The sequence below is a fragment of the Mucilaginibacter boryungensis genome (assembly GCF_015221995.1).
GTDB classification, from domain to species: domain Bacteria; phylum Bacteroidota; class Bacteroidia; order Sphingobacteriales; family Sphingobacteriaceae; genus Mucilaginibacter; species Mucilaginibacter boryungensis.
Window position 1 is genome coordinate 749,731 of record NZ_JADFFM010000001.1, and the last position, 230,686, is coordinate 980,416.

A 230,686-nucleotide genomic window follows, 5' to 3' on the forward strand; every position below is an offset into this window, starting at 1 on the left:
ACGCCGAGAACGGCACTAAAGCCACCTTAGCTTCTTTTATCAGGTAAAAATTTACATCGGCCGAATCTTTTATCAGGTCCCCATCAGGGGTAGTTTTGCCACCGTAATCCACTTTTACAGTAAGATATATAGCGCCCATCGGTTCAATAGAATCAACTTTAAAACCTTCAGCTTTCAAAGCCTGGAAACCTTCGTGCAGGGTAGTCAAACTGGCCTGTATCTTGGTTTTCAGATCGTCCAGGTATTCATTAACAGCGCTTTCCTGACGCAGAAAATCAGCCATGGCTACTTGTTCGGCTTTTGGCGACCAGGCACCCATATGGCCTACAATGGCCTTCATGTTATCAATAATTTTAGCCGGGCCAAATCCCCAGCCCACACGCACACCGGTAGATGCAAAGCATTTTGATGCACCATCTACAAATATGGTCACATCACGTAATTCAGGGCGCAAAGTTACCGGGTTATAGTGTTGATGCTCGCCAAAGGTTAGCTGCGAATATATCTGATCGTATAAAATATATAACGGTTTCTCACCGGCTTTGCGGGTTTTGTTTTCGGCAATAACCAGGTCGCATATTTCTTCCAGATCTTTCTTTTTAAACATGGTGCCCGTGGGGTTCAGCGGCGAACATAAGGCCAGTAGGGTAGCGCCCTTTAAATGCGGGCGCAGTTCATTTGCCGTAGGCATAAAATTATTCTCGGGCCGGGTTTGTACAATAACGGCATTGGCGTTGGTTAAATCGCTGTAATGGTTGTTGTTCCATGATGGCGCGGGGAAAACAACGGTATCGCCCGGATCAACAACAGCCAGGAAGATAGAATATATCAATGGGCGTGAACCGCCTGAGATCAGTATCTCATTAGCTTTATATTTCAGGCCAAGTCTTTTCTCTAAAAATTCGCTTACACTTTCGCGAAGATCAAGCACACCGTCAGCCGGTGGATAGTTGGTTTGGTTATGTCCGTAAGCAGCTACAATGCCCGCTTTTAAAGCATCAGGAATAGGATATAAGTTCGAGTCGAAATCGCCGATAGTAAGGTTGGCAATATTTTGCCCTTGTTTTTTTAGTTCGTTAATTTCGCCGGCAATTTTTATAATTTCAGAGCCGCGCAGGTTTTGCGCCAATACAGATACACTCATTTTGTAGGTTTTTGTAATCAGTGGGCAAATATAGCGGTTTTTCTGTGGCGATGGTAGATTTAACCATAAAGGCACTAAGGTTTTACATAGAAGCCACAAAGGCTTATTCAATAAAACATGCTGGTGTGCTGGTATTTATACTTTGCGAACATTGTGGTTAATATTGCTCATGACAATTCAAATTAAATACATCCTTACACTTAATTAAATCGTAAATTTATTGTAAGGATAAGTCAATGCGTGCGACAAACCCCGTAATTAAATCAATCATAATGCATTATTACAGATTATTAATAGCTGCGGTAATTGTAAGCGTAGCTTTTGCCTTTACCCGTACCCACCACGATGCTGTTACCAAAGTTGCCGTAAACCCGGGTTTTGCCTTAATAGAATTGTATACCTCTGAAGGATGTTCAAGCTGCCCCGCGGCTGATAAGTTGGTAGCCAAAATTGCACAGGAATATAAAGACAAGGAAGTTTACGTATTAGCTTATCACGTAGATTACTGGAACCGGCTTGGCTGGAAAGATGTATTTAGCAGTCCGCAATATTCGGCAAGGCAAAAAGAGTACTCCAATTATTTAAAACTCGACGGTGTTTATACGCCACAAGCCATTGTAAATGGAAAAACGGAGTTTGTGGGATCGGATGAAAGTAAAATGCGTGCTGTTATTCAGCAAAGTTTAAGTAAAAACGCTTCCGCGGATATTACTTTAAGCAACGTTAAAATAAGTGGGAATAAAGCTAATTTGCAGTACCGTGTCACAGGCGCGCAAGCTAACAGCAACCTAATGCTGGCAGTGATACAGAAACATGCCCAAACGCAGGTAAAAGCCGGAGAAAATAGCGGACGGATGTTGCCGCATATTAACATTGTGCAAAAATTGCAGGTTATCGGCCTAAAAAATAACGCCGGAAATGCTGAAATTAGTTTGCCTGATGGCTTTAATACTAAAGATTGGGGGATAGTTTGCTTTGTACAAAACAACCGCGATGGCGAAATACAGGCAGTACAAAAAGCAGTATTAGATAATAAAGAATTAGCAGCTAATTAAACAATGAAAATAAGGGAAAAACATACGCTGGCCATGCGTTGGTTCCATTGGCTCAACTTTCCGCTGCTGCTGATTATGATATGGAGCGGGATGCTGATCTATTGGGGTAATGATACTTATACCATTACGGTGTTTGGTCACCAGTTTTTTAAGTTTTTCCCTGAGGGCTTTAATAAGTTTTTCAATATCCCCTCACGCTTATCTGAGGGAATGGCTTATCATTTCCTGTTCATGTGGTTTTTTGCCATTAATGGGGTAGCTTATGTATTGTATACGTTAATATCTGGCGAGTGGCGCAAACTGGTGCCGCACCGCAGCTCGTTTAAAGAGGCCTGGCTGGTACTGCTGCACGATCTGCATATCCGTAAAACTGCCCCGCCCCAGGGCAAGTATAATGCTGCCCAACGCATAGCCTATAGCGCTATTATTGTAATGGGCTTGGGGTCGCTGGTTACCGGGGTGGCTATTTATAAGCCAGTGCAATTGAACTGGGTAGTATGGCTGTGCGGCGGATATCATTTTGCGCGCATATTGCACTTTGCGCTTACTATAGGCTATGTTTTCTTTTTTGTGATACACATTGTACAGGTGATATTGGCCGGCTGGAACAATTTCCGGGCGGTTATCTCGGGTTTCGAGATCGTAAAAAATGAGACTGAAGTTTTAACCCCTGAAACCACCAATGATGAAAAAGCCTGAACATTTTAAAGAAAAGCCACTGGTTGAAAAACAGGTAAGCGGCAAACAACTGAACCGGCGTAATTTTATAGCATTCGGCGCCTTTGCCGGGTTATCAGCTGTTGGCTACGGCGGCTGGCGCGCGTTAATGAAAGCCCCGCTTGAAAAACCGGGCATCACTGCAGGGCGCAGTGTGCCTTTACGCCGGGCGCTTAACCAAAACGAGTTGTTTATGCGGCGGTTATTCAGTCGTAACCATTTGGTGAAAACTTACCCGGTAAACATGGCTGCTAAAAATGTGCGCTATAACAGTGATGTAGGCATAGCGGGTAAATTTAACCCTGCCGACTGGAAGCTTAACGTGAAAAAGAAGAACGGCCAAACCGTAAGCTTCACTTTTGATGACATAAAGAAACTGCCAAAAACCGATATCGTATTTGATTTTAAATGCGTGGAAGGCTGGGACCAGATACAGCACTGGGGCGGCGTGAAATTTATCGACTTTTTAGAACACATGGGATTACACGACCAAACCGACGCCGGATACGTAGGCATGATGACACCTGATAAGCAGTACTATGTAGGTATTGATATGCCCAGCGCCATACATCCGCAAACTATACTGGCTTATGAAATGAATGGCCAGCCAATGCCTGTTGAACACGGTTACCCGCTGCGGTTAATTATCCCGGTAAAATACGGTATCAAAAACCTAAAGCGCATAGGCGAGATCACCTTCAGCAACACCCGCCCGCCCGATTACTGGGCCGAATTGGGATATGATTACTATTCGGGGCTGTAGTGAATGTGCAAATGTGCGGATATGCAAATGTGCAAATGATGAAATTGTAATTGCGAGATGCGTGGCAAAGCGACAATAGATTAGATTGCCACGCTATCATTCGCAAAAATATATAATTTTTATTCCTCCCCATTTGGGAGGTTAGGAGGGGTGGCTAATTATCCCCATTCTACATCTTTTCAATCTTCAGTTTCTTTCAGATATTTTTCATAAAAAAGTACCATAATAATACTGGTCGGCATGGCCCATTGCAATCCAGCCAAAGGTTTATTATGACATGGACTACACAACGTTTGGCCAAAGACGAGTAATGTATAGAATAAGGTACCATGTCTTGCATTAATTTTAATATGACGACACCTTTTTGCTTATTAATGAGTCGATGTTCGTAATCTTACTCCATTTTATTTGCTGAATTTTTACTATCGAATCTAATTTTTTACTTTGATAAAAATTTAGGCAAGTTTTAAAAATTTTTTTTCCCGCTGCGTTTTCCGAAACAGATAAAACACTTTTTGCGGAATCTTGCCTTAACTGTTGGATAACGGGCTTTATTACCTCTTTACTCAAACTATCAAACAGTACATAATTAATAGGCGATGCAAATGATCTGTCCTGTATTAGAATTTCATCAGCAAGTTTTTTATCATTCAGGCCGGCCAAAACACAGTCACAAAACACCTTGCTTTTAAAATCCTCCTCCCAATTGTTACGCCTCCATTTATCAGAGTTCTCGTCTTTTATTTGATTGTTAATATTACAGCTGACTATTAAAATTACTAATAGAAGAAATATATTTTTCATGGATTTAATTTAATAAGGCAAATTTCCTAATTATCCCCATCCTGCACGGTATACTGCCAGGTTTCGCTATTGTTTACCGGCAGGGCCGACATATCGCCGTGGGTCATTTGCCACCAGAAACGCAGGCGAGGCTTTTCTCGGTTGCCTATTTCGTTCATGCTGTCAGCATCGTACAAACGACCGTTTACCATTACGTATTTTATCTTTTCGCTGTTGCGGATATCGTCCAGTGGGTTCTCATTCATTACAATCAGATCGGCCAGCTTGCCCACTTCCAGCGAGCCGATTTCTTTATCCATCCCCAAATAACCCGCACCATTAATAGTAGCGCAACGGATTGCTTGTAAAGGTGTCATCCCCCCCTGGGCCAGCATCCACAATTCCCAATGCGCGCCCATGCCTTGTATCTGTCCGTGTGCGCCCAGGTTAACCTTAGTGCCGCCATCAGCAATCTTCTTCACATATTTCGATACCTCGATATGGCCATAATCGCCATATTCCGATGTGGTGCGGCGGCGTGAACGGGCATCTAATATTCCTGTTGGGAAAAAGCTTTGCAGGTGGTCATTCTTCCAAACATTGGTCCTGTCATACCAGTAATTCTCGCCAAACTGTGTACCGTAGCTTACAATAAGCGTTGGGGTATAACCGCTTTTGCTGGCATTCCAAAGGCTGGTCACATCTTTATACACCGGCCAAACGGGAATGTTATGCTCAATGCCGGTGTGCCCGTCCAGTATCATATTCATGTTGGTGAAGAAGGTTGAGCCACCTTCCGGTACTACTTCCATCTGCAGTTCGCGCGCGGCCTCGATGATTTGCTGACGCTGTTCGCGGCGCGGCTGGTTGTAACTTTTTACCGAGAACGCGCCTACGGCTTTCATGCGTCGCAGACTGCTGCGGGCATCATCCAGACTATTAATTACAGTTTTAAAATCGCCATCGGCACCATACAGTATTGTTCCTGTCGAATATACCCGTGGGCCAACCATGCGGCCAGCCTTCAGCATTTCGCTTTGGCTGAATACCATCTCGGTATTGCTGGATGGGTCGTGTGAGGTGGTAACCCCATAGGCCAGGTTGGCATAGTAACTCCAATCCTGCTGTGGCGAAACACCATCGGGGCTGGTGTGCAAATGCGCGTGTACATCTATAATACCCGGCATTATAGTTTTGCCTGCTATATCAAATACTTTCGCATCAGCCGGGGGGGTAATATCCTTGCCAATGGTTGCGATCTTGTTATGATCTATCACAATAGTACCCTTTTCAATCACCTCGTCGCCCCTCATCGTAATAATGCGGGCATTAATGAAAGCTATTTTGCCATCGGGTACATCGCTCAATAGTTTCAGGCCAATATCTATTCCGGCAGTATCTGCAACAGAGGTTTTATCCGCGCTGCCATCTGCAAACGGGAAGGCGTTGCGAATATCACGCACGAAATATTTTGGCCCCAGCGTCCACATCATGCGCTGGCTGTCCTTGCTCCAGTGCAGATAAGTACCGGCGTCGCGGGTAAGTTTACTTAGCGGTATGGCTTTATTGCTGGCCGAAAGGTTTTGCGCCGCGCCTGTGCTTACCATTGGGGTAAGGTAACAGTTAAATAGTTCGGTAAACGCCATCCATTTGCCGTCAGGGCTTGGGGCAAACTGTGTGGCATATTGGGATGTATACAGTGTGCGCTGATTAGCGCCACTGATATCCATTATTTTAAATGCTTTTTTATCACCCTCGCTGCTTTGGTAATAAATATGGGTATCATCAGCACTAAATTGCGGGCGGATACCATTGTTGATGATCATTTGCGGCGTACCAGCGGTTAATTGTGATGCGCCACCTATTGTTGCTATACCGGTAGTTAAAGGCATAATATATATGCCCGGGTTTTTGCCGTAAGCATACCCCAATTGCTCGTTACCTTCGCCTTTGCGATAAATTATTTTATCGCCTTTGTTATTAAATTTTGGCGAGTAGTAAAAGCCTTTTTCAGTAGTAAGGCGGGTTACTTGCTTAGTAGCCAGATCAACCAGGTTAATGGAGCCCTTTAATTCGTCGCTCCAATCCACGTATGCTAATAGCTTACCGTCGGGACTAAATTCGGGTTCAAATTCAAAATCATTTGTGCTGGTAATACGTTCGGGCTTACCGTTAGGTAACACTTTAGTATAGATATAGCCTGCGGCATTAAAAGCTATCATTTTACCATCAGGCGATGTGGTGGCCTGTCGAATCATCTTTACGGTAAATTCATCCTGGAAAACCCTTTGCTGGAAGTGCAGGGCATCGGTAATTGTCTGGGTGGATGTAACCTCGAACGGGATATTGGTGGCGTTCAGGGTTTGAACATCCAGGTTCCATATTTTACCCTGGGCATAAAAAACGATGTTCTTGCTATCGGGCGTCCAGCTAAAGTTTGGGTACACACCAAATATGGCCCAGGTTTCCTGCTGATCGTGCGATAATTCATCGTACACCGGCCATTCCTCGCCTGTTTGCAGGTTTTGCAGGTACATCACCGATTTTAACCTTACCCGTTTTACAAAAGCCATCAGCTTACCATCAGGCGATATCTGCGGGCGGCAGGCGCCACCTGGTCCGCCACTGATGGTTTCAATGTCACCGGTTGTACGGTTTAAACGTTTAATAGCGTAAATGCCCTGGTTAGGGTCTTTGTTATATTGGAAGCTGGGGCCGGGAGTAACATCCTCGCTCCAGTATACATATTTATTATCAGGCGATATGATAGGTTCGCCGGCGTCTTGCTGATCGTTTTTGCGTTTGGTAAGCTGGATACCCTCGCCGCCGTTTTTATTGTAAAGCCACATTTCACCCGCACCTAACGACCGTGTCCCCGTGAAATGCTTGCGTGCTACCAAATATTGCCCATCCGGCGACCATGACGCATTGTTTAATAAACGGAAGGTTTCTTTGGTGATAGCATGTTTATTGCTACCATCGGCGTTCATTAGCCAAATGTTATCGCCGCCATCCCTGTCGCTGGTAAAGCTGATCTGTTTTCCATCAGGACTGTAACGTGGCTGCACTTCATAAGCCCGGCCGCCAGCCAGCAAGGTAGCCTTGCCGCCTTTAATGGGCATGGTATAAATATCGCCCAGCAGATCGAACACAATGTTTTGCCCGTTGGGGCTAACATCCAGGTCCATCCAGGTGCCTTCATCTAAATTAAAAGTTACTTTTTTTGATGGGCCAGATGAGGTTTCAACACTCCATTTGTTTTGGGCCTGAGTGGCGATTGATAGAACAATGAAAGAAATAACGAGCAATACTTTATTCATACCGCGAAGTTAGGAGTTTGATATGTATTTTCGCAAACATGTCACTAATGACCAGTGACCAATGACGATGACCATCCACGGGATACTTAAACAATACTGGAACTATGATGCCTTCCGCCCGGTGCAGGAGGAGGTGATACAATCTGTATTGTTGGGGTACGATACTTTGGCGCTGCTGCCTACAGGTGGGGGTAAATCGGTATGTTTCCAGGTGCCTGCGTTGGCTAAGGATGGTATATGTATAGTGGTTTCGCCGCTGATAGCCCTGATGAAAGATCAGGTAGAGAACCTGAAGGCTAAAGGCATTAATGCCATCGCTATAGTTTCTGGCATGAACAGGCGCGAGGTTGATATCGCATTGGATAATTGTATCTATGGCCAGGTGAAGTTTTTGTATTTATCGCCCGAAAGGCTGCTGAGCGACCTGGTGCGCGAGCGGATAAAATACATGAAGGTAAACTTGTTTGCCGTGGATGAGGCGCATTGTATATCGCAATGGGGGTATGATTTCCGTCCGCCATACCTGCATATAGCCGACTTGCGGGCGCTGCACCCTAAAGTGCCTGTACTGGCCTTAACAGCTACTGCTACTGCTGACGTGAAGTTTGATATACAGGAGAAACTGCAATTCAGGGAGCATAATATCTTTCAAAAAAGTTTTGAGCGGAAGAACCTGGCCTATGTAGTACAACACACGGAGGATAAGTTGCGCAAAATGCTGGATGTGGCCCGTGGTATTAAAGGCAGTGGTATAGTATATGTGCGCAGCCGGAAGGAAACATTTGAACTGGCCAAACATTTTACCCAGCATGGTTTCCGGGCCGATTATTACCACGCCGGTATGCCTGCCGACCAGCGTTCGGTTAAACAGGGAGCCTGGAAGACCGGGAAAGTGCCTATTATAGTTGCCACCAATGCATTTGGGATGGGTATAGATAAACCCGATGTGCGTTTTGTAATCCATGCCGATGCGCCAGAGAGTTTGGAAGCTTATTACCAGGAAGCGGGTCGCGCGGGTAGGGATGGGCAAAAAGTTTATGCAATATTATTATATGGCCCATCTGATAGGATGAAGCAGGAGAAGAAATTCCAATCGGCTTTCCCGTCAACCGATGAAATAAAGAATACTTATCATTACTTAGCTAATTATTACCAGATAGCCTATGGGGCAGGTGAAGGATTGAGCCTGAACCTTGACCTGGGCGAGTTTTGCTCGCGCTTTAAGCTCGACCCCATAAAAACACTGAATGCGCTGAAGTTTTTAGAGAAAGACGAGTACCTGGCTTTTAACGAAACGGTTTTCCTGCCATCGCGCTTTAAGTTTGAAGTGGCGAATGAAGAACTGTACAATTTTCAGATCCAAAACCCAGGTTGGGATGCTTTTATAAAGGTGTTGCTGCGATCGTACGCCGGGGCGTTTGATAATTATGTAAAGTTGCGCGAGTTCGACCTATCTAAACGCACCCACATGAATACCCAGCAGGTTATAGACGCTTTGAACCAGCTACAAAGCTTTGGTATATTAAACTATCTGCCCCAAACCGACCAGCCGCAGGTAACCTGGGTGCGCGCCCGCCAGATACCCGGTAACTTAACCATTAACACCCAATACATAGAAGAGCGTAAAATAACCTACCGCCGCAAAATGGAAGCTGTGCTGGCCTATGCCGAGCACCAACGCTGCCGCAGCCAGATGTTACTCAGTTACTTCGACGAGCAAAATACCTCGAAATGTGGCATCTGCGATGTTTGCCTGGCTGAGAAACGCCAAAATAACGCCGCGTCAATAACCGATGATATTACCAACGAGCTATTGGTGCTATTAAATACCGCGCCGCACAAACTGGATGACCTCATCTCATCAACCCACACCGGTACCGATAAAGAAAAGATAGATGCCCTGCGCCTGCTGCTTGATGCGGGGAGGATAAAAACGGATGGAGTGCGGTATTACGTGTAGCTGTACGTATTTCATTCGAGGAATAGCGCGGTCTCGATAGCTATCGGATAGGCTGCTAATCATCCTATGAGATTGCCGCGTTGCTATGCTCCTTGCAATGACAAAACGTTTTCTTTCTAACCTTTATTCTTTTCGGACTTAACGTGTACTTTTTACAATAAGCCCCAAAACTATTATTTTAAAATCATGCAATTTTTGCAATGAGTAGCCGTGAAACAATGCAAATTCTGCAATGAAATAATAGTATGCATGCATTATATTATTAAGATTGAAATAATGCTGTTTATGACAATTAAATGACATTAGTTATCATGTAAATAATCATACCTTTGCGGCCGAAAATTGAGACAGAAATATAATATAAAAAAATATTTTAAATTATCTGTAACGTTTTAAAAAATACATCGTCTTATAGGTGTATTTAAATTACAAAATACTATATAATTAATTGACAATCAACAAATAACAATATCATGAAAACAAATATTTTAACAATCGCAGCTTTGTTTATTATAGCAACAATTATAGCAGCACCAGCATCGGCTGCAACAAAAAAAGATCACTCAGGTACCGTAATTACGGAGGCCGCCAACTTTAATAAAATTGAAGTTCGTGGCAACGTAGAGGTGTACTTAACCAATGGCGATGCCAATTCGGTTAAAGCTTTAAACAATTATTATGGTGAAAGCGCCTTGGTGCAAAATCAAAATGGCACCCTGCGTATTTCTTCTTACAGCAAAGACGCTTTGGTTGTTTATGTAACCGCTGCCGATTTGCGTGCACTGTCGGTTTATGACAACGCAATTGTTAAAACCGGTAAGGATTTCTCGACTATCGATCTTGATGTTAACCTGTTTGATAATGCTTCTGCAACTTTAGATCTGGAAGCTTATAATGCTAACATTACTGTAAACGACCGCGCTAAAGCAAACTTAACCGGTAATGTTGCCAATTGCGACATGCAGATTAATCAATCATCAACTTTAAACAGCACTAATTTTGTTGCCGAGCATATTACTAAAAAAGTAAACGGACGCGAAGTTGCTGTAAAGAGCAACCAGGAACTGGCTATTATCTAATCAGGTTCCTTCCTTATATATCAAAAGCCTCCCAAAATTTTGGGAGGCTTTTTTTTGTTTAATTCAAAACAATATCCACAAATTCAGGTAGTTATAACACAAATAAGGATATTTAATTATAAATTAGATATGTAGAATCTGCTTTTATCCATACTGCGGCCTAAACTAAACAGAATGTTAGATAAATTGAGTGTTTCTGTAAAGCTATACTTGTTGCTTTTTATAATAGCAGTGGGCTTAGTTGGATTGGGCCTCTATGGTATCAGTGATGCAAAGAGGATGGATAAAAACACACATTCGCTTTATGCTGATCGTATTTTACCTATTCAATTATTATCTGATATACAGCTCACTTATATCTCCAGTGTGTTGCTAATCCCCCAAAAGGTCAATAATCACCTGCTTGCTTACATGGCCGCTAATGAGGAACTTCAAAAATCGTGTATAATTATAGACTCAAACTGGCGGGCCTATAAACGAACATACCTAACACCGCAAGAAGCGCTTTTGGTTAGGCAGACTGACAAAGTAAAACAACAAACAGACCATGCGTGCGCCGACCTGGGAAGAATTTTAATTCAAAAAGATGCCCTTGCGCTTAATAAGTTTATTCAAAAACAAGCAACAGCTAGTAAAGACCCGTTTTTGATTAACCTGCGACAGTTAATGAACTTACAAGTGCAGGTTGGCCGGGAAATATTAAAAAGCAACAACGCTATTTATCATATTACTTCCAAAAGATCCATCCTTTTAATTGCAATTTCTTTAATAATTGCCTTATTCATTTCATTTTATATCATCAGGCATATTAAGGGTTTGATAGATAATATTTTAAATAATAGCCATCAGATAAGCGAGAGTGAAGAAAAATACCGCTCGTTGTTTGAGCAAGCATCAGATGCCATTTACGTAAATAATTTAAAGGGCGATTTTACGCAAGTGAACGAGAGTATGTGTAAAATGGTAGGCTATAGCCGGGAGGAGTTGTTGACCATGAATGTGCGGGATCTGCTTAATGAAGAATTACTGCAGCTTAATCCACTGGTTTATGCTTATGCCGAGCCTGGCACATCAATAAAAGGAGAGCGAAAATTTGTTCACAAAAACGGGACGGTTATTGATATTGAAATTAACGGCAAAAAATTTACAGATAACCGTGTCCTGGTTATCTTTCGTGATATTTCTGAACGGAAAAGGATGGAGGCAGAGTTTAGGAATGCCGAGATCAAATTCCGTACCCTGGCCGATAAATCCATGGTGGGGGTGTACATTGTACAAAACGGGAAATTTATTTACGTGAACCCGCGATTTGCAGAAGTATTTGGTTATGAGCCGCATGAACTGATAAGCACTTGCCCGGTTGAAGAAATTATCCATCCTCTGTATCGTGCTATTGCAACTGAAAATGTGCGCGCCCGGTTGCAAAATGAAAAGGAAAGTGTGCATTATGAAGCCATGGGGCAAAAAAAGGATGGAAATGCAAACTGGGTTGAGTTTTACGGAAGCAGGGCTATATTGGAAGGAGAGCCAACAATTGTTGGTACGATGGTGGACATTACCGAACGAAAAAAAGCAGAGGAGGAACTTAGGGCATCTGAACAAAAATACAAGTTGCTTTTTGAAAGTAGCCCTGTGCCTTTATGGATAGTAGCTAAAGATGATTTGCGGGTAATTGTTGCCAACGCTGCAGCTGCCAGGCTTTTTGGATACACACAAGCCGAATTGCGCCAAATGGACGTTAGAAAATTACGGCAAAAATCAAATTGGGAAAAACTATTGAATAATTATCGGGAAGATATCACCGTAGCAAAAGACTTTGGTGTTATAGAGCATATTAAAAAAGACGGCACCACTATTTGGGTTGATGTTAGTGCCCAGGATATCATATTTGAAGACAGATTGGTTAGACTTTCATCAACCAATGATGTAACCGAGCAGCTGATAGCACAAGAGCAACTGAAAAAGACAGAAGCTAACTTGCAGACCATTTTAAACAATACGGATACCGCTTATGCTTTGTTAAACGCTGATCTGGATATATTGGAATATAATAACAAAGCACTGACGCTTGCGCAAAGAGAATTTAATTTCGATCCACAGGGAAAAAGAAAGTTATTCGATTCAATGACCGAAGAGCGGCGCGCGCAGTTTTTGGATCATATTGCCGATGTGTTTAAGGGGAATACAATTAGTTATGAAGTAAACTATCCACAAGCCGAAAATAAAAATTGCTGGTACTATATCAGGATGTCGCCAATTGCGGATAAAGATGGTAAGATATTAGGGCTGGTATTAGCTATTGATGATATTACAGAGCGAAAAGAAGCCGAGCAAAGTTTGCAGTTGGCATACGAACGGATAAAAGAGCATATCGAATTTACTAAGGAGATCATTTGGAAACAATCGCACATTTTAAGAAGCCCTTTAGCTAATTTAAAAGGTTTAATAACCATCCTTCGTGCAGACCCGAGTGATAAAGAGGTCTTAAGTCATATCGAAACAGAATTTGAACGAATGGATACTGTTTTAAAACAAATGGCTAATGATGCAGCGAAACGATAAAAGAACGCTGAAATAAACGCATTTATAAAGGCAATTTGTACAATATCTTTAATCGTATTTCCATAGTAGTACTCAGTGGTTTGACATCCATATTGGGCGGCAATTAAAATGTGGAAATATAAACTGCCTCATCCCTGCGGTTAACGCTACCTTTACGCCTGTAATTGTTAAATACTAAATACTTCCAATAAGAATTTATGATAATCTATACCAGTTAGTTAGGCATTAAAGTGGGGTAAAAACCCATTTTTTAAATGTTGAAAACTTTTTGTGGGTGAAAGTGGTTGAAAGTGGAGAAATCACTTTACTTTTACATAACCATAATGGTATAGTTGTGCCCATGTCATACTTTTTCGGCGATTATTCATGTAAGCTGGATGTCAAATCACGATTGACACTCCCTTCTGCGCTTAAGCAGCAGCTTCCTGGCGCCGGTAAAGAGCCGCTGATGATCGCGCGCGGATTTGAGAAGTATCTAATCATTTATACCAAAAAAGAATGGGAGCTGAAACTGGAAGAGTTGTTAAAACTTAACCAGTACGAGCGTGAAAACCAGCAGTTTATCCGCCATTTTACGCGGGGCGCTACCGAGATTGAACCTGATGCTGCCGGCCGTGTGTTGTTGCCAAAGTTATTGTGCGACCATGCGGGTATCGATGCGCAAAACGCTAACGAGATCATCATTAGCTGCCAGATAAATAAAATAGAGGTTTGGGAAAAATCTGCTTATGATGCTATGCTAGCAAATGAGCCTGCAGATTTCGCTGCACTGGCCGAACGTGTAATGGGCAGCAAAGGAAAGGGGGCAGGTAATGAGTAATTATCATACCCCGGTTATGCTGCAGGAGTGCATTGAGGCGCTGAATATTAAACCCAACGGTACTTACGTAGATGTCACCTTTGGTGGGGGCGGTCACTCGCGCGAGATAATGAAGCATCTGGGCGCTGGTGGCAGGTTGCTGGCTTTTGACCAGGATGCCGATGCGCAGCAGAATGTTATAAATGATGGCCGTTTTGTATTTGTGGATCAGAATTTCAGGTACTTGAAAAACTTTTGCCGCCTGCATGATGCTATCCCGGTGGATGGCATACTGGCCGATCTGGGGGTTTCTTCTTTTCAGTTTGACCAGGCCGAGCGGGGCTTTTCTATCCGTTTTGACGCCGAATTGGATATGCGCATGAACCAGGCATCGGAACTAAGCGCTAAGGAAGTAGTAAATAATTACGCTGAGGCCGACCTGCACCGCATTTTTGGTATGTATGGCGAGATTCAAAATTCAAAATCACTGGCTAAAACCATAGTTACTGCCAGGCTTAACGCGCCGATAAATACCGTGGACGATTTGAAGAACGCCATCCAAAACCTGATCCCGCGCGGTAAAGAAAATAAATATCTGGCGCAGGTTTTTCAGGCGCTGCGTATAGAAGTGAACCAGGAATTGGAAGCGCTGAAAGATTTCCTGGTACAATCGGCAGAAGTACTGGTGTCTGGCGGCCGATTGGTAGTTATGAGCTACCACTCGCTGGAGGACAGGCTGGTGAAAAACTTTATTGCCAAAGGAAAATTTAGCGGCGAGGTAGTGAAAGACCTGTATGGTAACGACCAAAAACCACTGGATGCGGTTAGTCGCGGCGCAATAGTGGCAACCGAAGAAGAGATACAATTAAATAACCGTGCACGCAGTGCCAAATTAAGAATAGCTGTAAAGAAATGAGCAACCGTTTACGCACAGAAATTCAGGAGGAGGAAGCTAATGAAGCAGTAGTTGAGGAAAGCCCTAAACAGGAGATCCCCGAAAACTGGTTCACTACTTTTTTAAGCAAAGGAGTCATCTCAACCGAGACGGCTACCAGCGCGCTGCCTTTTGTTTTGTTTCTGGCGTTTTTGGGGATGATATACATCGGCAATATGCACATGGCCGAAAAGAACATCCGCGACATTGATAAGCTAAGCAAAGAAGTAAAAGAATTAAGCTGGGATTATAAAACCACTAAAGCCGACCTGGCCTTTAAAAGCACCCTAACCGAGGTGATTAAACGTGCCGATACCCTTGGCTTAAAAGAACCCATTGCGCCGCCGCAAAAAATAGTAGTAAAGGAGGATGTGCAACAATGAACATCAGGGCCAACATATTATTACGTGTATATATCGCATTTGGGCTAATATTATTATTTGCCTTTGCAGTAATGATACAGCTTTGCCGTGTGCAGTTTGTGCAAGGCAAAAAATGGCGTGCTATGGCCGATAGTTTAAGCACCCGCTATGTAAATGTAGAAGCATCGCGCGGTAATATTATGGCGTTGGATGGCAGTCTGCTGGCTACATCGGTACCGGAATATGAGCTGCACATGGATATGTTTGCCGCCGGAATTGAAAGTGATAAGAACTTTAACCTGAAGATAGATTCGCTGGCTATGAAGCTGTCGACTTACTTTGGCGACCATTCGGCCCGCGATTATTCACGCGTACTTCGCGATGCGCGTAAGGATAGTTCGCGTTATCAGTTAATTCGCCGCAAGGTAACTTATCAGCAGTTAAAGGAGATCAGAAAATTCCCAATTTTTAACCTGGGTAAATATAAGGGCGGCTTAATTGTGGTGCAGAAGAATAAACGCATCTTGCCGTTCCGCGAACTGGCTGCCCGTACCATTGGTTATAAAAACGAAAATATTAAAAACCCGGTAGGGTTAGAGGGTGCTTACGCGGATTATATTAACGGCGAAAGCGGTAAACGCCTGATGCAGCGTATTGCAGGTGGTATATGGATGCCGGTGAACGATGAGGACGAAGTAGCGGCTAAAGATGGCGCCGATATCATGTCGACCATAGATGTGAACTTCCAGGACCTGGCGCAGAAAGCCTTGAAAAAGCAACTGGATTCCACCCAGGCCGATTTTGGTACCGTGGTATTAATGGAAGTGGCTACCGGCGAGGTGCGTGCCATTGCCAACTATACCCGCACTAAAGATGGGCAGTACCAGGAGCGGATGAATTACGCTATAGCGCAATCGGCAGAACCGGGCTCAACCTTTAAGCTGGCATCGTACATGGCTATGCTGGATGATCATAAAATAGATACCAGCAGTAAAATTGATGCAGCACACGGCCGTTTTGAGGTGATTAATCCGCGTAATGGTAAAGTGGTGTTACATATTAGGGACGCTGAAGATCCGGGAAGTATACTGAGTGCTAAACGCGCCTTCGAGGAATCATCAAACGTGGCGGTAGCACGCTTTGTATATGGCGCTTATCATAACAATCCGCAGGATTTTATTGATAAGTTGTACAGCTTTCATTTGAACGAAAAAGCCCGCCTGCAAATTCCCGGCGAAGGTAAACCGCGTATCAAAACCACCCATTCGGTTGATTGGAATAAACTGCAATCGTTATGGCAGATAGCTTATGGTTACGAATCAAAGCTGACGCCTTTGCAAATGCTTACCTTTTATAATTCGGTGGCAAATGACGGAAAGATGATAGCGCCGATTTTTGTGCGTGAAATTCGCCGCATGGGTAATCCTATCGAACAATTCCATGCCAGGGTTATCAACCCTAAAGTATGTTCGGACGAGACGTTGGCTAAAGTAAAAGGTATGTTGGAAGGCGTGGTGCTGGAAGGCACCGGTAAGCTTGTTATTAAAAACAAACAATATAGCGTAGCCGGTAAAACAGGTACGGCGCAAATAGCAAACGGATCATTAGGGTACGGCGCAAAGGATGCCCACCAGGCATCATTCTGTGGGTATTTCCCGGCTGATAAACCAAAGTATTCGATGATCGTGGTAATCAGTAATCCCCGTGTAGGCTCTCATTTGGCAGCCTGGGTAGCCGGTCCGGTATTCAGAAAAATAGCCGACCGTGTTTATGCGCGCGATCTGTCTATACATCACACAGCACCGGTTGTTGAACAACACCTGGTTGGTAATACCCAGCCGCCAAAAATTAAAGGCGGCGATTATAAAGCTGTAAAACAAGTGTTTGCGAAGCTGGGCGTTAAGCCGCTGTATGCTTCGGTTGCGGCGCCATCAACAGGTGCCGATACCAGTGCTGGTATTGTATTTGAGGATGCTAAGTATAAAAAAGGTACCGTGCCGGATGTTACCGGGATGGGCCTGAGCGATGCCATGTATATACTGGGCAACGCGGGATATAAAGTGAATGCAAAGGGCAGCGGTGTGGTGCTTAAACAATCGGCAACGGTTGGTAGTGCAATGCCTAAAGGATCAACCATAACGATAGAGTTGGAATGAAGTATTTAAGTGAGTTACTGGAAGGTTTACCATTTACCGAACTGCAAGGCAGTGCCGATGTGGAGATAACGTGCGTGGTTTTTGATTCTCGTAAGGTGGTGCCCGGGTGTTTATTTGTAGCTGTAAAGGGCACAGCAGTTGACGGACATGACTTTATTGAGCAGGCGGTAAAGGACGGCGCTGTTGCTGTTATATGTGAAGACCTGCCGGGCCATACAGCTGATGGCGCGGACTTTTTAATGGTACAAAATTCAGCCGTTGCACTGGGTATTGTAGCTGCTAATTTTTACGGTAACCCGTCCAATCAGTTAAAGCTGGTAGGGGTTACCGGCACCAACGGTAAAACTACCATTGCTACTTTATTATATAAGCTATTCAGGGATCTGGGGTATAAATGCGGTTTACTATCAACTGTTGAAAACCAAATAAACGGGAAAGTTACCCCGGCTACCCATACCACGCCCGACCCGGTAGCGCTGAATAGCCTGCTGGCAGATATGGTAGCACAGGGTTGCGACTACTGCTTTATGGAAGTAAGCTCGCACGCGATAGCCCAGCACAGAATTGAAGGCCTGACCTTCTCGGGCGGTATATTCTCTAACCTGACGCACGACCATTTGGATTATCACAAAACATTTGATGCTTATTTAAAAGCTAAGAAAATGTTTTTTGATACACTGCCAAAGTCAGCTTTTGCACTTACCAATGTCGACGATAAGAACGGCAACGTAATGCTGCAAAATACTAAGGCCCATAAAAAAAGCTACGGCCTTAAAAACATGGCCGATTATAAGGTTAAGATACTGGAGAACGGCTTTAATGGGCTGTTGCTGAATATTGACGGCGAAGAGGTTTGGTTTAAGCTGGTGGGCAACTTTAACGCTTATAACCTGCTGGCGGTTTACGCTGCAGCCATGCTGCTGGAACAGGATAAATCGAAAGTGCTGATAAGCCTGAGCAAACTGAGTGGCGCCGAAGGCAGGTTTGATGCCCTGGTATCTCCAAATAAGGTAATTGGTATTGTGGATTACGCCCATACCCCCGATGCCGTACAAAATGTGCTGACCACTATTCATGATCTGCGTAAAGGTACTGAACAGGTGATCACTATCATCGGTTGCGGCGGCGACCGCGACCGTACCAAGCGCCCGGTAATGGCAGCCATGGCCTGCGAGTGGAGCGACAAGGTGATCCTTACATCGGATAACCCGCGCTCGGAAGACCCGGCTGAGATCATCAAAGAAATGGAAGCGGGTGTGAATGCAACCAACCGCAAAAAAACCATCAGTATAGTCGATCGCCGCGAGGCCATCAAAACCGCCTGTCACCTGGCACAACCCGGAGATATTATCCTGGTAGCCGGTAAAGGGCACGAGAAATACCAGGAGATAAAAGGGGTGAGGAACCATTTTGATGATAGAGAGGAATTGCAGGAGCAATTCAAATTGATGAATGAATAGAGTTAATGTGCAGATGTGCGGATATGCAGATGTGCAAATAAGAGTAAATGATTAATTGAGTGAAATAAATAAATGATTGGTAAGCCGAATTTGATTGTTGAAATGACGTTTGCGTTCTCGCTAAAAATAGTAGAGTTTACAGAGGAATTAGAAGGCAAGACGCAAGTTCAATATGGCAAACCAATTATTCAGAAGCGGAACATCGGTTGGTGCCAATGTTAAGGAAGCACAAGGAGCAGAGAGCAAAGATGATTTCAGACATAAGTGCAAGCTGGCTTACAAGGAAGCAGAGGAAACCGAATATTGGTTAATGATTTGCAAGCACGCAAAGAACTATCCATTTGATCCGATTATGCTTTATGATATACAGGCCATAATAAAAGTATTAGGGAAGATAATTTCATCAACAAAAAAATAATAGAAACATAAATAAAGTAACCAGCATTTGGGCATCTGGGCGTCAAGCAAATTATTTGCATATCCGCACATCTGCACATCTGCATATCAAAAAAGGCGATGCTATATTACCTGTTTAGCTATCTGAATAAAAACTATAATATTCCCGGGGCGGGGGTGTTTCAGTACATCACGTTCCGTACGGCTATGGCGGTTATTGTATCGTTGCTTATTACCACGGTATACGGTCGCAGGCTGATAGATTACCTGCGTTTTAAACAAGTGGGCGAAACGGTGCGTAACCTGGGACTGGAAGGCCAGATGCAAAAAGCAGGTACACCTACCATGGGCGGTTTGATCATATTGTTGGGTATACTGGTGCCAACGTTGTTATTTGCCAAGCTGGATAATATCTATATCATCCTGATGCTGGTGACCACGGTTTGGCTGGGCGCTATCGGTTTTCTGGACGATTACATTAAAGTATTTAAAAAGAACAAGGAAGGATTAGCGGGCAAGTTTAAAATTATAGGTCAGGTTGGTTTAGCCTTAATTATTGGCTGGACAATGTATTTCCATAACGATATCACTATTCGCCAGGAAGTAAAATTACCGGTAAAGTACGATGTCCCGGTTTATTACCACTTGAAAAACGATAAGCCGGTTTATACGCAGGATATTAAATCACCAAAAACAACTATCCCCTTCTATAAAAACAACGAGTTTGATTATAGTAAAGTAGTGAAGTTTTTGGGGCATGGCTACGAGCGTTATACACTTATTGTATTTCTATTTTTTACCATCATCATTATCACATTTATATCAAACGGGGCAAATATTACAGATGGTATTGATGGATTGGCGACCGGGACATCGGCTATTATAGGCATCACACTGGCTATACTGGCCTACGTGTCAAGTAACATCGTAATGTCAGAATACCTGAATATTATGTATATCCCTAACTCGGGCGAACTGGTGGTTTTTGCAGGGGCATTTGTTGGTGCTTGTGTAGGTTTCCTTTGGTACAATTCGTATCCGGCCCAGGTGTTTATGGGCGATACAGGTAGTTTGGCCATAGGAGGTATCATCGCGGTATTCGCTATCATGATCCGTAAAGAATTATTGTTGCCGGTATTGTGCGGCGTGTTTGTAGTAGAAAATATTTCAGTAATGCTGCAGGTAGGCTGGTTTAAGCTGACAAAGAAAAGATTTGGCGAGGGCCGCCGCATTTTCCTGATGGCGCCACTACATCACCATTATCAAAAAAAGGGCTTTCATGAAGCGAAGATCGTAACGCGCTTCTGGATACTCTGCATTATGCTGGCCATTTTGACCGTAATAACATTGAAATTGAGGTAGCAAGAAACAAGAATATAGAATCAAGAAATAAGATATAAAGTGGAAGTGAACAAAAACATAGTCATTCTTGGTGCCGGGGAAAGCGGCGTGGGGGCGGCATACCTGGCCCAACAGCAGGGGTATGATGTTTTTGTATCAGACATGGGTGCTATAGCGCCAAAATATAAAGAACAGTTACAAAACTGGAATATCCGCTTTGAGGAGAACCAGCATACCGAAGCCGAGATACTGAATGCGGTAGAAGTAATAAAAAGTCCGGGGATACCTGATAAGGCGCCGCTGGTAAAAAAACTGCGCGAAAAAGGTGTACCGGTTATTTCTGAAATTGAATTTGCGGGCCGGTATACCAATGCGAAGATGATTTGCATTACGGGCTCTAATGGTAAAACAACTACCACCACGCTAACCTATCATATCCTTAGTAAAGCGGGATTGAATGTGGGTCTGGCAGGTAACATCGGTAAAAGCTTTGCTTACCAGGTAGCTACTGAAAAGTTTGATACCTATGTGTTGGAGATCAGCAGTTTTATGCTGGATGACATGTACAAATTCAAAGCGGATATAGCAGTGTTGTTAAACATCACGCCCGATCATCTGGATAGATATGATTATAAGCTGGAAAACTACGTCGCATCCAAATTCAGGATAACGCAGAACCAAACGGCCAACGATTATTTCATTTATTGTGCCGATGATACGGAAACGCTGAAGGGAATGCAGGGGCGCACATTTGCGGCAAAGCAGCTGCCATTTTCTATTGAAAAAACTATTGAACCGGGAGCATATCTCGAAAACGACAATATTGTCATAAACGTAAACCAGGAACATTTTCAAATGTCAATCACCGAACTGGCCCTGCAGGGCAAACACAACATCTACAATTCTATGGCTTCGGGTCTTGCAGCCCGGATATTAGAAATACGCAATCCTACAATCAGGGAAAGTATGATGGATGTACAACCAATTGAACACCGTTTGGAGTTTGTAGCCAAAATTTCGGGTATAGGGTTTATTAATGACTCTAAAGCTACCAACGTTAATTCAACCTGGTACGCGCTGGAAAGCATGACCACCGATGTAGTGTTGATTTTAGGCGGTGTTGATAAAGGCAACGACTATAGCATGCTGAAGGAACTGGTACGCCAAAAGGTGAAAGCCATTGTTTGCCTGGGTAAAGATAACAGTCGTATACACGATGCTTTTGAAGATGATGTGGACGTAATAGTAAATACTTTATCGGCTGCCGAAGCGGCCCAGGTAGCGTTTCATTTGGCTAAAAAAGGCGACACCGTTTTGCTTTCGCCGGCCTGTGCCAGTTTCGATCTTTTTAAAAATTATGAAGACCGCGGCACACAATTTAAAGATGCGGTGAGGCAATTATAAAAATGTGCGACTGTGCGGATGTGCAGCGAGAAAATAAAAGAATCGATAAAATCGGATAAAAACTGAAGAAAACGAATAAAAATCGGTGAAATCCGGAAAGAATCGGTGAAATCAAACAAATAGGAGCAAATGATAAAAAATATACTCAATAATACAAAAGGCGACCGCTGGATATGGCTGATCGTTATTTTATTGTCTATCATTTCCATGCTTGCTGTTTACAGCTCAACCGGTACGCTGGCTTTTAAACAAGGCAAGGCCACCGAGACCATTTTGTTTAAACACATGCTGATGATCTTCGGCGGTATAGCGCTGATGTATATTTCGCATAAGTTGGATTACCGCTATTATGCAGGTATCTCAAAGGTGCTGATGTTCATTACATTACCGTTACTGGCTTTTACTCTTATTTTCGGTAGCCACGTGAATGATGCCAGTCGCTGGATTGCCATACCGGGCACAGGCTTTACCTTCCAAACATCCGATTTGGCTAAATTGGCTTTAATTACCTACCTGGCGCGTTTATTATCGCGCAAGCAGGAAAATATTAAGGACGTTAGAAAGGCATTTATCCCCATTATGGGGTCAACCTGTGCAGTGTTTGTGCTCATTGCGTTAGCAAATCTTTCTACCGCGTTGATGCTTTTTGGGGTTAGTATTTTATTGTTGATCATTGGCCGTATAAGTATCAAGCAAATTGCTGTGGTATGTTTGGCCGGGGCAGTTTTATTGGCAGGCGTAATGTTGTTAGGTCCGCGCAGGCATACTTACTACTCGCGTATCAACGCGTTTATGCATCCCGAAAAGGCTAACCCCGATAAATCGTTCCAGAGCTCGCATGCTAAAATAGCTATAGCAACCGGCGGTTTATTTGGCAAAGGCCCGGGTAACAGTACCGAAAGAAATTATCTGCCACAATCATACTCGGATTTTATTTATGCTACCATAGTCGAAGAATATGGGTTGATAGGGGGTATTGCCGTAATCGGGTTGTACTTGTTCCTACTTTACCGGTGCGTAAAAATTGTTACCAAGGCCCCTAAGGCGTTTGGCGCTTTGCTGGCGGCGGGACTAAGTTTTAGCCTAACTATCCAGGCGTTTGCCAATATGGCCATTGCGGTAGGTTTAGGCCCGGTAACAGGGGTGCCCTTGCCATTGGTAAGTATGGGTGGTACGTCTATACTGTTTACCAGTATAGCGTTTGGTATCATCCTGTCGGTAAGCAGGCATATTGATGAGAATGAGCAATTAAAAATTGAAGGGTTAAAAGAAAGTAATAAAGTAGTAGTCGGCGATTTAACAGCGCTGGCTTAAATAATGTGCATATGTGCGGATATGCAAATGTGCAAATGAAGAATAATAAATCGGTAAAATCATAAATATAATCGGTGTAATCAAAAAATGAAAGCAAAAAGGATCATCATTAGCGGCGGTGGTACAGGGGGGCACATCTTCCCGGCTATTGCTATTGCCAATGCGCTGAAGCGGATAGATCCGGCTACCGAAATATTGTTTGTGGGCGCTAACGGTCGTATGGAAATGGAGAAGGTACCCGCAGCTGGTTATAAAATTATTGGTTTGGATATCCAGGGCATCCAGCGCAAATCCATCTGGAAAAACCTGATGTTCCCGGTGAAGCTGATAGGCAGTGTGCGCAAGGCCCTGCAAATAATAAAAGACTTTAAACCCGATGCCGCGGTAGGTGTGGGCGGTTATGCTTCGGGGCCATTGCTGTATGCTGCGGGTATGAAAGGCATTCCGTATTTGATACAGGAGCAAAACTCATACGCCGGTGTAACCAATAAATGGTTGGGTAAAAAGGCGCAAAAAATATGTGTGGCCTTTGATGGTATGAATAAGTTTTTCCCGGCAGATAAAATTATCAAAACCGGCAACCCGATACGTAAGGAATCGGTAGATATCGCCAACAAACGCTTACAGGCTATCGAGTTAATGAAACTATCGGCAGATAAGAAAATCATCCTGGTAACAGGCGGCAGTCTTGGTGCCGGTACGTTGAATAAAAGCATACAGGCCGGTTTGGAAAAAATGATAAAAGCCGATGTGCAGGTAATATGGCAAACAGGGAAATACTATTATAAAGGTATTATAGCGCAGTTGGGCGAGAATTATCACCCAAACGTCCGCATCCTGGAGTTTTTGAACCGGATGGACCTGGCTTATGCCGCTGCCGACATAATTATATCAAGGGCAGGTGCGGGCACTATAGCCGAACTGTGCGAGGTGAAAAAGCCGGTAATACTGGTGCCATCGCCTAATGTGGCCGAAGACCACCAAACAAAAAATGCGCTGGCGCTGGTACAGGAAAATGCCTGTGCTTTTGTAGCCGACCGCGATGCAGAAGAAAAATTAGTAGATGCAGCAATTGAGTTATTAAAAGATAAAGAGAAACAAAAAATATTAAGCAGCAATATTGGCAAGCTGGCTATGCCCAATGCCGATGATGTGATAGCAAAAGAAGTTACCCAAATAACAATCAGCAATTAAAATCCCTCCGCTTTAGGCGGAGGGTTTAATTTGGTGATTAGTTAAGGGATAAATGTGCAGATGTGCGAATATGCAAATGTGCAAATGAAAAATAAGGACAATTACATCGGTGAAATCAAAACTCATCGGTGAAATCAAAGAAGAAAAATGGAATTACGCAACATACAACGGGTTTACCTGGCAGGCATAGGCGGTATAGGCATGAGCGGGCTGGCCCGTTACTTCCGTCACCTGGGTTGTATTGTTTGTGGTTATGATAAAACATCAACCGATCTTACCGTTGCACTGCAAAACGAAGGCATTTGCATTATATATGATGACCGGCCGGATTTTATCCCCATGAGTTTCTCTACCCGGGATGAAGGTACGCTGATCATTTATACCCCGGCTATACCTAAGGATTCGAAGATCATGCAGTTTTTTAAGCAAAAGGGCTTCGAACTATTCAAACGCTCGCAGGTGTTGGGGTTGATAAGTAAAGGCATGTATACTATAGCTGTTGCAGGTACACATGGCAAAACCACCACATCGTGCATGATAGCGCATATCCTTAAGGATTCAGGTAGGGATTGCTCGGCATTTTTAGGCGGTATCGCCGCTAATTACCAAAGCAACGTGCTGTATGGCGATAATGATATTATGGTGGTTGAGGCTGATGAATACGACCGTTCGTTCCTGACACTATATCCCAATATCGCCATTATTACATCAATGGACGCCGACCACCTGGATATCTATGGCGATCATTCGCACCTGACGGAATCGTTTCGGATGTTTGCCTCGCAAATAAAGGATGGTGGCACTTTGATCTATCATAAAGGGTTAAGCCCGCAGCATGATGGTATTACTTATGCCCGGGATGAAGACGCCGGCGCAATGGCAAAAAACGTGCGGATTGAAGAGGGTGATTTTCACTTCGATTTCCAAAACGCTACCCATCTGATAAAAGACATCAGGATGGGGATTGCAGGTATGCACAATATAGATAATGCAACCGCTGCTATACAGGCTGCTTTGCTGTTGGATATTGATCCGCAGGCTATAAAAAAGGCGCTGGGCAGCTTTAAAGGAGTAAAACGCAGGTTTGAATATATTGTAAAGAACGAGGCACATATTTATATAGATGATTACGCGCACCATCCTGAAGAATTACGGGCGGCTATATCATCGGTAAAAAAACTGTATCCTGACAAAAAACTGACCACTGTTTTTCAGCCCCACCTGTTTACCCGCACCCGCGATTTTGTGGATGGCTTTGCCGAGGTGCTGGATATGAGCGATGAACTGTTGCTGCTGGATATTTACCCGGCACGTGAACTGCCCATTGAAGGGGTAGACTCGAACATGATATTACGCCGGATGAAACTGGCAAATAAACGCGTTTGCGGTAAGCAGGAAGCGCTGGATATTATACGTGATGAACAACCCGGCTTGCTGCTAACCGTAGGTGCGGGCGATATAGACCAATTAGTGCAACCATTAAAAAATATACTGGAACATGTTTAAGAATAAACGACTCTGGCGAAATATTTTATTCGGGTTTATTTGGGCGGTTTGCCTGAGTGGACTGGTGGTGCTGATGAGTTTCATCGAGGTGAAGAAATCGACCATGACCTGTAAAGGCGTGCAGGTAATCATCCCCGGCAACCAGTACTTTATTGATAAAGAGGAGGTGGACAATATTATTGGGTTGAACAGTAATTCGCTGGTTGGCCGCAGATTGGAGAATATAAATATTCATCAGTTGGAAAAGAAATTAAGAGCAAACCCCTTTGTTGAAGCCGCCAGTGTTTATGCCGATATGGATGGAGTTATTATGGTGGAAATAAGTCAGCGCCAGCCTATGTTGCGTATCATGAACCGGTTTGAACAAGATTTCTATGTCGATCAGCACGGGTTCAAGTTGCCTATGTCGGGCAATTTTACAGCCAGGGTGCTGGTAGCCAATGGCTATATAGACGAGTTGTTTGCCAACCGTGTAGACAGCTTGCGCACACCAGTGGCCAAATCGATCTTTAAAACGGCCGATTACATCCGCAAAGACAGCTTATGGTCGGCGCAGATAGCACAGATATACGTGGATGATAAGCACGAAATTGAACTGATACCCCGTGTGGGCAACCAGCGCATATTGCTGGGGAATGCTGATTCGCTGGACACTAAATTTAAAAACCTGCTGGCATTTTATAAACAGGCCGTGCCGCAGGTGGGCTGGGTAGCCTATAAGGCCATTAATATTAAATACACCAACCAGGTTATTGGCATTAAAAACGATAACCTGAAGCGGGACACTACCAAAATAACCAATACAATTAAAACAGATTCATTAACATCTACCAGGGATACATTAGCTAATAAAATTAAACATTGACATATGGACAAAAGCTCAACTCACGAAAAAAGTGCGCCAATTGCAGTTGGATTGGATATTGGTACCACTAAAATTTGCGCTATTGTTGGCCGTCGCAGTAAGAACGGTAAAATTGAAGTATTAGGCATAGGCAAAGCCGAATCTGCTGGAGTTACCCGCGGCATGGTTTCCAATATCGATAAAACAGTACAGGGCATTATCCAGGCAGTTGATATCGCGGGGACGCAATCCAACGTGGAGATCAAGGTGGTGAATGTAGGTATTGCCGGTCAGCATATTAAAAGCTTGCAGCACAGGGGCTTAATAACCCGCCGAGATCTGGGTACCGAGATCAGTCGCAAGGATATTGAGAAACTTGTGGAAGATATGTACAACCTGGTGATGTCGCCGGGCGAAGAGATTATCCATGTGCTGCCACAGGAATTTACGGTAGATAACGAACCTGGTATTAAGGACCCGGTGGGTATGGCCGGTGTGCGTTTGGAAGCCAACTTTCATATTATATCGGGCCAGGTTACTGCCATTAAAAACATAGTTAAATGCGTAAATAAAGCACAGCTGGATAGCCAGGAACTGATACTGGAGCCATTGGCGTCATCAGAATCGGTACTGAGCGAGGAAGAAAAAGAAGCCGGTGTGGTTTTGGTTGATATTGGTGGTGGTACTACCGACGTGGCTATATTTCACGAAGGCATTATACGCCATACGGCAGTTATCCCGTTTGGTGGTAACAGTGTTACCGAAGATATCCGTGAGGGTTGCTCGGTAATGCGCAATATCGCTGAGCAATTGAAACTACGTTTTGGTTCGGCTTTGGCAGATGAGAACAAGGAGAACGAAATAGTTTGTGTGCCGGGTTTACGCGGCCGCGAGCCTAAAGAAATATCGGTGAAAAACCTGGCGTTTGTTATCCAGGCCCGTATGGAAGAGATTGTAGAGCATATTTACTACGAGATCAAATCATCAGGCTATGAGAAAAAACTGATTGCGGGTATTGTGATCACCGGTGGCGGCGCGCAGTTAAAGCACCTGTCGCAACTGGTTGAATTTGTAACCGGGCTGGATTGCCGTATTGGTTACCCTAACGAGCATTTGGCTAAGAACGAAGTGCTGCCTAAGCCAACTTATGAAGACCTGCAAAGCCCGATGTTTGCTACTGGTATTGGCCTGCTGATAAAAGGTATCCAGAAAATGGAATACGAAATGCAGGGATCATCGCCAAGTGCCGAATTGAAGCCCGAAAAACCAAAATATGCTGATGAAAAGAAGTTTGGTTTGTTTGGAAAACTGCTGGAAACAGGTAAGAAATTTATCAAGGATGACATTAAAGATGAAGACTTTTTGAAATAATTATTAACAAGGTTTTAATTTTTCCACATATTAACTATTGTTAATAACTTTTGTGGAAAAAGCTATATTATTACAATAGCGAAACTAAGTATTCATCAGATTATAGATAGCTGAAAACGAGGATTATGAAGTTTGAAATGTTAAAAGAAAAATCGTCCATCATTAAAGTTATTGGTGTTGGCGGTGGTGGTGGTAACGCGGTTAACCACATGTATAAGCAAGGCATAACAGGTGTTGATTTCATTATCTGTAATACCGATGCGCAGGCTTTAGAACTAAGCCCTATACCTAACAAAGTTCAGCTGGGCGCCAGTTTAACCGAAGGGATGGGTGCAGGCTCGATACCCGAGGTAGGCAAAAATTCGGCTATCGAAAATATTGATGATATAAAGGAAATGCTGGGTTCAAACACCCGTATGCTGTTTATAACCGCCGGAATGGGCGGTGGTACAGGTACAGGCGCCAGCCCGATAATTGCCAAGGCTGCCCGCGAGCTGGATATCCTTACCGTTGGTATTATTACTACACCGTTCAGCTTTGAAGGCAAACGCCGTAAAATGCAGGCCGATGAAGGTTTGGAAGAACTGAAAAAATATGTAGATAGCTTCCTGGTGATCAGTAATGACCGCCTGCGCCAGATATTTGGTAACTTAACCTTAGGCTCGGCCTTTGCGCAGGCAGATAATATTTTGACGACGGCCGCCAAAGGTATTGCCGAGATCATTACACTGCCAGGCTATATCAATGTTGACTTTAAAGATGTGCGCACGGTGATGAAAGACAGCGGCGTATCTATTATGGGTAGCTGCTCGGCCGAAGGTGAAAACCGCGCACTGAAAGCTGTAGAAGGTGCCCTGGCATCGCCATTGTTAAAAGATAATGAAATTGAAGGCGCGCGTTATATCTTGCTGAATATCAGCTCGGGTATTAACGAAGTGACTATGGACGAAGTAAGCGTAATCACTGATTATATACAGGAAGAAGCCGGCTTAGCCGCCGACCTGATATGGGGCAATTGCCAGGACGACTCGTTAGGTGAAAAAATATCGGTAACTATTATTGCCACCGGTTTCCAAACTAAAGACGAGCGCGAAAAAGAGCAAAGCAGCAAACGCATTGTAAACATGCTGATGCCTGATGACAAAGCTACCCCGTTGGTGCGCCCTGTTAATGAGTTTATTACCCCGGTTGCCCCTGCCGAAGGTTTTTCTACCGAACCATATATTAAAGGCAGCGAACCGCAAAAACAAACCGGCTTGTTCGATCTGTTTGCACCATCGGCACCTGCTGCAGCTGAACAGAACGACACGCAGGATACAGGTGATTTGGTAAAGCATAACCTGATTGAAGAAGAGCAGCCGGAAACAGCATCGGCCGAGTCTGAATTTGGCGAGTTTACTTTCAAAGTATCAGAAAGTATTATGGAATTTGAAAGCTTTAAGGAAGAGGCTGTTGCTGAACCCGAGCCGGAACCTGTCCCTGAACCAATTGTTGGGGCTGATGACCATAAAACTGCAGAGACCGTTGAAGAGCAGATGCGCAAAGCCCGCGAGCGTATTATGCGTTTAAAAGATCTGACGTTGAAAACGCGCAATATTCAGGAACTGGAAAATGTGCCTGCTTATAAACGTAAAGAAATAGCATTGCAGCAAACGCCGTCATCATCTGAAAGTGAGATATCAAGGTTCTCATTATTGTCTGACGATGAAGGCAATACAGAAATCCGCAGGAACAATTCGTTTTTGCATGATAATGTCGACTAATGTCGGCGGATAAATGAATTAATAAAAGCCTCTGCATACATGCAGAGGCTTTTTGTTATAACCCATAATAAAAAGTTATAGCCTTGCGTGGGCTTTCTTTATAGATTATATTTGTATATTGAAAATTAAATAAGTGAAGTACTTTGGATTTATTTGATAAGATAGCAAAGAATATGGGCGGGCCGATAGGCCAGCATCAAAAATGGTCGCACGGATATTTTTCGTTCCCTAAACTTGAAGGAGAGATAGGGCCGCACATGATGTTTAACGGAACTGAACATTTGGTTTGGAGCTTAAACAATTATCTTGGGCTTGCCAATCACTCCGAAGTGCGTAAAGTTGATGCTGAAGCCGCTGCTGATTATGGCATGGCTTACCCAATGGGCGCAAGGATGATGTCGGGTAATTCAAGTCATCACGAGGAATTGGAGCAAGGCTTAGCCAAATTTGTAGGCAAGGAAGACGCTTTTTTATTGAATTATGGTTATCAGGGCATGGTATCTATTATAGATGCGCTGCTTGACCGTAATGACGTTGTAGTATACGATGGTGAATCGCACGCTTGTATTGTTGACGGCGTGAGGCTGCACATGGGCAAGCGTTTTGTTTATCAGCACAATGATATAGATAGCTGTGAAAAGCAGTTAGAACGCGCTACACGCCTTGTTGAACAAACAGGTGGCGCCATACTGGTAATTACCGAGGGTGTGTTCGGGATGTCGGGTGCACAGGGAAAGTTGAGAGAGATTATTGCGCTGAAGGAAAAATATAACTTCCGGTTGCTGATAGATGACGCGCATGGTTTCGGTACGCTGGGTAAAACCGGCGCAGGCGCACACCAGGAGCAAGGCTGTGTGGATGGTGTAGATGTGTACTTTAGCACTTTTGCTAAGTCGATGGCGGGTATAGGCGCTTTTGTAGCTGCCGATAAAATGATCATCGATTTTCTGCGCTATAATATGCGTTCGCAAACATTTGCCAAGGCTTTACCTATGCCAATGGTAATCGGTTTAAAAAAGCGTTTCGAACTGTTAAAATCTCAGCCCGAATTACGCGAAAAATTGTGGACCATTGCCCGCGCCCTGCAAAACGGCTTGAAAGAGCATGGATTTGATATAGGGATTACCAATAGTGTGGTTAGCCCGGTTTTCCTTAAAGGGGATTTGCATGAAGCTACCAGCCTGACAATGGACCTGCGTAAGCGTTATCATATCTTCTGCTCTATTGTAGTGTATCCGGTTATCCCTAAAGGCCTGATAGAACTAAGGTTGATACCAACAGCCGCGCATACGCTTGAAGACGTACAGCGCACCCTGGATGCCTTTAGCGATGTTGCGGAAAAACTAAAAGCCGGCGAATATAGCGCCAAAAAGGAGAAAATGGCTGTAGCCTAATTGTTATTGTTTATATTTAAAAGCCATTAACGAGAAACGTTAATGGCTTTTTTATTACCATTACCTCATTGCGAGGGACAAATTAATCTCCCGTTTTACAGACTGATTACATAAATGAGATTGCTTCGTTCCGTACAATAGAAGAAAAAAAGAAGGGCAAGTAACGATAATTCGTACTTGCCCACTTGGGTGCGCCCACCTGGGCTACTATGGTTACGTCTGTATTCGCTGATTATCAATCACTTGCAAGAGGCGCCGGCGATGTTGGTCGCCGCTTTGGTCGCTGACCGCTCAAGCATTGTAAAAGTACTAAAATGGTCTTAAATATACCAAAAATCCGGCAAAAAAATGGTCATTTTTTAGTGGGTTCCAGGTTCGAGCCCGACCACGCGCATCAATGTAATCTTCGCTATATATTGAAGATTTGCTTGGTGAAGAAGTAAACAATAAGTCAAACCAGCCCGGAACATTGTTCGTCGCCCCAAAGGGTGATCGATTGGATTAGCGGAATTAGCGAGTTGCCAAAGTAAAAGGGAAATTTGTTTTCTTTTGATGACAGGTACAGGGGAAACACGACGCTGACCGTGATTTTATTTCTATGCCTTTTTTTGTTCCTGAATGAGGCCTGACACTTTGTTTGCGACATTGTTAATCCGCTCAAGTTGCTGCTGCTTAAATTCGTAAGAAGGGTGCTCTTGATATTCCTCAATCCTTTTCCTGCTGTAAGAAAGTGATTCCTTTATCACTTCCAAGTCGTGTAAGTTTAAGTTTTCCATATGTTGTTACAGATTTATAATCATTTTCTTGGTTCGGGTATAAGTTTCTGGTTCAAAGTCGTAGGTTAAGGTCAAATCTTTAAATATGTCTTCTTTCAACATTTTATGGGTTTGCGTTTTTAAAATTTTTATATCCGGATCTGCATTTTGATACTGGTCGATTTCGTCTTTTGTGATCTTATAGTGGTTTAATAATGCAGTAATGTGCGGATCGTAATTTACGTCAACATGATCCTTAAAATTATTGGATTGGATTATATCCTGCACAAAACTTAATTGCTCAGTCGATAGTTTCCTGAATAAAGCACGCCAGGTTTCCGTTAAGCCATTTTCCTCGAAAACTTTTCGATAGATGACGTATGCTTCCGGCATATAAAGAAGTTCCTGAAATTCTTTTAAGTCTTTACCAAACGCCCGTTCAAAAAACTTCCTACCCGGTGCAACAATTCCTTTCGTTACATTTAGAATTGACTGGATCGTCCTTATGAATTTTTTATTCCATTTATTACCAATAAAATCTCGTGTTTTTGCTTCCTCCCCGAACAATGGAATGTACTTCATTGGAAAAGAATAAATCGTCATATTAAGTTCTTCGCTTAATATGACGTTAAGCAGAAGTCGTTTATAAAGTTCTTCAGGGGAATCTTTAAAGTTGTAAAGGATATAATTTGAAAGCTCTTTGATTTTATATTTACCAGCTAATCGAACGGCAGCCTCGTACTTATCCTTCATCCCCCAGTAATCGAATGCAATACGTAATGGTCGGATTGGAATTTCACTCATTAGCTTCATTAATTCATCCGTAACGTACCTTGCATCGGTTCCCTGATTAAAGTCTACATACCTTAATCGCGATCCTTTTGATCTGAATTTTTCATACAATGGACTGACTTCCGAATAAGTTGCTAAAATCAAGTCTTTATTAATCGAGTCGAAATCAGTTAACCCGGCGTTTTTTAGCGCCTCGCCGAACTGTTTCTTTTTTTCGCCATTTAACTTATTATACAACGCCTGTAAAAGCTTGAATGTCCTTTTCACATAAGCTACATCATTTAAGCCATTTGACAGGTTTTTGTAAGCTATTTCATATTGATTGGGTTCAACAAAGGTAGCACCCTTGTAAAAACCCATATCCTTAATTTCTTGAATTATATCAGGAAAATTAGGCGATGCCAGCACATTGTTATCCATCAGTAACAAATTTTGCTGCTCACCATAAAGCTGTTTAATCTCTAAAAATTTATCAATAGTTTCTATTTTCGGTTTATATGTAGGCTCCAAGATTGGCACTGAACAAAAAGCACATTTCCTGGTACATCCTTTTGTCATGAATGTGAAGTATGCGCTGCCAGTAGGGTATTCGTAGTCTATCTCGTCCAAAATAGAATAATCCAATGGCAAATTGTCTATAATCATATGCTTTGCCATTGGGTTTTCCGGGTCCAACATGCCAGGCTGATCTAACAAACCTGGATGCGCGATTACACCAGTCTCTACTTCTAACTCCTTTTGAAGCAGTGATGCAAGTACACCGCCTACAAATAGTTGATTATGATCCACAATTAGATGTTTAGCATAATGGATGGTTTCAACGGTAATTTTCCAATAAAATGTAAATAATGTAGTTACATATATCCGGTCCCATTTGGGAAAACGATCATATTGTTTCTTCTGATATATAATCGCATAGTCATCTAAACAACGGATTATCTCCAACGAAGAATTGTGTTCACTAAAAGGTAAATCCGGCAAATACTTGATCTTTTTAGTTTTAATGAACTCGCGAATCTGGCCTTTGTGAGCATCCCAATTGAAGCGGCCATCGATATTTCTCAAATCGTTAATGCAGCGATCTGTTAGTTTGATTAAAACAAATTCTTTTAGTTCGCCTTTAAAAAATTCCACCTCGTCGCCTAGCCGTCTGTGATAGGTGGCAATCTTCATTAATCCTATTGGAGGATACTTGTTTTTATACTTTGGCTCAATTAATAATATTTTTCGAGGCATAACATTAATTGAAACGTACGTAAATCTTATCCTTTAGCGTTTTCGCCTGGTTAACCGGTAAGGTCTCATCTATCATCTGAAATATTGTTCGCACAACCTCCTGTTCATTTGGTGACAGTTTCGCGAAAGATGGCGGATCGTAGGTATTAACTGTTAAATCTTTAGAAGTTGATATATCTAAATCTTTACCAGCAGTAATGGTTTGGTATAGTGTTTTAATGCCCTTATCCTTAGAGGCCTTTACGCTAATTTTATTAATAGTGTCGTAAGCCCGTTTTGCGGTTGTCTCAGCTACTTTAAGGTTGTCTAAAAATTGCTGTTCAGCGACCTGACTGGGGAAATTGCCTTTTCTTTCTTCCCATTCTTTTTGCGATCTTTTGTAATCTTCAATTTCCTCTAATCTACGTTGCAGATTTGAAGCGGTATGAGCAAGGCGATTTTCAAGATTTTTTTCTTTAAATAAATCTTCTAAGGCTTTTTCAAAATCTTGGAGTGTCCGATTCTCATTAAAATAGTCCCGCCGAGCATTCGGTATGAAATTGGAATTTAGCGCGTGGATTTCGCCAATAAAACGATGGTTTGTTCTCGGTGCTTTAAAAAAGCGGCTAACCGTATTTTCATCGCCTATACCAATATTACTTTTTCTTAGTCGTAGGCCTTTTTCAATATTTCCAGTCGGTAAAACGATGTTTGATTGAGCTCGGTAACCATACCAGCCCAACGCCAATAACTCTAATTTTTCGCCGCGCACGTCAAAAAAGTCGACCGCTAACCACTTTGATTTAGTGTCGTCTTCGTCAAATTCGTCTCGGTATGATTTAAACAACTGATCGTTATTTAAAAAGACATTATATTCGTCAAGGGTGAAATTATTTTCCGTCATGTATCGTTTTACTTCTTTCCCAAAAGTAAAATCCTTGTGGAATGGCAACGGTGCAACCATTGATAGATACTCAGTCACACGTTTTATATCCAGAAGTTTGATTGTATTAACGTTTTCAAGCGTGACTTTAAAATAATGTTCGTCTTTGGCTTCGGACTTACGATCTATACTGGTAATTACACTAATCACGGCCGAAGCGTCGAGATCAACATTGTTGTCTTCAATCAACTTACGTAATTGTTTTGCGTCAAGGGTCATAATACTTTGAACGTCTTCCCCATGAGCCGACGTTTCAAAAATCAATTTGTCACAATACCCCAGCCCTCCTAAGCGACCGATCCCGCGAAATCCTTTCCTTTTAGTTTTGTCTTTTTCTGACTTAGCAACATCACCCAAGAACCGCAATACTTCGCTTGCGGGTATGCCGGTCGCATTATCTTCCACAGAAATATATTTGGCAAAAGGATCAATAGTGATTTTAACTCTACCATCAGCCTTATTTCGCAACACGTTAGTTTCAAACGCCACATCTATTTGGTCAGCAGCATTTTGGACATATTCCCTAAAAACAAAACGCGCGTCATCATACATCCCAGACGTTAACGTCTCGATCACGGTTTTACCAATAACTGGGCTGTAGTCTTCCAATCTATTTATTTTTAAAAAACTTCCGGATTGATGGCGGGATCATATTTTGATCCGGTTCGTCATATCCGTGATAAATATTTTTTTCTGTCCGTTGAAAGACAACATAGGTATTATTTATATCATCGAAACAATAATATTTTTTACCGAACAATTTGGCGTCGTCTAACATTTTTTGCGGCACATCTGTATCATTTCCGTTATAACAGCTTAAGGGATTGACATGATTCCCTTGTTTGTTATTTTGATGATGTTTTGTGCTGTGCTCAAAAACACGCTTAAATTTCGCGAAAAAGTCATTTAAAGCTTTTTCCTGGTCGGCAATTATTGTTTCGTATTCCTTAGTACCCTCTGTTGCACTAACAGTATTTAAACGGGCATTATCACCCCAAAGGTACTGAAAAGTAAAATAAACACTTGCTTTGTCCTCACTTCGATGCATGTAAGCCAGCAAATAACTGATCTCTTCCCTTATCGTATCATTAAAATGTGCTTTTATGATTTCGGGATGGGCTGCCAAATCATCTATTTTATCAGGATCAAAAATGATGATGTCAGGTCCGATTCGTGCTAAAAAAGCATACACGATGCTTCCAAAATCATAAAAAGATTGCGGCATTAAATTATAGGGAAAACCGGCAATGATTTGGTTAAGCAGCTCGCTGCGCATTAAAATTTGCGGCCGTTCAGCTTCAACCTTATCGATGAACTTAATTATTTCATCTTTCAGAAAGAAATATTGCTCAGTTTGATTGTTGTAATTTTCTGGATCCCAAACCATCGATGAGACATCCAGCACTGCGGCGTACTCCATTATTTTTTAACAGTACGTTTTTTCATCTGCGCTCTAACAATAGCCTTCATTTCCAAATTTGCCTGCTCGACAAAATCTTCAGGGAAATAATCTAAGGTTCCAAAATCGTCCAAATCGATGGTACCGAACATCACTTCTCCATTTTCGGACTCCATAAAGGTGAGATTAATATTGTCCTGTAGCTCATTTGTGCTGTTTTCTGCGATCCTGCGTCGCATACGTGTTATAAAGTGATCACTGTGCGTTTCAATGATCACCCGTTTGCCATCCAAAACTAGAGAATACAAAAAGTCAAATAGTAAACTCTGTATTTTAGGATGCAGATGAATTTCAGGCTGCTCTAATATAAGCGTGCCATCTTTCTGCATTAAAAGGCCTTCCACGATGATTGGCAGCAATTGGCTTATGCCGAAACCTACATGTTTAATTGTTGTCTCTATACCGGCATCATTTTGCAAGATGATCGTGTAAAATTCACTTTCTTTTTTAGCGTATATATTCTTTCCAATTTTAAAAATGTCACACATCCAATATTTTACCGCATCAATTAATGGTTCATTTTTCGAAGTGTATATAATACCGTCATCAGCGAAAGATGGCTTTAGATATGTAATAGGGTCAGTGGCGAAATTTTCTAAAATTTGTGCAGTATTTTCACCGGCCTTGCCTACATAATTTTTAATACTGCTGACAGCATACTCGTCCCTTGGCAATTCACGTATTGGGCCGATATAGGACATAGTATTAAAAAAGTTGCTTACTAAATCTTTTTCCCCCTCTATCCTTGGAAAATGGCGAATTTTAAGGGATTCGACAATATCCGGTTCACCAGTTTTAACGTTCGGGGTATTGGAGATTGATCGCGTTTCATAGGAACTTGGAAATATCGATGAATATGCAATGTCAAAAATTTCAGGTGTACCTTCCCATAAGTCACTACCAAATATTGCATTATTTGCCGCTATAGAAAAAGTATTATTAGCACCGTAATTACTTTTAAACTTTACATATTGCTCACGTTTTTCACCTTCCGGCAGCTTATAAGTGATATCAAAATCAGTAATCCTAATTGCTTCATCGATGTAATCGAATTTTACATCAACCTGTAATGAAAAGCTGGGCAAACGGTCAAAAATACGTGTACGAAATTCGCTATCGTAGCTTAAAATTTCCTCCTTATCGAATTCAAGACTAATTTTAAGTTTATTATTTAAATTTTTACCGGTTACAATATCTGAGAACTTTTTAACGAAATATAAATCTCCACTTAAGAAAAGCTGATGTTTACCTGAGTCCAGGTCGATCGTTTGTTTAAGTAATAGTAATAATTGTATAAAGGAGGATTTTCCTGAACTATTGACACCCGACAAAATCGTCAGTGGCTTTATTTGGAAAGGTGGTAATTCTTTAATCGATTTAAAATTATCTATCGATATTTTCATTTAGTAAAATAGGTTTTAGGTAATAAATGTAAATGTATTAAATAGGATAACCAATTACAAGGCTAATATTTACCATAAAAAATAGGGTTTTAATTTAATTACACCATTTTTTAAAATTTTTCACCTGTAGTGATATTTTAAATAATACAAAACGCCCCCCTGTTTACACCGTTAAAACAATCAACAATGTAAACAGGGGGCGCAGGGGCTCCGCATGGCGGAGCCGCGGGGTAATTTTCAAAAAATATTATTTGCTGTTATTTAATGAGGTATAAAATAATTGCCCAGATTATCATCAGGGTAGCTATAACATTGACTATACGTTCTATCATAATAGTTATCAATGCCACCCCATAAGATTTAAAATACTGCGTTCCTGCAATGCCCCAACGGTTAAACCTGCGTTTGCCAATCATATAGCGAAGCAAAAAACCAATGGTTAACAGGATAATGGCGTAAATGGTCAGGTGGTTGGTATGATGGATTAGATTTTTCATGATGTAAAAAACAAAAAGGGGCTTGCGCCCCTTTGGTTAGTTAAGGACTAATTGCGTTTCACCCGTGCGTTCAAACTCCCGGCAAAGCTGGAAGGCGGTTTGCGTTTTAGCAAAGCCGTTGCCGAAAAGAATAGATTTTAGTTTCACTTCCTCGGTCTTATATTGCTTTACATTTTGCATATACCCGCTGATGGCGTTATAGGCACCAAACAGCGTTCCTCGTGTGGTGTCCATTTGTTGCGTGGGATGGCTAAAGGCGAATTCGCAAACTTTTTCGACTGTGTTTAAAAACCGGCTCGAATACTCGTCTATGTTTTCATCCAGCACATTTTGCAACACCTCTTTGCTTGGCGCCATTGCCTGTTGCACCAATTTTAAGACGTCTTTATCGGTAATGCGAATATGCGCCCAACGATTAAATATGCCGTTTAACTGTTCGCTCATGCTATTGAATATACCCATGACCTTATGGGCTTGTTTTAAGCGCTCCTGTGCACTTTGGGTGTGACGTATCTTCGCGCTGTGGGTCATATTGCCCAAAGCAGCATGTAAAGTGTTATTACAGACTATACGGGTAGGTGTAAAAGCTGCGGTGATACTGCCGTAACCATCGTGCGAGGTAGTCAAAAAGAGGTATTTCTCTATCAGGTCATCGTTGCCTACTTTGATATAGCCGGGCAATTTGGCGGTAATAAAAATGCGTTCCCCGTTGCCTAAAGCCCCGCAAGTTTCGTATAAAATTCCGTCCCCGCCACCAACGATGGCATCGAAAAAGCTAAACGCATCCCGGTTTTGTACCACTTCGTAGTCATTGCCCACTACGCCTAACACCTGCTCGGTGTCCGCCCGCACGGTGGCGAAGTAATTCGATACTTCTATGTCGGGTATCGCTTCATCATTGCTCCATAGGTGGTTATTCGTATCATGGGTAAACAAGGGGCGTTTTTCCACGATATAGTCCAGTCCGGCGAATTGTATCGCCTCGTTACTGGTGGGATAACGGTCAATGATTTGCCCTAAATTGTGCCAGGCTTTTTCTTTGACGCTCATAAAGCTGTGCTTGCCTGCTTTTTCGTTGAAATTTATCTGATGTGCCATGATCTTAATTTTTTGAAGTTTTTGTATTCAGTTGTATAATCTCTGTTTTCAGCACTTTTACATTTTTGGTGCTGCTTACCTGTAGTTGGGTGCCTGCCTGCAATTCCGTTATGGCATCGTGTATAATTTTGTGCGTTGTCTTTACGGTACAGCGCACCAGTAAATAAATGCGGTCTTCCATTGTCTTAGTTTTGATAGGCATTTAAAAACTCGGTTAATTCCTGCTGAAACCTTACGGGGTTTTCTTTGGCTAATTGTTCGGCGTACCCCTCCCAAAATATTTGGTCGGTGAACTCAATAAATTGTTCGTACATCTTAATTCCTGTTTTTGTGAAACCTTAAAAAAATGCTCCCGGCTTTCGCCAGGAGCATGATTAATTAGCCCTGTTGCGGGAACACGATGTTTGCCTCGATCTCGCCCAATTTTTCATGGCAGGCATCAAAAATGAATTGAGTTACCATGCGGATAAGGTTAGGCGTGTTGGTGGTAAACTCGCGGCCCTTATCATCTTTGATAATCAGCTTACAGCCCTGATACGGGTTGCTTTCCAACTGGTCGTTTTCTTCTACCAGTTTTACCTCAAATTCTTCCAGTGTTTTAATTCGGGTAATCAATGCCAAACGCTGGATAGTCAGGCGGTGCAGGTTACCGACTGATTTTAGAGTCTGTTCCAAATTCAAGATAGGTTTAACATATTTAATTTCCGCCTTTGGTGCTTCCGCTACCGGCTGCTCTTTTTGTTCGGGTGCAGGGTTTGCGGGTTGGTGATCCACTGCAGGGGCGCTACCGGCCTTGGCTTCGGCGGTTTGGGCTGTCTCAACTTTAGCAGCTTCGGCGGGCTTTTCATCTTTAAGGGCTTCATCTTGTTTGGCTTCCTTTCCGGGGATGTTTGGGCGGTTTTCTGTTCTTGGTGTATTGGCGTTTTTTGCGTTTGTACCTTGTACCTGTTTTGCATTTTTTTCTGCTGCTTTCATTTTGTTTTGCATTAAGAGTTAAAAATTTTGTTAATTGCTTCTCTTTCGCCCCTTTCCCGTAAAAGTTTTTCCAAAAGAAAAAGGAGAAAAAGAAAGCAAATCAGCGGGCACGTCACCTTGCAAAAAGGAAACGGAATAATTGGGGGGGGACCCTTTGGGGAGGCAACCGTTTATGCCGTAGTCTTTTTGATACTACCGGCAGTCATTAGTACAGTGCGCAACTTGTTTTCCTTTTTCTCCTTCTTTTTGAAAAGGGCTATCCTAAAAAATTAAACTTTAATAGTGTTTCGCAAGTGCGGAGCTATTCAGGATTCTGAATAGCGATGCTTTTGCGCAGTCGTAGCTGGTGATGAAATAACATGAAATGACCAGCGTGCGATAGGGATCGCCATGACATCTTGCGCAGCAGATAAAATAGAGAGCCCGTCCGGAGGATCGCCACCTTAAGAATCAGGGCAGATTTTTTAGGCTTCACAGTAACATTCAGTTATACCGTCCAGTCTCCGATTTGTACGCAATATTTTTCATAAGGGCAGTAGTGAGAATTATTCTTTGATTCGTATTAGCTATAAAATATAAGTTGGAAGATAAAAATCACCTAAATGATCTATTCAATCGTTATCTGAATAACGAATGTTCGCAACAGGAATGGGAAGTTTTAATACAGCATTTTGGATCAGAAACCAGTTTAGATGCCCTTAAAGAACTGGTACGTAAGCAATTGGAAATATCCGTTAATAATGAGGTAACTACTAATAACGCCTTGCCGGACAATGTGCATGAAGTTTTAGAACAGGCGTATAAAAACATTGTTAATGAAACCTTCCTTAAAAGAAAAAAAGAAGCAAAGATTGTTTTCCTTAACAGAAGTGCCTTCGTAAAATTGACAGCCTGTGTCTCAATCCTCATATTAGCTGTTTCTCTTTATTTTGGATATATACGGTACCGGCTAGCTGCTAATAATTACAGGCAAGTAATAACTTTAAACGGTGAGCGAAAAAAATTGCAACTTACCGACGGTACAACGATATGGCTTGCACCGGGTAGCACCCTAAATTACGCTAGTAAATTCATCGGTAAAAACAGAGAAGTAACACTTAGAGGCGAAGCTTTTTTTAATGTTACTCATGATAAACAGCATCCCTTCATTATACATACTGGCAGACTAAATACAATAGTATACGGCACAACCTTTAATATTCAGGCTTATCCAAAGCGGGGTTCTGTTGAAGTTTCACTTCTAAATGGCAAAGTAAGTGTTACTGAACTTGGCCAACACGCTAATCAATTAATGTTAGCACCTAACCAGCGCGCTATATTTAATAAAACTAATGGGCAATTATATAAAGAGAACTATTCGGCTGCTACCGATATGCTTGCCAGAAGGGACGGGAAATTCATTTATAAAGGAACGACCTTAAGTAATGTGGTTGATGATATTTCAAAAGCCTATAATGTAACAGTTGTATTAAATAAAAAAATACAGGATTTGCATTATTACGGTGAGTTTGACCAAAAAGAAAATCTGCAACAGGTGTTGATGCAAATTAGCCTTACCACTAATGTAAAGCTTAAAAATAATGGGGCTATTTGGGAATTATACTAATAACCGATTATAATCACCTAATAATTTAATATGAACAGACAAGAAGACACATAGCAGGTATAAAAAAATCCCGGTCAGACCGGGATCATATACATTAAGGAATTTAACTGATAACCGCCAAGCCTGGTAAGCAACAAAGGTAGTTATCACAATTATTTAACATATAACATAAAGGTATGAAAAAAAGTATACCCAATGAAAGATTACGTTCTATCGGTTGGATCATGAAAATAACCGGGTTGATAATTACAATTACGTGTTGCCTTAGTTTAAGTCTACTTGCAAAAGAAACATTGGCGCAGGGTTCATTAAATAAACAAGTAACTATTGAAATTAAAAATGAAACACTGGAAAGCACATTTGAAAAAATATCAGAAAAGACTAATGTCTCATTCAGCTATATAAGCAATAGTGTAGACAATAATCAAAAGGTAAATCTTATAGCAAAAAACGAGAAACTGAAAGATGTTTTAGATAAGTTACTAAAAAAATATCAGTTAAAGTATACTGTATTTCAGGATAAAATAATTATCCAAACTATTGATTATACAAAAACTGCAACAGATAGTTTGATAAATATAAAAGGGCAGGTTTTTGACACTAAAGAGCCCCCTGCGTCATTGCCTGGCGTAACGGTTAGAATAAAAGGTAAAAAGGGTTCAACCACTACTGATGTTAACGGAAACTTTGAAATAAGAGTGCGTAAATATGACGTGCTCATTTTTACTTATATTGGCTTTAAAACCAAGGAGTATACAGTAACTAACACAAAAGATAACCTAACTATTTCACTGCAGGAAAATGTATCGGAACTAGATCAGGTAGTTGTTACCGGTTATTCTGAACAAAAAATAAAACATATTGCCAATGCAATAAGCACTATAAACATCAAATCGAACGTTGATGGCAAACCTATTACCAGATTATCGCAAGCGCTACAGGGTGGCGTGACAGGCTTAACCGTAACACAAAGCTCGGGTTTACCGGGTGGTGATGCTGCGGTAATAAAAATAAGGGGCATTTCTACATTAGGTACAATTACCCCCCTCGTATTGGTTGATGGAGTACCTTCAGATATCAATTCCGTTGACCCGGTTACTGTTGAAAGTATTACTGTTTTAAAAGATGCCGCTGCTGCATCTATTTATGGATCGAGGGCAGCAAATGGCGTTATTTTAATAACCACCAAGCGTGGACAGGCGGGTCAAACCAATATTACTTATAATGGATTTGCCGGCTATCAGGCGCCTTCATATTTACCTGATTTTGTTGATGCAGTGACTTATATGAATATGGTTAACCAGGCGCAAGCCAATATTGGTGCCGGCCCTTTATATACAGCAGATGCCATACAAAAAACGCAGAACGGAACTGACCCATTACTTTACCCTAACACAGATTGGAAAAAATTAATACTACAGAATAAAGCTTTTATGCAGGAGCATACAGTTGGCGTTACTGGTGGTAGTAGCCAAGCGCGTTTTGCTGTGACTGGCACTTACTTATCGCAGGATGGTATTATTAAAACAACATCTTCAGATAGATATTCGCTACGGGCTAACACAAGTGTAACCTTAAAAAAGAATTTGTCTATGTATCTGGATCTTGCTTTAGCCAGAACAAATGTTGACAGGCCGATTAACCGCTTCACCAGTTTTCAGAGTGGTGACGGCGCGGGCTACATTTTGTATGAAACCTACAGGATACCGCCTACGGTAGTCGGTAAATATCCGATGCAGCCAAATGGCTATCAGGCTTATGGTAATTTTGGTGATATGCTTAACCCTTTGGCCGAATTGGAACAGGGTGGTTTAGCCGAGTCTCGTGAAGACAATATTTCAATTAATTTTCAACCACAATGGGAAATCGCCCCGGGTTTAAAGCTTAAAGGTCAATACTTGTTTCGCACCATCAGTACTGGTACCATTTCATCGCGCGACGCATATAACTTCCTAGATTATTATAATAATGCGCTTGTTTATCAGTATGCTGCAGCGCATACTACGGGTATATATAAAACAAATTATCAGTATATGTCGGCTACAATTGACTATAACCGCACAATTGGGAAAAATACTATATACGCCCTTGGTGGTTTAACCCGGGAGACAGATAACCCAACAAATACAAGCCAGTTTGACGAGGCAACGCTAGCATCTTATTTGGTTAAACTAAATTATATTTTTGATGATAAATATCTGTTTGAAAGCACCATGCGTGCAGATGGTTCATCCAAATTTGGCCCGAACCATAAATGGGGTTATTTTCCATCAGTTGCTGCTGGATGGAATATTAGTCGTGAAAATTTTCTTAAAGATATAAAATTATTGAGCAACTTAAAATTAAGGGCATCATACGGCTTACTAGGCAATAATCAAAGCATAGGTTTATATAAATATCAGAGCACTGTAAACACTAATGGTACAGAAGCTGTAATAGGTAATCCCGACATTACCTGGGAGCGGGTTAAAATGCTGGATATCGGTACTGATGTGTCACTATTTAAAAGTAAATTAAACTTCACTTTTGATTGGTATAATAAAACTACTGAGGATATCCTGTTAAATGCCCCTTTATCTTATTCGTCGGGAATCGGTCCCCAACCTATAAATGCCGGAAGCGTGCGTAATAAGGGTTGGGAGTTTTCAATTAATTATACAACTTCGATTACCAAGAATTTTTCTACAAGCTTAAGTGCAGGTTTTTCTTATTACAAAAACACGATACTTAGCCTGCGGGGAGGTCCTTATTACAGTGGATCAACCGTTCAGCAAGTTGGGCAACCAATAGGTAGTGTATATGGATACGTTACCGATGGCTTGTTACAGCAAAAAGATATTGCAGCCAATGTTCCAATGATTGGGTCTGGGTCAGCTTCTGGTCCGTCGCAAGTTGCTGGCGATATTAAATATGTTGATTTAAACCATGACGGAACTATAACAGATGCAGACCAAACCATTATAGGTAACCCCAATTCACAAGGAAATTACTTTTTTAACATGCATTTTGGTTATAAAAATTTCGATTTTGAGACCCTGTTAAACGGCTTTACCAAAGCTGACGTATTTTACACAGGCAGGTATATTTCGCCTCTAAATATGAATGGCGGCGGCGGTACCCCAATGGTTTGGCAACAGGATACCTGGACACCTGAAAACACCAACGCAGTTCTACCCCGTATTACACCAAATGCCGGCGATAATACACGAATGTCGGATTATTGGCGCACTAATGGAGCATTTGTAAGGGTGCGGTATATTCAGTTGGGATATAATATAAAAGCTCGTTTTTTTACAAAAGCCGGAATTTCAGGCGCCAGAATTTATTTTAATGCGCAAAACCCATTAACATTCGCCGGTATGAAATATCTGGATCCTGAAACGCGAGGAACGGATAATACTTATCCGTTAATGCAGGTATATACAGTTGGGTTTAATGTGAAATTTTAATACACTAAGATTATGAAAAAGATATTTTTAATATGTTTATTAATGATAGTTGGCGTTACAGCTTGTAACAAAGACTTTTTAACCAGAAATAATCCAATTGATACTACCGACGACAAATTTTGGCAGACTGAAGCGCAGCTTTTAGGTGTCATACAATATATAGCAGGCTCCATGCCAGGCGGTGGGTTTCAATATCTTCCGGATAGCCGCATTTCGCTTTCGGCTTTAACTGATGATGCAGCCTGGACGGCAAACTTTTTGCCTGAAATAAATCAGTTTGCCTTAGGTAATGGTAACTCAAACCCGCCATCATCAGCTTATATGCTGATATATCCTTTCTGGCACGACGATTATCTGAAAATACGTACCTGTAACAGGTTCCTGGAAAATGCAGGCAAAGCTTACGTAGATGTGGATAAGCTAAAACAATATATGCTTGAAATAAGGGCTTTTCGGGCATTTTATACTATGGAACTGTCTATGTATTATGGGGCAATACCAATTGTAACTTCAGCTGTTGGGCCTGATGATGCCGCTTTAAAAGCAAGTAGTAAGGAAGAGATATTAAATTTTATAATATCAGAATTTAAAGCATGTGCTGACGGGTTGCCTTTATCTTATCCGGGCGATTTACCTTATCGTATTACAAAAGGAGCGGTATTAACCATGGAAACCGTTGCTTATTTAAACTGGGGTAAATATGCCGAGGCTGCAGCTACAGCAAAACAGGTTGTAGACCTTACCGATCCGGCTACCGGAGCAAAAGTATATTCGCTGTATAAGCCTGCTGCTACCGATAATTATTTAAACCTGTTTTTATATAAAGGCGAATTTAACTCAGAGCGTATACTTTCTAATCAATCGCAGCAGGGAGTTTACGTTAGGCTGGCCCCGCCTAATGCGGCTGGCACGGCAAACGTTAACCCTACACAGTCTATGGTTGATACTTACGAAACCAGGCAAGGCAAAACTCTGGCAGAATTAGGTCCTGACAGTTTAGCTATTTATCATAAATATCCTAACTATAACAACAATCGCGATCCGCGAATGGCAGCTACTATTGTTTATCCCGGTGCAACATTTTATACCGTGGTTAATCCCTTTGCTCCAGCACCAAATGTTTGTGCCATTGGCGCTGTAAACTCATCCCGCACCGGCTATTTCGTAAGAAAATATTGTGATGTATCTATGGATAGAACAAGACCAACAGCCGGGACATTGGATTTTATGATTTATCGTTTAGCTGATGTAATGCTGATGCGTGTTGAGGGACTGGTTGAAAGCGGTCAATCAGCAGATCCTGATGTTATTAACTATCTTAACCAGATACGCAATCGGTCAAATATGCCCAATGTTAATACATCAGTGTACAATAGTCAACAAAAACTACGTGAACTCTACCGCAGGGAAAGAAGAGTTGAACTGGCTTTTGAAGGAAACCGCTGGTTTGATATTCGAAGATGGAAAATAGCCGAACAGGTTATGAATGGCGTGGTATATGGTGCAACCAACCCGGCAAACGGACAGACGGTGATTGTGGAAACCCGTAAGTTTGATGCCGGACGTGATTATGTGTGGCCTATACCAATTCAGGAACTTCAGGGGAACGCCAGTATGATGCAAAATCCGGGGTATTAAGCAACAAAAAATTAACAACATGACTCCAATGCTTCCTGTTAAGTATTTATAATAGTTTGAGGATGCTGTAATAAATATAACTTATATGCTTGTATATAGCATTAATATTCAACAGCCCGCATAACTTCAATGCGGGCTGTTTTCAAATAAATATTATCAAAAAAAAGCGATGAAGGAACACTGGCGAAATAAAGCGGACAATTTTTACGATTGTATAAATAGATTAATTGATCCAGCAATATTTTATCTGTCCAATATTTGATTATATAATAATATTGTTTGTACTTGCCTGTAGATAGCGTAATTACACGTAAAGACCAACTAAGGACATAGTAAATTGTTTATTTGCGTTTATTGATTTTCTTTATAAGTTTGATATATAAATATACCCTATATAAACTAATTAAATCGGTTACTGAAGACGTATAGTATACTGCAGCCTCTTAAAATCAGAATTGTCGGTATACATTCTCTTAACCTAATCTAAAACATAGCCAATAAAGATATAATTAGCATTGTTATGAATGAATTGACTATAAAGTATACAGATTCAATACCGAAGTCAATTCAATTTATTATTGGTTCATAACCCGAATATTTAAATGAAAATAAGGCATATAGTTGATGAGAAGGTCTTGTTATCTCAACTGAAAGATGGAAAGGAAAAAGCCTTTGAGCAATTATATCATTTATATAGTTTCAGGTTGTATGGCTTTTTGTTAAGATTGATAAAAGACGAAGAAGTCTCCCGTGATTTATTGCAAGACGTATTCATTAAAATCTGGGATAAACGTGAGTTAATAGATCCTGAAAGGTCTTTCCGCTCATATCTTTTTCGAATTGCAGAAAACAATGTGGTAGATTTTTTCAGAAAAGTTGCGTGTGACAAGAAACTTCAAGTTAAATTAACCGTTGCTGCTACTGAACTCTATTCACATATAGAAGAAGCTATATACTCCAGAGAGCACTTAAAAATTCTTAATCAGGTTGTTAATGAGTTGCCTCCACAGTGCAGGTTAGTGTTTACCTTGTGTAAGTTAGAGGGGAAAAGCTATAAGGAGGTAAGCCAGACCCTGGGCATATCAGTATCGACTATCAGCAATCATTTACAAAAAGCAACTCAGTTTATCAGGCAAAATTCAATTCTATCAGATTCTATTACAATCCTTGTAATTGCTTGTTTTCTAAAATAAGACTTTTAATTACATCCTTCTTAATAATTTCATTTTTTAGTAGTGAGTATTATTTCCGATTCGCATAGCTGTAAAATTACAACCGATGATAAGTTATCAGCTTATACCAGCATAAACTGGCTGCAAAAAGTCCAAAGATTGCTTATTAACGAAAACAAAATAAATGGTTAAATTTATTTTGTTTTTTTATAACTTTATCTATGAATCTTTCTATATAAATTGACCGATTATAGCACTTTTAGCGATGAACAACTGTCTCTGCTTTTGCAGAAAGACGACTATTCCGCATTTTCCGAAATTTACACGCGCTATAAAGGGCCGCTTTATATTCACGCCTTTCACCGTTTAAAAGACCGGGAAGAGTGTAAAGATCTAATTCAGCAACTTTTTGCCACTCTTTGGGATAACCGTAAAACCATCATATTTAAATCTTACTTATCTGGCTATCTGTATGCTTCGGTTAGAAATAAAGTATTCAATGTCATAGCACACAAACGTGTGGCATCATCTTATTTAGATTCCATTGGACAATTTGCTAATAGCGGCGAATATATCACAGATCAGACGGTTCGTGAGCGGGAATTATCGCAAATTATTGAAAAGGAAATTAATGCCCTTCCGCTTAAAATGCGCGAGGTTTTTGAACTAAGCAGAAAGGCTAACCTCTCTCATAAACAAATAGCTGAAGAACTGAATATATCGGAAAAAACAGTACGAAATCAGGTACACAATGCCATTAAAATATTAAGAGTAAAACTGGGAATCCTTGTCTATGTCGTTTTTATATTTTATAGGTAAATTCATATCTTTTTTGGTATCCTAAATATTTTATATAAAAATATTTCATTTTTATATAGGACATGTTTTGAGGCTGGCGGTCTATAGTGATAATGGGGGTACTCAGCTATCCTTTTATACTATGGATAAAGACCAAATTAAAGAATTATTGCTGCGGTATGAATCGGGAACTTGCACAGCTGAAGAAAAGGCTTTGCTGGAAACTTGGTTTTTAAAACAACACGCGGAAAAATTACCATCTCCGTCGGAAATAGAAAGTGATCTGAATGAGGTTTGGGCTGAATTAAATCAAAACTATCACTCTAAAAGTACAATCATTACATGGTACCGCGTAGCTGCCGCGGCTATAACACTCCTATTTCTTTCTGTTGCAGGATTTTTTCTTACTAATCGGCAGCAACCCGTTCAGCGAGTGGCACAAGTGCAGCAACACGATGCGCTTCCCGGCAGCAATAAAGCCATATTAACTTTAGCTAATGGAAGAAAAATCATATTGAATGATAAGGCTAATGGAAAATTGGCAGAACAGTCGGGTATCAAAATCACCAAAACAGCCAATGGTCAGATCACCTATACAATAGCTAATGTAAAAACACCCTATACCAACGTAGCTACTAACACGATTGAAGTACCACCTGGTGGCCAATATCGGGTAAAATTACCCGATGGTACTAATGTATGGCTAAATGCCGCCACCACTTTACGCTACCCTGTAAGGTTTACTGGTAACGAACGCAGGGTTGAGTTAAATGGTGAAGCCTATTTTGAAGTAGTCCATAACAAAGCAATGCCGTTCAGAGTAATAAATGCTCGACAAACAGTTGAAGTATTGGGTACTCATTTTAGTGTGATGGCCTATGGAAATGAAGCTGTAATTAAAACAACTTTACTGGAAGGCTCTGTAAAAGTGAGTGATGCCACCCGTAGCACTATGCTTATTCCAGGTCAACAATCCCAACTTACACGTGAAGGCATCAATGTGGTTAGCGGGGCTGATGTTGACAACGCGATAGCCTGGGTAAAAGGCAAATTACAGTTTACCGATTCAGACATTCAAAGTATCATGCGTACACTGTCGCGCTGGTATGACATTGACGTACAATATACGGATACCAAAATCACAAAACGATTTGGCGGATCTTTTTCCCGCTCAAAAAATCTGTCTGTGGTATTAAAGGCTCTTCAATCTACCGGAGATGTTCACTTTCTTATAGAAGGAAGGAGGGTAATTATTATGCCTTAATTTTACATATAAACAAAAGTAAGGCAAAGAAAAGGCCGGGAGTGTACCACCACCACCGGCCAATGATTTGGGCCTATACTTAATAATTATTGTCGAGATATATATCAACTAAACCCAAATTAAACAAATATATGAAATTCTTATTTGTTCGCTCATCAGATTTGACTCGGTGCATGCGAAAAGCTTTTCGCGAGATAAAGCAACTTATTTCAGGCATTGATCCAGCCATAAAACGTAAAATAACTATGAGGATTAATATAGCAGTCGTATTAGTTATAAGTGCCATTTTACAGGTAAGCGCATCGTCTTTTGCACAAAAAATAACCTTAGAGAAAAATAACGCTAAACTGGTAAACATCATTAAAGCAATACAAGAGCAAAGCGATTACGACTTCGTTTACTCAAGCCGGATGATTAAAGCAGCACATAATGTAAATATATCTGTTAGCAACGCCTCGCTAATAGATGTGTTGGATTTATGCTTTAAAGACCAACCTTTGACTTATATCATCGAAAATAAAATTATTATCATAAAAAGTGTCGATGAAGCTAAAACCAATAAACTTATCAATAAAACAATCCAAGTAGCAAATGTCACCGGTAAAGTTACTGATGAAAAAGGCCTTCCATTACCTGGTGTAACCGTTAAACTAAAAGGGTCGACAATTGCTACCGTCACAGATGCTAACGGATACTTTACCATCAATTCTCAGAATGGACAAGGCGTATTGCTAATTAGCTCGATCGGTTATGAATCAAGAGAAATCAACATTAATAACCAAACTAATATTACCATACAATTAACAGAAAAAAATACGGCGTTAAAGGAAGTAGTAATGGTTAGTTACGGTACACAAAACCGGGCAGATGTTACGGGATCTATTGCTCAACTGAATTCAAGCAAGGTAAAAGATTTACCTGTTGGCCAATTTACCCAGCGTTTGCAGGGTCAGTTTGCGGGTGTTAAGGCCAATATCAATTCTGGGCGTCCAGGGGCAGGCCTATCCATACAAATACGCGGCGCTACATCAATCAATGCTAATAATTCCCCTTTGATTGTTGTAGATGGGCAACCCTTAAGTATTGTTGGTGGGCAAAATCCCATCAATAATATTAATCCAGACGAAATTGAAAGCTTTTCCATTCTTAAGGATGCATCAGCAACTGCGCTTTATGGCTCTCGTGCAGCCAATGGCGTTGTGCTGATTACTACCAAGCAGGCTAAGCCAGGTAAAACCCAGGTTGATTTTACAGCGTATTACGGTGCGGCTTCATTGGATAAAGGTCATGTCCCCCCGTTTATGGATGCGCACCAATTAGCCACCTTCATGAATGAGTTTTTTCAGGACAAAATTAAGTATGAAGGATATGTAAATCCGGTTACCGGAACTGCCACTGTGCCCGCTGAATATGCTAATCCTGACCAATATGGCAGGGGAACCGACTGGCTGGGGCAAGTATTACGCACTGCGCCTACGCAAAGCTATAACTTAACTGTATCTGATACTCGCGAAAAATCATCAACCAGTATAGTTGCTGGTTATTTTAAGCAGGACGGTATTGTAATTAACACCAGTTATGAGCGTTATTCAGTAAGGGCTAATAGCATATTCAAGCCCACCAAGTCAATAAGTATAGGTTTAAACCTGGCTCCAACTTATCAAATAGATAATAATGCGCAACTCGGGCCAACTGATGGTTCGCGCCAGATTCTGTCAGGCGCTTTACTATCATCGCCTATTGTGCCGGCATATAATTCCGATGGCACACCGGTTAATCAAGCTTCAGGGTTCTTTTTACTGGCTATGCCGAATTACCGGCTAATTGCTGAAAATCAGAATAACGTCAATAAAAGCCTTCGTTTTTTGGGTAATACCTATGTTAATGTGGATATTCTGAAGGGACTATCATTTAAAACAAGCTTTAATATTGATATGGCAAATTTCGTCAATAACAAGTTTGTAAACCAGATAGCAGCCGCGGCTTTTAATGCACCGCCACCACGCCCAGTATCATCTATATCTGGCGCTTATGCTACTGAAACTTATACCTCGTGGGTGAGTGAAAATATAGCTAGCTATAAAACAACTATTGCGGGTGTGCATAATTTAGAGGTATTGGGTGGTTATTCCATCCAAAAGTTTACAGATTATACCAATTCGGCTAATGGCACTAACTTTCCAGATGCATCCATACCTTATGTAAGCGCTGCTGGTACGACTACTGGCACCAGTGGTAAAACTGACTGGTCTTTGCTATCGCTGTTTGGCCGGGTAAATTACAATTATAAGCAAAAATATTTGCTGGAAGGCTCAATCCGTAGCGATGGCTCATCAAAATTCGGGTTTAATCGCAAATATGGCGTATTTCCGACAGTATCAGCAGGTTGGGTAGTAAGTAACGAGTCATTTATGCAAACCGTTTCCATGATTAATTTCCTGAAGATAAGAAGCAGTTACGGTTTAACAGGCAACAACAACTTCACTGCCGGGGGTAATTATCCTTCAACATCATTGATTGGCGGCGTTAATTATGTATTTAACAACACTTTAGTAGGGGGGAAAGCTATAACACAATTGGGAAATAACGAGTTGACTTGGGAAAAAAACAGACAGTTTGATTTGGGTTTGGAAATTGGAGTATTAAACAATCGCATTAATCTTAGTTATGACTATTATAATAAGTTAACCGATGGATTGCTTTATCAGATCAACATTCCTCAATCGTCAGGCTTTAATATTGTTTATAGTAACATAGGCACTATGAAATTCTGGGGGCATGAATTCACGTTGAATACTGTTAACCTTGTTAATAAGCTGAAGTGGAATACCAGCCTGAACATCACGTTTAATCGCAACCTGATTACCAAATTAGGCACCCAGGATCTGCCTATTATGCCTGTCAATGAATACTCATGGCCAAACATACAGATGGTTGGACAGCCTGTAGGCGCATTTTATGGTTACGTTACTGATGGTGTGTATATGAACGCCCAGGAGTTTGCCACCCAACCTAAACACACCACCTCAACCATAGGCAGTGTACGCATGAAAGATGTTAATGGGGATGGCAAAATCACATTAGATGACCGTACTATTATAGGCAATCCCAATCCTAAATTTGAATATGGTATTACCAACAGCTTTAACTATGGTAAGTTTGATTTGAACATTGTAATGTCGGGACTGTATGGTAACCAAATTGCCAACCCGTTGTTAGGTGGCGATGGCCATAACCTTGACGGCGCTTTTAACTTGTACGCTAATCAGTTAGACCACTGGCGCTCAGAAGCAGATCCAGGCAATGGCATTGTACCACGCACCTTGGCGAATACTACTGCATTATACCGCACATTTAATACGACGGAGGTTTATTCCGGCTCTTACCTTGCCTGCCGTAACATTGCTTTGGGTTATACTTTCAGGTTGCATAATAACCGATTTATTAATAAGCTAAGAGTATATACCAGCATACAACAGGCTTTTGTAATTACCAATTATCCGAATTTCAGCCCTGAAACAAATAACCAGACAACCAATATAAATGGTTTAAGCTTAGGTGTTGACGCTACGGAATATCCTATTCCCCGCACCATTACTTTAGGGCTTAACTTGGGTTTATTCTAATATTAATATTTATTAAAATGAAAAAAATAGCATATTTACTCATATTTTCCATGTTTATAAGCATGGTTTCCTGTAAAAAGGATTATCTGGCTTTAACATCTCCAACACAATTAACAACGGACAATTTTTATCAAACGACCGACCAGTTTCAACAGGCACTAATTGCTACCTATCAATCTTTGCGTGGCTGGGCTGACCCTGGGAGTTGGCTAATGGGCGAAAGCCGCTCAGATAATACACGCTATGATTTTAACCCTGCCAATCGTGCAGTGGCTATCCTTGAGCGCGAGGGTATTGTTGATTGGACCAATGATGCTACTAATACACAAACAAAATCAAAATACACCGCCGATTATGCAGGTATTGAAAGGGCCAATATCATTCTTGATCAGATTGGTAAGGCTAACATTGATGCTGCTACAAAAAATACAATAATCGGCGAAACGGAAACGTTGCGTGCTTTCTTTTATTTTGATTTGGTACAGTTTTTTGGTTCCGTGCCGTTAAACTTACATCAGGTAACAGGTCCGTCAGATACTTTTTTACCCCGCTCAGCTGTTGCTGATGTATATGCCGTAATTGTAAATGATTTAGCTGATGCTATAAAAAAATTACCGACTACCATAACATTCCCACAAAGCGGAAGGGTTACTGTTGGTACAGCAAAAATGTTACTGGCCAATGTATATATGGTGCAAAAAAAATACGCTGATGCTGAGGCTTTATTAATCGATGTAACACAATTAGGTTACAAATTAAATGCCAATTATGCCAATGCTTTTTCAACCACCAACAAAAACAGTGCTGAATCAATATTTGAGGTGCAATATCAGCAGGGGGCTGCCAATGGGCAATACAGTTCGTTTATTTATAACTTTATACCGCCCGTTGCCAGTACCGTTGTTATAACCGGTACTGCAACCAATACATTAAATTCATCATGCAGCCAGAATGTGCCAACTCAGGATCTAATTTCATCTTATGAGGCTGGCGATACCCGTTTGGATGCAACCATTGGTATAATTGAAGGGCATTATGATGCGTCAGCCAATTTTGTGCCCGAAGCATTAAAAAGCATAGTAAGTTATACAACCCCGCCTGGTAAAGTCGCAAAAATTTTTGCTAAAAAATTTTTACATGCAAGTACTACCGCCGGGCAAACCGATGATAACTGGCCGATTTACCGTTATGCCGATGCCTTATTAATGTTAGCTGAAGCGATGAATGAGCAAGGCAAATCAGGCACAGCTCTGCCTTACTTAAATCAGGTACGCACGCGCGCAGGCTTAGCGGCCAGTACACAAACTGATCAGACTTTATTAAGGACGATTATTGTTCATGAGCGCCGTATAGAACTGGCTCTCGAAAATAAACGCTGGACTGATTTACTCAGAACCGGTCAGGCTATTCCCGTAATGACGGCTTTTGCTGCAAAAATTAAATTAGACCCCAGAGTGCCGGCTAATGCTTATACCAATATAGATGCTAATCATTTATTGTTCCCGATACCATCAACAGAAATACAGCTTAATCCGCAAATAACACAAAATCCAGGTTATAATTAATTAAGGCTTAACCCCGTCTCATCAGGTTAGTTGGTTGGCAGGTGGGTTATTTACTGAAATAACCCCCTGCTTTATATTTCGTTTTTAAACAATTTTTAAACTAATATTTATGAAATACCTCATCTTAACTAAAATGCGGGCACCAATGCTGCTTGCTAACGTACTCAAATTTGTACTAATAGGACTTATATTTACAGGTTGTAAAAAAGGCAACCAGCAGTTGGATACCATGCAGACAACAGCAACGCCTAAATTGACTATTGAATCAACAGCGTGCGGGTGTTGGATTGCAGGCACAAATCAAGATAATAATCAGATTGAAGCTTATGATACTACAACAACAGTAACTTGGGGAACGCCAAAATGGTCTTTTGCCCCTACAACAGCACGTGGCTACAGCTCAACGGCGGAAATTCCCTTATGGGGTGGACCTACTGATGTCAAATTACGTAACACTACGGTTTTTTCAGGCTATTCGCAAGTTATTGTGACTGCAGGTGGGCGTTTGGCAACAATTGCCGCTTATCCCTCTGGTAATAAGTTATGGACTGTGGGTTATAGCGCAACTGCTCCTCAAGTCGATATACATTCAACAGAAATATTGCCCAATGGTAATATTGCCCTTGCATCAGCCGGACGAAACTGGGTGCGCGTCTATGCCTCCGCCCCATCCGCCCCAAATCACAGTACGTTTAGCGAATTTTCCCTCGGGTCAGCCCATGCGGTATTATGGGACCCTTCAATTCAAAGATTATGGGTGATCGGCTGGCTTCCGATTAATAGCGCAAATTATTGGGATCCGTTAAATCAGGTTATAACTGCTTTACAAGATACCGGTACGGCCGCTAATCCAGGTTTAAAAGAAGATATTAACTATCGTGCTATTTTGCCTGGTAAATATGGCCATGAAATATCACCCTATTATTATGATAATAATAAATTGTGGGTAGCAGTACAAGTTGATAATACTGATACCAACAAAGGTGTATATATATTCGACAAAACAACCAAAACATTTACGCCGGTATCGGGCGCTGCAAATAGAAACTTTGTAAAGGGCGTGGGTAATCAGCCCGCAGGAACAATTGTGGAAATAAGGCCCAAGAGTGCAGGTGGTACGGGTGAAGACAGTTGGCAAAATGATACTGTTAAATTTTATTCACATAATGGCACATTTATGTATAACCGCATTAAACCTGGGGCTAAATTTTATAAGGTAAAAGTATTTGATCCTGATTATCAATAATCAACAACTTCTTTTAAAAGAAATCATAAAATAATAATAACATGTCGTATTTAAAAAAAATAATTACCCCTCAAATTTATTGTTTACTAATAGCTTTAAGTGTTAGTATTAATGTATTTGCCCAGGCAGAAAGCGCACATTATCTGGATAGTATAAAAGTACAGTTGAGAAAAGAATGGCCTAAAAACCGAACCATTAATTTAGTTTTTCATGGCCATTCTGTGCCTTCCGGATACTTTAAAACCCCGCTGGTAAATACCCTGCAGGCCTATCCTTTTTTAGCATTTAAGCTTATAAAGGAAAAATATCCGTATGCTGTCATCAACGTTATTATAACAGCGATTGGCGGGGAGAACTCTGTCAGTGGACAAAAACGTTTTAAACGTGATGTACTTACACATAAGCCGGATGTTTTATTTATTGATTACGCTTTAAATGATAAAGTAATTGGTATAAAAAAATCAACAAAAGCTATGAGTAAGATGATCGAAGCTGCTTTGAAGAAGAATATTAAAGTAATATTGCTTACGCCATCGCCGCATCAAAGTTTCAATATACTTGATAATCATAATCCTTATGAGGCTTATACGAATGAGTTGATTGCGCTGGCAAAAAAATATAATGTGGGTCTGGTGGATAGTTATCATCTGTTTAAACAACGTGTTGAAGCAGGTCATGATGTTAAAGAATATATGTCGCAAATAAATCATCCGAATGAAGCTGGACATCAAATTATCGCTGATGCAATTGCACAGTGGTTTTAGTTGCCATATTCGTATAAATCCTTGTATTAAATATTCTAATAATCGTCTATCTATATATTCAGTAAGGAGTAACATACTTAATAATTAAATTCATGCCATCCAGACGGAACTTTTTAAAACAAACATCCATATTATCAGGAGCCCTATTGTACTCCGGCCCTAACATTTTGTACGCTGCCGCTGACGACAGTTTTACTTATACATCAGCTTATATCAATATAAAACTGGCTGCAAAAAGTCCACGTTTAAACAGTTTCAGTGTTGATAGTCTGGGCAAAGGAGAGTTTGCTCAGAGCCCATTGCTGCCCGTAACTGCCATTAGCAATTACACCAGCAAAATTAATAAGCAAACTATAGCATATTATTTAAACGCTGGTAGTAAGCCAGTTTGGGAAGTAAAATGCAGTGAAAAGAAGATTGTTTTACAAAGCAGGTATACGGGTAAAGACACCAAGGCCGACCCTTTTATTATCAATATATCGCAGCAGGCTAATCATAGTACTGTACTAGGGGCACTTGTTGCCGATAACTGTGTAAAGTTTCCATGCCTGTTGCATCTGCCGGGTATGGGGACTTTCAGGATACATTGTAGTGAACCAGGGGTGACTCTGTTTTATGATGCCTATCGTTTTCATTCGGCTGGCGAAAAAGGCGATCCGTTTGTAAAGGCAGCATTTAGTCCGGCTGATGCGCGTACGCCAAACATTACCTATACGCTCGAAGTGGTTAGCATTTATCCTGATTTGAAGGGAATAGCTGATAACCCTATGCTGGATGGGGTAAGGCGAAACTTTATTAATATTTTTCAGTTAAACCCCCGCATTAAGGTATTAGCCAACAACAGTGCCAGCGATGCCTGTACATTTACGCTATATTTATATGCAGAGATGGCGCGGCGCACACCTGAGTTAGCCGATGGGTTAACAGCCATGGACCTGATCAGAAACACGCTCGATATATACCTTAACGGATTTAAAGGATACGGGCAGGTGGGTTATTTTTATCTTAACAAATATGGCTGGTTAAGCCGGTTTGATTCAAGCGACAGCTCGCCCTCATTAGTTATTGCAGCCTGCTATTATATTTTAGATAGTAAGGATACCGGGTGGGCAGCTAAAAACTATCAGGGGATAAGGCAATGGGCTGATAAGATGATAGCAACCGATACCAATAAAGATGGTATTATTGAATACGGTCATACCGGAAATTCGGGCAGCTGGAACATGAAGCCTTTTCAGCGGCCGGCAAACTGGTGGGATTCCATAGGCTTCGGGCATGATGATGCTTACTCAAATGCGTTGGCCTATAGGGCCGCTTCTTTACTGGCTGAGGTGGCTAAAAAGTTAGAAAAGGAACAAGATAGTATATACTATGCTGATTTTGCTTCCAAACTGAAAGGAGCCTATTATAATCACTTTATCAATCCTGAAACCGGCGTGCTGGCTGGCTGGCGAAGCGCCGACGGCAAGCTGCACGACTATTATTTCACCTTTGTTAACGCAGTTGCCGTATGCTATGGACTGCTAACTGATGAACAGGGCAGACAGGTAATGCAAAACATGTTGCAGAAGATGAAAGAGGTGGGTTATATTAATTTTAAAATGGGTTTACCCGGCAACCTGGTGCCTGTACCGCCGCAGGATTATGCTCACCATGATAAACGCTGGGGCTACGGCGTTAAGCCGGATGGCTTAGACGGTTTCCAGATTTATGAAAATGGCGGTGCTACAGCATGTTATGCCTATTTTACCATCAAGGCTTTATATGATGTAGGATTGCGCAAAGAAGCCGACAACATTTTTTTACCCATGATGGAAAGTTTTAAGGAAGGAGGCTTTGAAGGACATTGTGAGGGTAGTGACTATACAAAGGACTGGAAAACATGGGATGGAAAATGCTGGGGTTATGAAGGCTTTTTAGTGGATAATTATTTATCATTCTTAGTTGTTTATGATTGGCATAACAATCAAAAGTAATCACCTTAAAATACATTATAATATGCGTTTATGGGCTACCAGTAGCTTTTTACTCAACTTATTTTTTTTGTTAGTTAGCTTACAATGCCATGCGCAGATAAAGGTCCCGGCCCTGGTCCCCACGCCGGCATCGGTCAAAATGGGCCAGGGTAGCTTTATATTCAGTGCGCGAACTGTAATCAGAGCTGATGCAGCAGAATGTAAAACCGTAAATTTTTTTACAAAGTATCTGCTAAATACCTGGAAATTTAAAACTATGGTTGTTAGCAGTAATGTAAAAAATGTAACCCGGCAACCGGCTGTTTATATCACAACAAAGGGTTCAGAACAACTTCCTGCCGGTGGCTATAAGCTGTCCATAACACCTGCTGCAATAACGCTTGTAGGAAAAGATGCCGGTTTATTTTATGGAATACAAACCTTGATACAACTGTTCCCTCTTAATACCCAGGGAACAGTTGTTTTACCTTGCCTCAATATTACTGACCAACCACGTTTTGCTTACCGCGGATTGATGCTGGATGTATCGCGTCATTTTTTCACGGTTGGGCAGATTAAAGATCTGCTTGACTTGATGGCTTACTATAAACTGAACCGCTTTCACTGGCATTTAACAGACGACCAGGGCTGGCGGCTGGAAATAAAAAGTTTGCCCAAGCTTACACAGGTAGGTGCCTGGCGTGTCCCTCGTTTGGAATTCAGTGGCAATACCCTACCGCCTCAACCTGGTGAAAGCGCTAGTGATGGAGGCTTTTATACACAAGAGCAGGTGAAGGATATTATCCGCTATGCCACTGAAAGACATATAGAAATTTTACCTGAAATTGATGTACCTGGCCACTCCATGGCAGCTATTGCCGGGTATCCTGAACTATGCGTCACCCAAAACCCTGATATTAAGGTTAACCCGGGCAGCAGTTTTGCCAAATGGTTTCCCCACGGAGGCTTTGAAATGTATGTGGATAATACGATTAACCCTACTGACGAGCATGTTTACCAGTTTTTGGATAAAGTGTTTACCGAAGTGGCTGCTTTATTCCCTTATCCATACATACACATAGGAGGTGATGAATGTTATAAAGGCTTTTGGGAAAAAGATGCAGGTGTGCAGCGCTTTATAAAACAGCATCATATAAAAGATATGCATGCCTTACAGGGGTATTTTATTTCAAGGCTTAACAAGATCGTCCAATCGAAAGGCAAAAAGCTGATTGGCTGGGATGAGATACTGGAAGGCAATTTAAACGACAATGTAGCGGTGATGAACCGTTTTGGCGAAAAAGGTGCTGTGGAACAAGCCCGCAAAGGTTTGGACATTGTGCTGGCACCGGGTGGAAACGGTTTATATTTTGATTATGCGCAAAGCAAATCAGATATGGAGCCATCCAGCCATGGTGGTAATGCACCTTTATGGCAGTCATTTAATTATAATCCCGAATACCCCGGCTTATCAACCGAAGAAAAAAAACATATTCTGGGAGTAGAGGCCTGCGTATGGACCGAACATATTTCCACAATAGCCAAGCTTTATTACATGATACTGCCACGCATGCTGGGACTGGCCGAAACCAGTTGGTCATTACAGGCTAATAAATCCTATAAGCAGTTTATTACTGATTTTTTGCCTGCACATTTGTTAAGGTTTGATAAAGCGGATATAAATTATCGTGTACCTACAGCTTTGGAGCAGATAGACACTACCATTAATGCGTCAACCTATAAATTTGTTGCCAAAGTACCTTTTAAGGGTGCTAAGGTTTATTATACCTTAAATAATATCACTCCCACCGAAACAGACCACGAGTATATACAGCCAGTAACGCTCACTATTCCTGAAAATACAAAAATGATACTGAAAACCATTGTAATTACACCGGTCGGTCATCGCAGTGTAGTTACACGGATGATAATTGATAATAAAGTTAAATAATGTAAGATTTCTAAGGACAAGTTATCAAAGGTTTTGCAGGGCGATGGGTTGTTAGACACCTATCATTTTGAACGGCATCCTGTAGGGGAATTTTATGCCCTAAGGTCGGGTGACATGGCTGATGACAATGGTCTGGTAAAAGAGAAAATTGTGATAAGTAAGATGAAAAGTTTTATTGGCTTACCTGATTTCCGCTATTCGTCAACAGGGGTTATCGGAGGGGTTACGCTGGTTGAATCCAATAATAATATGTTTGATATCTTGGGGCTTCCTGGCACAAGGATACCTCATGTATGGCTGGATGAAACCCGGCTGTCCAATCCGCCTGCATGTGTAAAGCGCGGTTTTATTTACCTGAGCGGATGGTCCGACACGCCCTTTAAAGCAACATACGAACGTCTCCGTATGATGCCGGAATGGCTAACGTTTAACCTACCGGTGGGACATAACATTATTGAGTTGGCGTTTGACGATTTATTGGAGATTGTGCTCCGATTTGCCTGACCAGTTGTACGCATATCTCATTAGTCCTGCAATTGATGAAATATCTATCAAACGCTTTGACGAATATCGTCTTACCAAAGTCATTAAAAGGCATTAACAAATTGAAGAACCATAAGATATAGCTAATTATTTATGAAAGATATCACCAATTTTAAGACAATTGATCCGCAGATCCTGTATTTCGGCACCCCTGTAGCCCTGATCACCACTTTAGATATAGATAGACATCCAAACATCGGCCCTATTTCGTCAGTTTGGGCATTAGGCTGGACAATAATGTTGGGCCTAGAGTGCGGCTCTAAGACTTATCAGAATTTGATAGCGCAAAAAGAATGTGTAATCAATCTGCCGCCGTCCGCGGTTTTCAAACAAGTAGAAAAGATTGCTACACTTACGGGCGCAAATCCAGTTCCGGATTATAAAAAAGACAAATACCGATATGAAGCGGACAAATTCAAGGTAGGCGGTTTTCATTCGCTGCCATCAGATCTGGTTCAGCCGCCGCGTATAGCACAATGTCGTATCCAGTTTGAAGCCCGATTGAAAAGCAGTTTTAAACATAGATGATGACCCGAAAGAGGCCGGACCCGTGGCCGCCGTACAGGTACGAGTGGTCAGGATACATGCTGACGAGAAGTTAGTTGTTAAAGAGAATCATATCGATCCCATTAAATGGGATCCATTGATCTATAATTTTAGGCATTATTACGGCCTCGGAGATGAATTGGGTAAAACTTTTAAAGCGGAAATATAACATGAAAACTACATTTGAAAAATTAAAAACATTATTGATAGGAACATGGAAAGGTCAAGGCTTTGCAAAGTTTCCGACTATTGAAAATACCGGTTACGAAGAAATTTGGAAATTTACGTCGGATGAATGGAAACCTACTATTCATTATGAGCAGCATACCTGGTACGTAAATGCAACCGCAAATAATGGCCAAACTGTATTTTGGGACACAGGGTTTATTCTTCTTAAAGACGATCAAATATTACTCATCAGTGCCCAGTCAGGCGGTCGTCTCGAAACCTATGAACTTGTTAGTTCTATTTCCAATCGCTTTACGTTTGAGATGAAATCACTTATTAATGATCCGAAAACAATCCGGTCACAAAGGATCATCGACGTCAATGGTCAGATACTTCTATATCAACTCAATATGAGTACTCATCAAGCAACAACGTTCCAAAATCACTTAAACGCTGAGCTAAAAAAGAGAATAGGTAAAATTCGTTATTAATCACAATTCTATTAAAATTTCTTGTCAGTTTAAGATAGCTGGCGGAAATACATTGAGTCAATATAGGTCGCGTACTTTAGATGAAAACAATTACCGAACGTTTTTTTAGTGCACTGGAACACCAGCTGGCGGAAATTTCCTTAAGTGGAGAATCGCTCATTGAACAATACCGCGCTTCCATTAAGGTAAGCAAAAAAGCCATGAACAAATTGAAAAGCTATATCGCCAGCTATGCTTTCGAGAACGTAGCCGAAGAAGTCAATTTTTTCAAGGAGATTAAACCCAAGTTTTACAGCAAGTACATCTACTTCATTAATATCCATAATTACTTGCTGCAAAAACCGACCGGTGGTGAACGGATACAGCAGGACTATATTGAAATGCACCTGACCGAACTCAAAACCTTTTTTGATCATAATCGTGCCTTTTACAGTTACTACCGTTCCGGCATGACCCAGATGGACGAAATATACTATACACGGGGGCACTTTGACGTACATGCGGAGCTGGAGGATTTTGAAGAAGATGAGCAATACAGTACTACCCACGATTATAAACTCTCTAAGATCATCGCCAACGAAAAGTTCCAGGATTACCTTAAGCTGGAACTGGCGAAGATCGGCCATGAAGATATCATGAGTATCGGGGGGCGAAAAGTATTTCCCTTCGACCACCCCAAGTGGACCGCCAGCCCGACCGATGCCGCCGAACTCCTTTATGGTTTACAAGCTTCCTGTGCGGTCAATAACGGTCAAATCGACATCAAAGAACTCGTGGGGATCTGGGAATTTGTTTTCCAGATGAAGATCAATGAACCGTACCATAAGCTGTACGATATTGCCAAGCGCCAAACCGAAATGTTCGTTTTTTTTAAACGCATGCAGGACAGCCTGTGGAACTTTATCAAGCAAAAACTCAGCAAGGGATTACCGCCTAATAAAAAATAGCAGGCTATTCGAGTTTGTATTGGCCTTTACCTGACCGAATAGCAGCCCCACCTATTCCCAAGTTGTGTAATAGAACGCGGCGGGGTTCTCACCTTTGTTTTACCTGGCGGCATGGGGCCGCGGGTTAAAATAAAAGAATATGCTCAACGCGATATCCTGGCAGCAATATATCACTGCCGTTATTCTCTCTAGCGCAGCCTGGTACGCTTACGTCGGCCTGCGTTATTACCAGCCGGAACTATCGGCATTTCTAAAGATCAAATCAACAAAGCGATCAGTTGTCCCGCCTGTTGCTAATCAAATGACGGTAATGATGGGTGAAGCCCGGTCCGAGGCAGATACAGGTTTATACAATCCGGAAGAATTACTTTTCAGCAACTCCCAACCTGATGATATCAGCGATCAAACCCTTCCCAAAGGGCCTGCTGATGACCTGCTGGCTGAAGCACAGGTATTGGTAAATGCTTACACTGAAAATAACGATAAAGAAGAATTCCTTTCCCTTTTTAAATTATTGTTGGACAAATACGAAGTGTTTGCCGATGAGATCAGCCTACCTGCCTTTATCAAACAGCTTAATAAATACGCGGCTGAAAAGCTCCCATTTGAAATCCAGGCCGAAGAATGGCCCTTAACATTTGCATCATGAAAAGAATCAAGTCAATCATCGCCCTGCTACTTATAGCAACGGCAACAATGGCCCAGGACGGTAATGCGGGTATTAATGAAGCGACTAATCAAGTTAAAAGCTACTTCTCAACCGGTACCAATTTAATGTATGCCATCGGCGCTATCGTCGGGCTCGTCGGCGCGATCAAAGTGTATAAAAAATGGAATGATGGCGAACATGATACCGGCAAGGTCGCTTCGAGTTGGTTCGGTAGCTGCATCTTTCTGGTTGTGGTAGCTACGGTACTTAAATCCTTCTTCGGCGTATGAGCTACCAGATCAACAAAGGCATCAACCGCCCGATAGAATTCAAGGGACTAAAAGCGCAGTATATCGGCTATTTAGGCGGCGGGCTGGTGATCCTGCTCGTGCTGTTCGCTATGCTGTACTTGGTTGGCCTGGCGATCTACCTTTGTATTCTGATCATTCTGGGTCTAGGCAGCCTGCTTTTTCAGCAGGTATTCAGCCTGAGTCATAAATACGGTGAACATGGCTTAATGAAACGTAATGCCCGCAAATATCTGCCCACTTACCTGAAATTTAAAACAAGGAGGCTTTTTTATGAAAAACGCTGAACAGGTTTTCCCGATCTATAAAGTTGAACATGATACGCTGCTTTCTATGCAGGGAGACCTGACCATCGCGTTTGAACTGACTCTGCCGGAACTGTTTACGTTATCTAATGATGAGTATATGGCCTTCCATCAAACCTGGGTAAAAGCAATTAAACTGCTGCCTAAAAACAGCATTTTCCATAAACAGGATTGGTTCGTACAGTCTTCCTACCAGGCCAATTTTGGTGACAAAACATTTTTGGGCCATGCCAGCGAGCGGTTTTTTAATGAGCGCCCCTACCTGGCCCATCATTGCCTGGTGATGCTTACCAAACGGCCGGAAAATTATAAACCGGTGACCAGTGCAGCCAGTAGCTTGATGCGCAAGCATATTACACCAAAACAAACGACCTCGACTGAACTGTTCCGTGATTTCGCAGACTGTGCCGGGCAATTTAAGCGCCTGATGGAGGATAGCGGCCTGGTACGCCTGCGCCGCTTAAGTGACGATGAACTTGCCGGCACTATCGCGGTGCCGGGCATTTTGGAACAGTACTGCTTTTTACTCAGCCGCACGGATCAGCCGGTATTAAAAGACATTCATTTACAGGACGAACTGCGCATTGGTGAGCAGTCCTGCTACTTATACACCTTAGCTGAAGCGGAACATTTGCCGGCATTGGTCGGCCCTCGCATTACCTACGACCAATACAGCACGGATAAGACGAAATTCAGCACCGGCTTCGCCAGCCCTATCGGGGCCTTGCTGAACTGCAATCATATCTACAACCAATATTTATTTATTGAAGATAGTGCCAAAACCCTAAAAAAACTGGAAGCCAAAAAACTGCGCCTGCAATCGTTATCGGCCTACTCCCGCGAAAACGCTATCGGCCGAGATGCCACCCAGGAGTTTTTGAACGAAGCGATCAGTCAGCAGCGGCTTCCGGTTAAGGCACATTTCAATATCCTTTCCTGGACGGATAATAAAGCAGAACTCAAAGACGTGCGGAACAAAGTCAGTTCCTCATTGGCACAGTTGGATGCCCAGCCCAAACAGGAAACCGATGGTGCGCCGCAGATCTGGTGGGCCGGTTTACCTGGTAATGCCGGTAACTTCCCGATGAACGACACCTTTGATACGTTCGCAGAACAAGCGGCCTGCTTTTTTAACCTGGAAACTAACTATCGCAGTTCTTTGTCGCCCTGTGGAGTCCGTTTTGGAGACAGGTTATCCGGAAAGCCTATTCATGTGGACCTGAGCGATGAACCAATGAAGCTTGGTATTACGACCAATAGAAATAAATTTATAATTGGTCCATCAGGTAGCGGTAAGTCTTTTTGTACAAACCACGTGCTAAGAAGCTATTATGAACAGGGTGCTCATATTGTTGTGGTTGATGTCGGCCATAGCTATGAAGGTTTGTGCGAATTTGTAGACGGCTATTATTTCACATATAGTGAAGAAAGCCCGATCAGCTTCAACCCCTTTTATGTAGGCAAAGACGATGTACTCGACACCGAAAAGCGTGAAAGCATTAAAGCGATGATCCTGGCGCTTTGGAAAAAAGAAGATGAGGGCGTACAACGCTCTGAGTATATCGCCATTTCGGATGCTTTATTCCATTACTATGAAAGCCAACCTGAATTTGCCTGCTTCAATTCCTTTTACGAGTTTTTAAAAGGGCCGTTTTATGATACCATGAAAGCCAGCAAGGTTAAAGATCAGCACTTCGATATCGACAACCTGCTGTTCGTCTTACGCCCCTACTATCAAGGCGGTGAGTATGACTACCTGTTAAACGCTACCGAAAATTTGGACTTACTGCACCGCCGTTTTATCGTATTTGAACTGGATAATATCAAAGACCACCCGATACTGTTCCCGGTGGTTACGCTCATCATCATGGAAACCTTTGTGAGCAAAATGCGCAAGCTGCCCAAAGACACCCGCAAGATGATCCTGATCGAGGAAGCCTGGAAAGCCATTGCCCGTGAGGGTATGGCGGAATACATCAAATATCTCTTTAAAACCGTCCGCAAATATTTTGGTGAGGCTTTGGTGGTCACCCAGGATATTGAAGATATCATCAGTTCACCAGTCGTTAAACAGGCCATTATCAATAACAGCGATTGTAAGATATTATTAGACCAACGCAAATACCAGAACGATTTCCCGAAAATTCAGCAGCTCTTAGGCATTACCGATAAGGAGACTGCCTTAATCATGAGTATGAACCGGGCCAATGACGAACGCTACCGTTATAAGGAAGTATTCATTTCACTCAATGGACAGTTGTCAAGAGTATATAGAACTGAGGTTAGCCGCGAAGAATACTGGACCTATACGACCGAATCTGCCGAGAAAGCAAAAGTTAAAGCTTATAAAAAGAAATACGGCGATATCCGCAAAGCGATTGCGGTTATCGTCCAGGAAGAACAAGAAAACAAAGCAGCATGAAAACATTCATCAAATTATTGGCCATCGCCATGCTATTGGCGGGCTGCGGCTCAAAAAACATTAATGGTACTTACGTCAGTCATACTGAGGGCCAGTTCTCTATTGCTGATGACACTTTAGTTATTGCCGATACGGTGATTATCAATCATACCGGATTTCAAAAAATACGCCAGGGGCAACTATTGCCTAAAGCGTATAAGACGCACAAATGGACATTGAATAGTCCGGATGCACCACCGATGCAGATCACCGGCAAGCAAATTCAAATCGGAAATACTATTTATCATAAACTGCCATGAAAAAGCTGATCGTTATTATCCTCTGCCTGATCTCGTTCCGCAGCCAGGCCCAATACCAAATCATCACGACCGTGGTCAAAAAGGTGATCAAAGCGATTGACCTGAAGGTACAACGGATGCAGAATGAAACCATTTGGCTGCAGAATGCACAGAAAACCATCGAGAACGAATTGTCGAAATTCCGGCTGACCGAAATATCTAATTGGTCTGAAAAGCAAAAAAGCTTGTATGATGATTATTACCAGGAATTATGGAAGGTAAAATCCACCATCGCCTATTACCAGCGTATCAAAGAACTTGCTGCAAACCAGTTGGCCATGGTCAGCGAATATCAAAGGGCCTGGAAGCTTTTTCAATCCGATCAGCATTTTAAGCCCGACGAGATCATTCAGATGCAAAGGGTATACGTCGGCCTGCTGGATGCCAGCGCCAAAAACCTTGACCAGATCATGCTGGTGGTTAATCCAGGTAAAACCCAAATGACCGACCAGCAAAGACTGGAAGCGATCAATCAGGCGGGTGACCGGCTGGAGGAAAATTACAGCGATCTGAAGCAATATAATAATCAAAACATGATCCTGAGCCTGCATCGTGCCGGTGATCTGAACGAAATACAAACCATTAAATCATATTATGGCCTGCATTAAATTAACTATCGTCGTCTTGCTATTCAGCCTGAGCGCCAGGGCGCAAACTTTTGCCGAATGGTTCAGCCAAAAGAAAACGCAAAAGAAGTACCTGCTGCAGCAAATAGCTGCCTTACAGGTATATAGCGGCTATCTAAAAAACGGCTATGCTATTGCCAAGGGTGGTTTGGGCTCTATCACCTCCTATGTGGGTAATGAATTTGCTTTGCATAGCGGTTATTATACGCATTTAAAAACAGTCAACCCGGCTGTTAAAAACAATCCGCAGGTTGGTGCGATCATCCGCTGGCAACAGGATATATTAAAACAAACTACCGCGATCAAAAACCAGGATGGTTTAACAGTTGCTGAAGGTAACTATACCGCTAAGGTTTGCAACGCGCTGCTAAACGATTGTGAAGCCCGGATCAATGACCTGCAAAACATCCTCTCGGATAACAAAACAGAAATGAGTGATGAGGAACGTATCCGGCAGATTGCAAGGCTGCACCAAGCCATGCAGAATAATTACCGTTTCGCGGCCAACTTCCGCTCCCAATTGCAACTGCATGTACGCAATAAACAACAAGAATCAAAAGATCATAACACTTTAACCCAATTGTATGCGAACCGTTAAGATCATCGCGCTACTGCTCTTTTTTAGCATCAGTGCAAAAGCACAAAGTGATGAACTACAGCAATTGCTGCTGAACATCGAAAAGCTGACCCAGTTCAAAGCCATTCTTTCCGATATGAAACAAGGTTATCAGATCTACCAGCAAGGCTATGGTATGGTATCCAATTTGTCCAAAGGCAATTTTGACCTGCACAACATTTATCTGACCGGCTTAATGGCAGTTAATCCGGCCATTCGTAATAATCCGCGAATCGGCCAGATCATCGGACAGCAAAATGATATCATCAGTGAGTATAAGCGTTACGCCAGCCTTTTCCGGCAAAGCGGCAGCTTTAACGGCAATGAGTTAAGTTACTTCACGAACGTTTACAACCAAATCGTCAGGCAGAGTAACGTCAATATCGATGACCTCGCCAATGTCACGACCGCCGGGCAGTTGCGGATGTCGGATGATGACCGGCTGCTGGCCATTGACCGCATTTACAACAGCAGTTCCGACCAATTGCAATTTCTCCGCTACTTTAACCGCAAGGCGGTGATGTTGAGTTTACAGCGAAGTAAAGACCAGAACGACACCCAAACCCTCAAACGGCTGTACGGGATAAATTAAAAAATCATGAAAAAGAAAGCTTTAATGATCGCCCTGCTGGTGATCACCGGGACCGCTTTGCCGCAATTTGTTTTAGCCGATGGCCTGGCCGATGACATTCACGGCTTACAAGGCGTGCTCAATAATGTATATAATGAAATGCTGCCCATGTGCAGCCAGCTCATCGGCGTCGCCCGAGGGATCGCCGGTTTCGGGGCGCTATGGTATATCGCCGCACGCGTTTGGCGGCATTTAGCCAATGCGGAAGCGGTCGATTTTTATCCCTTGTTACGGCCCTTTGCTTTAGGTATGGCCATTCTTTTATTCCCGACGGTTATCGCGGTGATCAACGGTGTCATGAATCCAGTGGTAGCGGCGACCGGTGGCATGGTTAAGAATTCTGACGCGGCAATCGAAAAACTACTGGCGCAAAAACAGGCAGCTATCGAAAAAACGGATACCTGGCAAATGTATGTCGGCGATGATGGTGAAGGCGACCGCGACAAATGGTACAAATACACCCACCCGGATGATCCGAACGGTGACAAGGAAGGTGTTTTTTCCGGCTTGGGCAATGACGTAAAATTCGCCATGGATAAAGCCAGTTACAAATTCCGTAACAGCGTGAAGCAATGGATGTCCGAGATCTTACAGGTGGTTTACGAAGCCGCAGCACTTTGTATCAATACCATTCGTACCTTCTACCTGATCGTGCTGGCGATATTAGGCCCGCTCGTTTTTGGCCTATCGGTCTTCGATGGTTTCCAGCATACCCTGACGACCTGGCTGGCTAAATACCTCAACGTGTTTCTTTGGCTGCCAGTCGCCAATATCTTCGGCAGCATCATCGGCAAAGTGCAGGAAAATATGCTCAAACTGGATATCCAGCAAATTGGCAATGCCGGCGACACGTTTTTTTCCAGTACCGATACAGCTTACCTCATATTTTTATTGATTGGCATTGTCGGCTATTTCACCGTACCCGCGGTTGCCGGTTATATCATCAACCCCGGCGGCGGTAACGGCCTGTTAAATAAAGTGACCAATTTGACGTCCATCAGTCTGAGTTCGGTCAGATCATCCTCCTATGCGGCAGGCGAACGCATGGTACAAGGCGCTGCCAATATTGCCCAGGCACCGGGCAACGTTATGGACGGCTATCGCTCGGCCGGTTCCAACAATGTCCAGGCAGAAAAACTAAACGGAAACCCAAAAAAATAAACTCATGTTCACCCACCTCAGAAATATCGAAACTGCTTTTCAGCAAAATAAACGAATTGTCGCCCTGGTCGTCCTGACCAGCGCCTTAATATCCATCGCAGCCATCTATTTTTCATTCGCCGCTTATCAAAAAGCGTCGGCGCATATTTATGTGTTGGCGAATGGCAAAGCCCTGGAGGCGATCGCGGCAGACCGCAAAGACAATATACCGGTTGAAGCACGCGACCATATCAAAATGTTTCATTATTATTTTTTTACGCTTGACCCGGATGAGAAAGTAATAGAAAGCAATATCAGCAAAGCGCTTTACCTGGCGGATGAAAGCGCGCGGAACCAATACAATGGGCTGAAAGAAAAGAGCTATTACAATAACCTGATCTCAGGTAATATCAGCCAGCAGATCACAGTGGATAGTATCCAACTTAATATGAACAGCAGCCCTTACTATTTCAAGTGCTTTGCCACTGAAAAACTGATCCGGGCAACTTCGACGATTAGCAAGTTACTAATCACTCAAGGTTACCTGCGCAACGTCAGCCGTTCCGACAATAACCCCCACGGCTTTTTGATCGAGCACTGGGAAACATTAGCTAACCGTGATACAACCCTGACACCATGAGAAATTTTCAACATTGGTTTAATCAGCTTAAACCTACGCAGCAAAAAAGAACCCTGGTTATTTTTTGCCTGTTGTTCGCCGCGCTGCTCGTATTGAGTATTCGCTATCAGCAATTGCGCCTGAATACCGGCCATATCGTACAACCCCGAATAGCAATAGATACAATAAAACACAAATGAATATGGAAAAGCAACGAAAATTTCTGTTGGTATTACCGTTGTTGGTGATACCCTTTATGACCATGGCCTTTTGGGCTTTAGGCGGTGGCAAAACGTCCAATCAACAGGCTATAAGCAGCCGTGGCCTGGATACCGACCTGCCAGAGGCGCAATTCAAAGATAAGGACAAGACCGATAAAATGTCCGTTTACCAGGAAGCGCAGCACGATTCAACGCAGGACGGCGTTAGCCCGGCCTTTTTGAGATCGATGGGCCTTGACAAAACCCCTGCCTCAAAATCCGATTCGGTAGTTACAGCGGATGATCAGGCGCAAAAAATTCAGATCAAACTGGCCCAATTAAACAAACAGCTTAGTCAACCGCAGGAAACGCGCTCCTCGTCGTCATATGACGAACCTGATCCTCAGCAAGTGCGGCAGTTAAAGAAAATGATGCGAAATATGAATGGGGGCAATAATCAGCCTGACCCGGAAATGCAGCAGCTCAGCAAAATGCTGGATAAGATACAGGCGATCCAAAACCCCGGCTCGGTACAAGCTAAACTGGAAGTTACCGAACCCGCTAAGCCATTCCGTGCCATACCGGCCGTAATTGATGGTAAGCAAAAAGTGATGGATGGCGCGGCGGTCAAACTCAAACTTACGGATACCGTAACCTTAAAAAACCAGTTATTGCCCAAGGGCCAGGAGATCTTTGGTGTATGTCAGGTCACCAATCAACGACTGCTCTTAACGATCCAAAACATCCGCTTAGAAAAGCAAATTATCCCCGTCAACCTGACCGTATTTAGCCTCGACGGAATGCCCGGCATACCTGCGCCCGAGGCAGAGTTGGGTGGCGCGGCCGGTTCCGGCGCTGATAACGCCATCCAAAGTATGCAGTTCCTGAGCATGGACCAAAGTCTGGGCGCTCAGGCGGCAGCCGGCGGCATCAATGCCGCTAAGGGATTATTCAGTAAAAAAGTAAAAAAGATCAAAGTCAAATTACAGAACCAGTACCCCGTCCTGCTGAAGATCAATAAATAAAAGTCATATCCATTCATTAAAAAACAAATAATACCATGAACACGCAAAATTTAAGTTACCTGCAAAAACAATTGTTAAACCTGGGCTTCGGCGAAGCCATGAACACCGAACTGGAGAAAAACATCGCGGCGAACAAGCCGGAATTTACGCTGAACACTACCCAGGAGTACAATAAACAAAACGTTGATTATACGTTGCATTACAAAGCTGGCGGTGATCAAAACGATATGTATTTCTTCAACAAATATGACGCATCGCTCCGGGACAAGGATATGCAGCAAGCTTTTTATATTAATAAAAGTGGCGCGATCACCGCTAAAGAAGCGTATAACCTGATGGAGGGCAGGGCTGTTCACAAACAGCTCGAAAATTTGGAAGGTGAAAAATATAATGCCTGGATCATTATCGATAGAGAGAACAAAACAGAGAACGGCAATTATAAACTACGTCCGTTTACCGATGGCTGGAATTACAAACCAGAACGAGCCATTGACAAAATGGACATCGTTGGCATTGATGAACCCGGTAACCGCGAAAAACTGATGAAGTCGCTGGAAAAAGGCAACCGCCACCAAGTCACCGCTATGAAAGATGGCAAAGAAGTGAAGCTGTTTCTTGAAGCGAATCCCGCCGAACACCGGATCAACCTGACCAATTGGAAAGGCGAAGCGCAACAGCTGGAACATTACAAAAAACCGGAAGCTAAAGCATCCCAAAAGACAGCGCAGACCCAGGAGGATGCGCCGGTAAAAAAGCAACGCAAAGGCGCTAAAATGAAAGTTTAATATTAAATTTGCCACATCTTAAAGAACTGGCATTCTTGCCGGTTTTATTGTGATAAGGTTTAGGTTGAAAGTCCCCGGCAGCGAGTGTTTGGGGACTTTTATTTATCTTTAGTGTACCTTACCATTCCTGATGAAAAAACAGATCATTATCGCGCTGCTTTGCGCTTTTGCCATTTCGGCTAGCGCACAAACGATCAACGCGGCCTACGTCAAAGCGCTTTACCAGCAATATCCGACCCTTCCATCAGACTTCTGCCCCGCCTGTAAACTTTGGGTCAACCCTTATTACCGGTCCATCGCTGATACGGCAAAGCATATGCCGCTGGTCACTTATTACGTCTATACCAAAGTCCACCGCCTACAACAGGAAAACGGTAATGTGCCCCGCACCGGTATTTACGCCGCCTGGCATGCCGCTGATGGCCAACCCGACGAGACCAAAGTGTATAAACAAGCGAATGTGGAATCACCGGACATGATCGCCAAAGGGCACTGCCAGGCCTGGATCTTATTGGCTTATGATATTAACGGCGCTATCCTCTCGGACACCTATACTTTTAATGCCGGAATGGAATACCAGGGACAGAATATCGGAACGGAGATCGCGACCGAAGAACTCTGCCGTAAACTAACCGATCAAACAGACAGTGTGCGCATCTGGTGTGGCACTTTTGGCAGCCAGCGAACTTATACCAAAAACGGTATAACGGTAACATTGCCCAGCCATTATTATAAAATCATCAAGTACAACGACCAGTTGCTTTGCTATTGGATGCCCAATCTGCCGACCGAAAAACGGGCCTTGTTGCCGCAACGTAAGGTCAGCCATGACCAATTGATCGCGAACCTGGGATTTGATCCCATGGCGATTTTTAAAGAATAGACCATATTGATTATCTTTAGTGATGTCAAAACCAATCCTCGCCGGTATCGCCCCGCAAGTCGTGGTTAGCGATGCCAAAAAAACAGCCGAATACTATCAAAACGTCCTGGGCTTTAAACTCATCGGCTTCTTTCCGTCCGAAGTAAGTACGGCCTATGTTATGCTCAAACGCGACGGGTTCCAGATTCATTTTGGCGGAGCTGAAGATATCAACCCGCATATCAATGACCGCATCCGTTGCGGTACACCCGATTTCCTGATCTGGGTACCTGAAATAGAAGCATTTTACGAAGAAGTGACCGCCAAAGGTGCCAAGATACAGCAGGAGATCATGCAGCGCTCCTACGGACGGGAATTTATTATCGAAGACTGCGACGGCCACTGGTTGCATGTCTGCGATTAGATCAACCGTGCCAGTCCGACATCAATTGACTCGTGCTTATTGTTTTTTTACATTCCGGGCAAGCGTCTTGAACCTGTCCCCGTTAGCGGGTGCGACGGTAATGGTCACATGTCCGGTCTTGCTGGTATGAAAATCCGTTGCTACTCCGGTCTTACCTTTGTGAGTCCCATTGATCACGATGCAAGCATCGCCGTCCTTCAAATCGTCATTATTTTCCATCTTCATTCCTAAAAATTAAAAAAAATATCAACGGGCGTTAAAGCGAATGTGCGCAAGATAAGGACTTAATTGCTGTGTACCTTCGAATGCCCGCCAACGCAGTATTTTGTTGGCTAAAGGATCATAATACAATTCCCCATAAAAGGAACCGACACTGTACAATTGGACGATCAGGCCGTTCTCTTCCCGGTCAGCTAAAAACTCGCCTTGTAAAATGGCCGCCGCTTTTTCAGCATCCTCAAGCGCATCGTATTGTTCCATCGTGAGCATTACCAAATTTAAACATCCTACGCGAAAAGTAGCTAAGGGTTAATTGCTTTCACTGAGTTTAGCGAGTTTTTCAGCCACAATGCTTAACAAATGGGTATCCACCGGCTGCGTCGCTAAGGCGCGATAACCGGCTTCTTCATCCGGTTCAAACGTTAAGGTTACGTCACCGATCAGCACCGCGATACGGTGGGTATAGCCCCACCGTTCAAAACGGGCTTTGAACTCCTGTTCCTCGCCTTGGTAAATGATGGGTAAATTAAACGGCTCATTCATATAATTCAGATAACTACTCTAAAGGTTAGATTGATGCGGGTCCTCATTGGTTTAACGGATTTGGCGATCCGGTGTTCCCAGTGTTCCTGAAGCCCGGCTTTCATTAGTAAAAAAGAGCCATGCTCCAGTTTTACCGAATAATGTTCGCGATGATCCGCTTTATTACGGATATCAAAACTACGTACTTGCCCAAAACTAACCGAAGCAATAACAGGGTTTTTACCCAACACGCTTTCCCGGTCACTATGCCAGGCTACCGAATCATTGCCATCCCGGTAATAATTCAGCAAAACGCTATTGAATTTAATACCGGCTACGGCCTCCACTTTTTCCTTGAGCATTAATAACTCCGGTGTCCAGGGATTAGGGTTGGAGATTTTGCCCGATACTGAATAATCCGTGCCGACATCCCCGTGCCAGGCCGTCAATCTCGGCGTCAGGTATTCCTTATCCCACATTTTCTGCTTCGTCTGTTTCCAGGGCATTTCCGCGATAAATTTTTGTAGCAATATATCGCTGGTTGGCTGATCAATAAACCCTGGATAATATTCCAGTAATTCCTTCGGTAATCCCTTACTCTGTCCCGCTTCCGCGAAAAAACTCAACTGCTCCATAACACCTCCATATTGTACTGAATGAATTTGCCTAACTGCTCCTGCTCATCAACGGTCAATACCTCACCATCATAGATCCAATAGCCCGCATTGTCAAACAGGATCCGGCCTAAATAGGCTTCATCAACAGCTACGTACAAATGATACACCAATGCCGCATCCGGGCATTCGGTATCCGGAACCACATTAATGACCTCATCAGGGCCGTTCTTTCTTTTCAACCAGGCATTCATCAAAACAAATGTAGAAATAATTTGTAAAATGCTAAAAATATTAGCATAACTTTACAGTCCCAAATTTAATGTCATGGCCGATGCGAACAAACAACTGATCGAAAGGCTGCAAAAGGATATTTTGCAATGGGAAGGCTATAAAGCGCCGGCTAGCGGGCGGCGGGAGACTTTAGGTTTGGGGCCGCTGGAAGCGGGTTTTCCTAATGGCGTGTTTCCGAAAAGCACGGTGCATGAACTGGTTTGTGCCGACCGGGAGCAGGCGGCAGCTTCGGGCGGCTTTGTGACAGGCGTACTGTCTTTATTAATGCAGGAAGGCGGGATTTGTGTCTGGATCGGGCGGCGGCGTTTATTTGCCCCGGCACTGGCGGCATTTGGGGTAGCACCGCACCGCGTCATTTTTATTAATTTAGGGAAAGACAAGGACGCCTTGTGGGTGATGGAAGAAGCGCTGAAGTGCGGCGGTTTGACCGCCGTAGTTTGCGAACTCAAAGACATGGACTTTAAACAGTCCCAGCGCTTTCAGCGGGCGGTAGAACAAAGCCGGGTAACAGGTTTTGTCTTGCGCAACGCAAAGGCCAAATTAAGTTCTACCGCTTGCGCGGCACGCTGGCAAATCAGCGCCTTGCCCAGTACGGACTTGGGCGCATTGCCCGGTTTAGGTTTCTTACGCTGGCAAGTAGATTTGCTCAAAGTACGGAACGGCCAAACGGGTTCTTATGTATTGGAATGGCAGGATCAGCATTTTGTACCAGTCGAAGAAGACGTTTTTGTAGCAGAAAGGCAGGTAGGTTGAGATGCAAAGACGCTATATGGCCATATGGTTCCGGCATTTGCTGACGGACGGGATAGCGCGGCGGCGGCCTGAATTAAAAGAACTGCCTTTTGTGCTTGCCGCGCCGGTTAAAAATAAGATCATCATTACCGCTTCCAGTATACTGGCTGAACGCGAAGGCGCTTTTACCGGCATGGCGGTTGCAGATGCGCGGGCAGCTTTCAGCGAATTGGTCGTGATTGATGAAATACCGGGACAAGCCACTAAACTTTTACGTTTGCTGGGCTTGGGTTGTCTCCGTTATACGCCAATTGTAAGTCTGGATCTGCCTGATGGCTTGCTATTAGATATCAGTGGCTGTGCCCATCTTTGGGGCGGCGAACGCGGTTACCTGAAAGAAATTGTACTCAAATTACGGGAGGCGGGTTTTGATGCCCGCGCCGCGATTGCCGATACCCCCGGCGCAGCCTGGGGCGTAGTTCGCTTTGCCCAAAAACGGCCTATTATCGCTAATCATGAACAAAGAGCCGCTATTGCAGCCTTGCCGCCCGCGGCTTTAAGGCTGGAACCGGAAGTCCTGGAGCGATTGCAAAAACTGGGTTTTAGGAACATAGCTCCTCTACTGGCGACCGCGCCGCAAGCTTTGCGGCGGCGTTTTGGCACCGGTTTATTGCTCCGTATCGATCAGGCATTGGGTAAAGTAGAAGAATATTGGGAACCCATCGTACCACCCGTACCTTATAGCGAACGGCTGCTCTGTCTGGAACCCATCCGTTTGGCGCCGGGTATCGAGATCGCGATTGAAAAACTATTAGAAAGACTCTGCCTGCGTCTGCAAACCGAAGGTAAGGGTGTACGCAAAGCCATCCTCAAATGTCATCGTATTGATGGCAAAAAAGTACAGGTGGGCATCACAACGACCAAAGGTTCGCATAGCGTATCCCACCTGTTGCGCTTGTTCAAATTACAGATCGATAAGATCGAACCGGCATTAGGAATTGAATTATTTGTGTTGGAAGCCCCGCGTGTCGAAGACATGGAAACCGTACAGGAACAAATATGGGCGGACCCTAAAGGTTTGGCCGATACGGCACTGGCCGAATTATTGGACCGTATCGCCGGCAAGGTGGGCGCTAATGCCATCAAACGTTACCTGCCCTCGGAAAACCACTGGCCGGAACGCTCTTTTAAAATAGCCGGCTCATTGACCGAAGAACCACAAGCGGCCTGGCCAGAACTACCGCGCCCGATCTCTTTGGTATCCCCGCCAGAGCTTATTGAGGTGATGGCGCTCGTGCCCGATCACCCGCCCAAAGTTTTTGTTCATAAGGACAAACGGCACACCATCGCCAAAGCCGACGGGCCGGAACGCATCGGCCGCGAATGGTGGCACGATAAAGGGGAACACCGGGATTATTACATTTTAGAAGATACGACAGGCTGCCGCTATTGGGTCTTTCGTTCCGGGCATTACGACAGCGACGATGCACGCTGGTACTTACATGGTTATTTCGCATGAACTACACGGAATTACAGGTCACTTCGAACTTTAGTTTCCTGCGCGGGGGTTCACACCCGCAGGAAATGGTCACCCAGGCCGCTGCTTTGGGCTATTCCGCTATAGCCATTACTGACCGTAATTCTTTGGCCGGCATTGTCCGGGCACATACGGAAGCCAAACAAGCCGGCATCCGGTTTATCCCCGCCTGTCGCCTGGACCTGATGGACGGTACCAGTCTATTGGCTTACCCAACGGATCATGTGGCTTACGCCCGCTTATCAGCCTTATTAACTTTGGGCAACCTGCGTACCGAAAAAGGCAAATGCGAATTGTATAAAGCCGATGTGTATCAGTATGCAGAAGGCCTTTTGTTTGTCGCGGTTCCCCCGGAACGATTAAATAATAGGTTTGAATTTGATCAACACTTTTTGACTGATCTGGCTGAATACAAAAAGAATTTTGGTAAGGCTTTGTATGTTGCCGCCTCCTTTAATTACCAGGGCCAGGACAGCAAACGATTGTTCCGTTTAAAGGAAACCGGTGTGCCATTAGCCGCTACAGGAGATGTGCATTACCATACCGCCGAGCGCCGGGAACTACAGGATATATTGACCTGCATCCGTGAAAAATGCACGATCCATACGGCAGGTTATTTACTGCATCCCAATGCCGACCGTTTTTTAAAACCATTAGGCGAAATTGAGCGGTTATTCCGCACTTATCCGGAAGCATTGGCTAATACCCAATACATTTCCGAATCCTGCACTTTTTCACTGGATATGCTCAAATACCTGGAGCCCGAAGAAGTACTGGAAAACGGCCTGACCCGGCAGCAGCGGCTGGAAAACCTGACCTGGGAAAAAGCCAAAGCCTTATTTGGCGACCCTTTACCCGAAAAACAAAAAAAGCAGATCGAATTTGAACTGGTCTTTATCAAAAAGCGCCGGCTCGCCTGGTACTTTCTGCGCGTACATCAGATCACCCAGCAGGCCGAAGATTGGGGCATCCTGCACCAGGGCCGCGGATCGGCAGCCAATTCTACCGTTTGTTTTTGTTTAGGTATCACGGCCGTTAACCCGGCCAAATCGCGTTTACTGTTTTCCCGTTTCATGTCTGACGCGCGGGATGAATGGCCTGACATTGATGTGGACTATGAGCACGAGCGCCGGGAGGAGATCATCCAGTTTATTTATGAGGACTACGGCCGCGACCGGGCGGCCATCGTAGCGACCGTCACTCAGGAACGGCACAAAGGCGCCATCCGCGATGTCGGCAAAGCCATGGGCCTTTCCGAAGACACCATCAAACGCATTGGCGCGACCATCTGGGATTTTTATGAGGAAGGCTTTGATGAAGAACGCTTGCGCGGCCAGGGGCTCAATCCGCATGACCCGGTCATTCGCAAAGTTTTGGAACTCACCTGCGAACTCATGGGCTTCCCGAGGCAGTTGGGTCAGCATACGGGCGGTTTCGTAATCACGGAAGGCAAATTATCGGACTTTTGCCCGGTGCTGAATGCCCGCATGGTCGATCGCACCCAGGTCGAATGGAACAAAGACGACCTCGAAGACCTCGGCATCCTAAAGATCGATGTACTGGGCCTGGGGATGCTCACCATGATCCGCAAGGCCTTTGACCTGGTGCTCCGACACTATGGTATCAAGCTCACGTTAGCTAACGTTCCCCAGGATGACCCAAAAGTTTATGACATGATCTGCGCGGCCGATACCATCGGCGTGTTCCAGATCGAGAGCCGCGCGCAAATGTCCATGCTGCCACGGCTGAAACCACGTTGCTTTTACGACCTGGTGATCGAAGTAGCTATTGTCCGCCCGGGCCCGATCCAGGGCGATATGGTGCATCCCTACCTGCGCAGGCGCAATAGAGAGGAATTGCCGGAATACCCGAAACCGGAACTGGAAGAGATTCTAAAACGAACATTGGGTGTACCACTATTTCAAGAACAAGCGATGGAGATCGCTATTGTTGCTGCCGGTTTTACGCCTGCCGAAGCTGACCAATTGCGTCGCAGTATGGCTTCCTTCAAAGCCAATGGCAAACTCAAATTCTATGAAGAAAAGATCGTGGCGGGTATGCTGGAAAGAGGTTACGAAGAAGATTTCGCCCGTCGCATTTTCAAGCAATTACAGGGTTTTGAAGGCTATGGTTTCCCGGAAAGCCATGCCGCTTCTTTCGCCCTGTTGGTTTACATCTCTTCCTGGCTCAAATGTTATTACCCCGATGTCTTCTGCGCGGCCCTGCTCAACAGTCAGCCGATGGGTTTTTACCAGCCCGCGCAGATCGTGCGGGACGCGCGGGAACATAGTGTACAGGTCCTGCCGGTGGATGTGAACTATTCGGACTGGGACAATACGCTGGAAACCAAAAATTATCATTACTACGCCGTCCGCCTCGGCTTCCGGCAGGTCAAAGGGCTGAAAGAAACCGATATGCTGACCCTCACGACCATGCGCGGGGACGGCTACCGGCATATCGACCAGTTACGAACTGCCGGTGTACCCGAAGCCGCGCTGGAAAAGCTTGCCGACGCGGATGCTTTCCGCTCGCTCGGCGCCGACCGGAGAATGGCGCTGTGGGAAGTATCCGCTTTGGCTGACCGGCCCATCGGCCTGTTTGAAGGGCAGGTCTCCGAAACCGTGCTGGAAGATACTGTGCCTTTGCCGCTGATGAGCCGCGGCGAGCATGTGGTGCAGGATTATATCTCTACCGGCCTTTCGCTCAAAGCTCATCCGGTAGGCTTGTTACGGGGCCAGTTAAGCCGTCTGCGTAATGTGCGGATCAGTGACCTGGCGCGTTATAAAGACGGTGACTTTGTCCGGCTGGCGGGATTGATCACCGTGCGGCAACGTCCCGGCACGGCTAAAGGCGTATTGTTTATGACGATGGAAGATGAGACGGGCTCCGCTAACCTGGTGGTCTGGCAGCAATTGTTCGACGAATACCGCAAAGAGATCGTCCAGTCCAAATTACTCATGGTCATGGGTAAATTACAGGTGGCCAATGGTGTCACCCATCTGGTGGTACGCCGGTGCTTTAATCTCACCGCGTTGTTGCGCAGCCTGACCGAAACAGACTTGCCGCAAACCCTGGCCCGTGGCGATGAAACCACTAAGCCGGTCAATTATGACGGGCGGTCGACGCCACCCGCTGAAGGCGCTTTCCATAAAGGGCGGAATTTTCATTGATGACTTCATCCTCCCTAACTAAAAATTACAATTTCCTTCAATGTATATTTATGCTTGAAAATGCACCTGTTGGTATTGGAAGTGAACTATTTTATTTTTTGTTAAAAAAAGATAACTTTAACATTGCTATAACTTTATCATTTTCAACTATAAACATGAGTAATCCCAATAATCTCCATAGTGCAGATGGCAGTATTTTAGGATTCCTTTATCAAATACAACGAGCATTGATCTGGTTAAGTTCGTCTGACAGTGAGACGCTGGTCGGTGTTGAAGTAGACGACGATATAAGTGTTCGTCTTATTGATGGGGCTGATATAAAAACCATCTATGAACAGGCTAAACATAGTCAGACTTCTAAAATACCCTATGCAGATAGCAGCATTGATCTTTGGAAAACTTTAAGCATTTGGGTCGAGGCTGTCACCAGCGGCAGAATTGACGTAACAAAAGCAATATTTTCTTTTTTGACCAACAAGCAATTGCCAATCAACAGGTTGGTCTTAAAATTAAGTAAAGCAACAACTGCAAGTGAAGAAAATAGAAAAGGAAAAAATGCTCCGATCATTGCTCTTGCTGATCAGCTCAAGCAAAAAGCGGGTACATTGCCAAAATCATTATCATCTTTTGGCCAGATAGTTCAAAACTGCCCGACTGATAAACTTGTCCAAATTATTGACAAAATAGTTGTACTAGACAGCACTTATGAGCATTCTATCCATCAGGAGAAAACTACGCTTAAAAACAACCTGAGTCTGGCGGAAGACATCCCGTTTGACTATATCTATCAGGGACTTTTCGGATTTGTTTCAGATTGCTTGATTACGCAATGGAAAAATCGCCAACCTGGATGGATTAGTGTTAAGGCATTTAATAATCAGTACGCTGAACTACTTGCTACCTTCAAAAAGAAATCCTTTTTTGAAAAAGCTGTGGATTCCTTACCTGTAAGTTCAACAGATATAGCGAAAAACCGGGGAAAAACATATGTAGAGCAACTAAAGAAAATTGGTTGTACAGAGGAAGAGATTATAGAGGCGATTCACGATTTTGTAAGAGCTGCTTCGGAACGCAGTCGTTTCGCCCAGGATGCGGAAATACCCAAACAAAAGTTCGATTTATATTTTGATGATCTGATCAGTCACTGGACTTCTATTTCCCGCCCAAAATTCAGGTTTGCCAATGCAGCAGACTTTGTAAAAATAGGCTATGAAGTTTATTATTTCTCTTTATTACATAAAGGAAAACTGAATAACTATGAACCCGAACAGGGTTATACTCATAAAGGAACATACCATTACTTGGCGGACGAAACCCGTCTGGGATGGCATCCTGAGTGGGAAAAACTAAAAGATAAAGTAAAGAAATAATATGCTCAACGAATTTGATATTTTCCAAAACAAAGTTTTGGGCGCACATGTAATCTGGGAATTTTCCAAAAATTTCAAACTCAACAACAAAGAGCATGCAGCACCGTCCTTGCTGATGACTATGCCGGTGATACCATTATGTTTTAATAAGCGGGTAGTTGTTGGCATAAAGGAACGAAATTTTAGAGAAGGCAGCCTTTTGCGCGCGTTGGAAGAAAGAAAGGATTTGTTTTCAGGACTACAAGAGCGAATGGAGGGCATGGCTGACCTCACACTTCAGTCCGTTTATCTTGGTTCAGTGTCAAAGCTTTTTTATTATGACCGTGAAAATGCCATTATCGTTCCGATCGCAAAAGGCCTGCCTGCCAAAGTGAAAGAATCCGTTATCAAAAACTACGAGTACAATGATATAATTAATGCTTCCAGACGAATCGGGGCTTGGTTCGGTCTTTTTAATCAGTCAGAAATCATGTTATATTTTAATCTTCGGTTCTAATGGAATTTAAAATTAAATCTATTTTTCTTTTACCAAAAGATACTGAAAAGGGTATTCGTACGATTGATTTTTCGCTGAATAAAGTAAACGTCATCACAGGAGGCAGTGAAAAAGGAAAATCTACTTTAATTGCCATAACTGATTATTGTTTAGGCAGTGGCAAATGCAGAATACCGACCCGAAAAATAAGAAATCACACAGAATGGTTTGGCCTTCATATTGTTTTAGAAAACAATCTTGAAGTTATTGTCGCCAGAAAAGAGCCCGGAGAATTAATCGCCTCGGGAGATATGTATATAAGGGAAGGGAGTGATCTCAAGATACCGTCGGCTATTATCAGTAACTGTAATGTCAATGAAGTAAAGTCGCGTCTTAATAATATTGCCGGTTTAAGCGATTTAAACTTCGCAGAAGAGGGCGCAAAGGTCGGGTTTGATTCCCACCCAAGTTTTCGGGACCTCACGTCTTTTTTATTTCAGCCACAATATATTATCGCTAATCAATCGGCGCTATTTTACCGAACAGATCAAATGGCTCACAGGCAAAAGCTTATTTCGATTTTTAATTACATATTACAGGCAGTCGATAATATCTATTTGGAACTAAAAGAGGAATTGCGACAAATCGAAAGAGATTTGTACGACCTTAATCGGGAAATGGATAAAAAAATGCGCAGCCTCAACAGGTTGATAGGTCAGCTTCGCGGATTTTACAATCAAGCAAAAGAGTTCGGTTTGCTTAGAAATGAACCTTACCCTGATGATAATTGGACTACAGTAGATTTTATCGACAGGTTGAAGCGGATTCCAGGAGAAGTAGACTCGCCGGTGGTATTGCAAGTTTCTATGGATGCGATCGCAACCACCTCTAACAGAATTACAGAGTTAACGAGTCTTGAACTGAATATTGCCTATGATCTTCAAAACTTGAAGCACAGGCAGGAATTACTAAACAGGTTAATAGAGAGTAATGCTAATTATCGCGATGATTTACTTCAGCAACATGGCCGCTTAAAAACAACCAGTTGGTTTAATGACCTTTTAACCAAACATGAGGAACAATGTCCGTTTTGTCTCTCAAAAACAGATTCTGGTAAATCATATTTACAAAAATTAATAACTACCAATAATGAAATTATTTCTACAGGAACCCAATTAAATGACAATGTTACAGTTTTAAAAAGTGAACAAAGGAAGGTTTCAAGTGAAATAAGGGATTTGTTGCAACGATTGAATCAGGTTAGGCAAGAATTGAATGTTTTAAGGCAAAGTGGAAACGATGATAATCGGAGATTAAATACGATCAATACTATTTATCGTTTTGCCGGTATGATCGAGAGTGAGTTAAATAGCTATGAAACTTTTTCAAAAGACACGACAGCCGAAGAGCAGATAAAGAAATTAGAAGTCAGGCGGACCGCAATTAACCAGCAGATTAATCAGAGCGTCATAGAGAACAAGGTTAAACGGGCAAAAAAAACGATCACGGACGCGATATCTTACTATGCAGAAATATTTAAAGCAGAAAACTACGCCGAACTAATACAATTTAATGAGAGAGACTTAACGTTAACCTTTGTATCGGATTCCGGGCGTACGGACGCTTTATATGAAATTGGTTCCGGCTCAAACTATATGGCCTACCATATTTCTACCATTTTGGCCTTTCAAGAGTTCTTTTTGAGCAAGAAAAAGCATCCGGTACCCAGTTTTGTATTTTTCGACCAACCTACCCAGGTTTATTTCCCCGAAACTGATGTGGAAATTAGTGAAAAAAGTGAAGATGTTACGCGGGTACGTCGCATTTTTGAGGCACTCAACTCCGCCGTTGTTAGAACTAAGGGGAAATTACAAATCATCATTTTGGAACACGTTGGGGAATATGCCTGGACTGGGTATGAAAATATAATTAGAGTAAAACGTTGGCGCGATAATGAAGAAAATGCCGACGATCGTGCTTTAATCCCGGATTCCTGGTTTGATTAACGGACGTTAAATGCCGTCGATAATAATACGGTTTGTTGTTTCCCGTTTCTTTTGATCAAGCAGACGTGTATAGCGCTGTGTCGTTTTCACATGACGGTGTCCCAGCATCTTGGAAACAGTATAGATATCTGTACCGTTATTCAACTGCAAGGTGGCATAGGTATGCCGGAGGCAACAAAAGGTAAGGTGCTTGGTGATGCCTGCCTGCGCCGGCCATTGCACCAGAAAATCGCGGATCTGGTTATAATAAAGTTTTTTAAAAACTCGGCTTCCCGGTAGTTCCCGTTCACCCAGTAATTCATATGCCTGATTGGATATGGGCATATGTTGCGTTTTCAAGGTTTTTCGCTGGCTGAATTGCAAATAGTATTGATCGGCTGTTCCCCGAACTTCCTGCCAGATCAGGGCGTGGATATCGCAAAAACGCAGGCCCGTCAGAATGCCAAATAAAACGACCCGTTTGCACAGTTCACTGCTGGCGGGTGTCTGGAGCAATAACCGGATGTCCGACATGGTTAGGAATTCTACCAGTGCCTCACGTTCTTTCAGACCGCGGCTGAGCGCATAAAAATCGTCCAGCACCAGTTTTTCGCGCCAAGCCTGCTTCAGTGCGTTGCGGAATTTATTGAAATAACTTAAGGCGCTATTATGCCCGATACCCGCCCGTGCTTCCCGTAGCTTAGGCCCACTCCGTAAATACGCCTTGAAATCTTCGCACAACGATAAATCAATATCTATAAAACGGATATCACCATCCGCAAATTTTTCAAAATAACGCACGGCGCTGTCCCAGTTATGCCGATTCATCCCGCGCTGCCGATTGGCCAGTCGGCGGAAGTATGCATTAAAACTTTGCAAGCGTTTATAATCCGGGGCGAAGCCATGCAATGCTGCTTGCATATCGAGTTGGCGGTGGGCGCGTATATTTTCTGCCAGGTGTTCGGTTTCCCGGTTATGCTGTTTTTCCAGGTTGGTTTTCGGCTGAACAAATAGATACAATTTCAAATATTCGAAACGCCTTTTCTTGCCGGTTACCAGATTGATCACTTTCGGTGAATAATCCAGGAGAAGAGCGACACGGCCTTTGCTCATCGGCTTTTTTCTTAGACTAACTCTCATAGTTGGATGTATTTGTTTCAATTAGTGTTTTAATGTCTGCTTTGATCCGCTGATAGGTCATCAGGACCTCGGCGGGGCTGACTGCAGGCACGGCGGGGATATCCCGGAAATTTTGTTCTTCCCGGCTGATGGCATCGTGATCATTTTGTATTTGGCAGTGGAAAGTTTTGAGGTCGATCTTGTTGGTTGGATCATCAGCAACCATACCGACAAATTCACCAGATGATAAACCGGCTATTTTAGAAGCAGGAATCGCGTAATCCAGTTGCGTGGACCGGGTTACCGAAGTATCCACAGCATTGATAGATACGCTTTCCTTGACTTGGTTGATCTTGCCGAAACGCTCGGATAGCTGCTTGGCGGTATCCCCGGTAACCTGTCCGCAAACGATGTTGCCGACAATATTCATAATGACCTCAGCCTGCTCACGGCCATAATCTTTCTTTAATTGGCTATAGTCCTGCACAGCCAGCGTAACCGCTACTTTGTTGGAACGCGCCGTAGCAATAAGGTTATCAATGCCATTAAAATAAATGGTCGGAAACTCATCGAAGATCAGACTGCATTTTTGCTGCTTTTTGCGGTTAACGAGCTTATTGATGCGGTTAATATAAAGCGAAAGTACAGCGCCATAGACCTGCGACTTTTGCGGGTTGTTCGCCAGGCAAACCACTTTTGGATCGTTTGGATTATTAATGTCCAGCGAAAAATCATTGCCGCTTAATACATAATAGAGTTGTGGAGAGGACAATCGGGCTAAACTGATCTTCGCACTGGCGATCTGTCCTTCCAACTGCTCATAAGCCTCATTCTTCCAGGCCGACATAAATGGATTGATCAGTACCTCGATCTCCGGTTCACTACTCAGCACCGCAAATAATTCTTTGTAGTCTACCAATGATAATTCGATCACATGCGGCAACGTGCAATACCTGCCATGCCCGTATTTTTTAAGGAACCAAATGAGTGCCGTCACAAAATTGATCGGCGATTCGACAAAGAAATCGCCCTGCTTTTTGATCCATTCCCGGTTCAGCCCGAGCATGACCGTCCGTGCTGATTCTATTGCATCGGTAATATCCTGCATCGTATCCGGCTCCAGCGGATTGCTGCGGTGCATGATCTTTTCAAAGTTGATGACATAGAACGAACGGCCGCCGTGTTTGCGGAGCGCGTTATAAGCGATCCTGGAAAGGTCATCGTATTTAAAATCATAAATCAGCATACTGAATCCTTTAGCGATATGCTGGGTGATGATATGCCGAATCACAAAATAGGACTTTCCTGCCCCCGGACTACCGCCAACTAAGGTGCCGCGAAAAGGGTTAATAATATTGATCCAGCTGCTCCGCTCTTTGCCTTTTAACTGATACCTGGCCGGTAGATTAACGGAGTATTCATTTTCAAGCAGTCGTTCTTCCTGGGGAAATGTTTCGTTTTCCTTATTGAAGATATCACCGCCTAATTTCAGCTTTAACCTACGGAACAATAGGCCACCGCCATTCATAAATAAAATATAACCGAGCGAACTTAACCCCATATAAAACCAGGGAAGAATCACCAACCAGTCTGCCGCCAAGTAAAGCGTTAAACCGGTCAGCATGTACGCAATAATGGCGCGCGGCCTGATCTTTTCGTCTTTTTTGCCCTTGCTACCAATGAGCGAAACAATCAGCAAACCCAATGCGCTAAGTTTAGCAATCAATAGGCTTTTAAAAATGGGCAGCTTAGCAATATTGAACATCAGATGGTCAACAATCCTGTACGTGAAACCCAATTGCTGAAATAACGGATAACAGATCAGGTAAAAATGGATCAGTAATATGGCGATGCTGAGCAATCGTGTAAAGTCGATGATCTTTCTGAGGGCTTGTTCGTTCTCTCCGGTTTGCATGGCGTTAAAGATTTAGTCCTTTACGTTTCTTCTTTTTGAATTTGTTGAGCGCAGCCAGGTCCTCCCGCTCCGCCGCGAATAAGATGCCTAACAATTCATCATTATCGGAGGTGCTTGGATGGACGGCGTCGTTTTCGGTTTGTTGGGCTTTGACCACCTTAGTTTGGGTTTCCGGCAGAAATTTGGCGGATAGTAAGTTCGCGCTGTAGGCTTTGCCGAGGTCGCTGCCATTGAATACCGCTTTATTTTGCTGGTCAATGAAAGTCACCCCGTAAATGCGGCCTTCTTCATTTTGACGAAGAATGACCTGGATACCTTTTGCTTTGAGCTCTCTTTGAAAACTGCGTTTGGTTTGCGGTTTAGCCAATGCCTGGTCAATGAGTTTGATGAGTTCCGCTTTAAATGGTTTCCGTAATTGCTGGTTGAGCCTGAATTTTTCTTCCAGTGTTTTGAGCGTGGGTTTGCCATAGATCGTGCTGGCCTTGATCGGTACACTCATTTTGTTACCCTGTTTATCCAGCAGCCAATAAACCAAGCCTTCGTGGGCATACATACGCGAATCTTTGGAACCCCGGTCAGCCTGTATATGATACTGTTGTAAAACCGCGTTGAGTTCGGTAACACTGGTAAACTTATAGGCCCTCAACATAAAGCTCAGGATATTGGTGATTACCCTTTTGGTTTCCGCTTTACCATATTCCGCCGGGGATATATCTGCTTTTAAATCAGGTTTTTGTTTGGGCTGGTCCTCCGCCTTGATCAGGCCATATTTGATCTCGACAGACTTACGGGCTTTCTCTGATTCATTTTGACCGAGATAGTGCAGGCTGATCCGGTAACCGTCTTTTTTAATATTGGTGGTAACAATATGAACGTGCGGGTGCCCGGCATCCAAATGCCGGTAAACTAAACAGGGTTGGTCGCCAAAACCGATGCCCTGCATATAATCACTAGTGATCGACTGAAGTTTGTCATCGGGCAAGTTTTCGCCGTTCGCAAAATTCAGGGAGATATGCACCGTGTTGGTTTTGGTGCGCTCATTCCTTTCGGCCAGGTCGGTCAGCCGCAGCAGCTTATCATAAAAGCTGAGGTCGGCGGTATCTTTAGGATAGCCTGTCGCAACGATCAGCTCTGCTTTACCCTTTTTTACTTTATTTTCATTGTAATTAAGCGCGCCAATCAGGCTTTTACCGCTTTTAATTTTTGCGACCATAGCTCTGCGTATTCGTTCATTCGTTCTTTGATCTGATTGATCGATGGCTCGACCCTGCCGGTGATCGTACTCAGCAAGTGTGACCATAGCCGGGCGTCTGCGTTGCCATGGGCGGCGTTGATCTGGTAGACGGCCTGGTTCAAATTATTTCCGATGGCATTAAGTTCACGCCGCAACAGGATCAATTCCTCCAGTACGTCATCCATCGCTTTATCCCGGTAATTGACGGTTACCGGTTTTTCCAAAAGCACGCTGCGCATGTATTCACTCAACTTGCGAAAGCGGGTCTTTTTGAAACGCGTTTCGAGCAATTGATATTCGTCCGGTTTAAACCGCAGGTTCTTCCAGCGTATGCGTTTATCTTCCTGTTTGTCCATTGTCTGTTGTTTTAAAAAGCCGACTCCGGAGGCTTTTTGCCTGGACCCGCAGCACTCGGGGCGCGGAGGGCAAGATTCGATTGTGACACAATCGTACATCTTGCTGACTGCTGCGAAGCGGGCAGTTTGATCCTGCTGTCAGTGTTTTATTCGGCATTTTTTGTAGTTTATGTTGGCTTCGCCTTATGGCTGAGATAGAGTTCAAGGGCCTGGATATTGATGTCCTGAAGTGATAATTCCTGTTCCAGGCCGTATGCTTTAACGCGTTTCAACAGCGCTTTCGGTATGCGGTTATTAAACTGTACCTCCGGCTCTTTTGCGGCCGTTGTCTTAACCGGCAATACTTCCTGTATCGGCGTTTTCGGTATTTCCTGTTTGAGCTTATTGGCCAGGCCACCCAACCTTTTTTTATAATCTTCCATTTGCTATCATGCTAGTTTGTTAGCGACCGCTGTTATCATTATAGTTTGCTATAACATTAGCATCCTATTTTAATAGCTTGCTAGGTAGCTATGATCTTATTTTGCGATTATGCTAGCTTCCTATTTAAATAAAAAGCTATCACGCTATCTGGTCCACCAGTTCTTCGGCAAGCGCCATGAACTCCGCTTTAGCTTTTGCATCACCACTTTTTAAAATGCCGGAGGTCATCGAAGAACGGGCAATACTCACCCGGTCGTGAATCCTGGAATTAAATAATGGGGCCTCGAGCATTTGCAGCAGTTCAGCAACTTCCTGGGTGATGCCGGAACGCGGCTTCACCATATTCAGCACGATGCCGGCTTTGCTACCGGCTTCGTTGATCAATGCGATAGTAGAACGGATAGCCATGACATCAAAAAATCCGGCTTTGGTCGGCACCAGGATAAAATCCGATTGCGCAAATAATTCAGGCAATTTGTGCGACAGATACGGCGGTGTATCTACGATAATGAGGTCGTAAGCCAATTGTCCCATATCAGACAATTTATCAATGCCGATAACGGCCAGGTCAGGAAAATCCGCTCTGATATGGTATAAACTGCCCTGCAAATCAGTATCTACTAATGGTACCGATAGTTGATCCTGAAAACAAAGCGCCAGGTTGAGCGCCAGTGTACTTTTACCTACGCCGCCTTTCTGATGGGCGATAGTGATGATCTTTGCCATGCTGGTTTGATATTTTATAGTTTAATAAGATGACAGCAGCGCATTTTCCCGCTGTCGTTTGCAAAGCTTTTGTTCCTGCTCGTAATTGAAGATCCATTCTCCGGCTAAGAGCTTCCAGTTGCGGTAGGGGGTGCCTTTAGGGCTGCTCCAGTTAGCTTTCTCATAATGCGCATAAAAAGCCGCCGCTTCGGAGCTATGATCTTTTTGATCAAAATAAATTTCCACCAGGATCTTTTGGGGCGGCATCTCGGTGCCGAACCCTTTCTGAAGTATCAATTCGGGTTTCCGGCGCTCGGCGGACACTCTTTTAGCTTTACGTTTGGGCGTTTGAAATAACATAGAATTAGAAAATGGCCGGACGCTGCTGACAGGCCCGGCCGGTAAAACATCAGGCACTTTTGTTGGTGGACATCATAAAGGTGATGTCTTCGTAGTCATAATAGATGGACCCGCCAATCTTGGTAAAGGGCAGTACGCCGCTATCTCTTAACGATTGCAAAAAGCCGTGTGAGATACCCAGTAGCTTTTTAACCTCAGCTGATTTAAGCCATTTTTTACCCGGCGCTCCGCTGGCGCATTCTTTAATGATACGCTTAACCTCCTGGAGCATATCATTTTTGAAATCCTCCAGGTCACCAAGGGTCAATATCTGGTTCCGTGTCGGAACCATCCCCATTCTTGATCTTTGTTCAGTTGTTTTGTCCATAACTTGATTTTTAAGGACTTCAAAATTCGGAAAGCGGTAAATCAGAAAATGACAACTTTTGAAAGGGTGGCGTTATTTTTAGGTGGAAAAGGATTAAGATGAACTAAAATGAATGGCAATAAAAAAGGCGACACAATTTGTGACGCCTCGTATTAGGTTATAGAGTTCGCGGTGACCATGTCATAATAGTCAAAAAATACAAGAAGTTCACATTTTGTGAACTTCTTGGAAAGCACGCTAAAATAGCATCACAGTTGAACGGATAATTGCAGATGACCGTTTAGGCCATTTTCTACAATGTTGCGCAATGTTGAGATCCTCACGTCTTTCAAGTTATTTTCAACTTTTGAGATGTATGCTTTAGTGGTCCCGCATTTTTCAGCCAATTGTTCTTGTGTCAACCCTTTGGCTAACCTGGCTTCCTTTAACATTACGCCAAGTATAAAGGCCTCTGCCTCTTTCTCATATTGGTCGCGGGACGGAGTGCCTATCGGCCCGTATTCACGATCTTTCAATTCATCGAAAGTAGTGATGTCATTATTTATTGTTTTCATACTCCTCCTTTATTTTTAAAGCTTTTGCAATTTCTTTAGCCGGTGTTTTCATCGTCTTCTTTTGAAAGCCGTTCATTAGAACAACCAATTTCCCTTCGTCAAAAAAACAGAATATCCTAAAAATGTCGCTTCCTGAAACAACCCTTATTTCGTAAAGGCCTTTAGTGCCTTCAATATGTTTAAGATATTGTTCAGGTATCCTTGGTACCGTTTCTATCAGATCAAATGTCCACAAAATTTTAGTGTATACCTGTTTGGACTGCGCTTCTGCGAAATCTAAAAAGTATCTTTTGTAAACGATAACTTTTCTAATTCGTTCCATACAAATTTAATTAAAGTTGCCTAATTGGGCAACTTATGAAATGATTTTTTTATAAGAAAATAATGATTCAATAATCAGCACGCTGACTTGGGCAGCGCGGGGACCTTTTAAAACGCTGGATAGCATAAATAGACCGGCGTTGGTAAAAGCTACAGGCGGCTTGGACCGGATGGTACGGCGTTCCCCCCAAATTTGAATGCAGATCTCGTCCCATTCCTTTGGTGCCAGGCGAAACATAAAGTCTTCAGGAAAACGCTGATGGTGCCTGCTAACACTTTTGTGCAATTGGTCTATTCCGACCTCATATAAGGCGGCGGCGTCAAAGTCCAGTACTACGGCTTCGCCGCGAACTTTGAATACTTTGCCGGTTAATAGTTCTATTAATTTATCTGGTGTTGCCATGATCTGATTTATTTGGTGAATTATTCCTGTTCAATATTTACCTGGTTGTTTTCGATGATCTTTTTAAGTTTGCCCATGTCATCACTGACCTTTTTGAGCAATACCCGCGCATAGATTTGTGTGGTGGCAATTTTAGTATGCCCCATCATTTTGCTTACTGTCTCGATAGGCACATTATTAGCCAGTGTAATGGTAGTGGCGAACGTATGCCGTGCCACGCCGAAGGTGAGCTTCTTTTTAATGCCGGCGATCTTGGCGATCTCTTTCAGATAAACGTTGACCTTTTGATTAGTGATCGTAGGAAATATCTTTCCTAACGATACTGACCGGGGGTTATCTTTATACTTGTCCATGATCTCCTGGGCTGTTGCCAATAAAGGAATATTCGTAGGCTCGTTGCTTTTTTGGCGGAATAGCTTTAACCATTTCTCCCCGTCTTCACCACGCACCACATTGCCCTCATGTAGATTCATCAGGTCTACAAATGATAGCCCGGTATAGCAGGCGAACAGAAAATAATCGCGTATAACCACGAGCGTATCAGAAGCCAGTTCATATTTATCCAGTGTCTTTAACTCGTTAGTCGATAGGAAAGCGGTCTCGACCTTTTTATACCGGAACTTGTAATTCTTAAAGGGGTCTTTGCTGATCCATTGCAACTTGAAGGCGAGCGTGGTCATTTTACGCAGGCGGATCAGGTGTTTCATCACGCCGTTATTATTAATAGGTTGGAAATGGTCGGCCGGTTTGTGGTTGCGCAGGAAGGTTTCAAAATCAATGATGAATTTGTAGTCGATATCATTGATCCGGATATCGGTTGTCTTTCGCTTTTCTTTTAAGAATTTCTCCAGGTACCGGCGTGTTACCGCGTAATGTTTGAGCGTACTCCAGGTAAGCGCTGCTGATGCCGTTTCGTAATGATAATCCATCAGCCGGCTCAATGAATGGGTCTCCTCAGTTGCTTCCCCTAAGAAGTAGGCTTTTACAAGTTGTGGCGTAATTTCCTTTCCCGCGATCTGCAATTGCTGATAGTAGGAGGTAATCGTAAATTTGACTTCCTCCAGGTAAGCGTTCGTTTCTTTAGCTTCCGGCAATCTTACCTTGACACAACCATGTCCCTTGTCCCAGCTGTCCACGTCAACGAAACGTTTTAAGGCAATGAGCACCTTTTCCTTGTTAATGGTAATACTGGCATAAACGGCCGTTTTGCCGTCTTTTTCCCTGCCTTTTCTGATGGTGAAATGCACACCAAATGACTGCGATGTTCTCATCGTTTAACAGTTTTAAGTGAATAAATGATTAATTACCTCCAGAAATCATCAATTTCTGGTCGCTTTTTGGTCGCCGGATTGGTCTTTTTTTCCAGTCTTTTTGAGTGCTTTTTAGTCTATATTTAAGCAATTTAAAAACTGATTATCAATCGTTTAACTCATAAAAGCGACCAAAAGTAAAAAATGATTTTTGGTCGCTGGATTGGTCGCCAAAGCTGTGCATCCGGAAGGATTGAAAAGGATTGGAATAAAACAAAAAACCCTGTAAATCAACGATTTACAGGGTCTACCACAGTCTCAACTTGTGTTTTTGTGCGCCCACCTGGGCTCGAACCAGGGACCAAAAGATTATGAGTCTTCTACTCTAACCAACTGAGCTATAGGCGCGGTTGCGGATAAAAAGCTTACTTCTTCTTTTTCCGGGTGCAATGTTACATATTTGTGCCGAATTTTGGAAGAACTATATGCAAAATATTAAAAATATCATCTTCGATTACGGTAATGTTATCTTCAGTATAGACTTTACCCTAGCTCAAAAAGCATTTAGTGAATTGGGTATCAGTAATTCCAATCAGTTTTTTGGGCACCTGCAGCAGGATGCTATTTTTGACGCGTTTGACAGGGGAGAGATAACCGCCGCCCAATTTCGCGACCGCTTGCGGGAAGTAACGGGCAATAAAAATCTCACCGACCAGCAAATCGACGACGCCTGGAACAGTATGCTATTGGGTATTGCCGAGGGTAATCATGAGTTGCTGTTGAAGCTTAAATCAAAATACCGCACTTTTCTGATGAGTAATATCAATGATATTCATTACTCGCATATTATGAACTATTTGCGCCGGGAATTTAATTTTGAAGGGAATGATCATTTGTTCGAGAAAGTTTATTATTCGCATCTGGTAGGTAAGCGCAAACCTGATACAGCCTTCTTTCAGCAGTTATTAGATGAAAATAATCTTAACCCTGCCGAGACTTTGTTTATTGACGATAGTCCGCAGCATTTGGAAGGGGCGAAAAAGTTAGGAATACGAGCTTACCTGATGAAAGCGCCGGACACCTTGCAAAAATTTGCACAGGAGAACTTGTTATGATAAGTTTATTACAAGAACAGTATAATGATATTAAAAGTGCGCGACAAGTATTGCTGAATTATTGCGACAATATGAATAATGCCGACCTGTTTAAACCTGTTGAGGTGTTTAATAGCAGCACCATCAATCAATTGCTGGTACATAATGCTAATGTATACCTGCATTGGCTGCAATATTTCGATCAGGAGTTTTCGGGTATATATTTTGATGAGAGGGATATTAATACAATCGAAGATTTGGAAAATATTTATGCCCGGGTAAATGAAGTAGTAAATAGTTTTATCATCAAATATCAGGATAATTATCTCCAGCCTTTTAGCAAAAACGCCACCGGAACTGGCGTGTTAATAACTACTACGCCATTGCAGTTATTTACTCACGTTATCACACACGAGTTTCACCATAAAGGACAGATACTTACTATAAGCAGGTTGCTTGGCCATACCCCTGTTGATACAGACGTTATCCGCACTTAAATTCCCCGGCGCTTTCTTTCTTTGATGATCAAACCCAATTCGCGGCTCATCTGACCGGCAATGGCGGTGTTCTCCTGCGCCCGGCGGAACAAATACGGTAACACCGCTTTTACCGGGCCATAAGGCACATATTTAGCCACATTATAACCCGCATTGGCCAAGTTAAAGCTTAGGTTGTCGCTCATGCCCAGCAATTGCGAACAATAAATATGCGGATGGTTATGCGCTATCTTTTTAGCGTCGAGCAAGGTAGCCAGCAACTTACAGCTATCCTCGTTATGTGTACCGGCAACTATAGCCAGCTTATCTATATGTTCAACACAAAAACGCAGTGCAGCATCATAATCCTTGTCAGCCGATGCTTTATCAGGCTGTATAGGTGAGGAGTAACCTTTTTCAGCAGCCCGTTTACGTTCCTTTTCCATATAAGCGCCCCGCACCAGTTTCGCACCTAAAATAAAGCCTTCCTTTTCGGCAATGGCAAAATCTGCTTTTAACGATGCCAGTTTATCATGGCGGTATAGCTGGTATGTGTTATAAACAATGATTTTTTCCTTATTATAAGTACGCATCATATTCAGCGCCATCTTATCAATAGTATCCTGTATCCAGCTTTCTTCAGCATCTATCATTACAGGTACCTTAGCGATACTTGCTTTTTCGCAAATTCTTTTTACCCGTGTCTGTACTTTTTCCCATTCCTGCTTTTCATCAGCATTAAGCCCGTCTTTAGCGTCCAGTTTTTCCAGTAAGCCAAAACGGGCCACGCCGGTTATTTTAAATACTGTTATAGGCACAGCGGCATCGCCGGTGGCACGGGTTATCGTACGGATGATCTCGTCGCGGGTTTCATCAAAAACCTGTTCTTCATCTTCGCCTTCAACCGAGTAATCTAGTATCGTACCTACTCCGTCCGATGCCAGGTTGTTGATGGTCGGCCCGCATTCGGCAATTGTTTCTCCACCGCAAAAATGCTTAAATATGGTGGCCTTGATAATACCTTTAACAGGCAAGCCAATTTTCACGGCAAAGTTTGTAATTGGCGGGCCCGCTTTTACAAGGAAATTTATATTAATAGCCTTAAACAGCCAATAGGCACGTTTCAAATCGGCATTTGAAGCGTGCCTGAAGGCAATTTCGGTATTTTCAAATGATAGCTTATCCCCAGCTGACGGATCGTCTGTGTGTTTAATTGGCATGGGGCAAAATTAGAAAATGCTTTTAACATAACTCAATATTGAGCGAATAGTTTATTTTTGCGCCTTATGATAGAATTCAAGCTAAACGGCGATCATATACCCTTGATACAACTCTTAAAAGCCACCAACCTGGTTAGTACAGGCGGCGAGGCCCAAATAGTAGTAACGGAAGGCCTTGTGAAATACAATGGCACGGTAGATTATCGCAAACGTCTTAAAGTGAAACAAAGGGATGTTGTTGAATTTGATGGTCAAAAGATCATAGTGATATAGATGGATACTTTGGAGATTACAATGGACACGATCAATAGCATCAGCTACCCCATATATTTTAATAACAGTATTGCCGAACTTGCTAAATTTGTTGAGCAGGGGAACTATTCTAAATTCTTTATCCTTACTGATGAACATACCGGCGAGTTTTGTCTGCCCGTATTGCAAAAACATTTAGGTGATGACAGCAAATACGATCTGATCGAGATCAACTCGGGCGAGGAAAGTAAGACCATTGATTTTTGTGTTGGGATTTGGAAAATGCTGATAGATTTTGGCGCTGATCGTAATAGTTTGCTTATTAACTTAGGTGGTGGCGTTATCAGCGATATGGGCGGCTTCGCGGCTTCAACGTATAAACGCGGGATTGATTTTGTGCATGTGCCTACTACCCTGCTTTCGCAGGTTGATGCTTCTGTGGGCGGCAAAACAGGGATCGATATCGACAGTATTAAAAATATTGTGGGCACTTTCGCGCAACCGAAAGCTGTTTTTATGGAGCATAGCTTTATTAACACCCTGCCCCCGCGCCAGATACTATCCGGTTTAGCTGAAATGTTGAAGCATGGTTTAATTGCCGATGCGGCTTACTGGAACGAATTAAAAATTAGTGATCTGAAATTACCTTCAGCCGAATTGATCTACCAATCGGTGAATATTAAAAACGACATTGTAGTAGAGGACCCTAAAGAAAAGGGAATTCGTAAGGCCCTTAATTTTGGTCATACTATTGGCCATGCGGTTGAAACTTATTCGCTTGAACATGACGAGAACCCGCTTACCCACGGTGAAGCCATTGCCATTGGTATGATTTGCGAATCGTGGCTATCACATCAGCGCACCGGTTTAAGCCTGGACGAATTGAATGAAATAGTAGGCGTATTTTCAAACTTATACCCGCGCTATAATGTGGAAGCAAGCTGCCATGGCGAACTATACAGTCTGATGCAAAAAGATAAAAAGAACCATGGTGATAAGATCAATTGTTCGTTGATCAAAAGGATTGGCGAAAGCAGTATTGATAATATTTGCACTGAAGATGAACTTTGCAGCAGTTTGCAATATTATGCTTCTTTATAAAAGGGGTATTTAATATATTATAAAAAAAATAGGCGCTTTTGGCGCCTATTTTTTTGGGGTTGTTTTTTAAAAATTACAGAATAACGTAAGCTATTAAAGCTACGAAACCAATGATCGCAAGTATGATTCCCTGTAATTTTTGCTCAATTGTTAGTTTAGCAATAGTTTTCATTTAATATGATTAAGGTTATCCCAATATACTTACTGTAATAAATGCATTACAATAGGCTTATTCACTTTTAGCAATTTTTTAAAAAAACAATTATTTATTTTTCATACTCATTTTTGCACGCGGTCAAAATTATGTACTCTCCAAATTATCATACTATTTTACCTTTTCCACTGACTGCTGTAAGTAGTTTCTGTCGTTAAAAATTGCTGAAAAGCATACATAAAATGCTTAAAATGGCGCAGATATAACTAAATATTATAACCCGTTTAAACATCAATCATAGATTGATCTATGTTGTAAGCGTTGACCTTCAAATGGGTTAAGTATTATATAACCAAAGAAGCGCTATACATCATTAGTTTTAAAACTCTGCCTCTGCTTTCTGTTACTCACATCACATTATAGTCAAAATCAGCAATATTCACAGGCATAAAAATTACAATGCTTACCTTTGCACCCAGATGAGCAAACACGGAAGGATATTAGTGGCCATGAGCGGCGGGGTTGATAGCTCGGTTGCTGCAGTTATGTTGCATGAGCAAGGGTACGAAGTTATTGGCCTTACTATGAAAACATGGGATTATGCCTCAAGCGGCGGCAGTTCAAAAGAAACCGGCTGCTGTAGTTTAGATAGCATTAACGATGCCCGTGCCCTGGCTGTTGGTTATGGCATGCCACATTATATATTGGATATCCGCGACGAGTTTGGCGATTTTGTGATAGACAACTTTGTAGATGAATACCTGGCCGGGCGCACCCCTAACCCCTGTGTGCTTTGCAACACCCACATTAAATGGGAAGCCCTTTTAAAACGTGCCGATAAACTGGATTGTGAATTTATCGCGACCGGGCACTATGCCAATATCCGTTTACAGGACAACGGTCGTTATGTAATATCAAAAGGCAGGGACGAAAACAAGGATCAATCTTACGTATTGTGGGGAGTATCACAACAAAACCTGGCACGTACTAAATTCCCATTAGGTAGTTTCAGTAAGCCCGAAATAAGGCAAATGGCTTTGGATATGGGACAGCATGAACTGGCCGCTAAAAGCGAGAGCTACGAGATATGCTTTGTGCCCGACAATGATTACCGGGCTTTCCTGCGCCATAAAGTGCAGGATCTGGATACACGGGTAGGCAATGGTAATTTCACTTTAACAGATGGCACGGTGGTAGGCCAGCACCAGGGATATCCTTTTTATACCATCGGTCAGCGTAAAGGATTAGGGATTGCTTTGGGCAAACCTATGTTTGTTACCAAAATTGACCCGGATACCAATACCGTAGTTTTGGGCACACAGGAGGAGCTTGAAAAACGCGAGGCCTGGGTTCGCAACCTTAACCTGGTAAAATACGATAACGTTAACCTGCCCCTGCAGGCAGTTACTAAAATACGGTATAAAGATGCGGGTGCCGAAAGCACCATAGTGCAAATGGGCGATTATATGAAGGTGGAGTTTGACCATGCCGTAGCCGGTATAGCGCCGGGACAATCGGCAGTATTTTACGAAGGTCAGGATTTACTGGGTGGCGGGTTTTTGATGTAGGCCTTTCGGGGAGTGATTAGAGATCGGTTAATTGGAGATTAGTTTTCTTCTATATTCATATGGAGCACGGCGAAATAGGGAGTTGCCCGTAGGACTTATTCGGAGGAGCGGATAGCAGGAACAAACCTTAATTGCAGCACCGGTGTTGCTTTTCCAAATATTTCTTAAAACATTTGAAGGGTAGAGATCTGTATTTATACCCTAAGATATAGGCAAATAATGGACGCGCAATATGCGCCTGCAGGTTAACAGGACCAAAAAATCGCCACACAAAACGTATTTTAAACCGTTCACTCTTAGAACAGATTACGCACTGCTATGAAACTTTATATTTGCTAATCCACTTCTTTCTATTTTATTTGCAGAAAAAAATTATTTGATGGCGAAAAATTTACTTATTGTTGAATCACCGGCTAAGGCTAAAACTATCGAGGGGTATCTTGGTAAAGACTTTACCGTGAAATCCAGTTACGGCCACATCCGCGATCTCATTAAAAGTGATGACGCCATTAACATCGGTAAAAATTTTGAACAGAAGTACGAGGTGCCTGCCGATAAAAAGCAGGTGGTAAGCGAACTGAAGAAGTTAGCTAAGGAAGCCGATACGGTTTGGCTGGCATCGGACGAGGACCGGGAGGGTGAAGCGATCTCCTGGCACTTATTTGAAACCCTTGACCTTAAAGATGCTAACACCAAACGCATTGTATTTCATGAGATAACTAAGCCGGCAATTATGCGGGCTATAGAAAACCCGCGTAAGATAGATTATAACCTGGTGAATGCCCAGCAAGCCCGCCGGGTGCTGGATAGGCTAGTAGGTTTTGAACTTTCGCCCGTACTTTGGAAAAAGGTTAAACCATCCCTTTCGGCAGGCCGGGTACAATCAGTTGCGGTACGCCTCATCGTCGACCGTGAACGCGAGATAAATAAATTTACCGCGGAAGCGGCCTTTCGCATTGCCGCTACATTTGGCAAAGGCCGCGAGGCATTTAAGGCCGAACTGGCCGAACGCTACAGTAAACAGGAAGACGCAGAGAAGTTTTTAAACGATTGTGCTGATGCTACGTTTAAAGTTAACTCTTTAGAAACTAAGCCTGCACGCCGTTCGCCTGCAGCGCCGTTCACCACTTCAACCTTACAACAGGAAGCCAGCCGTAAGCTGGGCTTTTCAGTATCGCGCACCATGCAGGTAGCGCAAAAATTGTATGAAAGCGGTAAGATTACTTACATGCGTACCGATTCGGTAAACTTATCCGACACGGCAATTAATGCCGCGCAGGCAGAAATTGTATCGGCCTGGGGCGATAAGTACCATACCATGCGCAAGTATAAAACCAAATCGGCCAGCGCGCAGGAAGCTCACGAAGCTATACGACCCACCTATTTCAATGCACATACAATTGATGGCGATAATTCGGAAAAACGCCTGTACGAACTGATCTGGAAACGTGCCATCGCATCGCAAATGAGTGAGGCGCAGTTTGAGAAGACCACCGCGAAAATTGGTATCTCAACCCGTAAAGAAGAATTGGTAGCCAATGGTGAAGTAATGAAGTTTGATGGTTTTCTTAAAGTTTACCTGGAATCGAACGACGAAGAAGAAGATACCACACAGGATGGCGATAATGCTATTTTACCACCATTAAGTGTTAACCAGATACTGGCTTTGCAGGAAATGACAGCTACCGAGCGTTACTCGCGCCCGCCATCACGCTATACAGAAGCAAGTTTAGTAAAGAAACTGGAAGAACTGGGCATTGGCCGTCCATCAACCTATGCCCCTACTATATCTACCATACAAAACCGTGGTTATGTAGTAAAAGAAGAACGCGAAGGTCGTAGCCGTAATTTCCGCGTGCTTACTTTAAAGGGTGGTAATATCACTAAAGAACAGCGTACCGAAAACACCGGTGCCGAACGTAATAAGCTTTTCCCTACAGATATTGGCGCCGTAGTGAACGATTTCCTGGTGCAATATTTTAAAGGGATTGTTGATTTCCATTTTACTGCCACTGTTGAAAAGCAATTTGACGAGATAGCCCAGGGACTGCAGGAATGGACGGACATGATCCGCACCTTTTACCAGCCCTTTCATAACGAGGTAGAAAATACCCTGAAAGTTGCCGACAAAGCAACCGGCGAACGGGAATTAGGTGTGCACCCCGAAACCGGTAAAAAGGTATCGGTGCGCATTGGGCGCTACGGGCCGTTTGTTCAGGTAGGTGATAACGCTACCGACGAAAGCGAAGAGAAGCCGTTATACGCCAGTTTAAGGGCAGGCCAAATGATTGAGACCATAACCCTGCTCGAAGCCTTAGAGTTGTTTAAACTGCCTAAAAAGGTAGGTGTATTTGAAGATAAGGACATGACGGTAGCTATTGGCAAATTTGGCCCGTACATTCGTCATAATAGCGCCTTTGTTTCGTTGCCAAAAGAAATTGATCCGCTGGACGTCACTGAAGAGCAGGCCGTTGAATTGATTTTAGCTAAACGTAAAAAGGATGCCGAGCGTTTGATCAAGTCGTTTGATGAAGACCCGGCTGTAAAAGTGCTTAATGGGCGCTGGGGGCCATATATTGAATTTGGTAAGCTGAATGTTAAAATACCAAAGGATAAAGACCCGCAAACCCTAACCTACGCCGAATGCAAGGCCCTGGCCGACGCCACACCGCAGGATGCAAAAAAAGGCCGGTTTGGCAAAGCTGCAGCAAAAGCACCGGCAGCGAAAGCTGCAACTAAAAAAGCGCCAGCCAAGAAGAAGGCCGCGTCGAAAAAGAAGTAACTAACAGCGTGTCATTTCGAATGCAGTGAGAAATCTTATAAAAGCGATAAGTCGCAACGTATAAGATTTCTCCCGCTGGTCGAAATGACATCGTTTCTTTATAAAATGAAAAAGGACTTACCAGAAAATATAGTAGAGAACATAGCCGTTGCAGTGGCATTGGAGGGTGAGAATATAGAGGCGAAAACCTGGTATGTATATCTCATCAATCTGAAAAACGAGCCTATAGAAAATGTACTGATCACCAGTAAGGGTTATGGCGAAAAGGATGGCGAACAGGTAAAAACATCAACTCTGCGCCATATGTTTCCGGTGATAGAAGGTGAAACTTTTAAGCTGATTGAACCGATAGATGAGCAAACCTTCGGGCTTAATAATGAATACTGGGTTAGCTATTACATTGGCCGCGAAATATTCGACAAGAAATTCATCTTCCTGCCCGAAAGCATTATCGAATCAAACTTTATAAAACTGCCGATAGTGAACAAGCCGGGGGTGATGATAGGGAAATGAGGTTAAAGACCAAAGCTAAAGGACTTTAACGTCATGACGAACTTGTTTCGGCATGACACGTGTAAAAATACTTTACGTCTTGTCTTTCTCTTTTAAGCGTGACCTCCCGGTATTGCCGCGATCAATCGTTTGGTATAGTCTTGCTTTGGATGATTATACACTTCATCCGCCTCGCCTATTTCTTCAATTTGCCCTTTGTTCATGATCATAATACGGTCGGAGATATGTTTAATCACTGACAGATCGTGCGAGATAAAGATATAGGTAAGCTTCAATTCCTCCTGCAATTCGCGCAGCAAGTTCAATACCTGCGCCTGTACCGAAACATCCAATGCGGAAACAGATTCATCGCAAATAATAAAACGAGGCTGCAGGGCCAATGCCCGTGCTATTACAATGCGTTGCCGCTGTCCACCCGAAAACTCGTGCGGGTAACGGTTAAAATGACTTGGGTTAAGGTTTACACGTTCTAATAACTCCAGCACCTTTTGTTTGCGCTCGGAATTATTGCTGTATAGCTGGTGCACCTGGAGGGGTTCCATCAGCGAATCGCCTACTGTTAAACGAGGGTTCAATGATGAATATGGATCCTGGAAAATGATCTGGACATCGCGCCGCATACGGCGCATATCGCTGGTGTTTAGTTTAAGCAGATCGGTTTGATCAAAGCTCACCTGGCCCGATGTAGGCTCTATTAACCTTAAAATACTGCGCCCTAAAGTGGTTTTGCCGCAACCAGATTCCCCTGCCAGGCCTAAAGTCTCGCCGGGGAAAACATCAAAACTTACCCCATTTACAGCTTTCACCACTTGTTTATTCAGGTTGAACAGCCCGCCGCCTACAGGAAACCAGGTATTCATATCCTTCACACTAAGTAGCGGTGGCTGACTATATAGTTGCTTTTTCCTTGCGGTTATTTCAGTTGCGGTGTAGGTATACTGCTCTCTTATTTTATCAATAGTTACACTGGTAACCGTATCGCCTTCCTTTAAAAAATCAGCAACCACCGGTAATTTCTTTAGATGTTGCGATGGCGAGGGTCGGCAAGCCAATAAGCCTTTGGTATATGGATGCTTAGGATGTGCGAATATCTGTTTTACCGTAGCCTGCTCTACAATCTCGCCCTTATACATTACCGCCACATGGTCGGCTATCTCGCTGATCACGCCCAGATCATGCGAGATAAATATCAGGCTCATATTGCGTTCGGCCTTTAGCTTCAGTAACAGTTCAATTATCGTTTTCTGAACGGTGACATCCAACGCGGTGGTGGGTTCATCGGCAATCAACAGTTCAGGGTTGCAGGATAGTGCCATGGCTATCATCACCCGCTGCTTTTGCCCGCCCGATATCTGGTGGGGGTAACTATCAAATATAGCTTCGGGCCGCGGCAATTGCACTTCGTTAAACAAGGCAATGGCGGCGGTTTTAGCAGCTTGCTTATTTAGGCCTAAATGCAATTGTATAGCCTCGGTAACCTGCTTACCGCAAGTAATAACCGGGTTAAGTGAGGTCATGGGCTCCTGGAAGATCATAGCTATACGGTTGCCGCGCAATTTTTGCATTTCCTTTTCAGGAAGACTCAGCAAGTCGACATCATCCAGCCAAATATTGCCGCTGATAATCGTACTTTTTTCATCGTGCAAACGCATCAGGGTAAGTGAAGTAACCGATTTACCCGAGCCTGATTCACCTACTATCCCCAGCGTTTCCCCTTTCTTCAATTGAAAAGAAATGCCCTTCACAGCTTCAAACAAACCATCGCGGGTTTTAAAAGAGACCTTCAAATTCTCGGTTTTCAGCATGGGGTTAAACTATGGTAATATTGTCATCTGCTATCAGGTCCTGCCCGCGGAAACGCCTTAATAGTTGCGCGGTGGCTATCACGTCTTTCTGGCAATAAGTACAGATACGTTCCAACTGGTTATCATTCCAGTAAACATTGCCTACCTGGCTGCCATCAATATCATCTTTTGGTGTGGGGATATCAAAAATAGCAGTTAATAAACTCAGCGAGGTATAGCTTTTATAGTCGCCAAACTTCCAAAGCTCCATGGTATCTATATGGTTTACTTCCCAGGGCTTTTTTCCGGCTATCTGCAATTGCGCGGGCAGTTTAATACCATGTATCAGCATGCGGCGGCAGATGTATGGAAAATCAAACTCTTTACCGTTGTGTGCGCAAAGCACCAGGTTAGCCGGGCGGTCTTTCAGCATTAATGCAAATTTCACCAGCAACTCGCGCTCATCGTGCCCAGCAAACGATTTTACCCGGAAGCCTGTGGGTGTCTCTTTAGTAAAAAAACCTACTGAAATACAAACAATTTTACCAAACTCGGCCCAAATGCCGGCCTTTTCATAAAAGCTTTGTGCGGTATCTTCATCCCGGCGCTGATATTTGGTTTTTGCATCCCAAAGTTTCTGCATATGCTCGGGCAACTCATCGTGCGTGGGGTATTGCGGCACGGTTTCAATGTCCAGCACCATCATGTTCAGCAAGTCCAGTTGTTCAAGCATTGTCGGCGTTTAATTTTTGGCAAAATAGCAAAAGTTAAATATAGTCCATAGCCCATGGTACATAGACTATGGAAGAATGACATAACAATGGAGTATTAAACTATCTCTATTAACTTCTTCCGTATTCGAATCATTCATGTCAATCTGTTATCTGCACATCCACACATCCTGCCAAAAACCGTATCTTCGTATAATTACAAATAATACCTATGTCCAAAAAGAAACATAATTCTTCCATAAAACAGGTACTTACCAAAATGGTAATGGACGTTTTTGAGAAGAATGGAAATAAACCACTGAACTATAAACAAATAGCCGGCGCCTTAAACGTGCATGATGATGACGCCCGCCGGGTAATACTTGATATACTGAAAGACGAAGCCTTTGCGGGTAACCTGAAAGAAGTATCGCCGGGTAAATTCCAGCTACTGGAACTAAAAACCTTTATTGAGGGTAAAGTTGACCTGACTAACGATGGATCGGCCTTTATTGTTACCGATGACCCCGATGAGAACGATATTTTTGTTGCCCCGCGCAAACTAAGGAATGCATTAAACGGTGACTGGGTAAAAGTTTACGTTTATGCCAAAAGCAAGGGCAAACGTAAAGAAGGCGAGGTTATAGAAATTATTAAGCGCTTTAAAACTGAGTTTACCGGCATTGTTAAACTATCTGAAAGGTTTGCATTTTTTGTACCCGACGATAGAAAAATGATGCACGATATTTTTATCCCGCTTAGCGATTTGAACGGGGCAAAAAACGGCATCAAGGCAGTTGCTGAAATTACCGAATGGCCAACCGAAGCTAAAAACCCCATCGGTCGTATTAAGCAAGTGCTGGGCGCGCAGGGCGAAAATGATACGGAGATGAACGCCATCCTTGCCGAGTATGGCTTCCCTACACAATTCCCAAAAGAAGTGGAAGAGGAATCCGAGGCTATACCGGATATCATCAGTGAAGCGGAAATTGCTAAACGCCGTGATTTTCGTAAAACTTTAACCATTACTATTGACCCATTTGATGCCAAGGACTTCGACGATGCGATATCCTTTAAAAAGCTGGATAACGGCAATTATGAAGTTGGTGTACACATTGCCGATGTAGCGCATTACATTGTCCCTGATTCCGCTTTGGATAAAGAAGCGTTTGACAGGGCCACCTCGGTTTACCTGGTTGACCGGGTAATACCAATGCTGCCCGAAAGATTATCCAACGGCTTATGCTCGTTACGACCCAAAGAAGATAAGCTTTGTTTTGCCGCTGTATTTGAATTGGACGAACAAGCACATGTGCTAAAAGAATGGTACGGTAAAACAGTCATCCACTCCGACCGCCGCTTTACCTATGAGGAAGTACAGGAAATAATTGAGGCACAGGAAGGTGAGTACAGCGAGGAAATTTTAACGCTAAACGCTTTAGCCTATAAACTACGCGATGCTAAATTTAAAAACGGGGCCATCAGCTTTGAAACTACCGAGGTTAAATTTAAGTTGGACGAAAAGGGCAAACCTATTGGCGTATATGTAAAAGAGCGTAAAGACGCCCATAAACTAATTGAGGATTTTATGTTGCTGGCTAACCGTAAAGTAGCCGAATATGTGAGCAAGCTGGGCAAAGGCAAACACAAGTATACCTTTGTGTACCGCGCGCACGATTCGCCAAACCCTGAAACACTGGGCAACTTTGCACAGTTCGCGGCCAGGTTTGGGTACAGGATAAATACGAAATCGGACAGGGAAATTGCCCGTTCGCTCAATTTTTTAATGAGCGATGTGGAAGGCAAAAAAGAACAAAATGTATTAACCCACTTGGCTATCCGTAGTATGGCCAAGGCTATTTATACCACTAAAAGCAGTAGTCACTACGGGTTGGCGTTCGATCATTATACGCACTTCACCTCGCCTATCCGCCGTTATCCGGATGTAATGGTGCACCGGTTGCTATTCCATTATTTAAACGGCGGCCAAAGCGCTAATGCCGAGCATTATGAAAAACTATGTGTACACAGTTCGGCCATGGAGAAAAAGGCCGCTGACGCAGAGCGTGCATCTATTAAATATAAACAGGCCGAATACCTGAAAGATAATGTGGGCAGCGTTTATGCAGGCATTATTTCGGGTGTTACCGAATGGGGTATGTATGTAGAGATCATAGAAAATAAATGCGAGGGCATGATACGCTTGCGCGATATTAGCGACGATTTTTATACCTTAGACGAGAAAAACTACGCCATTATTGGTCAGCGTAAAAAGAAGGTTTACCAGTTGGGCGACGAAGTACGCATCAGGGTTAAAAATGTAGACCTGACCAAAAAACAGATAGATTTTTCTTTAGTGCAGGATTAAAAAAATGAAGATGTGATTGCGAGCCATAGCGTGTCAATCTCGTAGCATGCAAATCAAACTACGAGATTGACACGTCGCCTATCCGCTCAACCCTGGCCGCTTCTCGCAATGACAAACTTTTGCTATACTTAATGAAGGACTTACAAGAACTACAAAACATCATACTACAGGCGGTTAAGGATTTGAAATACCCAAGTCAACCGCCCGATCTTTACGAACCTATTAGCTACATATTATCCTTAGGCGGCAAGCGCTTGCGCCCTGCCCTGGTATTAATGGCTTGCGATGCCTTTGGTGGTGATGTGAAAAAAGCTGTTAAGGCTGCATTGGCTATAGAAGTGTTTCACAATTTCACCTTAATGCATGATGACATTATGGACAAGGCGCCCCTGCGCCGGGGCCAGGTTACCGTGCACGAACGCTGGAATCAAAATGTAGCTATACTTGCCGGCGATGCCATGATGGTAGAAGCCAACAAACTGATGCTGCAAGTGCCCGATGCTATTTTGCGCCAGGTAATGGATATTTTTAATGATACCGCTGCCGGTGTTTGCGAAGGCCAGCAATTTGACATGAGCTTTGAAAGCCGCGACCGGGTATCAGCTGATGAGTATATTAATATGATACGCCTTAAAACCGCCATACTATTAGGAGGAGCCTTAAAAATAGGCGCGCTGATTGGTGGCGCCAGCACTAAGGATGCCGATTTGATCTACACCTTTGGCGAGCAATTGGGTATTGCCTTCCAGCTACAAGATGATATTTTAGATGTATATGGCGACCCTGATAAATTTGGTAAGCAGGTAGGCGGTGATATTCTGTCAAACAAAAAAACTTACTTACTGATAAAGGCACTCGAATCAGCCAGGGAGGGCGATGCTGCGGGGTTACAGCAATGGCTGGATAACATCTCTGCTGATCCGCAACAAAAAGTGGCCGCGGTAACGGCTATCTACAACAACCTGCAAATAAGGGAACAGGCCGAACAAGCTATGCAAGCCTATGCCACAAAAGCTTTCGCCGCGTTTGATAGTATCGATTTGCCCAATGCCAACAAACAATACTTGCGCGGCTTTGCGGATAGTTTGCTGGTGAGGGAGTATTAATTGCTTGAATTACCGATAAAAAACTATGTCATTGCGAGCGATAGCGCGGCAATCTCGTAGGTCGATTGTCCAACTACGAGATTGCCACGTTGCTATGCTTCTCGCAATGGCATTAATTTTATAACGATGTTCTCACTTCTTATATTTCCAATTCCTCGTTTTACCTTCGGCTACCCATTCTATCATGGTTTCCAGTCGTTTGGCGCGGGTATCGGCACTTTTTGCTTCGGCCAGCCATTGCAGATATTCCTTTTTTGCTGATGGGCTAAATTTTTCAAATTGCTGCATGGCATTTGTGTTGGCCTTAAAAGCTTCAATTAGATCGGCAGGGACTTCCAGTTCGGCTTTCTCAATTGGTTTCTTTTTTGGTGGGGCCAACTTTATACCTTTTTCGTTCAGTTCTACGGCATTGTGGATATAACTTAACAAAACATCGTCAGCCGGTAAATCAGCTATCGATCTAATTTTACCGATACTTCCGGCTGCACCTTTTTCGGCAGTAGCAAACAAACCTGCCGGGTCGTCCATAAGGGTACTTTTCCAAAAGTTTAGCCCCATATGTTCTTTAAAGGCACCTATTCCCATAAACGGCCCTTTGTAATCAAAATGCGGGTGCCCCCATTTCATTACTTCGGTAACTTGCGGCGCCGCTCGGTGTATCAACTGGCGCAGGTGCCTGATAACAGGTTGCGCGTAGGTTGGTGCCTTTTCAATATATGCATCAATTTTAGGGTCCAGATTTTCCATAGCTATTAATCAATAAAGTTCTTTTTCGCGAGTTTCTTATGAATTTTAGTCACTTCCATTAAAGCTGCCGAACAATAGAATGGGCGCAATTCCATAACCAGCACGCCCGCCCTTATAGCCGGATCGGTTTCTGTCAATGCTTTTGCTTCTTCAATTGTATTCACATCAAAAATGAATATCCCCTCTACATCCCCTCTATCCATAAACGGGCCGGCTACTACCAGTTTACCATCGTCGGCCAGTTTGCTGATGTTTTTAAGATGTGCCATTTGCACCTCGGCCATTTTAGCTTTATCGGCAATTTTTGTGGGGCCGGTTTTCAGGAAAGCCATAATGTATTTATGCATGCCGTAATCATCGGCACCCAGCTTTTTGGCCAGGGCTTCATCATACAAGGCATTAGTTTTGGCTGCCGGTGTTTGGGCTTTTGCACTAACGGTAATAAGCAGCAGGATAAGCCATAATATTTTTTTCATGATCAAGTATTTGGGTTTATTCAAATATAAAAAAATCCTGTATGGTCATTATAACTATCAGTACTATTAGTCCTCCTCAGAATAGCCTACTGATTGAATGTGCCCAACTAACCAGTGTTTCAATAAATGATTTATCGTCAACCCAATCCGGGGGCAACATGTTCCAGAATAGCCGACAATACATGGATATTGTAATCGACGCCCAGCGTGTTGCTGATCAATAAAGAAAAATTGACCGCATTCCTTTCCTGGATGGAAGAGCGATAGCAAGTATACAACCCTGTTTGCCCGACGCAAACATTGGGCGATTATCGGCTTGGTGCACGATGAGCGAAGTGGTGCCATCCACGGCGTGCACGTGCAAAACTATAATCAATTCAAATTATTGCTTTATATTTGCCCCTCCAAACACCATTTAAATGCGTATGTGATATTTAATCTCCTTCAGACATAAGAACAGCGATAGCCTAAAGGGCTGCTGTATTTATTCATCTTAAAGAGATATATATCATGCTTACGTTACAAAATATTTCATATATACATCCTGACAAAGAGCTGTTGTTTAGTGGCATTTATTTGTCGTTAAACAACAAAGAAAAAATTGCGCTCATCGGCAATAATGGTTCTGGCAAATCTACGCTGCTTAAAATAATTGCCGGAGAGCTACAGCCTTCTGCCGGACAGGTAAAAGCAGACACAATGCCCTATTATGTACCGCAGATATTTGGTCAGTTCGATCAATTAACCATCGCCGAAGCGTTAAAGATACACGACAAGCTTTCAGCGTTAAAAGCGATCCTTACCGGAAACGGAACAGAAAAGCATTTTAACGATCTTAATGACGATTGGACGATCGAAGAACGTTGCCGCGACGCTTTAAACCATTGGCAACTGAAAGAACTTGATCCTGACCAAAAACTTGCGACATTAAGCGGCGGCCAGAAAACCAAAGTCTTTCTGGCAGGAATTGATATTCATCAGCCCGAACTTATTTTACTGGATGAGCCTGGCAATCATTTAGATATCAAAGCAAGGGAGCTGCTATTTGATTTTATCCGTTCCACATCGCGAACACTATTGGTCATTAGTCATGACCGGAAACTGTTAAATCTTTTTGACAAAGTTTGCCTGCTTGATAAAAACGGCATTACTACCTATGGCGGCAACTATGACTTTTATGCAACACAAAAGGAGATTGAGATGCAAGCCTTAGACCACGACCTGAGAAGTAAAGAGAAAGCTTTACGTCAGGCTAAGGACAAGGAACGGGAAGCTATAGAACGACAAAATAAACTGGATTCGAGGGGCAAGAATAAACAGGAAAAGGCCGGTGTTGCCCGCATCATGATGAATACGCTGCGAAATAATGCCGAAAACAGCACCGCCAAATTGAAGGGCGTACATACGGAGAAGATCAGCGGATTAAAGCAGGAGTACCATGAATTGCGTTCGTCTTTGCCAGACATAAACAAGATAAAACTTGACCTGAACAATTCTGATCTTCAGGCGGGGAAGCTGTTAAGCGGCGCCAGCGAAATTAACTTTTCTTATGGATCGGTAAATGTTTGGCAGAAGAATCTGAGTTTCGAGTTGAGAAGTGCTGAGCGGGTATTGTTAAAAGGGGCAAATGGATCGGGTAAAAGCACGCTTATTAAAATTATCCTTGGACTGCTTGAGCCGCAAAAAGGGGCGTTGAAAAAACAGCAAATCAAAGCGGTATATATCGATCAGGACTATTCGCCGGTTGATGGCCGGTTAAACGTGTATGAACTGGCGCAATCATTTAATGACGCTGCTTTGCAGGAACATGAAATAAAAATAAGACTGAATAGGTTTTTGTTCGGCAAGGAAAACTGGGATAAGCCTTGCAGCGCTTTAAGCGGTGGTGAAAAGATGCGGCTAATGCTTTGCTGCTTAACCATTAGTAACCAATCACCCGATCTGATCGTTTTGGATGAGCCCACTAATAATCTGGACATTCGGAATATTGATATTTTAACAAGAGCCATTAATGACTATAAAGGAACTTTAATCGTTGTATCTCATGACGAATATTTTGTGGAACAAATTGGATTACACAGAACAATAGAATTGAAATAAATGTATGCAACTTCACAGATCGATAGCTACTAACGGACTACCGGCTAACGCACGATAAGCAGCCACGCCCTGCCCGGGGTGGTTTGTGAGATTAAAAAGTCCCAACATTCAGACATGATTGACTTAAATACTTTTTTTATCTTAAACCCATGAAACTTTTGCTCACCTCCAGCGGTATATCCAATCCAAGTATTCAAAACGCGCTTATAAGCCTTTTAGATAAACCCATCGAAGAAAGCAACGCTCTTTTCGTTCCTACTGGGATGTACCCGTTTCCCGGTGGCCCGCAATATGTATGGAAAGCCATGAATGGTGAATTGGGCTCGGGTATGTGCCAATTGGGCTGGAAATCATTAGGCTTGCTGGAGTTGACGACATTACCCGCTATACAAAAAGAGGTTTGGGTAAAAGCACTAAAGGAGACAGATGCGCTTTTAGTTTGGGGCGGTGACCCGCTATTCCTGAGCTACTGGCTAAAGGAATCTGGCTTGGCCGAAGTTATTAGTTCGCTGGATCATTTGGTTTATGTTGGGGTTAGTGCCGGTAGTATAGCGACCAGCAAACTGTTTGGCGAATCTTATAGCAACATGCCAAACACCATCGCACAGCCGCAGACCTTACAAACCTTGCAATTCGACACCTTTGAAAGCGCCTTTGTTACCGCCGAAGGTGCGGGTTTTGTAGACTTCGCGATCATTCCGCATTACAACAATGAAAAGCATCGCGACGCCTGCGGTGTTAACGCAGCCACTTGGGCAGCTATGCTGCCAGTACCGGTTTACGCCATTGGCGAGCAGACTGCCATTAAGGTAGCAGGCCGCACCATCGAAATTGTCTCTGAAGGGGAGTGGAAAGCATTTAATCAAGCTACATAGCTACCTGGCTATTAGTTATTGTGCTACTGCATAAGCTTTTATACCATCCAGATTAATGCAAATAGTTGAATGCCCATTTTTAGTATTAAGGACGCTTACCATCCTTTGCTGCCCGCCAAGTTCAGGACTTGCTACTGACAATGCAGATAATGGTACTTTATAGGTATCAACCTCGTATTTAAGATCGTTATCTGTAATAGCAGATGTGATATCTTTTAACAAAGGGGTACCGGTATTTATTTTTGCAGTTGGGTGGGGCACCGCTACCAGCGCCCTGTTCATAAAATGGATGACGGGTTTGTTATTATGTAACCTTATTCGGACAGCCCACCTGGTATCGCCTGATAGCTGCCTTAAAACAGGGTTAAATTTCCCTTCTGATATTAATTTTTTCAATGGGTCCTGTTTGCTGTTGGCATCTATTATCAATAGGTTTTTATACTGGCCGTGTATTAGTTCATCACTTAAAGGGGCTATACGTTTAAAGCCTTTTTCGTCATGGGTGCCAAAAGGTAATGTAAGCCAGGCCGTACCGCTTTTGGAAAGGTAACTTTTGATAGCTTTTAACTGCCTATCTGAAACGCATCCTATACTATCTAATATCAGAGGGGTATTTTCTTTACTTAAGGCAGCCGCGTCCGAAAGTTCTTCGGCGCGTACAAAACGATAACCTACATTATTTTCAACCAATCGGGCAGACCATGCCCGGGCTTTATCCCAATGTTCCAGCTTATCTTTACCTCTCCATCCGTTATCCCTACAAAAGCTATTATTTACCAGCCTAACTTCAACCAAATCTTTGCCGTCCCTATAGTTCAGGTTACTGTACCGGAGTTCCCAATTATTGTAAGGGCTTACAATATCTTCTATCTCCATAGCGTCTGCAGGGTCTTCTTCCAAATTTTGGGTAACCGTGCTATTCCAGCTGCCAACGCCCCAAAACCGGCTTAAGCCCCAACCAAGATACCCGCCGGCAGTATAGGTTGAATAACATAAAGCCAGTGGCACGGCGTTACCCCTTTTGTCTGCAATATCCTTTTGCTGCATAGCTTCTGCATCTCTGTGTACCCAGTTTACAGTATTTATATTTATACCTCCGTTTTCCAGCATAAAAAAATCAAGGTATGGCGCCATCTTTTCGAGATTAAGTGCCAGTACATTTAAAATTACCGGCCCAGTGCCCGAACAGCAGGTCATTAGCGGTTTAGGGCCAATTATGCTTTTGATCATTTTGACATGATCGGCTACAACATCCGATTTCATCCGCATCCAATCCCGGAAAACCGGATTTTCATAGTTCCCCCAAAAAAGCATTGATTTTGAAGTATCCCCAAAAAAAGTTTTATCGCTAAAAGGAGGCAGTTCATGGCCGTAATCTTTTTTAAACCTTTCCTGGCAGTATTTGCACCGGCAGGTAGTAGGGCCGCCGTAATCACACATGTCATCCACCTCAATACCATCAAAGGGCACTTCTCTCATCAGTCTTTGCAGGTATTTGGTATGCATATCCAAAAAGCTGGGGTTATTATGGCAAAAAATCTCAAATTGGTATGTTGGAGAATATCCACGGCTTCCGTCACGTACATCAACTTCACAGATATCCTTAAAAAAATGCCCCTCATATTGAGCATACGCTGCGGCTATCGGGTCATCGAATAATAGCACACCATGCCGGTTGTTTTTGTGTAGCGCCCTGAACTCGGCATTGCCGCGCGGCCTTTCTACATGGTTACAGGAATAGTGATCCATAAACTTAATACCGTATCTATGCAACTCATTACAGACATTGGCATAATAACCGTGTAATTGCCCGAAATAATTTGAAAAATCAAACCTGACATGAAAGCCAAAATTAATGGCTGTATCAATTTTAGCTTCAGCAAAGGCTGCTGCCCTGCGCTTTATTTTATCTATAATTGCCTTTTGCGACCACTGCAGGTCTTCAATAGTACACCACCAACTGGCCGCACGGTTGGGTATAAAAGGCAGGTCGGGTGTTTTGCTTAAGTTTGGATGACTTAATTTATCCACTGGCTGAAAGGTACCGGCACCAGTTTCTTCCAAAAAATCCATATCGTATTTGTTTAATATTGTAGTACAAATAGTAAAGAAATGCCGGGCGGATTGATGGCTTATAATTGTTGTTAGCAATAATAGGAAAACAACTGCAAAAAATTGCATCTGACTAAATGTAAATTAGTAGAAACTTATGATCTGCAAAAAATTGTGAGGTAATTTATATCTTACCGATTCAAATGGCAATATGTTTAAATTTTTGTAAGGGGATCTAAATTAATGTTAATTTTTATATCTTCGGGTACGTAAACGCATGTATGAGAACTATACTTATGATACATTGTAAAAACTACCTTGCTGTTGAATATAACAGTAAGTTCTATTTAGCTGTAATAATTGCCTTTACTATGGTAATGAATTGCACCAATGCTATTGCCGGTATCATAAAAACTAATGCAAAAGGTACCATAGAAGTAGGCGTAGCCCGCATAGATATTACCCCCGAAACACCTATACGTTTGGCAGGATTTGGTGTGCGAAGCAAATTGGAAACTGAAGAGGTGCTGATGCGGCTGAATGCCAAGGCACTTGCGTTTGGCTCTGATGCGCAAGGGCCATCAATATTAATAACGGTCGATTTGGTTGGCATTTCCTCGCATATTACTAACCAGGTAACTGAATGGCTTGCCAAAAACGCAGGTATCGAACGGTCGCGCGTGGTAATCTGTGCCTCGCATACGCATTCGGGGCCTGAAATTGGTACTCTATTAAATATACTTCAATACAGAAGCCCTATCGCCTTTAGCGATTCGTTACTTCCAGTGTCCCATATGAACCACATTGCCCATTATGTGGATCAGTTGCCTGGTAAGTTAGAACAGGTTGCCATAGCGGCTTTGCAAAACCGTAAACCAGCATTGGTATCATGGGGAATAGGAGAAGCAGGCTTTGCTAAGAATAGGCGCATGGCCAACGGGCCTGTTGACCATGCCATGCCGTTGTTGCGTGTCACCGATATAGAGGGAAATATCAGGGCTATTTTGGTGAATTATGCCTGCCATGCGGTAGTGCTTGACTATAACAGCAATAAAATTCATGGCGATTGGGTAGGCGAAGCGCAGCAGCTTATTGAGCAAAAACATCCCGGTGCTATTGCCCTGGTAGCCATTGGCTGTGGCGCCGATGCCAACCCATCACTGGAAGGTATAGAAAAAATGGCCCCTTTAGAGCAGGTTAACGCTATTGGTAGTATAATTGCCACAGAAGCAGAACGGTTACTTTCCACCCCGTTACAGCCGGTTACAGCATATCCCGTAGGGCGTTTTAAGCAAATTGACCTGCCGTTTGCCCATATCCCTACCGTAGATGAATTAATAGAACAAACTAATAACAAAACTGTAAAAGGATATTACGCCCGCCTTGCGCTAAATACAATTGCCCGCGGCGGGGCATTACCTTTAAGCGTAGCTGCATACCCTGTCCAAACTTGGACATTTGGTAAACAACTGGTAATGATATTTCTTGGCGGCGAGGCTATTTCGGATTATTCCATCAGGCTTAAGAACGAGCTTGGAGAAAAGATATGGATAAACGCCTATTCAAATGATGTGCCTTGCTATGTTCCTTCGCGTAGGGCGCTGCACGAACCCAGATATGGCTACGAAGATGAAAGCTCAATGTACTACTATAATAAACCCTCGCGGTTTGCTGATGATGTTGAAGATAGGATCATTACAGCCGTACACGAGTTATTGCCGCATTACAAGCCGGTAAAAAGGAGTTATAAATAATTTTAATTGTCACTATCTATATGTCTAATAAAGCAGAAGTAATACGTGTGTTGGTGGTTGGGTGCGGAAACATGGGCGCCAGTCATGCACAGGCTTATCATATACTGGATGGGTTTGAAATATGCGGACTGGTTTCTCCGGGAAAAAGCAAGGAGGCGCTGAACACCCAATTAGGAGGCAACTATCAACTATTTGATGATTATGAAAAAGCTTTAGCGGCTACTATGCCTGATGCTGTCTGCATATCCACTTATCCGGATACTCACGAAAGCTACGCAATAATGGCGCTGGAAAGAGGCTGCCATGTATTTATTGAAAAACCGGTTGCCGATTCGATTGCCGGTGCCGAACATGTGGCCGCGGCAGCGCATAAGGCCGGAAAAAAGTTAGTAGTGGGTTATATTTTGCGTCATCATCCCTCGTGGGAGCGTTTTGTGCAGCTGAGCCAACAATTAGGTAAACCGCTGGTAATGCGCATGAACCTTAACCAGCAAAGCCACGGCTATATGTGGCAGGTACACCAAAACCTAATGAAAAGCCTTAGCCCGATAGTGGACTGCGGCGTGCATTATATTGATGTAATGTGTCAAATGGCGCGCTCAAAGCCGGTGCAGGTAAGTGCTATAGGGGCAAGGCTTACTAATGAGATACCCGAGGACAATTATAATTACGGACAATTACAGATACGTTTTGAGGACGGGTCGGTTGGCTGGTATGAAGCGGGGTGGGGGCCAATGATCAGTGAAACGGCTTTTTTTGTAAAGGATGTAATAGGGCCTAAAGGTTCCGTTTCCATTGTGGCTAAAGAAGCTGCCGGAACAGGTAAATCAGATACGGTGGCTTCACATACTAAAACGGAATCGCTTCGGTTTCATCATGCTGATATTGATGTAAATAATGAGTTTATTAAGCAGGATACCTGGATAAACCTGGAAGACGAACCTGACCATCAGGAACTGTGTAACCGGGAACAGCGTTACTTTTTAAAAGCAATTCAGGATAATTTAGATTTAACCGACCATATAGCCGATGCAATAAACAGTTTGCGCATTGCCTTTGCCTGCGATGAATCTGTAAAAACCGGTAAAATAGTAACTTTACCCTAATATGGATTAGATAAGGGAATCGCGGTTACAATTCCCTTATTCTGATATCTTTAAAGTAAGTTTTGCTTTTATGATCCTGCAAACCTATTAAGCCTGTTTTTGCCATGCCGTAATCAGGAAAATCTTTCCATTTTTCAGCAGCTTTTTTCTCTTGCCATTCTTTATCCCAGGCCTTGAATTTCACAGTTAATTTTCCGTTCAGCCAGTATTCAACTTTACCTTTGTTAAATATAATGCGACTGGTGTTCCAGGTACCCGCAGGGTTCAGGATTTTGTTTTCGGCAGGGTTATACATGGCATAATCAGCACCGGTTTTTTGCCATTCTTCTAATTTACCGGGGTAACCTATGTCATCAATCAATTGGTATTCGGGCGCCGTTTCCGATGGGCGTTTATATTTTGGACCTTCCACTACATGATAAAAAACACCGCTGTTACTACCCTTGTCTACTTTCCATTGCCAAACAAGCTCAAAGTTTTCAAATGAACGATCGGTAACAAGGTCGCCGGCGCCACTGGGGCCATTATATCCCAGGCAAACCATCGCGCGATCTTCTACTGTCCAGTTATTGGGTGGCCCTATATGATTAAATAAATGCCAGCCGTTTAGGGTCTTTCCGTCAAATAAAGTGATCCAGCCGCCTTTACTGTTATTTTCCCATACAGGGGCAGGAAGTTTATGACGCGCCTGTGTATAACTACCCATCAATAAAAAAAGAATGGCCAGTAAATTAATGTTTCTTATTTTTCTGTTCGGTAACATAATTTTTGTTTTAGCAGGTGAAAAAGGATCAATATTTAGTATAGGCATCAGCGTAGGCCCGTACTAAATTAATATAAAAAATGTAAATAAAAGAATTAATTATATATTCGTGTACGTAAACAAACTATTGTGAAGCCATTTTTTGTATTGACCTTAGCATGTGTAAGCAGTACATGAATAAATCAAGTAACCAAATAAATCATAACCGAATGTTTAAAGCATACCTATCTTTTATTACAATGGCAATAATGATATTTTCATTACAAGGATCGGCGCAAGCACAAAAAAAATACAAACTTTTAACCCTTGACCCCGGCCACTTCCACGCCGCACTGGTGCAAAAAACAATGTACCCGCAGGTAGATAAAGATGTGCACGTATATGCACCTGACGGGCCTGAATTAAAAGCACATTTGGCCCTTGTAGAAAGCTATAACCGGCGTAACACGGATCCGACACACTGGAACGAAATAGTATATACCAGGAATGATTACTTTAACAAGATGCTTAGCGACAAAGCAGGCAACCTGCTGGTGTTAGCGGGTAACAATAAAAACAAGACCAATTACATATTGCAATCTGTTGCTGCGGGTATTAACGTATTGGCTGATAAACCCATGGCTATTGATAAAACCGGGTTTGATAAACTGCAGCAAGCTTTTGCCCTGGCTGCTAAGAATAAAGTATTGATATATGATATTATGACTGAACGCTATGATATTACTAATATCATTCAGCGGGAATTGATGGGGATGTCTGGCGTGTTTGGGCACCTTGAGAAGGGTACGCCATTAAAACCGGCGGTTGTGAAAGAAAGCGTGCACCACTTTTTTAAAACGGTATCGGGGAAGCCGCTTACACGCCCTGCGTGGTATTTTGATACTGAGCAGGAAGGAAGCGGCATAGTTGATGTAACCACCCATTTGGTCGACCTGGTGAAATGGACCTGCTTTCCTGAACAAGTTATTGATTATAAAAAAGATATCCGTATCAGTTCGGCGAAACAATGGGTTACCGAAATAAATAGGGCCCAGTTTGAAAAAAGTACACAATTAACGGAGTTTCCTGATTTCTTAAAAAAAGACGTAAAAAATGGAGTATTATATGTTTATTCGAATGGCGAAATGAATTACACCCTAAAAGGGGTTGCTGTTAAAATTACCGCTATCTGGAATTTTGAAGCCCCTGCAGGCGGCGGTGATACCTATTATTCTTTAATTAAAGGCACTAAGGCTAACCTGATTATACGCCAGGGTGCTGCTGAAAATTATAACACCGTGTTATATGTTGAACCATTAAAAAAGACTGCCGGGTTTGCTAAATCGCTTGTAAAAGCTATTGGTGATATCGATAAAAAATTTCCGGGAGTAGCATTGGTACCAACCGAAAAAGGCTGGAAGGTGAATATACCTGCGCAGTATAATATTGGTCACGAGGCCCAGTTTGCCGAAGTAACCAAACAGTATCTCAATTATTTGCAAGAGAGAAAAATGCCGCAATGGGAAATTACAGATATGATAAGCAAATACTATACTACAATAAGTGCGCTTGAAAAATCTGAGAAGAAAAATTAAGATAACGTTTATTAGTACGTCGCAGTATTAATCTTAATTGAATTTTTGTATTGATTAATTATTTAACATATTTTCGTGTACGTACACGAAAATATGTTAAATTTGATTGTATAGCACAAAAATTAATTTAATAGTCAATTACTTAAGTAAATACAATGAAAAAAATTGCCCTTGCCTTTATTATTATAGCTTCGTTTGGAAGATGTTCAGCACCCGGCGGCAATAAAACAGCAAAAGAAACTACAGCTGTAAATAATGAAGAGGGAAAGCTGGACAATTGGGATAGCATCCGTAAGGCAGATAGCATGAAAAGGTTAGGTTTTAAAATTGAACCCCAAACCGATTCGGTGAAGAATATAACTGTTGTTCCGGATGAAAAGAAAATTACTGCAACAGCCGACCCTGTTGTTAAGGGACAGGCATTAATTGCTGCATCGGATTGTTTAACATGTCATAAACTCGATAAGAAACTGATAGGTCCTGCCTATAAAGATGTGGCCAAAAAATATACGGATGCCGATGTGGCAAAACTGGCTGAAAAGGTAATTAGTGGTGGTGCAGGGAACTGGGGGGCAACGCCTATGATCCCACACACTGACCTTTCAAAAAATGATGCTACCGCGATGGTAAAATATATACTGAGCCTTAAGTAGAAACAACGAAAAAATTAATATAATGGAAAGAAGGGAATTCCTGGTTGGTACCTCCGCTTTTTTGGCGGCCATGGCACTTAAAAATAAAGCGTTTGCCGTTGATGAAAGCTACCCGATCATCGACATTCACCAGCATACAGATTATATGGGCCGCACTAACGATCAATTGGTTAATCATCAGTTGAAGATGGGGGTAAGCAAAACCATTCTGCTACCATCAGGAAGCCCGGTAAACTATGGTTCAACACATTATGGCTATTCAAATGGCTTGCAGGCTAAAGCAACTGGTAACGAAGTTTGTTATGCATTGGCCCAAAAATACCCCGACCGTTTCTTATTTGGCGCTAACGAAGTGCCTGATGTTCCAAATGCGGCAAATGAAATAGAGAAATACTTAAAACTGGGGGCTTGTGTTATTGGCGAATCAAAATTTAACCTAGAATGCGACTCGCCTGAAATGCAACGCACTTATCAGATAGCGCAGGAATACAACGTGCCGATATTAATGCACTGGCAGTATAATATGTATAACCGTGGTTTCGAGCGTTTTCATAAAATGCTGAGCAAATATCATAAAGTTACCTTTATAGGGCATTCGCAAACCTGGTGGGGCAATGTGGATAAGAACCTTACCAACCAAAATATACTATACCCCCAAGGCAAAGTAACCGATGGTGGCCTGACCACTAAATACTTAAATGATTATCACAACATATTTGCTGATATATCAGCCGGTTCAGGTTTGAAGTTTTTACTACGCGATGAGGATTATGCCAAGGGATTTTTGAACAGGTTCCAGGATAAAATACTTTTTGGCAGTGATTGCTATGACCCCGATGCTACGGGCCCAACCTGCCATGGTTCAAATTTAATTGCTGCTATCCGCAGACTTGCGCCAAGTGTTGATATCAGCCGTAAAATATTATATGGCAATGCCAGCAAGCTGTTCAAAATAACAGTATAGTGTACTGAACAGGTAATTGATGGTAACTTGTTTAGATATCTTACATGCCGTCAGTCAAATGTTGCCATATTACCTCATAAACATCAACAGGGGTTACTTTGCCTTGTAGTTTATTTTCTGTAATGAGTACAGGTTTATACTGATCATCAATATTAGTCCTTCCGTGCGATCCTTTGATCAGGGTAGCATCCAGCGGGATCACATCCATCACATATCTAAGGCCCGCCTTTTTGCGTAATAATTTATAGCCAGCCCTTACTTTTGATGTCATAAACATTTCTACAGGATCGTATCCCGGCTTTTTATGGATATCAACTACCCGTGCATAATCTGGCGCTTTGGCATCATCCAGCCAAAAATAGTAAGTGAACCAGCTCCCTTCAGCGGCTACTACTACAAGATCGCCCGCACGCTCGTGGTTAATATGATGTATAGCCTGTTCTTCACGGTCAAGCACCAATTCTACGCCCGGCACAGCTTTTAGCAGAGCTTTCACCTGTTCAGTAACAGATGGATCGTTAATATAGATATGGGCAATTTGATGATCGGCTACGGCGAATGCTTTAGAAGCACCTGGATCAAGCAGTTCCAGGCCTCGTTCAATACGTATAGCCAATAACCCGTTTTCGCGCAATACACGGTTTAAATGTACAGGGTTATTTACCGGGCTGATGCCATATTCAGACAACAAGATAACCCCCGCACCTTTCTTTTCATAAAAAGTAACCACTTCCTGGGCAAGTGAATCAATCTCTTTAAGTTCGGTAGCTATTTTACTTTCATCGGGCCCAAACTTTTGCAGGCAATAATCTAAATGCGGCAGATATATTAAAGTTAAAGTAGGGTCGTAAAGATCGTCGGTATACATAGCAGCGTCGGCTATCCACCTGCTGGATTTGATGTTTGCGCCAGGCCCCCAAAATTGAAACAGGGGAAACTGCCCGAACTTTTCCTGCAACACATCGCGCAATTCCGCCGGATGTGAATAGCAGTCTGGCATTTTACGGCCGTCAGCTAGATAGTTCGGCCTTGGTGTAACCGAATAATCGGCATTTGAATACATATTATACCACCAAAACATCATAGATGAGGTAAAGGAAGAGTCCTCTTTTTTAGCCCTGTCCCATATCTTATCGCCAATTACCAGTTTGTTAGATTGCTTCCAGAACTTCACCTCGCTATCTATACGGTCATACCAGCCGTTACCAACTATACCATTATCAGCAGGATATTTCCCCGTAAGGTAAGCTGACTGCATCGATGTAGTTACAACTGGTAAAAGCGGTTCAATAACCGACATGTTGTTTTTTGCTATGTAATTTTTCAGGAAAGGGGTATGCTGGCCAATTACCGATGACGATAAACCTACAATATCAATAACAACTGTTTTATTCATAACCATAAATTAGTTTGTCAGCGTTTGTTTAACCCATTCCATTTCCCTGATGATTGATTGGGTGAGTGGGATTTTTAACGCATCGGGTAATACACCCCAGGTATAAGTTTCTACCTCCATATGTGTGGTAAAAGGTTGCTGTATTTGTAACCCCAGCACCTCCACAATATCAGTCTGGGTTGATTGCAGTAAGCCAAAACTTTCTAAAAAAACCGGTACATGGAAATGCGCACGCCATTCTGCCGCATCGTTGGTGGCTGCGAGGGCTTCAGGCAAATCGGGATAGCGTATTAGTGTATTATTCCCCATCCGGGCTATTACCTGGTGCAGGTAAGTAGGTTCGTTAAACTTTTTAAACTCAGATAGTATTGCCTGTTTGTTTATAACATCCGCAAAAGTTGCTTTTAACGCCGCGCTGATCTGTATCTTTCCCACCTTAATGTTCTTCTCTGCCAGCTCCTTTAATACCGCTGCATGTGGTTCGTAGCCTATGGCAAAGTGGCAAACATCGTAGCACAGGTTCACATGTTCTTTTATTATTTGCAGAGCTGTTTCTGCGGGTATCTGTAATTCCTTTTCAAATAACGCTGTCCCCTGCAATAGCAGTTCTTGTTCAAACCAATCAATAAACTCCCTGCCGGTTTCCAATATGCCATCGGGTTCGGGTTCAATATCCAAATGCAGCGTAACGCCGGTTTTCTGCTTAATGGCATATAGTTCGCGGACTACACGCAATATATTGCTGGTTGCTGTATGCGTAGCTTCTTGCAAAGCCGCCTTGCTATGGAACCAATGTTTATAGCTTAGCGGGGAAGTAGAAATTCCTCCTTCCATACCTTCCGGTAGTAACTCAGCCAAAATAGTAAAAAGCCTGATGGTATAATCAACGCGCTCGGCGGTTGTCCAGTCGGGGGCATGTACCTGATCTTTAACTATCACATCATGGAAGCCTCCATAGGGAAACCCGTTCATAGTAAATACGTAACCGCCGGTATCCTGTAACCATTTCTTAAAAAGTGGCAGGGTATCCCCTTCTAAAATTTCTATACTTGCAACATTTGATAAGCGCAGTCCAACACCCATATGCTCCTGTGGCGATAACTGCTGCTTTATCGCGGGAAAACTATCTTTCAATAACGAAAAATGATTGGTCCAACTTTCGCCGGGATATATATTGGTACAATAGGTTAAATGGCCAGTGGCAAGTTTCATACGGTATGTTTTACAGAATGTATACCTTGTAGTTCTGCCAGTTGCCTGCCAGCACGCTGTAATAAATTTATGTCAATTTCGTGTACCTCTTCACCCCGGCCAATGGCATTTAACAGCATAATGGTCAGCTGCCCGCCCAGGTGTTCACGAAATTCTTCCAGCCCTGCTATAATCGGGCTGTTAGCCTCGTCAACCTGTAATAAAGGGTGAGCTATTTCGAAACCGATATTTTGGAGGGTTTGTATCACCCGGTCACTTTCGATAGTTGAGATGCGGCCGGATAGATTGGAGTAAACCGTGTCCAGTGCAATACCCATGGCAACCGCTTCCCCGTGGCGTATCTCAAAATTGCTTAGATATTCCAGTTTATGCGCGCTCCAATGGCCAAAATCAAGTGGGCGTGATGACCCGTTTTCAAATGGATCGGCCCCCGCGATATGTTCCATATGCAACTGCGCGCACCGCCATATCAAATGGTTCATGGCAGCCATATCCCGCTTTACCAGCGCAGTTGTATTTTCTTCAATCCATTCAAAAAAAGCCGCGTCCTTTAATAAGGCAACTTTTATGGCTTCTGAAATACCCGAACGCCAGTCACGGTCGGAGAGGGTTGTTAAAAACTGTTCATCGTTAAAAACTACAGATGGCGGAGCAAACGTGCCCAAAAAGTTTTTTTTATTGAAGAAATTGATCCCGTTCTTTACGCCGATGCCCGAATCATTTTGCGAAAGCACGGTAGTAGGGATGCGGATATGCTTTATACCACGGTGCGCTATTGTGGCTGCATAGCCAACCATATCCAGCACTGACCCACCGCCAATAGCTGCGATGTATGAGTGCCTGTCGATACCGTAAGTATTAACAGCTTCTATTACACTATTTAAATGATCAATATCGTTTTTAACATCTTCGCCGCCCGGCACAATTAAAATATCGGGAATGAGTTTAACAGCGCTATGATATGAGAAATAATGCTTTATATCTGCAATTAAATGAGGGTGTGTATCACTAACGCCTTTATCAACAACAAAAAATATTTTGCGTAATGATGCGGCTTTACCAAATCCTGACAGGAAATCATTTAACAGGGGATTGGTTGTGTTAAAGATGCCCGCGGTAAAGTAAACCTGGTATTCAAATTTTATAGTGAACGATTGGGATAATTGCTTCATGTATAATATAAAGAACCGTATAATTTATTAAGTAACAGCGAAAATTTTTGCCAGCCAAAGCGATATGGGTAACAAGCAAACAATTAATAATGCCGAATAAATTGTGCCGAAAGTGGCCGACCAGGCTGCATCCATAAGTATCAATGAAATAACCCCGGCTTTAACAGCACTGCCAATGTTTTTCCCCACAGGGTTTTGAATGGCTTTAAATAAAGGCTTGAATATCATCCACAAAAACGGGATAAGAATAATGGCAGATAATAAAAGTTTATTATTGAGGTATGAAAACCAGAGAATAAAGCCAGTTACTATGCTGTATAATATGGCTGCTATATATAAATTTCTTTTACTGCCCCCGTGTACCTCGCCACGACTTATCATGGTAATAGAAAAAATGTAGACAACAGGTACAACGGCTAAAAAGTACCATGCGGGTAATTTATCGGTTAACACACTTATACCTAATAGCAGGTTTAAACCCCTGCAAAAGCCCATATTTAACGGGCCAAAAAAGAAATGGTGCTTGCTTATTTTGTTATACAGCAGCGCTAAGAAACTTATAGCCGCGGCTAACGATCCAGATACAGGGCTAACCACGCCGGCTAAAATAATACCGGCTACTAAAAATATACTTCCAAATAGAATGGCATTTTGCAGGCTAATCTTACCGCTTGGAATAGCGCGCTCGGGGCGTTCCACCTTATCAAGGTCGGCATCAAAAACATCGTTAAATATAATGCCCCCACTATAAAGACATGCGGTTGAAAGGCATAATAGTATTACAGCGTGTAAGTGGGGGACCAAACTTCCGTGTAAAAAAATACCGGCAATAGCAGTACCCGCCAAAACATCGGCAACCGAGGTGATCACGTTAGCGGGCCTCATCATTTGCAGATAAACCATTGCCTTTTTCAACCTGTCAGCTTATTATAATGGACGATTTATCAATACGGGGCTGCTGGCCACCACGCAGGATGCTGTTCCCTTCAAATCGCGCGCTTTGGTCAATAGCAGCAACAAAATCGGCTTCGTCTATTTGTCCACTTTGACCAAAAGCGGTAATGGCATTACGATAGGTTACCAACTCAATATCGGCAAGGCTTATGCCGTTTAGCTTCATTAAAGCTGCCGTTTTCGGCACGGCCATAGGGTCGCTAATACCCCAGTCGGCAGCCGAGTTGACCATAATGTTTTTAGGGTCGTATTGTTTTACAATTTCCACCATACGCTGATTACCCATTTTGGTAAATGGATATATGGTGAATGCCGCCCAAAAACCCCTGTCCAGCACCTCTTTCACTGTTTCCTCATTATTATGGTCGACAATTACCATCTGCGGGTCAAGTCCGTGCTCAAGGGCGATATCCATACTGCGCTGTGTACCGCGTTTTTTATCACGATGGGGTGTATGTATCTGTACAGGTAAACTGGCTTCTTTAGCCAGCTCTAATTGTAAACGGTAATATTTTTCTTCGGCTGCGGTTTGGTCGTCAAAACCAATTTCGCCAATGCCCACCACGCCTTCTTTGTAAATGAATAGCGGCAGCATCTCCATTACTTGTTCGGCCAGCGCTTCGTTATTGGCTTCTCTTGAATTTAACCCGATAGTACAATAATGTTTTATGCCAAATTGCGATGAACGAAACCTTTCCCAACCTACCAAACTGCTGTAGTAATCTTTAAAAGTATCAATACCCGTGCGTGGCTGGCCCAGCCAAAACGAAGGCTCTATCAGCGCCACTATGCCCGCATCGGCCATTGCCTGGTAATCATCAGTAGTGCGCGATGTCATATGCACATGAGGGTCAAAAAACTTCATCCCTTTTATTATGTCTATATCAAACTTTTCTACAGATCTTTCTAATGGTACATCTTTTTCCTCTGTATGGCTGCAACACATGTTATTTTAATTTTATTTTGAAAATTCAATCCTGTGAAATTTGCCCTGCTTCATGCTACTTAATTCTTCAGGGTTTACAAATTTTTCAACCAGGTACCAAAGCATGGCATTAACTTCGCGACCGGCAGCATGGCGTTCGCTGGCATAATCAATTAATATTCGCGCAAGCTCTTTATTAGCGCGGTCATCTAAACCGTATAGTTTATCAACCTGCTTTTCGGTAAAAAAGGCTTTTAAAACCATTTGGTTCCAGGCTGCTTCAGCCAGGTTTTCAACGGGGTAGGGGTTGCCATACATAATGGCTTCCAGTACCACACCTATATTGCTCCGTATGCCTTGGGCGCAGCGGTTAACCCACATTTCAGGATGGTTTAATAATGGCAACGCTGAATACAACGCAACTTCTTCATTCATTTCGGCAACCGAAAATAAATTCTCAATTGTATGGAAATATTTATCCTTATCAGGTTCGTTAAATTGGGATAACACCCAAACCCGGCAAAGGCGGTCTGCAGTCCAATTATCAACTAACAAGCCTGGCCTAATGATTTGAAGCAATGCTTGTTGACCAGTACTTATACGAATAATAGCTTTACCTGTTTTGCGCGGCATTATGCCAAAAGCTATGTTGAGTGTCGAAACACTATTGGTTGAAGCATATGTATTTAACCAATTCCAAGCTTCTGCGGAAATGTTAGCTGCTATTATTTCAGCGATCAGCGCCTTCAACTCCTCTGGCCTTTCCACGTTTATCATTAGATTATCTGCTGGCGAAATAATTAATTAGTAAGGCCCCTGCAATAATAAGCAGTCCAAAAAATTCCCTGGTTTGTTCAATATAGGGTTTTGTTGCCTGCATGGTTTCAACCAGGCTGGGTTTTTTGTATTTAATTATCCAATCGCGCACACCATCCTTTTGAAAAAAAAGTATAATGGCATAGATCAAATAAAACGTGATGAGGCACAGGTAAACGGTAGGATAAACCTTACCCCAGGCAGCCAGGCCGCAGCAAATGGCAGCACTTAAATATATGGGCACCCATAAGTACCAATCAATATCGTTTAAGTTCAGGTAAGCGAAAACCAGGAATGCGAGTAAAAAAATTATGTTTAAAATGATAAGCATATCAAATATTTATGTTTGATAAATACTATTAATTAAGGCTGTTTAAATACACAAGCAATTTAAAAATAAAAGCTTTTTATAAAAGCTAATAATCCATAAAAAATTGCTTTGTTTATGTAAAAAAAGCAGTTATATAACCTCTTTTATAGTATCGCCGGTTAAATGACCGATTTATATCGTACTATAATTTGTAACTGCATAAATGCGACCCGCTTACAAAATAGATTTTTCCATCTAAGTAATCCCCACCGGTATTAATGATCACAGGCGAGTTGGCAACCAAATTCAATTTAAACGTAACAGGATCAACCTTAACAATGGCTTTTTCAAACAGGATATAAATTTCTTTACCCGGACCGGTTACAAATATTCGTGGAGATTGCTCGCCGGCAGTCCTGTTACCGTAAATACCTTTGGGGTCAAACTCATAAACAACCGCTTTTTTGGCCGGGTCAAAAACAAAAAACCTTTGCTTGTCAGTAATACCATAGATAAGATTATCAGGCCCTTTGCATAAATCACTGTATTCCTGAACACCTGGTATAGGTGCAATGTGCCAATCTATATGCTTAGATGTAATATCCATGCAGTAAAGTTCGGCCAGGTTAGCTTTCTTTTCACCGCCGGTACCAGGAGCAGTAGTTGTACCGCCCAAAAATTTATTGCCGGGTAATGTCACCATGCTTATGGTCGACTGATCGGGAATAACTGCGCTATCTTTTAGTACTGTTTGTTGCTTTTTTTCTATATCCCAAAACAGTAACCCACCACCTGTATAACCATATTCCGGCGATCCGCTCATAATTATGGTTTTGTTATTGAGGACAGGCAATAACCTGAAAGGACGGTGAATTATGGGCGTTAATTTTGCTAAAAAGAACGGGTTGGTTTTTTCGCCAGGTTTTGTATCTACCCATGGCTTTGCTGGGTCCCACTCCAATAATTCACCAGAAGGGTATACCCCAAAATAAAACTTATTGCCTGCACGGGATAAGGCATTAAACTGTCCAAACGCACGTAGGTTTACCCATGTATCTTTCTTAGGGTCGTAGCTAAAAAAACGCATGGGGAAAGAAGTACCTCCTGCTAATTTACCATATTGTGTGGCGGCTACTCCCATAGTCCAGGCGCCGTCGCTGGTGTATTCAATTTGTACGGTTTTATCTGTTTTACTGGCCGCATCATAATATGTTATGGTTTTTTCCAGCAAATTAGCCGATTTTAGCAAGCTACCATCAGGGAATTTGTTGTAAAACAATCCCTGGTTCCCGGTAATAATTGGCTTTGCATTAACCGTATGGTGCTTGCCTATGTTTTGGCGCTCGCCATTACTAAATTCATACCAGTCGGCATCTTTTTTTTCTAACGCCTGGCCGTATACTTTCCCATCTAAATTAAGATATAGATAAGCTATCCCTCTTTTACGTTCGGCTTCTTTTAACATTTCCTTCACCTTGCCTGTTGCCGGATCAAAAGCAATGATCTGACTGGCGGCATTGCCTATAGCATAGTATATCCAGCCGCTTTTGTCGCGGGCAATAAACCTGGGGTACTGGTTCCAGTTTTGTTTATACAGATAACCGTAATCTTTAAACTCTTTAGTTTGCGGGTTAAATGAGATTAAACCGCTTTTCGGGTAGGTCGCCGCCCATATCACACCCTGCTCATCTTCAGTCATGGCCATGGTATTGGAAGGTAATGCTGTATGCTCAAATGTAAAGGCATCCTTCATAGGGTCAAACTCGGCAAAGTGATTGTTAAATAAAGTGTAAAATCTATTTTTACTGGAGAGCAGGGAGGCGTACGGCGCATCGCCTGGTGGAAACGGTACCGGGAATTGCTGGGATTTGCCAGTTTCCACATTAACTTCCAGCAAACAGTAGCCGCCGCGATGATCCATTAACAACATTAAAACTACTTTTTCACCATTACGGCCCGTTGTGGCGACGGTACCCCGGTGATTGCTTATAGGCGATGTTACGCCATGATCGTAAAACCCATTCCCCAGATTTTGCGCATTGGTATGCAAAATTGCGGTGAAAAAGCACAGCATCAATAAATAATATTTTTTGAGGCTTTCAGCATGCAGGGGCCATAAGCCCGGACGTTGTAGATGATCCATTGGTTTGATTAGTAATAGTTTAATGTAATTATATGCCAAGCATTTTTTTAGCGTTGCCTGATCTTAAGCGCTCCTTTAAAGTTTCGTCGGCCTCATTTGGTCTCAGCGATTCAATTCGTAACATACCGGTTAAATAATCCAATATGGGTGCATGTGTGCCGAATGCAAACTTATCTGCGCCATACAGGGTAATAAAATCGCTCATATTTGTAATATTTCTCCCGGATGTGTCAATTAGCAGATTGGTTTTTTTGATCAGGTTCACTTCTGCGGCCGATAGGGCCACATTGTTTGCCATATTCAATATCATATATTTAGCATCGGGCACTTCGGCTACAATAGGAAGAATGTTTTTCATGTTCCATTCGGGTTTGGGTGTACCTACAACATAATCAATATCCATCCACGACCGCTGACGGCTATCTACCATCCGGTAATCGAAACCTACCGGGACACCCAGATCCCTGGCCATTTTTACCGCTTCAATACAAGCCTTATCTGTAATACTGTAATCGTGATATTTAGGATGAAGCCTTACACCTTTCATACCCAGGGTTTTAATGCTGGTTTCCATATCTTTTTTCCAACCCGCGTATATGGGGTTAATTACAGCGAATGGGATGAAGCGTTTGGCGAAACGGCCATCAGACCTGATCTCATTTATCAACTCTTCATTTGCCGATTGTGTGTTTTTATAAAATATGCCGTTCAGGTTACTGACCACGGCCATATCTACCCCAAAAGTATCCATGCGGTTAAGCATGGTTTTGCAGGTATTGTATTGCAATTGTTGAAAAGGCCAATGGCCTACGTAAGCATTAATATCAATGAACATTGTTGCCCGCCTTTCTTAATATGTTATTAAAGTTTTCAAAAAATAGTTTCTTTTTCTGTGCCTCGGTAAGATTTGAAGCCAGCACTTTACCTACCGATTGGTAGTAGCAATTGTCCGACCCGAATACTACGCGGTCTTCGCCAAGTGTTTTAATGGCAAAGTCTATCATGTGTTCTTCATTATTACTGCCCGATGTATCTACATACACATTGGGGCTATTTGCCAGCGTTTTGCACATATATTCCCAATCGCCGCCACCGCCAATATGGGCAAATTGAAACATTGCTTCAGGATAACGTTTGGCGATATCAACAAAATCTTCGGGTATGGATACATTTGAAGGCTTGTTCCCATTGTACTTCATCCGATACCCGCCAACGCCTATCTGCGCCTCGGCGTGCATTAACATGATCATTTTTAAATCGATCATTTTTTCGATCAGTGGGTAAAAAAGCGGATCGTTGATCTTAACCTGATAATATACTTTAGCGCTTACCATACCTTCGCCTACGCATCGCTTTATTTCTTCAAGAGATTCTTTTGGGTGCATTGGGTTAAAGGTGAAACTACCCGAAAACTTGTCAGGGTGCATTTTCATGATATTTAAAACAAGGTTATTATTGTTGATGAACGATTCTACACGGCCATCAGGTACACCATTAATAATGCGTGTTACCGGGTTGGACAGGTATAGCTTATCAACACCCAGCCGGTCACAATAATCAAGCAGCACCAGGGCATGTTTTTTTTGCACATTTATATCGTCGCTTCCCAGACTTAAATGCACATGGGCATCCAGCTTTCGATATTTTTTCACATCACGCATAATGTTGTAACCACCTTTAGCGGTTTCTGCCAAAGGGGGCATAGAAATATCTTTTTGCTGTGAAGATGACCCTAATACCGTACTGGAGATGTAAGTCCCGGCAGCTGTCAAGGCGGTATTAAAAAGAAACTTTCTACGGTTAATTGGTCCGGACATTTTAATGTTTTGTAATGGTTTTTAATATGATAGGAAAAATCTGTAAAAGATTACCTTGGTTTAAATATACGGTTACGTACCCATAACACCAAATAAACACTTTTTTTATTAAATTTTTTTATTGTAACAATAAAAAAACATATATTCGGGTACGTAAACGATATTTCTATAAACTTCATCAAATCTTATTCCTATTATGAGCGATTATACAAGGAGGTCATTTGTTCAAACAGTAGCAAAAACTTCATTAGCAGCCGCGGTTGCCAGCGCGCTTCCATCTTTATCATTTGCAAGCTTTGCAGAGCCGGGAAAACTGGCCATACTTGGTGGCACAGCGGTGCGTACAAAGCCATGGTTATCATGGCCGGCTGCTATTGTTGATGAAAAAATGCTGTCCATACTTAGCGAAACTGCCAAAAGTGGTAAATGGAGCAGGATACAGGATGCTAAAGGGCGGGTTGCTACTTTCGAAAAGGAATATGCAGCTTTAACTGAAGCTAAATTTTGTGTGGGCACCGGTTCCGGAACGCAGGCATTAAGCACTTGTGTTGAAGCGCTTGGTATTGGTCCTGGGGATGAAGTAATTACATCACCATATACCGATTTCGGTACTATATCTGCAATTATTGGCAGCCGTGCGCTTGCGGTTATGGCCGATCTTGATCCTGCATCGTACCAGCTTGATCCTGCCGATGTTGAAAGAAAGATAAATAAAAATACCAAAGCAATTATGCCTGTACATATGATGGGCATGCCGTGCGATATGGAAAAAATAATGGCTATTGCCCGTAAACATAATTTATATGTAATAGAAGATGCCTGCCAGGCAAATTTTGGGCGCTACCAGGGTAAACAGCTGGGCACAATCGGCAATCTGGGTTGTTTCAGCTTTCAGGCCAGTAAGCAGATTGCCTGCGGTGAAGGTGGTGCTGTAATTGGTAATGATGAAGTATTAATGGATAAGGTTTACACAGTGCAAAATCATGGTACTACCCGGAAAGGAAGCAATGCTACCATTGGCCCTAAATACCGGATGAATGAATTTGAAGGCGCTATTTTATTAGGTCAGTTGCCGGGCGCTAAAGAACGGTACAAATTGCGGAACGAAAATGCTAAATATCTTACTGAAAAGCTAAAAGGAATACCAGGCCTTGTTCCTCAAAAACAATATCCGGGCACAGAAAGCAGTGGTTATTACTTATATGCCATGAGCTATAAGAAAGAACATTTTAATAATGCCGACCGTGCAAAGTTTATAAAAGCGGTTAACGCAGAGGGCGTACCTGTGAGTCCGTATATTAAAGGTTTACACACCGAACCATGGGTTGAACATATATTGGGGTTAAAGGAATATAAAAGCATGTATACATCTGCCCGTATTAAACAATACCGCGAATCGCTTGTACTACCAAACTGTGATTTAGTAGGGCAGCAGGAGATGCTGACAATAGGAGGTTCTAACCTGCTGCTGGGTAGTAAAGCGGATATAGATGATATTGCAAATGCATTTATAAAAGCTTACGAAAACCGCGATAAATTAAACAGTATACCAGAACATTAAATCCAGGCAGCAGTAATGTAAATGCTGCATTTATCACACGAGAAAACCCTGCTGATGATTCAGCAGGGTTTTCTTTTTCTAATAACTATACTATCTTTTATTTTGCTGCCCCTATCATATCCATGCCAACCATTTTCCCATCGGGCAAAGCTTTAAACATCGCTTTACTGGCCGCAGGGGCTTGTTTAGGATAATAATATTGCGGCCTTATAGTATTTAATGCTAAGCTACCTGCATCAGTAGTATGAAAATAGGTTGCTTTTGCTAAATGGGTGAAATCACACCCTGCTGCATGCATCAGGTTTTTTAATACTAAAAATATTTCTTCGGTTTGGGCGTTGGCATCGTTAAGTGTAGTACCGTATAGGGCCGAGAAATATACCCTCTTTCCAAAATTAAGCTGAGTGGCTTTGCTATATACCGGCGAGTGTGCCATTCCTGGAAGATCAAGAAAAGTTACAATGGTGTCTCTTTGGGTGGTAGCTTTGGGCGAGGCTGCAATTAATTCTATTTCAATTTCATATTCTTTACTGAGCCATTCTACATAAACAACTGGTGGTATTGGCGCTTCACCAAAGTATGCCGCTAATTCTTTTTCAACAACATTTATATCGGCAGTAGTATTCATAAAAGCACGTATCTGAACCACATCACGTTTATCTATTCCTAAGTATTTTAATGAAGCATCCAACTGCTGCAGGGTACCGTGTGTGCCTGGCTGTAGGGGGCCTTTTATGGCCTGCCCCGAAATATAAGTAACGCCACCCGCGGGCAAAACAGCCGCTTTTGTAGTAAACGAACGATAAGCAGTATTTTTACTAAAGTACCTAACATTTTTTTTAGTCGTTTTTGATACAGCAACTATATCCATGGCTATATCGGCCCCGTTCCATAGTTTGTAAATAAGGTATGTTACTGCCGGCTTTGTTTTGCCTGGAAATTTTAGTGCAAGCTGCCTTTTAATTTGGGGGATATATTTTTCGGAACTTACATGAATGTTTAGTTTAACTATATGATCAAAGTCTGAATTACTATCTTCTAATATTACCTCTGCATTCTTAAATACCTGTCTTATTTGAGCGTGAATGTCATTCTTCCCTATAATATCACCGGCTTTATTAAAAGGGAATACCTGAGATGTATGGGTTAAGGGCACATTATCAACAACCACCGCTGCCGAAGTTCCTGTTTGGGCAGATGGTTCAATAGACTTAAGTTGAGCGTAAGCAGGCATTAATGCAATGAATAATAGGGCAAAGGCGAAGATTTTCATAATAGCTATATAAGCAAACTGCCGGAATAATTTATAAAACTATCCCGGCAGCGTGGTATTTGTAAATGTTATTCAACGTTTGCTATGGGCGCCCAATAGGTACAAGCGCCTTCAGCACGAACAGGGCCTTTAAACAAAGTGCATTTACCGCATGTTGCCCCTGGCGGCGGTTTTAAATATAAACCGCAGTTACCGCAATGTTTATCAGGGATAGGTGCTTTGTTAACGTAAGCCAATTTCTTTCTTTTTTCCAGGTCTGCCGGCGATACACCGGTCATATCATCACATGGGCTTGGTGCTTCTTTTGCAGCTGCATCAGCTTTTTTAGGTGCGCCTGCTTTTTGGTGAACAGCCTTCTTTTTAGATTTTAAGCCTGTTTGGTGGGGTTGCTGGTCACCTTCAAGCTGCGAGCGGTCTTTAGCTAAAGCTTTCACCGCATTTAATCCAAAGGCTAAGGTCCCGCCTAATAACAGCGAGCCTGTAAATAGCTTTTTGCTGATGAATTCTCTTCTTGAATATTTATTTTCTTCCATAATGGTGTTTCAATTTAGTTAATATACCTTTTTTAAGGATGCTATAAGTTGTTTGCATGAAGCATCAGTATCAATTTTAGCACTGCTTAAAGTTGCTTTCAGTTCATCTGACGATGTTGTTGATCGTTGTAAACCCTTTGCCAAGCCTTTGGTTGATGATAATAACCAAGCCCCTTTTTGGTTATCCAACACCGATAAATACGCTGCTACCTGCGCTTTATTGTTACGTGCACCAATAACATTAGACAGGTCTCCAACAAAAGCTAATTTCCAGGGCTCTTCATTTTGGAAAAAGTTATTATCACTGGCTAAAGCGTTGTTAAGTTCAACAGATGATCCAATATTTGAACTTAGCACCGCTGTTCGGAACCATGTATCCTCGCCGTATTTTTTTAATACTTTTATAAGGGTTGGGGTTACTTGCGGTCCCGAGAAATTACCAAGACTTAATACAGCCTGGAAAGCTACACGATATGCCGGGTCATCGGTTTTCTGTATTACCTGTGGTAACAATTCGGGATAACGTTCAGCTAATATTAACGCGTTTTCACGAACACCCGCTTCCTGGTCATCCAGCGCTTTTTTAACTATTTGGGCATTTAAGGCGTGTAATCCTTCAAGTACATAAATAGCATGCAGGCGTGCACGTGGGTCCTGAGTTTTGGCCAGGAAAGCCTTTACTACTGGTATAACAGTTTTATCCTGGCGCTCTATCAATAATCTGTGTGCAGTTGTAATATACCAGCCATTTGGATTAGCCAGATATGGTACTAATTGCGCACTGCTCATTTTTCTAAAATTAATAGTTGCAGCCTTGTAATTGGCATCTTCAGGCAAAATGCGATAGATACGGCCCTTATCGCTGCCTGCCATAAAATCCATATCTGCTTTCAGGTCATCTTCAATTGATACAGGGGTTTCAATATGCTGCCTGTAATAATCAACAAGATACATATAACCATCAGGGCCTGAAGATATGGTGATTGGCCTGAACCATGTATCGGTTGATGACAAAAATTCGCTGTCCTGCTCGCTTGCGGGCCTGCTGGCTACCAAAGCGGGTATTTTAGTACTTGGTGTAAGGATGTCCCTGTGCAGCAAGCTACCTGCTACGTCGGTTACAAAGTAATTGCCATAAAATTCTTTTGGTAAGCCAGTGCCGTTATAAATAACACCACCTGCCGCGCCGGTAAAATGATCACGCTCGTACTCTACCCGGTTCAAGCCATTTTCCTTAAAAGCTGCATTACGCCTTCTCGATCTTTCCGCGCGCCAGTATGGAGTTACCGTTTTCTGGAACATCAGTTCCTTATGGTCGGTAATACTTACGTTAAACGCGCTTGTTGGCAAAAAGCCGTGGCGATGCGTATATCTCCAGGGGATAATTGATTGTTGGGCATGGATAGAGTTTTCGGTGAAAAAGCGGTGTCCCCAGTCGTCGATAGTTTGGCCAAACTGGCCTGGACCTGTTTCCAGTTCAAACTGGTTACGGTCTAAGCGGAACCTGAAATCGGCACCCTGAACCTGGATTGGTTTGCTTCCTGGTTTTTTAACAAAGGTAATCATACCGCTGCTGCCACGATTGTTGGCATATATCCAGTTATCTACACCAAAACGCAAGCCTGTAACCTGCGCTTCCGAATTACTTGAAAAGAAACCCGAGAAAAGTACCTGCCTAACATCTGCTTTGCCATCGCCGTTGGTATCTTTTAAATAAAGGATATAAGGGGCAGCTGTAATAATTAGTCCACCTTTCCAGGGCAAAATGCTAGTGCCCTCGGTAATATGGTCGGCAAATACTACGGCTTTGTCCACGCGGCCATCACCATCAGTATCAATTAGTTTACGTATCTGGCCTTTGCCTTTACCGGGTTCAACCTCGAATGGGTAATCGGGCATTTCAACTACGTAGGCATTTCCCTGATCATCAAATTGCAGGTCGACGGGATCTAACACATATGGTTCGGCAGCATAAAGCTGAACTTTAAGGCCTTTTGCAATATTTATTTTTTTTAGTGATTCTTCGGGCGTTTGCGGGCCCGCGTAACGTTGTGCAAAACATGAAAAACCAATACCTAATGATAATGATAATACGCGTGCAACTTTTGATATGCTTAGATTATCCATACTGTTATTTAACTTTGTTTTAGAGGTAATTGAATAGGGCCGTTATAGCATGATATCCAAATATAATATCTTTCGTGTACGTACACAAATTATTATTTAAATTTTTTTAAAGCCAATATAACTATTACAATTACCGCCTAAAAATATCATATTTTATCAGTGCGCTCCACTGATAAAAACAAGCTGCTAATGTATAAGAGCAGATATTTTTGTAATCGTTTAACAAGCCGGTAAGTTTATTTATAACCTAATTATCATTGTTTAATGATGTAAGCATTTCTTCAACTTCGGGGTTGGCTTTTTTGCCAAATGATAAACCTACAACTACATACAGTATTAACGATGTAAATATTGGCGTGGCTACTTCCATCCCCAGCGTGGCATGCATAAACAGTTTCAAATAAACAAATGCAAGCAGCCCCCCGAAAATAGATGCTAATGCAGCCACGCTGCCGCAACGCTTAAAGGCCGGTAGTAAACCCAGTATCATTGGGATGGAAATAGGGCCTATTAATGCTGAAAACCAGGCAATAATTAATCCTAATACACCACCAAAAGATTGCGAACGGATGGCTACTACGATAGTGATCAGGATAAATATTAATGTAGTGATGCGTGCCACCATTAACATTTTTTTAGCATTAAACTGTGTGAGCCTTTTAAAGAGGAAGGGTAAAATATCCCTGGTTATTACGGCTGAAATGGTGTTGGCATCAGCCGATGTCATTGACAAGGTGTTGGCAAACATAGATGCTAAAAGCAAACCAACTAAACCCGGTGGCAGAAATTTCATTGCCATTAACGAGTATGATTGAGTAGGCTCGGCCAGGTTTTTTATAAAAATAGGCGCCGCAAACATCGGGAAGAATAGAATGAGTGGCCATATCAGATATAAAAGTGTTGACAGAACGGCTGCTTTACGCGCTTCTGTCCCTGACGATGCTGACATAAAACGTGTAGCCAAATGCCACGTGCCGCCGCCATAACTGAAAAAATAGATGACCATAATAGCGCAAACAAAAAGCGGGGTATATGGATCGTTAAAAATATGCGAATGTTCAGGCGGAAGCCGGTCCCACATAGAGAATATGCCGTGTACACCATCGCCTAATTGGATAAGGATCATTACAAACATAGTACACCCCGCAACCAACTGAATAAAAAACGAAGCAAAATCATTCCAAACATCGGCCCACAGGCCACCCAAGGTTATATAAACCAGCGTAACTGTGCCGGCTATAGCAATACCACCTACAAATGAAATGCCGGTAAAAGCATGCAGTAATACACCTATAGCAGCCCATTTAGCGCCTACATCAAATACTTTTATAACTACGCCAAACCAAGCCATTACCTGTTGGGTGGGTAAATTATAACGGGCTGCCAAATATTCGGTAGGGGATTGTATTGATCTTTTTGACCTAAGCCTGGCCCAGCGGGGGGCAATGTAAAAGGTAGTTAGTATCATGGAAAGTGCTATACCCAAAGCCCACCATATATATAAAGTGAAGCCATGTGTATAGGCCACCCCGGCGTAGGCCACAAACACCGCCCCACTATAACCCGAAACGTGATGCGATACGCCCGACAGCCACCAGGGAAGTTTACCCCCGGCGGTATAGAAATCGGCCGAAGACTTAATCTTCATATAGCCTATAAACCCAATAACTACCAACATAAGGAAATATGCCACTAATACGATATAATCTATCCGTGCCATATGCTAAGCTTTATGGATAAAACGGCCATAACCTCAGTTATAGATAGGGCATGGATTGTGTATTGTGCACAGCGTGGTAGAATTTTTTTCTGCTTCATTTAAGTTTGTTTATGTCGGAATATTTATAGCGTTATTAATTTTCCTGTACGTGCACTTTCATATATGGCCAGTACTATTTTTACCGATTTCCTGGCCTCCTCGCCATCAATTAATGGCTTGCTTCCGGTATTAATAGCATGTATCATATCTTCCATTTGTCGTTGGTGACCCAAGTAACTGATTGAAAGTGGATCGGACGCGCCGCCTTTAGCGCTGCCATTTGTTGAAAACTGTTCTCTTATGTATTTATCCTCATCGGCCTCGCTTTCAAAATGCCACTTTACCACATCATTATCTTCAAGTGTTATCGTGCCCGTTGTGCCCATTATTTCCAGGCGTTTTAATATCCCGGGATAGGCCGCTGTTGTACATTCAATTGTACCCAGCGCCCCACTGGAAAATTTTAGCACAGCAACAGCGGTATCTTCTACTTCAATGTTTTTGTGCCTGGTATTTGCAGTAAATGCCTGTACCGATTCTATAGGTCCCATACACCATTGCAGCATATCTACTGAATGTATGGCTTGGTTCATTAACGCCCCTCCGCCATCCAATTCCCATGTGCCGCGCCATTCGGCTGAAGCGTAATAGGCTTCGGTACGGCTCCATTTAACATAAGCGCTGCCCAATACCATATTACCAAACCTGTTGGCTTCAATGGCCTTTTTTACTGCTTTACTTACATCATAAAAGCGGGTAGGGTATACTACGGCCAGCAAAACGCCCTTGGCTTTTGCTGCATTAATTAGTTTATCAGTTTTTTCTAACGTTACTTCAATTGGTTTTTCAATCAGGCAGTGCTTGCCGGCTTCAATAACTTTAAGCGCTGGCTCTAAATGCGCACCCGATGGTGTGCAAATACACACAATATCTAAATTTTTTACTTGAAGTAATTCATCTAAAGAATGATATGCTGCACAATTATACTGTGCGGCAAATGCCTTTGCTTTGTTTTCCGATCTGTTATATACACCTATTAAATTGGCATGCTCAATTGCTGCAATAGCTGTTGCATGTATCCCGGCTATTGCCCCTGTGCCAACTATCGCGAAATTGAATTGAGATGATATCATATACATTATTTATATAGCAATACTTATTCGCCAAAAACAGTTATTAGGCTAATCGTTTACGTACCCGTAAACTTAACACATATATTGTAAAAACAAAAATATTTTTTTAATCAGTCAAATTATAGCAAAAAAACTGTTTATATAGTAATGCCGCTAAGCATATCAATATTGAATGTAACTGCTAATTTTGATAATAAGGGCAGTTTACTTTTGTAACAATATCTATAGGCATAAAATGTACTTTTTCAACCGGCAATGAAAATGCCAGGTGTTTATAAAGTGACATTACACCACGATAGGCCTGTTCTTTAGGTTTTTGGCAGATCAGAAAATCAATAACACCATTATTTACATATTCAAGGTTCTCCTTAAGGAAGTCGAACCCTATCAATATAACATCCTTTTTAGACTCATCTATATAACGCGCTACCCACGATACCCGGGAATTAGTTACAAATACAACTTTAATATTATCGTTTTCCCTGAAGGTTTCAGAAAGCGTTTCTTCAATTGATTTGTAATCGGTTTGTTTAATATCCAGTTTCAGGATATCATTTGGTTTATGATGGTCTTTAAAATAAGCGCGGGTACCTTCTTCCTTTTTTAACAGGTGGTGACGGTTGTCTATTTCTTTAGAAATATTTACAATTAGCACCTTATCCTTATCACTAATAAGATAACTAATCAATTGGGCGGCTAAATAACCACTTTGATACAAGTTAGGGCCTATATAACTCAGGCTGTCGTTATTCGGAAGATCTGAATTAAATAATACATATGGTATACCCAGCTCCGTGCAGCCATTAGTAAACTTTACAGATTCTTCTACAAAAGAGGGCGCCAACAAAACACCATCCGGGTTGCTTTCTAAAATTATTTTAGTCTGGTCGGTAAAGGAATCGCTGGAATTTTGATCGTAAAAATATTTATCTATAATAATGCCTAACTGATTTATTTCCCCTTCTGCTTGTTCAATTCCGCTTAGCGGGGCCTCCCAATAGCTGGTTTCTTTTGAGCCCATAGGAATTAGGGTAGCTAACCGTATTGTTTTGCGCGATGCAAGGCGTTGGGCAAGTAAATTAGGCTGATAATTAAGTTCGATAATGATCTCGTTGATCTTATCTTTAGTTTGTTTTGAAACCCCTGGCCGGTTATGAAGCACCCTGTCAACAGTAGCAATTGATACATTTGCCCTTCTGGCAATTTCCTTTACGCCTTTAAGTTCAGTAGTGCTCTTTTTCACCTTTAGACTTAGATATGGTTGGTCAAAATCTTAATTGTGCAATTATAATTTATTTTTATTGTTTTTACTAATATAATACCTAAGCCCCAAAGCAATAAATATTTTAACCCCAACTGCTATAATTAATAATTAAGTAATATATATAGAATTCGATTTTCATAGTAATGTATCGCATACCTTACTATCCTTTAAATTATAACCGCTTCAATAATGGATTTGTCGATCGCAATTTAAGCTACGCTGGTTGCTAATGTCAATTTGGCAATAGTTGTTTACGTACACGATTTGGTTTTTTTCTGCATTTTATTTGGAAATAATAAATTAACCTCTTACATTCGGGTACGTTAACGGAAGTATTAAACCAACTATTGTACCGTAAAGGAGAATGTGTTTTTACTAACGACAGGCTTCCTAATGGTACGTGTGGTTTGAAGTTAGTTAAAATTGGTTATGGCATTAATAATAATCGCCGGAATTGAGAACTCCGGCGATATGCCAGTTTAACGGATAGAAGGGGGAAAGGGAGGTTAATATATATTAATATAATTCCAAATCACGGTTACTCTGAAAGGATAAGTTGGTGAAGCGATGTGTTACTTGTATTAAAGCATGATGAGGGGAGATAAGTAAGCAGTTTACTGAACGTACTAAAGTAAATTAAGCATCATAGAGTATAATGGCATTTGGCGTGCAAGCATACTAATGCGGTATATGCCGCAACTATTTATATATAAATAATTGCAACTACAAACTAATTAACGCCCATTTATTAATATGATGAGAAAATTTACAAAACCTAATTCACTTCTTCGCGGGCATTCGCAATCTGTAAAATGGATTGTCGTTTCGGGGCTTGCGTTGTTGCTTGGAAACCACTCCGAAGCACAGCAAAAAAAGCTGCCTGTTAAAGATACGATAACAGCGGCCGGTTTGCTGATGAAGCCCGTGCCGCTATTGTATGGCGCACAGCAAAAAAAGTACATTACCGGTGCCGTTTCGGCTATATCGGGTGCCGATGTAAGTAACACCCCGGGTACCAACCGCTTAAATTCGCTTTCAGGGCGTTTAACTGGCCTTTCAGTAACACAGCTTAGCGGGTTACCCAGCTCGGAAGATAATTTCTACCAGGTAAGGGGTTTCCATTCGTTTGTGGGTAGCGGCAGGCCAATGGTACTTATAAACAACAGGCTTGACGATATTAATGAAATTGAACCGCACGATATTGAAAGCATTACGGTGCTTAAAGATGCTGCCGCAACCGCATTGTATGGGCTTAATGGGGCAAATGGTATTATACTGATTACCACCAAACGCGGGCAAACCGGTAAAATCAAGATCAGCTATAATGCCGAATCTTCTTTTCAGCAGCCAACGCGCTTGCCAAAATTTTTAGATTCCTATAACTACGCGTTGCTTTATAATGAAGCTCAATTAAATGATAACCCTACGGCAACACCTAAATACAATGCGGCCGCGTTGCAGGCTTATCAAAACGGAAGCGATCCGTTCCTTTATCCTAACGTAAACTGGATAGATCAAACATTAAAAAACTCGTCGCTGCAAATAAGGAATAACATTAATATATCAGGCGGGGGCGATCAGGTTAAATATTATTTTTCAGCCAGCTATTTATACGATAATGGCATATTTAAGGTTGATAAAAGCATTAATACCTACAATACCAATTCAAACCTTGGTGTTTTTAATGTTCGTGGCAATGTAGATATCAACGCCTCCAAATACCTGGTGATATCTGCCGATCTGCGTTCTAAGCGTGAAACACGTAACGCACCGGGCCCATTAGCATTTAGTTCGCCTACTTACGATCAAACAATTTTCACCGCTATTTATAGTACACCGGCTAACGCTTACCCGGTTAAAAATGCCGATGGATCTTTAGGCGGTAATGCAACTTATACCAATAACCCTTACGGTACACTGAATTATGCCGGGTATACTAACTATCTCAGCACATCATTAACCGGCAGCATGGGTTTTGCTTACGACCTTGGCACTTTAACCAAAGGCCTAAAAGTAAAAGTTGACTTTGGCTTTACCAACTACGATGAATTGCAGGTAAGCAGGGGCAAAACATTTGCAGTATATACACCGCTTACTGCCACTACCTACACAAAAATTAATGCTGATGGTATAGTATCGGCTTCAAGTGGTGGCTATACAGCCCGTCAGCGTATTTACGATCACTTTGCTATGTTGAATTATGACAGGGAGTTTGGCGATCATAGCATAAACGCTATGGCAATGTATGAATTGCAACAGTTAGATAACGCGAGCGTAAACACGCTCGCACAGAACTTCCAGGGCCCCAAAGGCCGGTTATCTTATCGTTTTAAAAACAGGTACCTGGTCGATTTCGTAGCGGCATACCAGGGAAGCGAACAGTACCCGCCTAACCACCGTTATGGTTTTTTCCCGGCAGTATCGGCAGGATGGATCATCTCAGATGAACCTTTTCTTAAAGGAAGCGCTATCGATCTGTTTAAGATCAGGGGCTCGTATGGCAAAACAGGTAATCAGGTCAACGGTCTGTATTTTGATTATCTCAGCTCGTACACCCAGGCAGCCAGCTTAGGCGGCTCTTTTGGCACCACGCCAGCCCCAAGTACAGGCGGATATCAAAACCAAATTGCCAACCCGTTGGTAACCTGGGAAAGCGATCTGAAAACGAATATAGGCTTAGATCTTGCTTTTTTACATAACCGGCTTAGCGCATCAGTTGATGTGTTTAAAGAACGCACCACAAATATTATGGTTACCAATTCCATATCAGCCATGTATGGTGCCAGAATTAACACCCCAAGCGGCATTTTTGAAGACCGGGGTTTAGAAGTGCAGGCCGCGTGGACAGACCATGTCGGTAGCCTGGAATACACCATAGGCGGTAACCTGTCTGTAGCAAAAAACAAGATCGTATTCCAAAACGAAGCCGCCAGGAATTATCCGTGGATGTATCAAACCGGAAACCCGTATGGTTCGCGTATGGGCTATGTTTTCGATCGTTATTTTACAGAAGCCGATATAGCATCGGGCAACTATCCTAATCAATCATCATTAGGAACACAAAAAGCCGGCGATTTAAAATATAAAGATTTAAACGGCGACAATGTTATTGATGCTAATGACATTGCTGTTATTGGTGCTGCCAAATATCCCGAAGTGAACTTTGGCGCTAATTTGGGATTGAAATACCACGCATTTGATTTGAATATGTTTTTCCAGGGCACAAGCCATGGCACTACCTACAATTCAGGGCCTACCGTTTACGAGTTTGTTAACAGCGGTAAAGGCAACGTAGTAGAACATCACCTGGATAGGTGGACGCCAGGATCAGGCCAATCGGCCGCATATCCGCGACTAACACTTACCAATACAAACAACTTTGTTACCAGTTCCTTCTGGCTTAAAGATAATTCATTCGTAAGGCTTAAATATGTTGAAGCAGGCTATACACTACCTGTAAACTTGCTTAAGAAAATCGGCGTATCCAGTACACGTGTATTTGTAAATGGATATAATGTGCTGCTTTGGGATAAGGTTAAAGAGAAAGATCCCGAAGCAAACGATAGTGGTTTGACTTACCCGCTTCAGCGCTCTTTCAGTATAGGGCTTAACTTGAAATTTTAATCCTTAATAATAACGGATATGAAAAAACTAATATTTTCAATTGTATTTATAGCCGGGATACTGGTCTTTCAATCATGCTCTAATGATAAGATAAATTCCATACCGGCAGATTTTGCTACGGCAGATCAGGTTGCTATTAACAGTGCAAACGTAAAAGCTTACATCAATAACTTATATACATTTGTTCCAAGGGGGTATAACCGTTTAGATACCGACCCTAATGTTGATGATATTGCAACCGGTGCTGTACCAGGCGCTCCTGGTAAAAATGCATTGACAGCAATGGTTGCTTCTGCAACCGACGAGGCTGTACACGCAACCCGAAATTCAGCAGCTGAAAAATGGGGAACAGGCCAATGGAGCGCTAGTTCGAACAATAACTGGGATACACAGATCAAGATAGATTATACCGGTATCAGGCGTACATTCTCTTATACCGAAGATATAGCGCCCAAATTGCCAATTGGTCCGGGCGCTAATGAAATCTCCACCACATTACGCGATCAATACCTGGGTGAAGCATTGTTTATACGGGCCCTGCTTAATTTCGAATTGCTAAAACGCTATGGCGGTTATCCAATTGTTAAAACCCAGCTTGCTGCCGATGGCAATTTTAATATTCCAAGAAACACCTACGACGAATGTACTAAGTATATTTCTGACCTGTGCGACCAGGCCCAGGCGCTGTTACCGGCAACCTATACAACTGTTGCTACAGACTTTGGCCGTGCTACAAAAGGCGCTTGTATGGCGTTAAAAGCTCGCTTACTACTTTACGCAGCAAGTCCGTTAAACAATGCCAGTAATGATATTACTAAGTGGCAGGCCGCTGCCGCTGCCGCTGCCGCTATCATCAGCACGGGTACTTATAGTTTATACCCTGCCGGTACTGCAGGTGCAGGTTACGAATCGTTTTTCCTGACGATTGCCGGAAATCCTGAGATCATTTTTTCAAGATTGGATCCGGCGAGTTCTGATATAGACCAATTAAACGGTCTGCCCAGCATTAACCTTGGTTATGGCGGTACATGCCCCACATTAGATCTGGTTAATGACTATGAAACCCTGGACGGTAAGCCTTTTGACTGGAATAACCCGGCCATGGCAGCCTCGCCATTTACCAACAGGGACCCGCGTTTTGCTAAAACTATTCTTTATAATGGCGCAGTTTGGACAGGCGGGACAACTGTTGATACTTATGAAGGCGGCAAGGATATTACAGGTAACCCTTACCCTACCCGCACCGGTTTTTATCTGCGGAAATTTATGGGCATTAACGCACGGTGGATAGCCCCGATAAGTAATGTCAACCATAGTTTTCCGCTTTTTAGATATGCCGAGGTATTACTGAACTATGCCGAAGCCATGAATGAAGCTTATGGCCCGGATAATGCCAGCACATTTACTTTAACAGCACGACAGGCTATAGCGCTAATACGCACACGCGCAGGGCTTACAGCTAATCAAAGTGTCCCTTTGGCCACTACACAGGCTTTAATGCGCACCGCTATTCGCCACGAACGCCGTATTGAGTTGGCTTTTGAAGAACATCGCCATATGGACCTAAGACGATGGATGACAGCGGAAACGGTGCTTAGTCAGCCAGTTTCTGGCCTTAAGATAGTTAAAACCGGTACTAACACTTTTACTTATACGCCGCAGGTTGTAGAGCAGAGGGTGTTTACAAACAAAATGTACCGCTATCCATTTCCGCAAGATGAACTTAGCAGAAACCCAGGTTTAGTTCAAAATCCAGGTTGGTAACCTTATTTCAATTTAAAATCATGAAAATATTATATATACTTTTAATTTTTAGCCTGGTAACTACCGGCGCTTTCGCGCAGGCCATACAGGTAAAAGGTACGGTTAGCGATAGTAAGGGGGCAAGTATCCCCGGCGTCAGCATTATGGTTGAAGGCACCAAGATCGGAACCGTATCCAGTGTTAACGGTCAATACGTTATCAATGTACCCAATGGTAATGCAACATTGGTATTTACTTCATTAGGATATGTCACCAATAAAGTACAGGTAAATGGCCGCAGGGACATTAATGTAACTTTAAGCGACGACGAAGCCACTTCATTAACAGAAGTACAAGTTGTAGGCTATGGTACACAAAAGAAGATCAGCGTTACAGCCGCTATTTCAAATATTGAAATGAAGGACCTGCGTAGAGCTGCTCCTTCAAATTTGAGTAATTCACTTGGTGGCCGTGTGCCGGGCTTAATTGCCAGGATGGGCGATGGGGCTGTTGGCGGTATCCAAAACAGGTATCAAAGCGGTACAATAGATGATGCCCAGATATTTATCCGTGGTAAAGGTACCCTGAACAATTCGGCAGCTTTAGTTTTAATTGATGGTGTTGAAGGTTCATTATCGAGGCTAAACCCCGAAGATATCGATCAGATAAGTGTATTGAAAGATGCATCGGCAACAGCTGTTTATGGTGTACGTGGCGCTAATGGAGTTATTATTGTTACCACCAGAAAAGGTGTTGCTGGTAAGCCCAGGGTTAGTGTAACTACTCAGCTTAGAATGATGAAACCGCTGGACTTTCCTAAGTTTGTGGGTTCGTATGACTACGCAACGCTATATGATGAGGCCCAAAAGAATTTGTATTCGGCGCAAATTACCCAGGGTGTAATACCGTCTACTACAGTATTTACACCGCTGTATTCAGCAGCTGATATTGAACATTACCGCATAGGTGACGACCCATATGGCCACCCTGATGTGAATTGGGCCAAAGCAATAAATAAAGATCATTATTTTGAAAAGCAAGGTATTGGAAACATTTCGGGTGGTACCGATAAGGTAACCTATTATCTAAGCGGTGAGTATGATCAGTCTGGTGGGCTTGCTATTGGAAACTCAGCAAATGGTACCGATTATAATGCCAAACGTTATAATTTACGCTCGAACCTTGATTTTAACATAACTAAAACCACCCAACTGGCCGTTAAACTGAATGGCTTGCTGAATGACCTTACTGCACAGTCAACAGGCGAAAGCAGCGGGCAGCGTGTTAATGGAGTTGGTTATTACTATATTGTAGTGCGGGCGCCTAATGAAGGACAACCTTATAATCCAAATGGCAGCTATAATTGGGGTAAAGGCTTAGGCTGGAATGGTGTTGCCGATTTGTTATCTGCCAACGTTTATAAACGTGTCAGCAATAATCTTTCATCAAACTTTGTATTAAACCAGGACCTTAAATTTATCACTCCTGGACTTTCGGCCAAAGTATTATATGGGTTAACTTATGGCGCGGGCTCAACCAAAACGTTGGTGCAAGGCCCAAGCTTTTACAGTTATGATGTAAATACAGGCATATATACCTTACAAAGGCCAACAATTGTACCAAGCTATACAGCAGTTGGCGATGGGTTTCAACCCTTTACGCGTAACCAGGAATTGAACGCATCACTAAATTATGCCAAAACAATTGCTAAAGATCATAATATTACCGCATTAGCTGTTGCCACACAATCTACAAGTGAATCCCAGTTGGTGCTGCCGCGATACTTTCAAGGGGTATCTGGCCGCGTAACTTACGATTATAAACACAAATACCTTGTAGAAGGCAACGTGGGATATAATGGATCAGACGCCTTTAACAAGGATCATCGTTATGCGCTCTTCCCGGCAGCAGGTTTAGGTTGGGTAATTTCCGAAGAAAAATTTGTGAAGGATAATATAAAAGCCCTGGATTTTTTGAAAATACGTGCCGACTATGGCGAGGTAGGTAATGATAAATTAAATAATGGCTTTGCCTATTTTTATCAGTACAATTTTGCGGTACCAGGGGCTGGCGGTACATCAGACGCTTCAAATGGTAACTACAGCCTTGGGCTTAATGGCGTTAACCAGGCCGGCTACAGGGAAGGAACTTTAGGTAACGACCAGGTAACCTGGGAAGTTGCCAGGAAAGCAGACTTAGGTTTGGAAATGAAATTTTTTAACAGCCGTTTAAGTTTTACCGGAGATGTGTTTTATGCCAGGACCAATAATATATTGCAGGTAAGGGCCGATGCGCCAATATATAGCGGGTTATCATCGCGGTTACCGGCTTTAAATATTGGCCAGGTAACTAATAAAGGCTTAGAGCTTACGTTGGGGTATGCAGACAATGCTGGTGATTGGAACTATAGCATAGAAGCTAACTATACTTATGTACATAATAATATTGATTATAGAGGCGAGGCTATAAAAGCTTATCCGTGGCTGTATTCTACCGGTCATCCCATCGGTACAGAAGCGCTGTATACCTGGACAGGCAAATTTTATAGCGCTGAAGATATTGCCAATCCTAAAGTTGCTAAACCTGCCGGCCAAATTATACCAGGCGACCTCATGTTTGCCGACTTAAACGGTGATGGCGTGATCGATCCGAATGACCAGGCTTACCAGGGCTATAACGAAACGCCAGAAATAATGTATGGGTTAAACCTGAATGTAGGCTACAAAGGGTTTTACCTGTCAACAAACTGGTACGGGGCTGCACATGTAGCTTATAGGCCTTCGGGTGCATTATTAAATGAATTTGCATTCCAGGTTCAACCATACCAACGGGATGGCCGCTGGGTATATGATCCTTCCCGTGGTTTAGATACCCGTGCTACAGCTACTTATCCAGCTTTGGTGGTAGGCGGTTCTACAACACAAAAACTTGGCGGTGGTGCATCAACCTTTAATAAGCTGGATGCCAGTTATGTAAGGCTTAGGGCGGCTGAATTTGGGTATGATTTTCCCAAATCGATTGCAAAAAAACTCCGCCTATCCAACTTACGGGTATTTGTAAGCGGTTCAAATCTCCTCACATTTACACCGCTTAAAAAATATCATATCGACCCGGAATATATCGGCGCAAGCAATGCCGATGGTTCTTCCAATGGTGCCAATACAGGTGTGTATTCACCGCAAAACAAATTTTTTGCCGCAGGGCTTAACGTAACTTTTTAGTAATAAGGATTATGAAAAAGATATTTCTAACTATAAGCATGCTGATACTTTTAAGCACGGCATGTACTAAAGATGGATCAAAATTAATTGACCCTACAACAGTTATAGGCATAAATGCTGCATTTGGTAATGCTAATAATGCCAATCAATTTCTGTTGGATATTTATCGCGCTATACTGCCTGTATTGCCAAGAACAGACTTTGCAGGTTCTCGTTGGCGAAATAATTACCTGTTGGATGTAGCAGATGAAAATGGGTCGACCAATGCACAGGGCAATCAAATAGTCCGCGATTGGAATGCAGGTGCTGTAACCGCGGGTAGTACTGGTGTCTTCTCTTATAAGGATTGGACTGATAGCTATGCATCCATCCGTGCCTGTAATCTTTTTCTGGCGCATATTAACGATGTACCGTATGATGCACAATTTCAATACGATGCAGCTGCCAAAAAAATACGTATTGCCGAGGCTAAATGGTTATTAGCATTTAATTATGCTGAATTGGCTAAGGAATTTGGCGGTCTGCCCATAATTAAAGGGGTGCTGGATCCTTCGTCAGATTTTAATATTCCACGAAGCACCTATGATGAAACCATTGCCTATATTACCGGTTTATGCGACGAAGCAGCGGCAGACCTACCATTAGTTTATAGTGATGCTGATTTGGGCAGGGCTACCAAAGGTGCCGCGCTGGCGCTTAAGGCACGTATGCTATTATATGCCGCCAGTCCGCTGTGGAATGATAGTAGTGCCCCGAACGACACTTACTTAAGTGGTAAATATGATGCCACAAAATGGCAAAAAGCAGCCCAGGCCGCAAAAGATGTAATGGACCTGAACCAGTATCAGCTTTATCCTGATCTTTCTACTTTGTTTACCAGCCGTACTAATTCCGAGATAATTTATGCACGCATGCAGGAACCAATGGCGTATTTTACAGCTACAAATGTTCCATATAAGTTATATCCCTCAGGTGCTTATCCTGTAGGCGGCAACAATCAGGTAACCTACAATATGGTTAAACAATATGAGGTGCTTAAAGGTGGCGTGGCCTATTCCATAGATGATGCATCATCTGGCTACAACCCGCAGGACCCGTATAAAAACCGCGATCCACGTTTTTACCGTGATTGTATTTATAATGGGGCTAAAGTATTGAATAAAACAGCCGAGTTTGGAACTGTTGCTGCAGGGGTAACTAAGGTTGTAGCGCATAATAATGTGATCGTTAGCCCTTACGATACTTATGTGTTCAGCACCAAATTCTGCGACCTTACTTTAAATATTACTGCTGATGCCCGTACCCCATCAGCCAATGGCAGAACCGGCCAGAATTATCCTTATTTAAGATATGCTGAAATATTAATGAACTATGCTGAAGCGATGAACGAGGCCTATGGCCCCGAAGCTTTAGGCCCAGGATTTACAATGACAGCTTTACAAGCTGTTAATCAGGTGCGTACCAGGGCAAAATATGTTGCAGGTAAACAAGAGTATTTAGGCCAAACCGGTGGCATGCCGCCAATTCCATCAGGCTTAAGCCAAAGTGCATTCCGTACAATATTACAACACGAGCGCAGGGTTGAGTTTAGTTTTGAAGAACACTATTTCTGGGATATCCGCCGTTGGAAACAAACACCCAATAATACTATCCAGGCGCAAATACCGGTTTGGACATCGCCTACAACGGTACAATATCAGATAACAACAATTGATAACCGTTACTGGGACCCTAAAATGTTACGTATGCCCATACCACAGTCTGAATTGTTTGCAAACCCTAAGTTGCAGCAAAACCCTGGATGGTAAATATTTATGTAGCTAATTAAACGCTCAAAATGCTAAGAATACTTCATGCGCTGCCTTTATAACAGCGCATGAAGTTACAAAATTATGAACGTGTGAATTTTGATAAACCAGTGATTGAAAGAATAACGTCTGTGTCAAATAGCCCCGACTGAATATCAGCATGAAGAAAATACCTGTTTTAATTATATTTTTTATTCTTTATCAATCTTGTGCATCTGCCCAGGCAACAGGTAAACAATCGCTTGTGGATCAAATTCCCGACCGGAAACCGCTAGTGTTACAAACCCAGGTAGTAAATGGGGGCAAGCCTAATGCTATTATTGTTACGCCTAATACACCTGAATTTAAAAACCTGGCCAGTAAAGTACAACAAGCTATCAAAGCAGCTACCGGTACTAAACTGGAAATAGTTGATGTTAAAAATATTGCTAATGTGCGCGGCGAATTTCCCGGGCAGTCACCTGCAAAAAACATTATAACATTGGGCAGCCTGCAAAATAATGGCCTTATAGCACACCTTTATTTCAGGGGCTATTGCAGCGTTGATGCTAATTATCCAGGTAAGGACGGTTATGTAGTACAAACTATTTGCGACCCCTGGGCTACAAATGCCAATGTAATTGTTTTGGGGGGCAGCAATACTATTGGTGTGGCGAAAGCTACCGAACGTTTCTGTAACGAACTACCAAAAGACAATACCCTGACCATTGCCCGTAACCTTCGGGCAGTTGTGCATAAAAACTATAATTATCCCGATTTAACAGATGCGGAAATAGCTAAAGTATTAGTAAGCGCTACAGCCGATTTTAAGGCCGGAAAGCATAATGGTTTATTCCCGTTTATTGTTGGTGCTGGCAACGCATACAAATTATCGGGTAAAGAAGGGCAGGCCAAACTATTCAGGGAGTTGCTTTTTTTAGAATATAATTTGCGCTGGCACAGTCCGAACGATTTTGACAGCCCATGGGGCAGTGGGGCCGATATGCAATTTGCCCCATTAATGATGGCCTGGGATAATGTAGAAGAAAGCAGTTCGTTAAGTGATGCAGACAGGCATAAGATAATGGATATCATCCTGGAGTATATTCACTATTACGAAAAATATTCCTACATCCCTTACTTTAAAACCAAACTGATCAGACATAATCATCATACTTTTCCCGGTCAGGGTTTCTCTGCAGCGGGCAGATATTTCACCAAATATTATCCCGATTATCCTGGGGGTGCCCAATGGCAGCAAATGGGTGATGATTGTTTTAGAGTACAGGAAACATCATGGAAGTCGATGGAAAATTGCAGCGCCTACGCAGGCCTTGCCAGTCGGCACATGTGTTATTATGCTACTACGCGTCCCGATTTTACCTGGTTCGATTCGGGCAGGGCCCGTATATCCGGCGACCTGCCCATCCTTACCATGGATAACCTGGGCAGCCAATGTGCTTATGGCGATATGTTAGGGTATAACCCCCGTTCACCTATTGATTTATGGACCACCTTAGTGCTGATTGAGCGTAACGGGCGCTATTCATGGGCTATACACAAGGCGCGCGGCTCATTCAGGCCGGTACCAAGCGAAAGCGATAGTATTGCCGTAGATGTAAAGCCGGTTATACCTGTTGATTTGCTGGGTACTAAATATTATCCGGTTGATTCACTGTTTTTTGCTACGCTGAATGGTAAAGGAAAGGTCCCGCTTTCAAAAACGTTTGATAAAATATCATTCCGCTCCTCGTTCGATCCTCAAAAACAATACCTGTCGCTTGAAGGAATAAACACCGGCTATCATAGTCACCGGGATGGCAACGCGGTGCTGCGTTTAACCGATCGGGGCCGTATCTGGCTGGCCGACGGTGATTATATCAAAGCCTCGGCAAAATACCATAATACGTTATTAATATTTAAAGACGGCGAAGCTACTGTGCAGCCGCCGTTTATCCAAAAGGAATTTATTGCTGATTTGCCAAGTGTGGGTATTAGTAGTACTACCATGCCTGATTATGGAGGTACTAATTGGACACGCAACATTATTTGGGATAAGGAACGCGCGTTTGTTTTTATTGATGAAGTGAAAGCTAACAGTAAAGATTCATACAGCGTGCGCACTTTGTGGCATACACTCGGCAAACCTGAATTAAAAGACAATACCTTTCATCTTACACAACAGGGTGAAGCTTTCGCTATCCAAAACCTGGATGGTTCGCAATTACATTATACCAAGGATTATGCTGTGGGTAGCAACTGGATTGAGTATAAACATGCCGACCCGGTGGTTAACTCGTTACAGCAAGTACACAATGCTACTTTGCGTAAAGGCGATAGAGTATTCGTACTTAACGTACTGAGCGGGCAAACTGAGGGTAGCGAGCCTATAGTATCAGCACGCGTAAACGATTCGACACTGATATTGGGGAGCGGTAAAGATCAGGCTTTAATGGGCGTAGGCGAGCTGAAAGTTAAAGGGATTGAAGCCACTACTAAATTGTATTGGCTAACGCATGATCATTTAGCGTTGGTGGGTGCCAAAGGCCTTACGCTGAACGGTAAAAAGTTATTTAGCGCAGTTGATTCTATATCAGCAGAAATATCAGGCGCAGGCATTACATTAGATATTGACAAGCCAACTCAGATCACGCTATATGCTCCTAAAGCAGGCATAATGCTGGATGGCGCACCTGTTAAAGGAGTAGCTAAAAATGGTGCTTTCATGGTATACCTGCCCAAAGGGAAGCACCGGATTACTGGTATAATTATCCCCAGGGAGTTTGCTTTTGATTTTCCAAAAATAGCTAAAGTAGAAAGCCACGCTAAAGTTGACCTGGGCGCTGGTAAGTTGATGGAGCGGGCCGGTTTTACACCTGAAAATGCTCGTGATACAATTAGGTTCGATGCGGACAAAAGTGGTGTTTATGTGGCCGATAATAATGGCGTTCTGCATGCTTTTACAACCGATATGAAAGTCCGCTGGACTTACAACGTTGGTGGGAATATTCACGCCGTGTGGACGGGTAAACTGGAGAAAGATGCCCCCGCACGCATTGTTGCCGGTACTGTAGCCGGGCACGTTGTAGTGCTTGACCAGGATGGTAAGTTATTGCGTGAAATGCAAATTCCGCTTTACAGGAACACCCGTCAAACTAATTATTTCACATCAGCCGATTTGAAAGGTGATGGCAACCGTGAATTGATAGTGGGTGCGCAAAACTGGTACAATTATGCTTTTGATGCTGCTGGCAATATGTTATGGAAATACCTGTGTGTTCACCCGGCAAGCGTAGGCGGCGCTTTTGATTTGAACGGAGATGGCAAAGACGAAGTACTTTCAGGCACGATATATTACACCTGGGGGGCTTTAAACCCTGATGACGGAAAGCCGGTATGGACCATACGCGCTGGCCCGGGTGCTAATGATGTTATTGGTGGCGATATGGATGGTAAGGGCAAGCGCATGGTGTTTATGGCTGGTGCTGACGGCTATGTATATGCCGTAAATGCTAACGGCAAACAGCCATGGACAAACAGTGTAGGCGATGGTGCTACCTGCATCCAGCTAATGGATGTAAATGGCGATGGTGAAAAAGATGTGCTGGTAGGCGCAGTAAGCGCCGATGTGACCGCATTTGACAGCAAGGGCAAACGCATATGGCGCCATGAAATAGGGGAACCGATACAATGCATGGCAAAAGCTGATATGAACGATGATGGTAAAGAAGAGATTATTATTGGCACAGAAGATGGGCATGTTATAGCATTGAATAGCGAAGGGAAGCCTATTGCGCATTGGGCAACCAGTGGATCTGTGATTAAGCTTATCGCATTACCGGATGGCCGTATAGCCGCTGGTACAAGTACAGGTAAGTTAGCTATATTAGGAAGAGAATAATATTAATACGAATAATAACTATAATATATGTCAAATTCAAAATCATTTTCTCGCCGCAATTTCATTGCGGGCGCCGGCCTGCTTGTGGCAGGGGCTACGCTGAGAGTCAAGGGGGCAGGGTTTTCAGGCTGGGACGATGAGCCCATTATTGATATCCACCAGCATACCGATTATGCAGGGCGTACCAATGCCGAATTGTTCGCACATCAAAAAACTATGGGGGTTACTAATACCATACTTTTGCCCGCAGGGCACGATATTAATTACGGATCCACTAACTACGGTTTTTCAAATGGCTTACAGGTACACGCGACATCTAACGAGGCTTGTTATAAAATAGCGCAGGAACGCCCGAAAGAATACATGTTTGGCGCTAATGAAGTACCAGATGTACCTAATGCTATAAAAGAGATAGAGAAATACCTGAAACTTGGCGCGCCAATTATAGGCGAATCAAAATTTAATGTGGAGTGTGATTCGCCCGAGATGCAGGATATCTATCAATTAGCACAACAGTATAAAGTGCCTGTTTTAATGCATTTTCAATACAAAATATACAATCGTGGGTTCGAACGCATGTATACCATGCTTGAGAAGTATCCCAAAGTAAACTTTATAGCCCACGCGCAAACCTGGTGGGCACATATCGATAAAAATTATCCAAATCAAAATATTCTTTATCCAACAGGTAAAGTAACCCCAGGCGGTTTAACCGATCAATTACTTAGTAAATATTCTAATATATGGGGCGACGTTTCAGGGGGCTCGGGCCTGCGTGCCATGACCCGTGATGAAGACTTTTATAAAGATTTTATGACACGGCACCAGGATAGGTTACTATACGGAAGCGATTGCGACGACAAAGTTGGTACTGGTAAAGCATGTACTGGCTGGCAGGCTATTCAACAAATTAAAAAACTGGCAGCATCTAAAGAAATTGAACGTAAAATATTATACCATAACGCTAAAAAGTTAATGAGGCTTGATGTTTAATATTTCAGGGCTAATTATAAATAAATTAAACCTTAGCCGGCAGGCATAAATAGAAGTTTGATACCGGCGTTTATGTTACAGTAATATAACAAAAGGGATGATCTACTTGTAGATATATTGCCTGTGTAATGATGATATAATGTAATAAAAATTGCAATAAAAAATAAATAGCGTACCTTCGTGTACGTAAACGTAAATTAACACTTAAAAAAGAATACAGCCTTAGCATAAACCTAAACCTGATGTGATAAGGGAATTTCACTGCTGAATAACGGAGCTAATGTTGTTAAAACTGAATAGTATGCCTCGAATAATAAAGATCGTTAATGGAAATATTATCACCCCTTACAGAGTAATTAACGGAGGGACGATTGTACTTACAGATGGTATTATAACAGCTGTAAGTGAAGAGAATATTGACATAGATGCAGTTGAAATAGATGCCCGGGGCAATTTTGTAGCACCCGGATTTATAGATTTACATGTGCATGGTGGCGGGGGGTTTGATTTTATGGACAACACCGCGGAAGCATTCCGTGAAATAGCGCGTACACATGCGCGGTATGGTACTACAGCTATGTATCCCACCACTTTAACAAGTGAAAAAGAAGACCTGCTTACTACTTTATCTATTTTTGAACAGGTGAAGGACGAAGAACCAGTAGGGGCGCAATTACTTGGTATGCATTTAGAAGGGCCGTATTTTGCCATTGAGCAGCGCGGCGCCCAGGATACCCGTTACATCCGCAACCCCGACCCCAAAGAATATAAAGAAATTATAAAATACTCGTCGTGTATTAAACGTTGGAGCGCCGCCCCTGAATTACCAGGTGCTATTGAATTTGGACGCTACGTTAAAAAACATGGCATTTTACCTGCCATTGCACATACCGACGCCATATATGAAGACGTAGAACTTGCGCATGAGAACGGTTACACCCTGGTAACGCATTTATATTCCAGTATGTCTGGCGTAACCCGACGTAATGCTTTCAGGTATGCCGGAGTTATAGAAAGCGCGTTTTTAATTGATGGGCTTGATGTAGAGATCATAGCCGACGGGATCCACCTTCCCGCAGCCCTGTTAAAGTTGGTTTATAAAATTAAAGGTCCTGAAAACATAGCTTTAATAACAGATGCAATGCGCGCCGTAGGCCTGCCCGAAGGGCCAAGTATCTTAGGTAACCTGAAAAATGGTTTAGAAGTGATTATTGAAGATGGCGTTGCAAAACTACCAGACCGCAGCGCGTTTGCCGGAAGCGTTGCTACCGCCGACAGACTGGTACGGAATATGGTTCAAATGGCTGATGTGCCGCTTATTGATGCGGTGCGGATGATGACAGCAACCCCGGCAAGAATAATGGGTATTGATGATAAAAAGGGCTCGCTGGTGATAGGAAAAGATGCCGACATTGTGATTTTTGATAGTGATATTAATATTCAGAAAACTATAATAAAAGGGAAGATAATATTTGATAAAGATACCCCGGCTAATAATTTGGTAGGGTTAGATTCTCAAACTGTCTTTGGAAATTAAGGAATACAATGCCGGATAATTGTTTAAATAAAGCAATTGAAGGTAGCTGCAAACAATAGCCTGCTGATTTTAAAACATTGATGAAAAAAGCTTTATACCAGGTATTTATTACAATGTTATCACTTTTTGCGGGCGAACTTCATGCCCAGCAAGTTAATTTAGGGAAGGTAGATTGGCAGGCGCTGGATAAAACACATGATATAAATTTATCGCCGTGGGGGCCATACTCAAAAAAGTATGCGGGTATTTCGCATATTCCTTCCATACAGAAAGGATTGAAGTTTGAATTTTCGGTAATGCCCGGTCTTTACCGTTATAAAACAATTGTTCCTAACGTATTATTTCAGTCTGATTATTATCCGTGGCGTGCCAGCGATGACATGTCGGCTTATACATTCAGAAATGAAATGGTATGGAAGAACGAGATATATACCGATGTCACCTACCATATTGTTGATTCTAATACAGTATTGGTAGCCATGCATTGCGTTAACAATAGCAAACTACCCCAGCATTTAGACCTTAACCTGATGGGGTATATTGAATACCCGGAAAGCTATCCTTCCAAAAAAGTAACCATGCCAGATGGAAGTACTTGGATTAACGCGATTCATTACCAACAACTCAACCTAAAACAAAAGTCAATAAGAGATAACCTGATCTATGACGGCTATTTGAAAGGCGAGGTGCGCAACAGCGATTATATAGAAGGGCGTGCCTTGGGCGCTTTATTCAGTAAAGATGAAGGTAGCACAGCGGTATATAAATTAAACATTAGTAAAAATCAGCTTCAGGGAACTATTAATTTGGTTTACCGGATAAAGAAGGGCGCCAAATCATCGTTCAGGATGCGCGGACTTGCAGATACCACAGTTCAGTTGCAGGGTACAGGCGCATTGGAAATTGCCAGCATTTCTTACAAAAAACCGTCGGCAGGCGCTACACAGCTAACTATTGAAACTTTAAGTAAAGAAGAGGTTGAGTTTAATGGTTTGGCAATCACTCCCGGATTACCAGGTTCTGTAAAAATAGACGCCGTAGAAAAATATTATGTGCCGCAGGTAACCGAAAACCCTGAAGGCAAATCGGTTATACTAAAATACAAAGATATTGACCAATATTACGGAATAAGCTGGGAGTTTGATCAATTTCGGATAAGAGAGTTTAAAAATGACGAACTTGATATTTTCCTGAAAAGGAATACAAACAACCATACTTATAAAGTTTTTAACGGCAATAATAGCGGCGATTTTAGCAACGTTTACTTGCGTCCGATAGAACTTGAAGCAAAGGCAGAGCGGACGGTTTATGCCCTGGTTGCCAGCGGTTCGTTAGATAAAGTTAAGCGCCGGTTACAACAACTTACCGAGGTAAAGCAGGTTATTCAAAAGAAAGCGCCTGTTGCAGGCGTTCCGAAAATATTGCCACAGGGCGAAAAATACAGACAAAGCCAGGAGATTTTCAGAGCGTTGGTACTTACCAATATGGCTTATCCTATATATACTCAGGATGCATTTATCCGCCACTTTTCGCCAGGCAAATTTTACAACTCGCTTTATACCTGGGACTCTGGTTTTTCGGCACTCGGCCTGGTTTATGTTAACCCCGAAAAGGCCATGGAAAGTATCAATACTTATACTACCGAAAAGGGTAACGACAATGCATTTATCCAGCACGGTACACCAATACCTGTGCAGATATATGCCTTTATGGAGTTGTGGAATAAAACACAATCAAAGGAAATGCTGGCTTATTTTTACCCGCGGCTGAAAAAATATTATGAATTTATAGCAGGCAGGTACGGCAGTTCTAATACGCGTTCGTTAAAATCGGGTTTGTTGAAAACATGGGATTACTTTTACAACTCGGGCGGATGGGATGATTATCCGGCGCAGGTAACCGTTCATAATTTAAAAGTTGAAAGTACTGTAGCTCCTGTAGCAACTACTGCACATGCCATACGGATTGCCAAAATGTTAAAACTTGCCGCCGCAGCTTTAGGTGAAAAGGCCGACTTGAAACTATATGAAGATGATATAGCGTTGTTCAGTAAATCGTTGCAAAAAAACTCATGGAACGATACCTCGGGGTATTTTAGCTATGTGGTACATAATGCCGAAGGAAACCCGGTAGGGCATTTTAAATATCCCGGAACCAATTTAGACCATAACATGGGCCTTGATGGAGTTACGCCATTAATTGCCGGAATATGCACCCCTGTGCAGGAAAAGGCTATGATCAATGATATTTTCTCGGACAAACACATGTGGACACCCGCAGGTATTTGCGCGGTGGACAAATCGGCGCCATATTTTAACCCGGTAGGCTACTGGAATGGTTCAATTTGGATGCCGCACCAATGGTTTATCTGGAAAACAATGCTGGATATAGGCCGCCCCGATCTGGCACGCCAGATAGCTACAAAAGCCCTTGACATTTTTGGGCGTGAGGTTGATGAAACGTATTCTTCTTTTGAATATTACGTAGTGAAAAATGGCCGGGGTGCGGGTTGGCACCAGTTTACCAGCCTTTCATCGCCTGTACTTTCCTGGTTTGCATCATATTATAAACCCGGTACAATAACATCAGGCTTCGAGATTTGGATAAACAAACAGTCTTTTAATACAAATAATACCAATTATACCGCACAGCTATCGTTTGATAGTTCCACACCTGCCCATAAGCGATGTTTTATGGTGTGCTTAAATCCTGCATTTAAATACAGGGTATTGATTAATGGCAAAGTGTCGGCTTTTAATTCGCCTTATGCGGGCCTTTTAGAAATAGGGCTACCTGCAACAAATACTGATTTATCGATACGTATACAGCCTGTAAAATAGATCAACTAATAATATTTCTTCTCCCGAATAATCGCTGTATGGGGCTTGTGCAAAAGATATATTAATAATATAACTAAGCCTTATAAAATAAATATAATAAAACTTGCTTTTGCGGTTTTAATGCGTTATATTTAAATATAAAAACCGCATAAACAATCAAGTTGCAGTTAATGCGGGTTATTCCTAACTATTTATTTTGCAATAAATTATATCAAATAAATTAAATATGGAACTACAACCCCAGGCGCCCGAAAATCTATCAGGCTGAAAAATTTCACAAAATTTAAATACGTGCTTTAAGCTAAATAATAGTTAACAAAAAAGCGCTAATTAACATGTAACCGGTATGAGATTATTGCCGGACAGGGGTTTCTTTTGCCCAATTTTAATCTTATAAAACACCTTTATTCATATACATATAACCAGAGATATAACATCAGCAAATAAATAATTATGAATAACTAATACCTAAATTAAATGGAAAGTAAAAAACGAAACAGCACCCGTATGGTGCTAAATCCCCGTGTCATTACCGCCGTTATCAGCGCAGTGGCATTGATCTTAATGGCTACCGTATGTATCCTTTCGTGCAGTAAACCCGATTCGGCCGAAAAGGCAGTTGCTGTTAAAGGGCCAAATTTAAAGGTTAATGGGGCGCAACTTTTGCCAGGTGGCCGTGCTTATTTTACGTCGGCCATTGGTCATTTTCAAACTTCAACCAGTCAAACAACTTGGGTACGCGTGGTTAATTACACTTTTGTAGCTGCCACAGGTACAGTTACTGCCGATCTTTCTATATGGTCGAGTGCGAATCAATATGGAAAGACTTTGATAACCAGCCATTCCTGTACTGTTGACGGTACTGCAAAAAATTGTTCACAATATTCACCAACGGGTTGGATAGTGGGTACGTCAACCAACCCTGTTGTTCACTGGAGTGGTACATACACATATAATAGTACAACAGGTGCATTGCATGTAGACTGGCCAACTGTAGGCTCAGGCGCATGGGAGGATTGGACTGTTTCTGATTACCCTGGCAAAGCTATATCTATGCTTACTTATGTTAGTTCATCCGGTACCTATGGTATTACCAACGGTTATGGTTTTGGCAGTAGTAAGCCGTTTACTTATTATTATAGCATTAATTCGGTACCCAGAACGGATATCAGCGGCCATACTGTGAATTGTTCATGGGATGGTTTAGCCAGTGTCTATACTGTAGCGGGATCGCCGCAAACCGAGCAATTTTCATTAGCGACTGGTTTTGGGGGTAATGCTATTCATTATAAGGGTGGGCAAAGTCCTGATGCTTGTAGTTCAGGCTGCTCTGTACCCTCAACCGGTAAAACTGGTATTATATATCACCTTACAGGCCTCAATAATTCCAGACAGATGGCATTTAATCACCATTGCGCTTGCCTCCCAACACTTGCGCAATATCCTTGCTATGATGGTACCATTCATCCCTACGCTATGATGCAGGTTATTGATGATAATGGGGTTATGCAAGGTTTAGTAGGTATCCATGAACAAGACCAACCCGGTTCGGTTGGCTTTTCCTATTCTATCAACTATTGGTTATATCCATGATCAGTATAATTCAATTCTGGTATGGTTTTGCAGCAGTGCGGGCCTATCAGCATTTGTAAGTTCAATATACGGATTAATATAAAATCATATTTAAAATGGAAAATTCAAACATCACCTTAAGGGGACAAAATGTCCGTATCATTATTGCTGTTATAGGTGCGATGGTATTGGCCTTAACAGCTGCCATATGTATTTTTTCATGTGGCAAACCCGATTCGGCAGAGAAAGCCGTAGCTGCTAAAGTACCAAATTTAAGAGTTAACGGAGCACAGCCGCTTCCAGGTGGGCGCGCTTATTTTACATCGGCCATTGGAAGGCTCCAAACATCAACCGGAACTGCATGCTGGGTACGGGTAGTTAACTATACTTTCACCGCAGCTACCGGTACTGTGACTGCTGATCTTTCGGAGTGGAAAAGTACCAGTCAGTTTGGAAAGACATTAATAACGTCTCATACCTGCAGTGTTGACGGCCCTTCACAAACCTGTTCGCAGTACGCGCCCACCGGCTGGATAGTAGGTACATCCACTAACCCTGTTTCCCATTGGAGCGGTACGTACACTTATAATAGCACCACTGGCGCACTACATATGGATTGGCCAGCTATAGGTTCGGGCGCATGGGAAGATTGGACAGTTGCTGATTATCCTGGTAAACCGATGTCTCAGCTCATTTTCGTTGGTTCATCTGCCAGTTATAGTATTACTAACGGTTACGGATTTGGCAGTACCCAGCCGTTTACCGTTTATAAAACTGTTAATCAGGTACCTCATGTGGATGTAAGTGGTCATAATAGATATTGTTCCTGGGATGGTTCAGCAAGTACTTACAGTATAGGCGGGTCGCCGCAAACTGAGCAATTTTCATTATTTGGCGGTGTGACGGGTGGTAATGCCGTTCATTACAAAGGCGGTCAAAGCATTGATGGCTGTGGTGGCCCGTCACGCGTAGGCTGTGCCGTTCCTTCAAATGGTAAAACAGGTATTATATATCACCTCACCAGCCTCAATAATTCAAGACAAATGGTTTTTAACCACCATTGCGCTTGTTTGCCAAGTATTGCCCAATATCCATGCTACAACGGTACTATTCACCCTTATGCTATGATGCAGGTTATTGATGATAATGGCGACATGCAGGGCTTAGTGGGCATCCATCAGCAGGACGAACCCGGTTCAACAGGGTTTAGTTATTCTATCAATTATTGGTTATATCCATGATAGGCCTTATTAAGGCAAGGATTGTTTAATAATTATACATGAGAGCATTTTTAATTGCATTACTATCTGTTTTATTGACTGCCTGCAACCACAGCGGAAAAACTACATCGGCTATTTATAATACAGATGCCAGTAACGTTAATACTGCGAAAGCGGCCAAAATGGTGTTTGAACAATCATCCTACAACTTTGGAGAGATTGTGCAGGGACAGCAAATCAGTCATAAATATAAATTTACAAATACCGGGTTATCGCCACTGGTTATTAAAAGTGTTATAGCCAGTTGTGGTTGCACCTTGCCCCAATACCCGCACAAACCAATACCTGCCGGTGAAAGTGAAGTGATAAATGTAGTATTCAATGCGGCAAGTTATACACCGGGCAAAGTGGCACAGTCAATTTTGATCCTTGCTAATACAATTCCAATTGATGTATCGCTAATTATAACCGGAGAGGTAAAGGAGGCAACAAAAACATACTAATAATGGAAGATAATATTCAAATTAATTATATACACACTAATAAACAACCTTATGAAAATGAAAAATCAAACAAACGGCAAAAAACGTGTTATAGTTACTGCTATAGGGATAGCAGCATTTATATTCACAATTGCTTTGGGCATTTACTCGTGTACAAAGCAAAAATCTGCATCGCCATCGGGCAGTGATGCCAAAAACCCTAATTTAAAAGTTTTAACAGCGCAGTCTGCACCCGGTGGTAAAATTAATTTTTCGGTTGTACTTGGAAACCTTGATGTTACAGGACCTACGGATGTGAGGTTAGAGAACATGGTATTCAATCCTACCGCCGGCACTGTTGCCGCTACTATTTGGGAATGGAATAGTGACGACGAAAAGGGGAAAACTTTGTATAGTAATCATACTTGCAGCATGGATGGTTCCACTCAAACGGGTGTTGTTTATGCCCCTACCGGCTGGCTGGTGCCAGCAGGAGGATATTATGGCAGGACGGGTGTATACACCTATGTATCAGGCGTTTTGACTATAAATTGGGATGCGCCGTGGGCCGGTGTACATGAAAGCTGGAATGTATCTAACCCAGATGGAGCATCGGCAATGATGACTTTTGCTTCATCAAACTATGGCATTACACACGGCCGCGGGTTTGGTAGTAACAGGCCTTTTACAGGTACAGGAAACTTTAAAACAATAGGCACTATTCCACGCATTGCCTACACCGGCTCTATGGTAGCGGCAATTAAAGACAAAAATGGAGTACTTAGTACCATACCTACAACCGGCATAGGATGGAAAACAGATGGGTTAGATTTATCCAGCTTCACCAGTTCATCAAACGGTAATACCCTGCATGCCGACTTGACTACATCTAACTGTAACCCCGAAAATGGTTGTACTGCTGGTAATACACATACAGGCATTGTTTACCATTTAGCCAGTGATAATACTTCAAGAGCAATGGTATATAATCATTTTTGTGCCTGCTTACCTACTGAAACAGCGTTCCCCGCGTATACTGGTAATCTCCACCCTTATGCCATGATGCAAATTATTGATGATAACGGAAATATGAGAGGTATGGTAGGGATAGAAGAGCAGGACCAGGCAGGAAGCATAGGTTACCAGTATCAGCTTAAAGCATATTTCCAATAGTACTTTAACCAGTCGTTCTTTATAGTTATTATTCAGCCCTCCAGGGTAAAAGCACTGGAGGGCATTTTTGTTATAATGCTATCTTTACTTGTCCCACGCCGCATGCAATGGGATTTTGAATACTGCGCCTTCATCAAAATCGTACAAATACTTATTGCCTTTTTGCCCGCGTACAAAGCAAATGGGGCCGCAATATATTTTAGTAAGATTGCCGTCGCGCGCTGCGCTGCGGATAGTATAAGCTGCATCCCGGTCATATTCCGTATCAACTATAATTTGCTGCCCGTTTAAAGTGCCGTCTACCGGTAATTTAGCATCCACCCAAATCCATCCACCGCCCGATGTTTCCTTATTCATTTTTATGATCTTTCCAGTAATTTCTTTTTTCTGGTGCAGGTGCATTTTCCCATAATTAAGTGAAGTGCCGTCAACTAAAACGCCTCTTTGCGGTTTACCGTTAAGGGTATTGATATAGCCAACAGTTCCGGTCATATTCATGCCGTTTTTTAAACGTGTTATTTTTTGTGAGGAAGAATTGTACAACACATAATCCATGCTTCCGTCTGTTTTCTCTACCTGTATACTTATGTCGCTGCCCTTGCCATCATCCAGACGTTTTACCGATTTAATAAAGGGACTGTGTTCATAAGGCTCAATTACCGAAACAAATGTGCTGTTCAATTCATTGCCGCTACGGTGCATTAGTACAAAGCCAAGGTTTTCAGGGTTGCCTGCCTTATTTTGCGGCGGGTCACCATCAGCCAAAGCTACATCGTTGCATTGGTTTAATGCATACATACGCAGATGCACATCATCCTGCGCGGTTAAACCACGATAACCTGCATTGGCTTTCCAGTCTAAAATAAACTGCGCCGGGGGATGCGGATCTCTTTTGACATTATATAAATATGAGTACCCTATCGGGAAGTCGGTTTTAGCAAGCGCACCTTTAGGAATATTTTCACCGGCGTAAGTCCCCGATGGCTGAACTATTAAGTTTAGTCCGGTAGTTGCTACTGCTCCCGGCGGCCCATGTAAGCTGTAAACATGATCCTTACCCCCTTCTACGTGAAAAATATCTACCACATACGCATTTTTATCATTATTGCCGCCAATTAACAGCATGGTACGCCGGTATTCTTTTATTTCAGGATATGCCTTTTTGCCATCTATTTCAAATACCCCAAACCCTTTTAATTGTTTAAAGAGTTGCGTATGCCCGCTCCAGATTTCTTTTTGAGGATGCTTATCTACAAAAACTGTGTTATGCGATAATGTACTACCGCTCCATTCGGTGTTGTTAGGCCAATCTGTAGCAAATTCAGGGTATCCAAAATCGGGCGTAAGCCAGTGCCCGAATGCGAAAATATCAAAGTTTAACATATCGGGGTGTGCATGCTTTATGGTGCGGCCGTAATTATTGGCCAAAGCAATGCCCGATGCCCCATTGCTATCCTCGAGCAGGGCAAGGCCGAACCCGCTCATCAAGTAACCACCTATGGGCCGCGGGCCGGCCTTGCCGGCAATTTGTTTTATTATACGGCTTAACGAATCAGGGTCTTTTGAAAAAATATCGCGCCCAAGCCCAGCTGCCGAATTTTTATTGGCTCTGTAAGCAGCTATCGCAATATCAGGATCGTTAGTATAACGAAACCCCTTGGCCATAAATTGAACATTCACTTCATGCATACTAACAAGGCCTGTGGCGCCGCTATCGCCAATATTTGGTATGGCAATACCCAGGGCTGCCCAGCGGTAAGCCAGGGTAAATGTGGCGCTTAATTGCGGAAACTCTTTAAAAAAATTGTGCTTGGTATATGCAGGGTAATCATCAAGCAGAGAGGCAATGTTAGTGATCTCGATGCCTAAAAATACCGAATAATTCGGCGCACCTTCATTAGTACTGCCATCGTGGTCAAACTGGTTAATAATTGTTTTTGGGATAGCGCCTCCGGTTGGTGAAAATATCCAATCCAGCCATTGCGTTGTTTCGGGGTTAGTATTTAAAGCTACTGCACATTTGGCCGCGGTTAATTGCTGCATCCCTTCATTCCCGAATATCTGCCCGGAAACTACCGCCTTGAATGCACAACGTAATATATTATCATCTATATTTTTAACAAACAGGTCTCTATTGCCCTTGGTTGTGGGTAATACATAGGTTTCCGATTTTTTCTTCAGGAAAGCATACAATGCGTCATCGTTTACCGTACCGCTAATGATTTTATCATAGTCGTCGGCAAAACGCTGAGCGGTCCCGTTTTCCCATATAGAGCCTTGTATCTTCCCTTTGCCGGTGCCTTTATCCGAGTGGAACCAGCCGCGGTCGGCGTAGGGCTTCCAATCCATTGTAGGATATACATCAGCGATCCTATCAAGTAATATAGCTGCTTTATGGGCGTATTGCTGATCGCCCGTATATAAAAAAGCATCGGCTAAATACGATAACCCATTGCGTATGTTATCCCAGTATTTCCAGGTATAATAGCCAATGTACCTATACGATCGCCCGTTTTTATCAATGTAGCCATATCCATCATCTACACCATATTTATACAATGGATCTTTAGGATCGGGGTGGGTGGTGTTATATAGCAATTTCTTGTCTGCCTTAGCCGGATCGAACACGCCGGCTTTATTTATACCGCTTTGGTAGTACTTACCAAAATCGTTGGTGGGGAATATTGCCCCGCATGCCGGACAGGAAAGTTTCCACGGTTTGTTAATAAAATCAGGTTCGTATGGATAAGTGCCGTATTTAAGGACCTTTTTTCCGCAGTTTAAACAACCAAGAAATTTTGGGCCCGTTGTCAGCCTGTCGAATGTAACGTCGATACAGCGTGGCAGATCCTGACCCGGAACGATAGCCCAAAGTTCGTCATCACTTTTTGCGACCCATGCTTTTGCACGTGCTATAACTGTAGTCCTTTGTTGCTTTGCCCATTCATAAGTATTGCAATTGTTGCGCAGGTTGGCAATGCGTGCTGCAGTATAATACCCACCATATATCCGGGTGGCATAAGCCGGGAGGGTGAGTAAGCCAACCATCAATAACATTATTGCAACACGAAATATAGGCCGGATTACTCTTATTCCCCGTTTTAAACGAACTTTAGTTAACATAATCACTGGTTTGGTTTGATGATATTATATGGATAAAATTTCGATTTTTTATATTATTGTGTACGTACACGTAAAGATATATTTTTATATTTGGTTTTCACAACCTGTTTAATACAAGTAATAGGCATGGGCCATGTTGCATCTTTAAATACAATAAGCTTAATCAAATGAACTTTAATAAAAACCGCAGAGATTTTCTTAAAATGGCAGCTATTTCGGGTGCAGGCTTAGGAGTGGCAAATAGTTTTCCTTCGTTATATGCTGCTATACCTCATAATCACCAGGTACCGGATATGCTCATAAGCGGTATAACACCATATTTTATCCCACGCCGTGCTGCAAGTTGGTGGTGCACCATCGAGGACTTGCAATGGTCGCAGAAAAAGATTGTTGATAAGATAAAACGCCGTGCCGAAAATTTCGCAAAAGCCAAAATTGATACAGCTATTAATTTCGGGTTCCATATCCGTTTTGATTTTTCAAATTACTTTGGTCAGTTACATGGTTATTATGCCAATGTATGCGAGGAATTGCATAAATACGATATCAAGTTTATGGATCATTATTCGTGCAACCATGTGGAACGGCCACGGGGTGAAGCAGAGTTTAAAAAGCTACATAAAGGCCAGCGTCATCATGTGCTGTTGTTTCCTGATCCTATTGCCGCCCAATTTGCACAATACGAAGGGTATTTTTTTAAGGACATTTGTGAAGTTGATTTAATTGATGGCGGCCGCGGATATTCAAAACAATACCAGATGGAAACGTTTTGCCACAACAACCCCAACTTTTTAGATATGCACCGAAAGTACCTGATACGCCTGGCAAAAGAGGTGCCGTTTGATGGGATAGAGGTAGATGATATGTGTACTTATGCCGGGCTAACCACCTGTGGCTGTAAGTATTGCCGCGAACGTTTCAAAAGGGATTATGGAAGTGAAATACCTCCATTTGGACAAAAGGATTTTTGGGGCGATACCACCAAACCTATGGCAAAGTGGGGGAATTACGAAAATCCTGTTTTCAGGGATTGGCTGCGGATGAAGACCGATGGTATAGTTGACCATGTAAAAATGATAAAAGGCGTGATAGGCGATAAACCGCTGATGTCATGCTGTTCAAGCACAGGCCCTATGAGTTTGAACGTTATATCGCTGGACCTGGAAAAAATGGCCGGCAGTCTCGATTTTTTTATGCTGGAAAACGTTGGCTTCAACGTAAAAAGTGTAGACTGGATGGGTATGGACGCGGAGGCTTTGCATCAAAAAGATATTGCCCAAAAACGCGGAAACGCACCGGCTATGGCCTTAAGCTATACTATATATGAAAAAGGCGGTTATCTGGGCTGGTGCTTAAGTCGTTTTTGGGGGGTGGGCAACTGGAGCAGCACGCTTAACCAAAGACTTGAAGAAGACCCGGCTGATGCGATGGAGCAGGAGGATGTGATAAGTCCGTCGAACCTATGGGAAGTACACAACAGCGACCTGAACATTATTGGCGCCAAAGACCTGGTAGAAGCCAGGTTGGTAAGCAACCGGTATTGCAGGGATAATGGCTGGCATACTAAAGACGGGGCAGAGCATTGGGATAAAGTGAAGGCATGGTCGGTACAGTTGCTTAAAAATAATGTGGGGTACAGGTTTGTACGCTCAGAAGAATTAGGTAATGGAGATGCTTTGACTAAAGAAACAACGCCACTGATTATTGATAGTGTAGGCTGCGTATCCGACCGGCAATTTAAAGCAATTAAGGGTTATTTGGCTAAGGGTGGCACTGCCTGGCTTACATTACCATTTGGCACGCATAATGAAAAAGGGTTTAAGAGGGATATACCGTTATCGGCAACGCTTTTAAAAGAAAAATACAAACATTTAATGGTGCTGGATGGCGCCCAATCACTGCCACAATTAATTTCATCGGGTAAATTTAAGCCTGTATTGAAACAGGTGAAAGGCGATAACCGCTGGGTTGCCCGGATAAGGATTTATAACGATGGGCCGGCGATACATTTAATGAATACCGCGCTTACGCCCATAGCGCATCCTGTTCTTAAAGACAACTCGGGTACGGCGGTACTGAAAGATATTGCTTCAAAAATTACAGATAATGAATTGACTTTTGAGGTAGATACTACAAGGATAAGTTTACCCAAATTATCGGTTATGAGTCCGGAACTTGGGCAGGCGCAAAGGCGGGTTCATATGGCCGGACATCAAAACAGCTATGACACGGTAACAATTGATCTGGCCGATGTAAAACTGTATGCAGTGGCACAAAAAACTAAATAGGTGTATGATTAGCCTGTATATCAATAAATCTATCGGGTAAGATTAAAATAAAGCTACAACTCATTATCAATATGGAAGCTGCCCAACAGGCTATACGCATAAATGAATTAAACCCATTAGCAGGAGATAAGGAATCAATCATTGCCCAGGCATTTAATTCAGGTTTTACTAAGGCCCATGATACCTACAATGCCATATCAACAGCATCGGATGGAAACATTTATTATGTTTTATCATCTGATAAAATAGACGTCGGTGGTAAAGTATACTGCTACCACACGGCCTCTGGAGAGATAGAATATCTGGGAGACCTTACTGAAATTTGCGGTGAAGGGCAAATGAACGCCATATCGCAGGGGAAAAGCCATGTTAGGTTTTATGAGATGAATGGCAAGCTGTTTTTTTCGACCCATGTAGGGTATTATGAGCTTATTGATGGTATGGAACGCATGCCGGTAACCGCGCGGGAAGGTTTCCGGTTATACCTGGGTGGACATATTGTCTCGTTCGATCTAAAAACAAGGACATTTGAGGATTTAGCTATTGCCCCTTATGGGGAAGGTTTTGTATCCATGAATATGGATGTAAAGCGCGGACAGATTTACGGTATCTCCTGGCCGCGGGGCTATTTTTTACACTATGATGTTGACCGGCGAGTATTAAAAAATCTGGGTAAAACATCCTGCGAAGGTGAAGCCGGGATGCCGGGTACGGATTTCAGGTCGCTTTGCCGCTCTTTATTTGTCGATCCAAGGGATGGCACCTGTTATTTTTCAACTGCTGATGGGAATATATATGCCTACAACCCGGTTGCCGGAAATATAGGTTTAGTAAACGATGTTGATTTGAAGCTGGACTATTTTGGTAAATACGACTATTCCAGGCCGGGCAGTATGGGCTACAATTGGCGGAAAATATTTTGGTATGAAAAAGACCAGGTTGCCTATGGCGTACATGGTAATTCGGGCTATTTGTTCCGTTTCGATCCGGATAAAAAGAAAGTAGAAATTGTTGAACGGATTACATCGTTGCCTTCTAAAGCCAGCGGTATGTTCGATCAGTTTAGCTACGGTTATTTAGGCTTTCAGTTAGGCCCGGATAAAGAAACCATATACTATTTAACCGGCGGCCCTATATATACTGATGGTAAAAGGGTAAAAGAAACGGACGAGATTGCGAAAGGCGCTGCCAGGGGACTGGAGAACTTGCATCTGATTACTTATCACATCCCATCAGCTAAATACCAGGATCATGGCCCGATATTTTATGGAGACGGGCAGCGGCCGGTATATGTTAATTCCATAGCGGTAGGTTACGATGGTTATATTTACACCCTCGCGCGCGTTACAGCCGAAGATGATAATACCCGCACCGATCTCATCCGCTTTAAGAACCCAATATTGTAAATATACTATTGGTAATTATTACAGTTAATATCCTTATTCAAATAATATCTTGTTAAAGAAATTATCAAATAAATTTGGAAGTAAAATTAATAATAAATACTTTCGGGTACGTTAACGGTGATATTTTACCGTTTATTCGGCCAGCCAATTATATGAGGAAAATTTACTTACTGCTTCCTTTTTTTATATGCATGCAAAGTATACTATATGCTGCGGGATTTAAAATTGGCCTGGCTAAAACTAACATTACGCCCGATGTGCCTGTATGGATGACCGGCTTTGCTGCCCGTACAACACCGGCAACGGGTATACTCCATCCATTGTGGGCAAAAGCCATGGTAATTGAGGATGCATCAGGCCACCGGATGATCATTGTGAGCACCGATTTATTAGGCCTGCCTCATCAGGTTAGCGAAAAGGTAGCGAATACCCTCTATGAAAAAATAGGGATCCAGCGCAAAGAGATCATGTTCAATTCATCGCATACACACTCGGGGCCAATGGTGTGGCCTGGCTTAAGCATGATAGCTGACTACAGCGTGGAAGATCAGCGTAAGGTTTCGCTTTACCAGCGCACCCTCACCGATAAACTGGTGGAAGTGGTTTTAGAAGCGATTAAAAACGTTGGGCCCATGCAGCTTTCCGTTGGACATGGCCAGGCAAATTTTGCCTTCAACAGACGTGTAATTACTAAAACAGGTGTTGCAAGCGGTGTAAACAAGGAAGGCGTTACCGATCATGATGTGCCGGTTATTAAGGTTACCGCACCCGATGGTACTGTAAAGGGGATATTGTTTGGGTACGCTTGCCATAATACTACTATTCAGGGCGATAACACTTTGCTGAATGGCGATTATGCCGGTTTTGCACAAATTAACCTGGAGAAAAGATACCCCGATGCTATCGCGATGTTTATTCTTGGTTGTGCAGGTGATCAGAATCCGGCGCCGCGCGGTACAATTGCGTTAGCGCAGCAGCATGGCGATAGTTTGGCCAAAGCAGTGGCCACAGTGGTGAACGGAAAAATGAGGCCCATAGCTCCTTATATTCAAAGTTCATGGTTAACCACACAATTGGAGTTTCAGCCCCGTAGTGTTGATGACTATGAAAAGGATATCGAAACAGGCAGTGTATATGTTCAGCGGCGGGCGAAGCTGGTATTGGAAGCTTATAACAGGGGGTGGGATACAAAGCACTACACCTACCCAATACAAGCTATTAATTTTGGTAACAGTTTCTATATGATTGCTTTAGCTGGTGAAACAGTGGTTGATTACTCCCTGAAAATTAAGGAACAATTTAAAGGGAAAGACCTTTTTGTAGCAGGATACAGTAATGAAGTAATGTGCTATATCCCGTCAGAAAGGATACTGAAAGAGGGCGGTTACGAGGCAAATGATAACCTGATCTATTACGGCATGATGGGCCCTTTTAAAACGGGTATCGAGCGTAAAATTATGAATGGAACAATACAGGCTTTAAAAGCCGTTGGTGTTAGTCCGGCAGCATATAAAATCAAGCAATCGAATAATTTTAGATAATAATAAATAATTATAGATAATTATGTCATCACATTTATACAATCGGAGAAAGTTTATACAAACAGGGGCATTGGCTACCATGGGCGCCGGTCTGTCGATGAATGTTTTTGGAAAACAGCTGACCAGTTTATATGATACTTCGGCGGCCCCCGGTACTTCGGGCTACCTGGAAAGCGGTAGGGTAGGGATCATCGGGTTGGATACATCGCATGTGGTGGCGTTTGCAAAATCATTGAATGCACCCAACGTCAGGCCCGAACTTGCCGGCTTTAAAGTGGTGGCGGCTTTCCCCGAAGGCACTAAAGATATTGCCTACGGCCTAAGCAGAAAACCCCAGTTTATAGCCGAAATAAAAGGCATGGGGATTGAACTGGTGGATTCCATTGACGATCTTTTGAAGAAGGTAGATGTGGTGCTGTTGGAAAGCAACGACGGCCGTGTGCATTTAAAACAACTAATACCTGTTTTAAAGGCCGGTAAAAGAGTGTTTGTTGATAAACCCATATCAAACTCGCTGGAAGGCGGTATTGAGATATTTAAAGCGGCGAAGAAATATAATATCCCGGTTTTTTCGTCATCATCATTACGGTTTGCACCGCAAGTGCAGGCTTTGGCCAATGGCAAACTGGGTAAAGTATTAGGCGCCGATACCTATAGCCCGGCACACCTGGAAAAAACACACCCCGATCTTTTTTGGTACGGCATTCACGGGGTTGAGATATTGTATACGCTAATGGGTGCGGGCTGTAAAAGCGTAACCCGCACATCGGTTGCGGATACTGAGGTTGTGGTGGGTACCTGGGCCGATAACCGGGTAGGGGTGTTCCGCGGCCTAAGGTCGGGTAAACCTAATTACGGCGGCACCGCGTTTTGTGAAAATGGTATTGAAAGTATAGCGCCGTATGCCGGATATGAAGACCTGCTGATAGAAATTGTAAAATATTTCCGTACAGGCGAAGTCCCGGTAAAACCTGAAGTGACACTGGAAATGCTTGCCTTTATGGAAGCAGCCGACGTAAGCAAAAAGAATGGAGGCGTACCAACCGACCTCCAGATGATTAATGTTAAACTTTAAGTTTTGTTCTTTATATAATTGTTTAAGGTGAGGGAGGTACCGGGCGGTCCTCCCTCTTTTTTTGCACTTTGTAACGAAGATTGGTTTGTGGCAAACCGACTAAAACCATAACGTCAACTACAAGTATTATATTTTTTATTTACAGATAGTCTTAGCAAAGCAAAAAACTGGATTTTGCAATTTTATCTTGGTTAAAAATTGTAGAATTAAATAATATAATTATCTTCGTGTACGTAAACGATAGCGTTTTTTCAGCTTAAATGATTACTTTTTACAAACCGGGATTATGTTTTCTGAACATTTAATGTAATGTCAAGATCCCCCGGCGTATTAATTACCTGCTGCACGCAATTTAACACAGCGCATACTAAATAACATATATGTCTACAGTACTAAAAGGTTTGCAGGCCGATAGCCTGAATATTAAAATTTTTGAAAGCAATGATGAAATGGGCAAGGCTGGTGCTGCACTGGTGGCCGAACAAATACGTTTATTACTAAAAACACAACCTTTTGTAAATATCATTTTTGCAGCCGCACCTTCTCAAAGCAGGTTTTTGGCAAGTTTAATTACGCACGATATAGCATGGTCTAAAATTAACGCGTTCCACATGGACGAATATATTGGCCTGCCCGCTGATGCGCCGGAATCGTTCGGCGCTTTTTTGAAAAACAGCTTGTTTGGCAAGGTTCCCTTCCATACGGTAAATTACCTGAACGGAAACGCGGACGATAAGGAGCAGGAATGTTTAAGATATACACAATTACTTGAAGCCAACCCAACCGATATAGTATGTATGGGTATTGGCGAGAACGGACACCTGGCATTCAATGATCCGCCCGTTGCCGATTTTAATGACCCCATGAAAGTAAAAGTTGTAGCGCTGGATGATGCGTGCCGCCAGCAACAGGTGAATGACGATTGTTTTGCAGATTTTGCCGATGTGCCTGAAAACGCACTTACACTAACCATACCTGCTTTAATGAGCGCCAAATATATTTATTGTTTTGTGCCGGGCGAACGAAAGGCTGAAGCGGTTAGCAATACCTTGAAACAGCAAATAATAGAAAAATATCCGTCAACCATATTAAGGGAACATCCAAATGCCATACTGTTTCTAGACAAATTAAGCAGCGCGATGATTTAAAAAACTGTGGCGATGATATCACAATTTAACAACATTGTAAAATGGAAAAATTTAAAAACTGGATCAGGACGTTAGGTCCCGGAATTATTACCGCGGCACTGGTTTTTGGCCCCAGTAAAATGACCATCGCCACTAAGCTTGGCGCGGCCTATGGGTTTGATATGTTGTGGTTGATTGTGGTCGCCATTTTTTTCATGGTTGTTTTTACGGCCATGGCCGCCCGTATTGGCACGGCAAAGCAGGAATCGCTGTTAAGCCTTATCAGCCAGAAATGGGGAAAAGTACCTGGCTTTTTGGTTGGGTTCGGCATTTTTTTAGTCACTGCTTGTTTCCAGGCGGGTAATTCAATCGGTATCGGCATAGCGCTTGGCGAACTAACCCACACGCCAACTACTCCATGGATCGTATTGTTTACCATCATTGGTATCAGCCTGTTGTTCTTCCAAAGTTTTTATAAGGTGCTTGAAAAGGTAATGATATCGCTTGTCACCCTTATGCTGGTGGCCTTTTTAACCACCATGTTTATTTTACAGCCCCATCCGGTTGCTATTGCCAAAGGGTTTATCCCTTCAGTACCAGCCGGTTCAAGCAAGCTCATTATTGCGTTTGTGGCCTCAACATTTTCTATAGTAGCCGCTTTTTACCAGGCTTATCTTATTCAATACAGGCTTAAGGCGGGCAAGGTAAAAAGTGGTTCAGGCTCGGGCAGTTTTACCGGGATATTAATATTGGGTATTATGGCTGCCATTATTGTTATCTGTGCTGCATCGGTACTGCATCCTATGGGTATTGCGGTTAAAAGCGCTTCGGATATGGCCAAATCTTTAGAACCATTATTTGGGAGGCATGCAGCCATACTGTTTTTAATGGGCTTGTTTGGCGGATCGTTTTCGGCCTTGTTGGGTAATGCTACAGTAGGTGGTACCCTGTTTGCCGATGCGCTTGGTTACGGTAAAGATCTGAATTCAAAATATGTTAAACTACTAATAGCTACGGTTATGGTAATTGGCTGTTTGGTGGCGGTTATATTTGGTAGCCTTCCGCTTGAACTGATCGTATTTACCCAAAGTGTAACCATATTCCTGGTGCCATTTATTGGCATAGCCATGTATTTAATTGCTAATGATAGCCAAATAATGGGGCCGCTGGTAAATAAAACCTGGCAAAAGGTATCCGGCGCTTTAGGTATCTTAATTATTGTAGCGCTGGCTATCACCAATATTTTTGAATTGATTTAAAAAGACCATTATATTAATTACAACCGTATGATGAATGTTTCATTGGAAGCCCTTGAACAGGAAATGCTTAAGCCTTCAGCAGCCTTAGTTAACGATATTGCCCAACTTGATGGCGATATTATTGTTTTAGGCGCCGGCGGTAAAATGGGGCCCGACCTTATTAAACTTGCCTTAAACGCTATAAACGCCGCGGGGGTAAAAAAGAAAGTAATAGGGGTATCCCGTTTTTCGGATACTGAACTGCTGAAGGAACTGACGGATGCAGGCATGGAAGCTATTTCGGGCGATCTGCTGGATGAGCGCTTCCTGGAAAGCCTGCCTGAGGTGCCTAATGTAATGTATATGGCCGGTACCAAATTCGGGACTACCGGGAATGAATCGTACACCTGGGCTATGAATGCATATTTACCCGGGCGCGTAGCGCAGAAATTCAGGCATTCGCGTATTGTTGCTTTTTCTACGGGGAATATCTATCCTTATTCACCCATCAGCTCGGGCGGTTGTTCTGAAGAGCAACTACCGGCACCAGTTGGGGAGTACGGCCAATCGTGCCTGGGGCGCGAACGCATGTTCGAGCATTTTTCTAAGCAGTATCAAACACCTGTACTTATTTATCGACTTAATTACGCTATCGATTTTAAATATGGCGTACTGCTGGAAATAGCCAAATCTGTTTTAGAAGAACGGCCTATTGACCTGGCCACGGCCAATGTAAACGTGATATGGCAGGGCGATGCTAACGAGGTTGCATTGCGCGCCTTCCAGCATTGCAGTTCTCCGCCAAAACTGCTTAACGTTACCGGGCCCGAAACCCTGTCGGTTGAATGGGTAGCTAAGGAATTTGGCCATCTGTTTAACAAAAAGCCAACATTTGTAAACCAGCCCCAGCACACAGCATTACTTAGCAATGCTGCGGAATGCAGCCGGTTATTCGGGTATCCAAAAACATCGGTAAAGCAAATGATAGCATTACTTGCCCACTGGTTGCTTAATGGCGGCAAAGTAAATAAAAAGCCGACACACTTTCAGGAAAGGGAGGGTAAATACTAATGAAGACTTTAAACCCTAAATTAAAGCAATTATTGATGGATGGGGCGGTAATACCGGCCCATCCGTTAGTGCTGAACAGTCACCGCCAGTTAGATGAGTTCCGTCAGCGCAGGTTGACGCGGTATTACATGGCAAGCGGCGCGGGTGGCGTTGCCGTAGCTGTGCATACCACGCAGTTTGAGATTCGCGACCCGCAATACAATCTTTTTGAAAAAGTGCTAAGCCTTGCGGCCGATGAAATTAACCGGGCAAATTTGGACAGGCCTTTTATAAAGGTAGCCGGCATTTGCGGCTCAACGCAGCAAGCTGTTAAAGAAGCTGAAATTGCAGTAAAGTATGGTTATGATATTGGGTTATTAAGCCTTAGCGCGTTTAAAAACCATACAGAAGATGCTATTATTGAACATGTGAGAACTGTAGCTGAGATCATCCCGGTTTTTGGCTTTTATTTACAGCCAGCCGTTGGCGGCAGGTTATTAAGCTACGAGTTTTGGAAGGCATTTGCTGAGGTGCCAAATGTACAGGCTATTAAAATAGCCGCCTTTAACCGCTATCAGACCATAGACGTGGTGCGGGCGGTATGCACTTCGGGCCGCAGCCAGGATATTGCCCTGTATACAGGCAACGATGATAATATTATCCCCGATCTTTTAACTACTTATACTTTTAAAGTTGGCGATAAAACCGTATCGCGACATTTTAATGGCGGTCTATTAGGCCATTGGGCATTCTGGACGCATAGAGCTGTGGAATTATTAGCAAAAATTAAAGAACACCGGAAAGCGGGCAGCAATTTACAGGCACTGTTAACCGATGGCATTGCCGTTACCGATGTGAATGCCGCCGCATTTGACCCTCAGCATCAATTTACAGGCTGTATAAGCGGTATCCATGAGATTTTAAGACGACAGGGCTTATTAGAGGGCATATGGTGTTTAAGCGACCACGAAGCCTTGTCGCCAGGGCAAATGGAAGAGATAGACCGGGTTTACGAAAACTACCCGCACCTTAACGACGACCAGTTTGTTAAAGCGTTTTTACAGGAGGATAAAGGGTGACGGGCCCTATCATAAAACACGGTTAACGGTTTAGCGTTGGCCGATGTTTTCGTGATAGATATCCTCGAAAGGTTTGTTCTTTTGTTTCAGAAACAGGCCGGTAAACCGTTTATCAATAGGGCGCAGCAATTGAATGCACAGGCGCTTGTCCTCATCAGTAAGCTCATTTACCATCATACGCGCTACCTTTAGCACCAGGTCTTTAGCTTTTAGTAGGGTTGCCTCGCCCTTTGTCGTCAGTTTTAACCGTTTTACCCGTTTATCCTGCTCGTCTGCATATTCGCTCACCAGCCCCCGTTTCTTCATCCGGATAAGCATATTACTGCCGCTGGATAATTCCATGATATTGTTGAATATCGCTTCAGATTTTATCGGATTTTTTTGATTATAGATCGTCACCAGGATACCAAACTCCTCCATCTGGTCAAGCCCGGTGCCTTCCAGCGCTTTATTGGAATAAGCGATGTGGAACTTACCGATCCGGCGCAGCAGTATTACCAGCTGCCCGTTTAGATCGGGCCGTAGCTCACTTTCGGGTACACTTTCATTTTCAGGTTTTATGCCCTTTGCCAGTTCATGGCGGCAAAAGTCTTCAATACTTGCATCCGGATGCTGCGCCTCGTATGCGCCCCAGCGTTTTACTAACTCTACTGTTTGATTTATTACCATTTGGTAGCAAAATTATAAAAAAATGACAAAACTTATTTGTTATATACTACCAAATGGTATAATATTGCTTATTGTTTATCACCAAATGGTTTAATTATGTCAATTCCTTATCTTTTTCCTGCATTATTAATGCTGCATTTAACCGGATTAGTTTTTATGGCTGGCACCACACTGGTTGACTATCTGGCTTATTCATCGCTATGGAGATCTTTTAACCAAAACGAACGGCCGCAAGCTTTACTCGAAGTTATGAACAAGTTTCGGGGGCTTATTGGCATTGGCGCGGCCACACTTGTCCTGTCGGGCATCGGTATGATGATCTTAACCAAAGGCGTTTTTGGCGAGCAGCTTTGGTTCCGCATCAAGTTCGGCCTGGTAGTCCTGATTATCCTGAACGGGTTGCTTGTCGGGCGCCGGCAAGGCACCAAACTACGCCGGGCATTGGCCATCGGCGGACTGGTATTTACAGACGAAATACAGCATATTAAAAGCCGTCTGGGCCGTTTTCACCTGCTGCAGTTGCTGTTGTTCCTGCTTATTATTTTTTTAAGTGCTTTTAAATTCAATTAATATGGCTATGAATATATTTATTGCGGGCGCCAATGGCGGCATAGGCCGTCAGGCTGTTGAACAAGCTTTACAGGCCGGTCACATGGTGACCGCGCTGGTACGCGATCCGGCTAAGTTGCCGCTTGTACATCCAAACTTACTTATTGTACAGGGCGATGTGTTACAACCTCAAACTTTCGCGCATCATTTGCAGGGGCAGCAGGTAGTCATTTCGGCCCTGGGTGTCAGCGGGGGAAATCTATTCAGTGATAAGCCAACTATACTATATTCACAAGGGATTGCCAATCTGCTGCAGTCAATGGAACGGCATGGTGTTAAACGTATCTTTTGTATTTCCGCGTCGGCGCTGGATGTTAGTCCGGTAATTCCCTGGTATGTGCGTTTGGTAGCTAAATATATTATTCAAAAGCTGCTTAAGCACATGTATGCCGACCTTAAGCAGATGGAGAATACCGTGAAAAAAAGCGGTACCGGATGGATGATCGTCCGCCCGCCGCAATTAACAGATGGCAAGTTAACCGGGCATTACCGCACGGCTCTTAACCGCTTTTTAAAGGATTGCCTTAAAATATCACGTGCAGATGTTGCGCATTGGATAATAAATAACCTTAACAACGAAGAAGCTGTCCAGGCGACGGTAGAGATCGCTTACTGATAGAATTATGCTGGTTGAAATATTTAAAACCGATGTTGGGCAGGTACGTGTGGCTGCCCATATTGTTCAGCAATTATCTCAGCATTTTCCGGATTACCGGATCAATTTCGACCTGGAGGACTGTGACCGCATCCTGCGGATCGAATCAAGGCACACTATTATCGACAGTAAACAAATTACCAGGCTTATGGCGGGGCTGGGTTATGCCTGCACCCATTTGCTTAAATAACATCTAATACATATGGAACAAATATTTATCGACCGCTTTATAATGCCACAAAGTGCCAAAGGGGAATTTATGGAAAGAATGGCGATCAACCGCAATATGATAAAACATCTCTCGGGTTTTATTAAAGACGAGGCCTATGGCTGCACGGACGAGGCCGGCAATTTTATTTGCATCACCGTGGCTACCTGGGCCAGCGAAGCGGCGCTGAAAAATGCCAAAGCATTAGTGCAGACCGAATACCAGCGGCCGGGCTTCAACCTGCCCGCCATGCTGGAACGTCTTCATATCCGGACGGAACGGGGCCAATACAGCCTGTTAAGTGAACAATAACCGCAACGTACTGTTAAGTCCGCCCATGTAGGCGAGCTGGTCAATGGTATTATCCGCGGAATAATTTACCCTCCTGAACATTCTTATCGTTTATTTAAACAAATGATGCCTTGTCCTTTCCTCCCCGGGAATACATTTGGACAATATTAACTGGAAATACCTTGGTCTTCCATCAAAAAATTAACCCGCGCCCATACCGGGAGCGGGCTAACCTGGCAATTTATTAACCTAATATAACCGATGAGAAAATTTAATCCGCACTATGTCCTGTTGGCTGGCTTGGCCATTGCATTATCCGGCCTGGTTTCCTGCGCGTCGCCTGCGAAAAAAACTGTCGGTGCCGACACCGCCAAAAAAGTAAAATTTTTAACAGAACCGCTGATCAAAAGCATTTATACTGCTGATCCATCTGCGCATGTTTTTAATAACAAGATATACATTTATCCCTCGCATGATATTGATGCCGGGATTGCCGAAAATGATAACGGCGACCATTTTGCAATGCGCGATTATCATATCCTATCCATAGATAGCATTGGAGGTAAAGTTACCGACCACGGGGTTGGATTGGATATTAAAGATATCCCCTGGGCCGGCCGGCAGCTTTGGGCACCCGATGCCGCCTATAAAAATGGCACGTATTACCTGTATTTTCCGGTAAAGGATAAAAAAGATATCTTCCATATTGGGGTGGCTACGTCAAAAGATCCCGCAGGCCCCTTTAAAGCCGAACCACAGCCTATAGCAGGTAGTTATAGCATAGACCCGGCTGTATTTACAGATACCGATGGCACCACATATATGTATTTCGGAGGTATTTGGGGCGGGCAGTTACAACGCTGGGTTAACGGAAAATATGCCAATGAATCAAAAACTGACGGGAAGGACGAAGACGCACCAGCCATTTCGTGCAAGGTGGTTAAACTAAAGCACAACATGAAAGAGTTTGACGGGACAGTAAAAGATGTGGTAATACTGGACAGCCTGGGCAAACCATTGTTAACGAAAGACCATAACCGCCGTTTCTTCGAAGGGTCTTGGATGCATAAGTTCAATAACAAATACTACTTCACTTATTCAACCGGCGATACACATTTGCTGTGCTATGCAATAGGCGATAGTCCTATGGGGCCATTTACCTACAAAGGTGTATTTATGAAACCTGTGCAGGGGTGGACCACTCATCATTCCATTATTGAGGTAAAAGGCAAATGGCATATTTTTTATCACGATACCGAGTTATCAGGTAAAACCCATTTACGCAATATTAAGGTTACGGAACTGGTTCATAATGCCGATGGCAGTATTAAACTGATAGATCCATTTGTAAAATAACCGGCTGAGTTTTTATAACCGGATGTTTGTGATGAAAAAAGATGTATCTGCTTAAAATGAACGAAATAATGTGGTTTGTGAAGGAAATTGAACATTCCTGACATCTTTTTGATGAAAATTCGCATCGCTAATTCATCAAACAACAGAACTTTACCTTGCTAAGTAATTAAAAAACCAATTTAATAAAACTGGCTAACAACCAATTATAATTCATCCAACATTTATTGCCCTACTAATTGATCAATAAGGCAGCAATTTGTTTAGTTATGCAATCGATTGCTTTTTGAAGTAGCATCATATAAATAGTGTAACTACAGGTAAACGCGATCATTAATACGATATAAGATAAACCATAAATAAATACCAATTATAAACTGAGAAACATATGATAAAAATTCAAACCTAAAAGATCATTATTTATAATACTGATGTAAAAAGCCCTTCCGAGTAAGACTTGCCGGGGAAATCAAACTATTATTATTTAATTGAACATTAATATGCAAAAACTTCAACTTATTAATTTATGGAAATTTTTCCTGGTCACTGTATCAGTGAATTTAATTTCCCTAACCCTTTTTGCCCAAACCGTTACCCTGCATGGTAAAGTGGTAGATGAAAAGGGCGAACCCCTTATAGGCGCCACTGTAAAAATAGCAGGTACAACAACCGCTGCTACAGCTAATATCAGGGGCGAATTTGCGCTTACCGTACCGGCAAGCACCAGTAAAGTAACCGTTTCTTTTATTGGCTACACCGATTTTGTAAAAACACTAACCAAAGGCGTAACCAACTTGGGAACCATAACGCTTGTTAGCAGCACCAGCAACCTGAACGAGGTAGTGGTAGTTGGCTACGGTACATTAAAACGCGAAGATGTAACCGGAACAGTAGCTACAGTTGATGCGAAGGTTTTAAAAGAGATCCCCGCATCAAATGTGTTCGATCAGTTAAAAGGCCGTGTGGCTGGCCTTGATGTTGTTACCGGTACCAATGGGCCTGTTATTACAATAAGGGGCAACCGCAGCATAGGCGCGGCCCCGGGGGTAGATGGCCCGCTGATTGTTTTGGATGGGCAGCCATTTTATAATTCAATTGAAAATATCGACCCTAACAATATTAAAAGTGTCGATGTGTTAAAAGGCGCTTCGGCAACGGCTATATACGGTTCGCGTGCATCGGGCGGTGTAATATTAATAACCACCAACCGTGGCCGTGTAGGGCAAACCATCACATCGTACGATAGTTACTACGCCGTTAATAAAATAGAAGGCGACTTAAAAATGCTTAATGGTACACAGTTTGCCCAGTTAATAACCGATGCTACACAGGGAGCGCTGCTGCAAAACAATCAGACGGTTAATAATTATTTCTTGACTACGATTGAAAAGCAGGCACTTGCCGAAGGTGTTAGCAGCGATTACCCGGCTTTATTATTGCAAAACGCTTTCACCTGGGATCAAAACCTAAGGGTTACCGGTGGCACCGAGCGCACACAATTTAACGTAGGTGCAGGCTTCCGTACCAACAACACGGTTGAGCGCAATAATAATTATACCAGGCGCATGGCCTTAAACGTAGCCCTGGATCATAAAATAAATAATTATATAAAGTTTGGGCTGAGTACACAAACCACATTACGATTGATCAATTCGGGCGGTGCAGGGCAGTTGCAGCAAGCGCGCTATATTAGCCCTTTAACTTATCCTTATGCCCCGGATGGTTCTATAAACCCAACGCCCCAGTCAGATCAGATCGACGGTACTTTTGTAAACCCATTGTTGCCAGGCAGTAAGCCAGACCAGTATTATAATTACACCCGCGGGTTTGTAAGCAATAATATTTTATACGGCGAGATAACCCCGGTTAACCACTTAAAATACCGTTATACAGTGAATTATAATTACTCGCAATCATTACAGGGAACTTACAACGGTATAAACGGCGCCGATCTTACCACTATAGCAAAAACCAACGCAAGTACTACAAATAATTACTCTTATCGCCTTAACCAGGAGCATTTGTTAACATATGATAACGTTTTTGCACGGAAGCACAGCGTAAACTTTGTGGCTGGTTTTACTAATGAACTGGCGCATACTGAAAATTCAAATATCAGTGCTACCGGTATCCCCGAGGATGCCAATAAGAATTCTAACCTTGGCCTGGCGCAAACTGTCAGCAATGTGGGCGGATCATTTAGCGAGCAGGGACTGGTATCGTACGTAGGCCGTTTAAATTACGCGTTCGATCATAAATATGACCTTACAGCTACTATTCGGTCAGATGCTAATTCAGCACTTGCAGAAGGGCACCAGCGTACCACTTACCCTTCGGTAGGTTTAGGTTGGGTGATCAGCAATGAACGCTTTATGAAAAAGTACGATTTTATTGATAACCTGAAACTGCGCGGTGGCTATGGCGAAACATCAACCATAACTACTATTTCTCCTTATACTACTTTAGGGCAGTTAAATGCGGTTAAATATCAGTTTGGCAGTGTATCTGCCGGCGATGCGCAGGGGGTATTGGTAAGTACGCTGGTTAACCCAACGTTAACCTGGCAACGGTCGGCAGAATATAACCTGGCCTTAGATTTTGCAGTGTTCAGAAGCAGGCTTACCGGTTCGGTAGAAGTTTATAAAACCCGTACTACAGGGTTAATATTACCGAACATTTTACCGGTAACTACTGGCGCACGTTCTCAAATTACTAACCTGGGAACCTCTGAAGACCGGGGTTTGGAAATTAGTTTAAGCAGCATTAACCTGCAAAATGCGAGAGGTATTAACTGGTCAACCGATTTTAATATCGCATTTAGCCGGGAAAAAGTAGTTTATCTGCCAAATGGCGGGCTCAGTAATATAAACTCAGGCGAATTTGTAGGCCAGCCACTTAACGTGATATACGATGTAAAAAAATTAGGTATCTGGCAAACATCTGAAGCCACGCAAGCGGCTGTATACGGCCAAAAACCAGGTTCTATAAAAGTAGAGGATTTTAACAATGACGGAAAGATCAACTCGGATGACGATCAGATCATCGGTCATTTTAACCCAAATTACAGCTTTGGCTTATCAAACCGCGTAAGCTATAAGAATTTCGACCTAAGCCTTGTGATACAGGGACGTATGGGCTTTACCACTGTAGTTCCTTATGTGTCATCATCTAATTCATCTACCAATGGCTGGCAGTACCTTAATCAGGGCCGCCATAACCAGCCGGTGTTAGATTACTGGACACCTACTAATCCCACCAATGCTTTTCCTGAGCCAAACTCATATGCACCAGTGCCCTATTATTCCACTTTGCAGTATTATGATGGCTCGTTTATCAGGGCTAAAAGCATTAACCTTGGGTACAATTTGCCCGGAAACCTGTTGAAAAAGATAGGGATGAGTTCGCTGAGGATATATGCCAATGTAACAAACCCCTTCTTTATTTATGCACCTATCCGCAAGCAAAGTTTCTCGGTACCCGATGCGGAATCAGGGTATAATTATAACACAAACGGAGGTGCTTCTACTAATCCTGCCGATCCTTCAGCAAGCGGTAATATTGGAGGGACAAATTCCGGCACAGGCGGTACTAACTTCCGTGGGGTTGGCATAAATGCAAGCGAACAAACACGGGATTTCATTATTGGGATTAATGCAAGATTTTAATTATAACAGTGTGAGCTATGAAAATATTAAATAAAAACAGTTTTACTATTGCTGCGGCAATAATATTAACATCAGTTACAGGCTGTAAAAAGCTACTGGTTGAACAGCCGCGGTCTGGTCTTTACCCCGATTATTTTTCAACCGCGGGTGGTGTTCAGGCCGCTGTAACCGGCGTCTATCAGGATTTAAGGGGTGCTTTCTCTGGCGAAGGCCTTGTGTATTTTTATGATGGTACCGATGAAAACATACCCGGCGGCAGCGCGGGTACCAATCCGCCATTATACAATTCCTTTAAAGGGATCACAGCTTCAAACGGGCCGGATATAACAGGGTTATATATAGATATTAACACCCTTAACGGCGTTTTTCAAAACTCGGCGTTAATTACTGACCCTACAGCGCGGACCCAATTTGTTGCACAGGCTAAGTTTTTACGCGGGTTCATTTACTTTTGGCTGGTGCAAACATATGGTGGTGTTACTGCTACTCAAAAAAGCGGCATCCCCCTGCATCTTACCTTTAATACACAGGCAGCATCTGCCGATGCACCTGCAAAATTGAGCGACATTTATAATGCTATTATACAGGATTTTACAGATGCCGCAACAGGCTTGCCTAATACTATTACCAGTTCAAACCCATTTTCGGCAGCGGGTATTGGTAAAAGCGCTACTGCTGCAACAGCTAAAGCGTTTTTAGCTAAAGCCTATCTTACCCGTGGCTATACCGAAGCAAAACAAAGTACCGATTTTCAGCAAGCGGCAGATATAACCGCCCAGCTGATAACTAATAAAGCAACCTACGGACTTGACCTATGGCAGGACTATTGGGATGAACATAAACCCGCAAATGATTATGGCAAAGAAAATTTATTTGCTATTGATTATGGTATTTCAGACCCCTTGTATTCAAACTATACCCAACAGGGTTCCGGTGGTTACGGTATTAACCAGTTATATGTATTGGCCCGTTTTAACTACGTAGGGCCGGGGGTAGATAATGTCCCGGGTGTTGATGCGGTGCCGCAAAAAATGGGCGGTAGTGCAGGCATGGTGCGCGATGTTTATAATGGCCGCCCTTATGTGCGCTTAGCCCCAAATAAACCTTATACAATGGATGTGGCCTTTGCCGACCAGATACATGACACCCGGTACGACGCTACCTTCCAAACTTATTGGATATGTACAAATCCAAACGTAAGCGCAGGGCTTAAAAGTGACAGGGTTACCTCAAAAGGTAAGCTGATACCTACTACATCATCTATTCCTCCGGCTGGTTCGCCACTTAGTGCTGCCCCGGGGCAAGCCGCATATATAACACCAATGGATGGCGATACTGCTATCCTGATGCCAAGTGCTGATGTTTCTATGGCCCGCCGGGACGCTTTTAAAGGTTTAATAGTTACTCCAAAGCAGTTTAACAGCGTTATTTTCCCAACCGTTAAAAAGTTTGATGACCCAAAGCGTACAGGTATCCTTGATTTCTCCAGTCGACCAATTATATTGATGCGCTTTTCAGAAGTTTACCTGATGAATGCTGAGGCTAACTATATGCTGGGTAATATACCTAATGCTGCAACCTCATTAAATGTTATACGTCAAAGGGCTGCTTACCGTACTACGGATGATGCCAACCTTACAGCAAAAAATCAGTTTTATGTTACTTCGGCTACTATGGGTGCCGCTAATACTGCTAATGCTGCTGCTATGGCTTTAACCCCGGCACAATTGGCGCAATTGGCTATACCTAACAATACCACTACACCGGGAACTTTGTGCGGTATGGACTTAATATTAGACGAATATTCCCGTGAATTTTATGGCGACCCGCGCCGCTGGTACGACCTGGTAAGGACCCAACAGTTGGTAAGGCGTAATAAAATGTATAATGCTGTTGGTGGCCCGAATGTGCAGGATTATCACGCACGCTGGCCAATCCCTCAGGGATTAATAAATGCAGTGCTAACAGGCCCGGCATATCCACAAAACAACGGTTATTAATTATTAGCCATCACTAAGCTGCCCGGAAACCCCGGGCAGCTTTTTAATTCAACTTACTAATTATTGTACTTAACTAACAATAATTAAGCGTTTTTATCTCGTTTTCATCAAAATTAAAAATTGACCAATATGAATCGAAAGTTGTTCGGTTTGCCGGTTGTATTCCTGCTGCTTGTACTTTTTAAATCGCCGGTTTTTGCAAATATCAGGCTGCCGCAATTAGTAAGCGACCATATGGTATTACAACGCGGTATCAAATTAAAAATATGGGGATGGGCAACGCCGGGCGAAAAGGTAAATATTGCATTTAATGGTACAAAAATGCATACGGTAACCGGCCCCGATGGCAAATGGCTGATCAATTTACCCGCAATGAAAGCAGGGGGCCCGTATGCTATGTATATTAAAGGGAATAATGAAATTAAATTAAGCGATATTCTAATTGGTGATGTTTGGTTTTGCTCGGGCCAATCAAATATGGTATTGGCAATGGAGCGCTTAAAAGAAAAATACCCGGAAGAAGTAACCCATGATAACTTCCCCGAGATCAGGAACTTCTTTGTACCAACCAAGTCAGACGTTACCAAAGAATATGATGACCTGCCTCCCGGTAAATGGACTGCCGCTACAGGACAAGGTATACTGGAATTTGGCGGTGTTACGTATTTTTTTGCCAAACAACTCTATCAAAAATATCGTGTACCCATTGGTATCATTAACTCAAGCGTAGGCGGGGTGCCTATAGAAGCTTGGATGAGCGCGGATGGGTTTAAGGACTTTCCGGCTGATCTGGCTTTGATCAAAAATTTCAGGGACACGGCTTATATGAATAATCTGAACAGGCAAGTTGAAAAGGCCCGTGGTAATTTTCAGCGGCCCGTGGTTGAACCGGATAAAGGCACAAGCGGCCCGGTAAAATGGACCGACCCTGCTTATGTGCCGCAAAACTGGCACCCGTTCTGGTTGCCCGGTTATTGGGCAGATCAGGGGGTACGGGGGTTAAATGGCATACTTTATTTCCGTAAGGAAATAGAAGTGCCTGCAAGCATGACAGGTGTGCCTGCCAAGCTATTTCTTGGCAGGATAATAGACGCTGATTCTACTTTCGTAAACGGGCGGTTTGTAGGAAATATTACCTATCAATACCCGCCGCGGCGGTATGATGTCCCTGCCGGGCTTTTAGAACCGGGTAAAAACGTCATTATTGTAAAAGTTATCAATACGGCAGGTAAGGGTGGGTTTGTACCGGAGAAGAATTATTCCTTAAACGCCAACGGACAGCGGCTGGACCTGCGCGGCGAATGGACCTACCAGGTAGGCCAGGTGCAACCCCGACTTAGCTTTGACGGATTCAGAAACAATAATGGCCCGAGGCCGATAATTGCCCAAAATGCACCAACAGGTTTATATAATACCATGGCTGCACCGGCAATTAATTTTGCTATAAAAGGGTTCATATGGTACCAGGGCGAAGCGAACACCAGTAAGCCCAAAGAATATGCCAAACTATTACCTGCGTTAATTGCCGACTGGCGAAACAAATGGGGCGAGGGCAATATCCCCTTCCTGTATGCGCAGTTGCCAAATTTTATGGAAGCCGATTATTCTCCTGAAGAAAGCGATTGGGCGCAATTAAGACAAAGGCAGTTAGAGGGCTTGGCTGTACCTAATACAGGTATGGCGGTAACTATTGATGCTGGCGAATGGAACGACATACACCCGGTGGATAAAAAGGATGTAGGTGAACGTTTAGCCCTTTGGGCGCAACATTTGGCCTATGGCACTAAGGAAATGGTTTACTCGGGCCCAATTTACCAGTCTTCAAAAGTTGAGGGCAATAAAATGGTACTGACTTTCAGTAATACCGGAAGCGGCTTGGTAGTTAAAGGCGGCGGGGACCTTTATTATTTTGCAATAGCAGGGGCCGATAAAAAGTACGTGTGGGCAAAAGCAAGGATAGAAGGTAATAAGGTAATTGTATGGAATGATACTATCGCAAACCCTGTCTCGGTCCGTTACGCCTGGGCTGATAATCCCCAAGGGGCGAATTTATATAATAAAGAAGGGTTGCCGGCCTCACCTTTCGAAACTGATGATAACTGATCAATTAAACTATCTAAACCACAGGTATATTGATCAAATAGCCAAAAGTGATAACCGCATAAATTGAACAAATTTTACTTACATTTAAACATTTGTAGTATAACATATCGTTAACCAAAAAATATATTTGTCATATTAACCAATTAAAAACAAGAGCATTTGTGGCAGTAGATAGCATTATCTTTCCGTTTAAATGTTTTGTTTGAACCGATGCAACCGTTGGCAATAGTCACGTTTAAACTCAGAAGATGTTAAAAAGATTTGTATGTGGTAGGCACTGGTCAGTTGTGACATTGTTACTGCTTGTTTTGCAGCAATCCTTCGGCCAAAAGAGTCTTAATTTTACAAAACTTACCACCAAAAACGGGCTCTCCTCTAATACCGTCAATGTTATTTTGCAGGATAGTAACGGGCTGATGTGGTTTGGGACGGGAGATGGCTTAAATAAATTCGACGGGACTAATTTCACGGTTTATAATCACGATATACGCGATAGTGCCAGTATTCCCGGTAACGAAGTGAATGCATTGTTAGAGGACAGATCAGGAAAAATATGGATAGGGACAAATGCAGGAGGGGTAGTTTATTATGATCCAAAGCAGGACTCCTTCGTCGCTTTTAAAGCTGGTGGCACGTGGCCGGATTATAAAACAACACCGGTAACATCTTTATATGAAGATCATTTGGGTAATATATGGATGGGGAGCTACAGTAACCTAAAGATACTTAACCCACATACAGGTAAACTAACGCAGGTGGACATGCAGCAGTTAAATCCGCGCCGGTTGAACCTGTTTTTGGTTTTATCCCTGTTCGAAGATAAGCAGCACCGGATGTGGATAGGTACCAATGATGGCCTGGTACTGTACAATGCTGAACGCACTACATTTAAGCGGTTTATCCATCAGGATACCGACCCTAACAGCATTAGCAGCAACTCCATTAAATCTATAGCGCAGGATAACGAGGGCCGTTTATTTTTCGGGACAACAAATGGTTTAAACATGCTTCAGCCCGATGGGAAAAGCTTTCGGGTTTTTCATCATTCAGATAAAGAAGTAACCTCAATTACCAGTGACCTTATCTATTCTGTAGTACCCGTACCCGGCGGAAAAATTTGGGTTGGTACTGAAGAAGGACTGAATATTTTAGATTGTAAAACATTTACTTTTAACAGCATTCAGCCCAATCGCCGGAATGTTTTTGGGCTTAGCAATAAATCTGTAAGAAGTATCTGCATTGCCCGGAAGGGGATCACCTGGATCGGGACTTATCAAGGCGGGGTTAATAAATATGACCCAAACCTGGCCCTTTTTAACCTGAAACATGGCGCCCCGTTTGATCCCCTGGGACTTTCCTCACCAATTGTTACCTCGTTTGCAGATTACAAAGGTCAGGGGGCATTTGTTGGTACCGATGGCGGTGGCCTGCATTTTTTTAACCGCAGTACAGGTCTTTTTAAACATTTCGATATCAACAGCCGCATTCATCGTGCCGGTACGCCTTTATCTATCCTTGCGCTGGAACTGGGTTTGGATAATAAATTATGGATAGGGACCTTCCAAAACGGGCTTTTTCTTTACGATCCTCAAACTAATCATTACAAGCAGTACCTGTCTGGCCCGGCGCCCTATAATATTAACATGAACGATATCTTCTGCGTGAAGCAGGACAGTAAGGGGCTGGTGTGGATCGGGACAAACGGCGAGGGGGTCGATATTTTCAATCCCAAAGACCAGACATTTACCAGATACAACAACCATCCGCGAAATAAGGGCGAATTTGCCATGCCTATTAACGGTTATTTACGTGCAATTGCAGAAGACAAAAACGGGGATATGTGGCTGGGCTCGTATGGTACAGGGCTCGCTGTTTTTCATCGCGCCGACCGCAGTTTTACACATTATGATAAAGCCAACAGCAAACTTTCTGATAATGTGATACTAAGTATATTACATGACAGGGCAGGTAATACCTGGGTTGGCACCAATGGCGGCGGTCTGAATTTTTTTGATAAAAACACCCGCCAGTTCACCCAAATTGATGAAACGAATGGCTTGCTGAACGATATTGTTTACAAGATATTAGAGGATAACGATGGCCTGATATGGGTAAGTACGGATAGAGGAATAAGTAGTATCGACCCTAAAACTCGTAAAGTAAGAAGTTTCACCAAACATAATGGCGTGCAGGACAGTCCTTTTATCGTAGGCTCAGGGATGAAAGCATCGACAGGTGAACTATATTTTGGGGGGCAGGATGGGTTTAATTATTTTTTACCGGCCATTTTGCCTGTAAATAACGATATGCCATCTGTACTATTAACAGACCTGAAAATAGCTAACCGCACAGTACTGCCGGGTGAAACTTCGCCTATTCACGAGCAGATAGGTTTTGCCAAAGATGTGCGGCTTGCTTATGGTCAAAACTTTTCAATCAGCTATGTGGCACTTAATTATACTGCTCCGCAGCAAAACCGGTATTCGTATAAACTATCGGGGTTCGATCCCGACTGGAATTTTGTAGGCACCGTAAAGACAGCTTATTATACCAACCTCGACCCTGGCGATTACACTTTCCAGGTACGGACAAATAACGCTGAAGGAAAATGGAGCGCGCAGCCGACTACTATACATATCCATGTACTTCCGCCTATCTGGCGTACTAAATTTGCATATTTTCTCTATCTCGTTTCATTTTTGGGATTATTATGGTATATCCGGCATCGGGGTATCCGGAAAATAAAACTCAGGCTTGCGCTGGAGCAGGAAAAGATTAATGCCAGGCGGCAAGTTGAACAGGAGCGCCGTGAAGCTGAGCGGATACACGAACTTGATGGCTTGAAAATAAAGTTCCTTACCAATTTAAGCCATGAATTCAGGACACCGATCTCGTTACTTTTGGCCCCTGCTGATAAACTGTTATCCCTTCAGAATGATCCGGCCATAGCTAACCAGGTAAAGATGATCCGACGGAATGCCCGCAGACTGCTTAATCTGGTCAATCAATTGCTCGACTTTAGAAAAATGGAGGAACAGGAATTGAAGCTTAATCTTTCAGAAGGGGATATTATTTCCTTTGTTCAGGAAGCTGCCGAGTCTTTCCAGGACCTATCCGAACGGAAAAAGATAGCATTGATTGTAGAGAGCGATGTTCCCTGTTTGGCATCGGTTTTTGACCACGATAAAATTGAACGGATCATTTTTAACCTGCTATCAAACGCTTTTAAATTTACCAGCGAAGGGGGGGCCATCCGGTTAAAAATGTCAGTAGAGCAAAATGAGGTTCCCGATATGGTTACATTTTGCCTGGCTATTTCTGATACCGGGATAGGTATTGAGCCCGAATTAAAAGATCAGATCTTCGAACGGTTTTTCCAGGACAGCAGTACAGCATTAGTATTAAACCAGGGAAGCGGTATCGGGCTGTCCATAACTAAGGAATTTGTACAATTGCATGGCGGTGAAATTAAAGTTGAGAGCGAACGGGGTACTGGCAGTACTTTTTATTTAAAATTGCCCTTAGTTGTCAACCAGGCTGATTTTACAGGTAGTAGCCAGGAATTTGAGCAAACGCATCAAAATCCGTTAGCTAAAGCAATACCCAACGGCCAGGAACAGACGATGTTAAAAAATCAAATGGCTACAGTCCTTTTAGTGGAAGATAACGAGGAGTTCCGGTTTTATTTAAAAGATAGCTTGCAAGCCTATTACCATATTGTGGAAGCTGCTAACGGCAAAGAGGGATGGCAAAAGGCATTGGCCATTCATCCGCACCTGGTAGTGAGCGATGTAAGTATGCCGTATATGAATGGTATAGAACTTAGTCACAAAATAAAATCGGATAAGCGGACCAGCTATATACCGGTTATCCTGCTCACGGCCATCAATGGCGAGGAGAACCAGATTATGGGGTTGGAAGCTGGGGCTAATGATTACCTTACAAAGCCATTTAATTTTGAAATACTGAATACCAAAATTAAAAACCTGTTATTATACAACCGTTCGCTTAAAGATACTTATTCACGACAAATAAATGTGGTTGGGAAAGAAATAGAAATTGAATCAACTGATGCGAAACTGCTGAATAACATTGTTAAATATATAGATGAAAAGCTAAATAACCCCGAGCTTTCAGTAGAAGATTTAAGCAGGCACGTAGGGATGAGCAGGGGTTCGCTTTACCATAAACTACTGGAGATGACGGGCCTTACCCCCATCGAATACATCCGTTCGGTAAAACTGGACAGGGCAGCCGAGTTCCTTGAAAAAAGCGACTATAACGTAGCCCAAATTGCCTATATGACTGGCTTTGGCACACCAAGTTATTTTTCCCGACTTTTTAAAGCAAAATACAATGTTTTGCCTTCAGAATATATTCATGCCAAACGTAAAGACACTAAGATAAAACCTGAAACTACTACGGTTTGATCATATTGATCCGAAGTTAATATCTGGTATCTTGATAAAAGCATAATCTGGCCGTTAATCTCTGAAAATATTGACGCATGAACATTTATGACATGTTTTTGCAAAAAGCGAGCATACGAAATAACAATATCTGTTGAACTTAGCATTTTCCCGGCATCTATTTTTAAGGTAACCAATGATAGTGCCGTACGATTACCAATTATTTCGATCTTCTTATGTCAGCAATTATTCGCAACAAGATTCCTGTGTACTTACCATTCACCGCATTGCTGCTGCTGTTTGCCAGCATGCGCTGTTTGGCAACCCCTGATACCTCTTATATTAGCCGATATCCCGGTAGCAACGCGTTTCCACTATCGGTTAACCAGGTTTCTGCCCCTGTTTATGCCAGCGAGGATGATTTTCCCGGAGTGCTCCGTGCAGCTAAAGATCTGCAGCATGATATTGCAGCCGTAACCAACAAAGAACCAGTTTTTACAACAGCAAAGCCATCGGGCAAACAGGTTGTTCTGATAGGCACTATCGGGAAATCATCTTTAATTGACCATCTGATAGCTATGAAAAAATTAGATGTGGGGAATATTAAAGGCAAATGGGAAACATTTTTGATAATGGTGATAGACAAACCAATGCCCGGGGTTGACCGCGCCCTGGTAATTGCCGGAAGCGATAAGCGCGGTACAATTTACGGCATTTATGACCTGTCGGCACAAATAGGGGTATCTCCATGGTACTACTGGGCCGATGTACCAATACCGCATCAGGATAAACTTTATGTGCTTGCGGGACGCCACAGCAGGGGCGAGCCTGCGGTAAAATATCGCGGCATTTTTATTAATGATGAGGCCCCTGCTTTCTCAGGCTGGGCAAGGCAGAAGTTTGGCGGCCTCAATCATGTAATGTATGCAAAGATGTTTGAACTGATCCTGCGTTTGAAGGGCAATTATCTGTGGCCAGCCATGTGGGGGAATGCTTTTAACGACGATGACCCCTTAAACCGTAAAACAGCCGATGATTACGGTATTGTGATGGGGACGTCGCACCATGAACCAATGGACCGCGCACAGCAAGAATGGAAGCGGTATGGGACCGGTGCCTGGGATTATAATAAAAACGGAGAGGTATTGCGTGATTTCTGGCGGAAAGGGATTGAAAATATGGGCAACGCTGAAACAATTGTAACCGTTGGCATGCGGGGGGACGGCGACATGGCTATGACTGAAGGGACAAATATAGCTTTGCTGGAAAAAATAGTAGCAGACCAGCGTAACATCATAGCTTCGGTGACAGGAAAACCGGCAGAACGCACGCCACAGCTATGGGCTTTGTATAAGGAAGTGCAGGAATATTATGACCAGGGTATGCGGGTGCCCGATGATATTACTTTACTGCTGTGCGACGATAATTGGGGAAACATCCGAAAGCTACCAGCCATTACTGAAAAGCCACGCAGAGGTGGGTATGGTATTTATTATCACTTTGATTACGTTGGGGGGCCGCGTAATTATAAATGGATAAATACAAACCCTATAACCAAGGTTTGGGAGCAAATGCACCTGGCCTATCAGCATCATGTTAACCAAGTATGGATAGTGAATGTAGGCGACCTGAAACCTATGGAATTCCCTATTTCCTTTTTTTTAGATTATGCCTGGAACCCTGATAAAATTGGCGCTAATGATTTACAAAAATATACTATTAACTGGGCAGAACAACAGTTTGGCAAGCGTTATGCTGCCCAAATTGCCAGGATACTTTCTACCTATACCAAGTACAATGGCAGGCGCAAACCCGAATTATTGAACGAACGCACCTACAGCCTTACTAACTATAATGAATTTGAACGTGTGGTTAGCGAATATCGCCAATTGAATGTGCTGGCCGGTTCAATATACAAGCAAATATCGCCCGAGTATAAGGATGCTTATTATGAACTGATATTACACCCTGTTTCGGCAATGGCCAATCTTTATGAAATGTATTATACGGTAGCGTTAAACAGATTATATGCGCAGCAAGGTCGGGCGGCTACCAACGAAACGGCCGGGAAAGCCAACGACCTTTTTTTAAAGGATGCGGAGATATCCAAATACTATAACACCCAACTTGCCGGTGGCAAATGGAGCCATATGATGGATCAAACGCATATTGGGTACACATCCTGGCAGGAACCCAGGACGAATATAATGCCTGAGGTAACCAAAATAACCGTTCCGAATGAAGCAGCCTTAGGGGTTGCGGTGGAAGGATCAACAGACTGGTGGCCGCGTGCTAATAGTACACCCCGTTTACCTCAGTTTGATAATTTACAGAACAGCAAACACTTTATCGAACTATTTAACCACGGGACCAAGCCAGTAAGTTATAAGATAGAGGCCCCCGGATATATCAAACTTGATGCTTATGCGGGCAAAATAGATAAACAGCGACGGATATGGGTCAGCATAGATTGGCAGAAGCTACCGGCAGGCAAGGCCGCAGCCGACCTGAAAATTAGCGGTTCGGACGGCACTAAAGTAACGGTAGGTGTAAATCTTGTCAGAATAACCCCGGGCGGTTTTAAAGGCTTCATTCAAACAGATCCGTATGTTTCTATCGAGGCTACCCATTATCAGAAAGCAATAGCTGGTCAAACCTATCACTGGATGCTGTTGCCCGACTACGGGCGTACCGCATCGGCAATGACACTGGCCTATGGCCCGGCACCGGTAAAGCAACCTGTCAATGTAAAACCGCATCTCGAGTATGCGGTAAAACTGGCCGATACCGGAACCGTTACCATAAGCACATACCTTGCCCCCACGATTGATTTCACACCGGATAAATCCTTACGCTATGCGGTTTCCATAGATGATGAGCTTCCCCGTTTAATGCCTGTTAATGCCGATCTTAACCCCAAGGTATGGGACCAGGCGGTTTCGGGAAACATTAATATAATTACCACCAGCCATCATGTTACAAAAGCAGGGCCCCACATTATAAAAGTATGGATGGAAAGCCCCGGGGCTGTGCTAGAAAAAATTGTACTGGGTACAGGGGAAGGTGTAAAACCCAGTTATTTAGGCCCTCCCGAAAGTTTCAGGCGCTAACATTGCATTAATTATTTGATGAAAAGAAAGGCTTTTTGTAATGCACTTTATTGCCTGGTATTGCTGATGGTAGGTATTGGCCGAGGCTTTGCACAGCAATCCGATAACCAAAACGGGACATACACCAACCCCGTAATATGGGCCGATTTTCCGGACAATGACGTAATCCGTGTAGACGATACTTATTACATGGTTACCACAACGATGTTTTACTTACCGGGTGTACCTGTTATGAGATCTAAAGACCTGGTGAACTGGGAATATGCGGCCAATGCTGTTCAGCGGTTTGATATGCATCCTGCATATAATATGGAGGGTGGGAACCGTTATGGCCACGGGCAATGGGCAACCAGTATGCGATACCGGAACGGTAAGTTTTACCTGCTTTTTAAAACCAATGATGAAGGCGGGTTTTTAAGTACAGCCACACGGGCGGAAGGCCCATGGACGACACGTAAATTACCGAGGGGTTTTCATGACCCCGGACTTTTTTTTGACGATGACGGCAAAATATATGTAGTGCATGGCTATTCCACATTATCGCTAACACAACTGGATGAAAATTTTGCGCCAATTGGAAAGGATAGCCTGATATATAGCAAAGTAGCGCGCCCCGGCCTTGAAGGCAGCCATGTTTATAAAATTAACGGTCTTTATTATATCTATGCTACCTATGGTGGGGCAGATGGCTACCAGGTATGCCTGAGATCGAAAAGTATTTACGGCCCTTATGAAGAGAAAGTAGTGTTAAAGGATGATATGAACCTTACGGGTATGGGGGTGCACCAGGGGGCTTTGGTCGAGACCCAGATAGGGCAGTGGTGGAGTGTTATTTTTCAGGATCGTGTCGGGGTGGGGCGTGTGCCGACTTTGCAACCAGTTACCTGGACTGATGGCTGGCCAATGGTTGGTATAAACGGGCGTGCTGTAGTAACCTATAAAAAACCAGATGTGGGTAAAACCTGGCCGGTTAAAACGTTGCCAACAAGCGATGAGTTTAATGATAAAACATTGGGGTTGCAATGGTCGTGGAACCACAACCCGGATGAAAGGTCGTGGTCGCTGGCGGAGCATAAAGGGTTTTTAAGATTGACCACGGCTAAGATCACGGACAGCCTTCCAATGGCAAGGAATACATTAACCCAACGAATCTTTGGGCCCTCGTCAACAGCTGTGGCCGCTTTCGCCCTTAGTGGTATGAAAGATGGTGATATGTGCGGTTTAGCAGTATTTCAAAAGCCCTACGCCAGCATAGCGGCCCGCAGAACAGACAAGGGTTTTAAGATTATTATGATAAACAACGGTAAACAAATAGACAGCGTTGATATTGATAAGCGCGATAAAATATTTTTAAGGGCAACCGCCGTAACCACTAAAGACCTGGCGACATTTTCATACAGTTTCAACAATAGGGACTTTAAGCCGCTGGGCAACCAACTAACTATGGCGTTCAGCCTTAAAATATTTACAGGTAACCGCTTCGCATTGTTTAATTATGCTACTAAACAAATTGGTGGCTTTGTGGATATCGACTGGTTCCGTATGCGGACCAGACAGGGGCCGCCTGATCTGTTTCGGGCCGATGCAATTATAGAAGCTGAAATGTACGATGAAATACACTTGGCTAAAACCGGCTGGTGCCATGATACGGTGACAGGGAAAGATCAATGTATCACCAAAATAGTTAACGGAAGCCGGTTGGTTTATAACCAGATAGATTTTGGCAAAGGGCAGCGGTTTATGCATTTCAGGGTTGCATCAAACCGGCAGTTATCTCCCGGCCGTATAGAAGTTTATCTGGATGGGAATTTAAATACGCCACTTACTGCTGTCAGTGTGGCTACGACAGGTAATTGGCAGCATTACCAAACCCTAACCGCACCAATTCAACCGTTAATAGGGCGGCACCAGCTTACGCTAAAGTTCATTGGCGGAGAGGGGGAACTGATGAATTTAAACTGGTTCACGTTTTCGGCAGGGCCTAAAATTTAAATGAACATTACTTAATTCACAAATAGTATATATAATATGATAAGAACAGGCAGCAGGGTTTTAATCTTAATATTCGGGTATTTATTATTAAGCGGTACGGTGGCCATAGCCCAGCAAACCACGCTCGTTAACCCCATTTTAACAGGGTTTTATCCCGATCCAAGCGTTGTGCAGGTAGGGACAGATTATTATCTTGTCAATTCTACGTTTTCCTATTTTCCTGGTATACCTATTTTCCACAGCAAGGATCTAAAGAATTGGAAGCAAATTGGAAATGTGATCAGCCGTACCACTCAAATGAATTTCCTGGGCGATAGGATAACCAGGGGGCTTTTTGCCCCGGCAATTGCTTATTATAAAGGGACCTATTATCTTACCTGTACCTTGATAGACCATAAAGGCAATTTTGTTGTCACAGCCAAAAACCCCGCAGGGCCCTGGAGCGATCCGCTTTGGCTGCCGCAAGTCAGGGGGATCGATCCCTCCCTGTTTTTTGATGATAATAAAGCCTATATCCTATATAACAGCGACCCTCCTGGTTTTAAACCCCTTTACCCGGGGCACAGAACCATTAGAATTTATGAGTTTGACCCGATAGGATTGAAAGTGGTGGGAGAGGAAACAACGCTGGTTAACGGCGGTGTGGACATCACTAAAAAACCGGTATGGATAGAAGGGCCGCATATCATGAAAGTGAATAACTGGTATTATCTGTATGCAGCGGAAGGGGGGACTTCGGTTAATCATTCCGAAGTTGTTTTCCGGAGCCATTCTGCGCTGGGCCCATACGTTCCATATGCGGAAAACCCCATCCTGACACAACGGAATTTGCCTGCCGATAGGAAATATCCAATAACGTCTGCCGGGCATGCACAGTTTGTTCAAGGTCCTGATGGAAAGACATACGCCATTTTTTTGGCAGTAAGGCTGTATCAGGATGATTTTTATAATACGGGGCGCGAAACTTTTATTGCGCCAGTTGAATGGAGAAACGAATGGCCCGTTATTAATCCACACAATGCTGTTGTTAAGTATAGTTACCATGCACCATATAAAGAAGTTAAGCAAAAAAAGGCCCTGCCGCAAAGCGGTAATTTCCGTTATACTTTATCTTTTGAAAATGGCATAGACCCATCCCTGCTGTTTTTAAGGACCTGCGATAGTTTAAGTTTTACGATAAGTAAAAAGGATGGATTAACCTTTAACCTTAAACCCGAAACCTGCATGGGGACTGGAAGCCCATCCTTTTTAGGCAAAAGGCAACAGCACCTTAATTGTAATACGACGACAGCACTTAGTTTTACAGCTGCAGGGGATAACGAAAAAGCGGGATTAACAGTGTTTCAGGATGAACTTCACTTTTATTTTATCTGTAAATCGGTTGAAAAAGATCGGCCCGTGGTGCAGTTATATAAAAGTAACCCCGAGACGAAAAAGATGGACCTGCTTGCGCAAACCCTGTTGACCCGGGCCTCTGAAAAACTTTGGTTACAAATTAATGCAGAAGGGCAAACATATAGTTTCCGCTTTGCAACTAAGCCAAATGAGTGGAAGTTGCTGAAAGATAATGTTGATGCTAAGTTTGTAAGTACACACGAAGCTGGAGGTTTTACAGGGTGCCTTTTTGGCTTATATGCTACCTCATCGGGTGTAGGTTCAGCATCAAAAGCCTCATTTAAATGGTTATCCTACGATGGGCACGACCCGGTTTACAACGATAAGTTATTCAAATAAAACTTACCCGCCACTAATTAATAAGCTATTATTTGGGTGGGTAAATTTTATAGTTTCCGCTGCAATGCAATAAACTCATGATATAAAGTAAACCATCATAATATCGTTCAACCAATTTTTGCGGCACCGGCTGGTCCCACAATGCGGCGACATATTTTTGGGATAGGGGCTGTTTCGCGGCAAGGCTTGCAACCGCGTTTGTGGCCACCAGGCCGCTGGCATGCCGGCTGTCCAGTTGCTGTATCCCATCCAGTGTAAACTGGCAGCCATAAGTAGCTAATCCTTTTGAAGCAAAGAAAGCTTGGATACGATCGCTTAACAATTGTTCTTCCGGCGTTTTTTTAAACCAAAGCCAATCTACCGACCAGTTGCTGGCTACACGCCAGGCATCAAAAGAAAAATCGGCAGCATGCTTATTCCATCTGATAACAACGGGGGTGCCATCAAAATTGGCATAATCAGGCGCTAAACCTGTTGATGGATTGGTGGCCTTAGTAAAAAATGCACGGCTTGAATCTGCAGCGGCGTACCAAAAATCCCGGTCTTCGGTTGGCCCCCAACGTGCCCAAAGCTCATAAAAATGCGGCAGATGGTAAGAAGGGTCGGAAAATCCGCCGGTTTCGGTAGCCGGGACAAAACGGATCATTTTTTTTTCTTCATTAACCATATTGCCAATGGTGCGTGGCCCAAATTTGGTTAGCCCCTTTTTAAGCGGATGATGCCGCATGGCTGTAAGTATCTTATCCGCCCATGCATGATAATTGTAGATGCCGCTCCCATTTCCCCAACGTCCGGAAGCGAAATATAGTGCAGTGACAAAATATTCCTCTCCATCAGGCGCGGGCGATTCTGCGTTAGGCTGGCCGTCCCGCTTAAGCGACCATGAAAAATACCCTTCAGACGGATGTTCTTTTGCACTGATATACATATTGGTGATGGCATAATTCCACAGGGCATCAAATACCGTTTTTTTATTTAACTGGACGGCAATCATCATACCGTAGGACATCCCCTCTGACCGGATATCGTTATGCGGCACATCACTAATATAGGCCAGCGGCCCATTGGCGTTTTTTCCTACAGGAAAATACACTGCCTCGCTATCCGGTTCCCCGAAAAACAACTGTTTAAAACCTGCTTTAATTTTTGCATCTATTTCTTTGGCCGAATGGCCTTCCTCCTTAAAAAGATTTCGGTATTTACCGGTTGCAAATGCACCGCTACCGTTGTTATATTTTGACTGGGCAAAAGCTGGTACACTCCCAACAACAAGCATTATTAGATAGTTAGCGATATGATTGAATTTTCTCATAGCAGGTAAAAGAGGCTATACTTTACAGTTGTCAACTACAAAACTATAGTCCCGATTATATAGCCAAAGACTAAAATTTTGCGATGATCAGCATAGCTGATTAAAGTTTACGATCTTAAACCTACAAAAGAAATTACTTTAAAAAATAGCGTAAAGGCCAAAAACAGCGTCGTTTAAACATTAGTGCTATTAATAGAACGAAATGTTACGACTATTGCATGGTAGACTAAAGAATTACCCGCTTGTATGTTGTATCCGGCTGATCAGATCAGTTAAAATGCTCATATCCGGCTGGTTGTCCAGCGTTTTAACTATATCAATAAACTGCTCCTGTAAATCTTCGCTTATCACTCCGGAAGCAAGCCTTTTAAATTTTACGATAGTGTCTTCCCAACTGAAGGGCCGGGTGAAAAAGCCATGATAGTCTTCTTTTTCACAAGTTAGCGTGCTTCCGTCCTGCAAGTCAATTTTTATTTTAGCGCGCATTTTATCGGGATAGGCAATTGTATAGGGGTCTAATATACCGGCAACGGTAACCGGCTCGTGCAGCGGGAAGCCTGTGCTAACAGATACCTTACGCAGCAGCTGCTGTACATCCGGCTTATTGATCCGTTCAGGTTCATATTGCCCGGGGTAAATTTCGCCATCCAGGAGTAATACCGCGGCTGCATAAAATAAACTATGATCGGCCTGTTCTTTGCTTTCCACCACTTGACGGTCACCATAAGCGCCGGAACCGATGATGTGATAAGCGGTCAGGAAAGTAGTGATGTCGATACTTTTAATATCGGCTGCTGTAAATGAATGAGTTTTCCGAAGGTCATCTATCCCTTCAATACTTGCCTGGGCATGCACTTCAACATTGTACTTTTTCAGTATGCACCTATGAATTAGTTCAAACGTTTCTTTGTTCCAGTCATAATCCAGTTTCATGCCAAATACCTCATCAAAGCCCTTTGGCCCTTCAAATATGGCTATCGGGCCGGTCATGCCTTCCCTGGCCAACAGAACAATGCCCATACAATCCAGCGCGTCCATAGATGAAGCGAGGCCTTTCCATTCATAAGTATAAGATGCCCTGCTGGTTACTATAGGGCTGATAGAACAACCAGTAATACCCAGCGCATGGGCGGTTTGTTCTACCGTAAGGCCCAGTAACCGGGATAGGCCGGCGGTAATTGAATAGCCTAATAAAAGCGTATGATCGATACCCTCTTTCATCACAGGTATTTCGAGTACCAGGCGGCATTCAAGCTGGTAGGCTACTGCCATAGCGGTCAGGAAATCCTTACCTGAAGTGAGTTTGAACTGAGATGCAGCCAGCAACGGCCCGATATTATCGCTTGGATGGCAGGTAGCTTCCTTACCCAAAAAATTATCCATAAAATCCGGATAACGGATCAGGGCTGTATAAAGCTGCGCTGCACGGTCGTAAGGCAGGCTTTCCAGCAAAGGGACCTTGCATTTGCCGCCTTCGCCTATTACCCGCATTTGCCTTACCAATTTATGGATAGTAGGTTTACCCGTTGCATGGATCAGTGAACCAAGGGCGTCCAGTAAATGTTTTTTCAGTTGATCAATATTTTCAGCACCGATCTCTTCAAGCGTACTATTCAGGGCGAAGCGGGCTATTTGAAAATTTTGCAATTCTTTTTCCATGGGTTGCTGTTGTCGTTATCAACAAAACCCGGTATTCTGCAGGATGTTTTCATGTTTAGGCCACTTTTTGTTTTTTGACTGGCTGTGTTGTGAGGTAGGGCACATGGCTATTTGTGATAGTTAACTAACTATCTTTAACTTGTGGATGTGTAAATCTACCTTTTCAGAAACCTGCCGTTTAGGATCCGTTTCATCACTTCATCGGCAAAGCTTAAGCTCATGGTTAGTTTAATATCGCCTAAGTGCAGTGTGTGGCCATCAATGGTGTTGACCTTATCAATATTAACAATGTAGCTTTTGTGTACTTGTATAAATTTATCGGCAGGTAATTGCTCTAATATACCCTTAATGGTTAAGTATACTATCCTTTTATGTTTGGTGGTGTGTATAATAACATAATTGGTCATGGCTTCTACGTAAAGTACTTCGTCATACAATACCTTTTCTATTTTGCCGTCGCACTTTACATAAAAGCTATCATTATCAGCCCGTTTAGCGGTTGATGTACTTTCCCGCAGGGTTTTTAACTCTAAGGCCTTTCTTGTTGCTTTTAAAAAACGCCCTAACGAGAAAGGTTTTACCAAATAATCAACTACTGCCATTTCAAAACCATCAAGCGCGTATTGGCCATAAGCGGTGGTCATAATAACCATAGGCAAATTTACCGCCGATCGTAAAAATTGAAACCCGTTCATTTTAGGCATGTTCACATCCAAAAATATCAGGTCAACCTGCATGTCGTTGATTATACTGGTAGCTTTTAGCGGGTTTTCGGCAGTGCCAATCAACATCAAAAAATCGGTTTCTTCAATATATTCCTGTAGCAGTTTACGGGCTATGGGTTCATCATCAATTATCAGGCAGTTAAGTGTCATACGTTGTACAAATTTAAAGTTACCTTGTAATCATTATTGTTGTTGCTAATATGTAACTGGTGCCGGTTAGGGTACAGTATCTCCAATCGCCGTTTGGTATTGGCAATGCCCAAACCCGAAGATCTTTCGGAGGTATTGACAAAGGCGTCCTTAGTGTTAAACACTTTAAATATCAGGTTACCTTCGTGGTATTTCAGGCAAATATCAATGTGGTTTTGTTTGTCCTCGTTAAAACCGACGTATTTAAACGCGTTTTCAATAAAGGTGATAAAAAGCAGCGGCGCCACCATTACTTGCCCGCTAATTTCATCAGTATGGAAGTTAACCACGATGCGTTCATCAATACGGCCTTTTTGTATGGCGATGTAGTTTTTAATATAGTTTATCTCGCTGTCCAGGCCAATTTGCTCCACATTGCATTCATAAAGCTGGTAGCGTAGCATTTCCGAAAAAACCAGCAGCATATCGCGCGCATCCTTGTTGTTCTTATCGATATGCCCGTAAATGGAATTAATAGAATTGAACAGGAAATGCGGATTGAATTGCGCCCGCAGGAAATTAAGCTCGTTAGTGGCTTTTTCTTTTTCAATTTGTTCGATATAAAGCTGCGACCGGGTTTTTTCCAGCACCATTTTGGCGGCCAGTATACATACTACCCAAAACAGGATATTGATAAACGAATCAAGGAAAATAGAGAAGTAATTAAATACCGGGTGTGGAACTTTAAAAACGTAAGTGATAACCAGCATAGAAACCGGTATCCGTATAAGTGCCGTTAACACAATACCCGATATAAAAAATACGGCGAACCTGATATACCGTTTTTTATTAAGTAAATGGGGGATGGTATACAGTGCGTTAAAGTAATAGTTTGCTGAAATAAAGGCCAGGTAGCAAAACTGTATGGTAATAGTATGCGTAAGCACCAGGGTGCCATTCCTGAAAATAAAGATCCAGAAAAAGTAGGCCAGCAGCCAAAAACAAAAATGATATAATATTTTACTGAGCTTCAATACACTGGTTTAATAAAAGGAGAAAGGTAATAAAAGCAAATTATATAAACTACTTAGGTTCGGCCCCGTCAGGGAAGGGCTGGCCTTTGTGACAGGTGGTGCATTGTACTATTAAAGTAGCATCGCCAAGCTTAGCGTGTTTATTATCCAACCATTTTTTATTGATGTTTAATGTCATGCGCATCATTTTGCGGGCTATCTCCTTTTCAGGTTTAGCATCGCTGGCAAAATCAAGGCCGTGCCCATCTGCCGCGTTGGCGTGGCAAAAACCACAGCTAACGCCCAGGCCGTCTTCAAAATCGTCGGTCATAATACTCTGCAAATCGCGCGAACTGATGTTTTTGGGCAGCACCTTTAAATTGGTATATTTAATAGGCTCCGTCTTTTTTGTTGTTGCAGCCACCGTAATGGCTACAATAGCTGCAAGCAACACAATTACCGAAAATTTTCTGTTCATCTTCATTTTTTTGCGACTATGTTTAGGTTTACTTCAAGTTCGTTTGAGATGGTGCTGGTGCCGCCAATGTCAAAATCCCTGCGGTTCATTTTAAACGACCCTTTGAACAAAAAACCATCATCAACCGGCGAAGCGGTAAATGGAAAGCTAACGGGTCTTGTTTTCCCCTTAATGGTTAGCGTTCCGTTAAAAATGCAGGTGCCGTTTTTACCAGCCGTAATTTTGTTCGATGCCATCCTGATGCGAGGGTTATTCTTCACATCAAAATAAGTATCGCCCTTTAAATGCTCATCGCGCAGGCTGTTGTCGGTATTTACCGTAGCGGCATCAACGGTTACATCAAAATTACTGCCGGCAGGGTTTTGAGGGTCGAAATTAATGTTCCCCTCAAAGCCGCTAAAAGATCCATCCACACTAAACCCTAAATTTTTAATGGTAAATTTTAACGACGAGCCCTGACCGACAGGTTTATACTGCGGCAAGCTTACCTTCGCGATAAGCAATACCACTATTAATCCAATTATATTTTTCATTACTGTTATTATTTATCCCGGCAATGTTAGCCTTGTATAAGCGGCGTATCTGTAATAGCCAGGGTATGGTTGTGTTCTACATAATTTACACTGGTTAAGCCCAGCATAGTACGTAGTTTTTCGGCAGGTACCTTCATGGGGCCCGGTGCAGGTGCAGCGCCTGGTGCAGGTTGCGGAAACGCAGTTGAGTTTGCGGTATGGAAGGTAATATTCCCCTCTACTTTTTGTATAGTTTGGTGGATGTGACCGTTTAATACCGATACCGACCCAAAGCGTTTTAACAGTGCCAGGGCTTGCGCGCTGTCATCAGTTCCCCAACCCCACTGCGGGTATATAGCCCACAGGGGGATGTGTGCGAAAACTACAATAGGGGTACTATTTGATAATGGTTTCAGATCAGCTTCCAGCCATTTCAGTTGTGCAGGGCCAATGTAACCCAAGCCGCCATCCACATGGTTTGTTACGTTATTCAATCCTATAAAATGCACGCCGTTCTTATCAAAACTGTACCAGCCATCGCCTTGGGTGCCTTTACCAAAACGCTCAAGGTATAGCTTGCCATTGTCTGTCATATCGTGCTCGCCGGGAACGTAAAATATTTTCTCGGTCTTTACGCTTTTTAACGATTGTTCCAGCGTATCAAATTCATCGGCTTGCGCCAGGTGAGAAAGGTCGCCGGTGTGCAGCACAAACGATGGGGTTACCGGCATATTGTTAATTTTGGCAATAGCAGCATTTAAGGTACCCACCACATCGGGGTTAGCTGCTTTACTGAAGCCAATGTGACTGTCGCTTATCTGGACGAAACTGAAATCGGATTTGGGCATTACCAGGCCTTGTTTTAACCCGCCGGTGGTTTTGTCAATCATTTGGCTCATCCCGAATGATTTCATAACACCGCCCGACATCATCCAAAGCACGCCGGTGCCGGCCCAGGCCATACACTCTAAAAATCCGCGACGGTCTATGCCGTCGTTGTTTTTTTGTTCCTGGTCATTAGGTTCTCCCGGTTGAAATTGATCGCTCATAATATTTATCTTTTTAAGTGATGAAAATAAATTATGCAACGAAGGAAGATAACAAGGCGCTACTACCAAACTTTTTTACACGAGGTGCCGGAAATACTTGATGAAATATAGATTTTGAATGTTGTGTAATTAAAATATGACAGGTAAAAGGTAATGGGTATATTTCAACTTTTAAAGCAATAGTTATATTTGGGTTGATAAGCCTTTTCGCCAACATGAACCTTAAAGCACCAGTCCGCATATTTTATATTATTTTTTTGGGATGCTGCCTGTTTGTAAAAGCATCTGTCGCGCAAACCTATCATATCGATTATATCCATAGCAGCTTAAGCGATAAAGACCTGGCCTTGTTGAACCGAATGGCAAAATTTCAGGCGACGTTTTATAACCAGGTTTTCCAAACTACAAAAAACGATAGCATTACCATAAACGTAAGCCTTTATGGCAGGCATGGCGAGTATAAAGATGTGCAGAAGGGCGAGATACACACTACTTTTATAGACGGCTTTTATATGGGCATGGAAAATAAGATATATCTGTATAAAAGCGAACATTATATGGAAACGTTGTTCCATGAAACCAGTCATAATTTTTTGCGTAATAACTACCCCAACGCGCCTAAGTGGCTAAACGAAGGGATGGCCACTGTGTTAGGCTACCTTGTTGAAACCACCGATGACCGTGTACTGTACATGCCTCAGCGCAAATTGATACGGCAGGTAAGAGACAGTATCAGGATCTTTCACTTTTCATTTAACAATTACTTTAGTTATAGGGATACCGATTGGTTTAACGAAGCCAAACGCCCAATGTTGTATGCGGGCGCTTATGCTATTGTTTTTTTTCTGATAAACCAGGAGAAAGACCATTTAGCGCCCATATTAACATATATGAAGCAAGGCTATTCAACTCAAGCCGCTTTTAAAAAGGAATTTGGTACTATTGATAATTTTAGCAGGCAGTTTTTTTCTTACTATTCCACCGGTGGGGGGCGGGCTTTTTAGCTGTTTGTATTTCTATCTAACCCGAGCAGTTACTCTTTACTTGCCTATTAAGTGTGTGGGTATCAGTCATCAGGATTTAAATAACCGGAAATCTTTTAAATATTACTTTAAAACATTTTGGTGCTTTTAACCTTTTATTTAAACTGGTAAATTTAAATATGAACAGAACAATAGGAACAGTTTTACTAATACTTGGCATTGTAATGCTGGTATGGACAGGTTTTACTTATACCAAAAAAGAAAAAGTAATTGATGCCGGGCCATTACAGGTATCGGCAGAGAAGGAACATACCATAAACTGGCCGCCATATGCCGGTGGCATTTTGGTAGTTGGCGGAATAATTTTACTGCTGACTGGTGGAAAGAAAGGCGATTGATTTAATTACAAGAACGCTTAACGTTTCATAGCGCGGTCCATCTCAACTTTGGTGTCGCGCTCTTTCATGGTTTCGCGTTTATCATACATTTTTTTACCCTGTCCCAAGCCTATTTCCAGCTTGGCAAAACCGCGCTCGCTAATGAACAGGGCAAGGGGCACAATGGTAAAGCCTTTTTCCTCGCCTTTGGTTTCCAGCTTTTTTAATTCCTTTTTGTTAAGCAATAATACCCGGTCGCGCTTTTGTTCGTGATTGTAGAACGAGCCAAAGGTATATTCAGAAATATGGAGGTTGCGCACATATAACTGGCCGTTAATAAACGTGCAAAAAGCATCGTTCAGGTTGGCTTTACCTTCGCGGATGGATTTAATTTCGGTACCAAGCAGCTTTATCCCGGCTACATATTTATCAGATATGAAGTATTCGAAATAGGCCTGTTTATTCTTGATATAGATGTTATCCTTGCTCATCGCTTTTCCTGTTGGGATTGCAAATATGCGAAAAAAATGTGGTCATGCTGAATTACGCTTCCCCCTCTCAAGAAGAGGATAATATCAACGCTTCCGCTGCTTAACAATCAGCACGGGTATATTCACGTTGTGACGTACCTTATCTACAGTAGAACCATAAATAAGATCCTTAATTACCTTGTGTCCGTGCGATCCCATTACCAAAAAGTCAATCTCATCTTTTTTCACAATAGCGGTAATTGCCTTAGCAGGTAATCCAAAGCCGATTTGTGAGACAGCATGGTACCCCAGCGCTTTAACCTCATCAACATATTTGTCCAGGTTATCTACATCGCTTTGGGTTTCATTGTCCATAACGTCGGTGCCATGATAGCGTGCACCCGCGGTTTCTACTATATGAATAAGCGTGTACCGGGCTTTTTTGCCACCTTGCATTAAAGCATGGCGAATGGAATCCCGGTCGTTTTTAGAAAAATCGATAGTTACCCCAATATGATGATAAGTAATGGCGTCCATTTCATCCAAAACTTCGGCCAGCCCATGCGGAACATATACCGGAGTTTCTTTGTACTTAAATATTAACGGGCGTACAAATACATAAACAAGCAGCAGCGCAATAAAAATTACAATGGGTACCACAAAAATATAAATGTAAATATCAGCTGCTTTGTTTCCGGTTAACCAATCCCCAATCTGATCGTAAACCAGTTTGGCATTTAACGATACAATTAATATAGCGCTTGCCCAGGCAACTACTTTTACTTTGGTGCTGATCGCAAACCTGCCCATCCGTTTTTTATCGGATGTAAAATGAATAAGCGGAATAACGGCAAACCCTAATTGCAGGCTTAATACTACCTGGCTTAGAATAATAAGGTTGCCCAAGCCGCTATCGCCATAATGCAGTATGGTGAAAACTGCGGGTACAATAGCTAAAAACCGCGTAAGTAAACGGCGCAGCCAGGGTTCAATACGCAGGTTAATATGGCCTTCCATAATGATCTGGCCGGCAAGCGTACCCGTAATGGTAGAGCTTTGCCCCGACGCGATCAGCGCTATGGCAAACAAAGTGGGGGCGGTAGCGCCAAATATATGTTCCAGTAATTTATAAGCATCCTGTATCTCGGCCACCTGGAAATACCCATTGCGGAAGAATGCGCCCGCCGCCAATATTAGTATAGCCGCGTTTACAAAAAAGGCCAGGTTAAGGGCAACGGTAGTATCTATCAGGTTGAATTTGATGGATGTGCGGATGCCTTCATCCGTACGGTTAATTTTACGGGTTTGCACTAATGATGAGTGCAAATAAAGATTATGCGGCATTACCGTAGCGCCGATAATACCAATGGCTATATACAGCATTTGCTGATGTATTTTATCGCCACTGAATAAGTTGCCTGGAATAAAGCCTTTAGCTATTTCTACTACATCGGGCTTTACAATAAACATTTCTATTAAAAATGAAAGGCCGATAATAAATATCATGGATACGATAAAGCCTTCCAGCTTGCGCATGCCTTTGTTCATTAGCCAAAGCATCAGCACAGTATCGGTTATAGTGAGCGATACACCCCATATCAATGGCAGGTTAAATAGCAGTTTCAACCCTATAGCCATGCCTATGATCTCGGCCAGATCGCAGGCTATAATAGCCAGTTGTGCCAAAATGTAAAGCCAGAAATTAACAAAGCGGGGATAATTATGCTTTGAAGCCTGGGCCAGATCGAGCCCGCGTACAATGCCCAACCGCGCAGCCAGGGATTGCAGTAACAAGGCGATCAAGTTTGATGCAAACAGCACCCATATCAATTTATAACCAAAGGCGCTGCCGCCTGCAATATCCGTTGCCCAGTTGCCCGGGTCCATATAGCCCACGCTTACTAAATAAGCCGGCCCAATAAAGGCCAGTAAGCGTTTCCACCCGGTTGCTTTATTCGTGTCAACCGAACTATGTACGTTTGCTAATGATTGTCCGTGTGTATGTTTCTCTGTCATATGGCCACCAGTAAATTTTTTGCTACCTCGCGGCTAATGTTTATGCGTTTGTTTCCTATTTCCAGTATCACCGAATGGTCGTAATCTACTATCTCGGCCACTATTAAAGTTGTACCTAATACCAGGGACGCTTTTTCCAGGTATTGCAAAAAAGCAGTAGAATGGTCGCCCACACCTGCTACTACGCCGGTTTGGTTAACAAGCAAAGCCGAAACAGGTTTCAGTTCCTGTCGTTTAAACCGGCCATCGCGATCGGGGATAGGGTCGCCATGCGGATCGTACTTAGGGTATTCCATAAACTTGTCCAGCCGGTCAATCAGTTCGGTTGATGAAATATGTTCCAGTTCTTCGGCCACTTCGTGCACTTCATCCCATTTAAAGTCGAGCTTTTCCACCAAAAAGTATTCCCACAGCCGGTGCTTACGGATAATGCCCAGCGCAATCTTCTCGCCTTCTTCAGTGAGGGTAACGCCTTGGTATTTAGTATAGTTGATCAGTTTTTTCTCGGCCAGTTTTTTCAGCATATCGGTAACCGATGCTGCGCGCGTATTAGTTGCAGCCGCTATTTGGTTGGTACTGGCGCTGCCTGCATCTAATGCGCAATGGTAGATGGTTTTAAGATAGTTTTCCTCGGTAAACGTATTCATTAAGACAAATCTAACAATAAATTTAGGCTTATCTAAAAAATAAAATTAATAAAAAATTATTTTTTGTTTTGCGGGTGTTATTAAAAATTTAATTTTGTTAAACCCTATATTTGTTCCAATATGGCAGCTGAACTTGATAAAACCGACTTACAGATACTGAAAATATTACAGGAGAACGGCAGAATAACCAACCTGCAGTTATCCAACGAAATTGGCCTTTCGCCCGCGCCCACGCTTGAACGCGTGCGCAAACTTGAAAATGCCGAGTATATAAAAAGTTACCACGCCCTGGTTGATGAGGAGAAACTGGGCCTGGGTATAAAAACATTTATACAGATATCGTTAGACTTTCATCAGAAGAATACCATCCAGATATTTTTGGATGAGATACAAAACATTAAAGAGATTACCGAGTGCCACCACGTAACCGGTCAGTGCGATTTTCTGCTAAAGGTGTATGTAAGCAACATTAAAGCTTACGAGCAATTGATTATGGAAAAGATCAGCCGCATACCTGTGGTAAAAACCTTCCAGACCATGATGATCATGTCGACCAGTAAGAAGGAGCCGATAGTGCCATTGGAATATTAGGGCGCTGCGCTTCGGGAAGAGGGTTCGAAAATTCGAAATGCCAATTGCAAAGTTCCATTTTCGTGATTGGTGTTTACTTTTAATAAATGGTTTAACATCCAATATCATGAAAGGAAAAATACTTACTATTTTGGCTTTGCCTGCTTTCTTTGGAGCGGCACTTGCATTTTATGCCGGGGTAGAAGGCAAATGGTCGGCCATGTTAAAGGGGCCTGATGGCAATGAATTTCCAATAACTTATAATTTTAAGATCAGTGGCGCTACGCTGTCAGGTACGCTAACTTCCGCGATAGGTACTTCCAATATTTCAGATGGAATAGTGAAGGGCGACAGTATTTGGTTCACCGCCAATGCCGGTAGTCTGAAGATAAAAAACAAAGGCAGGTATTACGCCAATGGCGACTCAATAAGTCTGCGCGTGGGTGCCAGGTCTACGCATACTACGTTAAAACGTGTAGAAGATAAATAGCCTTTCCTTATAACCCAGCCCAGTCAAGCGTCCTGCTCATTTGCGATACGGTCAAGTGGCACACTTGACCGGGCCAGCGTGAATGGGAATCTAGTCAGCTATCTTTCATTCACTCAATCACTCATTCAAAACTCACTCATTACCTTATTTGCCAGTCAATAGGCTGCTGTCCTTCCTTAATCAAGTAGTCGTTTGCTTTGGAGAATGGCTTCGAACCCCAAAAGCCACGCTCGACAGATAGGGGCGAAGGGTGCACCGATTTGATGATGTGATGCTTGCTCGCGTCAATCAACGGTATCTTGGATTGTGCATAGGCACCCCACAAAATGAACACCAGGCCTTTGCGTTCGTCGGATAGTTTTTTTATTACGGCATCGGTAAACTGCTCCCAACCTTTCTTTTGATGCGAAGCTGCTTCGGCAGCGCGGACGGTTAAAGTGGCGTTTAGTAGCAGTACGCCTTGCTCGGCCCATTCTTCCAGGTTACCGTGTGCAGGTTTTACAAAGCCGGGAATATCGGTAGCCAGCTCCTTATAGATATTGATGAGTGATTTTGGAATGGCCACGCCTTTTTGCACCGAGAAGGATAAGCCATGCGCCTGGTTAGGGCCATGGTATGGGTCCTGTCCCAGTATAACTACTTTTACTTTGTCGAACGGGGTTTTATTAAAGGCGTTAAAAATATCGGCATTGCGGGGGTATACCACCTTTCCGGCCTCTTTTTCGGCTTGTAAAAATTTACGCAGATCGGCCATGTAAGGCTTGTCGAATTCATCCTTTAAAACGTTTAACCACGATTCCGGTAATGCTATAGACATAATTATTGCTTAGTATTTGATTTACACTGCAAATTAACGGATATTTGCAGCCTTTAAAATAGTATAGCAAATTATGTCAAATATTGTTCGTTTAATAGTAGCCTGCGTAATTATGGGAGCCGCCGTAGCGATGGCTGGCTTCGGTATGTGGGGATGGGGGATCTTAGTACTGTTTTTAGGCGGTGTAGTATTACTAAGCTTCTTTTTTAACGAGAACATGATCATAGCGCAATTTTACCTGCGTAAAGAAAATTCGGTTAAGGCAGAAGAGTGGCTATTAAAGATTACCGATTACGAAAAACAGATACACAAAGGCCAATGGGGCTATTATAACCTGTTGATGGGACTGATCGAATCGCGCAAAACACCGATGAAATCTGAGAAGTATTTCAAAAAATCGTTAACGCTGGGCATGCGTATGTCGCACAATACTGCTTTGGCTAAATTAAGTCTGGCCGGTATAGCCATGGCCAAACGCAATAAACGCGAAGCGCAAATGTACCTGCAGGAAGCCGCTAAGGACGATAAGAACAAGCTGCTGGCCGAACAGATAAAAATGATGAAAGGCCAGATGGCGCAAATGGATAAACAAGTAGTGCGCGGTTACCGCAACTTTTAAGCTTCAGCCAGAATAACTACAGCAAAAGGGCGATAAGTAAAACACTTATCGCCCTTTTATATTGCACTAATGACTAATGACTAATGACTAATGACTAATCACTATTTCTCATCCAGCGAATCGAAATAATCCGGCTCGGCGTTATGGTTTTGGCTTGGGGCAATATGCCTGTCAGGGATCTCCACATCATCGTCGTCATCTAATGATGATGACGAATGCGCTTTAATTTTATGGTTGCCTGAGGCGCGTCTGTGGGCTTTTTCTTCCTCATCCGCCGGCCCTGAAAATTCAACCAGCTTTAATAAGCTACGCACAAAAGATAAATTGAACCGTTCGCGGTTTAATTTGATCAGGTATTCATTTTCGGTTATTTCAAGTGTCGAACTCATGGCTTTCTAATATTATACTGTCATACACGCAATAATAATCATTCAAATGTTGCCTTTGTTTTAAACTTCTGTTAAGAAATTACCATCGCTGGGGAATTATCTAAATCTTTGTATCCTTTTTGTGGTTAAATCTTCTATACAATGCCTACTTTTGCCCCTTCAAAATTCAATTGAACAATGAGCACTACAAGAGGACCAATATCTCAGTTTATTGAGCGCAACTATCTGCACTTTAACGCCGCGGCTTTAATGGATGCAGCCAAAGGATACGAAACACACCTGCTGGAAGGCGGTAAAATGATGGTGACCCTTGCCGGCGCCATGAGTACTGCCGAACTGGGCATATCGCTGGCCGAGATGATACGCCAGGGAAAGATCGATATTATCAGCTGCACTGGTGCCAACCTGGAAGAGGATATTATGAACCTGGTAGCACACTCGCACTATAAACGTGTACCTAACTACCGCGATTTAAGTCCGCAGGAAGAACGTGAGTTGTTGGATAACCACTTTAACCGCGTTACCGATACCTGTATCCCCGAGGAAGAAGCCTTCCGGCGCTTGCAAAAACATATTGAAAAAATATGGAAAGATGCCGAGGCTAGTGGCGAACGCTATTTCCCGCACGAGTTTATGTACAAAATATTGCTGAGCGGCGAGCTGGAGCAATACTATGAGATAGACCCCAAAAATTCGTGGATGCTGGCCGCTGCCGAGCGTAACCTGCCAATTGTAGTACCCGGCTGGGAAGACAGCACCATGGGCAACATCTTTGCCTCGTACGTTATTAAGGGTGAAATTACCGCTACCACTGTAAAAGGCGGCATTGAATACATGGCCTGGCTGGCCGATTGGTATACCAAAAACTCGGATGGTAAAGGCGTAGGCTTTTTCCAGATAGGTGGGGGTATTGCCGGCGATTTTCCTATTTGCGTAGTGCCTATGCTATACCAGGATATGGAGATGGAAAATATACCGTTCTGGAGTTATTTCTGCCAGATATCCGATTCAACCACCTCATATGGTTCATATTCGGGCGCGGTACCTAACGAGAAGATCACCTGGGGTAAGCTGGATATAGACACCCCGAAATTTATAGTAGAAAGCGATGCTACTATTGTAGCCCCGTTAATTTTTGCCTGGATATTGAAGCAATAGTTCAAAGTTAAAGCATAAAACAGAAGCGCAGGGTTTTAAAAGACACTGCGCTTTTTTATTTAACACTTCTCAGCCTTCAGCCAGCGACATAATGAAAATAAATAAATTAGGCTTTAGCCGCATTCAATAATAATTTATTTGGCTAAAGGCTATGCTATGTTTGCAATAATACGTCAGCTAAAGCAGATGGCAATAGATTTATATCCATACCGATTTGGCTAATCTTTAATCACTTATTAACTAATCTGCAAAACGCTATATTTGCCGCAACATATACAAATATTGAAATGAGCATATTAAGTGACCGGATTAACAACCTTGCAGAATCAGCAACTATAAAAATGGCCAAAATGGGCCGCGAACTGGCTGCCAAAGGTGTAGATGTAATTAGTTTAAGCTTCGGCGAGCCCGATTTTCATACCCCTGAACATGTGAAGGATGCGGCCAAGAAGGCCATGGATGATAACTTTACTTATTATACGCCTGTTGCCGGTTATCCCGATCTGCGTAAAGCCATCTCAAAAAAACTGAAGGATGAAAATGGCCTTGACTACGATGCCAGCCAAATTGTAGTTTCAACCGGCGCTAAACAAGCTATAGCTAACGCCGTGTTGTGTTTGGTTAACCCGGGCGATGAAGTGATCATCCCTACACCTTACTGGGTATCCTATTCAGAAGTGGTAAAACTGGCTGAAGGCAAAAGTGTGTTTATTGATACCACGGTTGAACAGAACTTTAAAATTACCCCCGAACAGTTAGAAGCGGCTATTACGCCGAAATCTAAACTGTTTATGTTTTCATCGCCATGTAACCCTACTGGCAGCGTATATAGCAAATCCGAACTGGAAGGCTTAGCCAAAGTGTTTGAAAAACATCCTGAAATATACATATTGAGTGATGAAATATATGAACATATCAACTTTATAGGCGGGCACGAATCTATTGCCCAGTTTGATAGTATTAAAGACCGCGTGGTGATCATCAACGGCTTTAGTAAGGCTTACGCCATGACCGGCTGGAGGATTGGTTACACGGCATCTAATAAAGAGATAGCGGTTGCTTGTGATAAAATGCAGGGACAGATCACATCAGGGACCTGTTCTATTACTCAGCGTGCTGGTACTGCTGCCTATGAGGGCGGCCTGGAAAGCGTATTGCAAATGCGCGAACAATTCCAAAAACGCCGCGATATTGTTTATAAGCTATTAAAGGATATTGATGGCTTAACAGTTAACCTGCCCGAAGGTGCGTTCTACTTCTTCCCAAATGTGACTTCGTTTTTTGGTAAAAGCTATAATGGCAAAACCATTAAAGATAGCGACGATCTGAGCATCTTCTTGCTGGAAGAAGGCCATGTAGCCACTGTAGGCGGCGATTCATTCGGCGACCCTAAATCTATCCGTTTATCTTATGCCGCAGCTGAAGATAAATTAATAGAAGCTTGCAGAAGGATCAAAGAAGCATTGGGGAAATTGAAGTAATTCTTAAGTCCTCAAAAAAATACCCGGAGAGCGATAGGGTAACCTGTCGCTCTTTATATTTTCGGTTAATTTAATCGATTATCGCGTTTATGTTTTGGTAAATAAATTCCGGGTGACCAGAATTTGTAACTACCGAAAGCTGCAAGCCTTGCAATTTAGCGCCCGAATAACCCAAGCCCTTGGCATTCTTTATGCCCTGCATTTTGTCCCAGTTATTTACCAGCATCGCGATGACCGTTTGGAAGTTTTCACGGTTAACACTCACATTAAGATATTCCCGGCCGGCTTTAACAAAGTAATTACTGAAAGTATAGGTAAAACTACCTGGGTCGGCTGCTAACTGTTTAGCAAGTTCAGAATTAAATTTACGTGTATTTGTTTTATAGCTGTTCAACCGGTTGTTAGCGCTATTTATACTAGTGTTTTTGCAGCCCGTTACAATACCTAAACAAAGTAGGCCAATAATAAATATAGTCTTCATATTAGTGACTGGTTTATGGATATATTTAAAGCTAAATATAACATTTCCACTGTACTAAAAAAAGAAAGCCCCGTTTTATCGGGGCTTTTCATGTTGGTTAACCTAAGTATGATTTTAGGATCTTACTCCTGCTGGTATGTCTTAATCGTTGTAAGGCTTTGTCTTTAATCTGACGTACCCTTTCGCGGGTTAAATTAAATTTCTCACCTATTTCCTCTAATGAAAGCGGGTGATTGGTGCCTAAGCCAAAAAACAGAACGATGATCTCGCGTTCGCGTTCGGTTAAAGTTGAAAGCGAGCGTTTAATTTCTTCAGATAAGGATTCATTGATCAGGATAGAGTCTGTATTAGGCTCTTTGTTTTCCAATACATCTAATAATGTATTTTCCTCGCCCTGTACAAATGGTGCATCCATAGAAACATGGCGGCCCGAATTGCTTAAGGTGTCTGAAATTTTATCAACGGTAGTTTCCAGTATGTCGGCCAGTTCTTCAGGCGACGGCTCGCGCTCGTATTCCTGCTCTAATTTAGAGAAAGCCTTGCTGATCTTGCTTAATGAGCCTACCTGGTTTAATGGTAAACGTACAATACGCGACTGCTCGGCGATAGCCTGCAATATAGACTGACGGATCCACCACACCGCGTATGAAATAAATTTGAAACCTTTGGTCTCATCAAAACGCTTGGCGGCTTTTATCAAACCTAAGTTGCCTTCATTAATCAAATCGCCCAGGGTAAGGCCTTGGTTTTGATACTGTTTGGCTACTGATACAACGAAACGTAAGTTGGTTTTTGTTAAACGTTCCAGCGCGGCCTGGTCGCCTTCGCGGATCTTTTGGGCAAGAATTACTTCTTCTTCGGCAGTAATCAGATCAACCTTACCAATTTCGTGAAGATACTTGTCCAGCGACTGCGACTCACGGTTGGTAATGGATTGGGTTATTTTGAGTTGTCTCATCTATTAAATTACCTCGATTCTTTTAATTGAGAATAGAACGTGCAAAGGTAAGCAATTGTTACGAAAATTAATAACTCGTTTTTATTAATGCAAGCCTTTTTACAATTGATTTATAAATGTATATTTTACATTTAATATTAATTGATTGATATTCAATATGTTAAATTGGATATTATAATTCGTTTAACTTAAATGCCTCTTTAACCCTGATGCCTTTATCGGTTTCCTGCACCGTACAACACTCGTTTATCGGGTCGTGTTCAAGGTAAAGTACATAATCATTAGCCACTGCTTCAGCCCAATATTTTTTGCGTTCGCTAATGGTGGTAAGCGGAAACATATCGTAAGCCATTACATAAGGCACAGGCAAGTGGCCTACAGATGGCAGCAGATCGGCCATATACAATATTTTCCGTCCTTTATAACCAATCAGCGGCAGCATCATACTATCTGTATGTCCTGATACAAAGTGTACGTTGAAGTTATCGGTAAATTGTACGCCGTCCCGTACATCAATAAATTTAAGTTGACCGCTTTCCTGTATCGGCATAATGTTTTCCTTCAGGAAGGAAGCTTTTTCACGTTCGTTAGGGTTTATAGCCCATTCCCAATGCTTTTCGTTGCTCCAGTAAGTGGCGTTTTTAAAGGCAGGGGCAAGGGTTTCTCCGTTTCGTTCTACCGCGCCGCCCACATGGTCGAAATGCAGATGAGTTAAAAATACATCGGTAATATCATCGCGGTGGAAGCCCAGCTTTTTTAGGGAGCTATCCATAGTAGCATCGCCATGCAGGTAATAATGACTAAAGAATTTTTCGCTTTGCTTATTGCCTATGCCCGTGTCAATTAAGATCAAACGTCCTGCATCTTCTACCAGCAGGCAGCGCATGGCCCAGGTACACATATTGTTATCATCGGCAGGGTTAGTTTTTTGCCAGATGGATTTTGGTACCACGCCAAACATGGCGCCGCCATCTAATTTAAAAAAGCCGGTATCTATGGTATGTAAAGTCATTAGTCATTGGTCATTAGTCATTAGGACTGATGGCCCGATGCATCGAAAGTAGAAAAATATAAATCCACACCAAAATTTACATTCTTGATATTACCTTGCTAACTTTACTGCACCAATTATATCACCTCTTGGTCTGAAGACAAATGACCAATGACAAATGACCAACAATGAACAAAGTAGTTAATAATGCGGATGAAGCTATTCGCGATATAGAAAACGGCGCGACTTTAATGCTTGGTGGTTTCGGCTTATGCGGCTTGCCCGAAAACTGTATTGCTGCGCTGGTTAAAAAGAAAGTAACCGGCTTAACATGCATATCTAACAACGCCGGGGTTGATGATTTTGGCATTGGCCTAATGCTTAAACAGCGCCAGGTGAAGAAAATGATATCATCGTACGTAGGGGAAAACGCCGAGTTTGAACGCCAACTGCTGAGTGGCGAACTTGAGGTAGAACTGGTACCGCAAGGCACTTTGGCAACCCGCTGTATGGCCGCGGGTTACGGCATGCCGGCTATTTTTACCCCTGCGGGTATTGGTACCGAGGTAGCTATCGGTAAGGAAGTACGCAATTTTAATGGTAAGGATTACCTGATGGAGATGGCCTTTGATGCCGATTTCGCGATAGTAAAAGCCTGGAAGGGCGATACCGCCGGTAACCTCATCTATCGGTCGACCGCGCGCAATTTTAACCCGGTAATGGCTATGGCAGGCAAAGTAACTATTGCCGAAGTAGAAGAATTAGTGGAACCCGGCCAACTCGACCCGGACAATATCCATACCCCCGGCATCTATGTACATCGCATTTTCCAGGGAAGCAATTACGAAAAAAGAATAGAACAGCGGACGGTAAGGGAGCGATAGGATTTCGAAATGCGAAGGTTCAATTTCGAAATATAAGTATCCTGAATTTCGCATTTGGCATTCCGAAATTCGAATTATTCCCCCTTTAGGGGGTTAGGGGGCTTTTTCCTATCTTTGCCCATCCATATATATGAGCAAAACCGTAACGCCCTACCAGCACGATGATGCCACCAAGAAAGAACAGGTGGCCGATATGTTTAACAACATTGCCAAAACATACGATTTCCTGAATCATTTCCTTTCGCTGGGTATTGATGTGATATGGCGCAAGATTGCCATTAACGAATTAAAGAAAGATAAACCCGCCCGTGTCTTAGATGTTGCCACCGGCACCGGCGATTTTGCCTTCGAAGCGCTAAATATCCTTAAACCCGAAAAAATTGTGGGGGTAGATATTTCGCAGGGGATGCTGGATATCGCGCAGCAAAAAATAAATAAACGCCGCCTTTCAGATAAATATGAAGTTAAACTGGGCGATTCGGAAAAACTACCATTTGAAGCCGACGAGTTTAACGCAGTTACCGTAGCTTATGGCGTGCGCAATTTTGAAAACCTTGAAGCTGGTTTAGCAGATATGTTGCGGGTGCTGAAACCAGGGGGCAAAGCTGTGATACTTGAGTTTAGCAAACCCAGGGCGTTCCCAATTAAGCAATTATATAATTTCTATTTTAATTATGTTACGCCGGGTATTGGCAAAATATTTTCAAAAGATGCCAGGGCTTATACTTACCTGCCCGAATCGGTAGCGGCCTTTCCGGATGGGAGGGATTTTGTGGCGCTTATGGATAAAGTTGGCTTCAAAAATACCAAAAATCGCCCTTTAGCGTTTGGTATTTGTTCTATTTACACGGGCGTTAAATGATAAAACTGCGGCTGCTGCTTACTGCTGTCTTGATGTTTTTGTGCAATGCATTATTTGCGCAAGACCAGGTAGTACATGCATGGGCCAGTGGCGCCGACCAACGCGACCTGAGTTTCGGTTTTACCTTTCAATACGTCAGCACCGATTTTAAGATCGATAAAAAACCCGATTGGCGCTCGCCTTTTTATGATCCGGCAACGGGCCTGAAATTAACAGATTCGTTAAATAGCATCAGTTCTAAAAGCTCACAGGGTTTTGCTATCGGTTTTATTACCCGCTATCGCCTTACCGACCATGCAGAAGTGCGGCTGACACCAATGCTGGTATTTGCCGACAGGTTGCTGGAATATGAGTATAAGGATGCTAATGGTAACCCTTTGTTAACTAAAGCGGGAATAAATTTTAATAACACACTTGAACAACAGGTACAAACCACCATGGTTGAATTCCCGCTATCTATGAAGTTAAAATCGGATAGGTTGGGTAACTTCAGGGCCTATTTATTGGGTGGGCTTAAATATTCAATGCTGATCAGCTCTAAAAAACAGGATGCGAATGCCTCACCAATTGATAAACTGGTAAAAAATGTAAATGGTTTTGCATCGTACGAGGCTGGTATAGGTTTCGATATTTATTTTGAATATTTTAAATTTTCGCCCGAGTTTAAAATGTCCAATTCGTTCAAAAACGTATTAGTGCCCGAAAATCATCCGTATTCGCGCCCTATAGACAAGTTGTTCCTGCATACTATTATGTTTAGTTTGTACTTCGAATAGCATAATTCCTATTATTATTCCTAAGTCGGATTAAAAAGCATAATTTCGCTGCATAGTCATTTAATTACCTATGGCCAAAATTGCATTGATAACCGGCGCCACATCGGGCATCGGCGAAGCCTGCGCAAAGGTATTCGCCCGCGAACGTTATGATCTTATACTTACCGGTCGCCGGATAGACAGGCTGGAAACCCTTGCCGCGCATTTACGTGAAGAATATAATGTGAACGTAACTACACTGCAATTTGATGTACGTAACCGCGATGAGGTTGTAAAACACCTGGAAAGCCTTAACGATGAATGCAAAAAAGTTAATGTGCTGGTTAACAATGCTGGATTAAGCCTTGGGCTGGAACCGTTTCAGGAAGGAAGTTATGATGATTGGGATACCATGATTGATACCAACATAAAGGGGCTGCTGTATGTAGGGAAGGTTGTGGCTAACTGGATGATAGCAAATGGCTTTGGCCATATTATTAATTTAGGTTCAATAGCAGGTAAAGAAGTTTACGCAAATGGCAATGTGTACTGTGCCACTAAGCACGCGGTTGATGCCCTGAACAAAGGCATGCGGATAGATTTGTTGCCGCATGGTATAAAAGTAACCGCCGTACATCCCGGCGCGGTTGAAACAGAGTTTTCGGAAGTGCGTTTTAAAGGGGATAAAGCCCGTGCCAAAAAAGTATATGAAGGCTTTGAACCCCTGGTAGCCGATGATGTAGCCGAAACCATTTGGTTTTGCGCATCGCGCCCGGCACATGTAAATATTAACGATATACTGGTAATGCCTACCGCGCAATCGGGAGGGAGTAATATATTTAGAAAATAGTCCGAAAGTCCGAAAGGCAGGATAAGTAATAATAAATCGACTAATATAATCTTCCGGACTTTCGGACTTTCCGTCTTCCGGACTAAACAACACAACATGTCACTAATAAACACCATAGATCAGGATATTAAGCAAGCCATGCTGGCTAAAAATGATGTGAAACTGCGCGGGCTACGTGCTATAAAGTCGGCTTTGCTACTGGCACGTACCGAAAAAGGCGCATCGGAAGAAATATCTGAGGAAACAGAAATTAAAGTTTTGCAAAAACTGATCAAACAGCGTAAGGAGTCTGCTGATATTTACAAACAGCAAAATCGCGATGATCTGTATAAAGTTGAGGTAGAAGAAATGGAAGTAATTGAAGTTTACCTGCCTAAGCAAATGGATAAAGCCGAAGTAGAGACTTTTCTTAAAGACCTGATTAGCAGGGTAGGCGCTACATCTGTAAAAGATATGGGTAAAGTAATGGGTGCCGCCAATAAGGAATTAGCCGGTAAGGCCGATGGTAAAACAATATCAGAAGTTGTTAAACAATTGTTGGCTTAAATTTGCTTTTATTGTTGCAACTATGCTGCAATAACCTATTTTTATAACCAAATAGTTTGTTTTTGTACTGATTTACGAAACAGGCTACTAACACTAATACTAAACGGAATAATAATATATGGATCTCGTACTTAAGGAAGAACACGGTTTCAGATACGTTGATGAAGGCGAGGGCGAGGTGCTGTTGTTATTACATGGCCTAATGGGGGCCTTAAGCAATTGGGAGCGGGTTGTGGAAGAATTTAAATCGGAATACAGGGTTATTATCCCTATGTTACCGATATACGATCTGCCTTTGCTTACTACAGGGGTGCGTACTTTATCTAAATATGTACACAAGTTTGTTAAGCGTAAAAACCTGAGCAATATTACGCTATTAGGGAATTCATTAGGAGGGCACGTAGGGTTAATATATACTTTAGCCCACCAGGAATATGTAAAAGCGCTGGTATTAACCGGCAGTTCGGGCTTATATGAAAACGCCTTTGGCGGCTCGTTCCCCAGGCGGGAGAGTTACGATTTTGTAAAGGAAAAAGTAGAGTATACCTTTTACGACCCGGCTACGGCCACCAAAGAATTGGTAGACGAAGTTTTTGAAACAATAAACGACAGACATAAGGTTATCCGCATACTGGCTATGGCCAAATCGGCCATCAGGCACAATATGTCTAAAGAGGTACATAAGATAAAGGTTCCTACAGCGTTAATATGGGGTAGGGACGATAAAATTACACCGCCCGATGTAGCTGTTGAATTTAGTCAGTTGATACCAAATTCGGAGCTGCATTGGATAGATAAATGCGGGCATGCGGCCATGATGGAGCGTCCTGACGAATTTAATGTGTTGCTAAAGGCGTTTTTACAGAAACTAAAAACAAAGAACTAATGCTTGCAATTGAGCTGATATCTAACTCAATACCACCGGTACACACCTCTGACAGTATGCAGAAGGTGCTTGACCGTATGATTGAATTTAGGGTACGCCATATGCCAATTGTAAACGAAGAACAGTTTTTAGGCTTAATAGCCGAGGACGATTTTATAGGCGAAACAGATTACCAGATCCCTATAGGTTCGCTGGGTTTATCGCTTATTAACCCTTACGTATTGGAACATCAGCATATTTACGATGTGATGCGTTTGTTTTACGAACAGCAGTTAACCATTATCCCGGTGTTGAGCGTTACCAAAAATTATATGGGTATGATATCGATCAACAGTATGATCGGTTATTTTGCCAAGCTAACATCATCTGCTGAACCAGGGGGTATTATTGTGCTGGAGATAGGCAATAAAGATAATTCGCTGGCGCATATGGCGCAGATAGTCGAATCGGATAACGCCCAGGTGTTAAGCTCGTACATTCGCACCTTCCCCGATTCAACCCGTATGGAGGTTACCCTGAAGGTTAATAAACAAGATATTTCTAATATAACAGCCACTTTCCTGCGCTACGGATACGATATTAAAGCTACCTTTAACCATGCCGATCATGACGATGGCTCTAAAGACCGCTACGATTCGCTGATGAACTACCTGAACATATAACAGCCATGAAGATAGCAATATATGGCAGGCATTTTAATGATACGGCATTGCCGTACATACAGCAGGTTTTTGACAACCTTACCCAGCACCAGGCCGAAATTTATGTGCACCACGCGCTGGAAGAACACCTGTCAGGCAGGATAGTTACAACACCCTACCAGGTATTAGACCCAAACGTTAACCTGAAAGGGTTCATTGATGTTTTCCTGACCATTGGGGGCGACGGTACCTTGTTGGACATGGTTACACTTATCCGTGATACAGGTATTCCTGTCATCGGCATAAACTTTGGCAGACTGGGCTTTTTGGCCAGTGTAAATAAAAATGATATTGCCGCTGCCATTTATGCAGTAGTGAACAAACAGTTTACTTTAGACAGCCGCGAACTGCTGAATATAGAATCGGACGGGAAGATATTTGGTAATGATAACTTCGCGCTGAATGATATCACCATCCATAAGCGTGATGATTCGGCTATGATAACCACCCATGCCTATCTGAATGGCGAGATACTAAACTCGTACTGGGGCGATGGCATTATTATTTCAACACCAACTGGTTCTACCGCTTATTCATTAAGCTGCGGCGGACCTATCATTTTCCCGCAATCAAACAGCATAGCTATTACACCAATATCGCCGCACAACTTAAACGTGCGCCCGGTAATACTGCCCGATAGCAGTACCCTCACTTTCGAGGTAGAATGCCGCAGCGCCAATTACCTGGTCAGCTGCGATTCGCGCACGGCAGTGATAGAAAAAAGCATGAAGTTTAAGGTAGATAAGGCAGGTTTCCAGCTAAATTTAATCAGGCTGAATAATGAAAGCTATTTAACTACGTTAAGAAACAAGTTGTTGTGGGGATTAGATGTCCGCAACTATTAAACTGTTGTTGATGCGTAAATTTTTACTCGCCATTCTTTTTGCTGCTATCCCGTTTATATTGTTTGCGCAAACCTGGGAGGTTGGTGGTTTTGCCGGCGGCGCGGGCTACATGGGCGATCTGAACCAGCATAATCCTGCGCAGCTGAACAACCTGGCTGGTGGCGTGTATGTGCAACGCAACTTCAACCCTTATTTCGCGGTGAAACTGAATTACCTTACTGGCCATATCTCCGGGGCCGACAGTACATCGAATATCCAGCAGTTTC

At 42.8% G+C, this 230,686-nt stretch carries 192 protein-coding genes and 1 tRNA gene (2 of these 193 running past the window's edge); 122 read left to right on the forward strand and 71 right to left on the reverse strand.

What is annotated here, in order from left to right; translation table 11 throughout:
• Positions 1-1,144, reverse strand: partial view of a pyridoxal phosphate-dependent aminotransferase gene (locus tag IRJ18_RS03240; protein WP_194104759.1) — the 5' portion only. 113 nt of this gene lie to the left of the window's left edge; the window shows 1,144 of its 1,257 coding nt (coding positions 1-1,144); it begins with the start codon at positions 1,142-1,144; the stop codon falls past the left edge of the window.
• Positions 1,145-1,416: 272 nt separating this feature from the next.
• Between IRJ18_RS03240 and IRJ18_RS03245 the strand changes: the two genes are divergently transcribed.
• Genes IRJ18_RS03245 through IRJ18_RS03255 form a run of 3 tightly spaced genes read left to right on the forward strand, consistent with a single transcriptional unit; the run spans position 1,417 to position 3,679 of the window.
• The gene (locus tag IRJ18_RS03245; protein WP_194104760.1) at positions 1,417-2,199 is read left to right on the forward strand and encodes a DUF1223 domain-containing protein; all 783 of its coding nucleotides are present in this window, start codon (positions 1,417-1,419) and stop codon (positions 2,197-2,199) included.
• A 3-nt stretch (positions 2,200-2,202) separates the two neighbouring features.
• On the forward strand, positions 2,203-2,898 hold the full coding sequence (locus IRJ18_RS03250) for a cytochrome b/b6 domain-containing protein (protein ID WP_228072510.1): 696 nt from the start codon (positions 2,203-2,205) through the stop codon (positions 2,896-2,898).
• Positions 2,882-3,679 (forward strand): molybdopterin-dependent oxidoreductase, encoded by a 798-nt coding sequence (locus IRJ18_RS03255; protein ID WP_228072512.1) that lies wholly within the window; start codon positions 2,882-2,884, stop codon positions 3,677-3,679. The genes IRJ18_RS03250 and IRJ18_RS03255 overlap by 17 nt, the downstream gene beginning before the upstream one ends.
• 345 nt (positions 3,680-4,024) lie before the next feature.
• On the opposite strand, the gene IRJ18_RS03260 is transcribed toward IRJ18_RS03255, so the two are convergent.
• Together IRJ18_RS03260 and IRJ18_RS03265 are read right to left on the reverse strand one after the other, a co-directional pair.
• Positions 4,025-4,483: a hypothetical protein gene (locus IRJ18_RS03260; protein ID WP_194104761.1), complete on the reverse strand. Its 459-nt coding sequence runs from the start codon at positions 4,481-4,483 to the stop codon at positions 4,025-4,027.
• Positions 4,484-4,509: 26 nt separating this feature from the next.
• Complete coding sequence (locus IRJ18_RS03265) at positions 4,510-7,782, reverse strand: amidohydrolase family protein (RefSeq protein WP_194104762.1); 3,273 nt, start codon at positions 7,780-7,782, stop codon at positions 4,510-4,512.
• 61 nt (positions 7,783-7,843) lie between these two features.
• Here IRJ18_RS03265 and IRJ18_RS03270 point away from each other — a divergent pair, with 61 nt between their 5' ends.
• From IRJ18_RS03270 to IRJ18_RS03355, 18 genes are all read left to right on the forward strand, one after another.
• The gene (locus IRJ18_RS03270; RefSeq protein ID WP_317174047.1) at positions 7,844-9,742 is read left to right on the forward strand and encodes a RecQ family ATP-dependent DNA helicase; all 1,899 of its coding nucleotides are present in this window, start codon (positions 7,844-7,846) and stop codon (positions 9,740-9,742) included.
• Between the two features lie 473 nt (positions 9,743-10,215).
• Positions 10,216-10,821, forward strand: a complete 606-nt coding sequence (locus tag IRJ18_RS03275) for a GIN domain-containing protein (protein ID WP_194104763.1) — start codon at positions 10,216-10,218, stop codon at positions 10,819-10,821.
• 174 nt (positions 10,822-10,995) lie between these two features.
• Positions 10,996-13,383, forward strand: coding sequence for a PAS domain S-box protein (locus IRJ18_RS03280; protein WP_194104764.1), 2,388 nt, complete (start codon positions 10,996-10,998; stop codon positions 13,381-13,383).
• Between the two features lie 340 nt (positions 13,384-13,723).
• On the forward strand, positions 13,724-14,203 hold the full coding sequence (locus IRJ18_RS03285; protein WP_194104765.1) for a division/cell wall cluster transcriptional repressor MraZ: 480 nt from the start codon (positions 13,724-13,726) through the stop codon (positions 14,201-14,203).
• A complete protein-coding gene (rsmH, locus tag IRJ18_RS03290) occupies positions 14,196-15,098 on the forward strand; it encodes a 16S rRNA (cytosine(1402)-N(4))-methyltransferase RsmH (protein WP_194104766.1) in 903 nt (300 codons plus the stop codon). Before IRJ18_RS03285 ends, rsmH begins: the two co-directional genes overlap by 8 nt.
• A complete protein-coding gene (locus tag IRJ18_RS03295; protein WP_194104767.1) occupies positions 15,095-15,499 on the forward strand; it encodes an FtsL-like putative cell division protein in 405 nt (134 codons plus the stop codon). The genes rsmH and IRJ18_RS03295 overlap by 4 nt, the downstream gene beginning before the upstream one ends.
• Positions 15,496-17,634: a penicillin-binding protein gene (locus IRJ18_RS03300; protein WP_194104768.1), complete on the forward strand. Its 2,139-nt coding sequence runs from the start codon at positions 15,496-15,498 to the stop codon at positions 17,632-17,634. Before IRJ18_RS03295 ends, IRJ18_RS03300 begins: the two co-directional genes overlap by 4 nt.
• A complete protein-coding gene (locus tag IRJ18_RS03305; protein WP_194104769.1) occupies positions 17,631-19,094 on the forward strand; it encodes a UDP-N-acetylmuramoyl-L-alanyl-D-glutamate--2,6-diaminopimelate ligase in 1,464 nt (487 codons plus the stop codon). Before IRJ18_RS03300 ends, IRJ18_RS03305 begins: the two co-directional genes overlap by 4 nt.
• 172 nt (positions 19,095-19,266) lie before the next feature.
• Positions 19,267-19,512 carry a four helix bundle protein gene (locus IRJ18_RS03310; protein WP_228072514.1) on the forward strand — a complete coding sequence of 82 codons (246 nt, stop codon included), beginning with the start codon at positions 19,267-19,269 and terminating at the stop codon, positions 19,510-19,512.
• Positions 19,513-19,610: 98 nt separating this feature from the next.
• Positions 19,611-20,852, forward strand: a complete 1,242-nt coding sequence (mraY, locus tag IRJ18_RS03315) for a phospho-N-acetylmuramoyl-pentapeptide-transferase (RefSeq protein WP_194104770.1) — start codon at positions 19,611-19,613, stop codon at positions 20,850-20,852.
• Positions 20,853-20,897: 45 nt separating this feature from the next.
• Positions 20,898-22,235, forward strand: a complete 1,338-nt coding sequence (gene murD, locus IRJ18_RS03320; protein ID WP_377094991.1) for a UDP-N-acetylmuramoyl-L-alanine--D-glutamate ligase — start codon at positions 20,898-20,900, stop codon at positions 22,233-22,235.
• Between the two features lie 129 nt (positions 22,236-22,364).
• Positions 22,365-23,549 (forward strand): FtsW/RodA/SpoVE family cell cycle protein, encoded by a 1,185-nt coding sequence (locus IRJ18_RS03325; protein WP_194104772.1) that lies wholly within the window; start codon positions 22,365-22,367, stop codon positions 23,547-23,549.
• An 87-nt stretch (positions 23,550-23,636) separates the two neighbouring features.
• Entirely contained in the window at positions 23,637-24,743 is a 1,107-nt protein-coding gene (gene murG / locus IRJ18_RS03330) for an undecaprenyldiphospho-muramoylpentapeptide beta-N-acetylglucosaminyltransferase (protein ID WP_194104773.1), read from the forward strand.
• 147 nt (positions 24,744-24,890) lie between these two features.
• Positions 24,891-26,249, forward strand: a complete 1,359-nt coding sequence (gene murC / locus IRJ18_RS03335; RefSeq protein WP_194104774.1) for a UDP-N-acetylmuramate--L-alanine ligase — start codon at positions 24,891-24,893, stop codon at positions 26,247-26,249.
• Positions 26,242-27,114 carry a cell division protein FtsQ/DivIB gene (locus tag IRJ18_RS03340; RefSeq protein WP_194104775.1) on the forward strand — a complete coding sequence of 291 codons (873 nt, stop codon included), beginning with the start codon at positions 26,242-26,244 and terminating at the stop codon, positions 27,112-27,114. Before murC ends, IRJ18_RS03340 begins: the two co-directional genes overlap by 8 nt.
• A 3-nt stretch (positions 27,115-27,117) precedes the next feature.
• Positions 27,118-28,464: a cell division protein FtsA gene (ftsA, locus tag IRJ18_RS03345; protein ID WP_194104776.1), complete on the forward strand. Its 1,347-nt coding sequence runs from the start codon at positions 27,118-27,120 to the stop codon at positions 28,462-28,464.
• Between the two features lie 125 nt (positions 28,465-28,589).
• Positions 28,590-30,227, forward strand: coding sequence for a cell division protein FtsZ (gene ftsZ, locus IRJ18_RS03350; protein ID WP_194104777.1), 1,638 nt, complete (start codon positions 28,590-28,592; stop codon positions 30,225-30,227).
• 143 nt (positions 30,228-30,370) lie between these two features.
• Entirely contained in the window at positions 30,371-31,621 is a 1,251-nt protein-coding gene (locus IRJ18_RS03355) for an aminotransferase class I/II-fold pyridoxal phosphate-dependent enzyme (RefSeq protein WP_194104778.1), read from the forward strand.
• A gap of 596 nt (positions 31,622-32,217) precedes the next feature.
• Here IRJ18_RS03355 and IRJ18_RS03360 read toward each other — a convergent pair.
• The 10 genes from IRJ18_RS03360 to IRJ18_RS03400 all read right to left on the reverse strand — a co-directional run bounded on the left by IRJ18_RS03360 (position 32,218) and on the right by IRJ18_RS03400 (position 40,758).
• Positions 32,218-32,397 carry a hypothetical protein gene (locus IRJ18_RS03360; protein WP_194104779.1) on the reverse strand — a complete coding sequence of 60 codons (180 nt, stop codon included), beginning with the start codon at positions 32,395-32,397 and terminating at the stop codon, positions 32,218-32,220.
• 6 nt (positions 32,398-32,403) lie between these two features.
• Positions 32,404-34,341: a hypothetical protein gene (locus tag IRJ18_RS03365; protein WP_194106725.1), complete on the reverse strand. Its 1,938-nt coding sequence runs from the start codon at positions 34,339-34,341 to the stop codon at positions 32,404-32,406.
• A 67-nt stretch (positions 34,342-34,408) separates the two neighbouring features.
• Complete coding sequence (locus IRJ18_RS03370; protein WP_194104780.1) at positions 34,409-35,935, reverse strand: ATP-binding protein; 1,527 nt, start codon at positions 35,933-35,935, stop codon at positions 34,409-34,411.
• Between the two features lies 1 nt (position 35,936).
• Complete coding sequence (locus IRJ18_RS03375; RefSeq protein ID WP_194104781.1) at positions 35,937-36,746, reverse strand: hypothetical protein; 810 nt, start codon at positions 36,744-36,746, stop codon at positions 35,937-35,939.
• Positions 36,746-38,188: an AAA family ATPase gene (locus IRJ18_RS03380; RefSeq protein WP_194104782.1), complete on the reverse strand. Its 1,443-nt coding sequence runs from the start codon at positions 38,186-38,188 to the stop codon at positions 36,746-36,748. Before IRJ18_RS03380 ends, IRJ18_RS03375 begins: the two co-directional genes overlap by 1 nt.
• A 257-nt stretch (positions 38,189-38,445) precedes the next feature.
• Positions 38,446-38,685: a hypothetical protein gene (locus IRJ18_RS03385; RefSeq protein WP_194104784.1), complete on the reverse strand. Its 240-nt coding sequence runs from the start codon at positions 38,683-38,685 to the stop codon at positions 38,446-38,448.
• 36 nt (positions 38,686-38,721) lie between these two features.
• On the reverse strand, positions 38,722-39,783 hold the full coding sequence (locus tag IRJ18_RS03390) for a DUF932 domain-containing protein (RefSeq protein ID WP_194104785.1): 1,062 nt from the start codon (positions 39,781-39,783) through the stop codon (positions 38,722-38,724).
• A gap of 4 nt (positions 39,784-39,787) precedes the next feature.
• Positions 39,788-39,985 (reverse strand): hypothetical protein, encoded by a 198-nt coding sequence (locus IRJ18_RS03395; RefSeq protein ID WP_194106726.1) that lies wholly within the window; start codon positions 39,983-39,985, stop codon positions 39,788-39,790.
• On the reverse strand, positions 39,969-40,097 hold the full coding sequence (locus IRJ18_RS21110; RefSeq protein WP_262893252.1) for a hypothetical protein: 129 nt from the start codon (positions 40,095-40,097) through the stop codon (positions 39,969-39,971). The genes IRJ18_RS03395 and IRJ18_RS21110 overlap by 17 nt, the downstream gene beginning before the upstream one ends.
• Before the next feature lie 64 nt (positions 40,098-40,161).
• Positions 40,162-40,758, reverse strand: a complete 597-nt coding sequence (locus tag IRJ18_RS03400) for a hypothetical protein (RefSeq protein WP_194104787.1) — start codon at positions 40,756-40,758, stop codon at positions 40,162-40,164.
• A 580-nt stretch (positions 40,759-41,338) separates the two neighbouring features.
• On the opposite strand from IRJ18_RS03400, the gene IRJ18_RS03405 reads away from it, so the two are divergent.
• The 30 genes from IRJ18_RS03405 to IRJ18_RS03550 all read left to right on the forward strand — a co-directional run bounded on the left by IRJ18_RS03405 (position 41,339) and on the right by IRJ18_RS03550 (position 75,437).
• Entirely contained in the window at positions 41,339-42,364 is a 1,026-nt protein-coding gene (locus IRJ18_RS03405) for a FecR family protein (RefSeq protein WP_194104789.1), read from the forward strand.
• A 176-nt stretch (positions 42,365-42,540) separates the two neighbouring features.
• On the forward strand, positions 42,541-45,813 hold the full coding sequence (locus IRJ18_RS03410) for a TonB-dependent receptor (RefSeq protein WP_194104791.1): 3,273 nt from the start codon (positions 42,541-42,543) through the stop codon (positions 45,811-45,813).
• Between the two features lie 12 nt (positions 45,814-45,825).
• The gene (locus IRJ18_RS03415; RefSeq protein WP_194104793.1) at positions 45,826-47,451 is read left to right on the forward strand and encodes a RagB/SusD family nutrient uptake outer membrane protein; all 1,626 of its coding nucleotides are present in this window, start codon (positions 45,826-45,828) and stop codon (positions 47,449-47,451) included.
• 602 nt (positions 47,452-48,053) lie between these two features.
• Complete coding sequence (locus IRJ18_RS03420) at positions 48,054-48,644, forward strand: RNA polymerase sigma factor (protein WP_194104794.1); 591 nt, start codon at positions 48,054-48,056, stop codon at positions 48,642-48,644.
• 219 nt (positions 48,645-48,863) lie between these two features.
• Positions 48,864-49,442 (forward strand): RNA polymerase sigma factor, encoded by a 579-nt coding sequence (locus IRJ18_RS03425; RefSeq protein ID WP_194104796.1) that lies wholly within the window; start codon positions 48,864-48,866, stop codon positions 49,440-49,442.
• A 121-nt stretch (positions 49,443-49,563) separates the two neighbouring features.
• A complete protein-coding gene (locus tag IRJ18_RS03430) occupies positions 49,564-50,685 on the forward strand; it encodes a FecR family protein (protein ID WP_194104797.1) in 1,122 nt (373 codons plus the stop codon).
• 245 nt (positions 50,686-50,930) lie between these two features.
• Complete coding sequence (locus IRJ18_RS03435; RefSeq protein ID WP_194104799.1) at positions 50,931-54,311, forward strand: SusC/RagA family TonB-linked outer membrane protein; 3,381 nt, start codon at positions 50,931-50,933, stop codon at positions 54,309-54,311.
• A gap of 17 nt (positions 54,312-54,328) precedes the next feature.
• Positions 54,329-55,876, forward strand: coding sequence for a RagB/SusD family nutrient uptake outer membrane protein (locus IRJ18_RS03440; RefSeq protein ID WP_194104801.1), 1,548 nt, complete (start codon positions 54,329-54,331; stop codon positions 55,874-55,876).
• 109 nt (positions 55,877-55,985) lie between these two features.
• Complete coding sequence (locus IRJ18_RS03445) at positions 55,986-57,122, forward strand: hypothetical protein (protein WP_194104803.1); 1,137 nt, start codon at positions 55,986-55,988, stop codon at positions 57,120-57,122.
• 41 nt (positions 57,123-57,163) lie between these two features.
• Complete coding sequence (locus tag IRJ18_RS03450) at positions 57,164-57,886, forward strand: SGNH/GDSL hydrolase family protein (RefSeq protein WP_194104804.1); 723 nt, start codon at positions 57,164-57,166, stop codon at positions 57,884-57,886.
• A gap of 92 nt (positions 57,887-57,978) precedes the next feature.
• Positions 57,979-59,862 carry an alpha-L-rhamnosidase-related protein gene (locus IRJ18_RS03455; protein ID WP_194104805.1) on the forward strand — a complete coding sequence of 628 codons (1,884 nt, stop codon included), beginning with the start codon at positions 57,979-57,981 and terminating at the stop codon, positions 59,860-59,862.
• A gap of 67 nt (positions 59,863-59,929) precedes the next feature.
• Positions 59,930-61,792 (forward strand): beta-N-acetylhexosaminidase, encoded by a 1,863-nt coding sequence (locus IRJ18_RS03460; protein WP_194104806.1) that lies wholly within the window; start codon positions 59,930-59,932, stop codon positions 61,790-61,792.
• 114 nt (positions 61,793-61,906) lie between these two features.
• On the forward strand, positions 61,907-62,296 hold the full coding sequence (locus IRJ18_RS03465) for a hypothetical protein (RefSeq protein ID WP_194104808.1): 390 nt from the start codon (positions 61,907-61,909) through the stop codon (positions 62,294-62,296).
• Between the two features lie 132 nt (positions 62,297-62,428).
• Positions 62,429-62,863, forward strand: coding sequence for a flavin reductase family protein (locus tag IRJ18_RS03470; protein WP_228072516.1), 435 nt, complete (start codon positions 62,429-62,431; stop codon positions 62,861-62,863).
• A gap of 188 nt (positions 62,864-63,051) precedes the next feature.
• Complete coding sequence (locus IRJ18_RS03475; RefSeq protein WP_194104810.1) at positions 63,052-63,540, forward strand: FABP family protein; 489 nt, start codon at positions 63,052-63,054, stop codon at positions 63,538-63,540.
• A gap of 80 nt (positions 63,541-63,620) precedes the next feature.
• The gene (locus tag IRJ18_RS03480; RefSeq protein WP_194104811.1) at positions 63,621-64,487 is read left to right on the forward strand and encodes an RteC domain-containing protein; all 867 of its coding nucleotides are present in this window, start codon (positions 63,621-63,623) and stop codon (positions 64,485-64,487) included.
• Between the two features lie 139 nt (positions 64,488-64,626).
• A complete protein-coding gene (locus IRJ18_RS03485; protein WP_194104812.1) occupies positions 64,627-65,136 on the forward strand; it encodes a hypothetical protein in 510 nt (169 codons plus the stop codon).
• Complete coding sequence (locus IRJ18_RS03490) at positions 65,133-65,426, forward strand: DUF4134 domain-containing protein (protein WP_228072518.1); 294 nt, start codon at positions 65,133-65,135, stop codon at positions 65,424-65,426. The genes IRJ18_RS03485 and IRJ18_RS03490 overlap by 4 nt, the downstream gene beginning before the upstream one ends.
• Positions 65,423-65,731: a DUF4133 domain-containing protein gene (locus tag IRJ18_RS03495; RefSeq protein ID WP_194104816.1), complete on the forward strand. Its 309-nt coding sequence runs from the start codon at positions 65,423-65,425 to the stop codon at positions 65,729-65,731. The genes IRJ18_RS03490 and IRJ18_RS03495 overlap by 4 nt, the downstream gene beginning before the upstream one ends.
• Positions 65,718-68,171 carry a TraG family conjugative transposon ATPase gene (locus IRJ18_RS03500; protein ID WP_194104817.1) on the forward strand — a complete coding sequence of 818 codons (2,454 nt, stop codon included), beginning with the start codon at positions 65,718-65,720 and terminating at the stop codon, positions 68,169-68,171. The genes IRJ18_RS03495 and IRJ18_RS03500 overlap by 14 nt, the downstream gene beginning before the upstream one ends.
• Complete coding sequence (locus tag IRJ18_RS03505) at positions 68,168-68,470, forward strand: putative periplasmic lipoprotein (RefSeq protein ID WP_194104819.1); 303 nt, start codon at positions 68,168-68,170, stop codon at positions 68,468-68,470. Before IRJ18_RS03500 ends, IRJ18_RS03505 begins: the two co-directional genes overlap by 4 nt.
• Positions 68,467-69,117, forward strand: a complete 651-nt coding sequence (locus IRJ18_RS03510; protein ID WP_194104820.1) for a conjugal transfer protein TraI — start codon at positions 68,467-68,469, stop codon at positions 69,115-69,117. The genes IRJ18_RS03505 and IRJ18_RS03510 overlap by 4 nt, the downstream gene beginning before the upstream one ends.
• A complete protein-coding gene (locus IRJ18_RS03515; protein ID WP_194104822.1) occupies positions 69,104-69,733 on the forward strand; it encodes a hypothetical protein in 630 nt (209 codons plus the stop codon). The genes IRJ18_RS03510 and IRJ18_RS03515 overlap by 14 nt, the downstream gene beginning before the upstream one ends.
• Complete coding sequence (locus IRJ18_RS03520) at positions 69,720-70,343, forward strand: TerB family tellurite resistance protein (protein ID WP_194104823.1); 624 nt, start codon at positions 69,720-69,722, stop codon at positions 70,341-70,343. The genes IRJ18_RS03515 and IRJ18_RS03520 overlap by 14 nt, the downstream gene beginning before the upstream one ends.
• 6 nt (positions 70,344-70,349) lie before the next feature.
• On the forward strand, positions 70,350-71,543 hold the full coding sequence (gene traJ, locus IRJ18_RS03525) for a conjugative transposon protein TraJ (protein WP_194104825.1): 1,194 nt from the start codon (positions 70,350-70,352) through the stop codon (positions 71,541-71,543).
• Positions 71,544-71,547: 4 nt separating this feature from the next.
• Positions 71,548-72,162 carry a conjugative transposon protein TraK gene (traK, locus tag IRJ18_RS03530; RefSeq protein ID WP_194104827.1) on the forward strand — a complete coding sequence of 205 codons (615 nt, stop codon included), beginning with the start codon at positions 71,548-71,550 and terminating at the stop codon, positions 72,160-72,162.
• 181 nt (positions 72,163-72,343) lie between these two features.
• A complete protein-coding gene (gene traM / locus IRJ18_RS03535) occupies positions 72,344-73,366 on the forward strand; it encodes a conjugative transposon protein TraM (RefSeq protein WP_228072525.1) in 1,023 nt (340 codons plus the stop codon).
• A 35-nt stretch (positions 73,367-73,401) separates the two neighbouring features.
• On the forward strand, positions 73,402-74,151 hold the full coding sequence (locus IRJ18_RS03540; protein ID WP_194104830.1) for a hypothetical protein: 750 nt from the start codon (positions 73,402-73,404) through the stop codon (positions 74,149-74,151).
• Between the two features lie 130 nt (positions 74,152-74,281).
• A complete protein-coding gene (locus IRJ18_RS03545; RefSeq protein WP_194104831.1) occupies positions 74,282-75,034 on the forward strand; it encodes a DNA/RNA non-specific endonuclease in 753 nt (250 codons plus the stop codon).
• Between the two features lie 22 nt (positions 75,035-75,056).
• Positions 75,057-75,437: a VOC family protein gene (locus IRJ18_RS03550; protein WP_194104832.1), complete on the forward strand. Its 381-nt coding sequence runs from the start codon at positions 75,057-75,059 to the stop codon at positions 75,435-75,437.
• 36 nt (positions 75,438-75,473) lie between these two features.
• Here IRJ18_RS03550 and IRJ18_RS03555 read toward each other — a convergent pair whose 3' ends face one another.
• Genes IRJ18_RS03555 through IRJ18_RS03575 form a run of 5 tightly spaced genes read right to left on the reverse strand, consistent with a single transcriptional unit; the run spans position 75,474 to position 77,046 of the window.
• Entirely contained in the window at positions 75,474-75,656 is a 183-nt protein-coding gene (locus IRJ18_RS03555) for a KOW domain-containing RNA-binding protein (RefSeq protein WP_194104833.1), read from the reverse strand.
• A gap of 27 nt (positions 75,657-75,683) precedes the next feature.
• Positions 75,684-75,926, reverse strand: a complete 243-nt coding sequence (locus tag IRJ18_RS03560) for a hypothetical protein (protein ID WP_194104834.1) — start codon at positions 75,924-75,926, stop codon at positions 75,684-75,686.
• Between the two features lie 39 nt (positions 75,927-75,965).
• Positions 75,966-76,199 (reverse strand): hypothetical protein, encoded by a 234-nt coding sequence (locus tag IRJ18_RS03565; RefSeq protein ID WP_194104835.1) that lies wholly within the window; start codon positions 76,197-76,199, stop codon positions 75,966-75,968.
• 5 nt (positions 76,200-76,204) lie between these two features.
• The gene (locus IRJ18_RS03570; protein WP_194104836.1) at positions 76,205-76,813 is read right to left on the reverse strand and encodes an alpha-ketoglutarate-dependent dioxygenase AlkB family protein; all 609 of its coding nucleotides are present in this window, start codon (positions 76,811-76,813) and stop codon (positions 76,205-76,207) included.
• A complete protein-coding gene (locus IRJ18_RS03575; RefSeq protein ID WP_194104837.1) occupies positions 76,801-77,046 on the reverse strand; it encodes a hypothetical protein in 246 nt (81 codons plus the stop codon). Before IRJ18_RS03575 ends, IRJ18_RS03570 begins: the two co-directional genes overlap by 13 nt.
• Before the next feature lie 73 nt (positions 77,047-77,119).
• Between IRJ18_RS03575 and IRJ18_RS03580 the strand changes: the two genes are divergently transcribed.
• Genes IRJ18_RS03580 through IRJ18_RS03605 form a run of 6 tightly spaced genes read left to right on the forward strand, consistent with a single transcriptional unit; the run spans position 77,120 to position 86,376 of the window.
• Positions 77,120-77,839 (forward strand): ImuA family protein, encoded by a 720-nt coding sequence (locus IRJ18_RS03580; RefSeq protein ID WP_194104838.1) that lies wholly within the window; start codon positions 77,120-77,122, stop codon positions 77,837-77,839.
• A gap of 1 nt (position 77,840) precedes the next feature.
• Entirely contained in the window at positions 77,841-79,337 is a 1,497-nt protein-coding gene (locus IRJ18_RS03585; protein ID WP_194104839.1) for a Y-family DNA polymerase, read from the forward strand.
• Positions 79,334-82,525, forward strand: coding sequence for an error-prone DNA polymerase (locus IRJ18_RS03590; RefSeq protein ID WP_194104840.1), 3,192 nt, complete (start codon positions 79,334-79,336; stop codon positions 82,523-82,525). The genes IRJ18_RS03585 and IRJ18_RS03590 overlap by 4 nt, the downstream gene beginning before the upstream one ends.
• A 50-nt stretch (positions 82,526-82,575) precedes the next feature.
• Positions 82,576-83,895, forward strand: coding sequence for an ABC-three component system protein (locus IRJ18_RS03595; RefSeq protein ID WP_194104841.1), 1,320 nt, complete (start codon positions 82,576-82,578; stop codon positions 83,893-83,895).
• 1 nt (position 83,896) lies between these two features.
• Positions 83,897-84,391: a three component ABC system middle component gene (locus IRJ18_RS03600; RefSeq protein ID WP_194104842.1), complete on the forward strand. Its 495-nt coding sequence runs from the start codon at positions 83,897-83,899 to the stop codon at positions 84,389-84,391.
• Positions 84,391-86,376 carry a DUF3732 domain-containing protein gene (locus tag IRJ18_RS03605; RefSeq protein WP_194104843.1) on the forward strand — a complete coding sequence of 662 codons (1,986 nt, stop codon included), beginning with the start codon at positions 84,391-84,393 and terminating at the stop codon, positions 86,374-86,376. The genes IRJ18_RS03600 and IRJ18_RS03605 overlap by 1 nt, the downstream gene beginning before the upstream one ends.
• Before the next feature lie 6 nt (positions 86,377-86,382).
• Here the strand turns inward: IRJ18_RS03605 and IRJ18_RS03610 are convergent, their stop codons facing one another.
• The 13 genes from IRJ18_RS03610 to IRJ18_RS03670 all read right to left on the reverse strand — a co-directional run bounded on the left by IRJ18_RS03610 (position 86,383) and on the right by IRJ18_RS03670 (position 95,770).
• Positions 86,383-87,468, reverse strand: a complete 1,086-nt coding sequence (locus IRJ18_RS03610) for a site-specific integrase (RefSeq protein WP_194104844.1) — start codon at positions 87,466-87,468, stop codon at positions 86,383-86,385.
• Between the two features lie 16 nt (positions 87,469-87,484).
• Positions 87,485-89,389 carry a conjugal transfer protein MobC gene (gene mobC, locus IRJ18_RS03615; protein ID WP_194104845.1) on the reverse strand — a complete coding sequence of 635 codons (1,905 nt, stop codon included), beginning with the start codon at positions 89,387-89,389 and terminating at the stop codon, positions 87,485-87,487.
• Between the two features lie 4 nt (positions 89,390-89,393).
• On the reverse strand, positions 89,394-90,602 hold the full coding sequence (locus IRJ18_RS03620) for a relaxase/mobilization nuclease domain-containing protein (RefSeq protein ID WP_194104846.1): 1,209 nt from the start codon (positions 90,600-90,602) through the stop codon (positions 89,394-89,396).
• Positions 90,569-90,979 carry a plasmid mobilization protein gene (locus tag IRJ18_RS03625; protein WP_194104847.1) on the reverse strand — a complete coding sequence of 137 codons (411 nt, stop codon included), beginning with the start codon at positions 90,977-90,979 and terminating at the stop codon, positions 90,569-90,571. The genes IRJ18_RS03620 and IRJ18_RS03625 overlap by 34 nt, the downstream gene beginning before the upstream one ends.
• 167 nt (positions 90,980-91,146) lie before the next feature.
• Positions 91,147-91,401, reverse strand: a complete 255-nt coding sequence (locus IRJ18_RS03630; protein WP_194104848.1) for a hypothetical protein — start codon at positions 91,399-91,401, stop codon at positions 91,147-91,149.
• A 139-nt stretch (positions 91,402-91,540) separates the two neighbouring features.
• Positions 91,541-92,128 (reverse strand): ParA family protein, encoded by a 588-nt coding sequence (locus tag IRJ18_RS03635; protein ID WP_194104849.1) that lies wholly within the window; start codon positions 92,126-92,128, stop codon positions 91,541-91,543.
• Positions 92,129-92,149: 21 nt separating this feature from the next.
• On the reverse strand, positions 92,150-92,467 hold the full coding sequence (locus tag IRJ18_RS03640) for a hypothetical protein (protein WP_194104850.1): 318 nt from the start codon (positions 92,465-92,467) through the stop codon (positions 92,150-92,152).
• 49 nt (positions 92,468-92,516) lie between these two features.
• A complete protein-coding gene (locus tag IRJ18_RS03645) occupies positions 92,517-92,804 on the reverse strand; it encodes a helix-turn-helix domain-containing protein (protein WP_228072528.1) in 288 nt (95 codons plus the stop codon).
• 278 nt (positions 92,805-93,082) lie between these two features.
• Positions 93,083-93,388 (reverse strand): helix-turn-helix domain-containing protein, encoded by a 306-nt coding sequence (locus tag IRJ18_RS03650; RefSeq protein WP_194104851.1) that lies wholly within the window; start codon positions 93,386-93,388, stop codon positions 93,083-93,085.
• The gene (locus IRJ18_RS03655; RefSeq protein WP_194104852.1) at positions 93,372-93,710 is read right to left on the reverse strand and encodes a type II toxin-antitoxin system RelE/ParE family toxin; all 339 of its coding nucleotides are present in this window, start codon (positions 93,708-93,710) and stop codon (positions 93,372-93,374) included. The genes IRJ18_RS03650 and IRJ18_RS03655 overlap by 17 nt, the downstream gene beginning before the upstream one ends.
• Positions 93,711-93,743: 33 nt before the next feature.
• On the reverse strand, positions 93,744-94,112 hold the full coding sequence (locus IRJ18_RS03660) for an ORF6N domain-containing protein (protein ID WP_194104853.1): 369 nt from the start codon (positions 94,110-94,112) through the stop codon (positions 93,744-93,746).
• Between the two features lie 20 nt (positions 94,113-94,132).
• Positions 94,133-95,383: a site-specific integrase gene (locus tag IRJ18_RS03665; RefSeq protein ID WP_194104854.1), complete on the reverse strand. Its 1,251-nt coding sequence runs from the start codon at positions 95,381-95,383 to the stop codon at positions 94,133-94,135.
• Positions 95,384-95,696: 313 nt separating this feature from the next.
• A tRNA-Ile gene (locus IRJ18_RS03670) sits at positions 95,697-95,770 on the reverse strand.
• Positions 95,771-95,847: 77 nt separating this feature from the next.
• Between IRJ18_RS03670 and IRJ18_RS03675 the strand changes: the two genes are divergently transcribed.
• Both IRJ18_RS03675 and IRJ18_RS03680 read left to right on the forward strand, forming a co-directional pair.
• Positions 95,848-96,477, forward strand: a complete 630-nt coding sequence (locus IRJ18_RS03675) for an HAD family hydrolase (RefSeq protein ID WP_194104855.1) — start codon at positions 95,848-95,850, stop codon at positions 96,475-96,477.
• A complete protein-coding gene (locus IRJ18_RS03680) occupies positions 96,474-96,953 on the forward strand; it encodes a DinB family protein (protein ID WP_194104856.1) in 480 nt (159 codons plus the stop codon). Before IRJ18_RS03675 ends, IRJ18_RS03680 begins: the two co-directional genes overlap by 4 nt.
• Here the strand turns inward: IRJ18_RS03680 and IRJ18_RS03685 are convergent.
• Positions 96,950-98,152, reverse strand: a complete 1,203-nt coding sequence (locus tag IRJ18_RS03685; protein ID WP_194104857.1) for a proline dehydrogenase family protein — start codon at positions 98,150-98,152, stop codon at positions 96,950-96,952. The genes IRJ18_RS03680 and IRJ18_RS03685 overlap by 4 nt on opposite strands.
• A 66-nt stretch (positions 98,153-98,218) precedes the next feature.
• On the opposite strand from IRJ18_RS03685, the gene IRJ18_RS03690 reads away from it, so the two are divergent.
• The 5 genes from IRJ18_RS03690 (at position 98,219) to IRJ18_RS03710 (ending at position 104,522) form a co-directional block, all read left to right on the forward strand.
• On the forward strand, positions 98,219-98,425 hold the full coding sequence (locus IRJ18_RS03690; protein WP_194104858.1) for an RNA-binding S4 domain-containing protein: 207 nt from the start codon (positions 98,219-98,221) through the stop codon (positions 98,423-98,425).
• A gap of 21 nt (positions 98,426-98,446) precedes the next feature.
• Positions 98,447-99,505 (forward strand): 3-dehydroquinate synthase, encoded by a 1,059-nt coding sequence (gene aroB, locus IRJ18_RS03695; RefSeq protein WP_194104859.1) that lies wholly within the window; start codon positions 98,447-98,449, stop codon positions 99,503-99,505.
• Between the two features lie 633 nt (positions 99,506-100,138).
• The gene (gene mnmA, locus IRJ18_RS03700) at positions 100,139-101,227 is read left to right on the forward strand and encodes a tRNA 2-thiouridine(34) synthase MnmA (RefSeq protein ID WP_194104860.1); all 1,089 of its coding nucleotides are present in this window, start codon (positions 100,139-100,141) and stop codon (positions 101,225-101,227) included.
• Positions 101,228-101,606: 379 nt separating this feature from the next.
• A complete protein-coding gene (gene topA, locus IRJ18_RS03705; RefSeq protein ID WP_194104861.1) occupies positions 101,607-104,009 on the forward strand; it encodes a type I DNA topoisomerase in 2,403 nt (800 codons plus the stop codon).
• 105 nt (positions 104,010-104,114) lie between these two features.
• Positions 104,115-104,522: a hypothetical protein gene (locus tag IRJ18_RS03710; RefSeq protein ID WP_194104862.1), complete on the forward strand. Its 408-nt coding sequence runs from the start codon at positions 104,115-104,117 to the stop codon at positions 104,520-104,522.
• Between the two features lie 92 nt (positions 104,523-104,614).
• On the opposite strand, the gene IRJ18_RS03715 is transcribed toward IRJ18_RS03710, so the two are convergent.
• Positions 104,615-106,327: an ABC transporter ATP-binding protein gene (locus IRJ18_RS03715; protein WP_194104863.1), complete on the reverse strand. Its 1,713-nt coding sequence runs from the start codon at positions 106,325-106,327 to the stop codon at positions 104,615-104,617.
• A 4-nt stretch (positions 106,328-106,331) separates the two neighbouring features.
• On the reverse strand, positions 106,332-107,039 hold the full coding sequence (locus IRJ18_RS03720; RefSeq protein ID WP_194104864.1) for a 3'-5' exonuclease: 708 nt from the start codon (positions 107,037-107,039) through the stop codon (positions 106,332-106,334).
• Positions 107,040-107,248: 209 nt separating this feature from the next.
• On the opposite strand from IRJ18_RS03720, the gene rnr reads away from it, so the two are divergent.
• A complete protein-coding gene (gene rnr / locus IRJ18_RS03725) occupies positions 107,249-109,384 on the forward strand; it encodes a ribonuclease R (RefSeq protein WP_194104865.1) in 2,136 nt (711 codons plus the stop codon).
• Between the two features lie 131 nt (positions 109,385-109,515).
• A complete protein-coding gene (locus IRJ18_RS03730; RefSeq protein WP_194104866.1) occupies positions 109,516-110,490 on the forward strand; it encodes a polyprenyl synthetase family protein in 975 nt (324 codons plus the stop codon).
• Between the two features lie 132 nt (positions 110,491-110,622).
• Here IRJ18_RS03730 and IRJ18_RS03735 read toward each other — a convergent pair whose 3' ends face one another.
• Complete coding sequence (locus IRJ18_RS03735; protein WP_194104867.1) at positions 110,623-111,237, reverse strand: YdeI/OmpD-associated family protein; 615 nt, start codon at positions 111,235-111,237, stop codon at positions 110,623-110,625.
• Positions 111,238-111,242: 5 nt separating this feature from the next.
• On the reverse strand, positions 111,243-111,713 hold the full coding sequence (locus tag IRJ18_RS03740; RefSeq protein WP_194104868.1) for a YciI family protein: 471 nt from the start codon (positions 111,711-111,713) through the stop codon (positions 111,243-111,245).
• Positions 111,714-112,223: 510 nt separating this feature from the next.
• On the opposite strand from IRJ18_RS03740, the gene IRJ18_RS03745 reads away from it, so the two are divergent.
• The gene (locus IRJ18_RS03745) at positions 112,224-113,813 is read left to right on the forward strand and encodes an ABC-F family ATP-binding cassette domain-containing protein (RefSeq protein WP_194104869.1); all 1,590 of its coding nucleotides are present in this window, start codon (positions 112,224-112,226) and stop codon (positions 113,811-113,813) included.
• Between the two features lie 149 nt (positions 113,814-113,962).
• On the forward strand, positions 113,963-114,688 hold the full coding sequence (locus IRJ18_RS03750; protein ID WP_194104870.1) for a Type 1 glutamine amidotransferase-like domain-containing protein: 726 nt from the start codon (positions 113,963-113,965) through the stop codon (positions 114,686-114,688).
• Between the two features lie 15 nt (positions 114,689-114,703).
• Here the strand turns inward: IRJ18_RS03750 and IRJ18_RS03755 are convergent, their stop codons facing one another.
• Positions 114,704-116,761 (reverse strand): hypothetical protein, encoded by a 2,058-nt coding sequence (locus tag IRJ18_RS03755; protein WP_194104871.1) that lies wholly within the window; start codon positions 116,759-116,761, stop codon positions 114,704-114,706.
• A 260-nt stretch (positions 116,762-117,021) separates the two neighbouring features.
• Here IRJ18_RS03755 and IRJ18_RS03760 point away from each other — a divergent pair, with 260 nt between their 5' ends.
• The gene (locus IRJ18_RS03760; protein ID WP_194104872.1) at positions 117,022-118,494 is read left to right on the forward strand and encodes a neutral/alkaline non-lysosomal ceramidase N-terminal domain-containing protein; all 1,473 of its coding nucleotides are present in this window, start codon (positions 117,022-117,024) and stop codon (positions 118,492-118,494) included.
• Positions 118,495-118,514: 20 nt separating this feature from the next.
• The gene (locus tag IRJ18_RS03765; protein WP_194104873.1) at positions 118,515-119,600 is read left to right on the forward strand and encodes a Gfo/Idh/MocA family protein; all 1,086 of its coding nucleotides are present in this window, start codon (positions 118,515-118,517) and stop codon (positions 119,598-119,600) included.
• Positions 119,601-119,625: 25 nt separating this feature from the next.
• Here the strand turns inward: IRJ18_RS03765 and IRJ18_RS03770 are convergent, their stop codons facing one another.
• Entirely contained in the window at positions 119,626-120,363 is a 738-nt protein-coding gene (locus IRJ18_RS03770) for a 3-keto-disaccharide hydrolase (RefSeq protein ID WP_228072530.1), read from the reverse strand.
• Positions 120,364-120,602: 239 nt separating this feature from the next.
• Between IRJ18_RS03770 and IRJ18_RS03775 the strand changes: the two genes are divergently transcribed.
• The 3 genes from IRJ18_RS03775 (at position 120,603) to IRJ18_RS03785 (ending at position 123,554) form a co-directional block, all read left to right on the forward strand.
• Positions 120,603-121,937 (forward strand): putative oxidoreductase C-terminal domain-containing protein, encoded by a 1,335-nt coding sequence (locus tag IRJ18_RS03775; RefSeq protein WP_228072532.1) that lies wholly within the window; start codon positions 120,603-120,605, stop codon positions 121,935-121,937.
• Between the two features lie 155 nt (positions 121,938-122,092).
• Positions 122,093-122,590 carry a c-type cytochrome gene (locus IRJ18_RS03780; RefSeq protein WP_228072534.1) on the forward strand — a complete coding sequence of 166 codons (498 nt, stop codon included), beginning with the start codon at positions 122,093-122,095 and terminating at the stop codon, positions 122,588-122,590.
• Positions 122,591-122,612: 22 nt separating this feature from the next.
• Entirely contained in the window at positions 122,613-123,554 is a 942-nt protein-coding gene (locus IRJ18_RS03785) for an amidohydrolase family protein (protein ID WP_194104875.1), read from the forward strand.
• A gap of 40 nt (positions 123,555-123,594) precedes the next feature.
• On the opposite strand, the gene IRJ18_RS03790 is transcribed toward IRJ18_RS03785, so the two are convergent.
• The 10 genes from IRJ18_RS03790 to IRJ18_RS03835 form a co-directional block, all read right to left on the reverse strand.
• Entirely contained in the window at positions 123,595-124,950 is a 1,356-nt protein-coding gene (locus IRJ18_RS03790; protein ID WP_194104876.1) for an alkaline phosphatase family protein, read from the reverse strand.
• Between the two features lie 9 nt (positions 124,951-124,959).
• A complete protein-coding gene (eboE, locus tag IRJ18_RS03795; RefSeq protein WP_194104877.1) occupies positions 124,960-126,162 on the reverse strand; it encodes a metabolite traffic protein EboE in 1,203 nt (400 codons plus the stop codon).
• Positions 126,159-127,334 (reverse strand): 3-dehydroquinate synthase, encoded by a 1,176-nt coding sequence (locus tag IRJ18_RS03800; RefSeq protein ID WP_194104878.1) that lies wholly within the window; start codon positions 127,332-127,334, stop codon positions 126,159-126,161. Before IRJ18_RS03800 ends, eboE begins: the two co-directional genes overlap by 4 nt.
• 27 nt (positions 127,335-127,361) lie before the next feature.
• Positions 127,362-128,237, reverse strand: a complete 876-nt coding sequence (gene eboC / locus IRJ18_RS03805) for a UbiA-like protein EboC (RefSeq protein ID WP_228072536.1) — start codon at positions 128,235-128,237, stop codon at positions 127,362-127,364.
• A 16-nt stretch (positions 128,238-128,253) separates the two neighbouring features.
• On the reverse strand, positions 128,254-129,234 hold the full coding sequence (locus IRJ18_RS03810) for a TatD family hydrolase (RefSeq protein WP_194104879.1): 981 nt from the start codon (positions 129,232-129,234) through the stop codon (positions 128,254-128,256).
• 12 nt (positions 129,235-129,246) lie between these two features.
• Positions 129,247-129,990 (reverse strand): EboA domain-containing protein, encoded by a 744-nt coding sequence (locus IRJ18_RS03815; protein ID WP_194104880.1) that lies wholly within the window; start codon positions 129,988-129,990, stop codon positions 129,247-129,249.
• Between the two features lie 4 nt (positions 129,991-129,994).
• On the reverse strand, positions 129,995-130,360 hold the full coding sequence (locus IRJ18_RS03820; protein WP_194104881.1) for a transmembrane 220 family protein: 366 nt from the start codon (positions 130,358-130,360) through the stop codon (positions 129,995-129,997).
• Positions 130,361-130,541: 181 nt separating this feature from the next.
• Positions 130,542-132,482 carry an NHL repeat-containing protein gene (locus IRJ18_RS03825; RefSeq protein WP_194104882.1) on the reverse strand — a complete coding sequence of 647 codons (1,941 nt, stop codon included), beginning with the start codon at positions 132,480-132,482 and terminating at the stop codon, positions 130,542-130,544.
• 28 nt (positions 132,483-132,510) lie between these two features.
• Positions 132,511-133,317 (reverse strand): amidohydrolase family protein, encoded by an 807-nt coding sequence (locus IRJ18_RS03830; protein ID WP_194104883.1) that lies wholly within the window; start codon positions 133,315-133,317, stop codon positions 132,511-132,513.
• The gene (locus IRJ18_RS03835; RefSeq protein ID WP_228072537.1) at positions 133,307-134,299 is read right to left on the reverse strand and encodes an amidohydrolase family protein; all 993 of its coding nucleotides are present in this window, start codon (positions 134,297-134,299) and stop codon (positions 133,307-133,309) included. The genes IRJ18_RS03830 and IRJ18_RS03835 overlap by 11 nt, the downstream gene beginning before the upstream one ends.
• 196 nt (positions 134,300-134,495) lie before the next feature.
• Here IRJ18_RS03835 and IRJ18_RS03840 point away from each other — a divergent pair, with 196 nt between their 5' ends.
• Positions 134,496-135,860 (forward strand): DegT/DnrJ/EryC1/StrS family aminotransferase, encoded by a 1,365-nt coding sequence (locus IRJ18_RS03840; protein WP_194104884.1) that lies wholly within the window; start codon positions 134,496-134,498, stop codon positions 135,858-135,860.
• 97 nt (positions 135,861-135,957) lie between these two features.
• Here the strand turns inward: IRJ18_RS03840 and IRJ18_RS03845 are convergent, their stop codons facing one another.
• From IRJ18_RS03845 to IRJ18_RS03870, 6 genes are all read right to left on the reverse strand, one after another.
• Positions 135,958-137,133 carry a RidA family protein gene (locus IRJ18_RS03845; protein WP_194104885.1) on the reverse strand — a complete coding sequence of 392 codons (1,176 nt, stop codon included), beginning with the start codon at positions 137,131-137,133 and terminating at the stop codon, positions 135,958-135,960.
• Between the two features lie 68 nt (positions 137,134-137,201).
• Positions 137,202-137,666, reverse strand: coding sequence for a high-potential iron-sulfur protein (locus IRJ18_RS03850; protein ID WP_194104886.1), 465 nt, complete (start codon positions 137,664-137,666; stop codon positions 137,202-137,204).
• An 18-nt stretch (positions 137,667-137,684) separates the two neighbouring features.
• Positions 137,685-139,793 (reverse strand): PVC-type heme-binding CxxCH protein, encoded by a 2,109-nt coding sequence (locus IRJ18_RS03855; protein ID WP_194104887.1) that lies wholly within the window; start codon positions 139,791-139,793, stop codon positions 137,685-137,687.
• 247 nt (positions 139,794-140,040) lie between these two features.
• Positions 140,041-141,513, reverse strand: a complete 1,473-nt coding sequence (locus IRJ18_RS03860; RefSeq protein ID WP_194104888.1) for a sodium:solute symporter family protein — start codon at positions 141,511-141,513, stop codon at positions 140,041-140,043.
• 122 nt (positions 141,514-141,635) lie between these two features.
• Positions 141,636-142,685, reverse strand: coding sequence for a Gfo/Idh/MocA family protein (locus IRJ18_RS03865; RefSeq protein ID WP_194104889.1), 1,050 nt, complete (start codon positions 142,683-142,685; stop codon positions 141,636-141,638).
• 181 nt (positions 142,686-142,866) lie between these two features.
• Positions 142,867-143,928 (reverse strand): LacI family DNA-binding transcriptional regulator, encoded by a 1,062-nt coding sequence (locus tag IRJ18_RS03870; RefSeq protein ID WP_194104890.1) that lies wholly within the window; start codon positions 143,926-143,928, stop codon positions 142,867-142,869.
• Positions 143,929-144,702: 774 nt separating this feature from the next.
• On the opposite strand from IRJ18_RS03870, the gene IRJ18_RS03875 reads away from it, so the two are divergent.
• The 12 genes from IRJ18_RS03875 (at position 144,703) to IRJ18_RS03930 (ending at position 168,042) form a co-directional block, all read left to right on the forward strand.
• Entirely contained in the window at positions 144,703-147,573 is a 2,871-nt protein-coding gene (locus tag IRJ18_RS03875) for a SusC/RagA family TonB-linked outer membrane protein (protein ID WP_194104891.1), read from the forward strand.
• 18 nt (positions 147,574-147,591) lie between these two features.
• Entirely contained in the window at positions 147,592-149,337 is a 1,746-nt protein-coding gene (locus IRJ18_RS03880) for a RagB/SusD family nutrient uptake outer membrane protein (protein ID WP_194104892.1), read from the forward strand.
• A 20-nt stretch (positions 149,338-149,357) separates the two neighbouring features.
• Positions 149,358-152,537 (forward strand): SusC/RagA family TonB-linked outer membrane protein, encoded by a 3,180-nt coding sequence (locus IRJ18_RS03885; protein WP_194104893.1) that lies wholly within the window; start codon positions 149,358-149,360, stop codon positions 152,535-152,537.
• A gap of 11 nt (positions 152,538-152,548) precedes the next feature.
• Positions 152,549-154,345 (forward strand): RagB/SusD family nutrient uptake outer membrane protein, encoded by a 1,797-nt coding sequence (locus IRJ18_RS03890; protein ID WP_194104894.1) that lies wholly within the window; start codon positions 152,549-152,551, stop codon positions 154,343-154,345.
• A gap of 160 nt (positions 154,346-154,505) precedes the next feature.
• The gene (locus tag IRJ18_RS03895; RefSeq protein WP_194104895.1) at positions 154,506-158,225 is read left to right on the forward strand and encodes an outer membrane protein assembly factor BamB family protein; all 3,720 of its coding nucleotides are present in this window, start codon (positions 154,506-154,508) and stop codon (positions 158,223-158,225) included.
• Between the two features lie 27 nt (positions 158,226-158,252).
• The gene (locus IRJ18_RS03900; RefSeq protein ID WP_194104896.1) at positions 158,253-159,218 is read left to right on the forward strand and encodes an amidohydrolase family protein; all 966 of its coding nucleotides are present in this window, start codon (positions 158,253-158,255) and stop codon (positions 159,216-159,218) included.
• Between the two features lie 301 nt (positions 159,219-159,519).
• Positions 159,520-160,755, forward strand: a complete 1,236-nt coding sequence (nagA, locus tag IRJ18_RS03905; RefSeq protein ID WP_194104897.1) for an N-acetylglucosamine-6-phosphate deacetylase — start codon at positions 159,520-159,522, stop codon at positions 160,753-160,755.
• An 80-nt stretch (positions 160,756-160,835) separates the two neighbouring features.
• Positions 160,836-163,595 carry an MGH1-like glycoside hydrolase domain-containing protein gene (locus IRJ18_RS03910; RefSeq protein ID WP_194104898.1) on the forward strand — a complete coding sequence of 920 codons (2,760 nt, stop codon included), beginning with the start codon at positions 160,836-160,838 and terminating at the stop codon, positions 163,593-163,595.
• A 477-nt stretch (positions 163,596-164,072) separates the two neighbouring features.
• Positions 164,073-165,188, forward strand: a complete 1,116-nt coding sequence (locus IRJ18_RS03915; protein ID WP_194104899.1) for a hypothetical protein — start codon at positions 164,073-164,075, stop codon at positions 165,186-165,188.
• Between the two features lie 95 nt (positions 165,189-165,283).
• A complete protein-coding gene (locus IRJ18_RS03920; RefSeq protein ID WP_194104900.1) occupies positions 165,284-166,408 on the forward strand; it encodes a hypothetical protein in 1,125 nt (374 codons plus the stop codon).
• Between the two features lie 38 nt (positions 166,409-166,446).
• On the forward strand, positions 166,447-166,890 hold the full coding sequence (locus IRJ18_RS03925; RefSeq protein WP_194104901.1) for a DUF1573 domain-containing protein: 444 nt from the start codon (positions 166,447-166,449) through the stop codon (positions 166,888-166,890).
• A gap of 57 nt (positions 166,891-166,947) precedes the next feature.
• Positions 166,948-168,042 carry a hypothetical protein gene (locus IRJ18_RS03930; RefSeq protein WP_194104902.1) on the forward strand — a complete coding sequence of 365 codons (1,095 nt, stop codon included), beginning with the start codon at positions 166,948-166,950 and terminating at the stop codon, positions 168,040-168,042.
• 84 nt (positions 168,043-168,126) lie between these two features.
• Here IRJ18_RS03930 and IRJ18_RS03935 read toward each other — a convergent pair whose 3' ends face one another.
• Complete coding sequence (locus IRJ18_RS03935) at positions 168,127-171,099, reverse strand: heparinase II/III domain-containing protein (RefSeq protein ID WP_228072539.1); 2,973 nt, start codon at positions 171,097-171,099, stop codon at positions 168,127-168,129.
• Positions 171,100-171,332: 233 nt separating this feature from the next.
• On the opposite strand from IRJ18_RS03935, the gene IRJ18_RS03940 reads away from it, so the two are divergent.
• The 8 genes from IRJ18_RS03940 to IRJ18_RS03975 all read left to right on the forward strand — a co-directional run bounded on the left by IRJ18_RS03940 (position 171,333) and on the right by IRJ18_RS03975 (position 181,969).
• Positions 171,333-173,453, forward strand: coding sequence for a twin-arginine translocation signal domain-containing protein (locus IRJ18_RS03940; protein WP_194104904.1), 2,121 nt, complete (start codon positions 171,333-171,335; stop codon positions 173,451-173,453).
• A gap of 71 nt (positions 173,454-173,524) precedes the next feature.
• Positions 173,525-174,859, forward strand: a complete 1,335-nt coding sequence (locus IRJ18_RS03945) for a hypothetical protein (RefSeq protein ID WP_194104905.1) — start codon at positions 173,525-173,527, stop codon at positions 174,857-174,859.
• A gap of 191 nt (positions 174,860-175,050) precedes the next feature.
• Positions 175,051-176,400, forward strand: a complete 1,350-nt coding sequence (locus IRJ18_RS03950; protein WP_194104906.1) for a neutral/alkaline non-lysosomal ceramidase N-terminal domain-containing protein — start codon at positions 175,051-175,053, stop codon at positions 176,398-176,400.
• A 22-nt stretch (positions 176,401-176,422) separates the two neighbouring features.
• Entirely contained in the window at positions 176,423-177,475 is a 1,053-nt protein-coding gene (locus IRJ18_RS03955; RefSeq protein WP_194104907.1) for a Gfo/Idh/MocA family protein, read from the forward strand.
• Between the two features lie 380 nt (positions 177,476-177,855).
• Positions 177,856-178,623 carry a glucosamine-6-phosphate deaminase gene (locus IRJ18_RS03960; RefSeq protein WP_194104908.1) on the forward strand — a complete coding sequence of 256 codons (768 nt, stop codon included), beginning with the start codon at positions 177,856-177,858 and terminating at the stop codon, positions 178,621-178,623.
• A 41-nt stretch (positions 178,624-178,664) separates the two neighbouring features.
• Positions 178,665-179,861, forward strand: coding sequence for an Nramp family divalent metal transporter (locus IRJ18_RS03965; RefSeq protein ID WP_194104909.1), 1,197 nt, complete (start codon positions 178,665-178,667; stop codon positions 179,859-179,861).
• A gap of 27 nt (positions 179,862-179,888) precedes the next feature.
• On the forward strand, positions 179,889-180,911 hold the full coding sequence (locus IRJ18_RS03970) for an NAD-dependent epimerase/dehydratase family protein (protein WP_228072540.1): 1,023 nt from the start codon (positions 179,889-179,891) through the stop codon (positions 180,909-180,911).
• Entirely contained in the window at positions 180,911-181,969 is a 1,059-nt protein-coding gene (locus IRJ18_RS03975; protein ID WP_194104910.1) for a dihydrodipicolinate synthase family protein, read from the forward strand. Before IRJ18_RS03970 ends, IRJ18_RS03975 begins: the two co-directional genes overlap by 1 nt.
• 30 nt (positions 181,970-181,999) lie before the next feature.
• Here IRJ18_RS03975 and IRJ18_RS03980 read toward each other — a convergent pair whose 3' ends face one another.
• Complete coding sequence (locus tag IRJ18_RS03980; protein ID WP_194104911.1) at positions 182,000-182,638, reverse strand: MarR family winged helix-turn-helix transcriptional regulator; 639 nt, start codon at positions 182,636-182,638, stop codon at positions 182,000-182,002.
• Between the two features lie 96 nt (positions 182,639-182,734).
• Between IRJ18_RS03980 and IRJ18_RS03985 the strand changes: the two genes are divergently transcribed.
• The 12 genes from IRJ18_RS03985 to IRJ18_RS04040 all read left to right on the forward strand — a co-directional run bounded on the left by IRJ18_RS03985 (position 182,735) and on the right by IRJ18_RS04040 (position 204,767).
• Entirely contained in the window at positions 182,735-183,208 is a 474-nt protein-coding gene (locus tag IRJ18_RS03985) for a hypothetical protein (RefSeq protein WP_194104912.1), read from the forward strand.
• A 1-nt stretch (position 183,209) separates the two neighbouring features.
• Entirely contained in the window at positions 183,210-183,863 is a 654-nt protein-coding gene (locus IRJ18_RS03990; protein ID WP_194104913.1) for an NAD(P)-dependent oxidoreductase, read from the forward strand.
• A gap of 7 nt (positions 183,864-183,870) precedes the next feature.
• Positions 183,871-184,092, forward strand: coding sequence for a hypothetical protein (locus IRJ18_RS03995; RefSeq protein ID WP_194104914.1), 222 nt, complete (start codon positions 183,871-183,873; stop codon positions 184,090-184,092).
• A gap of 12 nt (positions 184,093-184,104) precedes the next feature.
• Positions 184,105-184,422, forward strand: a complete 318-nt coding sequence (locus tag IRJ18_RS04000) for an antibiotic biosynthesis monooxygenase (RefSeq protein WP_194104915.1) — start codon at positions 184,105-184,107, stop codon at positions 184,420-184,422.
• A 240-nt stretch (positions 184,423-184,662) separates the two neighbouring features.
• On the forward strand, positions 184,663-185,757 hold the full coding sequence (locus IRJ18_RS04005; RefSeq protein ID WP_194104916.1) for a glycoside hydrolase family 43 protein: 1,095 nt from the start codon (positions 184,663-184,665) through the stop codon (positions 185,755-185,757).
• Positions 185,758-186,254: 497 nt separating this feature from the next.
• Positions 186,255-189,419: a SusC/RagA family TonB-linked outer membrane protein gene (locus IRJ18_RS04010; protein ID WP_194104917.1), complete on the forward strand. Its 3,165-nt coding sequence runs from the start codon at positions 186,255-186,257 to the stop codon at positions 189,417-189,419.
• A 17-nt stretch (positions 189,420-189,436) separates the two neighbouring features.
• On the forward strand, positions 189,437-191,419 hold the full coding sequence (locus IRJ18_RS04015; RefSeq protein ID WP_194104918.1) for a RagB/SusD family nutrient uptake outer membrane protein: 1,983 nt from the start codon (positions 189,437-189,439) through the stop codon (positions 191,417-191,419).
• Positions 191,420-191,548: 129 nt separating this feature from the next.
• Positions 191,549-193,522: a sialate O-acetylesterase gene (locus IRJ18_RS04020; protein ID WP_194104919.1), complete on the forward strand. Its 1,974-nt coding sequence runs from the start codon at positions 191,549-191,551 to the stop codon at positions 193,520-193,522.
• A gap of 248 nt (positions 193,523-193,770) precedes the next feature.
• Positions 193,771-197,952, forward strand: coding sequence for a hybrid sensor histidine kinase/response regulator transcription factor (locus IRJ18_RS04025; protein ID WP_194104920.1), 4,182 nt, complete (start codon positions 193,771-193,773; stop codon positions 197,950-197,952).
• Positions 197,953-198,167: 215 nt separating this feature from the next.
• Complete coding sequence (locus IRJ18_RS04030) at positions 198,168-201,041, forward strand: glycosyl hydrolase 115 family protein (RefSeq protein WP_228072541.1); 2,874 nt, start codon at positions 198,168-198,170, stop codon at positions 201,039-201,041.
• 18 nt (positions 201,042-201,059) lie between these two features.
• The gene (locus tag IRJ18_RS04035) at positions 201,060-203,033 is read left to right on the forward strand and encodes a family 43 glycosylhydrolase (protein ID WP_194104921.1); all 1,974 of its coding nucleotides are present in this window, start codon (positions 201,060-201,062) and stop codon (positions 203,031-203,033) included.
• A gap of 36 nt (positions 203,034-203,069) precedes the next feature.
• The gene (locus IRJ18_RS04040; RefSeq protein WP_194104922.1) at positions 203,070-204,767 is read left to right on the forward strand and encodes a glycoside hydrolase family 43 protein; all 1,698 of its coding nucleotides are present in this window, start codon (positions 203,070-203,072) and stop codon (positions 204,765-204,767) included.
• A 28-nt stretch (positions 204,768-204,795) separates the two neighbouring features.
• On the opposite strand, the gene IRJ18_RS04045 is transcribed toward IRJ18_RS04040, so the two are convergent.
• The 7 genes from IRJ18_RS04045 to IRJ18_RS04075 all read right to left on the reverse strand — a co-directional run bounded on the left by IRJ18_RS04045 (position 204,796) and on the right by IRJ18_RS04075 (position 211,644).
• Positions 204,796-206,079: a glycosyl hydrolase family 8 gene (locus IRJ18_RS04045; RefSeq protein ID WP_228072542.1), complete on the reverse strand. Its 1,284-nt coding sequence runs from the start codon at positions 206,077-206,079 to the stop codon at positions 204,796-204,798.
• Between the two features lie 234 nt (positions 206,080-206,313).
• Positions 206,314-207,738: an MmgE/PrpD family protein gene (locus tag IRJ18_RS04050; protein WP_194104923.1), complete on the reverse strand. Its 1,425-nt coding sequence runs from the start codon at positions 207,736-207,738 to the stop codon at positions 206,314-206,316.
• A 155-nt stretch (positions 207,739-207,893) separates the two neighbouring features.
• Positions 207,894-208,613 carry a LytR/AlgR family response regulator transcription factor gene (locus IRJ18_RS04055; protein WP_194104924.1) on the reverse strand — a complete coding sequence of 240 codons (720 nt, stop codon included), beginning with the start codon at positions 208,611-208,613 and terminating at the stop codon, positions 207,894-207,896.
• On the reverse strand, positions 208,610-209,626 hold the full coding sequence (locus IRJ18_RS04060; RefSeq protein ID WP_194104925.1) for a sensor histidine kinase: 1,017 nt from the start codon (positions 209,624-209,626) through the stop codon (positions 208,610-208,612). The genes IRJ18_RS04055 and IRJ18_RS04060 overlap by 4 nt, the downstream gene beginning before the upstream one ends.
• Positions 209,627-209,675: 49 nt before the next feature.
• Positions 209,676-210,083 carry a c-type cytochrome gene (locus tag IRJ18_RS04065; RefSeq protein ID WP_194104926.1) on the reverse strand — a complete coding sequence of 136 codons (408 nt, stop codon included), beginning with the start codon at positions 210,081-210,083 and terminating at the stop codon, positions 209,676-209,678.
• Positions 210,084-210,085: 2 nt separating this feature from the next.
• Positions 210,086-210,616: a YceI family protein gene (locus IRJ18_RS04070; protein ID WP_194104927.1), complete on the reverse strand. Its 531-nt coding sequence runs from the start codon at positions 210,614-210,616 to the stop codon at positions 210,086-210,088.
• A 26-nt stretch (positions 210,617-210,642) separates the two neighbouring features.
• The gene (locus tag IRJ18_RS04075) at positions 210,643-211,644 is read right to left on the reverse strand and encodes a metallophosphoesterase family protein (protein ID WP_194104928.1); all 1,002 of its coding nucleotides are present in this window, start codon (positions 211,642-211,644) and stop codon (positions 210,643-210,645) included.
• Between the two features lie 215 nt (positions 211,645-211,859).
• Between IRJ18_RS04075 and IRJ18_RS04080 the strand changes: the two genes are divergently transcribed.
• Both IRJ18_RS04080 and IRJ18_RS04085 read left to right on the forward strand, forming a co-directional pair.
• Positions 211,860-212,648: a hypothetical protein gene (locus tag IRJ18_RS04080; RefSeq protein WP_194104929.1), complete on the forward strand. Its 789-nt coding sequence runs from the start codon at positions 211,860-211,862 to the stop codon at positions 212,646-212,648.
• Positions 212,649-212,806: 158 nt separating this feature from the next.
• On the forward strand, positions 212,807-213,025 hold the full coding sequence (locus IRJ18_RS04085; RefSeq protein ID WP_194104930.1) for a hypothetical protein: 219 nt from the start codon (positions 212,807-212,809) through the stop codon (positions 213,023-213,025).
• 17 nt (positions 213,026-213,042) lie between these two features.
• Here IRJ18_RS04085 and smpB read toward each other — a convergent pair whose 3' ends face one another.
• The 3 genes from smpB to IRJ18_RS04100 form a co-directional block, all read right to left on the reverse strand.
• The gene (smpB, locus tag IRJ18_RS04090) at positions 213,043-213,495 is read right to left on the reverse strand and encodes an SsrA-binding protein SmpB (RefSeq protein WP_194104931.1); all 453 of its coding nucleotides are present in this window, start codon (positions 213,493-213,495) and stop codon (positions 213,043-213,045) included.
• A gap of 84 nt (positions 213,496-213,579) precedes the next feature.
• Positions 213,580-215,490, reverse strand: a complete 1,911-nt coding sequence (locus tag IRJ18_RS04095) for an Nramp family divalent metal transporter (protein ID WP_194104932.1) — start codon at positions 215,488-215,490, stop codon at positions 213,580-213,582.
• Positions 215,487-216,137, reverse strand: a complete 651-nt coding sequence (locus IRJ18_RS04100) for a metal-dependent transcriptional regulator (protein WP_194104933.1) — start codon at positions 216,135-216,137, stop codon at positions 215,487-215,489. Before IRJ18_RS04100 ends, IRJ18_RS04095 begins: the two co-directional genes overlap by 4 nt.
• 120 nt (positions 216,138-216,257) lie before the next feature.
• On the opposite strand from IRJ18_RS04100, the gene IRJ18_RS04105 reads away from it, so the two are divergent.
• Positions 216,258-216,728 carry an Lrp/AsnC family transcriptional regulator gene (locus tag IRJ18_RS04105; RefSeq protein WP_194104934.1) on the forward strand — a complete coding sequence of 157 codons (471 nt, stop codon included), beginning with the start codon at positions 216,258-216,260 and terminating at the stop codon, positions 216,726-216,728.
• 106 nt (positions 216,729-216,834) lie between these two features.
• Complete coding sequence (locus tag IRJ18_RS04110) at positions 216,835-217,197, forward strand: hypothetical protein (protein ID WP_194104935.1); 363 nt, start codon at positions 216,835-216,837, stop codon at positions 217,195-217,197.
• A gap of 139 nt (positions 217,198-217,336) precedes the next feature.
• Here the strand turns inward: IRJ18_RS04110 and ung are convergent, their stop codons facing one another.
• Positions 217,337-218,014 (reverse strand): uracil-DNA glycosylase, encoded by a 678-nt coding sequence (gene ung, locus IRJ18_RS04115; RefSeq protein WP_194104936.1) that lies wholly within the window; start codon positions 218,012-218,014, stop codon positions 217,337-217,339.
• Positions 218,015-218,087: 73 nt separating this feature from the next.
• On the opposite strand from ung, the gene IRJ18_RS04120 reads away from it, so the two are divergent.
• The gene (locus IRJ18_RS04120; RefSeq protein WP_194104937.1) at positions 218,088-218,633 is read left to right on the forward strand and encodes a DUF2892 domain-containing protein; all 546 of its coding nucleotides are present in this window, start codon (positions 218,088-218,090) and stop codon (positions 218,631-218,633) included.
• A 101-nt stretch (positions 218,634-218,734) separates the two neighbouring features.
• On the opposite strand, the gene IRJ18_RS04125 is transcribed toward IRJ18_RS04120, so the two are convergent.
• The gene (locus IRJ18_RS04125) at positions 218,735-219,022 is read right to left on the reverse strand and encodes a hypothetical protein (protein ID WP_194104938.1); all 288 of its coding nucleotides are present in this window, start codon (positions 219,020-219,022) and stop codon (positions 218,735-218,737) included.
• Between the two features lie 177 nt (positions 219,023-219,199).
• Between IRJ18_RS04125 and IRJ18_RS04130 the strand changes: the two genes are divergently transcribed.
• Both IRJ18_RS04130 and IRJ18_RS04135 read left to right on the forward strand, forming a co-directional pair.
• On the forward strand, positions 219,200-220,180 hold the full coding sequence (locus IRJ18_RS04130; protein ID WP_194104939.1) for a deoxyhypusine synthase family protein: 981 nt from the start codon (positions 219,200-219,202) through the stop codon (positions 220,178-220,180).
• Between the two features lie 287 nt (positions 220,181-220,467).
• A complete protein-coding gene (locus IRJ18_RS04135) occupies positions 220,468-221,661 on the forward strand; it encodes a pyridoxal phosphate-dependent aminotransferase (protein ID WP_194104940.1) in 1,194 nt (397 codons plus the stop codon).
• 70 nt (positions 221,662-221,731) lie between these two features.
• Here IRJ18_RS04135 and IRJ18_RS04140 read toward each other — a convergent pair whose 3' ends face one another.
• The 3 genes from IRJ18_RS04140 to IRJ18_RS04150 all read right to left on the reverse strand — a co-directional run bounded on the left by IRJ18_RS04140 (position 221,732) and on the right by IRJ18_RS04150 (position 224,112).
• Positions 221,732-222,142 (reverse strand): hypothetical protein, encoded by a 411-nt coding sequence (locus tag IRJ18_RS04140; RefSeq protein ID WP_194104941.1) that lies wholly within the window; start codon positions 222,140-222,142, stop codon positions 221,732-221,734.
• A gap of 97 nt (positions 222,143-222,239) precedes the next feature.
• On the reverse strand, positions 222,240-223,100 hold the full coding sequence (locus IRJ18_RS04145) for a sigma-70 family RNA polymerase sigma factor (protein WP_107826388.1): 861 nt from the start codon (positions 223,098-223,100) through the stop codon (positions 222,240-222,242).
• A gap of 172 nt (positions 223,101-223,272) precedes the next feature.
• Positions 223,273-224,112 carry an MBL fold metallo-hydrolase gene (locus IRJ18_RS04150; protein ID WP_194104942.1) on the reverse strand — a complete coding sequence of 280 codons (840 nt, stop codon included), beginning with the start codon at positions 224,110-224,112 and terminating at the stop codon, positions 223,273-223,275.
• Between the two features lie 167 nt (positions 224,113-224,279).
• On the opposite strand from IRJ18_RS04150, the gene IRJ18_RS04155 reads away from it, so the two are divergent.
• The 9 genes from IRJ18_RS04155 to porG form a co-directional block, all read left to right on the forward strand.
• A complete protein-coding gene (locus tag IRJ18_RS04155) occupies positions 224,280-224,975 on the forward strand; it encodes a CoA transferase subunit A (RefSeq protein WP_194104943.1) in 696 nt (231 codons plus the stop codon).
• 130 nt (positions 224,976-225,105) lie between these two features.
• On the forward strand, positions 225,106-225,837 hold the full coding sequence (ubiE, locus tag IRJ18_RS04160) for a bifunctional demethylmenaquinone methyltransferase/2-methoxy-6-polyprenyl-1,4-benzoquinol methylase UbiE (protein WP_194104944.1): 732 nt from the start codon (positions 225,106-225,108) through the stop codon (positions 225,835-225,837).
• Positions 225,834-226,613 (forward strand): type IX secretion/gliding motility protein PorT/SprT, encoded by a 780-nt coding sequence (porT, locus tag IRJ18_RS04165; protein WP_228072543.1) that lies wholly within the window; start codon positions 225,834-225,836, stop codon positions 226,611-226,613. Before ubiE ends, porT begins: the two co-directional genes overlap by 4 nt.
• Before the next feature lie 70 nt (positions 226,614-226,683).
• Positions 226,684-227,442: an SDR family oxidoreductase gene (locus tag IRJ18_RS04170; protein ID WP_194104945.1), complete on the forward strand. Its 759-nt coding sequence runs from the start codon at positions 226,684-226,686 to the stop codon at positions 227,440-227,442.
• A 96-nt stretch (positions 227,443-227,538) separates the two neighbouring features.
• Positions 227,539-227,988: a GatB/YqeY domain-containing protein gene (locus IRJ18_RS04175; RefSeq protein WP_194104946.1), complete on the forward strand. Its 450-nt coding sequence runs from the start codon at positions 227,539-227,541 to the stop codon at positions 227,986-227,988.
• A 118-nt stretch (positions 227,989-228,106) separates the two neighbouring features.
• Positions 228,107-228,874 carry an alpha/beta fold hydrolase gene (locus tag IRJ18_RS04180; RefSeq protein ID WP_194104947.1) on the forward strand — a complete coding sequence of 256 codons (768 nt, stop codon included), beginning with the start codon at positions 228,107-228,109 and terminating at the stop codon, positions 228,872-228,874.
• Positions 228,874-229,536 carry a CBS domain-containing protein gene (locus IRJ18_RS04185; protein WP_194104948.1) on the forward strand — a complete coding sequence of 221 codons (663 nt, stop codon included), beginning with the start codon at positions 228,874-228,876 and terminating at the stop codon, positions 229,534-229,536. The genes IRJ18_RS04180 and IRJ18_RS04185 overlap by 1 nt, the downstream gene beginning before the upstream one ends.
• Positions 229,537-229,541: 5 nt before the next feature.
• Positions 229,542-230,420: an NAD kinase gene (locus IRJ18_RS04190; RefSeq protein WP_194104949.1), complete on the forward strand. Its 879-nt coding sequence runs from the start codon at positions 229,542-229,544 to the stop codon at positions 230,418-230,420.
• 10 nt (positions 230,421-230,430) lie between these two features.
• Positions 230,431-230,686, forward strand: the 5' portion of a protein-coding gene (gene porG / locus IRJ18_RS04195; protein WP_228072545.1) for a type IX secretion system protein PorG. 530 nt of this gene lie beyond the right edge of the window; only the first 256 of its 786 coding nucleotides appear in the window; its start codon is at positions 230,431-230,433; its stop codon lies off the right edge, out of view.

What these genes read in the sequence shown, in the direction of transcription:
- IRJ18_RS03590 (WP_194104840.1), top strand. Translation starts at nt 79,334, where the DNA reads ATGAACTACACGGAATTACAGGTCACTTCGAACTTTAGTTTCCTGCGC.
- IRJ18_RS03850 (WP_194104886.1), bottom strand. Translation starts at nt 137,666, where the DNA reads ATGGAAGAAAATAAATATTCAAGAAGAGAATTCATCAGCAAAAAGCTA.
- IRJ18_RS03730 (WP_194104866.1), top strand. Translation starts at nt 109,516, where the DNA reads ATGAAGGACTTACAAGAACTACAAAACATCATACTACAGGCGGTTAAG.
- IRJ18_RS03475 (WP_194104810.1), top strand. Translation starts at nt 63,052, where the DNA reads ATGAAAACTACATTTGAAAAATTAAAAACATTATTGATAGGAACATGG.
- IRJ18_RS03855 (WP_194104887.1), bottom strand. Translation starts at nt 139,793, where the DNA reads ATGGATAATCTAAGCATATCAAAAGTTGCACGCGTATTATCATTATCA.
- IRJ18_RS03865 (WP_194104889.1), bottom strand. Translation starts at nt 142,685, where the DNA reads ATGATATCATCTCAATTCAATTTCGCGATAGTTGGCACAGGGGCAATA.
- IRJ18_RS03655 (WP_194104852.1), bottom strand. Translation starts at nt 93,710, where the DNA reads ATGGAACGAATTAGAAAAGTTATCGTTTACAAAAGATACTTTTTAGAT.
- IRJ18_RS03410 (WP_194104791.1), top strand. Translation starts at nt 42,541, where the DNA reads ATGAAAAAAAGTATACCCAATGAAAGATTACGTTCTATCGGTTGGATC.
- IRJ18_RS04125 (WP_194104938.1), bottom strand. Translation starts at nt 219,022, where the DNA reads ATGAGTTCGACACTTGAAATAACCGAAAATGAATACCTGATCAAATTA.
- IRJ18_RS03510 (WP_194104820.1), top strand. Translation starts at nt 68,467, where the DNA reads ATGAAAAAGCTGATCGTTATTATCCTCTGCCTGATCTCGTTCCGCAGC.
- IRJ18_RS03430 (WP_194104797.1), top strand. Translation starts at nt 49,564, where the DNA reads ATGGATAAAGACCAAATTAAAGAATTATTGCTGCGGTATGAATCGGGA.
- ftsA (WP_194104776.1), top strand. Translation starts at nt 27,118, where the DNA reads ATGGACAAAAGCTCAACTCACGAAAAAAGTGCGCCAATTGCAGTTGGA.
- IRJ18_RS03250 (WP_228072510.1), top strand. Translation starts at nt 2,203, where the DNA reads ATGAAAATAAGGGAAAAACATACGCTGGCCATGCGTTGGTTCCATTGG.
- IRJ18_RS03385 (WP_194104784.1), bottom strand. Translation starts at nt 38,685, where the DNA reads ATGAAAAATCTAATCCATCATACCAACCACCTGACCATTTACGCCATT.
- IRJ18_RS03275 (WP_194104763.1), top strand. Translation starts at nt 10,216, where the DNA reads ATGAAAACAAATATTTTAACAATCGCAGCTTTGTTTATTATAGCAACA.
- IRJ18_RS04150 (WP_194104942.1), bottom strand. Translation starts at nt 224,112, where the DNA reads ATGACTTTACATACCATAGATACCGGCTTTTTTAAATTAGATGGCGGC.
- IRJ18_RS03420 (WP_194104794.1), top strand. Translation starts at nt 48,054, where the DNA reads ATGAAAATAAGGCATATAGTTGATGAGAAGGTCTTGTTATCTCAACTG.
- IRJ18_RS04085 (WP_194104930.1), top strand. Translation starts at nt 212,807, where the DNA reads ATGAACAGAACAATAGGAACAGTTTTACTAATACTTGGCATTGTAATG.
- traK (WP_194104827.1), top strand. Translation starts at nt 71,548, where the DNA reads ATGTTCACCCACCTCAGAAATATCGAAACTGCTTTTCAGCAAAATAAA.
- IRJ18_RS03575 (WP_194104837.1), bottom strand. Translation starts at nt 77,046, where the DNA reads ATGAATGCCTGGTTGAAAAGAAAGAACGGCCCTGATGAGGTCATTAAT.
- IRJ18_RS03640 (WP_194104850.1), bottom strand. Translation starts at nt 92,467, where the DNA reads ATGTTATTTCAAACGCCCAAACGTAAAGCTAAAAGAGTGTCCGCCGAG.
- IRJ18_RS03620 (WP_194104846.1), bottom strand. Translation starts at nt 90,602, where the DNA reads ATGGTCGCAAAAATTAAAAGCGGTAAAAGCCTGATTGGCGCGCTTAAT.
- IRJ18_RS03660 (WP_194104853.1), bottom strand. Translation starts at nt 94,112, where the DNA reads ATGGCAACACCAGATAAATTAATAGAACTATTAACCGGCAAAGTATTC.
- IRJ18_RS04025 (WP_194104920.1), top strand. Translation starts at nt 193,771, where the DNA reads ATGTTAAAAAGATTTGTATGTGGTAGGCACTGGTCAGTTGTGACATTG.
- ftsZ (WP_194104777.1), top strand. Translation starts at nt 28,590, where the DNA reads ATGAAGTTTGAAATGTTAAAAGAAAAATCGTCCATCATTAAAGTTATT.
- porT (WP_228072543.1), top strand. Translation starts at nt 225,834, where the DNA reads ATGATAAAACTGCGGCTGCTGCTTACTGCTGTCTTGATGTTTTTGTGC.
- IRJ18_RS03830 (WP_194104883.1), bottom strand. Translation starts at nt 133,317, where the DNA reads ATGTTCATTGATATTAATGCTTACGTAGGCCATTGGCCTTTTCAACAA.
- murC (WP_194104774.1), top strand. Translation starts at nt 24,891, where the DNA reads ATGGAATTACGCAACATACAACGGGTTTACCTGGCAGGCATAGGCGGT.
- IRJ18_RS03680 (WP_194104856.1), top strand. Translation starts at nt 96,474, where the DNA reads ATGATAAGTTTATTACAAGAACAGTATAATGATATTAAAAGTGCGCGA.
- IRJ18_RS04190 (WP_194104949.1), top strand. Translation starts at nt 229,542, where the DNA reads ATGAAGATAGCAATATATGGCAGGCATTTTAATGATACGGCATTGCCG.
- IRJ18_RS03600 (WP_194104842.1), top strand. Translation starts at nt 83,897, where the DNA reads ATGCTCAACGAATTTGATATTTTCCAAAACAAAGTTTTGGGCGCACAT.
- IRJ18_RS03900 (WP_194104896.1), top strand. Translation starts at nt 158,253, where the DNA reads ATGTCAAATTCAAAATCATTTTCTCGCCGCAATTTCATTGCGGGCGCC.
- IRJ18_RS03950 (WP_194104906.1), top strand. Translation starts at nt 175,051, where the DNA reads ATGCAAAGTATACTATATGCTGCGGGATTTAAAATTGGCCTGGCTAAA.
- IRJ18_RS03270 (WP_317174047.1), top strand. Translation starts at nt 7,844, where the DNA reads ATGACGATGACCATCCACGGGATACTTAAACAATACTGGAACTATGAT.
- IRJ18_RS03495 (WP_194104816.1), top strand. Translation starts at nt 65,423, where the DNA reads ATGAGCTACCAGATCAACAAAGGCATCAACCGCCCGATAGAATTCAAG.
- IRJ18_RS03910 (WP_194104898.1), top strand. Translation starts at nt 160,836, where the DNA reads ATGAAAAAAGCTTTATACCAGGTATTTATTACAATGTTATCACTTTTT.
- ubiE (WP_194104944.1), top strand. Translation starts at nt 225,106, where the DNA reads ATGAGCAAAACCGTAACGCCCTACCAGCACGATGATGCCACCAAGAAA.
- IRJ18_RS03750 (WP_194104870.1), top strand. Translation starts at nt 113,963, where the DNA reads ATGAAACTTTTGCTCACCTCCAGCGGTATATCCAATCCAAGTATTCAA.
- IRJ18_RS04100 (WP_194104933.1), bottom strand. Translation starts at nt 216,137, where the DNA reads ATGAATACGTTTACCGAGGAAAACTATCTTAAAACCATCTACCATTGC.
- IRJ18_RS03490 (WP_228072518.1), top strand. Translation starts at nt 65,133, where the DNA reads ATGAAAAGAATCAAGTCAATCATCGCCCTGCTACTTATAGCAACGGCA.
- IRJ18_RS04155 (WP_194104943.1), top strand. Translation starts at nt 224,280, where the DNA reads ATGAACAAAGTAGTTAATAATGCGGATGAAGCTATTCGCGATATAGAA.
- IRJ18_RS04105 (WP_194104934.1), top strand. Translation starts at nt 216,258, where the DNA reads ATGGCAGCTGAACTTGATAAAACCGACTTACAGATACTGAAAATATTA.
- IRJ18_RS04170 (WP_194104945.1), top strand. Translation starts at nt 226,684, where the DNA reads ATGGCCAAAATTGCATTGATAACCGGCGCCACATCGGGCATCGGCGAA.
- IRJ18_RS03260 (WP_194104761.1), bottom strand. Translation starts at nt 4,483, where the DNA reads ATGAAAAATATATTTCTTCTATTAGTAATTTTAATAGTCAGCTGTAAT.
- IRJ18_RS04055 (WP_194104924.1), bottom strand. Translation starts at nt 208,613, where the DNA reads ATGACACTTAACTGCCTGATAATTGATGATGAACCCATAGCCCGTAAA.
- IRJ18_RS04045 (WP_228072542.1), bottom strand. Translation starts at nt 206,079, where the DNA reads ATGAGAAAATTCAATCATATCGCTAACTATCTAATAATGCTTGTTGTT.
- eboC (WP_228072536.1), bottom strand. Translation starts at nt 128,237, where the DNA reads ATGGTTTATCTGCAAATGATGAGGCCCGCTAACGTGATCACCTCGGTT.
- IRJ18_RS03635 (WP_194104849.1), bottom strand. Translation starts at nt 92,128, where the DNA reads ATGGCAAAGATCATCACTATCGCCCATCAGAAAGGCGGCGTAGGTAAA.
- IRJ18_RS03365 (WP_194106725.1), bottom strand. Translation starts at nt 34,341, where the DNA reads ATGAAGATTGCCACCTATCACAGACGGCTAGGCGACGAGGTGGAATTT.
- IRJ18_RS03255 (WP_228072512.1), top strand. Translation starts at nt 2,882, where the DNA reads ATGATGAAAAAGCCTGAACATTTTAAAGAAAAGCCACTGGTTGAAAAA.
- IRJ18_RS03470 (WP_228072516.1), top strand. Translation starts at nt 62,429, where the DNA reads ATGAAAGATATCACCAATTTTAAGACAATTGATCCGCAGATCCTGTAT.
- mobC (WP_194104845.1), bottom strand. Translation starts at nt 89,389, where the DNA reads ATGCAAACCGGAGAGAACGAACAAGCCCTCAGAAAGATCATCGACTTT.
- IRJ18_RS03520 (WP_194104823.1), top strand. Translation starts at nt 69,720, where the DNA reads ATGCGAACCGTTAAGATCATCGCGCTACTGCTCTTTTTTAGCATCAGT.
- IRJ18_RS03715 (WP_194104863.1), bottom strand. Translation starts at nt 106,327, where the DNA reads ATGCTGAAAACCGAGAATTTGAAGGTCTCTTTTAAAACCCGCGATGGT.
- IRJ18_RS03970 (WP_228072540.1), top strand. Translation starts at nt 179,889, where the DNA reads ATGATGAATGTTTCATTGGAAGCCCTTGAACAGGAAATGCTTAAGCCT.
- IRJ18_RS03845 (WP_194104885.1), bottom strand. Translation starts at nt 137,133, where the DNA reads ATGAAAATCTTCGCCTTTGCCCTATTATTCATTGCATTAATGCCTGCT.
- IRJ18_RS03800 (WP_194104878.1), bottom strand. Translation starts at nt 127,334, where the DNA reads ATGAAGCAATTATCCCAATCGTTCACTATAAAATTTGAATACCAGGTT.
- IRJ18_RS03775 (WP_228072532.1), top strand. Translation starts at nt 120,603, where the DNA reads ATGGCAATAATGATATTTTCATTACAAGGATCGGCGCAAGCACAAAAA.
- IRJ18_RS03880 (WP_194104892.1), top strand. Translation starts at nt 147,592, where the DNA reads ATGAAAAAACTAATATTTTCAATTGTATTTATAGCCGGGATACTGGTC.
- IRJ18_RS03505 (WP_194104819.1), top strand. Translation starts at nt 68,168, where the DNA reads ATGAAAACATTCATCAAATTATTGGCCATCGCCATGCTATTGGCGGGC.
- IRJ18_RS04020 (WP_194104919.1), top strand. Translation starts at nt 191,549, where the DNA reads ATGAATCGAAAGTTGTTCGGTTTGCCGGTTGTATTCCTGCTGCTTGTA.
- IRJ18_RS03645 (WP_228072528.1), bottom strand. Translation starts at nt 92,804, where the DNA reads ATGGGGATGGTTCCGACACGGAACCAGATATTGACCCTTGGTGACCTG.
- IRJ18_RS03265 (WP_194104762.1), bottom strand. Translation starts at nt 7,782, where the DNA reads ATGAATAAAGTATTGCTCGTTATTTCTTTCATTGTTCTATCAATCGCC.
- IRJ18_RS03815 (WP_194104880.1), bottom strand. Translation starts at nt 129,990, where the DNA reads ATGATAAACGTGGAAAGGCCAGAGGAGTTGAAGGCGCTGATCGCTGAA.
- IRJ18_RS03545 (WP_194104831.1), top strand. Translation starts at nt 74,282, where the DNA reads ATGAAAAAACAGATCATTATCGCGCTGCTTTGCGCTTTTGCCATTTCG.
- IRJ18_RS03610 (WP_194104844.1), bottom strand. Translation starts at nt 87,468, where the DNA reads ATGAGCAAAGGCCGTGTCGCTCTTCTCCTGGATTATTCACCGAAAGTG.
- IRJ18_RS03485 (WP_194104812.1), top strand. Translation starts at nt 64,627, where the DNA reads ATGCTCAACGCGATATCCTGGCAGCAATATATCACTGCCGTTATTCTC.
- IRJ18_RS04010 (WP_194104917.1), top strand. Translation starts at nt 186,255, where the DNA reads ATGCAAAAACTTCAACTTATTAATTTATGGAAATTTTTCCTGGTCACT.
- IRJ18_RS04180 (WP_194104947.1), top strand. Translation starts at nt 228,107, where the DNA reads ATGGATCTCGTACTTAAGGAAGAACACGGTTTCAGATACGTTGATGAA.
- IRJ18_RS03675 (WP_194104855.1), top strand. Translation starts at nt 95,848, where the DNA reads ATGCAAAATATTAAAAATATCATCTTCGATTACGGTAATGTTATCTTC.
- IRJ18_RS03940 (WP_194104904.1), top strand. Translation starts at nt 171,333, where the DNA reads ATGAACTTTAATAAAAACCGCAGAGATTTTCTTAAAATGGCAGCTATT.
- IRJ18_RS03740 (WP_194104868.1), bottom strand. Translation starts at nt 111,713, where the DNA reads ATGAAAAAAATATTATGGCTTATCCTGCTGCTTATTACCGTTAGTGCA.
- IRJ18_RS03710 (WP_194104862.1), top strand. Translation starts at nt 104,115, where the DNA reads ATGAAAAAGGACTTACCAGAAAATATAGTAGAGAACATAGCCGTTGCA.
- IRJ18_RS03975 (WP_194104910.1), top strand. Translation starts at nt 180,911, where the DNA reads ATGAAGACTTTAAACCCTAAATTAAAGCAATTATTGATGGATGGGGCG.
- IRJ18_RS03455 (WP_194104805.1), top strand. Translation starts at nt 57,979, where the DNA reads ATGCCATCCAGACGGAACTTTTTAAAACAAACATCCATATTATCAGGA.
- IRJ18_RS03835 (WP_228072537.1), bottom strand. Translation starts at nt 134,299, where the DNA reads ATGTCCGGACCAATTAACCGTAGAAAGTTTCTTTTTAATACCGCCTTG.
- IRJ18_RS03435 (WP_194104799.1), top strand. Translation starts at nt 50,931, where the DNA reads ATGAGGATTAATATAGCAGTCGTATTAGTTATAAGTGCCATTTTACAG.
- IRJ18_RS03605 (WP_194104843.1), top strand. Translation starts at nt 84,391, where the DNA reads ATGGAATTTAAAATTAAATCTATTTTTCTTTTACCAAAAGATACTGAA.
- IRJ18_RS03300 (WP_194104768.1), top strand. Translation starts at nt 15,496, where the DNA reads ATGAACATCAGGGCCAACATATTATTACGTGTATATATCGCATTTGGG.
- IRJ18_RS03945 (WP_194104905.1), top strand. Translation starts at nt 173,525, where the DNA reads ATGGAAGCTGCCCAACAGGCTATACGCATAAATGAATTAAACCCATTA.
- IRJ18_RS03480 (WP_194104811.1), top strand. Translation starts at nt 63,621, where the DNA reads ATGAAAACAATTACCGAACGTTTTTTTAGTGCACTGGAACACCAGCTG.
- IRJ18_RS03445 (WP_194104803.1), top strand. Translation starts at nt 55,986, where the DNA reads ATGAAATACCTCATCTTAACTAAAATGCGGGCACCAATGCTGCTTGCT.
- IRJ18_RS03295 (WP_194104767.1), top strand. Translation starts at nt 15,095, where the DNA reads ATGAGCAACCGTTTACGCACAGAAATTCAGGAGGAGGAAGCTAATGAA.
- rnr (WP_194104865.1), top strand. Translation starts at nt 107,249, where the DNA reads ATGTCCAAAAAGAAACATAATTCTTCCATAAAACAGGTACTTACCAAA.
- IRJ18_RS03570 (WP_194104836.1), bottom strand. Translation starts at nt 76,813, where the DNA reads ATGGAGCAGTTGAGTTTTTTCGCGGAAGCGGGACAGAGTAAGGGATTA.
- IRJ18_RS03690 (WP_194104858.1), top strand. Translation starts at nt 98,219, where the DNA reads ATGATAGAATTCAAGCTAAACGGCGATCATATACCCTTGATACAACTC.
- IRJ18_RS04140 (WP_194104941.1), bottom strand. Translation starts at nt 222,142, where the DNA reads ATGAAGACTATATTTATTATTGGCCTACTTTGTTTAGGTATTGTAACG.
- IRJ18_RS03810 (WP_194104879.1), bottom strand. Translation starts at nt 129,234, where the DNA reads ATGTGTTGCAGCCATACAGAGGAAAAAGATGTACCATTAGAAAGATCT.
- IRJ18_RS03995 (WP_194104914.1), top strand. Translation starts at nt 183,871, where the DNA reads ATGCTGGTTGAAATATTTAAAACCGATGTTGGGCAGGTACGTGTGGCT.
- smpB (WP_194104931.1), bottom strand. Translation starts at nt 213,495, where the DNA reads ATGAGCAAGGATAACATCTATATCAAGAATAAACAGGCCTATTTCGAA.
- IRJ18_RS03765 (WP_194104873.1), top strand. Translation starts at nt 118,515, where the DNA reads ATGTCTAATAAAGCAGAAGTAATACGTGTGTTGGTGGTTGGGTGCGGA.
- IRJ18_RS03790 (WP_194104876.1), bottom strand. Translation starts at nt 124,950, where the DNA reads ATGAATAAAACAGTTGTTATTGATATTGTAGGTTTATCGTCATCGGTA.
- IRJ18_RS04040 (WP_194104922.1), top strand. Translation starts at nt 203,070, where the DNA reads ATGATAAGAACAGGCAGCAGGGTTTTAATCTTAATATTCGGGTATTTA.
- traJ (WP_194104825.1), top strand. Translation starts at nt 70,350, where the DNA reads ATGAAAAAGAAAGCTTTAATGATCGCCCTGCTGGTGATCACCGGGACC.
- IRJ18_RS03840 (WP_194104884.1), top strand. Translation starts at nt 134,496, where the DNA reads ATGAGCGATTATACAAGGAGGTCATTTGTTCAAACAGTAGCAAAAACT.
- IRJ18_RS03325 (WP_194104772.1), top strand. Translation starts at nt 22,365, where the DNA reads ATGATAAAAAATATACTCAATAATACAAAAGGCGACCGCTGGATATGG.
- IRJ18_RS03395 (WP_194106726.1), bottom strand. Translation starts at nt 39,985, where the DNA reads ATGCCTATCAAAACTAAGACAATGGAAGACCGCATTTATTTACTGGTG.
- IRJ18_RS03280 (WP_194104764.1), top strand. Translation starts at nt 10,996, where the DNA reads ATGTTAGATAAATTGAGTGTTTCTGTAAAGCTATACTTGTTGCTTTTT.
- IRJ18_RS04005 (WP_194104916.1), top strand. Translation starts at nt 184,663, where the DNA reads ATGAGAAAATTTAATCCGCACTATGTCCTGTTGGCTGGCTTGGCCATT.
- mraY (WP_194104770.1), top strand. Translation starts at nt 19,611, where the DNA reads ATGCTATATTACCTGTTTAGCTATCTGAATAAAAACTATAATATTCCC.
- IRJ18_RS03860 (WP_194104888.1), bottom strand. Translation starts at nt 141,513, where the DNA reads ATGGCACGGATAGATTATATCGTATTAGTGGCATATTTCCTTATGTTG.
- IRJ18_RS03560 (WP_194104834.1), bottom strand. Translation starts at nt 75,926, where the DNA reads ATGCTCACGATGGAACAATACGATGCGCTTGAGGATGCTGAAAAAGCG.
- aroB (WP_194104859.1), top strand. Translation starts at nt 98,447, where the DNA reads ATGGACACGATCAATAGCATCAGCTACCCCATATATTTTAATAACAGT.
- IRJ18_RS03990 (WP_194104913.1), top strand. Translation starts at nt 183,210, where the DNA reads ATGGCTATGAATATATTTATTGCGGGCGCCAATGGCGGCATAGGCCGT.
- IRJ18_RS03890 (WP_194104894.1), top strand. Translation starts at nt 152,549, where the DNA reads ATGAAAAAGATATTTCTAACTATAAGCATGCTGATACTTTTAAGCACG.
- eboE (WP_194104877.1), bottom strand. Translation starts at nt 126,162, where the DNA reads ATGAAACTTGCCACTGGCCATTTAACCTATTGTACCAATATATATCCC.
- IRJ18_RS03400 (WP_194104787.1), bottom strand. Translation starts at nt 40,758, where the DNA reads ATGAAAGCAGCAGAAAAAAATGCAAAACAGGTACAAGGTACAAACGCA.
- IRJ18_RS04015 (WP_194104918.1), top strand. Translation starts at nt 189,437, where the DNA reads ATGAAAATATTAAATAAAAACAGTTTTACTATTGCTGCGGCAATAATA.
- IRJ18_RS03930 (WP_194104902.1), top strand. Translation starts at nt 166,948, where the DNA reads ATGAAAAATCAAACAAACGGCAAAAAACGTGTTATAGTTACTGCTATA.
- IRJ18_RS03785 (WP_194104875.1), top strand. Translation starts at nt 122,613, where the DNA reads ATGGAAAGAAGGGAATTCCTGGTTGGTACCTCCGCTTTTTTGGCGGCC.
- IRJ18_RS03285 (WP_194104765.1), top strand. Translation starts at nt 13,724, where the DNA reads ATGTCATACTTTTTCGGCGATTATTCATGTAAGCTGGATGTCAAATCA.
- IRJ18_RS03550 (WP_194104832.1), top strand. Translation starts at nt 75,057, where the DNA reads ATGTCAAAACCAATCCTCGCCGGTATCGCCCCGCAAGTCGTGGTTAGC.
- IRJ18_RS03665 (WP_194104854.1), bottom strand. Translation starts at nt 95,383, where the DNA reads ATGAGAACATCGCAGTCATTTGGTGTGCATTTCACCATCAGAAAAGGC.
- IRJ18_RS03540 (WP_194104830.1), top strand. Translation starts at nt 73,402, where the DNA reads ATGAACACGCAAAATTTAAGTTACCTGCAAAAACAATTGTTAAACCTG.
- IRJ18_RS03895 (WP_194104895.1), top strand. Translation starts at nt 154,506, where the DNA reads ATGAAGAAAATACCTGTTTTAATTATATTTTTTATTCTTTATCAATCT.
- IRJ18_RS03555 (WP_194104833.1), bottom strand. Translation starts at nt 75,656, where the DNA reads ATGGAAAATAATGACGATTTGAAGGACGGCGATGCTTGCATCGTGATC.
- IRJ18_RS03825 (WP_194104882.1), bottom strand. Translation starts at nt 132,482, where the DNA reads ATGGATCATCTACAACGTCCGGGCTTATGGCCCCTGCATGCTGAAAGC.
- IRJ18_RS03305 (WP_194104769.1), top strand. Translation starts at nt 17,631, where the DNA reads ATGAAGTATTTAAGTGAGTTACTGGAAGGTTTACCATTTACCGAACTG.
- IRJ18_RS03875 (WP_194104891.1), top strand. Translation starts at nt 144,703, where the DNA reads ATGATGAGAAAATTTACAAAACCTAATTCACTTCTTCGCGGGCATTCG.
- IRJ18_RS03760 (WP_194104872.1), top strand. Translation starts at nt 117,022, where the DNA reads ATGAGAACTATACTTATGATACATTGTAAAAACTACCTTGCTGTTGAA.
- IRJ18_RS04075 (WP_194104928.1), bottom strand. Translation starts at nt 211,644, where the DNA reads ATGAGCGATCAATTTCAACCGGGAGAACCTAATGACCAGGAACAAAAA.
- IRJ18_RS04135 (WP_194104940.1), top strand. Translation starts at nt 220,468, where the DNA reads ATGAGCATATTAAGTGACCGGATTAACAACCTTGCAGAATCAGCAACT.
- IRJ18_RS03685 (WP_194104857.1), bottom strand. Translation starts at nt 98,152, where the DNA reads ATGCCAATTAAACACACAGACGATCCGTCAGCTGGGGATAAGCTATCA.
- IRJ18_RS04130 (WP_194104939.1), top strand. Translation starts at nt 219,200, where the DNA reads ATGAGCACTACAAGAGGACCAATATCTCAGTTTATTGAGCGCAACTAT.
- IRJ18_RS03980 (WP_194104911.1), bottom strand. Translation starts at nt 182,638, where the DNA reads ATGGTAATAAATCAAACAGTAGAGTTAGTAAAACGCTGGGGCGCATAC.
- IRJ18_RS03780 (WP_228072534.1), top strand. Translation starts at nt 122,093, where the DNA reads ATGAAAAAAATTGCCCTTGCCTTTATTATTATAGCTTCGTTTGGAAGA.
- IRJ18_RS03735 (WP_194104867.1), bottom strand. Translation starts at nt 111,237, where the DNA reads ATGGAAAATCTGGACCCTAAAATTGATGCATATATTGAAAAGGCACCA.
- IRJ18_RS03885 (WP_194104893.1), top strand. Translation starts at nt 149,358, where the DNA reads ATGAAAATATTATATATACTTTTAATTTTTAGCCTGGTAACTACCGGC.
- IRJ18_RS04000 (WP_194104915.1), top strand. Translation starts at nt 184,105, where the DNA reads ATGGAACAAATATTTATCGACCGCTTTATAATGCCACAAAGTGCCAAA.
- IRJ18_RS03515 (WP_194104822.1), top strand. Translation starts at nt 69,104, where the DNA reads ATGGCCTGCATTAAATTAACTATCGTCGTCTTGCTATTCAGCCTGAGC.
- IRJ18_RS04120 (WP_194104937.1), top strand. Translation starts at nt 218,088, where the DNA reads ATGTCAAATATTGTTCGTTTAATAGTAGCCTGCGTAATTATGGGAGCC.
- IRJ18_RS03755 (WP_194104871.1), bottom strand. Translation starts at nt 116,761, where the DNA reads ATGGATTTTTTGGAAGAAACTGGTGCCGGTACCTTTCAGCCAGTGGAT.
- IRJ18_RS03340 (WP_194104775.1), top strand. Translation starts at nt 26,242, where the DNA reads ATGTTTAAGAATAAACGACTCTGGCGAAATATTTTATTCGGGTTTATT.
- IRJ18_RS03565 (WP_194104835.1), bottom strand. Translation starts at nt 76,199, where the DNA reads ATGAATGAGCCGTTTAATTTACCCATCATTTACCAAGGCGAGGAACAG.
- IRJ18_RS03985 (WP_194104912.1), top strand. Translation starts at nt 182,735, where the DNA reads ATGTCAATTCCTTATCTTTTTCCTGCATTATTAATGCTGCATTTAACC.
- IRJ18_RS03915 (WP_194104899.1), top strand. Translation starts at nt 164,073, where the DNA reads ATGGAAAGTAAAAAACGAAACAGCACCCGTATGGTGCTAAATCCCCGT.
- IRJ18_RS03415 (WP_194104793.1), top strand. Translation starts at nt 45,826, where the DNA reads ATGAAAAAGATATTTTTAATATGTTTATTAATGATAGTTGGCGTTACA.
- rsmH (WP_194104766.1), top strand. Translation starts at nt 14,196, where the DNA reads ATGAGTAATTATCATACCCCGGTTATGCTGCAGGAGTGCATTGAGGCG.
- IRJ18_RS03450 (WP_194104804.1), top strand. Translation starts at nt 57,164, where the DNA reads ATGTCGTATTTAAAAAAAATAATTACCCCTCAAATTTATTGTTTACTA.
- murG (WP_194104773.1), top strand. Translation starts at nt 23,637, where the DNA reads ATGAAAGCAAAAAGGATCATCATTAGCGGCGGTGGTACAGGGGGGCAC.
- topA (WP_194104861.1), top strand. Translation starts at nt 101,607, where the DNA reads ATGGCGAAAAATTTACTTATTGTTGAATCACCGGCTAAGGCTAAAACT.
- IRJ18_RS03245 (WP_194104760.1), top strand. Translation starts at nt 1,417, where the DNA reads ATGCATTATTACAGATTATTAATAGCTGCGGTAATTGTAAGCGTAGCT.
- traM (WP_228072525.1), top strand. Translation starts at nt 72,344, where the DNA reads ATGGAAAAGCAACGAAAATTTCTGTTGGTATTACCGTTGTTGGTGATA.
- ung (WP_194104936.1), bottom strand. Translation starts at nt 218,014, where the DNA reads ATGTCTATAGCATTACCGGAATCGTGGTTAAACGTTTTAAAGGATGAA.
- IRJ18_RS04065 (WP_194104926.1), bottom strand. Translation starts at nt 210,083, where the DNA reads ATGAACAGAAAATTTTCGGTAATTGTGTTGCTTGCAGCTATTGTAGCC.
- IRJ18_RS04185 (WP_194104948.1), top strand. Translation starts at nt 228,874, where the DNA reads ATGCTTGCAATTGAGCTGATATCTAACTCAATACCACCGGTACACACC.
- IRJ18_RS03960 (WP_194104908.1), top strand. Translation starts at nt 177,856, where the DNA reads ATGTCTACAGTACTAAAAGGTTTGCAGGCCGATAGCCTGAATATTAAA.
- IRJ18_RS03625 (WP_194104847.1), bottom strand. Translation starts at nt 90,979, where the DNA reads ATGGACAAACAGGAAGATAAACGCATACGCTGGAAGAACCTGCGGTTT.
- IRJ18_RS04080 (WP_194104929.1), top strand. Translation starts at nt 211,860, where the DNA reads ATGAACCTTAAAGCACCAGTCCGCATATTTTATATTATTTTTTTGGGA.
- IRJ18_RS03720 (WP_194104864.1), bottom strand. Translation starts at nt 107,039, where the DNA reads ATGCTTGAACAACTGGACTTGCTGAACATGATGGTGCTGGACATTGAA.
- IRJ18_RS03465 (WP_194104808.1), top strand. Translation starts at nt 61,907, where the DNA reads ATGGCTGATGACAATGGTCTGGTAAAAGAGAAAATTGTGATAAGTAAG.
- IRJ18_RS03390 (WP_194104785.1), bottom strand. Translation starts at nt 39,783, where the DNA reads ATGGCACATCAGATAAATTTCAACGAAAAAGCAGGCAAGCACAGCTTT.
- IRJ18_RS03920 (WP_194104900.1), top strand. Translation starts at nt 165,284, where the DNA reads ATGGAAAATTCAAACATCACCTTAAGGGGACAAAATGTCCGTATCATT.
- IRJ18_RS03650 (WP_194104851.1), bottom strand. Translation starts at nt 93,388, where the DNA reads ATGAAAACAATAAATAATGACATCACTACTTTCGATGAATTGAAAGAT.
- IRJ18_RS03595 (WP_194104841.1), top strand. Translation starts at nt 82,576, where the DNA reads ATGCTTGAAAATGCACCTGTTGGTATTGGAAGTGAACTATTTTATTTT.
- IRJ18_RS03585 (WP_194104839.1), top strand. Translation starts at nt 77,841, where the DNA reads ATGCAAAGACGCTATATGGCCATATGGTTCCGGCATTTGCTGACGGAC.
- IRJ18_RS03500 (WP_194104817.1), top strand. Translation starts at nt 65,718, where the DNA reads ATGAAAAACGCTGAACAGGTTTTCCCGATCTATAAAGTTGAACATGAT.
- IRJ18_RS03820 (WP_194104881.1), bottom strand. Translation starts at nt 130,360, where the DNA reads ATGCTTATCATTTTAAACATAATTTTTTTACTCGCATTCCTGGTTTTC.
- IRJ18_RS04175 (WP_194104946.1), top strand. Translation starts at nt 227,539, where the DNA reads ATGTCACTAATAAACACCATAGATCAGGATATTAAGCAAGCCATGCTG.
- IRJ18_RS04050 (WP_194104923.1), bottom strand. Translation starts at nt 207,738, where the DNA reads ATGGAAAAAGAATTGCAAAATTTTCAAATAGCCCGCTTCGCCCTGAAT.
- IRJ18_RS03925 (WP_194104901.1), top strand. Translation starts at nt 166,447, where the DNA reads ATGAGAGCATTTTTAATTGCATTACTATCTGTTTTATTGACTGCCTGC.
- IRJ18_RS03440 (WP_194104801.1), top strand. Translation starts at nt 54,329, where the DNA reads ATGAAAAAAATAGCATATTTACTCATATTTTCCATGTTTATAAGCATG.
- nagA (WP_194104897.1), top strand. Translation starts at nt 159,520, where the DNA reads ATGCCTCGAATAATAAAGATCGTTAATGGAAATATTATCACCCCTTAC.
- IRJ18_RS03360 (WP_194104779.1), bottom strand. Translation starts at nt 32,397, where the DNA reads ATGGAAAACTTAAACTTACACGACTTGGAAGTGATAAAGGAATCACTT.
- IRJ18_RS04035 (WP_194104921.1), top strand. Translation starts at nt 201,060, where the DNA reads ATGAAAAGAAAGGCTTTTTGTAATGCACTTTATTGCCTGGTATTGCTG.
- IRJ18_RS21110 (WP_262893252.1), bottom strand. Translation starts at nt 40,097, where the DNA reads ATGTACGAACAATTTATTGAGTTCACCGACCAAATATTTTGGGAGGGG.
- IRJ18_RS04095 (WP_194104932.1), bottom strand. Translation starts at nt 215,490, where the DNA reads ATGACAGAGAAACATACACACGGACAATCATTAGCAAACGTACATAGT.
- mnmA (WP_194104860.1), top strand. Translation starts at nt 100,139, where the DNA reads ATGAGCAAACACGGAAGGATATTAGTGGCCATGAGCGGCGGGGTTGAT.
- IRJ18_RS03955 (WP_194104907.1), top strand. Translation starts at nt 176,423, where the DNA reads ATGTCATCACATTTATACAATCGGAGAAAGTTTATACAAACAGGGGCA.
- IRJ18_RS03770 (WP_228072530.1), bottom strand. Translation starts at nt 120,363, where the DNA reads ATGTTACCGAACAGAAAAATAAGAAACATTAATTTACTGGCCATTCTT.
- IRJ18_RS04110 (WP_194104935.1), top strand. Translation starts at nt 216,835, where the DNA reads ATGAAAGGAAAAATACTTACTATTTTGGCTTTGCCTGCTTTCTTTGGA.
- IRJ18_RS03630 (WP_194104848.1), bottom strand. Translation starts at nt 91,401, where the DNA reads ATGGAAGATTATAAAAAAAGGTTGGGTGGCCTGGCCAATAAGCTCAAA.
- IRJ18_RS03935 (WP_228072539.1), bottom strand. Translation starts at nt 171,099, where the DNA reads ATGTTATTGATGGTTGGCTTACTCACCCTCCCGGCTTATGCCACCCGG.
- IRJ18_RS03965 (WP_194104909.1), top strand. Translation starts at nt 178,665, where the DNA reads ATGGAAAAATTTAAAAACTGGATCAGGACGTTAGGTCCCGGAATTATT.
- IRJ18_RS04030 (WP_228072541.1), top strand. Translation starts at nt 198,168, where the DNA reads ATGTCAGCAATTATTCGCAACAAGATTCCTGTGTACTTACCATTCACC.
- IRJ18_RS03580 (WP_194104838.1), top strand. Translation starts at nt 77,120, where the DNA reads ATGGCCGATGCGAACAAACAACTGATCGAAAGGCTGCAAAAGGATATT.
- IRJ18_RS03375 (WP_194104781.1), bottom strand. Translation starts at nt 36,746, where the DNA reads ATGGAGTACGCCGCAGTGCTGGATGTCTCATCGATGGTTTGGGATCCA.
- IRJ18_RS04145 (WP_107826388.1), bottom strand. Translation starts at nt 223,100, where the DNA reads ATGAGACAACTCAAAATAACCCAATCCATTACCAACCGTGAGTCGCAG.
- IRJ18_RS03745 (WP_194104869.1), top strand. Translation starts at nt 112,224, where the DNA reads ATGCTTACGTTACAAAATATTTCATATATACATCCTGACAAAGAGCTG.
- IRJ18_RS04070 (WP_194104927.1), bottom strand. Translation starts at nt 210,616, where the DNA reads ATGAAAAATATAATTGGATTAATAGTGGTATTGCTTATCGCGAAGGTA.
- IRJ18_RS03380 (WP_194104782.1), bottom strand. Translation starts at nt 38,188, where the DNA reads ATGAAAATATCGATAGATAATTTTAAATCGATTAAAGAATTACCACCT.
- IRJ18_RS03310 (WP_228072514.1), top strand. Translation starts at nt 19,267, where the DNA reads ATGGCAAACCAATTATTCAGAAGCGGAACATCGGTTGGTGCCAATGTT.